Raw genomic sequence first — 222,018 nt, forward strand, 5'->3', positions numbered from 1 at the left:
GACGTGCCGATCGAACCGGCCATGGGCCTCGCCATGGACCGCACACGGACACGTTGGGGTCGCTATCGCTTCTGGGCCGTGCTGGGCGCGCCCTTCATGATGCTCGGCCTGTTCCTGCTGCTGCAGGCGGACAGTTCGGTGGGCGTGACCGGCCTGGTAGCCTTCCTGCTGGTGGCCTACCTGGGCTCTTCGGCCTTGCTGCTGTCGCACTCGGCCTGGGCCTCGACCCTGGCGACCACCTACGACGACCGGGCGCGACTGTTCGGCGTCATGACGGCGGTCGGCGTGATGGGCGCGCTCAGCGTGCTGCTGTTCCCGATCGTGATGGAGCAGATGGGCTACAGCGACGCCGAGGCCGTCCGCGCCATGATCTGGTATCTCGTCATCCTCACGCCGCTGGCCGTGGGTCTGGTGGTCTGGCGGACTCCTGAACGCGTGATGGAGGACGTGCCCGGGGCGCGGTTCCGCCTTCGCGACTACGCCGAACTCGTCTTCGATCGGAACATGTCGCGCGTAATCCTGGCCGACCTCGCGCTGGGCCTGGGGCCGGGCTGGATGGCCGCGCTCTACCTCTTCTACTCCCGCGACTTCATGGGCTTCACGTCGGGCCAGGCGAATATCCTGCTGCTGGTCTACATCGTGGCCGGAATCGTGGGCGCGCCGAGCATGGCTTGGCTGGCGACGCGATTGGGCAAGCACCGGGCGGTCATCGTCGCCGCGACGATCTATTCGATCCTGCTGGTCTCGCTGCCCTTCCTGCCCAAGGGCCAACTGCTGATGTCCATGCCGACCCTGTTCTTCACGGGGTTCTTCGCGGCCAGCTTCAACGTGCTCACGCGCGCCATGACGGCGGATGTGGCCGATGAGATGCGGCTGAAGCAGGGTAAGGAGCGCGGCGGGCTGCTCTATGCGCTGACGACGCTCACCAACAAGCTGGCCGGTGGGTTCGGGATCGCCCTCACCTTCTGGGTCCTGAGCCGAACCGGCTACGATCCCAAGCTCGGATCGGGCAACACGCCCGAGGCGATCCAATCGCTCATGCTGGTGTTCGTGATCGGGCCCGTGGCGTTCGTCTCGATCGGCGCCCTCAGCCTTCTGGGGTACGGCCTCACGGCCGAGCGCGCAACCGAGGTCCGCCGGCAACTCGACGCGCGTGAGGCCGCCCTGCTGGCCGCCGCCGGCGTCGACAGCCTGACAGGCCAGGAACAGGTCCCGCCGCGAAGGACCTGAGCACGGGAGGCCGACTCAACCCATTGCGGGCGTGACCGACATTTCTTACTCTTACCTGTAGGAGTATTACCATGCGCATCACCTCGAAAGGCCAGGTGACCATCCCGGCCGAGATCCGCGAGAAGGCGGGCTTGCTGCCTCACACCGACGTGGATTTCGAGTTCGACGGCCGGCACGTTCGCATCGTCCGGGCGGCGCATCAGAAGGACGAGGGTCGAGGCGCTCGACTGGTGGCCCACCTGAGACGGCACGGCGGCGACGTCCGAATGACGACGGACGAGATCATGGCCCTGACGCGAGGCGGCGAGTGACGACGGTGATGGTCGACAGCAACGTGCTGATCGACATCATCTCGGACGACCCGACCTGGGGCGCCTGGTCGGCGGGCCGGCTCGCAGACGCCGCGGAGACCGGACGCCTGATCATCAACGCCATCATCTATGCCGAGGTCTCGACCCGCTTTTCACGGATCGAGGACGTGGAACGCGCCCTGCCGCGCGACATGCTGGACCGGGAGGCGATCCCGTACGAGGCGGCCTTTCTGGCCGCGAAGGCCTTCGTCGCCTACCGGCGCCGTGGGGGCGCACGCACCGCACCCCTGCCCGACTTCCTGATCGGCGCGCACGCCACCATCGCAGGCCACAGCCTGCTTACGCGGGATGCCGCGCGTTACCGGACGTACTTTCCCAAGCTGGACGTGATTGCGCCGAGCTAGGCGCTGTTAAGAGAGCTTCCGCGCCAGGTCCAGGAACGCCTGGGCCGCGGCGCTCTCGGTGTTGGTGGCGACCAGGGGGCGGCCGGCGTCGCAGGCTTCGCGCAGCGGCACCTCGATGGGAATCTCGGCCAGCAGCGGCACGCCCAGGCGCTCGGCCTCGGCCCGCGCTCCGCCCGATCCGAAGATCGGCACCCGCACGCCCGACGAGTCGGCGAAGTAGGCCATGTTCTCGACCACGCCCAGGATCGGCGCGCCGGTCTTCTCGAACATGGTGGCGGCCCGGCGCGCGTCGATCAGGGCGATCTCCTGCGGCGTGGACACGATCACCACCCCGTCCATCTTCAGCTTCTGGACCAGGGTCAGCTGGATGTCGCCGGTGCCCGGCGGCAGGTCGAGGATCAGCACGTCCAGCGGCTCTTCCTCGCTGCCCCAGTTCGAATTGAGCAGCGTCCGCAGGGCCGACGAGGCCATGGGGCCGCGCCAGATGTTGGCCGTGCCCGGCTCGACGATGAAGCCGATGGACATGACCTTCACGCCCCAGGCTTCCATCGGGTTGAGGCGCTTCTCCTCGTCGAAGGTGGGGTCGCCGTCGAGGCCGAACATGGTGGGAGCCGAGGGGCCGTAGATGTCGGCGTCCAGCAGGCCCACGCGCTGGCCCAGCTTGGCGAAGGCGGCGGCCAGGTTGGTGGAGACGGTCGACTTGCCGACCCCACCCTTGCCCGAAGCGATGGCAATCACTTTCTTCACGTGCGGCGGCTTCACCGCATCGACCATCGGGTGGAGTTGGGCCTGCGGATCCTCAGCCACGCGCGCACGGCCGCCCCGGCCGGCCGGCGGTGCCTGGCGACGCGGGGTGACCTGAAGGCTGGGCATCGACGGCGCCTGGACCTCGGACGTCAGGACCACCTGGGCCAACTCGACGCCGTCGGTCTCGGCCAGGATCTCCTCGGCGCGGTCGCGGACCGGGCGGTAGAGTTCGATGTCCGCGGGGGCCACCTCCAGCATGAAGGCCGCCCGTCCGCCGCGCAGCACCAGGCCGCGAACCAGACCGGCGCTGGTCAGGCCCTTGCCCGACTTCGGATCGACGATCGCGTCCAGCGCCTTGAGGATCGCTGTCCGATCTGGGCCTTCGTTCATACAGGTATATCCCGCCTTGGTCTTGCGCTGGGTAGGGTGGGCGTCTCATATCCGGCTGACGGCATCGCTTTACAAGCCCACAGGGGGTTTTGATCGACGCCGCGAAACACCAAGTAAGGTCCCGCTTGAGAACTGCCGGCTGATGCCCTGGAACGACAACGCCAACCCCGGCCCCTGGGGCTCCCCCGGCGGCGGCGACGATCGCCGTGATCCGCCACGCGGCCCCTCCGGCGGCGGCCCGCGCCGCCCCGGCGGGCCCGGCGGCCCCGACTTCAATGCGGGCTTCGAGCAGCTGAGCAATCGCCTGCGCGACCTGATGGGCGGCTCGGGCGGACGGCCTCGCGGCCAGCTGCTGGCCGTCGTCGGCGGCGGACTGGCGCTGGCCTGGCTGGCGTCGGGATTCTACGTCGTGCAGCCCGGCGAGCAGGCCATCGTGACCACTTTCGGCGCCTATTCGCGCACCGGCGCGCCGGGCCCGAACTATCACCTGCCCGCGCCGATCGAGCACGTGGAGAAGGTGGCCGTCACCAAGCTCAACAACACCCTGGTCGGCGGCAGCGGCCCTGACTCCGACTCGCCGGCCGAGAGCCAGATGCTCACCGGCGACGAGCAGATCATCGACATCGACTTCAGCGTCACCTGGCGGGTCGCCGACGCGGCCAAGTTCCTCTTCGCCACGCGCGATCCCGAGGCGGCTCTGAAGGCCGTGGCCGAAAGCGCCATGCGCGAGGTCGTGGGCAAAACCCAGCTGCAACCGATCATCTCGACCGGCCGCGGCGCCGTGCAGCAGCAGACGGCCGAGCTGATGCAAAGGACGCTCGACGGCTGGGGCGCCGGCATCAGCATCGTCGAAGTGCAGATCCGCTCGGCCGGTCCGCCGCCCGAGGTGGTGGGCGCCTTCCGGGAAGTGAACAACGCCCAGCAGGACGCCGACAGCGCCGAGAACGAGGCCAACACCTATCGCAACCGGGTGGTCAACGAGGCCAAGGGCGACGCGTCCCGCATCACCAACGCCGCCCAGGGCTATCGCGAGCAGGCCGTACGCGAGGCCTCGGGCGAGGCGGCGCGGTTCAACCAGATCTACGCCGAGTATCGCAGAGCCCCCGGCGTGACCCGCGACCGGCTCTACATCGAGACGATGCAGCGGGTGCTGCAGAGCTCGAACAAGGTGGTGATCGACGCCAAGGGCGCGACCGCCCCGATCATCCTGCCGCCCGACGCCTTCCGGCCAAAATCGCAGACGCCGCCGCCGGCCCCGGCGCCGGCCGCGCCGCAGCAGCCCGAACGGAAGGGCGCCCAATGACCCCGCGCTACATCGCTTATGTCGTTGCGGCTCTGGCCGTTCTCATCCTGGCGTCGCAGACCTTTTTCGTCGTCGACCAGAGGCAACAGGCGCTCGTGGTGGCGCTGGGTGACCCCGTCCGCGTGATCAATCAGCCGGGCAGAAACGAGGCCGGCCTGCACCTGAAGGTCCCGTTCTTCCAGCAGGTGTTCAAGTTCGACCGCCGCAACATCGCGTTGGAAGCCGACAAGGAAGAAATCATCACCGCGGGCCAGGAGCGGCTCGTGGTGGACGCCTTCATCCGGTACCGGATCTCGGATCCCCTGCAGTTCTACCGCACCCTGCGTGACGAGACGACGGCGGCCGACCGGATCGAGCGGCTGGTGAACTCCTCGCTGCGTCAGGTGCTGGGCGCCGCCAGCGCCACCGATATCATCTCGGGCCGCCGCGCCCAGCTGATGCAGCAGGCCAAGCTGGACGTCGCGCGCCGCGCCAAGGCCTCGCGCCTCGGCATCGAGGTGATCGACCTGCGTATCCGCCGCGCCGACCTGCCCACATCGAACCGCGAGGCCGTCTTCCGCCGGATGTCGACGTCGCGCCAGCAGGTCGCCGCGCAACTGCGGGCCCAGGGCGAACAGCGCAAGCGCGAGATCATCGCCGAGGCCGACAAGGAAGTCGCCATCACCCTGGCCACCGCGCGCGAGCAGCAGGGCCAGATCATGGGTGAAGGCGACGCGCTCCGCACCCGGATCTTCGCCAACAGCTTCGGAAAGGACCCATCGTTCGCGGCGTTCTTCCGCTCGATGCAGGCCTACGAGCAGTCGCTGGGCGACGGCCAGACGACCATGGTGTTGTCGCCCGACAGCGCGTTCTTCCGGTATTTCGAGCGAGGTCCGACCGGCGGGCGCTGACTCAGCTTGACCGTTTAAATTACGGGCGTACCATCCCGGGAGTCATTCCAGGGAGGCTGAGTGACCCGTCTGGCCCTCTTCGTCGTTCTCGCCGCCATGGCCGCGACGCCCGCGCTTGCGCGTGAGCGCCAGACGCTGATGGCCATGCGCCTCGAAGTGAATCGCCTGGACGGTGACGCCGCCATGATGCGTCGGCTCAACATCACCGCCCGCGCCATGTGCGCCCGGATCAATTCCCCGCTCTTCCCCGGCAACGAAGGCCGCGCCTGGAAGTGCCGCCGCGAAGCCGTCGCCGCCGCCCTCGGCCGCCGCGGCGCGGACGTGGACGCCTAGGCGGCGTAACTCACCTCGTACCTCCGGAATGTCATGGCCGGGCTTGTCCCGGCCACCCAGAAGCGCCGCCGGCCGCCGAAGACTCGCGGCAGAGATTCCGCGCACCTTGCCGTACCGCCTCGTATCTGGGTGGCCGGGACAAGCCCGGCCATGACGTTCAGAGAGATTGGGAAAGCCGTTCAACTGTCCGCTTGAAAGCGTCTGATTCCGCTCAGAGCAGCCAGCCGCGGACCTCGTGCAGGTCGCGGGCGATCCGGACGCAGAGGGTTTCCATCTCCTGTGTGGGGTCCAGCATGTCGGGCACCATCACCGTCATCATGCCGGCGGCCGAGGCGGCGCGGACGCCGTTGTGGCTGTCCTCCAGGGCGAGGCAGTCGGCCGGATCGACGCCCAGCGCCTCGGCGGCCTTCAGGAACGGCTCGGGATGCGGCTTGCCGCGGGTCTGCACGTCGCGGGTGATCAGGGCGTGGAAGCGGTCGACCAGGCTGTGGGGGCCCAGGCTGGCGTGGACGCTCTCCAGGCTGGACGAGGTGGCGATGGCGCGGGGCAGGTCCAGGTGGTCCAGGGCGTCCAGGATCTCGACCGCGCCGGCCTTCAGCGCGATGCCGGCCTCCAGCTCCTCGCGGAAGTGGGCGCTGACGGCGGCCGACCAGGAGTTCAGGTCGAATCCCTCGCCGAAGTGCTCGATCAGGATGAGGTCGCTGTGGGCATGCTGCAGGCCCACCATCCGCTGGAAGGTCGTGAACGGCATCTCGGACGAGATCGCGCCCGCCGCCCGCTGCATGGCGCGGAACACCACCGTCTCGGTATCGACCAGCAGGCCGTCCATGTCGAAAACGACGGCCTTGGGCGCGCGGGGAAGAGCCATGGCGCGATCTAGCCGACTCGCCGTGCAGGCGTAAGGCGCGGCCGGCGCCGGTTCGTTGCAGGCCGTGTCCTAGAGCGTGACCGCGCTTAGCTGAATCGGGATTCCGGGTTTGGGCGGATCATGATTCAAGATGTGGGCTGGATGGGAGGCCAGCTCGCATGGGTCGACCCTACTCGCTTGATCTGCGGGATCGAGTGGCGCGCTTCGTGGTGGCGGGCGGGACGTGCCGTGAGGCGGCGGAGCGGTTCGGGGTCGGGGTGGCGACGGCGGTGCGCTGGTCGCAGCGTCTGCGGAGCGAAGGCAGCGCCGCAGCGCGGCGGATGGGCGGTCATCGGCCGCTGGTGCTGGCGGGCGAGCGGGACTGGCTGCTGGCGCGGATCGCGGAGCAGCCGGACCTGACGCTCCGGGCGATCCAGGCCGAGCTCGCCGACCGCGGCGTGGTTGTGAGCTACGACGCGGTGTGGCGTTTCTACCTGCGCCAGGGCGTGACCTTCAAAAAAAAGCCTGCACGCCATCGAGCAGGACCGACCGGACGTGGCCAGGAAGCGGGACCGCTGGCGACGCCATCAGGGCCGGCTTGATCCGCGCCGCCTGGTCTTCATCGACGAGACTTGGGCGAAGACCAACATGACCCGCACCCACGGCCGCTGCGCGCGTGGCCAGCGGCTGGTCGGCAAGGTTCCTCACGGCCACTGGAAGACCCTGACCTTCCTGGCCGCACTGCGATGCGATCGGATCGACGCGCCCTTCGTCCTGGATGGGCCGATCAACGGCGAGTGGTTCCGGGCCTACGTCGAACAGGTCCTCGTCCCGACGCTCGCCCCCGGCGATGTGGTGATCATGGACAACCTCGGCAGCCACAAGGGCAAGGCCGTCCGCCAGGCCATCCGGCGCGCCGGCGCGCACCTGATTTTCCTGCCGCCCTACAGCCCCGACCTGAACCCCATCGAACAGGTCTTCGCCAAGCTGAAGACCCTCCTGCGCAAAGCCGCCGAGCGCACCGTCGAAGCCACCTGGCGACGCATCGGCCTCCTCCTCGACCACTTCTCAGCCGCCGAGTGTGCCAACTACCTCGTCAACTCCGGATACGCTCCATGCTGAAGCGGTCACGCTCTAGAGCCCGTCCCGCTCGGCTTGAATCAAGCCAAGCGGGAGAAACGGGCTCGTCGTCTTCCTGCTGGAGCGCATCCTTGTCGCCTGCGGTGGCTCATCCTCGGCGGGATGCGCTCTAGTCGCGGACGAACTCGCCCTCGCGATAGCCCTGGAAGTAGAGCAGCGCAGTGAGGTCGGCGTGGTCCACCTTGGCGTGAGCCTGGGCGGCGACGATCGGCTTGGCGCGGTAGGCCACGCCCAGGCCCGAGGCCTCGATCATGGCCAGGTCGTTTGCGCCGTCGCCGACGGCCAGAGTGGCGGATAGCGGCGCACCGATCTCGGCCGCGAGCTCCTGCAGCGACGCCAGCTTGGCCTCCTTGCCGAGGATGGGATCGCCCACCTGGCCGGTCAGCGCGCCGCCCTCTTCGATCAGGGTGTTGGCGCGGTTGAGGTGGAAGCCGGCGGCCTCGGCGACCCGGCTGGTGAAGAAGGTGAAGCCGCCCGACACCAGGGCGCAGCGGGCGCCGTTCACGGCCATGGTGCGCACCAGCGTCCGCGCGCCGGGGTTCAGACGCACGCGCTCATCGTAGGCCTGCTGGAGCGCGGTGGTGGCCAGCCCCTTCAGCATGCCCACCCGCTCGCGAAGCGCGCCCTCGAAAGCCAGTTCGCCGCGCATGGCGCGCTCGGTGATGGCGCTGATCTCGGCCTTGAGGCCCGCGAAGTCGGCCAGTTCGTCCAAGCACTCCACGTTGATGATGGTGGAGTCCATGTCGGCGATCAGCAGGCGCTTCTTCCGCCCCGTCGCCGCCTGGACGCACGCATCGACCGGCAGGCCGTCCAGCTCCGTGGCGACGACAGCTTCCACCGCGTCGCGGTCGCCCAGCATCGGGAGGTCGAACGCGCCGTCGCCCAGCGGCTGGGGCGCCTTGACGGCCACGCCGGCGCCTGCGAGCGCTGCCTTCGCGCGATCGGCGGCGAGGGTCGCGGTGGCGGCGTCGGGACTGACGAGGGTGAGGACGAGTTCCATGACGGGCCGCATCTGGCTGATCGCCGGACCCACCGCAAGCGGCAAGTCGGCCCTGGCGCTATCTCTGGCCGAGGCTGTGGGCGGCGAGATCGTCAACGCCGACTCCATGCAGCTCTACGCGGGCCTGCGGGTGCTGACCGCCGGACCGTCGCCCGAAGAGGCCGCCCGCGCGCCGCACCACCTGTTCGGAATGGTGGATCCGGCCGAGGGTTGGTCGGTGGGCCGCTGGCAGCGGGCGGCGAACGCGGCACTGACCGAAATCGCCGCGCGAGGGCGCGACGCAATCGTGGTCGGCGGCACCGGCCTCTACTTCCGAGCCCTGACCCACGGCCTGGCCGAGATCCCCGCCGTATCCGCCGACGTGCGCCGGTCCGTGGGCGCCGAGTTCGAGGCGATGGGCGAAGCGGCGTTTCGCGCGCGCCTCGCAGACGCGGACCCGGCCGCCGCGACCCGCATCGCGCCCGGCGACCGCCAGCGGTTGGCGCGGGCGTGGGAGGTCTATGTCGCCACCGGGACGTCGCTCACGGATCACCAGGCCCGTGCCCAGGGCGCCCTGCCCGCCGGCTCATGGTCCGCCGTGGCGATCGATCCGCCCCGGGATGGGCTCTACGCGCGCTGCGATGCGCGACTGGCCGCAATGATCGCGCACGGCGCGCTGGACGAAGTGCGCGACCTCATGGCCCGCAACCTCGCCCCCGACCTGCCGGCGATGAAGGCCGTGGGCGTGCGCGAACTGGCCGCCCACCTGCGCGGCGAAGCCTCGCTGGAGACCGCACTCGCCGCCGCCCAGCAGGAGACGCGCCGCTACGCCAAACGCCAGACGACGTGGATGCGCGGGCAGATGGCGGACTGGCCCCGCCTCGCCGGCTTGGACTCCCGCGACCATTGGAGGCAGTTTCTTGCGCTGAACCCCGGCTTGACGGCCTGAGCGGGGCATGCGACACGCCTTTCCCATCAATCGCGGGAAATCTCGTGCGCAACACTCTTGTACTCGTATGGCGACCGTAGCGGACTGACTTCAATGTCAGGACCGACCGGTCGCTTGCACCAGGCCCCTCGCGGGCCTTTTTTATTATCTCAGCCCAGGCCCACCCCATGACCGCCCACCAGACGATCGAAGCCGAAGCCACCACCATCTCGGGCGCCGAGATGGTCGTCCGCGCCCTCATCGACCAGGGCGTAGAGGTCCTCTTCGGCTATCCGGGCGGCGCGGTGCTTCCGATCTACGACGCGCTGTTCGCCGAGCCGCGGCTGCAGCACGTGCTGGTCCGTCACGAGCAGGGCGCCACCCACGCCGCCGAGGGCTATGCCCGCTCGACCGGCAAGCCGGGCGTCGTCCTGGTGACCTCCGGCCCGGGCGCCACCAACGCGGTCACCGGGATCGTCGACGCGCTGATGGACTCGATCCCGATGATCGTGATCACCGGCCAGGTCGCCACTCACCTGATCGGCACCGACGCCTTCCAGGAATGCGACACCATCGGGATCACGCGCCCCTGCACCAAGCACAACTACCTGGTGAAGGACGTGGCCGAGCTGCCGCGGATCTTCCACGAGGCGTTCCACATCGCCACCTCGGGCCGGCCCGGCCCCGTGGTCATCGACATTCCGAAGGACGTGCAGTTCGGCAAGGGCGTTTACCAAGGCCCGACCGAGGTGAAGCACAGCCACAACTATGCCCCGCGCACCAAGGGCGACGCCGGCAAGATCGCCGAGGCGGTGGCTCTGATCGCCAAGGCCAAGAAGCCGATCCTCTATACCGGCGGCGGCGTCATCAACGCGGGCCCGCGCGCCTCGGCGCTGCTGCGCGAGTTCGCCGAGCTGACCGGCGCGCCGGCCACCTCGACCCTGATGGGCCTGGGCGCCTTCCCGGCGTCGGACAACAAGTGGCTGGGCATGCTGGGCATGCACGGCAGCTTCGAAGCCAACAACGCCATGCACGACTGCGACGTGATGGTGGCCATCGGCGCCCGCTTCGACGACCGGGTGACCGGCCGCCTGGACGCCTTCGCGCCCACCTCGCGGAAGATCCACATCGACATCGACGCCAGCTCGATCGGCAAGAACGTTCGCGCCGACATCGGCATCGTGGGCGACGCCGCCAGCGTGCTGGAAGACCTGATCGCCGCCTGGAAGAGCCGCAACCTCTCGACCGACAAGGCCGCGCTGAAGACCTGGTGGACCCAGATCGACGCCTGGCGGGCGCGCAACTCGTTCGGTTACAAGCCGGACGCCAAGCTGATCAAGCCGCAGCACGCCATCCAGCGGCTCTATGAGCTGACCAAGGACCGCGACACCTACATCACCACCGAGGTCGGCCAGCACCAGATGTGGGCGGCCCAGTTCTACCGCTTCGAGGAGCCCAACCGCTGGATGACCTCGGGCGGCCTGGGCACCATGGGCTATGGCCTGCCGGCGGCCGTGGGCGTGCAGATGGCGCACCCCGACGCCCTCGTCATCGACATCGGCGGCGACGCCTCGGTGCAGATGACGATGCAGGAGATGTCGACGGCGATCCAATACGACCTGCCGATCAAGATCTTCATCCTCAACAACGAGTGGATGGGGATGGTGCGGCAGTGGCAGCAACTGCTGCACGGCGAGCGCTACAGCCACTCGTATTCGGCCGCCATGCCCGACTTCGTGAAGCTGGCCGAGGCCTACGGCGGCGTGGGCCTGCGGGCCGAGCATCCTGACGAACTGGACGACAAGATCCGCGAGATGATCGAGGTGAGGAAGCCGGTGCTGTTCGACTGCCGGGTCACCAAGGAAGAGAACTGCTTCCCGATGATCCCGTCCGGCAAGGCCCACAACGAGATGATCATGGCCGAGGAATCCCGCGACCTGGGCTCGATCATCGACGACGCCGGCAAGCGACTGGTCTGATGGCGCAGCTGCTGACCGGAGGCTGCCTCTGCGGCGGCGTCCGGTATGAGGTGGCGGGGCCGCTGGCCCCGATCCAGCTGTGTCACTGCGGCCAGTGCCGCAAGGCGCAGGGCGGGCCGTTCGGGGCGAATGCGCCGGTGGCTGCCGCGAGCCTCCGCTGGCTGCAAGGCGAGGACCTGATGCGCGAGTATCGGGCCTCGTCCGGCAAGCGACGGGTGTTCTGCGGCACGTGCGGCGGGCCGCTCTTCAGCCAGCGCGACGAAACGCCCGAGACCCTGCGCCTGCGCGTGGGGACGCTGGACGGCGACGGCGACGGGCTCGCGATCGGCTTTCACATCCAGACCGCGTCGAAAGCGGCCTGGTGGTCGATCGAGGATGAGCGGCCGTCGTATCCTGCGGAAGGCCCGGCGTAATCGCTATTCCGCCGGCAGAGCCGGCGACACCGGAAAGGTCAGGATCGCGCGCAGGCCGGGCGCGTTGTCACCGAAAATGAGCTCGCCACCGAGCTGGCGGACCATGGCGGACATCATGCGGCTGCCGAAGCCTTCGACGGGCGCGTGTTTCCCCTTGCCGTGGTCGGCCACGATGATCCGCAGATCAGCCCGGTGCTCCTCGAGGCTCACCTCGATCGGGCCCGGGCTACCGCCGTAGGCGTACTTGTTGGCGTTGATCACCAGTTCGGTGACCACGAGGCCGATCGTCACCGCGCGGTCGGTCGGGACCAGAACCGGCGCCGCATCGACGCTGATCTGACCGGCCCACTCACGCGCCATCGAGTCGTTCATGTCAGCGATCAGCTCTTCCAGGTAGCGGCCCAGATCCACGGTCTCGATCTGGTCGGCGCGATAGAGCCGGCGGTGCACCAGCGCCACGGCCTGGAGGCGGCGGCGCGCCTCCTCGAAGGCCTCGTGCAGCGTGGGGTCGCCCATCGCCCGCGACTGGAGCCCCAGGAAGCTGGACACCAGCTGCAGACTGTTCTGGATGCGGTGGTTCACTTCCTTGAGCAGCAGCTGCTTCTGCTCAAGCAGTCCGTCCTTCTCGCCCAGCGCTTCGGTCAGGCGGACGTTGAGTTCGGTCAGCCGACGGTGGCTGCGGGCCTCGAGCAGGCTGCTCCGCAGACGCTGGGCCGCTTCGGCCTCGGCCAGGGTCCAGCGCCGGGATCGGCCGCGGACCGTCTCGCGCCAAGCCTCGAAGGAGGCGCGGGGGGTCAGAGTCTCGCCCGGCCCGAGGCCAACCGCCTTGTGCGGGTTGCCGGCCCAGTTGACGACCTCGACCTGCTCGGCGCGGAACCAGAGGATGACGAACGGTTCATCACACGAGACCACCAGGCCCAGCAGGCCGCTGGCCAGCGACTGGAATTGGGATGCCGGGGGATAGGCCTCGGCCAGACGCTCGGTGACGACCGGCTCCGGTCCCTGCTCGACCACCCAGCGGGCCAAGTCGCGGATCTGGCTCTCGAGCGGGCAGGCGCCGTCGATGTGCAGGTCGCCGGCCCGAAGGGTCGCAACGCCGTCGGCGTCGAGCATCCGACGCAGCGCGTGGACGCCCTCTGGCAGGTTCGCATCAAAGCCGCCGGCCCGGACCAGCCCGGCGGTGACTTCGTCTTCAAGACCGCGCAGCCGCAGACGTTCGCGATAGGCCTCCGCCTCCTCCTTGGCGCGCACCTGGCGGGCCAGGCCGCCGGCCAGCGCGCGGGCGGCGGCGCGGATGTCGTAGGGCATCAGCCGCGGCTCGCGGTGATGGCAGGCGATCAGACCCCACAGCACGCCGTCCTTGACGATCGACACCGACGCTGACGCGCCCACGCCCATATTGCGCAGGTACTGCATGTGCACCGGCGAGACCGAGCGCAGGGCGCAGTCGCTCATGTCCAGCGGCTCGACGGCGGCCCACGCTGGGGCCAGCGGCGCGGGCTGGTAGAAGACATCGGGGATCACACGCACCAGATTTCGGACGTAGAGCGCCCGCGCCTGGGCCGGGATGTCGGACCCCGGAAAGTGGTGGTTGAGGAACGAAGCCATCCCCGGGGCCACGTCCTCGGCCAGGACAGCGCCCGCCCCCTCGTCGAGGAAGCGGTAGATCATCACCCGGTCGAAACCGGTCAGACGCCGGAACTCTATGGCGGCTCGCTCGCACAGCGCCTTCAGGTTCGGCGCCCGCTCGAAGGCCGCTCCCGCCGCCTCAAGCTGGCCGAGCACCGCCGTGGCCGGCATCGCCGTATCGAAGCCCGCCTCGATCTCCACGATCAGGTTCGGGCCGTCCACATGGGCCGACACGTCCAGCCCGCCAACGGGGCCGTTGATGTGGCCGGCATAGCCGCTCACGGCGCCTGACTGGGTGACCATGGCCAGACGCCCGGCCATCGGGTCGCCCAGCACCTCGCCCAGGGTGCGGCCGATCCAGGTCGCGGCCCCCAACAGACCGCCGACGTCGCCGGCGGCGTGGCTGATCTCCTGCGTCGTCCGGTCGGCGACCAGCATCGCGCCGTGCGGCTGGATGGCGCCGGGAATGTGAATCGGCTCGCGCGCGCAGGCGTCGAGGTCGAACGGGTTGATTGCCGAGTCAGGCAACGGCGAGCGCACCGCAGAGGCGCCGGGCGGCCTGTCGGAAGCCCGCGACGGCGCCCGCCACCATGGCCTCGGTATCGGCCGCGGTGCGCGCCTCGGCGTCCAGCACCGCCAGGAAGCTGCGCCAACGTTCGCCAACGGCCGCGCCGTAGGGATCGAGGAAGCTTAGCCCCCTCAGGTCGCCGCCGCGCGCCATCACCTGCCTGCGGATCACCCGGCCGCCCAGCGTGGAGCCTTCCAGGACGTACATCATCCCGAGCGCCTCGCCGACGCCGCCGACCCGTATGGCGTCCGACCGCGGCGCGACGCCGCCCACTGTCGCGAGATCTTCGACCAGGCAGGTCGAACGGCGCCGTGCGTCGAAGTCCAGGTCCGGCAGGTCGGAAAGCCAGGGCGCGAGCCCCATCTCGGCGTCCGCATGAAAGCCGGCGAAACCCTCAACCAGTCTGCGGCGGCTTTCCGGCACGCCGATCCGCTGGAGAATGTCGATCCGATCTTCCAGGCGTTGGTGGTCTTCGCGCGTGGCGACGCGCAGGCGTTGGTGCGCAGTGCTGATCATGCCCGCTCTTGAAATAACGTCCCCGGCCGGAGGATAGAGGTCGCGCCTCGCCCCTTCGGTAAGGAAGGCGACATAAGACGATTTGGTTCCGGAGAGCGCGTGAGCCGCACCACCCCCGCCACCCTCGCCCTGGACAAGGCCGGCGTCGCGTACACGTTGGCCACCTACGACTACGACCCCAACGCCGAGCGGGTGGGCCTGCAGGCGGCCGAGGCGTTGGGCGCGCCGCCGTCCGAGGTCCTGAAAACCCTGATGGTGAAGGCCGACGGCAAGCCGGCGTGCGTCGTGCTGGCCTCGGACCGCGAGGTTTCGATGAAGAAGCTGGCGGCCGCGCTGGGCGCCAAGTCGGCCGAGATGATGAAGCCCGCCGACGCCGAGCGGGTCACCGGCTACCGGGTGGGCGGCGTCAGCCCCTTCGGCCAGAAGAAGCCGGCGCCGACGGTGATCGACGCCGAGGCGGCGGCGCTGCCCCAGGCTTTCATGAACGGCGGCCAGCGCGGCCTGCAGGTCCGATTGGCGCCCCGCGAACTGGTGCGGGTGCTGAACGCGAAGGTGGCGGCCGTTGCGAGCTAACGCGACGGCCAGCCTGAGGTCCGCTACCTCTTCAAGCGCGGCGCACCCATGTAGTCGCGCTTGCCCAGCGGCACGCCTTGAGCGCGCAGCACGTCGTAGCCCGTGGTGGCGTGGAACTGGAAGTTGGGCATCGACATCGACAGCAGGAAGTCGGCGCCGGTGAATGGCATCTGGCGCGAGCCCAGCTCGAAGACGAGGTCCCGGTCCTCCAGGGCGTTCACCTCGTCGGGCGACAGCGCCGAGAGTTCCACGATGGCGTCGGCGACCAGCTTCTGCAGCCCGGCATAGTCGTACTTCGCGTCCCAGTTCGGCGGACGGAAGACGCCGGCCTTCACGCCCGCGACGGCGCCGCAGGAATGATGCACGGTGGCGATCACCTGGCTGCGCAAGGGCCACATGTCGTCGATCAACCGGGCCTCGACAAGCGACTCTGGATCGCCGCCGGCGCCAGCGACGTGGGCCCGGCCCTTCTCAAGGTAGCCCGAGACGCCGCCCAGGATCTGCAGGAACGAGCGTACGGTGGCGTCGTGAAGCGTGATGGCCATGGTTGTTTCCCCTTCGTCGCCCCCTCCTAGCAGGAGGCCGCTACGGCGCCCCAATCTTCAGCGCGCGCCCAGACGGACCAGCACCTCGCGGGGGATGCCATACTGGGCGATGACGGCGTTGCGATCGCGCAGGCCCATGACCTCGCGCTGGACGAAGAAGCCCCAGACCGCGTCGGCCGCGGCTTTAAGCACCGGCCCGCGCGACTCGCCGCCCGGATGCTCGGCCAGGGCCTTGAGCGCGGCCTCCACCTTGCGCCCGGCGCGGCCCAGCGAGTTGGCCTGTTCCTCCATCAGCTCATAGCGGAGGACGGCGTCGCCCGGCTCGCCGAGGCGACGGACCAGGCTCTGAGGCATGCGCAGGGATGACATGGCCGCCCATGTTGGCGGCCCGCCCGCGCTTGGCAAGTGGCCGGGCGGCGGGCGGTAGGCGTTCGAGGGCTAGTCGTCCCCGAACGCCTCCGCGACGTCCTCCTCGACCGGCCAGTAGCGATAGCCCCGGCCCACGTCGTCTCGCAGCAGCCGGTCGAGCGACCAGCCGCTACGCCCGACATGAACGCCCATCAGCGACAGGTCCGAGAGGATGTCGTCGCGCACGTCGGGCGGCACCGCGGCGTTGCGGAACGTACGCGCCTCGTCCATCCGCCAGCCGAACACGTGATCGCGGGTGATGGCCACGACCGCGCCCGGCCGTCCCTGCCACTCGTAGAACGCCGCCCAGCCCGTGGCGGCGTCCGAGCCCCGGTCCTTCAGGCAGTTGCCGTAGCGCCGGGCCGCGTCCTTCATCGCCGCCTTCGTGGCCAGCGGCGTCAGGCGGGCGGTGCCGGGATGGGGCGGCGCCATCGGCTCGGGGGTCAGGTCGTCGCGCACGCGCTCGAACATCGCCTTGGCGCTGGGCGCCCGCGCCCAGCCGGCCGCGGCCGCCTCCGCTGCGGCGGGACCGTCGCGGAGGCTCAGGGCGTCGTAGGCCTCGCGCAGGACGATCACGCCCTCGGGCGTCAGCGCCGCAGCGACGGCCGCCGCGGGCTCCATCGGCTCGGGCAGGCCCGCCAATCTGCGGACCAGATCGGCGTCCAGGCTCTGCGCGTGACGCAGCACCTTCGCCGGCGGACCGCGATCCAGCAGGCGGATCAGGGCCCGGTAAGCGTCCGCGTCCCATGCCGTCTCGCCGGCGCGCGCGAGGGCCCGTTCCAGCCCGGAGGGGGCGTCATCCATCACCAGGCGAATCGCGACGCGCAGCCGTGCGCCCAGCAGTGCCTCGCCCAGCGCCGACAGGTCGCGGCCCAGCGCGATGGCCAGGCACACCAGGTGACGCCGAACCGCGGGCGCGGCGAGGAACGGCGTGTGCGGCTCAGGCCACAGCGCCGCCACGCGCGGCGCGAAGTCGCCGGCCAGCAGTTTCAGAAGGGTCGTCTGTCCAGGGCTCCCGGCCTTCGCCGAGCCGCCCGGAAAACGGGTGAACATCGTAAGCTCCCAGGGTTGCGCCGCAGCCCTTGGGAGCGCGGCGCGTCAGCGGTGGCGCGCGCCCAGGTCGGAGACGGCGCGCAAGCGTGCGAGGGCCGGAGGCCGCTCCCATTCGCTCGTGTGGTTGTGCGTCGTCATTCGATAGCTCTCGTTCGAGAAGGCCGGCGGTGTCTCACGGGGTCGGTCACGCTGCAAGGCACAGGTTAACAGGCGGCCCGCGATCCGGAGGCGCTGTGGCCGCCGGGCCACGGACCGGCCCCCTATCCCTTCACGCACACCACCTGACGGAGCGTGTGTACGATCTCGACCAGGTCGGACTGCGCGGCCATGACGGCGTCGATGTCCTTGTAGGCCATCGGCGTCTCGTCGATGACGTCGGCGTCCTTCCGGCATTCCACGTCCGCGGTGGCCGCGATGTGGTCGTCCAGGGTGAACCGACGCTTGGCTTCCGCCCGGGACATGGCCCGCCCGGCGCCGTGGCTGCAGGTGCAGAACGAGTCCGGGTTGCCCTTGCCGCGCACGATGAACGACCGGGCGCCCATCGACCCCGGGATGATCCCCAGGTCGCCGAGCCCAGCCTTCACCGCGCCCTTGCGGGTCAGCCAGACGTCCTTGCCGAAGTGCCGCTCCTGGGTGACGTAGTTGTGGTGGCAGTTCACCGCCACGTCCTCAGTCGCCAGGTCCGGGAACACGGACCGGAGCACGCCCAGGACCTGATCCATCATCACCTCGCGGTTCGCCAGCGCGTACTTCTGCGCCCAGCTCACCGCCCGGATGTAGGACACGAAGCCTTCCGACCCTTCCGGGAAGTAGGCCAGGTCCTTGTCCGGCAGATGGATGAACCACCGCTCCATGTCCCGCTTCGCCTTTTCGATGAAGTAGGACCCGAAGCGGTTGCCCACGCCCCGCGAGCCGGAGTGCAGCATCACCCACACGTCGCCTGCCTCATCGAGGCAGAGCTCGATGAAGTGGTTGCCGGTCCCCAGCGTGCCCAGGTGGCCCAGGCCGCGCGGGTGCGCCGCCTTGGCGTCGCGCTCGACGATGGCCTTGTAGCCGTCCTCGAGCTCGGCCCACTTGGCCGCCGCCAGCGCCGGCGGGTCGCCCTGGTGGGCGCCGACGTCGTTGCGGCCGCCGTTGTCGGTCCGGCCGTGCGGGACGGCCGCCTCGATCGCCGAGCGGATTCCAGCCAGCGAGTCCGGCAGGTGCTCGGCGCGGATGGAGGTCTTCACCGCCATCATGCCGCAACCGATGTCCACGCCGACGGCGGCCGGGATGATCGCACCCACGGTCGGGATCACCGAGCCCACGGTAGCGCCCATCCCCCAGTGTACGTCGGGCATCACCGCGATGTGCTTGTGGATGAACGGCAGGCCCGCGACGTTCTGCAGCTGCTTGCGCGCGCTGTCTTCGACCTGGACGCCGCGCGTCCACGCCTTGATCAGACCGGCGTCGCTTTCGATGACTTCAAATCCGCTCATCTGGAACTCTCCTTCACTCACCACGTCCCTCCCGGACCGCCGCGGCGGAGAAGCGTCCTTCCGAAACGAAGAACCCCTCCGCGGCCGGGCCGGGAGGGGTTCTTTCGGACGATCTCAAAGATGCTGAGACCTAACGCGAACCAACCTCCCAAGCGCGCACGCCCTTGCCCTCGACCTGGCGGTCGTTGGCGGTGGCGGGCAGGCTGTAAGGCCGGTTCAACACGGTCGTTCTCCTTCGAGGCGGCGGCCGATAGCACGTTCGCCGAGCCCGTCAAAAGTGTGTTTCAGATGAAACCAACCTTGAGCGTGGAGTGTGGCCGCGGAACCACGATCACCCCGGCGAAGCGCTGATCCCACCATCCACCGTGAACACGACGCCCGTCGTATAGGCGCTGCGGTCGGAGGCCAGGAACGCCATCAGGTCGGCGATCTCGCGGGGCTTGGCGGGGCGGCCCAGAGGATAGTTGGCCATGAGCTCGCGGTAGCGGTCCTCGTCGCCCCAGCGGCGCTGGGCCGCGGTCTTCATCAGGGTGACGATGCGGTCGGTCTCGACCGGCCCTGGGCTCACGCCCACAACGCGGATCCCGTCGCGCAGCGACTTGCCACCCAGCGCGCGGGTGAAGGCGTAGAGGGCCGCGTTGCCGGTCGACCCCGCGATGTAGCCGGCGTCCATGCGCTCACCGGCGGCGCCGATGTCGTTGATGATCACGCCCGAGCCACGGGCCTTCATGTGGGCGTAGATGGCGCGCGTGAGGTTGATGTAGCCGAACACTTTCAGCTCCCAGGCGTGGCGCCATTTGTCCTCATCCACCGCCTCCAGCGTGCCGCCGGGGATGTCGCCGGCGTTGTTCACCAGGATGTCGGCGTCGCGGCCGGCGTCCGCCAGAGCTTTGAGCTGGTCGGGATCGCGGATATCGGTGACCGCCACGCGGGCCTGGATCTGATGCTGGCTGCGAAGCCGGCCCGCGAGCGCGTCCAGCGCCTCGCCGCTGCGCGCCGCGAGGATCAGGTTGCACCCCTCCTCCGCGAACACCTCGGCCGCCGCCGCCCCGATGCCCTTGGAGGCGCCGGTGATCAGGACGGTGCGTCCCGTGAGGTTGAGGTCCATACGGCGTCTCCGGTTGCGATGGCGCCTATCCTGTGACACCTGAGCGGCGACCGCCAAGGACCTGTTGCTCATGACCGACGCCACCCAGCCCGCCTCCGTCTACGACCTGGCCCACAAGGACCAGGAGGAGAGCCGCGCCACGTTCGCGGTGCTGGTGGACAACGAGCCGGGGGTGCTGCACCGGGTGGTCGGGCTGTTCGCGGCGCGCGGCTACAACATCGACAGCCTGACCGTGGCCGAGACCGACTCCACGGCCCACACCAGCCGGATCACCATCGTCACGCGCGGCACGCTGCAGGTGCTGGCCCAGATCGAGGCCCAGCTGCAGAAGATGGTCTCGACGCGCCACGTCCAGGACGTGACCCGCGACCCCAACGGCATCGAGCGCGAGCTGGCGCTGGTGAAGGTGAGAGGCACGGGCGTCGAGCGCGTGGAGGCCCTGCGCGTCGCCGACATCTTCCGCGCCAAGGTGGTGGACACCACCCACGAGAGCTTCGTGTTCGAACTGACCGGCGCGTCGGCCAAGATCGACAAGTTCGTCGACCTGATGCGGCCCCTGGGCCTGGTCGAGGTGTCGCGCACCGGCGTGCTGTCGCTGCAGCGGGGCGTCGAGGTCTTCTAGGATCGAGGCGGAACCCGCAGGGCCGGCCGCCTCTTTCATGGCGTGTCCGTACGCGCCGCCCTGACTGTGATCCTTGCGCTGAGCCTGGCGGCCCCGGCGACGGCGCAGATTCCGTTGATCGTGCCGATCCCGCGCAAGGCCAAGCCGCCTCCCGAGGGGCCGCGCCCGCCGCCGCCCGACCTGCCGGCCGCCGAGGCGGCGGTATGGCCCTTCCCGGCGCCCGACCCCAGGACCTGGTGGGACGACAAGCGGCCCAAGGCGAGCGAGGCCGCCGATCCGCTGGGCCGTCGGCGCGTGCGCCGGGGCGAGCGGCTCCCCAACCCGGACAATGGCATCGACGCATCGACATACCGGCTGTGGGGCCTGATGCCGCTGCAGTGGCAGCTGGTGCGTGGCGACGAGGTGATCCTCGAGCTGTGGACCCGGCCCTCGAACAGCGTGCGCCAGACGGTGACGCGGATCGTCGTGCGCGGCGGGGACGCCTTCGTGCAGGCGCGCGCGGGCCTGGCCTGCTGCGAGGCGGGGATCGCGCGGCGCGTAGGCTTCGACGAACAGCTGCCCGCCGGCTCGGCGGCGCGGTTCCGCGCACTGGCGCAGTTGCCGCTGTGGCGATCGCCGCGCGACGTGCGGGTGGAGCAGCCCGGCCTGGCCGACGCATTGTGTGTCGACGGCACCGGCTACGACCTGACCCTGGTGGCCCCCGGCCGGACGGCCGTCCTGCACCGCGCCTGCGACCCGGCCGAGGTGGGCGAGGTCGGTGAGGTTCTGGAGGCGATGCTGGGCGCGGCGCTGGGCCACGACGGGCGCTTCGACGTGGTCTTTCCCAAGGGCGCCAGCTTCGCGGGGGCCCGCGGCGCCTACCGCACCCTGCTGGCCGAGGGCGGCCGGCTCAAGCCCAATCCGGACGCACGAGCCCCTGCGCCCGGCGGGGAGCCCGCGCCGACGGCGGAGCCAGACGCGGACGCCCCGGCGACCGCGCCGCCCCGGCCCTGACCTCAGGCCACGCTTGCCAGCGTCGCCTGCTCGGCCCGAATCTCGCGGATCGAGGCGGCGCGCATGTGGACGTACTGCACGCCGAACAGCGCCAGCTTGGACGCGATCGGGAAGATCGCCTTGTAGAGCGGCCAATGCTCGGGCATCGCGACGGCGAAGACCAGATTGAGGCCGGCGGTCAGCGCCATCAGCCCGGCCCAGACGTAGCCGTAGGCGATCACGACCCCCTGCGCCCGGCCCCGCGCGATCGGCGGCATGTAGCGGACCATCCAGCCCCGGCGCAGCATGAAGGCGGCCAGCACGAGGTAGATCACCGTGGGCTTGGCCATCAGGAAGCGGGGGTCGTGCACCACGAGGCTGGCGGCGCCGAACACCAGCACCAGACCCAGGCTGGCCCACTGCAGCGGCGCGATCGGGCGGCGCAACCCCAGCATCAGGGCGACGTGGCCCACGCCGGTCGCCATGGCGATGATCGTGGCGGTCAGCGGATCGACGCCGGCGATCAGCAGGCCCGCGAACAGCAGGCTAGAGAAGAGGTCGTTGACCAGGGGCTTGGCGGCTTGGCCGAAGGTGTTCACAGCGTGTGTCTCCAGGGGTCTTAAGAAGGTCCCCGAAGGCTAGCGGGCGGCCCTCGGACCCGTGAGTCCGCCCACGAAAGGCCGGTGGCGATCCACGAATGCGGCCCCGCCGTTGGCGCTTCGCGAGCGACTCTCCCGCCCCTTCATGGGGAGGGATAGGCGGCGTGAGCCGCCATGGCGAGGAAGTTGGGTCCAGGACTCCGAGGTCGATGAGGATCGCCACTCCCTCACCCTGGCCGCTGACGCGGCCTGTCCCTCCCCATCAAGGGAGGGATGATTTTTCAAACGCGACCCCCTATATGTGGGCCGTCGGGTTCGCCCGACTATGGAGATAAACGCGCGCATAATAAGCGGACTGGACCCGGGTGCGATTCCCGGCGGCTCCACCAATCTTCTCTCGGGTTATCGCCGAGGCAGTGCGGGGCCGATCAGCATCGACAGACGTGTAAAGGCGTTGCTTTCTCTCGGCATGACCCACCGTCCCGGGTCTTTAAACTAAATGCGAACGATAACTTCGCTGAGGAAGTCCGCCTCGCCGCGTAATGCGGTTCGGTGACATCCGACCTAAGTCCTAGGGGTTCAGATCCTTAGGCGGGGCCCGGGAGGCGCCTGCCAACAGAAGCCTCCCACCTTCCTCCCGACGGTTCCTGACGCCTCCCTTCTGCAAGGCAAGGGTTTGGAGGCGCCTGCCAACAGAAGCCTCCCACCTTCCTGCCGATCCCGGCGTCAGCAGAACCCCTCCTCCGCTTGCCAGGAAAGCTGTCTCGACTCGGGCGGCGTCTCCGGGAACGATTGCGCATGCTCGCTTACCGTTTCGACCAGCCCGACAGCATGATCAGCCTGCGCGCCCGCGAAGAGCCGGTGGGCGAGCCGCAGCGCGGCGAGGTGCTGGTCCGCGTCCGCGCCGTGTCGCTGAACTACCGCGACATCGCCACCGTGCTGGGGCGCTACGTCTGGGACTCGGTCCCGAACCTCATCCCCTGCAGCGACGCGGCGGGCGAGATGGTGGCCGTCGGCGAGGGGGTCACGGCCTTCGCGCCCGGCGACCGGGTGATCAGCATCTTCCACCCGCGATGGTTCGGCGGCCGTCCGCCCAAGGGCGTGGGGATGCAGACCTATGGCAACGGCGCCGACGGCTGGCTCGCCGAGTACAAGGTGGTGTCGCAGGAAGCCGTCGTCCCCCTGCCCGACTCCATCTCGTTCGAGGACGGCGCCACCCTGCCCTGCGCGGCGACCACCGCCTGGACCGCGCTGTCGGGCCAGACGCCCGTGCGCGCCGGGTCCAGCGTGCTGACGCTGGGCACCGGCGGCGTGTCGATCTTCGCACTCCAGCTGGCCAAGGCCATGGGTGCGCGGGTCATCTCCACGACGTCCAGCGCCGCCAAGGCCGAGCGACTGCGCGCCCTGGGCGCCGACGAGGTGGTCAACTACAACGAGATCCAGGAATGGGGCCGCCACGTCCGCAAGGCCCTGACCGGCGGCCAAGGCGTCGATTGCGTGGTCGAGGTAGGCGGACCAGCCACGGTGACCCAGTCGCTGCGCGCCGTGCGCCCGGGCGGCGAGGTGGTGCTGATCGGGTTCCTCAGCGAGGAGAACCCCGGCATCGACTACTTCGCGCTCAAGGGCAGCAGCGCCATCGTCCGCTCGATCGGGGTCGGCGACCGGGCCGCATTGGAGGATCTGGTGCGGGCCTGGCACGGCGCGGGGCTCTCGCCGGTAATCGACCGGGTGTTCGGCTTCGACGAGGCGCTGGGCGCGTTCCAACACCTGGAAGCCGCGCGCCACATCGGCAAGATCGTCATCCGCGTCGGCGACTGACCCGACGCGCGTCATGAGGACGCCTCGGGACGGGCCGGGGTCATCCGGCCTTGCACCGCCCTCATCAAACGTTACCTTCGACGTGTTCCGTGGTTTGGAGTGTTGCGCGTGGCCCAGGATCCGCCGGTCCAGGATCTGATGAACTACGAAGCGATGGCGCAGGATGCGCTGCGCGGCGTGGCGAAGGCTGCCCTGAAGCGCGCCGCCGCGCCTGAGGGTCTGCCGGGCTCGCATCATTTCTACATCACCTTCAAGACCGACGCGGCCGGGGTCTCGGGCCCGCAGGACCTGTTGGGCAAGTACCCGGACGAGATGACCATCGTCCTGCAGCACCAGTACTGGGACTTGGCGCCCGGCGAGACGTTCTTCTCGGTGACGCTGCAGTTCGGCGGCCAGCCCAAGCGCCTGTCGATCCCGTACGGCGCGATCACCCGCTTCTACGATCCCTCGGTGCAGTTCCTGCTGCAGTTCGAGCCGCCGCCCCCGGCCCCGCCCGAGGCGCGCGCCGAAGCGCCCGCGCCGAAGGAAGCGCCGGTCGCGCCGAAGCCGACCGAGGCCACCGTCGTCTCCCTCGACCAATTCCGGAAGAAGTAGCCCGTATGACCGATGTGGCGGCCACGACGGCCAACGCGGAACCCGAAGCGCTGACCGACGAGGCGATCCTCGCGCGGTTCCAGCGCACGAAGAACCAGCCCACCGGCTCGCAGACCCTGGGCTTCCGCATGGTCTCGGTGAGCCAGGCGACCAAGTCGGTCGAGGTCGAGTTCGACGCCAAGGCCGAGCTGTTGCTCAACCCGATGAAGCAGATCCAGGGCGGCTATCTCTGCGCCATGCTGGACGAGGCGATGAGCGTGGCCTGCATGGTGGCCTCGGGCATGACCGCGGTCGCGCCGACGCTGGAGATGAAGACCAGCTTCTTCCGGCCGGGCGCGCCGGGGAAGATCAAGGGCGTCGGCCGGGTGGTGAAGTGGGGCCGTCAGGTGGCCTTCACCGAGGGCGAACTCTACGACCCCGAGGGGCGGCTGCTGGCCAAGGCGACAGGGACCGCGATCCCGACGCCGTTCCAGAACTACAAGAAGTAGTCGGCGTGCGCCGGCTCGTTCTGCTCTTCGCGGCCCTCTGGCTCGCGGCGGCGGGCGGGGCGCAGGCGGCGGCGTTCGCCGATTGGTCGGCCGTGGTGGTGGCCGGCGACTGGCACGCCAGCGACGGCGGCGCGACCGAAGGCTTCGACAACGCCCGGCGCGACGTGACCCTGGCCCTGGGCCGGGCGGGCTTCCAGCCGGCCAACATCCGCCAGTTCTCGGTCCGGCCCGAGCGATACAAGGACACCAACCCCGAGAAGGCCGATCTGCGCGCCATCTACGAGGCCATGGTGGACGTGTCGGGCAAGGCGCCGGGCGGGTGTCTGTTCTATCTCACCTCGCACGGGCTGCCGCAGGGCGCCCAGGTGGACCAGCGGATCCTCGCCCCCGGCGTGCTCGACACCATGCTGGAGCGGACCTGCGGCAAGCGGCCCACGGTGGTGGTGATCTCGGCCTGTTTCTCGGGCGTGTTCGTTCCGGCCCTGGCCAAGTCGAACCGCATGGTGGTGACCGCGGCCAGGCCCGACCGGACCTCGTTCGGCTGCGGCCAGGCGAACAAGTATCCTTACTTCGACGACTGCTTCCTGGCCTCGATGCCCCAGGCGCGGGACTTCGGCATGCTGGCCAACGCCACGCGCGAGTGTGTGCGCACCCGCGAGATCGCCGAGAAGATGAGCCCGCCGTCCGAGCCGCAGATCTGGGTGGGGGCCGAGCTGCGGCCCATGCTGCCGCTCTATGCGTTCGAGGCGCCGGCGGCGGCCCGAAAACCTTAGCGTCTGCGGTCGCGGTCCACGCGGATCGGAACCGGCGAGAGCTTGCGACGGCGCAGCGCCGCGCCAGCCAGCCCGAAGCCTGCGATCATCAGGGCCCAGGTCGTGGGTTCCGGCACCGCGTTCATGCGGAAATCGTCGACCAGCAGGAAGCTGGGGTTTTCGCCGTCGACGCCGTTCGCGACGCCCGCTTCGAGCGTATAGGTTCCGGCCGCCAGCACGGTGGAGAACGACGTCCAGTCGGTGTAGCCGAACGCGCCGACGCCGACGCCGGGCCCGCCGGCGATGTCACGGTAGAACAGCTCGATCACGTCGACGCCGCTGATGAGGCGCACGTAGCCGTAGTCGTTGTAGTCGATGAAGTCCTCGGCGAGGAACGCGGCCGAGCCCGAGAACGTGCCGCCCTTGGTGGTGAACGTCTGGCGGATGAACATGGGCGAGGTGTCGAAGCCGGCCTGGATCACGCCCAGCATCGAGCCGTGGATCGGCGTGTAGACCTTGCCGTCCGGGACGCCGTTCTCGTCCTTGTGCTCGAACACGCCGGGGGTCTGGAAGAGGCTGGCGTCAGCCGCCCAGTCGTTGAGGATGTCCTCGAAACTGCCGTTGAACAGCTCGGCGGCGCCGGCAGGCGCAGCGAAGCCCGCGGCGGCGAGCGCCAGCGCGGCGATGATTGACGTCCTTGCACCCATACTCAGCCTCCGAGCGCCACGCGGCGCTTGCGACCTGTTAAGCATAGCGGGTTTGCGGCGCTGCGCCACGCTTCACCTCGTCGCGGCGAGATCACGGTCCACGACTCAACCCAGGTGATATGGTCGCCAGCTATCTGGGGAGATCGAAGATCAATGCGTAGCCTCGGCAAGGCGATGCTGGCGACGCTGGCGCTTCTGGTCGCGCCCGCCGCCGCGCAGGAAGCGCCGTTTCCCAAGGCGCCGATCGTGGCCAAGAGCCCGGTCGTGTCGGCCGCCGAATCGTCGGCGCCGCCGGCCCGCATGATTCCCGGCGCGCGACTGCCCGTCGGCCAGGCGATCGCACCGGCGGAACTGGAGGCCTTCGTCGACGGCTGGATGAGCGACGCCATGCGGCGCGAGCACGTAGCCGGCGCGACCGTGTCCATCGTCCAGAACGGCCAGGTGGTCCTGAAGAAGGGCTACGGCTTCTCGAACCTGGAGCCCCGCAAGCCGGTGGATCCCGACCGGACGCTGTTCCGCATCGGCTCGATCTCGAAGACCTTCACCTGGATCCTATTGATGAAGGAGGTGGAGGCGGGCCGGATCCGCCTGGACGCCCCGATCAACCTCTATCTCAACGAGAAGGTCCGCCTGACCGGCAAGTCGCGCGATGTCACCGTGCGCAGTCTCATGGAACACACGCCTGGTTTCGAAGACCGGGCGCTGGGCCAGCTGTTCGAACGCGATCCCCGACGCATCCGCCCCCTGGACCTCTACCTTCGGCAGGAGCGGCCGGGCCGCGACCGCAAGCCAGGGCTGGTTTCCAGCTATTCCAACTATGGCGTGGGCCTGGCCGGCGCGGCCGTGACCTTCGGCAAGGGCAAGACATTCGAGCGGATGGTCGAGGACGAGATCACCATTCCGCTGGGGATGAACCGCACCACGTTCCGCGAACCCCGGCCCGAGCGCCGCGGCCTGCCCGCGGCGATGCCGCAGCGGCTGAGGGACGACATCTCGACCGGGTACAGCTGGCGCAACGCCGGCTTCGCGGCGAACGACTATGAGTACATCGGCCAGGTCGCTCCGGCCGGCTCGGCGTCGTCCACTTCAGGCGACATGGCGCGCTACATGCTGATGCTGCTGGGCGACGGGCAGTGGAACGGCAAGACCGTGTTCGGCCCACGTGCGGCCAGGGCCTTCCGCTCGCCGCTGCGTCAGACTCCCGACGGCGTGAACGGGTGGGCCCACGGCTTCATGGTCTTCAGCCTGCCGGGCGACTTCAAGGGCTATGGCCACGGCGGCGATACGCTGGCTTTCCACTCCAACATGATGGTGATCCCCGAACTGGGTCTGGGCATCTTCGTCAGCACCAACAGCGAGAACGGCGCGAAGCTGGCGGGGCCTCTCCCCGAGTCGGTCGTGCGCTACTTCTACGCCAGGCCTGAGACGTTCCCGCGGCCCGGCTCGGCGGCGCTGGCCCGGGCGGGCGCCCTGTTCGAAGGGGCCTATCTCTCGACCCGCCGCGCGAACGGCGGCCTGGAAGGCTTCGTGGGGCTGATCGCAGGGTCATCCGAGGTCGAAGTCACCTCGGGCGGCCGGCTGATCACCCGCAGTGCGCTGGGTGACGAGCGCGCCTGGGTCCCGGACGGCCCGGTGGCCGAGGGCCGCTTCATCTCGACCCTCGGCGACAGCCGGCTGATGTTCCACATGGAGGATGGTCGGGCCGTGAGCTACCGGGGCGCGATCAACGCCCAGACCGAGAAGCGCGCGCCCTTCACCGAACGACTGAGCACGCTGACGCTGATGGCGGGCCTGACCCTTTTCGCGGCGCTGGCCAACTTCGCAGGCCTGGCGCTGCGCAACCGTCGCGAGGTGCGGCAGAACCAGATCCAGGCCCGGGCCGCCATCGTCCAGACCATGCAGGCGGGCCTGTGGCTGGCGTCCTTCATCCTGTTCGGGCTCTGGGCCGGCGGCGCATCGGACATCCAGGCGCTCATGTACGATTTCCCCGGCCCGCTCCTGGTGACCGCTTCGGCCTCGGCCCTGGTCGCCTCGGCGCTGGGCCTCCTGACGATCGCGGCGCTGCTGTCGGTGTGGCAGGGCGGCAGGCGGGTTGATTCGTGGACGGTGTCCCGAAAGACGTTCTTCACGATTTCGGTGCTGATCTACACGACCTTCTCGGTGCTCCTGGCGATGAATGGGGCCCTCGAGCCCTGGAGCAGCTAGAGCGCAACCCGCCGAAGCGGATGCCGATTCGGCGTCGAGATTGCGCTCCAGCCCAAGGCGGCGAGCCTCTTCGCCCCGATCCGGCCGGGCCTGATCCGGCGGAGCTCGGGGGGCCGCCTGCGACCGCTGGTCGCGACCTGAAAAGCCTCCGCTACAGCCAAGTCTAAACCCCCCCTTAACCAAGGACTGGGAAATTGTTGCCTACCTGGAGGGGGGACGCGTCGGCGCGCCCCTTCGCGTGTCGGGGGGGGGCGAGGGGCCTTGAACCAGTTTACGGCCATGCTGCAGAGGTTTGGGATCGGCCGTCTGGCCGCCATCCTGGGCCTTGCCGCCGGCGTCGCCGCCGTCGCCGCCGCCGTCTTCATGAACCTGGGCCAGCCCAAGTCCCTGCTCTATTCAAACCTGGACCTCAAGGAAGCGGGCTCCATCACCGCCGCGTTGGACCAGGCGGGCGTGAAGTACGAGGTCAAGGGCGACGGCTCGACCATCCTGGTGCCCCGCGACGAGGTCGCCTCCACCCGCCTGATGCTGTCCAGCAAGGGCCTGCCGACGGCGGGCTCGGTGGGCTACGAGATCTTCGACGAAGCCAACGCCCTGGGGCAGACCGACTTCGTCCAGCAACTGAACCGCCAGCGCGCCCTGGAAGGCGAACTGGCCCGCACGATCCAGGGCCTGGACGGCATCAGCTCGGTGCGCGTGCACCTGGTGCTGCCCAAGCGCCAGCTGTTCGAGGAAGAAGCCGAGCAGCCCTCGGCCTCGGTGACGATCGGCGTCGGCGGCCGCGAGCCCGGCCCCGACCAGGTCCGCGCCATCCAGAATCTGGTGGCCGGCGCGGTGCCCAACATGAAGCCCGATCGCGTGACGGTCGTGGACCAGCACGCCAAGACGCTCTCGGGCGGCGACGTCGGCATGGCCGCCGAGGCCGATGGCCGCAAATCGGAGGTCGAGCAGCGGATCGCCAAGCAGGTGAAGCAGCTGGTCGAGGGCGTGGTGGGCCCGGGCAAGGCCCGCGTGAACGTCACCGCCGACCTGGAGCTGGCGCGGGTGACCGTGCAGCAGGAGACCTTCGATCCCGACGGCCAGGTGATCCGCTCGGAGAGCACCGCCGAAGAGAGCAGCCGAGACAACGACCAGGCCGGCGCCGGCCAGGCCTCGGTGGCCGCCAATGTTCCCGGCGCCGGGGGCGACGCGGCCAACAACAGCTCGTCCAGCGGCCGCACCGATTCGACCACCAACTACGAGATCTCCAAGACTGTCCGCACCGAGGTGCAGGAGCCCGGCACGGTGAAGCGCCTGTCGGTGGCCGTGGCCGTCGATGGCGCCACGGGAACGCCTGGCAAGGACGGCAAGCCCGGCGCCTACACGCCGCGCTCGGCCCAGGAGATGCAGCAGATCGAGCAGCTTGTCCGCTCGGCCGTCGGCTTCAACCAGGATCGCGGCGACCAGATCAGCGTGATCAACGTCCGCTTCCCCACCGCCGAAACCAGCGGCGGCGTCGAGGCGGCCAGCCCCCTGATGGGCTTCGACAAGAACGACATCATGCGCGCGGTCGAACTGGCGGTGCTGGCGATCGTGGCCATCCTGATGATCTTCTTCGTCGCCCGTCCCCTCCTGGGCGGCGGCGACGGCAAGAAGGGCAAGAACGGCGCGCCCGCGATGATCGCGCCCGCCCAGATCCAGCGCGTCATGGTCGCCCCGGACGGCCAGCCGATGCAGATCATGGGCGACAATCAACTGGCCCTGGCCGGTCCGACCAGCGCCGAAGATCCGAACCACCGCATCGACATGGCGCGCGTCGACGGTCAGGTCCGGGCGAGCGCGGTGAAGAAGGTTTCCGAGTTCGTTGAACGTCACCCCGACGAGTCCGTGGCGATCCTCCGCTCCTGGCTGCATGAGACGACCTGATGGCGCGCTCTCCCGGTAAGAACATCATCGACCCGTCCCGCCTGAACGGCGCGGAGAAGTGCGCCGTGGTCCTGCTGGCCCTGGGCGAAGAGCACGCCCACGTCTGGCAGTCTCTGGACGAGGAGGAGATCAAGGAGATCTCCCAGGCCATGGCGTCGCTGGGCAACGTCACCGCCGCGGTCGTCGAGGATCTCCTGGTGGAGTTCGTGTCCGGCGCGGCCGGGACGGGCTCGATCATGGGGTCGTTCGAACAGACCCAGAAGCTGCTGGCCTCCATCATGCCGCCTGAGAAGGTGGACCAGTTGATGGAGGAAATCCGTGGCCCCGCCGGCCGGACCATGTGGGACAAGCTCGGCAACGTGAACGAGGCCGTGCTCGCGAACTACCTGAAGAACGAATACCCGCAGACCGTCGCGGTGGTGCTGTCGAAGATCAAGTCCGAGCACGCCGCCCGCGTGCTGGCCTCGCTGCCCGAGGACTTCGCGCTGGAGTGCGTGATGCGCATGCTGCGCATGGAGCCGGTGCAGCGCGAGATCCTGGACAAGATCGAGCAGACCCTGCGCAACGAGTTCATGTCGAACCTGGCGCGCACCAGCAAGCGCGACAGCCACGAGATGATGGCCGACATCTTCAACGCCTTCGACCGCCAGACCGAGACCCGCTTCATCACCGCCCTGGAAGAGCGCAACCGCGAGGCGGCCGAGCGTATCCGCGCCCTGATGTTCGTGTTCGAAGACCTGTCCAAGCTGGACCCTGGCGGCGTTCAGACCCTGCTGCGCGGCGTCGAGAAGGACCAGCTGGCGTTGGGCATGAAGGGCGCGTCGGACAGCCTGCGCGAGATGTTCTTCTCCAACATGTCGGAACGCGCCGCCAAGATCATGCGCGAAGACATGGAGACCATGGGCCCCGTCCGTCTCAAGGACGTCGACCAGGCCCAGATGGCCATCGTTCAGGTCGCCAAGGACCTCGCCAACAAGGGCGAGATCATGCTGGCCGGTTCGGGCAGCGACGATGAGCTGATCTACTGATGTCCGAAGCGCACCAGAAATTCAGCTTCGACACCGAGTTCGACGGCAGGGGCGGCGTGGCCTATCAGGCGCCTCGCCCGAAGCGGCTGTACCCGCTGGAAGAGGTCGAGCAGCTGCGCGAGGCCGCCCGCGCCGAAGGCGAGCGCGCCGCCATGACCAGCATCGCAGCCCAGCAGGCGAACGCCCTCAGCCAGATCGCGGCAGCCTGCAACCAGGCGCTGCCCCGGCTGGCCGAGGTGGCCCATGAGCATCGGCTGGGCTCGGCCGCGCTGGCCCTGGCCTGCGCGCGGGCGATCGCCGACGCGGCGCTGGAGAAGTTCCCCGAGGCGCCGGCTCAGGCGGCCCTGGCCTCGCTGGCCCGCGAGATCGACGCCCAGCCCCGACTGGTCGTGTCGGCCGACCCGGCGCTGGCGGAGAAGCTGCAGATCGTCCTCGATGAGACCGCCCGCGGCCTCGGCTTCGAAGGCGCGCTGGTGGTGAAGCCCGACGGCAGCTTCGGGTCCCACGCCTTCACCCTCGACTTCGGAGACGGCCAGGCGGCCTACGACCCCGCCCTCGCCGCCCAGCGCGTGACCGCGGCGCTTGAAGCCGCCCTCGCCTCCGAAGGCCTCCACGCCGAGCCCCTTATTCCCGGTTCAGAAAGCTAAGACCCATGGCCGACGACGAACTGAAACTCGACGAGTTCGCGCCTTCAGAAGACGCCGACAACGTCCTGGCGAGCCTGCTGAGCGAAGAGCGCACGGCCGGCGACCTGGCCCCCGTCTTCGACGTGCCCGTGGCCATCTCGGCCGTGCTGGGCCGCTCGTCGATGTCGGTGGCGCAGCTGCTTCAGCTCAGCCAGGGCTCGATCCTGGAGCTGGACCGCAAGGTCGGCGAGGCGATCGACATCTACGTGAACAACCGCCTGGTGGCGCGCGGCGAGGTCGTCATCGTCGACGAACGCCTGGGCGTGACCATGACGGAAATCATCAAGGACGGCGACGCGCAGGCCTGAGGCCTGGCGGACAGGGGAGTTAGAGAATGCGGCTTCTGGTCGTCGGAAAACTAAGCGGACAGCTGGCCACCGCCGTGAAGATGGCGATGAGCGCGGGCGCGAAGGTCAGCCACGTCGAGACCATCGAGGCGGCGACGCACGCGCTGCGCTCGGGCCAGGGGGCGGACCTCCTGATGGTCGACTACGACCTCGACATCGCCGGCCTGATCGCGGCGAACGAGGACGAGCGGATCCGCGTGCCGGTGGTGGCCTGCGGCATCGCCGCTGACCCGCAGCGGGCCGCCGCCGCCATCCGGGCCGGGGCCAAGGAATTCATCCCGCTGCCGCCGGAAGCCGAGCTGATCGCGGCGGTTCTGTCGGCGGTGAGCGACGACAACCGCCCGATGGTGGTTCGCGACCCGTCGATGCAGGCGGTGATCTCGCTGGCGGATCAGGTGGCGCCGTCGGACGCCTCGATCCTGATCACGGGGGAGAGCGGCGTCGGTAAGGAAGTCATCGCCCGCTACGTCCACCAGAAGTCGCGCCGTGCGAACCGAACCTTCATCTCGGTCAACTGCGCGGCCATTCCCGAGAACCTGCTCGAGAGCGAGCTGTTCGGCCATGAGAAGGGCGCCTTCACCGGCGCGCTCGCCCGCCGCATCGGCAAGTTCGAGGAGGCCAACGGCGGCACCCTGCTGCTGGATGAAATCAGCGAGATGGACACGCGCCTGCAGGCCAAGCTGCTGCGGGCGATCCAGGAGCGCGAAATCGACCGCGTGGGCGGCTCCAAGCCCGTGAAGGTCGACATCCGCATCCTCGCGACGTCGAACCGCGACCTGACGCAGGCGGTGAAGGACGGCACGTTCCGCGAGGACCTGCTCTACCGCCTCAACGTCGTGAACCTGCGGCTGCCGCCGCTGCGCGAGCGTCCGGGCGACGTGCTGGCGATGGCCGAGTTCTTCGTGAAGAAGTACGCCGCCGCGAACGGCATGGCCGAGAAGCCGCTGGGGCAGGAAGCCAAGCGCCGCCTGGCCGGCCACCGCTGGCCCGGCAACGTCCGCGAGCTGGAGAACGCCATCCACCGCGCGGTGCTGCTCTCGGTCGGACCCGAGATCGACGAGAACGCCATCCGCCTGCCTGACGGCCAGCCGCTCGCCGCGGTGGACGCACACGCGCGCACGGCCCAGTCCGCGGCTTCGGCGGCGGAGGTCGCCACCCGCTCGTTCGTCGGCCAGACCGTTTCCGAGGTGGAGCAGACGCTGATCATCGAGACGCTGGAGCATTGCTTCGGCAACCGCACGCACGCGGCCAACATCCTGGGCATCTCGATCCGCACCCTGCGCAACAAGCTGAAGGAGTACACCGAGGCCGGCGTGTCCGTACCCGCCCCGCAGATGGGCGCGAACGCGGCCTAACCCTCGATGGCGGACACCGGCTCCACCTACCGATACGACACCGCACCGTCCGCCAGGGACGTGTGGGGCATGCTGGCGCGTGGCGAGGTCGCCATGGCGCTCGGCATCGTCGGCATTGTCGTTCTGCTGATCCTGCCGATCCCCGCCTTCGTCCTCGACGTCCTGCTGACGATCTCGATCGGCTCGTCGATCCTGATCCTGATGACGTCGATCCTGCTCAAGCGGCCGCTCGACTTCACCTCGTTCCCGACCGTGCTGCTGGTCGCGACCCTGTTCCGGCTGGCGCTCAACATCGCCACCACCCGGCTGATCCTCAGCCACGGCCATGAGGGCGCCCACGGCGCCGGCGCCGTGATCGAGACCTTCGGCAAGCTGATGATGGGCGGCAACTTCGCCATCGGCGTCATCGTCTTCATCATCCTGGTGATCGTGAACTTCGTCGTGATCACCAAGGGTTCGGGGCGGATCGCCGAAGTCGCGGCCCGCTTCACCCTGGACGCCATGCCCGGCAAGCAGATGGCGATCGACGCTGACCTGTCGTCGGGCTTGATCGACCAGGACCAGGCCAAGCTGCGCCGCAAGGAGCTGGAGCAGGAATCGACCTTCTTCGGCGCCATGGACGGCGCCTCGAAGTTCGTGCGCGGCGACGCGATCGCCGGACTGATCATCCTGGCCGTCAACGTGATCGGCGGAATTCTGATCGGCGTGCTGCAGCACAAGGTGCCGCTCGCCGAGGCCTTCGCCAGCTACACGATCATGTCGATCGGCGACGGCCTGGTCAGCCAGATCCCGGCGCTGATCATCTCGATCGCCGCGGGCTTCCTGGTCTCGAAGGCCGGCGTCGAAGGTTCGGCCGACAAGGCGCTGGTCTCGCAGCTGGCGATGAACCCGGTGGCGCTGGGCATGGTCGCGGCCACCGCCGGCGTGCTGGCCCTGATCCCCGGCATGCCGATCATCCCGTTCGCGGCCCTGTCGATCGGCGCGGGCGTCCTGGCCTGGCGGCGCGCACAGAAGGCCAACGAGCCTGAGGCCGTCACCATCGAGCCCGCCGCGGCCGAGCCCGAAGACGAGCCGATCGGCCAGACCCTGGCCATCGACGAGATCAAGATCGAGCTGGGCTATGGCCTGCTGCCGCTGATCAACGACCTGGAAGGCCGCCGGCTCACCGACCAGATCAAGGCGCTGCGCCGCACCCTGGCCGCCGACTTCGGCTTCGTGATGCCGTCGGTGCGCATCCTCGACAACATGCGCCTGCCCTCCATGGGCTACTGCCTGCGCATCAAGGAGATGGAGGCGGGCTCAGGCGAGGTGCGGATCGGCCAGTTGATGGCGATGGACCCGCGAGGCGCCCAGGTCGATCTGCCCGGCGAGCATGTGAAGGAGCCGGCGTTCGGTCTGCCGGCCACCTGGATCGACGACTCGCTGCGGGAGGAAGCCAGCTTCCGCGGCTACACCATCGTGGATCCCGCCACCGTGCTCACCACGCACCTGACCGAGATCCTCAAGGAGAACATGCCCGACCTGGTGACCTACGCCGAGGTCCAGAAGCTGCTCAAGGAACTGCCGGCCGAACAAAAGAAGCTCTCGGAGGACCTGATTCCGACGGTCGTGTCGGCCACCACCGTCCAGCGCGTGCTGCAGTCGCTGCTGCGCGAGCGGGTCTCGATACGCGACCTGGGCGCTATCCTGGAAGGCATCGGCGAGGCCGCCCCGCACACCAGCTCGATCACCATGCTGGTCGAGCAGGTCCGCGGCCGTCTGGCCCGCCAGCTCTGTTACGCCTATCGCGGCGACGACGGCGCCCTGCCGATCGTGTCGCTGTCGCCCGAGTGGGAGAACGCCTTCGCCGACGCCCTCGTGGGGGGGGGCGAGGAGAAGCAGCTGGCGCTGGCCCCGTCGCGCCTGCAGGACTTCATCCGCAACGTCCGCGAGACCTTCGAACGCGCCGCGCTCGCCGGCGACACCCCGGTGTTGCTCACCAGCCCGACGGTGCGCCCCTACGTCCGCTCGATCATCGAGCGCTTCCGCGGCCAGACCCCGGTCATGAGCCAGAATGAGATCCACCCCCGCGCGCGCCTCAAGACGGTGGGTTCGATCTAAGGCGGCCCAGCGCCCCCTCCACCACTTCGTGGTCCCCCTCCCCCATTGGCATGGGGGAGGAACTTGAACGCCAACCTAGTCTCCTCCCCCCGCGCGCGGGGGGAGGGGAACCACGAAGTGGTAGCGGAGGCGTCGCGGCTTGAACGCTCATTCAAGTCATGCTTAGGTCTGAGTTGAACGCTCAACCAAGGCCCCGATGGAAGATCTCCCCACCCGCGACCGGCTGGTCTTCGCCGCGCTCAAGCTCTTCGGGGAGAAGGGCTACTTGAGCACATCCATCCAGGACATCCTGCGCGAGGCCGGCGCGAATGCGGGGAGCCTGTACCACGCGTTCCCCACCAAGCAGGACGTGCTGATCGCGGTGCTGGACCTCTATCGCCAGGGCATCGAGCCGATGCTGCTGGCCCCCGCCTGGGACGGCGTGGACGATCCCATCGAGAAGGTGTTCGCGCTGCTGGCGCGCTACCGCGGGATGCTCGAGGCCACCGACTGCCTCTACGGCTGCCCGATCGGTTCGATCGCACTGGAGCTGCACGAGCCCGACCCGCCGGTCCGCGAGCTGCTGTCGCTCAACTTCACCCAATGGGTCGGCCACATCGAGCGCTGCCTGGACGAGGCGGCCGATCGCCTGCCCGCCGACCTCGACCGCCGGATGGTGGCGATCCTGGTGCTCAACGTGATGGAGGGCGGCGTGATGCAGTCGCGCACACACCGCTCGCTGGAAGCCTTCGACGCCTCGGTGGCGGGGCTGCGCGACTACCTCACCCGGCTGCAGCAGGCCACGACAACGACGGAGGGACGACCCACATGAAAACGCTTGCGCGGCTCGCCGCCGCGACGGCGGCGCTGGCCCTTTCGGCCGGCGCGGCCGCCGCCCAATCGATCAAGGACTACCCGGACGTGACCGACACCTCGTTCGTGCAGGCCAACGGCCACAAGGTGCTGCGGATCGCCATCGACGTGCCCGCGCCGCGCAAGGCCGTGTGGGAGCGGTTCACCACCACCGAGGGCTACCGGGCCTGGGCGGTCCCCGTGGCGCTGGTCGACGGGAAGCTCGGCGGGACGATCGAGGGCAGTTACGATTTCAAGGCCAAGATCGGCGACGCCGACAACATCCGGAACCAGATCGTCGTCTTCCAGCCCGAGCAGACGCTGGCGATCCGCAACGTGAACGCACCCAAGACCCTGCCCGGCCGCGAGCAGTTCGACGAGATCGTCACGGTGATGGAGTTCGCGGACGCCTCAGCGGGCGGCACACGGGTGACCCTGACCGCCGTCGGCTACAAGCCCGGCGAGCCCTACGACACGCTCTACAAGCACTTCGGCTGGGGCAACGCCTACTCCCTGGTCAAGCTGAAGGAGAGCTTCACCAAGGGGCCGATCGACTGGAATCAGGTCCAGGCCCAGCAGGAAGCCAAGGCCGCCGCCGCGAAAGTGGCGCCCCCCAAGGGAGCAAACTGAAATGGACACGAGAACACTCGCCCGGGTCACCCTGGTCGCGACGGCCGCCCAGGTGGGCATGGTGGTCGCGGGGCACTTCTCGCCGGCCGTCGCCGCGGCGTTCGCGCTCGGCGGCATGGGCATTTCCCTGGTGGCCGGGGTGTTCTACGCCCGGCTCGCGCGGGCCGGCTGGGCCATGAGCCTCGTGGGCGGCGTGCTCGCGGGCGGCGCCTGTGCGTTCCTGGGGATCGGGGCCTCGGTGCTGCTGGGCGACGTACCGCCCTCGCTGCTGGCGTTCGGCACGGCCGGATCGGCGGTGGCGGGCCTGATCGGCGGAGCGGCCGGGAAGGCCACGGCGCCGCGTTCAACCGTCACCGGCTAGTCGCAGGCCGTTGCAGGTCGCCGTCCCGGCTGATAGCGGTTCGGGCCTTGGGCGACGCGTTCGCCCCACTTGAGTCTCGGAATCCGGATGCGGCGACCCCTTGAGCGACCCCAGGGCCTTCCACGGCAATTCCTGTGGGACCTGCTGACCTTCGAGAAGCTGATCACCGGCACGGTCGTCCATCTGGTCTACTGGGCCGGCCTGGGCATCATCGGCGTGATCGCGTTCGGCGTCGTCGGCGCCTCGGTGGGCGTGGCCATCCGGGAGGGCGGCTGGGGCATCTTCCTGGCCGCAGCGGTGCTGGGCGTGGGCCTGATGGGCGTCTTCATCGCAGTGCTGCTCTGGCGCGCCTTCTGCGAATTCTATGTCGCCGTCTTCCAGATCAGCGAGGATCTCCACGTCCTGCGTCAGGACATGGAGCGCGAGCGGAACGGCCGCTAGGCGTCAGCGCCTCGCGATGAACGCGGCCCGCGCCTTCCGCACGCTCTAGGGCCTGTTGAGATTCAAGATTCTCGAAGGCGGCGTGGTGTGATTCAAGCTGCGGATGGAACGATTCGTTTTGACCGACGCCCAGTGGGCGAAGATGGAGCCGCACTGCCTGGGGAAGCCGAGCGATCCCGGGCGTAGCGGCGCGGACAACCGGCTCTTCATCGAAGCCGTCCTGTGGATCGCCCGGACCGGAAGCCCATGGAGGGATCTTCCGCCCTCGTTCGGCAAGTGGAACACGGTCTACACGCGTTTCCGCGACTGGCGTGACGCCGATGTTTTCACACGGCTTTTCGACGCCTGCTCGGACGAGCCGGACATGGAGTACGCCATGGTCGACGCCACCATCGTGAAGGTCCATCGCCACGGGCAGGGCGCAAAAGGGGGACTTCGAGCCAGGCCATCGGGCGCTCCAAGGGCGGCATGACCACCAAAATACTGGCGCTCACCGACGCGCTCGGAAACCTGGTCCGTTTCGTCCTGCTGCCCGGTCACCGCTTCGACACCGTGGGCGTCGCGCCGTTGATCCAGGGCCTCGAGTTCGACGCTTTGCTCGGCGACAAGGCATTCGACAGCAACGCCATCATCGCCGAGTTGGATGAGCGCGGCGCCAAGGCCGTGATCTCTCAGCATCCTCGCCGCGCCATCCCCCTCGACATCGACACCGAGGTCTACAAATGGCGTCACCTGATCGAAAACTTCTTCTGCAAGCTCAAGGAGTTCAAACGCATCGCCATGCGCAGCGACAAGACCGACCGCAGCTTCTCAGCCATGATCCACCTCACCGCCGCCGTCATTCACTCGCGCTGAATCTCAACAGGCCCTAGCTCGCGCGTTTGCGCAGGCCCATTTCGTCCATGGCGGCGGCTTCGAGGCGACCCTGGAGCTTGCGGGCCTCGACACGCAGGTTGTCGGCGATGTGCTCGTACTTCTTCTGGGCCTCGAAGGCCTCGGAGAGCGCATCACGGGCGCCGGCCTCCTCAATGAGGATGACGTCGATCTCGGACTGGATCTTGGCCTTGCGCAGCTTCAGACCTTCGAAGAAGCCGGCGCGATAGATGCCGGCCTCGGCCTCCTGGGCCGAGTAGGTCTTCTCAGCCTCGCCTTCGGCGTCCAGCATCGCCAGCCGCAGTTCGCAGGCGACGCGGCGGTCGACGATCTCGGCCAGCCGCTTCTGCAGGACCTCGGCCTCGTAGGTCGACAGCTTGATCAGGGAATCGGCCCAACTCACGCGGCGGCTCCTTGCAGGATGTCAGACAGGCCCTGGAAGCTGTCGTCCAGGCTGGTGGCGTCGTTGGGGTTCTGGGACAGGAACGCCTCGACGGCCGGATTGAGCGCGATGGCCCGGTCGATCAGCGGATCGGCGCCGGCGCGATAGGCGCCGATGCGGATCAGCTCTTCCATGTTCGAATACGCCGAGAGCGCCTCCCGGGCCTGGCGCACGACAATGCGCTCCTCGGGCGTCTGGCAGCCCGGCATGGTGCGGCTGATCGACTTGAGCACATTGATCGCAGGGAAGCGGCCGCGCTCGGCGATGGCCCGCTCCATCACGATGTGACCGTCCAGGATGCCTCGGACGGCGTCGGCGATCGGCTCGTTGTGGTCGTCGCCGTCCACCAGCACCGTGAACAGGCCCGTGATGGGGCCGGCCTGGGTGCCGTCGGGCCGGATCGGGCCGGGACCCGCGCGCTCCAGCAGCTTGGGCAGCTCGGTAAAGCAGGTGGGCGTGTAGCCCTTGGTGGTCGGCGGCTCGCCGGCGGCCAGTCCGATCTCGCGCTGGGCCATGGCGAAGCGGGTGACCGAGTCCATCAGGCACAGGACTTCCAGGTCCTGGTCGCGGAGGAACTCGGCGATGGCCATGGTCATATAGGCGGCCTGGCGGCGCTTGAGGGCCGGCTCGTCCGAGGTGGCGACCACGACGATGGCGCGGCGCAAGCCTTCCTGGCCCAGGGTTTCCTCGATGAACTCGCGAACCTCCCGGCCCCGCTCGCCGATCAGGCCCACGACGACGGCGTCGCAGTCGGCGTTCTTGGCCAGCATGGAGAGCAGCACCGACTTGCCGACGCCCGAGCCCGCGAAAACGCCCAGGCGCTGGCCGCGGCAGCAGGTGGTGAAGACGTTCATGGCCCGCACGCCCAGATCCAGGCGCTCACCCACCCGGGCGCGGGCATGGGCCGACGGCGGCGGTGCGCGTAACGGATAGCCCACGATGCCCTGCGGCAGCGGGCCCTTGCCATCGATTGGCTCTCCGAATGCGTCGACGATCCGCCCAAGCCAGGCCTTGGTCGGACGCACGGCGGAGCCAAGCGGCTGGATGCGGATTTCCGCGCCGGGCGCCACGCCTTCAACAGGCCCGAACGGCATCAGCAGGGCGCGGTTTTCGCGAAAGCCCACCACTTCGGCGGCCACCGGCTTTTCGGCGAGGCGGGTGATCTCGGCGCGGGCGCCGACCGCCAGGCGCGACAGACCGCCGCGCGCCTCGATCAGGAGACCGTTCACGGCGGCGACCCGCCCGGAAACCGTCAAAGGATCAAGCCGCTCGATCGCGGCCACAAGGCTCTGCACGCACGCCCCTTAAGCTACGTCGCAGACCATGGCCTCGCAGCCTTAAGGGGTTGTGAAGAACTGCCTGCGCCGTAGCCCCTGGACGACGGTTTTTCCCGCGTCCAGGCGCCGCAGGCTGGAACGGTTAGTGGACCTCGGTCACCGTCGGCGTCGCCGCGGGACCGGCCTTGCGCCTGCGGGTCTTGGCGACGACGGCTTCGGTCGTGGCCTTGGCCTGGTCGATCAGGTCCTCGCCTTTGGTCCGCGCCTCCTCGATCAAGGCGTGGCCGCGGGCCTTGGCGTCGTCGATCATCGGGCCGGTCGTGGCGGCGATCTTCTCGCGATTGCGCCAGGCCATCACGCCGGCCACGCCGATCACGGCGGCGCCGATCAGGAACAGCGGGTTCTTCGGCACGGCGCGCAGCATTGGCGCCAGAGCGAGCGCCTGCTTCACGCGGTCGCGGCGCCACGGCATTTGATACGGCGCGAGGGTCTCGGGATGGTCGGTCATGGTCTTACTCCGGCCTCTGTTGGCCGGTGAAACCCCTGTCGGAGCAACGCGTTCCCGCCATCTGTTTCGAAGGGCCTGTCCAATCACGAAAGATTCAACAGGGGTGCGACTCGACGGCCGACCGGCCGCGCTTGAGTCCGATTCGGAAATCAGATTAACGATTCTCACTTGGGGACCAGCACCATTAACCGGTCTTAAAGGACGCTCGGGCAGGTTAACGGGGAGCCGAAGAGCGGAGGCATCCGTTCGCCGGGTATGCGGGGACGCGGGCAGGAGAGGCTAATGCGCGTATTGTTGATCGAGGACGATAGCGCGACTGCGCAGAGCATCGAGTTGATGCTCAAGTCCGAAGGTTTCAACGTCTATACTACTGATCTGGGCGAAGAAGGCGTCGATCTGGGCAAGATCTACGACTACGATCTGATTCTTCTGGACCTGAACCTGCCCGACATGAGCGGCATGGACGTCCTGCGGACCCTTCGCGTCGGCAAGATCAATACCCCGATCATGATCCTGTCGGGGACGGCCGAAATCGAGACGAAGGTGAAGACCTTCTCGGGCGGCGCGGACGACTACATGACCAAGCCGTTCCACAAGGACGAACTGGTCGCCCGCATCCACGCGGTGGTCCGTCGCTCCAAGGGCCACGCCCAGTCGGTCATCAAGACCGGCGACATCGTGGTGAACCTCGACGCCAAGACCGTGGAAGTGAACGGCATCCGCGTGCATCTGACCGGCAAGGAATATCAGATGCTCGAGCTGCTCTCGCTCCGGAAGGGCACGACGCTCACCAAGGAAATGTTCCTGAACCACCTGTACGGCGGCATGGACGAGCCCGAGCTGAAGATCATCGACGTCTTCATTTGTAAGCTCCGGAAGAAGCTCGCGGCCGCGGCCGACGGCAAGCATCACATCGAGACCGTCTGGGGCCGCGGCTACGTGCTGCGCGATCCGATGGAAATGGGCGCGACGATCGCCGCCTGACCGGCCACCATAGCTTCACTATCGGAACGCCCGCCCCCACCGGCGGGCGTTTTCGTTTTCGGCGACCCAGTCTAGCCTCCACGGACAAACGGGAGGGACTGCGGCGTGCTTCGTTACCTTGCGCTCCTGGTGGCGCTGATGCTGGGCTCGTGGATCGCGTTCAACGACCAGCTGTTGCCGGAGTCCCAGCCGGCCAGCGCGCCCGCCAGCGTCTTCTCGGCCGACCGGGCGTTCGCGGACGTCACCCTCCTCGCCTCCGAACCGCACCCGATCGGCTCGCCCGCGAACATCCGCGTACGCGACGCCTTGGTGGCGCGCATGACCGAGTGTGGGCCTCTGCCCCAGATCAGGACAAGCCGCGGCGAGATCCGCGCCGAACGCACGGGCATGGTCGTCGCCGGCCCGGTCGAGAACGTGGTGGGCGTGCTGCCCGGTCGCGACCGCACCAAGCCGGCGCTGGCGATCATGTCGCACTACGACAGCGTGCCCGGGTCCCCCGGGGCCGCCGACGACATTATGGGCGTGGCCGCCTCGCTGGAAGCCGTCCGCGCGATCAAGGCTCGGGGCCTGCCCGCGCGCGACGTGATGCTGATCGTCACCGACGGCGAGGAAGCCGGGCTGCTGGGCGCCAATCACTTCTTCCGTCGCGACCCGCTGGCCAAGCGGATCGGGCTGGTCCTGAACCTGGAGGCCCGCGGTTCGTCCGGCCGGGTCAACATGTTCCAGACCAGCAAGGAGAACGGCGAACTCATCCGCCTCTTCCAGCAGACCGCCCAGCGACCGGCCAGCTCATCGCTGGCGGTGATGATCTACGAGAAGATGCCGAACGACACCGACATGACCGAGAGCCTGGCCGCAGGCATCCCGGGCATGAACTACGCGATCATCGGCCGCCAGTTCGACTATCACAGCGCCACCTCCACGCCGGCCAATCTCGAGCGCGGCTCGCTGCAGGACATGGGGACGCAACTGCTGGCCGCCGCGAGCGAGGCGGCGTTCTCGGCCGACCTGCCCGGAAAGTCGGCCTCGCCGATCTACTCGAACCTGTTCGGCGACATCGTGGTGGCCTACCCGGTCTGGTTCGGCTGGGTGCTGCTGGTGGTGGTCGCGGTGCTGCTGGCCTTCTCGGTGCGCTGGGCCCGCCACTCCGGCGAGTTCGAGGCCATGGACATCCCGCGGGGCATGGGCGCGCTGGCGTTCGGGGCGCTGGGCTCGGTGGCCGCGCTGCAGTTCGCCCGCCATCTCACCGGCGCCGAATTCGGCTTCATCGAACAGCGCTTCCTGCTGGCCCAGGCCGCCCCATGGGAATGGGCGATCATGCTGCTGTCGCTGGGCTTCCTGATGCTGTCGGCGGGCGACCTGGCCCGGGGACGGCGCTGGATGGCGGCCGTGCCGGTGTTGCTGGGCCTGGGCTGCTCGGCCTTCGGTGAGTTCGACATCATCGGAGCCGTGACCGGCGTCCTGGCGGGCGTGCTGGGCCTGTTCGTCTACAAGACCCGCACCACCCGCAAAGGCGCCTGGGCCGGCGTGCTGGTGCTGGGCCTCCTGCTGGCGGTCATCGTCCAGATAACGTTCCCGGCGGCCTCCTATGTGCTGGTCTGGCCCTTGCTGGTGGGCGCGATCGGGGCCGCGGCGACGGCGCTCAGCGCCCGGCGCGGCGTCTTGCCCACGGTGCTCCTGGTCGTGCTGGCTGCCGCCGCGCTGGGGTGGCAGGGCGGCATCTCGCACTTCGCCTTCGAGGCGATGGACCTGATGCCGCTGTTCGGGATCCAGATGGTCACGGCGGGCCTCGTGCTCTGGCCGCTGGCCCAGCCGGACAACGGCGCGCAGAAGGGCCTCGTCGTCGGCATGATCCTTCTGGCCGGCGGCCTGACGCTGACCCTGTTCATTCGCTCGGACGAGCCGTGGTCGCCGCGGTTCCCGCAGGTGAGTTACGTGGGCTACCTGGTCGACCAGGATACCGGGAAAGCGTGGCGCTACGCTCCGCAGGTGGACAAGACCTCCTGGACCCGAAACGTGCTGGGCGCCGAGGGCGGCTCGCCGACGCTGCTGAAGCACTGGGCCTGGCGCAGCCCGCAGCTGGCGGTCGCCGCCCCGCCGGTCGCCGAGACGCCACCGCAGGTCACGTTGGTGAAACAGGCCGACGGTTCGGTGCGGCTGAACGCCCTGCCCCCGGCCGGCGCACGCACCCTGGCCCTGCAGATCCGGGCCAGCACGGCGGCCCAGGCCAACAGCCTGTCGGGCGTGCCCATCACGTTGGCGCTGCCGGCGCGCGAGTGGGTGAAGGTCAACTGGCAGGCGCCCGGCAATGGCGTGGAACTGGTCATCCGGCCCAGCGGCCCCGGCCGCCTGGACGTGCGCTATGTGGCCGGACTGGAGCGCTGGCCGTCCGGCGTCGCGCCCCTGCCCGCCCGGCCGGCCGACGTGATGGCGTGGGACACGTCCGACTCGACCTGGGTGGCGGGGACGCGGGCGTTCAGCTGGTGATGGCGCGGGGGGCGCTTCTGGCGCTATAGCCCCGGCATGACCGCCAACACCCGCATCGTCCTTTCCAGCGACCACAGCGCCATTGCGCTGCGTCAGGCCATCGCCGCCCACGTCGAAGCGCAAGGCTGGACCGTCGTCGATATCGGGCCGACGACGCCCGAGAGCACGCCCTATCCCCAGCATGGCGAAGCCGCCGCACGGCTCGTGGCCTCTGGCGATTGCCGGTTCGGCATCATCCTCTGCGGCACCGGCCAGGGGATCATGATGGCGGCCAACAAGGTCCGGGGCATCCGCTGCGGCGTCTGCGGCGACACCTTCTCGGCCCGCATGATCCGCCAGCACAACGACGCCAACATGATCTCGCTGGGCGCGCGGGTCATCGGCGAAGGCCTGGCGCTCGACATCGTCGATGCGTTCCTGAAGGCCGAGTTCGAAGGCGGGCGGCACGCGCCTCGGGTGGCGATGATCGACGCGCTGGAGGGGTAGCCCGCCGGCGCGCGAAGGGCTATCCCGCCGCGATGAGCGACGTCACCATCTATCACAACCCCAGCTGCGGGACCTCGCGGAACACCCTGCAGCTGCTGCGCGACAAGGGCGTCGAGCCCACCGTCGTCGAGTACCTGAAGGCCGGCTGGACGCGCGAACAGCTCGAGGATCTGCTGAAGCGGATGGAGCTGGGCGCGCACGACATCCTGCGGGTGCGGGGCACCAACGCCGAGGCGTTGGGCCTGACCGATCCGAACGTCTCGGACGAGGCGATCATCGCGGCGATGATCATCGAGCCGATCCTGGTGAACCGCCCGATCGTGGTGACGCCCAAGGGCGCGGCGCTCTGCCGGCCGGCGGACCTGGCCCTGGGCCTGCTCTAGGGACCAGAAACGAAAAACGCCCGGCGCGAGGCCGGGCGTTCCCGTGGCGATCGCGAGGCGTCAGGCGTCGAAGGTGATGACCGAGCGGGCGACGGCGCCCGTCTTCATTTCCTCGAAGGCCTCGTTGACCTGGTCAAGCCGGATGCGGCGGCTGATCATGTCGTCGAGGTGCAGCTTGCCGGCCATGTAGGCGTCGACCAGGCGGGGCATGTCGACGGGGAAGCGGTTCGAGCCCATCAGCGAGCCCTGGATGCGCTTCTCGCCGAGGAAGGCCGCGCCCATCAGGCTGATGGTCTGGCCGACCGGGATCATGCCGATGACGTTGGCGGTGCCGCCGCGGCACAGCATGTTGAACGCCTGCTCGGCGGTCGCCGCGAGACCGATGGCCTCGAAGCTGTGCTGCACGCCGCCGCGAGTCATCTCCAGCACGGTCTTCACCGCGTCGGGGCCGCCCAGGACGAAGTCGGTGGCGCCCATGGACTTGGCCAGGTTTTCCTTACCCGGCGCCATGTCGATGGCGATGATCCGGCCGGCGCCGGCGAGCGCCGCGCCGTTGACCGCCGCCAGGCCCACGCCGCCGCAGCCGATGACGGCCACGGTGTCGCCGGGACGGACGTTCGAGGTGTGGATCACGGCGCCGACGCCGGTCATCACGCCGCAGCCGATCAGGGCGGCGCGGTCGAGCGGCATGTCCTTGCGGATCGAGACGCAGGCGTTCTCGTGGATCAGCATCTGCTCGGCGAACGACGAGAGGTTAAGGTACTGCAGCATCGGGCCGTTGGCCGACGACAAGCGGGGCTCTTCCTCTTCCCGGCGCTTGGTCTCGGGGCTGACGCAGCGGGCCATGTGGCCGGTGACGCAGTGGTCGCAATGGCCGCAGAAGGCCGACAGGCAGGTGATGACGTGGTCGCCCGGCTTCACGCTGCGGACTTCCGAGCCTACGGCCTCGACGACGCCGGCGCTCTCGTGGCCCAGCACAGCCGGCATCGGGTGCGGATACTTGCCCTCGATGAAGTGGAGGTCCGAGTGGCAGACGCCGGCGGCGGCGGTGCGGATCAGCACTTCGCGCGGGCCCGGCTTCCCGATCTTCACGTCCTCGATCTGAAGCGGCTTGCCCACTTCACGCAGCACGGCGGCCTTCATGGCGTTTTCCTCTTCTTCGAAACAAGTGTTTGGAGAAGCCTTATCGTCGTTCAGATGGGGCTGGGAAGGGCCTATCTGCGGTTCGGCTCGACAACGCCACAGTTGGATTTCATCTAGGCCCCTATGGACGACGCCCAGCCGGTCCGAACCGTCACCGCCTTCGACGTCTTCTCGGCGTTCCTTCGGCAGGGGCTGACGGCGTTTGGCGGGCCGGTCGCGCATATCGGCTACTTCCGGCGTGAGTTCGTCGAGCGGCGCGGCTGGATCAGCGAGAGCGCCTTCGCCGACCTGCTGGCGCTCTGCCACTTCCTGCCGGGCCCCGCGTCCAGCCAGATGGGCATGGCCATCGGCCTGCGGCAGGCGGGCCTCGCAGGAGCCATGGCGGCGTTCGCAGGCTTCACCCTGCCGGCGGCGGTGGCGATGATCGCCTTTGCCGAGTTCGCACCCGAGCTGATGTTCCGCTTCGGCGACGGTTGGATCCACGGCCTGAAGATCGCTGCGGCGGCCGTGGTGCTGCAGGCGGTCGTGCAGATGGCCCGCACGCTGGCGGTGGGGCCGATCCGCGCCGGCATGGCGATCGGGGCGGCCCTGGGCCTGGTGGTGGCGCAGAGCCCGGTGGCCCAGGTGATGGCGATCGTCGCGGGCGGCCTGTTCGGGTTCGCGATGCTGCGCGGTGAGACGGCCGACGCCCCGCCCGACGACGCGGTCGAGATGGTCGACACCAAGAGCGCGCTCGTGGCGCTGGCGATCTTCGCGGGCCTGCTGGTGGGTCTGCCGGTGCTGGCGAGTCTGCTGCAGAACCCCGGGCTGGGGCTGGCCAGCGTGTTCTACCGCACCGGCTCGCTGGTGTTCGGCGGCGGCCACGTGGTGCTGCCGCTGCTGGAGCGCGAGGTCGTCGATCGCGGCTGGATGGATTCGGAGGCCTTCCTGATGGGTTATGGCGCCGTCCAGGCGCTGCCCGGGCCGCTGTTCAGCTTCGCGGGCTACGTCGGCGCCGCCCAGACCTACGGGCCACGCGGGATCATAGGCGGCCTGATCGCGCTGTTCGCCATCTTCCTCCCGAGTCTGCTGCTGATCACCGGCGTGTTGCCCTTCTGGGACCGGCTGAAGCGCGAAGGCTGGGCGCGTGGCGTGCTGGCCGGCGTGGGCGCGACCGTGGTGGGCGTGCTGGCGGCATCGCTCTGGGACCCGGTGCTGCTGACCACGATCAAGCGGCCCGCCGACTGGGCCCTGTTGGCCGCGGCCTTCGTCTTCCTGCAGGTGGCGAAGCTCCCGCCCTGGCTGGTGGTGATCGGCTTCGCCGTCGCGACGGGAGTGTTCCTGCGCTAAGCCGCCTGCGCCGGCTTCACGCCCATCTTCACCGGCCAGAAGCCCGAGAGCCTGGGCCAGCGGAAGGTCCAGGCGGTGGTCTTCTGGGGGATGCAGGCTTCCAGGGCGGCCAGCAGGATCTCGGCGGGGCCGTCGTTCAGGAAGTGGTTGGCGCCTTCGGTGCGGACCACGCGGATCGGGCGGCGGGTGATCGTCTCCTCGGCCAGCCTTTCGGCGGTCTCCAGCGGGGCGAAGTCGTCCATGTCGCCGTGGATCATGTGGATCGGCACGTTGACACGGCTGAGCGCGCGGCGGGCGTGACGCAGCTGCGGCTTCTGGCCGGTGACCTCGATGACCGCGTGGCGCAGGTCTTTCGGGATCATCTTCAGGGCCTTGCCGCCCAGGTCGAGCAGCCAGCGGGCGGTGGGGCCCGCCTCGCCGAAGAAGCCGGACAGCAGGACCAGGCCCGCGACCTTGCCCGGGTTCTGGTCGGCCATGATCGAGGCGATGGCGGCGCCGTAGCTCTGGCCCACCAGCAGCACCTTCTGGCCCGGCGCGGCCCGGAGCGCAGGCTCCAGCGCCTCGGCCTGGACGCGGATGTCGGTGACGGGATGCAGCGGTTCCGAGCCGGCGTAGCCCGGCCGGTCGACGACGATCATCTCGCGGTCCTGCGGAAGCTCGGCCAGGGTCTCAGCCCAGTATTCGGCCCACGACGGCGCGCCGGTGATGACGACGATCTTCCAGGGCGCCGGCCTGGCGCGCGGCGTCTCGAGCGCCGAGATGCGCCAGCCGTGACCGCCGCCGGCGATGAAGCTGGTGCGGCGTACGACGTGATCGGGATAGTCGGCGGACGTGGGGGCGTGCTCAGTGCGGCCCTTGGCGGCGGCCTCGATCGCCGCCCACCCCATCTGGATCACGCCCTTCGGCCGTTTGCGAGCCACGCCCCGCCTCCATCACATCCACCATCACCTGAGAGGGGTGAACGCACGGTTCAAGAGGCGGTTCTGTGAGCTTTTCGTCATGGTCACGATGTCGTGGCCGGCGTGGCCAATCGATCACGCAGCTCGCGCTTCAGCACCTTGCCGGTGGGGCCGATCGGCAGCTCGGGGACGACGCGGACCTCGTCCGGCGTCCACCATTTGGCGACGCGGGCGCCGACGTGGGCTTTCACCGCCTCGGGATCGACGCTCTGGCCGGGGCGGAGCACGACCAGCAGCAGCGGCCGCTCGTCCCACTTCGGGTGCGGCATGCCGACGGCGGCGGCCATGGCGACGGCCGGGTGCGAGCAGGCCGCCTCCTCCAGGTCCAGGGTGGAGATCCACTCGCCGCCCGACTTGATGACGTCCTTGGCGCGGTCGGTGAGGCGCAGGTAGCCCTGGGCGTCGAGGGTGGCGATGTCGCCGGTGTCGAACCAGCCGTCGGCGGTGAAGGCGGCCGCCCCGTCCTGCTTGAAGTAGGCCGAGGCCACCCAGGGGCCTCGCACCTGCAACTGGCCCGGCGTCTTGCCGTCGCGGGGCAGGATCGCGCCGTCCTCGCCCACGATCCGCAGGTCGACGCCCCAGAGGCCGCGGCCCTGCTTCAGCTTGCGCTGGAGGGTCTGTTCCTCGGTCTCGCCCGCGTGCTCGGGCAACGCCGTGTTGATGACGCCCAGCGGCGAGGTCTCGGTCATGCCCCAGATCTGGCGAACCTTGCCGCCGAGGCGGTTCTCGATGCGGGCGATCAGCGAGGCGGTGGGCGCCGAGCCGCCGATGGCGATGGTGCGCACGGACGTCAGCTGACCGCCGGTCTGGTCCAGGTGGTCAGCCACGCCCACCCAGATGGTCGGCACGCCCAGCAGGAAGGTGACGTTCTCGGCCGCGATCAGCTCGCAGACGCTGGGGCCGTCCAGCGCACGGCCCGGCAGCACCAGGGTGGCGCCCACCAGAGGGGCGGCGTACGGCGTGCACCAGGCGTTGGCGTGGTACATCTGGGCGCAGGGCATGACCACGTCGCGGGCCGACAGATCGAAGGCGTCGGGGAGCGCCAGCGCCAGGGCGTGCAGCACCGTCGAGCGGTGGCCGTAGAGCACGCCCTTGGGATTGCCCGTGGTGCCCGAGGTGTAGCAGAGGCCCGACGCGCTCTTCTCGTCGATGTCGGGCCAGTCGAAGTCGGGGGTCTGGGCGGCCAGCAGGTCTTCATAGACGAGCGTATCGGGCGGCGCGTGCGCGGCGTCGGTCATCGCCACGAAGGTCGTCACGGTCGCCATCCTCGGGCCGATCTCGGCGACGAGGTCGTTGAAGGTGATGTCGAAGAGGAGGACCTGGTCCTCGGCGTGGTCGGCGACCCAGACGACCTGGTCGGGGTGGAGGCGCGGGTTGATCGTATGCAGCACCGCCCCGATGCCGGTGACCGCGAAATAGAGCTCGAAGTGTCGGTGGGTGGACCAGGCCAGGGTGGCCACCCGGTCGCCCGGCTTCACGCCCAGCGCCAGCAGCGCCTTGGCCATCTGCTTCGAGCGCATAAGGGCGTCACGATAGCCGTACCGGTGGATGGGCCCCTCGACCGTGCGCGTCACCACCTGCCGGTCGCCATGGTAGAGCGCCGCATGCTCCAGGATCGACGGGAGCGTCAGCGGCCGGTCCATCATCAGCGCAAGCATGGGTCCTCCGGGGGTTTTTCGCACAGGCTAGGGCATGGCGGGCGACGGGCGAAGCCCTGCGCGCGCGGCTCGGCGCTGTTGGGTTGAACCCCGGAGAACACGGAAGGCGCTGGGCCGGTGAAGCTGTGCGCGCCGCAGGCGCTGTCATGGTCTGAACCACGAAATACACGAAATACACGAAAGGGCATGAGGCGGCCCGCGGGCGGCGGGAGCCGGCTCGCTTTCGTGTATTTCGTGTCTTTCGTGGTTTGGATTTAGGGCGCTTCGCGCGGGCGGCGGGTCAGCCGGAGGGGCGCCAGGGCGGCTTCGCGGGACGCGCCGGGGTGTGATCCGGGGCCATGGGCCGCAGGCCGGCGGTGAAGGCGCGGGCGGCGGCGTTGGCGGCGGCGATGTCTTCGGGTGTGGCGGGTTCGGGGTCGGGGAAGAAGGTGGGGGCCGGCAGGTCTCGCCAGCGTTGGGCATAGTCGTCAGGCAGGCCCAGGGTCTTGCAGACGCGGCGGATGACGGCGTCGACGTCGTCCACGATCCAGTCGGGCTTCTCGTTCCAGTCGTCGACTTCGCGGTCGAAGCGGTGGCACCAGTCGGTGTGCAGCGCCTCGTCGCCGTCGGCGACGGCGGAGATCACGCGCTCGACGGCGTCCTGCACCTGCGCGGTGCGCTCATCGATGGCCTGGTCGTGGAGGTCCTGTGCGGAACGGCGGGGCGTTTCGCGTTCGGCTTTGGCGCGCTCGGCCCTCAGCTTGCTGAGCAGGGCGAGCGTCTGGCGGAGCGAACGGGTGAGCCGGGTGTAGGCGCGGGCCAGGTCGGAGAGTTCGGCCACCTCTTCGGTGGCGAGCGCCTTGTTGTGGAGGCGCTCGGCGAAGGCGAAGTCCATGCGGGCCGCGCGGGCCAGCAGCTGGTCTTCCTCGAAGATGTCGGGCGTCTCGCCGGGCATGGTCGGGAGTGGAACACGCCCCTACGACAAAAACGGTCGTAGAACCGCGCCTCGCTTCCAACTTTTCTTTGAACGTCATGGCCGGGCCTGTCCCGGCCACCCAGAAGCGCCGCCGTTTCCGGAGAGAGCGCGGGCGGAAAGGTCCGGGCGCCTTGCGGCCAGCGCCTCGTATCTGGGTGGCCGGGACAGGCCCGGCCATGACGTTCCTGGAGAGAGGGTGGGTGGAGGGGCTACCCCCACCCCGGGGGTGGGTCGAGGAGGAAGCGGGCGCGCTGGTCGGGGGTCGGGACCATGCAGGCGTCCTTCTTGCCCATCAGGCGGTAGCGGTTGCGGGCCAGGAACAGGTAGGCGGCGTCGCGCCAGCGTTTGGGGACGACACCGAAGACGGCGAAGAGCGACCAGGGCGGGCCCAGCCGCCGGGCCAGGGCCAGCACCGCGTCGGAGGCCTCGAGCGGGCGGCCGTGGTCGAAGAACAGGAAGCTGTCGGGATTCTCCAGGTCCAGCCCGTAGCGCTCGGCGATGGCGCGGCCGAACGGCGACTGCAGCGGCGTGAAACGGAGCTGGCCGCTGCGGTCGAGCCTGAGCGCGAGCCGGACGGAGCCCGTGCAGAAATTGCAAACGCCGTCGAACAGCCAGAGGCCGTCGAGCGGGTCGCTCACGCCGCCATCCGCGCCTTGAAGACGCCGTCGGGGAGTTTGGCGGCGCGGCTGGGGTGGATGAAGAAGTAGTCCTTCCAGGGGAGGCCCGGCACCAGGGTGGTGCGCTCTTCCAGGCGGTCGCCGTTGAGGGCGAACATGCGGTAGCCGCGGTCGCGGAAGATATCGAGCACCGCCTCGCCCGAGGCGCCGAAGCGGGCCTGGAGCATGTCGGGGTGGATCTCGAGCAGGACGTGCGGGCGGTCGCGGTCGAGGATGGCCACGGCGCCCATCAGGGCCCGCAATTCGGCGCCCTCGATATCCATGCGGATGAAATCGACCCGGTCGACGCCGTGCGTCTCGCAATAGCCGTCCAGGGTGATGACCGGGGTCGGCTGGACGTCCATGCCGGTGTCGTCCAGGTCGGGGCGCGCGGGGCCGTTGGGGCGGGTCTCGGCGACATAGGCATAGGCGCGGCCCATGCGGCCCGAGGTCTTCTTGGGCGTGACCAGCAGCATCTCGCCCGGCCTGTCGCCGACCGCGGCGTGGATCGTGGTCACCTGCTTGCCCAGGCGGTGCCAGGCGACGGTGGTCTGCAGGACCTCGAACGCGAAGGCCGACGGCTCGAAGGCGTAGATGCGGGCCTGGGGCGCCACCTGGGTCATGACGTACGAGTGGCGCCCGTCGCTGGCGCCCACGTGCAGACAGACGGGCGCGCCCGACAGGAGGTCGGCCAGGTAGGGCGTCTCGGGCTCATGCTTCGCCCAGGTGCGATTGCGGCGCCAGGCGCGGAAGGCGTGGCCCAGCACGCGTAACGAAGCCATCCATACTCCCCTGCGGGACGCCTCAGGCGGCGTCGCGCACCACGGTCATCATGTAGTTCACGTCGGTGTCGGCGGATTCCGTCCATCGACCGGTGAGCGGGTTGAATACGACTCCGTAGGGTCCGTCCACAACGACCGGCGATTGCGCCAGGAAGTCGCGGAGTTCGTCGGGCTTGAGGAACTTGCTCCAGTCGTGGGCGCCGATGGGCAGCCAGCGCAGGATGTACTCGGCGCCGATCTTGGCCAGGGCGAGCGCCTTGAGCGTGCGGTTGAGGGTGGCCACGACCATCAGGCCGCCGGGCTTCAGCAGGCGGGCGCAGTCCTGCAGGTAGGCGGCCGGGTCGGCCACGTGCTCGATCACCTCCATGTTGAGGATCACGTCAAAGGGCGGCTCGCCGGCCTCGAGCAGCGCCTCGGCGGTCGAGGCGCGGTAGTCGATTTCCAGGCCCTGTTCGGCGGCGTGGGTCGCAGCGGTGGCGATGTTCTTTTCCGAGGCGTCGACGCCGGTCACCTGGAAGCCCAAGCGGGTCATGGGCTCGGAGAGCAGCCCGCCGCCGCAGCCGATGTCGAGCAGGCGCAGACCTTCGAACGGGCGGCGCGCCTGGGCGTCGCGGCCGAAGTGGTAGAGCGCCTGATCGCGGATGAAGCCGAGGCGGACGGGGTTGAACTTGTGCAGGGGCGCGAACTTGCCGCGCGGATTCCACCACTCCGCGGCGATCCGGGAGAACGTCTCGACTTCGGCGGGGTCGATGCTGGAACGGGGCGCAGCGCTCATGGGCGGGTTTTAGGTCGGATCGGCCCTGACCCCAAGCCCCGCGGCGGCGCAGGCGCAGTTTCAGATTGTCCGCGAACCACACGAACCCCACGAACGGCCCGAGGGGCTCGCCGGTGACAATGCGGTCCCGTTCGTGTGGTTCGTGTGGTTCGTGGACAGCTTTTGCGGCGGTGGCGCACCGTGGATTGGAAGGGTTTGCCTCGATTTCGGGAAAGCTGCGTCGAAAACGCAAGATTCTGGGCGTTGCAGCCCTGCCCCGGCGCCGCTATGAGGCACGGCCTTTCGCGGCGCAGCAATAGGATCCGATCAGACAGCCATGTCTCGCCTGGTGATGAAGTTCGGCGGCACGTCAGTAGCCGACCTGGAGCGCATCCGGCGCGTGGCGCGGCTGGTGGCGGCCGAGCAGGCGGCGGGCCACAAGGTGGCCGTCGTGGTCTCGGCCATGTCGGGCAAGACCAACGAGCTGGTGGCCTGGACCGACGGCGCGGGCCCGGCCGCTCCGGGTCTGCCCCCGTCTGACGACGAGTACGACGTGGTCGTGGCCTCGGGCGAGCAGGTGACCGCCGGTCTGCTGGCGATGACGCTGCGCAACATGGGCCTGCGGGCGCGGTCGTGGATGGGCTGGCAGGTGCCGATCATCGCCGACGACGCGCACGGCAAGGCCCGTATCGACGACATCCCGCCCGAGAAGCTGGCCGCCGCCATGGACGACGGCGAGATCGCGGTGATCGCGGGCTTCCAGGGCGTGACCCGCGACGGGCGCATCGCCACGCTGGGCCGCGGCGGCTCGGACACCTCGGCGGTGGCCATCGCCGCGGCGGTCGGCGGCGCGTGCGACATCTACACCGACGTGGACGGGGTCTACACCACCGACCCGCGGATCGAATCCAAGGCGAGGAAGCTGGCCAAGATCTCCTACGAGGAGATGCTGGAGATGGCCTCGCTGGGCGCCAAGGTGCTGCAGACCCGTTCGGTCGAGCTGGCCATGGCCTACAACGTGCCCGTCCGGGTGCTGTCGAGTTTTGTGGAGCCGGGCGAAGCGCCGGGCCAGGGCACCATCGTGTGCGACGAGGAGGAGATCGTGGAGAAGCGGATCGTGAGCGGCGTGGCCTACAGCCGCGACGAGGCGAAGATCAGCCTCTTCGGCCTGCCCGACCATCCGGGCGTGAGCTCGACCATCTTCGGAGCCCTGGCCGACGCCAACGTGAACGTGGACATGATCGTCCAGTCCAAGGCGCGCACGGCCGACACCGCCAACATGGAGTTCACGGTCGGCAAGCGCGACGCCCAGCGCGCGGTCGAGATCGTCCGCAAAGTCCAGCCCAGCGTCGGCTTCGACGACGTGCAGGTGAACGAGGACGTGGCCAAGGTCTCGGTCATCGGCGTCGGCATGCGCAGCCACACGGGCGTCGCGAAATCCATGTTCGAAGCCCTGGCGTCCAAGGGCGTCAACATCCAGGTGATCTCGACGTCCGAGATCAAGATCAGCGTGCTGATCGACGCGGCCTACACGGAACTGGCCGTGCGCGCGCTGCATGCGGCCTACGGCCTGGATCAGCTCTAAGGCCCGCGCAGCGGGACCATTACCTCCGAGGTCATTGCCGGGCGGCCCAGCAGCTTCTCTCCTGTGCAAAGACACGGAGGGGCTGAAATGGCGTCACAGGCGGCGCACAAGCGGTGGCTGAAGGTGACGGCGCTCGTCGTCGGGATCGGCGGACCCATCTTCTCGTTCGGGTCCGTGGGCGCGACCGCCGAGCCGGCGCGGCTCACGCTGGACATCCTGAGCTGGCCGCTGGACGGCGTGACGACGTATGCATCGCCCGACACGCGGTTCCTCTCGGCCCTTACCGGCGGATTCCTGCTGGGTTGGGGCGTCTTGATCTGGCGGCTGGCCGACCTCGCCTACGACGCAGCGCCAGAGGCCGTGCGGCGCGCCGTCGTAAGCGGCATACTGGCCTGGTTCGTGGCGGACAGCGCCGGGTCGCTGGCCTCGGGCAACGGCTCCAACGTGGCCTTCAACGTGGCGGTGCTGTTGCTCGCCGTGGGCCCCATGTGGCGGCCGGCGCGGGGCTGACTATCTTGGCGGGGACATGAGCCTCCGCATCGTCGATTTCGCCGACCTGACCCCGACCCAGCGGGCCGAAGCCGCCCAGGTGCTGGCTGCGGCCTTCGCCGACCGGCCTCAGGCTTTCGAGGACCCGGAGGCCGAGGTCGCCACGTTCTTCGAGGACGAGGACCGGGCCGCAATCGCGGCGCTGGAGGGCGACCGGGTCGTCGGCTGGATCGGGCGGATCGACACCTACAGCCATGCCTGGGAGCTGCATCCGCTGGCGGTCGACCCGGCGTTTCAGCGGCGCGGGATCGGCGCCCGACTCTGCCGCGAGCTGGAGGCGCGGGTGAAGGCGGCGGGCGTGCTGACCCTGTACCTGGGAACCGACGACGAGTTCGGGGGCACGAGCCTGTTCGGCGCCGACCTGTTTCCCGATGTGGCCGGGCGGATCGCGGGCGTGCGCGAGACGTCGGGCCACCCCTTCGCCTTCTACCGGAAGCAGGGCTACGAGATCGTGGGCCTGATTCCTGACGCCAACGGGCCGGGCAAGCCCGACATCTTCATGGCGAAACGGCTCTAGCCGACCCGGTCATCCGGAACAGCGCCCAGACCCCGACCAGCGCCAGCGGGATCACGGCAACGAAGATCCAGACGGCGGCGGCGCGCGCGCTGGCGTCGGTGAGGCCACCCGAGAAGCCCACGAGGTTGGCGGCCACGCCCGAGATCGCCGCGCCGACGGCGGCTCCGGTCTGGCGCACGGCGGTGACGGCCGACGAGCCGATGGCGCGATCCTCGTCCGAGAGCGCCGCCAGCACCTGACGCGCCATGAACGCCCAGGAGAACCCGAACGCGGCGCCCATGAGCGAGCCGCCCAGGAGCACCCAGGCGAAGTGGCCGTCGGCCATGGTCAGCGCAAGGATCACGAGACTGGCGAGAAGGCAGAGGGCGCCGATGCGCATCCAGCGGTTCTCCCAGGCCCCCGCGGCGCCCGCCACGGCCATGGCGGCGATGGTCCAGGCCGCGGATTCCGCGCCGATGGCATAGCCCGCCGCCAGCGGCGAGAAGCCCCGCAGCTGCTGCAGGATCGGCGGGCCGTAGATCGAGAAGCCCATGGACGCAGCGGTGAGCGCGAACATCGCAAGGTAGCCTGAGCCGCAGACGGTGGTGAGGTCGCCCGAGCGCAGGGGCAGCAGGCGCACCCTGGCCCGCGCATCGATCCAGACCACCAGCAGCAGGATCACCAGGCCGGCGACGACCATGCTGATCGACAGCGCCGGGATCTTCAGGAGGTCGGCCACCGCGATGGCGGCGACGCCCAGGCCCAGGACGCCCAGTTGGGTCCAGGGAATGCCGGGGCCCCCGGTGGCCTTGGCCTCACCGCTCAGCAGGAACGGGGCGGCGGCGCTGAACACGGCGGTCTGCAGGGCGAACAGCCAGAAGACGTCGCGCCAGCCGCCCAGCTGCACCACCAGGCCGCCGAACAGCGGCCCCAGGATCGTGGCGATGCCCCAGACGAAGGTGACGGCGGCGAAGACGCGGGCCAGGTGGCGCTCGGGGAAGAGGAAGGCGATCGCCACCATCGCGAAGCCCGAGATCCAGCCCGACCCCAGGCCCTGGACCAGCCGCCCGGCGAGGAACGTGCCCACATCGGGCGCGGCGGCGCTCATCACGCAGCCCACGGCCATGACCACGCCGGCGACCGCGGTGGCGCGCTTCAGGCCGAACATCTCGGAAAGGCGGCCCGAGCTGGCGCCGGCGAGGATGGCGCCCACGAAGAAGCCCGCGGTCGCCCACGAGAAATAGGCGTAGCCGCCCAGGTCGGCCCCCACGCTGGGCAGGATGGTGGCGGTGACCAGGCTGTCGGCCGCGTTCAGCCAGACGCCCAGCATGATCAGCGCGAACCGCGGCAGCCGGCCTTCGGCCAGCAGGTCGGTCCAGCTGTTGGGATTGGCGTTGCTCATTTTGACAACCTCAGACATGTCAAAATGCAGGTAGACCCCGCCGGCAGTTTTTGCAATAATTCGATTGTCAAATGCATACGCCCGCCGACCGCATCCTCTTCCAGCTCAAGACCCGGGGCCCCGCCGAGACCCTGGCGGTCGCGGCTGCGCTGGGGATCAGCCGGCAGGCCACCCTGCAGCATCTCGAGCGTCTGGTCGCCGATGGACTGATCGCCCATTCCGACGCGCGGCGCGGCGTGGGCCGGCCGCGGCGGGTCTGGGCGCTGACCGAAAAGGCGCAGGCGAGGTTCCCCGACACCCACGCCCAGCTGACCCTGGAGATGCTGGACGCCGTGCGCGCCGAGTTCGGCGAGGACGGGGTGGAGCGGATGATCCTGCGGCGTGAGGCGGCGACCGCGACCGGCTATGCGGCCGCGATGGCCGACGCCGAGACCCTTGGGGCGCGGGTCCAGCGCCTGGCCGAAATCCGGACGGCGGAGGGCTATATGGCCGCTGCGTCGCCCGACCCTGCAGGCGGCTTCCTCCTCGTGGAGAACCACTGCCCGATCTGCGCGGCGGCGGCCGCCTGCCAGGGATTCTGCCGCGCCGAACTGATGGTGTTCCGCGCCGTGCTGGGGCCGGGCGTCGAGATCGAGCGGACAGACCACATCCTGGCCGGCGCGCGGCGGTGCGCCTACCGGATCACGGCGGCCTGAGGCTCAGGACGCCGGCGGCTTGTCGCGGCCCGGCGTGGCGAGGATCTCGAGGTCGCCCGCGTAGCCCAGCTCGCGAACCTTGGCGGTCAGCGCCTCGACGGCGGAGAGCGGCGGCGCCACCTCGCGGGTGAAGATGTAGACCTTGTCGAACCCGGGCTCGGACGAGATGAACCAGGACCGGTCGGGGTCGGTGGCGATGATCCGGTAGGTGCGCGAGAGCCGCAGCGGGCCCAGGCGGTAGCGGACAGCCAGCGTGGCGTTCACGCCCGGGTCGCGGATCGTGCCGATGCCTTCGATGCTGCGTTCGGGCGCATCCTGACGCTTGTCGTGGCAGGCGTCCTTCACCGCGATGCGACCCTTGTCGTCGCGGCTGTAGCGGGTGGTCGCCCACTCGCAGCCCTTGGTCAGGCCCGTGGGCGTGCGCGCCTGCTCGTACCAGACGCCGGCGTAGAAGGCGTCGGGCGTCAGCGGTCCCGCGCTGGGCGGTTCGGGCGTCGCCGTCGCGGCGGCGAGAAGCAGTCCGGCGGTAGCCAACAGCGACACGGGCGTCTTTCCCTGGAGCAGCGGCGCGAAAGCTGCGCCGCTGCGAACATAGGAACGAACCCGCGGGGGTCCAGGGGCGCCTATTTCTTCGCCGGGGCGGCGGCGCCTGGCAGCTGCGGCTCGAAGCCGGGCTGGCGGTGATTGGCGGTGCCTGAGGTGACGTACCAGCTGATGAACAGGGCGCAGATCAGGGCGCCGGGGACATAGGAGTTGGTGCGCCGATAGGTCCAGGCGCCGATGACGCCGATCACGCCCAGCAGCGGCACGAACTGGATGGCGATCACCGTGTTCAGCGGCTCTTTCGGGGTGAGCAGCAGGCCCGTCGAGAACAGGGTCGCGTACTGCCAGACCACCATGATCAGGAAGCCGCCGGCCATGGCGATCTTGGCCCAGCCCAGGGACGCGATCAGCCCCTCGCCCTTGACGGCGATGTGGCCGGCCAGACCCCGCATGGCGACCAGGAAGAACAGCGTCCAGAGGATCAGGTAGCCGGGCAGCTGCATGGCGCGGGTGGCGTCCAGCGGCTTCAGGCCCAGGACCCAGAAGCGGTAGTCCACCTTGAACAGGCCATCGACGACCAGGATCGAGGCATAGGCCACCGCCATGGTGGCCAGCGAGGCCAGGATTGCGGGAACCCAGCGGTTGGTGAAGACGGCTCGGTTCTTCAGGAAGACGCCGAGGATCAGGCTGATCAGCGCCGTGCCCAGCGCCCAGAAGACCAGCTGGTTCTGAACCCACTGCGGGAAGGGCGCCATCGGGAAGAACACCTGACCCACCTTCATCAGCGGGAAGTAGGTGAGCGCCGGCAGGATCGCGGTGATCGCCAGCATCAGCCACCAGCGACCGTCGCGACGCTCGACCACGGGCTGGGCCGGCTGGGCCAGGGCGGCGAAGACCGGCAGGCCGATCAGCAGGTCGAAGGTGGCCAGGATCAGGCCGACGAGGCCGATGAAGGCGACCAGCGTGCCCAGCTCCTTCGAGAGCCAGACCTGATCGGACACAGGCTTGGCGTTCGGCGCTGGGATGGTGCGCTGGAACCAGTCGACTGCGCCGCCGACACCGCTGGCGGAGAAGTGCTCCCAGGGATGGGTGATCGGCGGGTTGAGCAGCAGCCGCGCCGTGCCCTGGGCGATGTCGCCGTAGACCCTCCCCTCCTCCACCGGGCCGGTGACGCCGAACACCTTCTGGAGCTTGGCGGAGGTCTCGATGTCGCCCCCCTTGGGGACGCCCCACATCAGGCCGGCGAACTCGTCGAACTGGCCGAAGACCACGGCGAGGTTCCTGGGGTTCTCGGGCGCCGGCGCGCCCAGCAGGCCGGGCGTCGAGCCTTCCAGAACGATCGCGCGGTAGCCGTCCGGGTCGGCCTTGGCCGCCGCCAGGATCGGGCCGCCGCCCATGGAATGGCCCTCGAGCCCGATGGCGGCCTTGTCCACGAAGGGCAGACTCTTGAGGTGGCGCAGCGCCGCGGGGCCGCCGAACCCGGCCGTGCCCACGATGCCGCCCGAATAGCCGTGCCCGGTCATGTCCATGGCCAGGACGACATAGCCGCGCCGCGACAGCTCGATCGCGAACGGACTCTGCATCTCGCGGGTGTTGATGTAGCCGTGACTGACGAGGACGCCGGGCGCCGGCTTGGCCGCCGTGGCGCCGGCCGGCTTGTAGAGCAGCGCCGAGACGGTCACGCCCTCTTCGGCCGGAATCCGCACCTCGGTGATCGTCACCGCGCCGCCGTCGGTCTGCACCCGCGAGGCGAAGAACGCGCCGCCCAGGATCAGCCCCCAGGCAAGCGCAAAGGCCAGCCAATTCCGCATCGTTCCCCCGCCCCGTTCCTTATCGTTGGCCGGGACGATGCGCCCTGAGCGCGCGCCGCTCAAGCCCGCACGAAGGCGTCGTCTGGACGACAACCCCCGGTCGTGTCAGCTTCCCGCCACAGTCGAGATTGGGGGCTGTCGTGGACGAGCCGTTCCGCAAACAAGTCGTGGACGCCGTGGACGCCGCCGGGTTGGCCCCGGCCATCGATGACCGGGCCGCCGTCGCACTGGCCGCCTCGTTCTACCGCAACGAAACCACGGGCCAGACCGACGGCAAGTACGGCCCGCCCTGGCAGGTGCTGAAGGTGGAGGACGCCCCGGGCGGCTATGACGGCATCGCGCTCCGCCATCCGGCCAGCCGTACGCTGGTGATCGTCAACCGCGGGACCGAGGGGATCAAATCGGTCGACGACTGGACCCAGAACATCCGCGCCGTCCTGTTCAAGTCGCCGGGGCCGCAGCTGGACTCGGCCATGGGCCTGCTGGCCGAAGGCTTCCAGCTGGCGAACGGCCAGGGCGTGGACGAGATCCTGATCTGTGGCCATTCGCTGGGCGGGGCGCTGGCCGATGCGCAAGGGGCGCTGGCGAAGTCGTTCTTCGCCAGCAAGGGCCTGATCTGCCCGCCCGTCCGCGTGGTGGGCGTGGCGTCGGCAGGATTCGCCTCGGCGGCGCGGGGCTATGCGTCGGCGCGCGGGATGGCGCCCGATCCAGCCGCCCAGGGGTACATCACCCACTTCGTGCGCAGCGAAGACCTGGTGCCGAACCATCCCGCCCGGGCGATCTTCGGCACGGACCAGAAGCTGGCGTCGATCTACGAGGCGCGCTTCCAGAAGCCGCCCGGCCGGTCATCCGCAAGCCATTCGGAATGGCGGCGCATCGTCGACCGCCTGAAGCAGCACATGCGCACGCTGTACTACCAGTTCTTCGACGAGCCGAAGGCGCGGCACATCTGGTTCAGCGCCAAAGCCAAGACCTTCGAGGCCCGCAACGGCGCCTTCCCCACCTGGGAGCGCGGCTTCCAGCGCCCCGATGACTGGTGAGGCGGCCGGCGGCAGGGCATAGTCACGCCGCCACGCACGGACGCACCCAAGGATCCGCGCGGGCCTGAGGAGGATGAGATGCCCTACGCGCCCGCGGGCCGTGCGTTCTATGACGCCGACAGCCACATCATGGAGTTGCCCGATTTCCTCAAGGCCTACGCCGACCCGGCGTTGCGCGACGAGATCCCGGAGGTCAGCTACTCGGCCTCGATCGTGACCGACGAGGAGGTCGCGGTCATCGTCGCCCAGGGCAATCGCCACAGCCCCGAGCACGTGGCCGCCCAGATCGCGATGGGCGACGAGCTGATCGCGAAGTCAAAGGAGATCCAGGCGCTGGGGGCGTTCAACAGCACCGACCGGACGACCGCGCTGGACCTGCTGGGGTTCCGCAAGCAACTGGTGTTCGCGACCCACAGCCTGCGGATGCCGTTCTCGCCGAGCTCGAAGCTGGAGCACCGGCTGCGGTATGGGGCGGCGCGGGCGCACAACCGGCATATGGCCGACTTCTGCAAGACCGACCGACGGCTGATGGGCGTGGCGGCGATCCCGCTGGACGATCCCGACCTGGCGCTGGCCGAGCTGGAGTTTTCGCTGAAGGCCGGGCTGAAGGCGGCGTGGGTGCCGCACCGGCCCTGTGGCGAGCGCTCGCCCGGGCACGTCGACCTGGACCCGTTCTGGGCGCGGCTGGCCGAGACCGGCACGCCGTTCGTGCTGCACGTGGGCGGCGCGCCGCTGCAGCTGGCCAAGGCCTGGATGAACAACGGCCGCCCGCCGACCAAGGACTGGCTGGGCGGCGGCGAGAACCTGCGGACCAAGGACGTGGCCCTCCTGCACGAGGGGCCCGAACAGTTCCTCACCATGCTGGTGCTGGACGGAGTTCTGGAACGGCACCCGAGCCTGCGCGGGGCCGTGGTTGAGCTGGGCGCCGGCTGGGTTCCGGAACTGCTGCGCCGCCTGGACTGGGTGGTGAAGCACTGGAGCCGCAACGACGAGAACCTGCAGCGCCTGCGCCGCACGCCGTCGGAGCAGATCACCCAGCAGTTGGCGTTCACGCCCTTCGTCTTCGAGGAGGTGGGCAGCTTCATCGACCAGTCGAACGCCGACCTCTACCTGTTCTCCAGCGACTATCCGCACATCGAGGGGGGCCGAAATCCGATCGGCCGGTTCGAGGCGGCGCTGGGCGATCGGCCCCCGGCGGTGCGCGACAAGTTCTACGCCGACAACTTCCTGCGGATCTTCGCCGACGCCTGAGGTCCGGCCCCGCGCAGCGGGAAAGGCAGGATTGAGATGATATAAGGATATCTTTATGTCTCTTGTCGCGCTTAGCGACAGGAGCCGACCGGATGTCCGTTCAACACGCCAAGGAAGCCGTCGGCGCGACGTTCTCGCTGCCCGCGATGCTGCGCGCACGCGACCTGACGTTCGAGGCGGTGCGGAAGATCGCCGAGGCGATCCACCCGGGCATGACCGAGGGCCGCGGCGGCGAGGTGGCGCAGGAGATCCTGGAGGCCATGGGCATGGAGCGCCTGTGGCATCGCAATGTCATCCGCTTCGGTCCGGGCACGCTGGAGACCTTCTACGGCGAGTTCACCCCCGACTATGTGCTGAAGGCGGACGACATCTTCTATGTCGACCTGGGCGTGGTCTGGGACGGTCATGAGGGCGACGCCGGCGACACCTTCGTGGCGGGGAATGATCCCGAGATGGCCGCCTGCGCCCAGGCGGCGCGCGACCTGTGGCACGAGGTGGCGGGCCGCTGGCGCGACGAGGGCCTGACCGGGGCGGCGCTGTACGCCTTCGCCAAGGCCCGGGCCGAGGCGATGGGCTGGCGGTTGAACTGGGAGGTGAAGGGGCACCGCGTCTCGGACTTCCCGCACGCGATCTACAAGGCCGGCGCCCTCGGCGAGTTCGACGCCCTGCCGACCACGGGGCTGTGGATCCTGGAGATCCAGATCGCCCACCCGACGCGCCCGATCGGCGCGTTCTATGAAGACCTGCTGATCGGCGAAGGGGCGGCCGCCTAGCGACCCGTCAGCCAGACGGCGACGGCCTGCTTGAGGTCGGCGGTCAGGCCCTCGGCGGCGGCGGCCATGGGGCCGGTGGTCAGGGCGGCGACGATCTCGGCGGGTGTCTTGGCGGCCAGCTGCTCGCGGGTGAGGGCCCGCTCGTCGCCGGCCTCGTGGCAATCCTTGCAGCGCTCGGCGTAGATCGCAGCCCCGCGCGGCGGCGCGGCCGGCGCCTGGCCAAACGCGGGCGCGGCCAGCACGCCCAGCGCCATCAGTCCTGCCGCCCCCGCCCACTTCGCGCTCATGCGAGACTCCCGGACATCCTGGTTGACCTTCCCAAGGGGTTCGCCGGGCGCTAGGCAACGCTCGGTTCAATTCGGGAAGGAGACGCCGATGCGGCGCGTGTTCAAGGCGGTGTCGACTGCGGCGGCTATCACGTCGGGCGTGCTCACCGCAACGAGCGCATCGGCCCAGGTCGAGACCCGCCCGCCGATCACGTCGTACAAGCCGGCCTTCGCGGGCCAGACCCGCGCGCCGGAACAGAAGCTGGGCGTGGCGTTCGAGGCCACGACGGTGACCTCGGGCCTGCAGTTCCCCTGGTCGCTGGCCTTCCTGCCCGACGGCCGGATGCTGGTGACCGAGCGCCGGGCGGGCAAGCTGCGCGTGGTGGCCAAGGACGGGACGCTGGTCGCGGCTCCGGTCGAGGGGACGCCGGCGGTGTTCTCGGGCGGCCAGGGCGGCCTGCTGGACGTGGTGCTGGACCCCGCCTTCAAGACGAACGGCCTGGTCTACCTGAGCTATGCCGAGCCGAACGCCGACGGGACCAACAACACCGCCGTGGCGCGCGGCAAATGGGTGGACGGGCCGACGCTGAAGCTGGAGGGTCTGACGGTCATCTACCGCCAGCGCCCGGCCATGGCCTCGCCGCTGCACTTCGGCTCGCGGCTGGTGTTCGCCCGCGACGGCAAGCTGTTCGTGACGCAAGGCGAGCGCTCGATCCCCGCCGGCCAGAAGCAGGCGCAGGACCTGGCCAGCGGCCTGGGCAAGATCGTGCGGATCAATCCCGATGGCTCGATCCCCAAGGACAACCCGTTCGTCGGGCGGGAGGGGGCGCAGCCCGAGATCTTCAGCTACGGGAACCGCAACGTGCAGGCCGCGGCGCTGCACCCGCAGACCGGCGAGCTGTGGGAGGTCGAGTTCGGGCCGCAGGCCGGCGACGAGCTCAACATCATCCGCAAGGGCCGCGACTATGGCTGGCCCACGATCACCTATGGCGTGAACTACGGTCCGGCCAAGACGCCGATCACCGGCGGAGAGACCCAGCGGCCGGGCATGGAGCAGCCGCTCTATTATTGGGACCCGACGATCGCGCCCTCGGGCATGATCTTCTACACCGGCAGCCTGTTCCCGAAGTGGAAGGGCAGCCTGCTGATCGCCGGCAAGCAGCCGCAGGGCCTGCCCGGCGGTTTCGTCACGCGGCTCACCGTCAAGGGCGAGAAGGTGGTCGGCGAGGAACGTCTGGAGACGCCGGCCCCCGCCAACTGGCGCGACATCCGCCAGGGCCCGGACGGGGCGGTCTACCTGCTGAAGGACGGCACGGCCGGGGCGATCGTGAAGCTGACGCCGAAGAAGGGCTAGAGGCGATCTTCGGCGAGGGACGTTCTCCCTCATTCTCGAACGTTATGGCCCGCCTTGCGCCGGCCATGACGGTCCTATTTCCGTGGGATGAAACGCGAGCCGGCCCACCGCCTCGCCCCGCCTGCTTTTGACGGCCCTGCTTAAAACAGCGGCAGTTGTTGAGCGAGAGGCACGGACGGGCTTTGAGTCTCGGTTTTGAAAGACAAAACTGCTAGCTAGCCCCCAAGGGATAGGGAGGACGTTTCGCCTAGCATGGCCGCGCCTGTCGCCATTCGAGGTCAGCGGAGCCTGCTGCGGCAGATCCGCGAGGCGCTTGCCGGGGGTGGCCCCGCGCAGCAGCGCCTGGACATGGTGGTGCGCATCATCGCGCTCTCCATGGTGGCCGAGGTGTGCTCGATCTACCTGCGGCGCGCCAGCGGCGAGATGGAGCTGTTCGCCACCGAAGGCCTGGATCCCAGCGCCGTCCACGTGACGCGGATGAAGCCCGGCGAGGGCCTGGTCGGCGAGATCATCCGTCTGGGCCGCCCGCTGAACCTGGCCGACGCGCCCGAGCACCCCGCCTTCTCGTACCGGCCCGAGACGGGCGAAGACCCGTACCACGCGTTCCTGGGCGTGCCGCTGCTGCGCGGCGGACGCGTGATCGGCGTGCTGGTCGTCCAGAACCGCACCGAGCGGACCTATTCCGAGGACGAGGTCGAGGACATCCAGATCGTCGCCATGGTGCTGGCCGAGATGGTCGCCTCGGGCGAACTGATCAGCGTGGGCGAGCTGGAGGGCGTGGAACTCGCGCCCCGCCGGCCCGACCAGCTCAAGGGCTCCAAGTTCGCCGACGGCCTGGCCTATGGCGTGGCGGTGCTGCACGAGCCGCCGGTGGCGTCCTCGCAGCTGCTCAGCGACGACGTGGTGGCCGAGGAGAAGCGCCTGGCCGAGGCGCTGCAGAGCCTGAAGGACCAGATCGACCGCATGCTCGAGGGCCAGCACGGGCTGGTCGACGCGTCGTACGACGTGCTCGAGAGCTACCGGATGTTCGCCCACTCCTCGAGCTGGAACCGCAGCCTCGAGGACGCGGTGAAGAACGGCCTGACGGCGGAGGCCGCGGTCGAGCGTGTGCGCTCCGAGCATCGGGCCCGCCTGGGCCAGGCGCGCGACCCCTACATGCGTGAGCGGCTGCACGACCTGGAAGACCTGAACGACCGGCTGCTGCGCCACCTGTCGGGCGCCGGCAGCGTGGCGCGCGACCTGCCCGAGGGCGCGATCCTGATCGCCCGGAACCTGGGGCCGGCCGACCTGCTGGAATACGATCGCACCAAGCTGGCCGGGCTGCTGCTGGAGGAAGGCTCGTCGGCCAGCCACGCCGCCATCGTCGCCCGCGCCCTGGACATCCCCTGCGTGGGCCGCCTGGCCGGCCTGCGCGACAAGGTGTCGGAAGGCGACCCCGTGATCGTCGACGCCGAGACGGGCGAGGCGTTCCTGCGGCCGCGGCCCGACGTGGTGAAGGCCATCCAGGCCCGCGTGCTGGTGCGCCGCCAGCGGCGCGCCGAGTTCGCCAAGCTGAAGGACACGCCGGCCTTCACCCGTGACGGGGTGAAGGTGACGCTGCTGATGAACGCCGGCCTGGACGTCGACCTCGAGAGCCTGGCCGACACCGGCGCCGAGGGCATCGGCCTGTTCCGCACCGAGTTCCAGTTCATGGTCTCGGAGGAGATGCCGCGCTTCAACGCCCAGACGGCGCTGTACTCGCGAGTGATGGACGCGGCGGGCGACCTGCCGGTGACGTTCCGCACCCTCGACCTCGGCGGCGACAAGGTGCTGCCCTACATGGAGGCCGAGCGCGAGGAGAACCCCGCGCTGGGCTGGCGGGCGGTGCGCATGGGCCTGGACCGCCCGGCGCTGCTGCGGCTGCAGCTGCGGGCGCTGATCGCGGCGTCGAAGGGGCGGCCGCTGCGGATCATGTTCCCGCTGATCGCCAGCGTGGACGAGTTCCGAGCCGCACGCGCCTGGGTGGACCAGGAGGTGGCGTGGGCTCAGCGGCGCGGCCGCCCTGCGCCCTCGCGTCTGGACGTGGGCGCGATGATCGAGGCGCCGTCGCTGATCTGGCACCTGGACGCGCTGCTGCCGATGACCGACTTCGTCAGCGTCGGGACCAACGACCTGATGCAGTACATCTTCGCCGCCGACCGCGGGAACCCGCGGGTGGCCGACCGCTACGACTTCCTGTCGCCGCCGATGCTGCGGGCGATGGAGGCGATCCAGCGGGCCTGCGCCGAGACCGGCACGCCGGTCAGCGTGTGCGGCGAGATGGCCGGCCGGCCGCTTGAAGCGTTCACCCTGGTGGCGCTGGGCTTCGAGCGCCTGTCGATGCCGCCCACCGGCGTCGGCCCCGTGAAGCAGATGGTGCTGTCCTGCGACCGTGAAGCCGCCCGGCGCGGCGTTTCGGCGCTCTTGAAATCGTCGGCCGGATCGGTTCGGAACGAGATTGAAACCCTGGCGCGCAAACTCTACCTCGCCGTCTGAGACTCGCCCGAATCCGTAGACACTATGCGGGGCGGCCCGAGGCCTTCCCGGCCATGTTCCATGACCGGAAGAGAAGGCCTCGAACCGAGTCAGAGTACCGAGCCCGCTCTTCCGATTGGCAAGCCAATCGGGCGGGCTCTAGGAGCCCCCGAACCTTGGCCTTGTTGAAGAAGCGTCCGTCGAAGAAGCCGCCGTCCGGCCGCGACCGGATGCGCGCGATGCTGAGCCTCGTCGGGGCCGAACCGCCGGCCGACGCCCCCGGGCCCGGCGCCGCGCCCGAGGAACCGGCGGGGCCCATCGACCCGCTGTTCGCGCACGACACCCTGGGCGAGGCTCTGAAGGCCATCCGCCACGACCGCGGGCTGTCGCTGGAGGATGTGGCCGAGCGCACGCGGGTGCGACGGGCCTATCTGCAGGCGATCGAGGAGATGCAGCTGGACGCCCTGCCCTCGCGTCCCTTCACCATCGGCTACATCCGCGCCTATGCCGGGGCCCTGGACCTGGACCCTGACGCAGCCGTCGAGCGGTTCAAGACCGAGGAGCCGGTGCTGGACGAGCCGCTGCGGGCCCCGGTGGGCGTGCTGGACGAGAAGGATCCCCGCGTCGCGGCCTTCACCGTGGGCGCCATGGTGATCATCGCGGCCATCGTGCTGTGGAACATCGCCCAGCGCTCGATGATGGCCGCCGCCCCGCCCCCGCCGCTGGCGTCCGAGACCCAGTCCGAACAGCTGCTGGCGAAACTCAAGAACGGCACGATGGTCCTGGGCGAGCCGCTGCCGGCGCCGGTCGAATCCACGACGCCGACGCCCTACGAGACCCCCGGTCTGGCCGCATCTCTGGGCCTGAAGGCCGATCCGAACGACCCGAACTCGGGCCATCCGCCGCCGCCCACCCGCCTGGGCGAACCTCCGCCGGTGGACCTGGCCTCGCTGAAGCCGGTCTTCGCGCCGGCGGGGAAGGTCTACGACAGCGGCAACCCGCGCCTGGGCTCGACGGTGACGGTGCAGGCGATCAAGGCCGGCGCCCTGATCGTGCGGGGTCCTGACGGGTCGGTGTATTTCGCCCGGCAGCTGGCGAAGGGCGAGGCCTACCGGGTACCCAACCTCGCCGGCCTGACGCTGGACGTCTCGGCGCCGCAGGACTTCCAGGTGTTCGTGGCCGGCCGCTCCCACGGGGTGCTGCCCTCAACCCAGGTGCTGGCCTCGAAGCTGGCCACCGCGACGCCGAACGTGGCCGCGCCTGCCGCCGTTCCGGCGCCGAAGACCGCTGCGCCGGCGACCACGCCCGTCCTGAAGATCCCGCCGGCGAAGGCCGCCGCCGCGCCGGCCCGCTGAACGACCTCACGACGTTTCGTCGGGGAGCTTAGATAGCCTTTCGCCCCGCCACAGACTATTTTCCCCGCCATGACGACCGAAGCCCATACCGCCGTACGCCCCTGGCGCGCGATCGACCGCCGCGTGAGCCGCAAGATCCGCGTGGGCAGCGTGGAGGTGGGCGGCGACGCGCCGATCACCGTCCAGTCGATGACCAACACGCTGACGGCCGACGCGAAGGCCACGATCGAGCAGGTGCGCCAGCTGGAAGAGGCCGGGTGCGACATCGTCCGCGTCTCGTGTCCCGACGAGGAGTCGACGGCGGCGTTCAAGGAGATCGCCCGGGCGGCCAAGGTCCCGCTCGTGGCCGACATCCATTTTCACTACAAGCGGGGCATCGAGGCGGCCGAGGCGGGCGCGGCCTGCCTGCGGATCAACCCGGGCAATATCGGCAACGCCTCACGCGTCCGCGACGTGATCCAGGCCGCCCGCGACCACGGCTGTTCCATGCGGATCGGCGTCAACGCCGGCTCGCTGGAGCGTGAGCTGCTGGAGAAGTACGGCGAGCCCTGCCCCGCCGCCATGGTCGAGAGCGCGCTGAACCACGCCCGCATCCTGCAGGACCACGACTTCCACGAGTTCAAGATCAGCGTGAAAGCGTCCGACCCCTTCATGACGGTGGCCGCCTACCAGCAGCTGGCCGAGGCCATCGACTGCCCGCTGCACATCGGCGTGACCGAGGCGGGCGCGACGCGGACCGGGACCGTGAAGAGTTCGATCGGCATCGGCTCGCTGCTGTGGGCCGGGATCGGCGACACCATCCGCGTCAGCCTGGCGGCCGATCCGGTGGAAGAGGTGAAGGTCGGCTTCGACATCCTGAAGAGCCTGGGCCTGCGCCACCGCGGGGTGAACATCATCGCCTGCCCGTCGTGCGCGCGGCAGGGCTTCAACGTCATCAAGACGGTGGAAGCGCTGGAGACGCGGCTGGCCCACATCGCCACGCCCATGAGCCTGTCGATCATCGGCTGCGTGGTGAACGGGCCCGGCGAGGCGCTGATGACCGACCTGGGCTTCACCGGCGGCGGCAAGGGATCGGGCATGGTCTACGTGGCCGGCAAGCCCGACCACAAGATGGACAACGACCACATGGTCGACCACATCGTCGAGCTGGTCGAAGCCAGGGCCCGCGAGCTGGACGCCGCGAAAGCCGTCGCTCAGGCGGCGGAGTAATACCCTCCCCGAGGGAGGAAAGGCCGCGGAGCGGCCAGGGTGGGGAGGCATCGATCCTCACCGACCTCAGCACGCCGACCCACACTTCCCCACCCGTCTCCCCCGGACCAAGTCCGGGGTCGCCACCCTCCCCACAGGGGAGGGATTACAAAAGTGACACCTGCGTCACTCTTGCGTGCGGCCCCGTGTCGCGCTTAGGTGCGCGACCAATTCTTTTGGAGGAACTCATGTCGGCGGACGGCAACTGGAAAGTCACCATCAACACCCCGATGGGCGCGCGCACGATGGCGGTGAAGATCGCCACGAGCGGCGACACCTTCACCGGCTCGGTGGACTCGGAAATGGGCGCGCAGGAAGTGACCGGCAAGGTCGATGGCGACACCCTGACCTGGAGCACCGACATCACCAACCCGATGCCGATGAAGCTCGAGTTCACCGCCAAGGTCGACGGCGACAAGATGAGCGGCAACTGCAAGCTCGGCATGTTCGGCAACGCTTCGCTGACCGGCGAGCGCGCCTGATCCGACTCACGGATCGAACGTCTAAGGGCCCCGCCGGCGACGGCGGGGCTTTTTCGTTCCCGGCCCGCGGCGAGCCCACTGTCGTGAAAGTGACTGTGGGTCGACGGCACATCCCCTAGTGGATCATGCGCCTGGAGGTCATGATGGCGTAAACCGGAGGGGGCGGTCACGTGCAGGACTCCATCGCGCAGGCGGAAGGCATGGCCGACCGCTTCCTGCGCCTGCTGAATGAAGCGGCCGAGCACCTTCTCGCGGCCAAGGACCAGAACCGGGTGGTCCGGGACCTGTTCGACCTGATCGCCGACGAACTCCGCCTGGACGTCTATTTCAACTACCTGGCCCAGGACGGGGAGCTGCAGCTGGCGAGTTCCTACGGGCTCGATGAGACGGCCCAGCGCGCCGGGTCGCGGTTGGCCTTCGGCTCGGCGGTCTGCGGCGAGGTCGCCCAGCAGCGCAGGCCCCAGTACGTCGCGAACATCCAGACCTGCGAGCAGCCGAGCGTCGCCTTCATTCGAGAGGTGGGTCTCCAGGCCTACGCCTGCACCCCGATGATGGCCGGCGAGGTCCTGCTCGGCACCCTGGGTTTCGGACGCAGGTGGTGCGGTGAGTTTCGGCCCGAGGAACTGCAGTTCCTCCGCACCGTGACCCAGTACGTCGCCATGGCGGTGGCGCGCCTGCGCACCCAGGCGGCGTTGCGCGAGAGCGAGCGCCAGCTCAACGCGGTGCTCGACAACGCCTCGGTGTCGATCTTCCTGATGGATGAGCGGCAGCACTGCATCTACATGAACGCAGCGGCCGAGCGGCTGACCGGCTTCCGCCTGGAAGAGACGCTGGGCCGCCCGCTGCACGACGTGATCCACCACACGCGACCGGACGGCTCGCCCTTCCCTCTGCACGAGTGCGCCATCGACCGGGCCTTTCCCGAACGCGCGCACCAGCAGGGCGAAGAGGTTTTCGTCCACAAGGACGGCAGTTTCTACCCCGTCGCCTTTACGGCCAGTCCGATCCGCGACGAGGAGTCCCAGACGATCGGCACCATCATCGAGGTCCGGGACATCACCCAGGAGCGGCGCAACGAGCAGGCGCGCGACCTCCTGATGCGTGAGGTCGACCATCGCGCCCGAAACGCCCTGACCGTCGCGCAGTCCATCGTGCAACTGACGCAAGCGCCCGATCTGGAAGCCTATCGTGAGATCGTGCTGGGCCGGATCAGCGCCGTCGGCCGCGCCCAGGGCGCACTTGCCGCGCAGCGCTGGGAAGGCGCCGAGATCCGCACGATCGTCGAGGAAGAGTTGGGCGCCGTCATGCCGGGCGCCACGCACAGCCTGGACGGGCCCGATATCGTCCTCGCCCCGGAGAAGGCCCAACCGCTTGGCATGATCCTGCACGAACTCGGCACCAATGCCGTGAAGCATGGAGCGCTGAGCCGTCAGGGCGGCAGCGTTTCAGTGAGCTGGAGCCGGGCCGAAGACGGTCTGGAACTGGTCTGGGCCGAGGACACGGGGGGTTCCGCGTCCCAGCCTCCGACCCGCGCCGGGTTCGGCTCCCGGCTGATCGACAGCCTGGCCCGCCAACTCGGCGCCGTCGCGACGTACGAGTGGCGGGCTTGCGGCCTGCGGTTCGTGCTCGCGATGCGAGATTAGTTGGGGGTCACCGCGTCGGCGGCCTTGGTCGCGGCGGTGCTGACGCCCTCCGCCGCCGTGGCGGCGCTGTCGGCGACGCTGGACGCGGCGCTGGTCACGGCCTGGGTCTGCAGGGCGTCATTGCGGTTCGCCTGCAGCAGGAAGAACGCCACGATTGCGACCATCGCCAGAACGGCGACGCCCACCATGATCCCGCCAAAGCCCGAGCCGCCCTTTTCCACATAGGTCGTGCCGCCGCCGACATCGCGCTCGATCACGCGTTCTGTCGTCTGGCCGTCGCTGCGTTCCGTCACCCGTTCGATCGCCATGGTCTCGCCTCCGTATGTCCCGGGTGCGAGAACACCCAAGGCGGGCGGACGTTCCAGTCAGGCTCTGCGCGGCGGAACCACGTCGGCGAAGTCCGGGAAGGCTTTCCACTTAGGCTCGACCGGCGCGGTGTCCGCGGCGGGGACGTAAGGCGAGGCCTCCTGGATCGACATCTGCGGGATGTAGCGCGGGCAGTTCGGGAAGATGTCGATCGGCGTCACCTTCACCAGAAGCTGGGCGCCGGGGATGTCCGCCATCGCCGGATCGTCGCGCACCACCTGGGCGCGGCCGTTGACCCGCAGGCGTCCGGGTTTGTCGCCCATGGCGATGAACAGGAGGCCCACGTGCGGGTTGGCGGCGATGTTGCCCAGGCTCTTGAACATGCCGTTGCCGTCGTAGTCGGGGAACACCAGCAGGTCGGGCGCGGCGATGCGGACGAAGCCGGGCGCGCCGCCCTTGAACGAGCAGTCCGGGCGACCCTCGGCGTCGGCGGTGGCGAGGAAGAAGAATGGCAAGGTCGCGACGAAGGCGGCGTCGCCCTCGGTAAAGCGGTCGCGGCGCAGCTTCTCCTCCAGCCGGTCGGCCAGCGCGCGGCTGCCGAAGGCGTCCTGAAGCTGGCGATTGCCCTCGTGGAACATGGCGATCTCCTCCCCGCGCACAGCATAGCGCTCTCCTCCTCCGTAGGGGGAGGGGGACCATGCGAAGCATGGTGGAGGGGGCCTATCGGCGGCGCCGAGCCTGGAGTGTTCCCCCTCCACCACCCTTCGGGCGGTCCCCCTCCCCCAACGGGTGAGGAGGTCTGGGGCGCGGCCGTGCGCATTGGCGCCGCCGCCTGTCTCCGGTAGAGACGCCCTCCCATGCGACTTCCCCAGGCCCGTCTCGACCAGGTGCTCGACCGCTTCCGCGAGATCGAGGCGCGGATGGGGGCTGCCACCGACGGCGCCGAAATCGTGCGCCTGTCGAAGGAGCACGCCGAGCTGAAGCCCGTGGCCGACGCGGTGAGCGCGCTGGAGCGCGTGAAGGCCGAGGGGCCGGAACTCGAGGAAATGCTGGCCGCCGGCGACCCCGAGATGGCGCAGATGGCCCGCGACGAGCTGGAGGCGCTGAAGGCCAAGCTGCCGGCGCTCGAACACGAGGTGGCCCTGCTGCTGGCCCCGAAGGACAAGGACGAGAACGCCTCGGCCGTGCTGGAAGTGCGGGCCGGCACGGGCGGCGACGAGGCGGCGCTGTTCGCGGGCGACCTGTTCCGGATGTACTCGCGCTACGCCCAGCTGCAGGGCTGGCGGGTCGAGATCGACAGCGTCACCGAAGGCGAAATGGGCGGCTACAAGGAGATCGTGGCCGCGATCACCGGCGACGGCGTGTTCGGCCGGCTGAAGTTCGAGAGCGGCGTCCACCGCGTGCAGCGCGTGCCCGCCACCGAGGCCCAGGGGCGCATCCACACCTCGGCCGCCACCGTGGCGATCCTGCCCGAGCCCGAGGACGTCGAGATCGAGATCCGCGACCAGGACCTGCGCATCGACACCTATCGCTCGTCGGGCGCCGGCGGCCAGCACGTGAACAAGACCGACTCGGCGGTGCGCATCACCCACCTGCCCACCGGCATCGTGGTGACCAGCTCGGAGAAGTCGCAGCACCAGAACCGGGCGCGCGCCATGAAGGCGCTGAAGGTGAAGCTGTACGACATGCAGCGCGAGGCGTTGGACAGCGCCCGCTCGGAGAGCCGCAAGAGCCAGGTGGGCTCGGGCGACCGCTCGGAACGCATCCGCACCTACAACTTCCCGCAGGGCCGCGTGACCGACCACCGGATCAACCTGACCCTCTACAATCTGGCCAAGGTGATCGAGGGCGAAGCGCTGGACGACGTGATCAACCCGCTGATCGCCGAGGACCAGGCCGCCCGGCTGGCGGCGCTGGAAGACGAGTTCAACTAAGCCCGTCCGCTCGGCGGCCCGCGTTTGCGCAGGGCGCCGACCCGCTGCTGCGCCGCCTGCCAGAGCTCGCCTACACCGTTGAACCGCAGGCCCACAGTGTCGGCCATGGCCGCGCCGCGCTCGCCCATCGGGGCGGGCGGGCCGGTGGTGGAGTCCATGGCGGTTTGGTGTTCGATCTCGGCGTTCAGCTCGGCGCCGATGAGGACGACCATCACCGAGAACCAGATCCACAGCATGAAGCCGATCACCGCCCCCAGCGAGCCGTAGGTGGCGTCCAGGCGGGCGACGTTGTTCAGATACCAGGAGAAGCCGGCCGAGCCCGCCATCCAGAGGAAGGCCGCCACGAGGCTGCCGATGAACACCCAGCGCCAGCGGGCGCGCTGGCGGCTGGGCCCGTAGCGATAGACCACGGCGAAGGCGCCCGCGGCGGCGGCGTACACCAGCGGCCACAGGGCCAGGGCGCTCCCCGCCCCTCGCAGGTATAGCGGCGCGGCCACCAGGATCGCGCTGACCACCGTCAGAAGCAGCAGGAAGGCGACGGTGAAGCCGTAGGTCATGGCCGACCGCGCGATGAAGCCGCGCTTCTCGGTTTCATCGTAGGCCGTGTTCAGGCCGTCGAAGAGCGACCTCATCCCGGCGCTGGCGCTCCAGATCGACAGGAGCAGGCTGACGACGAAGGCTGCCGACAGGCCGGCCGTCTCGCCGTTGGCCAGGCGCAGCATTTGTTCGCCCAGCAGGCGCACGGCCTCGGGCGGGAAGATCGCGGAGAGCTGGACCAACTGCTCCTGGACGGTGCGCACGTCGGCGATCAGGCCGTAGAGCGAAACGAACACGCCCAGCGCGGGGAAGATCGCCAGCAGGGCGTAGTAGGTGACGCTGCCCGCCACCACGGTGAGGCGATCCTCGCCGACTTCGCGCCAGGTGCGCCACAGGATGTCGCGCCAGCCGCGCCAGGGGATGTGGTGCGGGCGGAGGGCGATGCGGCCCCGATCCGGCTCCTGGGCCTCGAAGACCGCAGGCTCGGCGACGGTCTGGCGCGACAGTCCAGGCCGGGGCTCGGGGGGCGGCTCCGGCGGCGGCGCGCTTCGGTTGGACCACCAGGCCGACGTCGCCACGGCGGCCAGCGCCCAGGGCGCGAGCGCCAGCACCGTTCTTGTCATCCCACGCGCCAACCCGAACCTCCGACAGCCGCCGGGGCTCTAACCGTCCAGCCGCGCGCACGTTCCGGCGCCTCCCGCCTTGAGATCGGTCGGGGTTTCCGTCAGAAGCCGCCCATGAGCGGCCACGTCGCGGCGATCTTCCGCCATCCTGTGAAGGGCTTCACGCCCGAGAGCCTGAGCCACGCAGAGCTGGCGCCCGGCGAAGGCTTCCCGCACGACCGCATCTGGGCGGTGGAGAACGGACCGTCGGGGTTCGACCCGGCCCAGCCCGTCTGGACCTCGAAGCAGAAGTTCACGGTGCTGGCGGCCATCCCCCAGGTGGCCGCCGTGAAGACGCGCTACGACGAGGCGACCGGCGTGTTCAGCGCCCAGGCCGACGGGCGGCCCACGTTCTCCGGACGGCTGAGCGAGACCGAGGGGCGCGAGGGGTTCGCCGCCTGGCTGACCGCGTTCCTGGATCCCGATGACCTGCGCGGCCCCCTGAAGGTGATGGACGCCCGTGGCGGGTTCCGCTTCACCGACCACCCGGCGGGGCAGGTCTCGATCATCAACCTGGCCAGCGTGCGCGACCTGTCGGCGAAGATGGGCGTGGAGCTCGACCCGCTGCGGTTTCGCGGCAACCTCTACGTCGAAGGCTGGCCAGCCTGGGCCGAGAACGACTGGGCCGATCGCGACATGATGGTGGGCTGGGCGCAGGCCAGGGTGTTCAAGCCGATCGTGCGCTGCGCCGCGACCGAGGTGGACCCGGCCACGGGCGTCAAGGACCTCGAGGTGGTGAAGGCGCTGTTCGACAACTACGGCCACACGCTGTGCGGCGTGTACGTGCATGTGACGGCGGCCGGCCGCGTGGGGCTGGGCGATGCCGTGACCATTCCGCAGGCCCTGGAGGGCGCGCCATGAGCCTCAATCTGGTCCAGGCCTGGAAGGGCGCGCGGGCGCGGCTGGAAGCGGCCGGGCTGGTCGGCCCGGTGATCGACGCGCGGCTGCTGGTGGAGGCCGCCGCCGAGGCGACCCGCGTGGACATCGTGACCGACCCGTACCGCGAGCTGACGCCTCAGCAGGAGGCCACGCTCGAGGACTATCTCACGCGGCGCGAGCGGCGCGAGCCGGTGAGCCATATCCTGGGCCGCAAGGGCTTCTGGAAGATCATGCTGAACGTCACGCCCGACGTTCTGACGCCGCGGCCCGACACCGAGACGGTCGTGGAGTACAGCCTGCGCGAGTTTCCCGAGCATGCGCCGTGGCGGATCCTGGACCTGGGCGTGGGCTCGGGCGCGATCCTGCTGGCGCTGCTGGCCGAGCGCCCGGCGGCCCGGGGTCTGGGGATCGATGTGTCGGAAGAGGCGCTGGCGGTGGCGCGCGACAACGCCGCGGCGCTGGGGCTGGCCAGCCGCGCCGCGTTCCTGCGCAGCGACTGGACGGCGGGCCTGGCGCCCGACGAATTCGACCTGGTGGTCTCGAACCCGCCCTACATCGCCGACCACGTGATCCCGACGCTGGAGCCCGAGGTGAAGGACCATGAGCCCCACCTGGCGTTGAGCGGGGGCCCCGACGGGCTGGACCACTATCGGATCCTGGCGCCCGAGATCCTGCGGGTGCTGAAGCCCGGCGGACGGTTTTCGGTGGAGATCGGCTTCGACCAGAAGGACGCCGTCGAGGCCCTGTTCCGCGAGGCGGGCGCGGTGTTCGTCACGACGATCAAGGACCTGGCCGACCGCGACCGGGTGGTCGCCGGTGAGAAAAAGGCCTTGGAAACGACGGCCTGACTCGCTACATCAGATCACGTCTCCACCCAAATTCGTCGGTGCTGAAGGTAGATGCGTCCCCAAGCAGGACGCCCGCCGAACCCGACAGGCGCGACGCTTTCTTGATCAAGCAGGCCTCTCGCTGACGAGCTTCCGGGCGGAAGACGGGGAACACTTACGCCTTCACATGACATGCCCAGGCCGGGCCACATCCCTGAAGGCCAGTCGCCGATCAGGCGCTAGGGAAGAACCAAACGGTTTCTTAAAATATGAGAGATTTCAAGGGTATGAAGCGCCAACGCGGGCGCAATCGGGGTGGTGGCGGCGGTAGTGGCGGCGGCGGCAAGCCGCAGGCCCACAACGCCAACCGGGCCTTCGATTCGAACGGCCCCGAAGGCGTGAAGGTGCGGGGCAACCCCCAGCACGTCTTCGAAAAGTACCAGCAGCTGGCCCGCGACGCGAACGCGGCGGGCGACCGGGTGCTGGGTGAGAACTACCTGCAGCACGCCGAGCACTATTTCCGCCTGCTGCGCGCCATCCAGCCGAACCGTCCGGCCAGCGAGATCCTGGGCCGCGACCAGTTTTCCAGCGGCTACGACATCGACTTCGAGGACGAGAGCGGCCAGCAGGCCGCCATCGCCGCCGACGAAGCGGCCCCCATCGAGGGCGCCGAAGTGCGCGAGGAGGCCGAGGCCCAGCGCGAACGCGACCGCGACCGCGAGCAGAACCGCAACCGCGACCGTGATCAGAACCGCGACCGTGGCGAGTGGCAGAGCCGTGACCGCGATGGCGGCCGTGACCGGGATCGGGACCGCTTCCGCGACGGCGAAGGCCGCAACCGCGACCGTGATCGCAACCGCAATCGCGATGATCGTCCGCGCACGGAAGGCGACGAGCGCCCCCGTGACGAGCGCCCCCGTGATGATCGTCCGCGCGACGACCGGGCCGGCGATGATCGTCCCAGGGATGAGCGGCCTCGCGACGACCGGCCCCGTGACGAACGTCCGCGGGATCGTGACGACCGGCCGCGTGGGGATCGCCCCCGCTTCGAGCGTGACCGCCGCGACCGCGGCGACCGCGGCGACCGGGACGACCGTCCCGAGCGCGACCCGTTGGCCGTGGTGCAGCCGATCGAAACCGGCCCGATGCTGCGCGACTCCGACGGCGGCGCCAGCCATGCGCCGGCGTTCCTGCAGGCGGCCCGCCCCGCCCCGGCCCCCGCGGCCGACGACGGCGAAGCCAAGCCCAAGCCCCGCCGTCGCCGCGCCCCGCGCAGCTTCGAGGGCGAAGGCGCTCCGGCGGCCGCCGAGAGCGAAGACTAGCTGAGGTCCCCTTCTCCCCCTGCGGGAGAAGGGCGTTATTCTGAGCGCTTCAGCAGCGCTTCGAGTTCGTCCTTCCAGAGGGCGGCGTGCGTGTGCGTGCCGTGGCCGCGCGACTGCAGGGTGGCGGGGATCAGTATGTAGCGTGTGGTCTTCAGGCGCGTCATGGCGGCCTCGGCGAGGCCCAGCTCAGGCGGATTGATGAAGTCGTCGGCCGAGTTCACCCAGGTCATGGGCGCGGTGATCTTCTCGAGGTCCTTCGAGGGGTCGTAGGTGCGCGACGAATCCACCTGATAGATGAAGTCGTTGGCGTCCATGCCGGCGATCCGACGGGGCAGTTCGCGGGCCACGTACTCGTCCACGGCCGCCCGTGTCGGCAGCTGCGCCTGCAGCGGCAGCGGCGCGGCGCCTGCGAGGATCAGGAGGTTGGCGGCGGTCTTCAGCCCCTGGACGGGCTGGGTCTTGTAGTCGCCGCCCATCCACGCCGGGTCGGAGGTGATCGCCTCGATGGCCATCCGCCGCCACAGCCGATTGCGGCCTGCGATCTCCACCGGCTGGCAGGCCAGCGGCATCAGCGCCTTGGCCCCCTGCGGATACGTCTCGGCCCAGATGAAGCTGTGCATGCAGCCCATCGACGTGCCCATGATCAGGCGCAGCCTGTCGATCTTGAGGCTCGTCACCAGCGCGTGCTGGGCCTCGACCATGTCGGCGTAGTCGTACTTGGGGAACTTCGCCCGCAGGCCGTCCGACGGCTTGGAGCTGGCGCCATGGCCGATGTTGTCGGGCATGATGATGAAGTACTTCGCCGGGTCCAGCAGGCCGCCCGGCGTGAACAGCACGTCGGCGAACAGCGGGTTGGTGAAGCTGCGGCCCGAACCGCCGGTGCCGTGCAGGATCAGCACCGCGTTGGTGACCTTGCCGGCGGCGTCGAGCTTCGGCGCGCCCAGGGTGTGGTAGCGGATCTTCAGCTCGGGCAGCGTCTCGCCCGTGCGGAACCGGAAGTCCTTGATGACGTAGTCGTGCGCCGCGGGCTCGGGCGCGGCCTGGACCGGGCCGGTCGCGATCAGGGCGCCCGCCAGGGCGGCGGCGGCAAGCTTCAGGACACGCGACATCAGCAGACTCTCCAGGTCGACGCGCGAGCTTACGGCGCGCCGGCCCTTCGAGCCTAGAAGGTGTAGCCCACGCCCACGCGGAAGCTGCGGCCCGGCAGCGGCGCGATGTCCTTGAGGAACGAGGCGTGCTCGCGGGCCTCGGTGTTGGTCAGGTTGTGGCCGTCCAGGAACACCTTCAGGCCGTCCTTGCCCTTGAGCGGACGCACCACCAGCGAGGCGTTCAGCATCGTGTAGCCGCTGGTGGGCAGCTCGAACGTGGCCACCCGGTCCTGCTTGCCGACGTGATGGACCTCGACCGTGCCGGTCCACCAGCCCGCCTCGTACACGCCCCGGCCGGTCACCGACCACGGCGGGATCCGCACGGCCGGGCCGAAGTCGGTCTTGCCGTGGACGTAGTCGGCCGCCGCCTCGAGGTGGAAGCTGCGTTCGCCGTCGCGCCAAGTCTCGACCGAAGCCTCCGTCTCAAAGCCGTAGAACTTCGCCCCGCTCTGCACGAAGGTGAAGACCGGGAACTCGGAGTCGGCGTCGACCGCGCCTGTCGGGATCAGGTCGATGAAGTTGTCGTAGTCCGAGTAGAAGAGGTGGGCGTCCACCGTCCACGCGCCGCCGCGATAGTGCAGGCTGGCGTCGGCGGCGTATGAGACCTCCTTGTCGAGGGTGGCGTCCCCGATCTCGAATTGGCCCGTAGCGGGGTGGGCGCCCAGCGACGACAGCTCTTCCTCGGTCAGACCGCGGCTGGTGCGCGACAGCGCCAGGCCCAGGAACAGACCCTCCGCCGGCCGCACGAAGCCCGCGACCGAGGCCGAGATGTTCGTGAAGTCGCGATCGGCGCGGACGTTCTTCACCGACCGGCCGTCCAGGCGCAGGCCGCCTTCCAGGCCCCAGGCGTCCTGGTCATAGCGCTGCAGGGTGAAGACGCCCCACTCGTTGATCTTGGTCTTGGGGATCAGCGCTTCTTCGCCGATGGCGTCGAACGAGCGGTGCAAGGCCTGGACGCCGATCGCCCCTTGCCAGCCGTCGCGCTCGCGCTGGACCAGTTCGATACGGCCCTCTTCGCCCTTGGACAGGAAGGTGGTGCCCGCCTCGGCGCCTTCGAACTCGGTGTGCTCGTAGTCGGCGTAGCCGCCGGTGAACCGAACGCTGGCGAACGGGCCGTCATCGAAGTCGAGCGCGCCGCGCGCATCCACGCGGGTCTGCTTCAGCTCGATGCGCACCTCTTCCTCGGCCGCGCTTCCGTATTCGCTGTCGGTTTGCCGGATCGCCACGCCGCCCCAGCCGGGTTCGCCGACGTAGGAGAAGCCACCCCCAAACCCATCCAGCTTCGTATAGGTGTTCGGGACCTTCTCGCCGTCACGCGAGGGCTTGGGCAGGCCTTGATCCGCGGCCAGCCGGCGCGACATCGCCGCGACGGGGATCTCGTAGTCGTCGGTGCGGCGATGGACGCCATCCAGCGTGACGCTGAAGCCCTCGGCCAAACCGGCCTTGAGCGCGCCCGAGACCTGACGGCCGTCGTCCACCGACGAGTACGTCCCCAGCGCCCGGCCGTGCACGCCGGCTTCGAACTTGGACGGGATGCGCTCGTCGATGACGTTGACGATGCCGCCGATGGCCGAGCCGCCGTACGCGAGCGCCGAGGGCCCGCGCAGCACCTCGATCCGCTCGGCCTCCTGCGGGTCGCTGGCCACCTGGTGGTCGGGCGACAGGCCCGAGGCGTCGATCTGGCCGACCCCGTTGGTCAGCACCTGCACCCGCGGGCCGGCGAGGCCGCGGATCACCGGCCGGCTCGAGCCTGGGCCAAAGAACGAGGAGCGCACGCCCGGCAGGTGCGCCAGCACGTCGCCCAGGCCGGCCGAGGGCGCCAGGTCGAGGGCGTCGCGCTTGATGACGTTGACGCTGGTCGTGGTGGAGTCGAGCGAGACCACATAGGGCGCGGCCGTCACGACAACCTCGGACAGGTCCTTGTGACCGGGCTCCGCCGCCTGGTCGGCGGCGCGGGCTGCGGACGCCGAGAGAACGAGGGCGCCGACGGTGGCGAACAGGGCGACGCGGGACATCAGCTGGACCTAGGCGAGAGATGGACTTGAAACGCGGCGTCACTGTTATGAAATAACATAACGACCCGTCAAGTGCGTTGCGAAGACGGAAGATCGGCGATAGCGGAAGGACATGGCGAGCGACTGCCACCACCACGAGCACCATGTGCACCATGGCCTGAAAGGCGCAGCGCTGGGGCATGCGCTGGGCGCGGCCGAGGATCGCTGTACGACAAGCCAGGAGCGCCTGACCGCCCCACGGCGCCGCGTCCTCGAGTTGCTGCTGGCCGCCGACGCCCCGCTAAAGGCCTATGATTTGATCGCCGCGTACGGCGAGCACGGCGAACCGGCGAAGCCGCCCACGGTGTATCGCGCCCTCGAATTCCTGGAGCGCCTGGGGTTTGCGCACCGGATCGAGAGCCTGAACGCCTACGTGCCCTGCCGGATCGAGGGCGGGCACATGGCCGCCTTCCTGATCTGCGACTGCTGCGGCGAGGCCGCCGAGTTCCAGCCCGACCTATCGGCGGCGCGCGAGGCGGCGACCCGGACCGGCTATGCGGTCCGCGCCATCACCCTGGAAGCCCGCGGCCTCTGCGCCGCCTGCCAGGCGGGATAGACGTCCCTCCCCGCCAAGGGCGGGAAGGCGCTCAGTACCAGAAGATATTGCGGACCACCTGGACGATGCGGCCGGTGTACTGGTCGATCAGCAGGGCGTCGGGGCCCGAGCGCACCCAGTCGAACCCCGGCGGCGGCAACGGCAGGTCGTATTGCCAGGGATCGAGGAGCCAGTAGCTGGGGCCGAACCAGCTGCGCGGATAGAACTCCCCATAGCCCCAGCTGCGGACATAGAAGCCCGACGGCGGCCGCCACGCATGGCGATAGCGGTAACTGCTGAAATAGACCGAAGGATAGCGGCCGCGTTCCCACCGGCGATAATCGCGCCGATCGTCATGGCGGTCCCAGTCGCGCCCGCCGGACCAGCGGCGATCCCCATCCCGGCGCCCCCCATCCCAGCGGTCATGATCGCGGCGACCGTCCCCGCGTCGATCGCGGTCGCGCCAGCCGTCATCGCGCCGGCCGTCCACGCGGTGGTCCTGATCGCCACGGCGCCAGTCGCCGCCGTCGCCGCGTCGGCCGTCTACGAGGCCATCGCCCCGCCCGCCGTCGCCGCGACGCCCCGCACCGCGTTGGTCATCGCCGCGTTGTCCATCGTCTCGCGGGCGGTCGCCGCCGCCGTCCCAGCGCCGGTCGCCACGGCCCTGCCCGCCGTCACCTCGGTAGCGCGGCTGAGACGCCTCGGGGGCCCGGGGCGCCTGCGGGGCTTCGCGGGCGCGGGGCGGTTCACCCCCGTCGCGCCGGCCGCCGGTCTCGCTGACCTCGCGCTGGGCGCGCACGCCGCCGCCCTCGGGACGGCTCCGGCCTTCCCCACGCCCTTCGCTGCGCTCGGCCCGATCGCGGCCGCCCGGTTGCGCCAGCGCCGCGGGCGCCTGGGCCGCCAGCACGAGGGCCAGCGCCGTCATCACCACTCTCTTCATCGCATCCGTCCGAATTGGGCCACGGAGGCGGCCCTGCAGTCCCATCTGCAAGTAGGGTGCGCACCGACTGGGTGAACCGGGCTTGAACAGACCCGCTTGAACAGACCGGCTTGATTGGGGGGGCGGTTCAGGCGAGGTCAGGCGATCCAAGGAACGAGACCGTGCCCGCGACCCCGAACGATATCCTGACCTTCTGGACCAACGCCGGACCCCAGAAGTGGTATGCGGCGAAGCCCGCCTTCGACGAGATCATCCGGCTGAAATTCGAGCCGACCCACCACGTCGCCGCGCGCGGGGGATACGACGACTGGGCGGTGACGCCGCAGGGCGCGCTGGCGCTGCTCATCGTCCTCGACCAGTTTCCGCGCAACCTCTACCGCAACTCAGGCCACGCCTTCGCCACCGATCCCAAAGCGCGCGCCTTTGCCCGCATGGCCGCCGACAAGGGCTGGCATGCAGAAGTCGAGCCGCCGATGCGACAGTTCATGCTGTTGCCGTTCGAGCACTCTGAGGACCTGGCCGACCAGGACTATGGCCTGGCGCTGGCCGAAGCGCTGGGCGACGCCGAAATGATCAAGTGGCACCGCGTCCACCGCGACGTCATCGTCCGTTTCGGCCGCTTTCCGCACCGCAATCCGGCGCTGGGGCGCACGACCACGGCCGAGGAGCAGGCGTTCCTCGACGAAGGCGGTTTCGCAGGCTAGCGGGGTTCGGCCTACTCGGCCTTGGGCGACTTGTCGGAAACCTTGTCGCTTCCGCCCGACTGGGTGACGCAGACCTTGCGCGGCATGCGCGAGCCGCTGGGCGTGGCCGTGTAGCACATCTTCTTCGGGGCCGACTTGGCCTCGGTCGACTTGGCTTCGAGCGCCGGCGCCGGCGCGGGAACGGCCGCCTGGGTGGTCTCGGGCGCAGCGAGCAGAGCCATCGCCGCGAACGCGGAAACAAACATGGGAACCCCACCTTACATAAAAACTGTAGGCGGCCCTTAGCGACCCGTTCACCCCGCGCCAACCCGGGATTCGACGAACGGTCATGTGGACCAAGTACGACGCCTGTGGACGAGGCGGCCCTGCGACCGAATCAGCGGTTCCCGAATCACCCTGCCCGCGCGACGCTCGCCATCGAATGAACGCCCATGTCGCCATCGCCACGCCGTACGCGGCCGACCCGGACCATCCGGAGCGCCAGTATCTCGACCTGCTCGCCGACATCCTGGCGAACGGGGCGCGGCGCGGCGACCGGACGGGCACGGGCACCCTGGGCGTGTTCGGCCGGCAGATGCGGTTCGACCTCTCCAAGGGCTTCCCGCTGCTGACCACCAAGAAGCTGCACCGGAAGTCGATCATCCTGGAGCTGCTGTGGTTCCTGCGCGGCGACACCAATGTGCGCTGGCTGCAGGAACGCGGCGTCAGCATCTGGAACGAGTGGGCCGACGCCGACGGCGAGCTGGGCCCCGTCTACGGCAAGCAGTGGCGCTCGTGGGCCGCGCCCGACGGCCGGGTGATCGACCAGATCGCCGCCGTCGTGAACAGCCTGAAGACCAACCCGGACAGCCGCCGCCACATCGTCTCGGCCTGGAACCCGGCCGAGGTGGAGGACATGGCGCTGCCGCCCTGCCACTGCCTGTTCCAGTTCTTCGTCGCGGACGGAAAGCTGAGCTGCCAGCTCTACCAGCGCTCGGCCGACGTGTTCCTGGGCGTGCCGTTCAACATCGCCAGCTATGCGCTGCTGACCCTGATGATGGCCAAGGTCTGCGGCCTGCAGCCGGGCGAGTTCGTGCACACCCTGGGCGACGCCCACCTCTACATGAACCACCTGGACCAGGCCCGCGAGCAGCTCAGCCGCGATCCCCTGCCCCTGCCCGTGATGCACGTGGCCGACCGCGACGATCTGTTCGCCTTCGAGTTCGAGGACTTCAAGCTGACGGGCTACCAGGCCCATCCCTCGATCTCCGCGCCGATCGCCGTCTAGATGCCCAAGCCGCCGCTGACCCTCCGGGAAGTCACCGAGTCCGCGGCGCAGATCTCCGACATTTACGCCGGCAAGTTCGGGATCGCCCGCGACGACGACTGGTACCTGCTGAAGCTGCAGGAGGAGCTGGGCGAACTGGCCCAGGCGCACCTGCGGCTATCCAGCCGGGGCCGGGGCGAGGCCTGCGAGCACGACCGCGCCGACGAGGCGGCGGACCTGCTGTGCCAGTTGCTGCTGTACTGCCGGCGCTTCGGTATCGACCCGGACCAGGCGGTGCGCCGGAAATGGCTCCAGTGGCTGGAGCCGGCGGAGTGATCTCCCTCCCTTAATGGGGAGGGACAGATCGCGAAGCGATCAGGGTGGGGGAGTGTCGATCCTCCTCGACCTCTCAGCTCTGGCCCCAACTTCCCCACCCTGCTCGCCTCTGGCGAGCTGTCCCTCCCCATTAAGGGAGGGAGGACGTAGAAGGCTTCCATGTCGAACGTGATCCTCGCCGCCGGCCCCATCGCGCGCGCCCGAAACGGCGTCATCGGCCGGGACGGGACCCTGCCCTGGCGGCTGAAGACCGATCTGGCGATCTTCCGCGCCATCACCATGGGCAAGCCGGTGATTATGGGACGCAAGACCTGGGAGAGCCTGCCCAAGAAGCCGCTGGTGGGGCGGACCAACATCGTGCTCAGCCGCGACGGCTCGTTCGAGCCGAAGGGCGCCGTGGTGTGCGAGGACTTCTCCGAGGCGCTCTCGATCGCCCGCGAGCAGGCCGAGGAGGATGGCGCGAGCGAGGTCTGCGTGATCGGCGGCGCATCGCTGTTCGAGCTCGCCCTGCCCAAGGCCCGGCGGCTGTACCTGACCGACGTCGACGCCGAGGTGGATGGCGACGTCACCCTTTCGCCCCTCGACGAGAGCCGCTGGAAAGAAGTCCGAGCCGAACGGCACGAGGCGTCGGACGTGGACCAGTACGCCTTCACGATGCGCGTGCTGGACCGCCGCTGATACCCTGCAAAAGAAAGGCCCGGGGCGCCTACGCCCTGGGCCAGTGTCAGCCGCCCCTCGCCAAATCAGAAAGCGAAGGTCAGGGAAGCGCCGAAGGTGCGGGGCTGGCCAGGGAAGCGAACGACGACGTTCGCGTTCGAGCTGACCGCGGTCCAGTAGTAGGTGTTGGTGAGGTTGCGAACCCAAAGCTGGGCGCGCCACTTGTCGTCCAGGCTGTGGACGCCCAGGCTGGCGTTGACCAGACCGTAGTCCTTAATCGTGAACTTCGGATCGCCCTCCAGGTCGGCGTGGCTGTCGTCCTGCCAACGGGCGTTCAGCGCCGCCTGCAGGCCCAGGTCTTCGGTCAGCTCACGCCCGTAGAGCAGGGTCAGCGCGCCTGAGCGCTTGGGGCTGTACAGGAACGGCTTGCCGTCGAAGTCCTGCGGGCGGCCGGCCGAGTTGATGCCGACATAACCCTGCACCTCCGTGTGCAGCAGTGTGCCCGACGCCACAGCGGTCAGCTGGGGCGTGATCCGCCACGTGATCTCGCCATCTACGCCATAGGCCTCGCTGTCCGGCACGTTCTGCAGGCGGCTGAGCGCCGTGTAGATTGGATCGGCGAAGTACACCGAAAGCTGCTTGTCCTTGTAGTCGTAGTAGAAGGCGCTGATGTTGGCCTGCAGTCGCCGCTCCAGCAGGCCGGCCTTGACTCCCAGTTCGTAGGCCGTCAGCAGCTCCTGCCTGGCCGGCGCGTTCTGGGTCGAGATGTTGGCGGCGTTGATCGGCGTGGCGCCCGCCTTGGCGCCCCTCGAGATCGAGCCGAACACCAGGACGTCCTGAGCCGGCTTCCAGTCCAGCGCCAGACGCCAGGCCACGTTGTTCTCGTCGAGACGCGAGCTGACAAGGCCGAACGAGCGGGTGGCCGGATTGAACGTCACGCAGCCGCCCCGCTGGATCGGCGAGACGAGGCCGTAGGCGGCGAAGAAGAGCGTCCGGTTCACGGTGTTGACGTTGGGCAGCATGCTGCCCTCATGGTCGTTCGAGCAGCCGGCGTAGGTTTGACGGTCCTCGGTGTAGCGGATGCCGGCAGTGACCTTCAGGGCCTCGGTGATCCGGTAGTCGGCGTTGGCGAACACGCTCCAGATGCGGGTGTCGATGTCGCCGAAGTCCTCGTAGGTGCGGAAGGCCTGGGCCATCTGCGCCGCCGTGAAGCCGCCGGTGTTGAAGGGCGAAGCCAGCAGCGTGGAGCCGACGAAGCGGATCAGGCCCACATTGGCGTTCTGGCCCAGCAGCGTGCGGTTCGCGTCGTAGATCTCGTCGCGAGCCATATAGGCGCCGATCAGCCAATTGGACTTCTCGGTCTCGCCCTCAATGCGCAGCTCCTCGGCGGCCGACTCGATGTCGCCCCGCGCGCGCTGCAGCAGGATCTCGTTGGGCGCGCCGCTCCAGTCGAACAGGGCGCGCCGCTTCAGATCGTTGAAGCTGGTGAGCGAGACGATCCGCATGTCGTCGGTGAGCTCGTAGGTCACCCGCAGCTTCACGGCGCGGAAGTCGTTATCCTCGCGCAGCGGGCCATCGAGGCCCTGGCCGATGCCTACGTCGGCGCTGCGGCCGGCCCGCGGCGCCCAGTCGGCCTGGCTGGCCTTGGTGGGCTGGTTGTTGGCGATGTAGGTCACCAGGCCGGGGGCGTTGAAGTTGCCGGTGTTCGTACCGGGCGACGTCGCCGGCGTGAAGCCGATGCCCTGCGCGGCCACGGTGTCGGACTGGTTGTTCCAGGCGCTCAGCGAGAGATCGACGGCGAGCTTGTCGGTCGGCTCCAGCTTCAGCGACCCGCGTACGCCCCAGCGATCCACCTGGCCCTGCCGCTCGCCGCGGGTGTTCGAGATCTGCCAGCCCTTGTCGGAGTTCTCCATCTTGAACGCCAGGCGACCCGAGACGCCCTCGGCGAGCTTGCCGTTGATGAAGCCGTCGAGGTTCACGGTCTTGTAGTTGCCGACCTCGGCGGTGACCTGGGCGGCAAACTCGTCAGTGGGCTTGTTGGTGACGAAATCGATCAGGCCGGCGGTGGTGTTGCGGCCGTAGAGCGTGCCCTGCGGCCCCTTCAGCACCTCGACCCGCTCAAGGTCGAAGATCGGGCCGGTGTTCATGAACGGATAAGCGTAAGCGACTTCGTCGGTGTAGGTGCCAACGGTCGACGTAGCCGACAGGTTGATCGTGTTGAAGCCGATGCCCCGCAGCGTGTAGGTCGGCACGCCCTGGTAGCTTTGCGAGACGGTGAAGCTGGGCGCGAAGGCCGACAGGTCCTTGGCGTCGGTGACGTGCAGGCGCTCCAGCGTTTCGCCGCGCACGGCCTGGATGCCCATGGCGACGGTGTTGGCGCTCTCCTCGCGCCGCTGGGCGGTGACGATCAGGACGTCGACGGTGTTGTCTTCGGCGCCGGCCGCTGTCTGGGCGAAGGCTGGTGTCGCCGACAGGACTACCGCGGAGGCGCCGGCGATAAGGCACGCGCGCCGGCTCAGGACTTGGAACATCGAACCCTCCCTGGGCCGGCGCCATCATTGGCGTACGACCTCGCGCCCGCAGGAGAGATCCCCCACGAGCTGTTGTATGCTGGACGCGAAGCTGCGCCGCGGCTGAGGCGCGATAACTGAGGCGGTCGCTCAGTCGCCGCAAGCTATCGGAACTGATAGGGCCAGTATCCGGAAGGGCGGCTTGTCACGGAAATCACACGAAATCTTACGCAACGTCACGCAGACAGCCCTGAGACCATGGCCGGCTCTCCGGCCATTTGACGTAGCGGAAGCAGCGCGTTTTGGCGCTTCACGCCGGCGCCCGACGCGGGAATAGTCGCCCCCAACCACAGAGGGAGGACGGCGCCATGGAATTCGAACTGGTCTGCGAGGGGCTGGAGTTCCCCGAGGGCCCCATCGCCATGGCGGACGGCTCGGTGATCCTGACCGAGATCAAGGCCCAGCGGCTGTCGCGGATCACCCCGGACGGCAGGCGCGAGACCCTGGTCGACACCGGGGGCGGCCCGAACGGGGCGGCCATCGGCCCCGACGGGGCGATCTGGATTACCAACAACGGCGGCTCGTTCGTCTGGCTGGACAACGGCGGCCTGACCATCCCGGGCCCCACGCCGCCCACCCACACCGGCGGGATGATCCAGCGCTACGACCTCAAGTCGGGCAAGCTGGAGACCGTCTACGACAGCTGCGACGGCAAGCGGCTGGTGGGACCGAACGACCTGGTCTTCGACAAGTCGGGCGGCTTCTGGTTCACCGACCATGGCTGCTCGACGCCGGACGGGCGCAAGAACGGCGCGGTCCACTATGCGAAGACCGACGGCAGCCACATCAGCCAGCAGCGCGGCCACCTGATCTCGCCGAACGGCATCGGTCTGTCGCCGGACGAGAAGACCGTCTATGTGGCCGATACCCAGCTGGGCCGCCTCTGGGGCTTCGACGTGGCCGAGACGGGGGTACTGGCGCCGAACGCCGGGTTCGCGCCGGGCCGGGTGATCTGCAACCTGCCGGGCTACCAGTTGCTCGACAGCCTGGCGGTGGAGGCGTCGGGCAAGGTCTGCGTGGCCACGATCATCAACGGCGGCATCACGGCGTTCGACCCCAACGGGACCACCGAGCACTACGCCTTCCCCGACCTGATCTGCACCAACATCTGCTTCGGCGGCGACGACATGCAGACCGCATGGATCACGGCCTCGTCCACCGGCAAGCTGTTCAAGGCCCGGTGGTCGCGCCCGGGGCTGAAGCTCAACTTCAACGCCTGAGCGACGTCATCGATCTGTCGTGAAACTGTGATGACGTGAGATCCCAGAGAGGAGCTCGTCCATGGACAGCCCTGGCTACGGACTGGCGATCGGCGTCATCGCCCTTTTGGTCCTCGCGGTCGTCATCATACCCATCGCCTGGCGCCACGATCGCCGCCGCGCGCGCCGTCGTGGCGGCAACTGCGACGGCGCGGGCGTCGCCTCAAGCGCCGTGTTCTTCGGCGGTGTCGACGGCGGTGGATGCAGCGACGGCGGCGGCGGGAGCTGCTGAGCCTTGGATAGCTTCGAACTGATCGCCCTCGCCGTGGGCGCGGCAGTCATCCTCGTCGTGATCGTGATCGTTCTGGTGTTCCCCGCGCTTGGCGGGGATCCTGGGAAGTCGACCAATATCACCGGCTCAGGCGACTAACTCTCCCCCTGTTGATCGGAGGGAAGGCTAGTACAGCGTCGCGAGCGCGCCGCGATCGTAGGCTTGCAGCTCGTCCTGGCGGCCTTCGCGGACCTTCACCACCCACTCGGGGTCCTGCAGCAGGGCGCGGCCGACGGCGACGAGGTCGAAGTCGCCGCGGTCCAGCATCTGCTCCAGGCGCTCCAGCGACGCGGGTTGCGAGACCTCGCCGCCCCAGCTGGTCACGAACTCGCCGGTCAGGCCGACCGAGCCCACGGTGATCGTGGGCACGCCGGTGATCTTTTTGGCCCAGCCCGCGAAGTTGAGGTCGCTGCCTTCGAACTCGGGCTCCCAGAAGCGGCGCTGCGAGCAGTGCAGCACGTCAGCGCCGGCTTCCACCAGGGCGCCCAGCCAGCTTTCCAGCGCCTGCGGCGTCTCGGCCAGACGGGCGGCGAAGTCCTGCTGCTTCCACTGGCTGATGCGGATGATGATGGGATAGTCGGGACCGACGGCCTTGCGGACCGCGCGGATGATGTCGGCGGCGAAACGGGCGCGGCCGGCGATGTCCTTGCCGCCGTAGGCGTCCTCGCGGACGTTGACGCCGTCCCAGAAGAACTGGTCGATCAGGTAGCCGTGGGCGCCGTGCAGTTCGACGCAGTCGAAGCCCAGATCCTTGGCCGCCTTGGCCGCGTCGGCGAAGGCGCGGATGGCGTCGGCGACCTCGGCGTCGGTCATCGCCTCACCGAACTTCTTGCCGGGGCTGGAGAGGCCCGAGGGGCTGTCGTAGGGGCCCGGCGGCTGCCAGGTCTCGCTGCGGGTGCGCACCGCGCCGACGTGCCAGAGCTGGGGCGCGATCAGGCCGCCGGCCTTGTGGACCTCGGACGCGACGTTGCCCCACGCGGCGAGTTCCTTCTCGCCGTGGAAGCGCGGAATGTTGGGATCGTTCAACGACGCCGGGCGGTCGACGCCGGTGCCCTCGGTGACGATCAGGCCCACCTGGTTCTCGGCGCGGCGACGGTAGTAGGCCGCCACCTCCTCGGTCGCCACGCCACCCGGCGAGAACGAGCGCGTCATGGGCGCCATGACGATGCGGTTCGGGAGCTTCAGCCCCTTGAACTCGAAGGGCGTGAAGAGGACGTCGGAAGCCATGCTGTTCCCCATGACGAAGAGACCGGGCGGAAGTTCAAACGCCTGTTTAGCGCACGATCGGTCGCTTGCCAGACAGAAAAGCTGAAGCTTCCTTCAGCGCCCGGGCCCCAGCAGCGCCTCGCGACGGGCCAGGCTCTCGGGCGGCCATTCGGCCTGCATGTCGTAGTAGATGTCGAACACCCGCGCGCCTTCGGGAAAACGCACCCAGGGCAGCTTGGACCGGGTAAAGATGTGCACGTCCGGCGGCAGGGCCGCGCGGTCGTCGAGGGTGGTGGCGCGCAGGAACATCAGCACCTCGCGCCGTCCATAGTCGGACCAGATCGTCGTCCCGCAGGCGGCGCAGCGGTGGGTGTCGTGCGGCCGGCCGCTGTCGGTGGGCATCGTAATGCGGACGGTCTGGCCCTGCAGGATCTCGACCCGGTCCGTCTCGATCAGGGCGTTGACCACGAACGCCGAGCCCACTTGCCGCTGGCAGTCCGAGCAGTGGCAGCAGTGGACGAACATCGGCCGCGACTTGAGGCGATATCGCACAGCCCCGCAGGCACAGCCGCCCTCAAGCCCGGTCATGGCATCCCCTCGTGAATCGCCGGCATTTTTTCAGGACGGAAAAGTTGACGCCACCGTCATCTTTCGTTGACTAGGCGCCGCTACAAGATCATCGTTCAGTAGACGGACTGCGGGCGCGCAACGACCCGCTATCGGAGGACCCCCATGGCTGACGACGCTTCGATCGACCTGCAACGCGCCGCCCGCGACGCCGCCTATTCGATGCCGCTCGAAGAGATCAATCCGGCCAACCCGGAACTCTTCCGCACCGATACGATGTGGCCCTACTTCGAGCGCCTGCGGAAGGAAGACCCGGTCCACTACACAGCGGACTCGGGCTTCGACGACGTCGGGGGCTACTGGTCGATCACCAAGTACAACGACATCATGGCCGTGGACACGAACCACGAGGTGTTCTCGTCCGAGCCCACGATCGTGCTGCCCGATCCGGCGGAAGACTTCACGCTGCCGATGTTCATCGCCATGGACCAGCCGAAGCACGACGTGCAGCGCAAGACGGTCCAGCCGATCGTGGCGCCGCACCACCTGGCCTACCTCGAGCCGATCATCCGCGAGCGCGCGGGCAAGATCCTGGACGACCTGCCGATCGGCGAGGAGATCAACTGGGTCGACAAGGTGTCGATCGAGCTGACCACCATGACTCTGGCGACGCTGTTCGACTTCCCCTGGGAAGACCGCCGCAAGCTGACCCGCTGGTCTGACGTGGCCACCGCGGCGCCGGACTCGGGGCTGTTCAATTCCACCGATCCGGAACTGGCCGAGCAGCAGCGCCGCCAGGAACTGTTCGAGTGCGTCGACTACTTCATGAACCTGTGGAACGAGCGCGTGAACGCGCCGCCGCAGCCCGACCTGATCTCGATGCTGGCCCACGGCGAGTCCACGCGGAACATGGACCGCATGGAATACCTGGGGAACCTGATCCTGCTGATCGTGGGCGGCAACGACACGACGCGGAACTCGATCACGGGCTCGGTGCTGGCGCTTCACCAGAACCCTGACCAGAACAAGCTGCTGCGCGAGAACCACGCGCTGATCCCCAACATGGTCTCCGAGACCATCCGCTGGCAGACCCCGCTGGCCTACATGCGCCGGACCGCGCTGCAGGACGTCGAACTGGGCGGCAAGACCATCAAGAAGGGCGACAAGGTCGCCATGTGGTACGTCTCGGGCAACCGCGACGAGACGGTCATCGACCGCCCGAACGACTACTGGATCGAGCGGCCGCGGGTGCGCCAGCACCTGTCGTTCGGCTTCGGCATCCACCGCTGCGTGGGCAACCGCCTGGCCGAGCTGCAGCTGAAGATCATCTGGGAAGAGATCCTGGCGCGCTTCCCGCGCCTCGAGGTGACGGGCCCGCCGCGCCGCGTCTACTCGTCCTTCGTGAAGGGCTACGAACACCTGCCGGTGGTGATCCCCACCCGCAACTGATCCCGACCTGCGAGCATCGGGTCGCTTTCCCTGAGCCTCCGCCCATGGCGGAGGCTCTTTTGTTTTCCGGGGTGGGCCTCCGCCCATGGCGGAGGCTCCTTTGTTTGCATCGCCGCGTTTGATTGACGGGCCCGCACGCGTGGGGTTCCATCCGCCCGCTCAAGCGGGGGCTGGGCCCAAGGGAGACCATTCATGATCAAGGCTGCCGCCTGTCTCGTCGCACTCGCCATCGGGGGGCTCGCCGCGCCCGCTTCGGCGGCTGAAGTCAAGCTCTCGGCCCACCTGGGCGGCGCCGGCTCGGCCGACACGGACGGCGCGGGCCACGCGAACTTCCGCATCGACGCGGCGACCAACCAGGTCTGCTACGACCTGATGGTCGAGAAGATCGCCGACGCCACCATGGCCCACATCCACAAGGCCCCGGCCGGGGCGAACGGCCCAGTCGCGGCGCCGCTCAACAAGCCCGGCGCCGACGGCAAGGCCTCGGGCTGCGCGACGGTGGGCGCGCCGGTGGTGGCCGACATCCTGGCCAATCCCGGCGGCTACTACGTCAATGTGCACAACGGCGAGCACCCGGGCGGCGCGATCCGCGGGCAGCTCTCGAAGTAGCGACCGTCAGGTCCGGGGCGTCGCCTTTGCCGGCGGCGCCTTGGCGGCGGGAACCTTCACGGCCGAAGGCTTCGTCGGCGCGGCCTTTGCCGCCGGGGCCTTCGTCGCTGAGGCCTTCGCGGGAGGGGTCTTGGCCGCCGGGGTCTTGGCCGGCGGCTGGGCGCTGGGCGGCGCGTAGGGCGTGGGCGGCGGATCCCACGAACCCATCAGGCTGATCACCACCTTGGCCACGGATTCGGCCGACACCACAGAACCGCCGCCGCCGCCTTCGCAGATCACCCGGTGGGCGGCGTAGGTGTCGGAAGCCTCGTCCGCCGGGCCCCATTCGGGGTTCGGGTTGACCTTGCTGACCAGCAGCGCGCCCGACCGGGAGAAGGCCGAGAACTCGCGCCAGCGGGTGCGGTTGGCCTCGCAGTCATACTCGGTCAGCGTGCGCACATAACCCGGCGTGGGCGGGTTTCCGGTCAGGATGTTACGCTGGACGCGGACCACCCAGGCGCGGCGCTGGGCGCCGGTCCCGATCCGCTCGATGCCTTCCGGATCCATCACCGTCCAGGCGTCGGCGCCGGACTGGATGATGTAGAAGCTGCGCGCCTGCGCGGCGCCGGCGGCCAGGGCGAGGGCCAGGCCGGCGGCGAGGGTCGAGGCAAGGGTGCGATAGGCTGTCACGACCGCCACCTTAGACTGCGGTCCTTAACGGCGCCTACCATCGTCTGGTCACATGCGGTTCAGGGTCGTCCGCACACGCGGAGCGGCCTCACGTCACCGCCTCGCGCACCTGGTATTCGGGCCGCCGCCACGTCGCAGAGGTCATGATGTCGGCCAGCGCGGCCACGGCGTCCCAGACGTCGATGTAGCGCACGTAGAGCGGCGCGAAGCCGAAGCGGATGATGTCAGGGGCGCGGAAGTCGCCGATGACGCCGCGGGCGATCAAGGCCCGCATGATGGCGTAGCCCTCCGGGTGGGTCAGCGAGACCTGGCTGCCGCGCTCGGCCCCGTCGCGGGGGCTGGCCACCCCGAAGGCGCCCGGGCAGCGCTGCTCCACCAGCCGAATGAAGAGGTCGGTGAGCGCCATCGATTTCTTTCGCACCTCGTCGATGTCGGCGGCGCGGGCGATGTCGAGGCCCAGTTCGGCCAGCGACAGGCTGACGATCGGCTGGGTGCCCGTGAGGAACTGGCGAATGTCGCCGGCCGGCGCGTAGGTGGGCTGGAAGGCGAAGGGCTCAGCGTGGCCCCACCAGCCGGTCAGCGGCTGGATCGCCTGGCCATGGTGGCGGCGGGCGGCGAACAGAAAGGCCGGCGAGCCCGGGCCGCCGTTCAGGTACTTGTAGGTGCAGCCCACGGCGAAGTCGGCGCCCGCGCCGTTCAGGTCCACCGGCATGGCGCCGGCGCTGTGGCACAGGTCCCAGATCGCCAGCGCGCCGGCCTCGTGGGCGCGGGCGGTCAGCCCCGGCATGTCGTGGATATGGCCGGTTTTGTAGTGGACGTGCGTGACGGCGATCACGGCGGTGCGCGCATCGATGGCGCCAGCGATCTCGTCCTTCTCCAGCAGCTTCACCTGCAGCCGGCCGCCGTTCAGCGCCGCCAGGCCCTGAGCCATGTAGTTGTTGGTGGGAAAGTTGCTGCCTTCCAGGATGATCGTGTCGCGGTCGGGGCGCATGGCCACCGCCGCGGCCATCGCCTTGAAGAGATTGATGCCGGTGGAGTCGGTCACCACCACCTCGCCCGCGCCCGCTCCGATCAGCGGCGCCAGTTTGTCGCCCAGGCGCGTCGGCAGCTCGAACCAGCCGGCGGTGTTCCAGCTCTTGATCAGGTCCTCGCCCCACTCGACGCCCACGACCTGGGCTGCGCGATCCAGGGCCGCTGCCGGACGCGGGCCCAGCGAGTTGCCGTCCAGGTAGATGCAGCCCTGCGGGATCGCGAACCGGTCGCGAAAGCCGGCCAGGGGATCTGCGGCGTCCATCGCGAGTGCGTCGGCGCGGTCGAGTGTCATCGGGGCGTCCTGCGGATGTGCCGACGGTAGAACGACACGGCGGCGCGACCCGCAAGGGCTGTCGCACGACGGAGGCCGCGAAAGAGGAAAGTCCGCCCGAGCCCCTCGGAGGCGCTCGGGCGGCAAGGCACGGCGGGGAGGATGGCGCGCGCCGGAATCTCGGTCCGCTCAGGCCGTCGCCAGCGGGAGGTTCAGCGCCGCCGCCACGGCCGGATGCACGACCTTGCCGCCCACCACGTTCAGGCCCGCCTTGAAGCCGGGATCGTCGGCGAACGCCCGCTCGACGCCCTTGTCGGCCAGCGCCAGGACGTAAGGCGTGGTCGCCGCGCCCAGGGCGTAGGTCGAGGTGAGCGGCGCGGCGCCCGGCATGTTGGCGACGCAATAGTGGACCACGCCGTCGACCTCATAGGTCGGCTCGGCGTGCGTGGTCGGCTTGGACGTCTCGAAGCAGCCGCCCTGGTCGATGGAGACGTCCACCAGCACCGAGCCCTTGCGCATGATCTTCAGGTCTTCGCGGCGGATCAGCTTGGGCGCCGCGGCGCCGGTGACCAGCACGCAGCCGATCACGAGGTCGACGGTCGGCAGCATCTCCAGCAGCGCGCCGCGCGACGACAGCATGGTGCGAGCGCGGCCTTCGAAGTGGGCGTCCAGCTGGGCCAGGCGGCTGGGCGAGATGTCCATTATGGTGACGTCGGCGCGCATGCCGACAGCGATCTCGGCCGCGTTGAAGCCCGAGACGCCGCCGCCCAGCACCAGCACCTTGGCCGGCGCGACGCCGGGCACGCCGCCCATCAGGAGGCCACGACCGCCAGCCGGCGCCAGCAGGTAGGCCGCGCCGACCTGGGCGGCCATGCGGCCTGCGACCTGGCTCATCGGCGTCAGCAACGGCAGCCCGCCCTTGCCGTCCAGGATGGTCTCGTAGGCGATGCAGGTGGCGCCCGACGCCATCAGGCCCTGGGTCTGCGCCAGGTCGGGGGCGAGGTGGAGGTAGGTGAACAGCACATGGTGCGGCTTCAGGAGCGCGATCTCGGAGGCCTGCGGCTCCTTCACCTTCACGATCATCTCGGCGGCGGCGAACACCGCCGTCGCGTCGGGGAGGATGGTCGCGCCCGCCGTGGCGTAGTCCGCGTCCGACAGACCGACGCCGGCCCCGGCGCCCGACTGGACGAACAGGTCATGGCCGTGGGCGACGAGGGTGGCGACGACGGGCGGCGTCAGCCCGACCCGGCGCTCGAGCTTCTTGATCTCGGTGACCGTTCCGATCCGCATAGGACGTCTCCACTGGTGGCGCGCGCGGAGTGTAGTCGCAACGGCGGGAACGATCCTTGATTTGTCAGGGCGTCGACCGCATGCGAATGCAAGATTTCTCCGACTGAAGCACCCGAACTGGAGAAATCTTCAGTGATCATCGATAACCAAGACAAGGTCCTGTTGCGCCACCTTCAGGAGCATGGCCGGGCCACGAACGCCGAGCTGGCCCAGGCGGCGAACCTCTCGGAGAGCGCCTGCTTCCGCCGTGTGCGCGCCCTGGAAGCCGGCGGCGTGATCACCGGCTATGCCGCCACGGTGGACCCCGCGGCCGTCGGCCTGGGCCTTACGGTCTATGTCTCGATCACCCTGGCCAGCCAGGCGCAGGACGTGCTGAGCGCCTTCGAGGCGGCGGTGAACGAGGCGCCCGAGATCATGGAATGCCACCTGATGACCGGACAGGCGGACTACATCGTCCGCGTGGTAGCCTCGGACGTCGCCGACCTCGAGCGAGTGCACGCCCACGTGCTCACCCGCCTGCCCGGCGTGGCCCGGCTGAACTCCTCGATCGCGCTGCGCAGCATCGTGCGCCGCGGCGCGCTGCCCATCCGATAGCGTTGGCCAAGTAAAGGCCTGACCTAGGCTCTGCGGACCACCGGCAGGACCACATGGCTGGGATGGGCCGCATCCAGATGCACGACGTTGCGAGCGGGCCGCATCCTGCGCCAGCGTCCCTCGGGCTCGCCGGTGTTCGGATTGAGGTCGAAGTGCGGAAAGTTGGCCGAGGCGATGTCCAGCCGGATGCGATGCCCGGCCTTGAACAGGTTCGAGGTCGGGAAGGCGTCGACGCGGATCCTGTAGATGCGTCCCGGCGTCATCAGGGACGGCGTCTCCCAGGAGTCGCGGTAACGACAGCGCAGGATGCCGTCGGTCAGGTTCATCGCAAACCCCTGCGGGTAGTCCGGGTTGGGCGGGTAGACGTCGATCAGCTTGATCGTGAAGTCGGTGTCGGGCGCGTCGGATGAAATCCAGAGCTCGGCCGTGATCGGGCCGGTCACTTCGGTGTCCTCGGCGAGCGGCGGCGTCTGGAAGACCAGCACGTCGGGCCGATCGGCGAGCGCGCGACCGGGCGTTTCCGAGGCGAAGAACCGCTCGTCCTCTCGCTGATCGAAGGCGCCGCCGACCATGATCGGCTGGCCCGAGGTGATGGTTCCGCCAATGGACGGCGTCGGACGGGCGGGGTCGTAGGTGTAGCGGCGGTCGGCCTTTGCGACCCGGGGCGGCTCGGGGCGCAGGCCGCCGTCGGCGTGGAGGTAGTACGCCGTCTCGCGGGCGCCCGGCGGCGGCCAGTCGGGCTCGGCCCGCCAGCGGCCGCCGTGATCCAGCCGTCCCTCGGCGTTGCGCCGGCCGGAGCCTCCGCCCATCACGAAGATCCGCACCCGCGGCTCGTCGTCGACCCCGTTCGCCTCGCCTTTCAGATGGCGGTCGAACCAGCGCTTGCGCAGCGTGGTGAGGTCAGGCGCCAGGTTGCCGGCCAGGACCGCCTGCGGGCCGAAATCGACGTCGCCGGAAAAGCTCTGGTGGTTATTGCCATGGGTCCATGGCCCGAGGATCAGCCGCACCGGAGCCGTCGTTCGGCGGCTCAGCGCCATGTAGTTCTGCGTCGCCGTCCGCGGATAGGGGTCGTACCACGACGACATCCACGTCATCGGCGCCTTCGGAAACGCGTCGTAGTAGCCCTCGGCATAGATGCCGAGCTGCTTCCAGAAGCCGTCGAAGTCGCCAGCCTCCCACTGGTCGAAGACATAGTCCTCGTACTCGGGGACGAGGCTCAGCGGCGAGTTCCCGCGGGTCCAGGGCCAGCGCTTGAACCAGGCCTTGATGTCCACCGCCTGCAGCTCAGCGGTCTTCGCCGGATCGTCGCGGACTTCGGGCGACTCGAATGCGGCTCGGTAGGCCCAGGTCACCTGCTTCAGTTCGAAGGCCCCGCCCTGGCGGATGCCGCCCTGGTAGGCGTTGGCGAAGCCGCCACTGTCGAGGAAGAGCGCCGACAGAGGCGCGCCGGCGCCGGCCATCGCGCCCACCGTATGCGCGCCATACGACAGGCCCTGGGCGCCGATGCGCCCGTTGCACCACGGCTGCGCCAGGATCCAGGCGCAGCAGTCGGACCCGTCCTGACCGTCGCTCAGATATTTGACGTAGTCGCCCTGCGACCCGCCGCGGCCCCGGCAGTCCTGGAACACCACGACGTAGCCGTGGCTGGCCAGCATGCGGGCGATCGCAGCGCTGGCGTGGCGGGTGGTGTCCTGCGATTTGCCATAGGGCGTCCGCTCCAGGATCACGGGAAACGGACCGGGCAAGGGCGTGTCGCCGTCAGCCGGGCGGTAGATGTCGGTGGCCAGCTTCACGCCGTCGCGCATGGCGACCATGACGTCGCGCTGCACAGTCACCCGGTTTGGGCCATGTGCCGGGAACGCCAGCGCCGGCGCCGGCACGGCCAGCGCCGCCGCCAGCCGCAGGAACTGGACGCCCAGCTCACGCCGGTCGATCGGGCGCGCCAGGCTGCGCGGCGTCATGCGAGGGCTCCTGTCTGATCGCCAGCCGAACGTAGCCGTAACGGCGGTGGACATCGTAGGGGTAGTTCTCGAAACCCGATGGATTCTTCATCGTCGAGGCGAGCGGCATGAGGTCGGACGCGTCGCCGATCCCGACCGCCGCGCCGGAGCCGCTCCATGACCCTTGATCGCCGCACGCTGCTCGCCCTGTCCGTCGCCGCGGCCGCCAGCCCTGCCGCCGCCGCCAGCGATCCGCTCCACAACGTCGTCGTCGTGAACGCACTGGGCGGCCTCAACGACCCGAACCTGCCGGAACCGCCGCGGCCGGTGCTCACCCCTCGCATCCTGGCCGACGCGCGGGCCTCGGGCACGACCGCCGTCAACGTCACCATCGGCTATGTCGCCGGGCCTGCAGAACCCTTCCAGGCCTCGGTGGCCGAAGTGGCGCAATGGCAGCGCCTGATCCGCGAGCGCGCCGCCGACCTCAAGCTGATCCTGACCGCCGGAGACATCGCCGCCGCCAGGCGGGAGAACAAGGTCGGCGTCATCCTGGGCTTCCAGAACGCGGCCCAGATGGGGGACGACCCCGGCCGCGTCGACATCTTCGCCGACCTGGGCGTGCGCATCATCCAGCTCACCTACAACCTCAGGAACCCGCTGGGCGACGGCTCGATCGTCCCTGAGGGTCGCGGCCTCACCGACTTCGGCCGCCAGGTGGTGGACCGGTTGAACGCGAGCCGGATCATGGTCGATCTCAGCCATTCCGGCCGCCAGATCTGCCTGGACGCGGCGCGCTATTCCAAGCGGCCGATCTCGATCAACCACACCGGCTGCCGCGCGCTCGCCGACCTGCCGCGCAACAAGACCGACGAGGAGCTTCGGCTGGTCGCGGAGAAGGGCGGCTTCGTGGGTATCTACTTCATGCCGTTCCTGAACCTGTCGGGCCATGCCCGGGCGGTCGACGTGGTCGCCCACCTGGAACACGCCATCAACGTCTGCGGCGAGGATCACGTGGGCATCGGCACCGACGGCGGCACGACGCCTATCGACGACCTTGAGCTCTACAAGGCGGCGCTGCGCAGGGAGCACGAGGACCGCAAGGCCAAGGGCATCGCCGCGCCGGGCGAGCGGGCCGACACTCATCCGTTCGTGGACGACCTGCGCGGGCCCGACCAATTCCGCAAGCTGTGGCGTCTGCTGGCCGAGCGCGGCCACAAGCCGGCCCGCATCGAGAAGATCCTGGGCCAGAACTTCGTCCGCTACGCCACGGAGATCTGGGGCGCGTGACGGGGCGCGCCGGCTGGCGGAGCTACTTGGCGACGAGGTCGCGGTTCAGCCACCTGGCGGTCAGCAGGAAGAAGCCGCCGCCCACCGCATAGAGGCTCGAGGTGATCAGCAGGGACCGCTGAAGGCTCTGTGGGTGGGCGCTGGCGCAGACCGCCTCGAGCGCGGCGGACAGGTTAGCCCGGGCCGCGCCCTCGCAGGCGCTGCGGGCCAAGCCCGGCGCATCCATCGCCGCCACCTGCATCGAGAACAGCACGTCGCTCAGCCAGCCGATCGCCAATGGCCCGAAGCCGTAGCCCAGCATGTTGATCACGAACATCAGGACCGCGGTCGAAAGCGCGCGGGTCTGGGCCGACACCACGCCCTGCCCGATCGTGTACTGCGCGGCGAGGTAGCCGTACTTGGCGCCGCCCCCGACAACGAGCCCGAACAGGCACAGCCAGAGGTTCTGGGTGGTGAACGCCAGGACATAGAACGGCACCGACAGAGTCATGCCGATAGCGGGGAGCCAGGCGATGGCGGTCGGGCTGCGCGATCCCAGCTTCTCGGCCAGCCATCCCGTGCCCAGGGTGCCCAGCGACGAGGCGATCGCCACGGGCACGTTGATCATCAGCGCGGCCTCGCCGGCCGTGAGGCCGAAGGTGCGGTTGATGAACAGCGACTGGAACGAGGAGATGCCATAGCCGCAGAAGGCCGCGATGGTGGCCGCCGTGGTCATGGACCAGAACGAGCGCTTGGAAGCGATTTCCCGCAGGCCGTCCGCGAACCGCACCGTCTCGCGGCGCGGGGTTCCCGGCGGGTCGGTATAGCCGCGCGGCGGCTCCCGGACGGTCAGCTTAAAGACGACCGCCACCAGCAGCCCGGGCACGCCCAGGATGAAGAATGCCCACCGCCAGCCCAGGGCGTCGGTGATCGGGCCGCCGATCACGTTGGCCAGCATGGTGCCCAGCGTCACGCCCATGGCGTAGTAGCCCAGCGCGGTCGAGCGGGCGCGCGGCGGATAGTAGTCGGCGATCAGCGAGTTGGCTTGGGGCGTACACCCCGCCTCGCCGATCCCCACGCCCACCCGGCAGGCGAGCAGCACCCAGAAGGCGCCGATCGTCAGCGAGCCGATGGTGATCTCCGCGGCCAGCCCGCAAAGGGCGGTCATCATCGACCAGAGCGCCACGCAAACGGTCATGATCCAGACGCGGTGGCGGGTTTCTGCGAACTGCGCGAGGGGCACGCCCACGATCGTGTAGAGCAGCGCGAAGCCGAAGCCGGTGAGGAGGCCGAACGCGGTATCGGAGATGCCGAGTTCGGGCTTCATCTGCGGCGCCACGACCGAGAGCAGCGCGCGGTCCATGAAGTTCAGGATGAAGATGAACAGAAGCGCGGTGAGCACATAGGTCCGGTACGGCCGCGAGCCGAAGCCGTGGATGTGTCCTTGCCCGGCGTCCGAGGCGGCGGCGGTCATCGCCTCAGTCCTGCGCCGGGGCGATCTTGTCGCGCAGCCGCGCCATGCCGCTGATCCAGCGGTCGTAGTCCCCGGTCTTGCGCTGCATGTAGGTCAGCACCTGGGGGTGCGGCAGGATCAGAAAGGTCTCCTGCTCCAGCCCCGCGACCACGCATCCGGCCACATCCGCCGGCGACATCACGCCGTCCACGGCCTGCGATCCGCGCGCGCCGCGGATCATCGGCGTGTCCACGGCCTGCGGGCACAGGATCGACACGCCGATTCCCTGGTTGCGATGGGTGATGGCCAGCGCCTCGGCGAAGCCCACGGCCGCGTGCTTGGTGGTGGCGTAGACCGGGCTGCCGGGCTGGCTCAAGAGGCCCGCCGCGGAAACCGTGTGCAGGAAGTGGCCGCCGCCCCGCGCGATCATCCCCGGCAGGGCGGCGCGCGCCGCGTAGACGTGGGCCATCACGTTGACGTTCCAGCCGAGCGCCCAGGTGTCGTTGGACGCGGAGGTCGCGTTGTTGAAATCAGGGTCGCGCACCGACACGCCGGCGTTGGAGCACATCAGGTCGATGCGGCCGAAACGCTCCTCGGCCAGGGCCACCATCCGCTGAACGTCGGCCTCCACGGCGACGTCGGCCTGGACCGCCAGTCCGCCCACCGCCGCCGCGACCGCCTCCGCCGCTGCGCCGTCGAGGTCGGCGACGAGGATGTGCGCGGCGCCCTCCATCCGGAACCGCTCGGCCATCGCCTTGCCGATTCCACTGCCGCCGCCCGTGATCACGACGGCCTTGCCTTCCAGGCGCATTCGTCTCCCCCTTCGAACCTGCGCCGTTGGCTCGGCGTCTGCTGGATCCGCCCCGAACCTGAGGTCTGGCGGCGGCCCCGTCAACGGCATTTGATACCACATCGGAACATTTGAGTTGAACGCCGCCGCGGCGAGGCCTAGCGTCCGGGGAAGGCCGCGTGAGAGACGGCGAGACGGGGGAGGCATGTCGGAGCCCAACGGCGACGTACGCAAGGACGCGACGTCTGCGACCCGCGCCGCGCAGGCGGCGGTGGCGGCGAGCCTGCCTGCCGAGGACGGCCATGACTTCGCGCTCGCACGCCGCGGCTTTCTGGGCTCGATCCAGGATGCGGACGTGCCGGGCGCCTGGAGCCAGCGCCCCTTCGCGTTCCTGGAGGGCGAACGGCCCGACACGATCAACCCCAGCCTCTGGCGCCAGGCGCGGCTGAACGCCCTGCATGGCCTCTTCGAAGTGACCCCCGGCGTCTACCAGGTGCGCGGCTTCGACATCTCGAACATCACCTTCATCCAGGGGCGCGAGGGGTGGATCGTCATCGACCCGCTCACCTCGGCGCAGCCGGCGGCGGCGGCGCTGGAGCTGGTGCGGCGACTCAAGGGCAATCGGCCCGTGACGGCGGTGATCTACACCCACAGCCACGTCGACCACTACGGCGGGATCATGGGCGTGCTGTCGCCCGATGACATCGCCCGCGGCGTGCCCATCGTCGCGCCCGAGGGCTTCCTGCAGGCGGCCGTCGCCGAGAACGTCCTGGCCGGCAACGTCATGAGCCGGCGCGCCACCTACATGTACGGCGGCCTGCTGCCGAAGGACCCCCGCGGGCACGTGGACTCAGGTCTCGGCAAGGGCACATCCACCGGCAAGGTCGCGCTCGTGGCGCCCAACGTCTCGGTGACTCACACCGGCCAGACCCTGACGCTGGACGGCGTGGAGGTCGTCTTCCAGGTCACGCCCGACACCGAGGCGCCGGCGGAGATGAACTTCCACTTCCCGCAGTTCGGCGCGCTGTGCATGGCCGAGAACTGCACCTGCCACCTGCACAACCTGTACACGCCCCGCGGCGCCCAGGTGCGGGACGCGAAGGCCTGGGCTTTCTACATCGACGAAGCACTGGAGATGTTCGCCAACAAGGCGGGTGTGATGTTCGCCAGCCACCACTGGCCGCGCTGGGGCGAGGGCCCCATCCGCGCGTTCCTGGCCAAGCAGCGCGACCTCTACAAGTACATCCACGACCAGACGCTGCGGATGGCGAACCACGGGATGAACGGGCCCGAGATCGCCGAGGTCCTGAAGCTGCCGCCGACGCTCGAGGCCGAGTGGCACACGCGCAGCTACTACGGAACGCTCAGCCACAACGCCAAGGCCGTCTACCAGAAGTACCTCGGCTGGTTCGACGGCAACCCGGCCAACCTGAACAAGCATCCGCCCGAGGCGGCCGGACGTCGCTATGTGGAGGCCATGGGCGGCCCGGAACGTATCCTCGCCGAGGGGCGCCGGGCGTTCGACGCCGGCGACTATCGCTGGACCGCCGAGATCGTGGGGCATCTGGTCTTCGCCGATCCGGCGAACACGGACGCCAGAGCCCTGCAGGCCGACGCCCTGGAGCAGATGGGCTACCAGGCAGAGTCCGGCCCGTGGCGCGACTTCTACCTCACCGGCGCCCAGGAGCTGCGCAAGCCGCGGCCGAAGTCGGACACCCCGCGCCAGGCGTCGGCCGGCCAATTGCGCACGCTGCCCGCCGACAACCTGCTGGACGCGCTTTCGGTGCGTTTGAACGGGCTGGCAGCCGGCGCGCAGACGATCGGGTTCACGGTCGCCTTCACCGACACCGGGGAGCGGTTCGGCGTGCGGGTGGAGAACGCCGTGCTGCATCATCGCGCCGGCGAGGCCGGACCCTTGGTCGAGCTGTCGCGCGGCGACCTCGTCGACCTGGCGACCGGCGCGAAGACCTTGGAAGAGGCGGACGTCCGCGGCGCGGGCGCCACCGAGCTCGGCCGGCTCGTCGCCCTTCTCGATCGCTTCGACCTCTGGTTCGAAATCTCAGCGCCCTGACGGAGACCGCATGTCCAAGCCCGAGTTCGAGACCCTGCTGTACGACGTCGAGGACGGGATCGCGACGATCACCCTGAACCGCCCCGACCGGCTGAACGCCTTCACGCCGAAAATGATGCTGGACATGATCGCGGCGTTCGACGCGACCGACGCCGACGACGCGGTAAAGGCCGTCATCGTGACCGGCGCGGGCCGCGGATTCTGCGCCGGGGCCGACCTGGGCGCCGGCGGCGGCACCTTCGACCAGGGCGCGCGCGAGGCCGAGCGGCGCGCGGCGGGCGACACCGGCGACGTCACGCGCGACGGCGGCGGCCGCGTCTCTCTGCGCATCTTCGAGAGCCTGAAGCCGGTGATCGCGGCCGTGAATGGCGCGGCCGTCGGCGTGGGCGTCACGATGCAGCTGCCGATGGACATCCGGCTCGCCTCCACCGACGCCAAGTTCGGCTTCGTGTTCGCGCGACGCGGGATCGCGCTGGAGGCCTGCTCATCCTGGTTTCTGCCCCGGCTGGTCGGCCCGCCGACGGCGCTGGAGTGGTGCTACTCGGGCCGGGTGTTCTCCGCCCAGGAGGCCCACACCAAGGGCCTTGTCCAGGCGCTTCACGCGCCCGAGGACCTGCTGCCGGCCGCCCGCGTGCTCGCGACCGAGTTCGCCGCCAACGCCGCGCCGATGTCGATGGCCGTCACGCGCCAGCTGATCTGGCGCGGCATGGTGGCGGACCACCCGATGGAGGCCCATCGCGCCGACAGCCGGTCCATGCGCCAACGCGGCGCCTCGGACGACGCGCGGGAAGGGATCGCCGCCTTCCTGGAGAAACGCCCCGCCGAGTTTCCGGATCGGGTCTCGAAGGGACTGCCAGACCTCTGGCCGGAATGGCAGGCGCCCGAGTACCGCTGAGTTGGGCGCGCCGGCGGCCCATGCCCAGGGTCGACAGCGCCATGCCCTAAGGCTTCTGGCCCCTGGCCCCTGAAGCCAAGTATCGCTGATCTGGGCAGGAGAGAGCGCCGATGAAGACTCGCAACAGGCCGGCCGTCGTCCGCTATGTGATCCCCGCCGCGGTGGTCGGCGTGCTGGTCGGGGGCGGCGCGATCGCCCAGGCGCTGCGTGGAGAGCCCGCGCCGGCCGCAGCCGACCATGCCAGGCCCGCCGCAGCCGCTGCCCCGGCGGCGCAGTTGCCCGGCCACAACCCCGACCGCAACGCCTATTTCGGGGACCTGCACGTCCATACGTCGATCTCGAACGACGCCTACATCTTCAATGTCCGCCGCACCCCGGACGACGCCTATCGCTTTGGCCGCGGCGAGACGATCGGGCACGCATCCGGCTACTTGGTGAGGCTGGCCGGGGGGCCGCTGGACTTCGTCGCGGTGACCGACCACGCCGAGTACATGTCGGCTATCCGGGAAGCCGGGAATCCGGAAAGCCCCCTCTCGAAGCTCCCCTTCAGCCAAGGTCTGTTGAGCCCTGATCCGGCGCAGATCCAGAAGGCCTTCGACGCTTTCAACCAGGCCCGGCGCGACGGCACGCTGCCCAAGGAATTCGCAGATCCTTCGATCATCTCGCGCGCCTGGCGCGAGACGCAGGACGCCGCCGCGAGAAACTACCAGCCCGGCCGCTTCACCACCTTCATAGGCTACGAATACACCTCGGCGCCGCAGCGGCGGAACCTGCACCGCAACGTCATCTTCAAGGGAGCGAACGTCCCCGCGATGCCGTTCTCCGCCAGCGACTCCAACGATCCCGAGAACCTCTGGAGGACGATGGATGGTTGGCGCGCGAAGGGCGTCGAAGCCCTGGCGATCCCCCACAATTCGAACGGCTCGGACGGACTCATGTTCGACAACGTGCGGCTGAATGGCCAACCGATCGACAAGGCCTATGCCGAGCTGCGGATGCGCAACGAGCCTCTGGTCGAGATGACCCAGATCAAGGGGACGTCCGACACCCACCCCTCGCTGTCGCCCAACGACGAGTGGGCCAACTTCGAGATCATGGAAAAGTACATCGGGTCCAACATCAACGTGACGAAGTTCGCCGGCGGCTACGTGCGTCGCGCGCTGCAGGACGGGATCATCCTGCGCGAAAAGGTGGGGGCGAACCCGTTCAAGTTCGGTCTCATCGGCTCATCCGACACCCACAACGCCGCGCCCGGCAGCGTCGAGGAGCCCAACTACTTCTCCAAGACCGGACGGCGCGACGGCCTGCCTGAGCTGCGGGGTTCGGCCCCGCCCGGGGGCGCGAAGGACTGGTCGGCGGTGACCGGCGAGCAGGCCGCGAACCCACCCGTGTTCCAGACCTGGGGCGCATCGGGTCTGGCGGGCGTCTGGGCGGAAGAGAACAGCCGCGATGCGATCTACGCGGCGCTGCGGCGCAAGGAAACGTTCGCCACGTCGGGTCCGCGGATCAAGGTGCGGTTCTTCGCCAGCTACGACTTCCCGGCCGACCTGATGACCCGGGCCGACACGGTGCGCCAGGCCTATGCCCGCGGCGTGCCGATGGGCGGAGACCTGCTGGCTGCCAAGGGCAAGACGCCGCAGTTCCTGGTCTGGGCGGTGCGTGATCCGCGCGCCGGCTACCTCCAGCGGGCCCAGGTGGTGAAGGGCTGGATCGAGAACGGCCAGGCCAAGGAAAAGGTGTTCGACGTGGCCTGCTCGGACGGGCTGCAGGTGGGCGCGAACGGCCGCTGCGCCGACAATGGCGCGGGCGTGAACATGAAGACCTGCGAGCCTGACCGCTTCAAGGGCGACGTGGAGCTGCGCACGGTCTGGAAGGACCCGGAGTTCAAGCCCAACCAGCGGGCCTTCTACTACGTCCGCGTGCTGGAGAACCCGTCCTGCCGCTGGTCGACCTGGGACGCGCTTCGCAACGGCACGCCGCCCAATCCCAAGCTCGCCCCCACCATCATGGAACGGGCCTGGTCCTCGCCCATCTGGTACGAGCCGGCGGCTTAGGGAATTCGAAGTTCGGTGAGGGAGGGGTTTCGATGATCACGAAGAGACGAGCCGCGTTGCGCTACGCGGCGCCCGCGGTGGTGGTGGGCGCCCTCGTCGCGGGCGGCGCCATCGGCGCGCAAACGGTGCAGGAGAAGACGGCGGCCAGGCCTGCGGCGCCATCGACGGCAAAGGCCGCGCCGAAGGCGGCGAGCGCAGCGCCCCTGCCCGGCCACAACCCGGATCGGAACGCCTACTTCGGCGACCTGCACGTCCACACGTACCTGTCCTTCGACGCCTACATCTTCAACGTCCGCAAGACGCCCGACGACGCGTACCGCTTCGCCCGTGGCGACGCCATCGGCCACGCCGGCGGGTTCGACATCCGGCTGCAGGGCGGTCCGCTGGACTTCGCGGGCGTCACCGACCATGCCGAGTTCATGGGCGCCATCCGCGAGGCGGCCGACCCGCACAGCCCGCTGTCGAAGCTTCCCATCACCCAGGGGCTCTTCTCCACCGACCCCAAGGAGATCGGACAAGCCTTCAACCGCATCGTCACGGGCTTCCGCGACAACAGCCTGCCGGCAGAGTTCAGCGACCCGGCCGTCGCTTCCCGGGCGTGGCGCGAGGTCCAGGACGCCGCCGCCCGCAACAACGCGCCCGGCCGCTTCACGACCTTCGTCGGCTACGAGTACACCTCGGCCCCCGACGGCCGGAACCTGCACCGCAACGTCATCTTCCGCGGCGCGAACGTGGCCAGCCTGCCCTATACAGCCAACGCCTCGCGCGACCCGGAGAACCTGTGGCGCACCATGGACGGTTGGCGGGCCAAGGGCATTGAGGCGCTGGCGATCCCGCACAACTCGAACGGCTCGGACGGCCTGATGTTCGATACTGTCCGGATGAACGGCCAGCCGGTCGACAAGGCCTACGCCGACCTTCGGATGCGCAACGAGCCGCTCGTCGAGATCAGCCAGATCAAGGGTACGTCCGAGACCCATCCCTCGCTGTCGCCCAACGACGAATGGGCCAATTTCGAGATCATGGAGAGCTATATCGGCTCGGCCAACAAGATCACGAAGTTCGCGGGCGGCTATGTGCGTCGGGCCCTGGAGGACGGCATCATCTTCCGCGAGAAGGTGGGATCCAACCCGTTCAAGTTCGGCTTCATCAGCTCGTCCGATACGCACAACGCCTCGCCCGGCAGCGTCGAGGAGCCCAACTACTTCTCCAAGACCGGTCGCCCGGATTCGCGGCCGGACCTGCGCGGCTCGACGCCGCCGAACGGCGCGACCACCTGGGACGGCGTCGACGCGGCCGCGGCGGGCGGGCGCTACCAGGCCTGGGGCGCGTCGGGCCTTGCCGGCGTGTGGGCCGAAGAGAACAGCCGCGAGGCGATCTACGCGGCGCTGAGGCGGAAGGAGACGTTCGCGACGTCGGGACCGCGGATCAAGGTGCGGTTCTTCGCCAGCTATAACTTCCCGGCCGACCTGATGACCCGGTCCGACACGGTGCGCCAGGCCTATGCCCGCGGCGTGCCGATGGGCGGAGACCTGCTGGCTGCCAAGGGCAAGACGCCGCAGTTCCTGGTCTGGGCGGTGCGTGATCCGCGCGCCGGCTACCTCCAGCGGGCCCAGGTGGTGAAGGGCTGGATCGAGAACGGCCAGGCGAAAGAGAAGGTGTTCGATGTGGCCTGCTCGGACGGGCTGCAGGTGGGCCCGAACGGCCGCTGCGCCGACAATGGCGCGGGCGTGAACATGAAGACCTGCGAGCCTGACCGCTTCAAGGGCGACGTGGAGCTGCGCACGGTCTGGAAGGACCCGGAGTTCAATCCGAAGCAGCGAGCCTTCTACTACGTCCGCGTGCTGGAGAACCCGTCCTGCCGCTGGTCGACCTGGGACGCGCTTCGCAACGGCACGCCGCCCAATCCCAAGCTCGCCCCCACCATCATGGAACGGGCCTGGTCCTCGCCCATCTGGTACGAGCCGACCGCATGAATGAGGCCGTGCGTTCGGGGCTCTCGCGCGTACTGCGGGAGCCTCTGGTCCACTTCCTGGTGCTGGGCGGACTGCTCTTCGGCGCAATCGCCTTCGCCAACCATCTGAAGCGTCCGGTGGTGCGGATCGACTCTCAGGAGATCGAGCAGCTGGCCTCCTATTGGGAGCTGCAGAGCCAGCGGCCGCCGACCCGCGAGGAACTCGCGGCGCTGATCCACGAACGCGTCGACGAGGAACTGCTGGCGCGCGAGGCCATCCGTCTGGGACTGGACAAGGGCGACATGATCGTGCGCCGCCGGCTGGCGCAGAAGATGGCCTTCGCCAGCGAGGACGTGGCCGCCCTTTCCGAGCCTGACGAGAAGGCGCTGCAGGCCTACTACGACGCCAATCGCGAGCGCTATGCGACGCCCGGCCGGGTCGCGATGCGCCACGTCTACTTCAGCAGCGATCGCACGGGCGAGACGCCGCAGGCGGCCGCCGCCGCCGCTCTGTCGCGGCTCCAGGCCGGCGGCGAGGCGGCCAGCGACCCGTCGCTGCTGCCCCTGACCTATGCCGACATCGCCGAAGCCGACATCGCCCGGGATTACGGCGCCGAATTCGCGGCCGCGGTCCACAAGGCTCCCGTCGGCGCCTGGGTGGGTCCCGCGCCATCGGCCTACGGCCTGCATCTGATCCGGGTCGAGCGCCGCCTACCCACGCAGATCCCGCCGTTGGCCGATGTGCGCGACGACGTCCGCGCCGCCTGGCTCGCCGAGCGTCGGCAGGAGGAGAACCGCAAGTTCCGCGCGAGCCTGCGCAAGCGCTACAAGGTCGAGATCGCGGGCCTGCCCCAATGAAGGCGCTCGCCGCGGTCTGGCTTGGGCTGGCCGCCCTGTTCGCGGCCCTGGCGCCGGCCTACGCGCACGAGGTGCGCCCGGCCCTGGTGCAGATCCAGGAGACCGGTCCCAAGGCCTACGACGTGGTCTGGAAGCGGCCCGTGGTCGGCGACATGGCGCTGCGCCTGGTGCCTCACTTATCCGGCGGCGCGCTGGAGAAGCCGCCGACCCTCGAACAGGCGGCGCCGGGCTACGTCACCCGCGTCTGGCGCGTTCGCGACGGCCCGCCGCTGGAGGGTCAGGTCCTGGAGGTGGAGGGTCTGTCCCAGAGCGTGACCGACGTGATCGTCCGCGTCACGACCCGCGACGGCCGCACCCTGGACCACGTGCTGAAGCCGGCCCAGCCGAAGTTCACCCTCAGCCTGGCGCCCGCGGCCGGGGTGGCGGTCCCGGCGTATCTCGTCCTGGGTGTCGAGCACATCCTGATCGGAATCGACCACCTGCTGTTCGTTCTGGGCCTGCTTCTGCTGATAGGACCGAACTGGCGGCTGGTGAAGGCGATCACCGGCTTCACGGTCGCCCACAGCATCACCCTGGCGCTGGCCGCCCTGGGCTACATCACTTTCCCGTCGGCGGCGATCGAGGCGCTGGTGGCGCTGAGCATCCTGTTCGTGGCGGTCGAGCTCATGCCCGCGCGCCGCGCTGCGGGCGGCCTGGCCCAGCGCCGCCCCTGGCTCATCGCGTTCGTGTTCGGCCTGCTGCACGGCATGGCCTTCGCCGGGGTGCTCGCCGACATCGGCCTGCCGCCGGACGCCGCGCCCCAGGCTCTGCTGCTGTTCAACGTGGGGGTCGAGATCGGCCAGTTGGTCTTCATCGGCGCCGTCCTGGGCCTGATGGCGGCGGGACGCTGGCTATGGCAGGCGCGCCACTGGACCACGCCGCGCTGGGCGGCCCTCGCGCCGGCCTACCTCATTGGCTCGCTGTCGGCCTACTGGCTGATCGAACGCACCCTGGCGGCGATCTGACGGCTACTCGGGGCCGCCGCCGTACAGCAGGCTGCGCGGGTCGACGGGCTGGCCCCGGACGAAGGCGTCGATCAGGCCCTTCACCTCGCCCGCCGGCGCCTGGCCCGTGCGGTTGAGCGAGCCCCAGGCGGGGTTGGGCATGGTGTCGGACCAGCGCCGCCAGCCCGCCTTGAGCCGGGCCAGCACCTCGGGCCGCGACGCGGCCAGGTCGTTCCGCTCGCCGATGTCGTTCGACAGGTCGAACAACCACCAGCGATCCTCGGCGCGGACCGCCTTCCACGAGCCCGACCGGATCGCGCCCTGCGGTCCCAGCCGCCAGTACAGCGTGCGCTCGGGTGACGTCCCGCGCGCCATGGCGGGCGAGAGGTCGACGCCGTCCAGGTCGGGCGTGCGCGGCGCGCCGGCCGCCGCCAGGACCGTGGCGGTGATGTCGACGCCCGTTCCCACGGCCGATGACGTCTTCGCCGCCGGCAGTCGCCCCGGCCAGCGGAAGATCGTCGGCACGCGGACGCCGCCCTCCAGCACCGTGCCTTTCACGCCGTTGAGCGGGCCGTTGCGGCTGGTCGTCTGCCAAGTGGGACCGCCGTTGTCGCTGGTGAACACGATCAGGGTGTCGCGGCGCAGCCCGGCGGCATCGACGGCGCCGACGATGCGGCCCACGGCGTCGTCCAGGGCTGCCAGCATCGCGAGGTAGGCGCGGCGCTTGGGATCCGGCTCGCCGGCGAAGCGGCCGAGATAGGGGCTGGTCGACTGCAGCGGCGCATGCACGGCGTTGAACGCGGCGTACAGGAAGAACGGCCGGTCGCGGTTGGCCTGGATGAAAGCGACCGACTCGTCCGCAAAGGCCTCGGTGGTGTGGGCCGGCATCGGTGCGGGCGCCGAGCCGCGCCACATCTCCTTGGCGCCGCTGGCGGCCTCGGACGTGTAGGCCATGGCGCCGCCCAGGAACCCGTAGAAATGGTCGAAGCCGCGCGCCGTGGGCAGGTTTTCGGGCGTGAAGCCGATGTGCCACTTGCCGACAGCGGCGGTCGCATAGCCTTGCGCCTTCAGCCGCTCGGGCAGCGTGCCGCCATGATCCCGCGGCAGCCCGACGGCGGCGGAGTCGTACTGGGCCGGGCCCGGGTTGTTCTCGAAGCCGAAGCGGTGCTGGTAGCGGCCCGACAGCAGCGCCGCGCGGGCCGGCGCGCAGCTGGGGTGGTTCGAGTAGAAGTCGGTCATCCGCACGCCATCGGCCGCCAGCCGGTCGATGTTGGGCGTGGCCACGTCGCGGGCGCCATGTACGCCCAGGTCGCCGTAGCCCAGGTCATCGGCCAGGATGATGATGACGTTCGGCTTGCGGCCGGCCGCCATGGCCGGGGCCGCCATCGCCGACCCCAGCAGCAGGGCGAGGAAGCTGCGACGCTGCATCCTAAGCCGCCGGCTCGTACCAGATGGGCGAGGACCAGGCGCGCTCCATGATGGTGGGGGCGAGCTTGGGATTGGGCGGCGTGCCGTTGCGAAGCGCGTCCCAGGTCGACCAGCGGCAGGACGGGTTCTCCAGCACGCGGACGTAGTAGAAGGCCCGCTGGTCGGGCTTGAACTCCGGGTCCTTCCAGACCGTGCGCAGCTCCACGTCGCCCTTGAAGCGGTCAGGCTCGCAGGTCTTCATGTTCACGCCCGCGCCATTGTCGGCGCAGCGGCCGTTCGGGCCCACCTGCAGCCCGTCCGAGCAGGCCACATCGAACACCTTCTCTTTCGCCTGGCCGTTCTCGATCCAGCCCTTCACCACCTGGGCCCGCTGGAGGTAGCCGGCGCGCGGATCACGCACCGCCCAGACCAGGAACTGCGGTGTCTTGCCCCGGGCGGCCAGCAGGTCTCCGCCCATCGGCACGCCGCGGGCATAGGCCTGGCGCACCGTGTCGGACCGGGTCATCAGGTCGGCCGGGAAGTCGTAGCTGGCGAAGAACCGCACCTTGATCCGCGGACCCGACGTGGCGAACGTTTCCTTGCGCCGCAGCGCCGCGTAGATCGCATCGCGGCTGTTCTCTTCCGCCCAGACGCCGGTAAGGCCGGAGCCCCCGCGCGCCGAATACTGGATCGGTCCCCGCGCCGGCCAGTCGACCGCGCCCTTGGGCAGCACCGAGCCGCGCTGCTCGGGCGCGCCGTCGCGCAGGCCGGACGCGCCGACGTAATCGACCTCCTCGACGAACCCGGGCGTGGCGTTGTGGGTGTCGGTCGCCCCCACGAAGCCGAGCTTGAACGGGTTCACGCCCAGCTTCTCGCGCTGCAGGATGCCGTCTTGCAGGGCCCGGCGGACGTAACTCCCCGCGAACCGGGTGACCATCTTGTTCTGCGCGATGTAGCGCTCCCAGATCTCGAAGTTGGCCCACTCATCGTTGGGCGACAGCGACGGATGGGTCTCGGACGTGCCCTTCGTCTGGGTGATCTCGACCAGCGGCTCGTTACGCATGCGCAGCTCGGCGTAGGCCTTGTCGATCGGCTGGCCGTTGAGGCGCACGCTGTCGAACATGATGCCGTCCGAGCCGTTCGAATTGTGCGGGATCGCCAGCGCCTCGATGCCCTTGGCCCGCCAGCCGTCCATGGCCTGCCACAGCAGTTCGGGATCGTAGACGCTGGTGGCCGAGAACGGCGCGCCGGGCACGCGCGCGGTCTTGAAGATCACGTTGCGATGCAGGTTCTTGCCTTCGAGCGAGGCGGTGAACTCGTAACCCACGAAGGTGGTAAAGCGACCGGGCCGGTTGTGGCGGGCCGCGGCGTCCTGCACCTCGCGCCAGCCTTCCGCGACGATCGTAGGGTCGTCGTACTCCTTGGGCATCGTGCCTTCGCGCTTGGCGCTGGTGAAGGCCTCGAACCCCTTCTGCGCCTGGACCGGATCGGTGGCGATCAGGTTCTGGCTGAACGGCAGCTTGCCTAGCGGATGCCCGGGCCGGGCCGCGGCGCTGACCACGGCGAGGTATTCCGAGTGATCGGTGACCGCGGTGAAGTCCAGCGGCCCACCCTGCAGCCGCACAGAAAAGCCGGAGGGGTGCCCGATCGTCTCGCCCTGCGCGAACCGGTAGGCGTCGTCGGGCGTGCGGCGGGCGTTCGAGATGTAGGCGTCGTTCGAGAGGTAGGTGTGCACGTGCAGGTCGCCGAAGTAGGCGTTGCGGTCGGCGCTGTACCCGGGCAGCCGGCCAGCCTGAGCCGCAGGCGGCACGGCCGCAGTGGCCTTCGCCGGCTTGGCCGGGCGGTCGGTCGAGGCGCCGACGGCCACGCCGGTCGCCACCAGTCCCGCAACAGCCGCCGCGATGACGGACGGTCCCCAGAGCGATCGACCGCTCACGAGGCCGCTCCGGCCCGCGCGGGCCCCTCGCCGCCGGTCGGCACATTGGGAAACCGCATGACGCTCTCCTCGTACTCGCGCTGGATACGGGCCACCGGCCGGCGGACCCAGATGTTGGTGGTGTAGATGTTCCAGAGTTCCTTCGGGTCGTTTTCCAGATCGAACACCCAGGGGCTCGGCAGCTCCTCGAGATAGGACGTGGTCGCCACCTGGCCCGACGCCACGACGGCGCCGCGCGGCGGTTCGCGCACGGCGAAGTGCATCTTGAAGTTCTTCCACTTCACGGCCAGCAGGCGGTTGTTGTGGAAGACCATAAGGTGCTCGCGGTTCGACGTGGCCTTGCCGCCGAACAGGAAGTCGCCCTGGTCGATGGAATCGACCGCCCGGTCGGTGGGCACGCGGGCCGCCGCGCCGGCGACGCCGGCGAAGGTTCGGTAGAAGTCCTGGATCGAGACCATGCCGTTGCTGACCCGGCCGGGCGTCGTGCGCCCGGGCCAGCGGATGACGCAGGGCGTGCGGATCGCCCCTTCCCAGCCGCTGGGGAACTCGCCGCGGAACGGCCCGGAGTCGGCGCGGCCGCCGAAGTCGACGCCGATACCCTGGAAGCTTTGTGGCCCGTTCTCGCTGCAGAAGACGACGATGGTGTTGTCCCTGATCCCGGCCTTTTCGACCGCATCGATCAGGCGGCCGGCGTTGTGGTCGATCTCGACCAGGGCGTTCTGGTAATTCGAGCGGCCCGGCTTGACGAAGTCGGGGTGCGTCAGCGGTGGCTCGTGCGGCAGCGTGAAGGGCACATACAGGAAGAACGGCCTCTCGCCCTTGGCCTGACGGCGGATGTAGGCCTCGGCGCGCTCGGTGATCTGGCGGTCCATCAGCGCTCGGGCGGCGCGGTCATAGACGCCGAGGGGGCGGCTGGGCTCGCCCCTGCGCCCCTCCATCATGGACTGGGGCGTGTACTCCTTGGGATCGAAGCCCGGCTGGATCGGCCAGTTCACCTCGCCGCTGCTGCGCGGGATGCCGAACCACTCGTCGAAGCCCTGGCGGGTGGGCGCCCGCTCGTCCGCCGATCCCAGGTGCCACTTGCCGTAGCAGGCGGTCGCATAGCCGGCGTCTGAGAGCAGCTCGGCCAGGGTGTATTCCCAGGGCGCGATGCCGTCCTTGAGTCCGCGCGATTCCACGATCGAGGTGCCCGAGCGGATCGGCATGCGGCCGGTCAGCAGCGCGGAGCGGCTGGGGGTGCACTCGGGCTCGGCGTTGAAGTTGGTCAGGCGGACGCCTTCCGCGGCAAGGGCGTCGATTCTGGGCGTCGGCGCCCCGCGCAGCTCCCCGCCGCCGTAGCAGCCCAGATCGCCGTAGCCGAAGTTGTCGACCATCATGAAGACGATGTTGGGCGCGCGCGGGGCGGCCACACGCCGTGGGGCCTGAGCTGCGGCGTCCACTGATGCCAGCAGGCTGGCCGACCCGGCGAGCAGCGCCCGGCGCGTCGGCTGGACCGGTGACGAAGACGGACGACGTGCGGACATTCCAAACTCCGGACTGGCCGGCCCGTTGCGGACCGGCGGCGGCTTCAGGCCAGCGCCACGGCGAAACTCTGCTCGAACGCCTCGAGGACCACAGGCACGTCATCCATAGAGAGGCACAGCGGCGGGACCATGCGCAGGATGCTGCGGTGCGGGCCGGACTTGGAGACCACGATCCCCTGGCGCCGCGTCTCCTCGAAGATGGCCGCAGTCTCCTCCGTGGCCGGCGCCTTGGTCTTGCGATCCTTGACCAGCTCCACCGCCATCATCAGGCCCAGACCGCGCACGTCGCCGATCATCGGATGGCGCGCCTGGAGCTCGAGGAGGCCGCTCTTCAGCGCCGCGCCCACGGCTCTGGCGTTGGCCTGCAGCCCCTCCTCCCGGATCACCTGCAGCACCGCGCGGCCGGCGGCGCAGGCCACGGGGTTGGCGCCATAGGTGTGGAACAGGAATTTGTCGGCCATGCACTCGGCGATGCGGCGGTGGGTCACGACCGCGCCCAGCGGGATGCCGTTGCCGATGCCCTTGGCCATCACGACGATGTCGGGAACGACGCCGCTGGCCTCGAAGGCCCAGAAGTTGTCGCCCGTGCGCGCGAAACCGGACTGGACCTCGTCGATGATCATCAGGCCGCCTGCGGCCCGCACCCGCTCGGCGGCGCCCGCGATGTAGGCCGGGGGCATCTCAATGATGCCGCCATAGCCCTGGACCGTCTCGAGGATCATGCCCGCGAGCCGGCCGGACGTGGACGTCTCGATCGCCCGCTCCACCTCATCGAGATAGGGCTGCAGTTCCTGGCCGAACAGGCCGCGGTAGGCGTTCGGCTCGGGCAGGAAGGCGACGCCGCCCAGCTGCGGCACGTTGTGGCGAAAGCCGGCGATGCCGGTCAGCGCCTGCGCCCCGAAGGTGGCGCCATGGTAGCTGGTCCGCAGCGACAGCATGTCGATGGCGCCCGTGTAGGACCGCGCCATGAGCAGCGCCAGATCGATGGCCTCGGCGCCGCTGTTGGTGAAGTGGACCACCCATTCGTGGCCCGTCGGCAGGGTCTGGGTCAACTCCTCCGCCAGGTGGGCCGGCGTGGGGTGGTAGAACATGGTGGTGCAGTGGGTGAGCTGGGCGACCTGCGCCTGCACCGCCGCCACGACCGTGGGGTGGGCGTGGCCCACCGAGATGCAGAGGTTCATGCCCAGCAGATCGGTGTACCTGCGGTCGTTCTCGTCCCACAGGTGCTGCATGTGCCCGCGCCGGAAGATCAGCGGGGTCTTGTACGGGACGAACCGGCGCTGCGAGGCGGCGTAGTAGCGGTCGCGACGCGCGACGATGCCCTCGGTCGACCAGTCGGTCTCCAGCGGGGGCAGGGTCTGGCCGAAATCCACCGCGCGTCTCCCTGTCAGTAGGTGGCGGCCAGGTCGCTCTTGGCCTGGGTCGCGCGAACCTCGTCGACGCTGGCGGCCATGTCGGCGAGCCAGGCCTCGCGGACCGGGGCATGCTGCATCGAGAGCATGGTGTGCATGCCGCGCGGCACGCTGGTCAGGCCCGGAACCCAGCCGCGCGAGCGCATGCGTTCGGCGACCGCGTAGATGTCGAAGGCGTTCGACCCGAAGTTGACGATCGTGACGTCCGGCTGCGCCCAGAGTTCCAGCCCCGGGATGGCGCGGATGCCCGCGACGTAGGCGTCGGTCATCGCTGCCATGTCGCGCGCCGCCTGCTCGTAGCCCGAGGTTCCCAGGTGGTTGAGAACGGCCCACGCGCCCGCGACGGCGCCCGCAGGCCGTGAGCCCGACATGGTGGCCGTGGTGTACATGCCGCTGGGCCACGCCCCCAACCGGAAGGTCGAGCGCTCCAGGTCGGCAGCATCACGGAAGAACACGGTGGACGACGGCTTTGGCGCGAAGCCGAACTTGTGCAGGTCGGCCGAGATGGATCGGACGCCCTCGTGGCGGAAGTCGAAGACCGGCGTGCCGCGGCCCACGCGCTCGAAGAAGGGCGCGACCCATCCGCCGACGCAGGCGTCCACGTGCATCCAGATGCCGCGCTCCTGTGCGAAGGCGGCGATCTCGCCGATCGGATCGATCACCCCGTGCGGGAAGCAGGGCGCCGAGCCGACGATCAGGAAGGTGTTCTCGTCCACCAGGGCCCTCAGCGCCTCGACGTCGACACGGCGGTCGGGCCGCAGCGGCGCGCGCCGGACCTCGACGTCCATGAGGATCGCCGCCTTGTCGAAGGCCGGGTGGCCGCTGACCGGCATCACGAGGTTGAGCGGCTTGCCCGCATGGCCCTGGCCGGCCGCGCGGTGGCGGTCGCGCGCCGACTTCACGCCCAGCAGGATGCTTTCGGTGCCGCCGGTGGTGAACACGCCGCGGCCGTCCTCCGGCGCGTGGAGCAGGTCCAGGCCATAGTCGATGACGTCGCGCTCCATCGACGCGATGCCAGGGTAGGCCCGCGCTGCGCCCAGGGCGTTCTCGGAGAAGTGCGCCATGAACGCGCGTTTGCCGATGTCGTAGGCTTCCTCGTTGGCCATGAAGAAGAAGATGGCGGTGCGACCATGCTTCCAGTCGGCGTCACCGGCCGTGCGCCGGGCCATTTCCGCCTCAAGGCCCGGCCAGGCGACGCCGCCCGGTGGAAACGCCGCGCGGGTGGGCTTGCTCATCGTCTCGTCCTCTGTCCGACCGCCCCTAGAACCGCGCCTTGAGCTCCACGCCCATCTGCCGCGGATCGTTCAGCGTGCAGCGCAGGGCCGTGGCGCCGGTCACCGCATTGTTGAGGCCGAAGGCGGCGTTGTTGGGCTGGTTGAAGATGCCGGTGCAGAAGGTCTCGTCGGTCAGGTTCTGGCCAAAGATCGCGGCCTCCCAGCGCTGCTCGGGACCGCGGATCGCGATCCGAGCGCCCAGCACCTGGTAGCCCTTCTGGTCGGCATCGGGGTTGTTGTCGCCCGACGAGGCCAGGTTGATCTTCGTGCTGAACGACAGGTCCGCCCGGGCGAGCCAACTCCAGCCATTGGCCATATCGCCGATGTACTGCGCCGACACCGCGCCCTGCCATTTCGGCGAGTAAGGCAGACGCTGGCCCGTGAGGTCCTGCGAGCCGCCGAAGCCCGGCAGGCCCGGCGCGCCCCGGAAGTCGAGGTACTCGGAGTCGAGGTAGGTCCCGGCCAGCGTCAGGGTCAGCGGCGGGATCGGCCGCGCCATGGTGTCGAACTCGACGCCCTGCTGGCGGGCCTTGCCGTTGTTGCGGGTACGGAACTGCAGCCCGTCGAAGCTGCGGAACTGCAGGTCGTCGATGTCCGAGCGGAACAGGGTGACGTTGGCCACCAGCCGCCGTTCGAACAGCTCGGACTTCACGCCCAGTTCCCAGTTCTCGACCGTCTCGGCCAGGAAGCTGCGGGCCGCCGCGCCCACCGCCGCGGTTGTACCCGGCGCCGAGTCGAAGCCGCCCGACTTGAAGCCGGTCGCGAAGCTCGCGAAGACCATGATGTCGTCGTTGGGCTTGTACGTGCCGCTCAGGCGATAGGTGACCTTGTCTTCCTTCAGCGCCATGTCGGTGACTTCGGCGGCCTGCGCCGCGGCGGGGTTGCGCGTGATGCCGCGGTACTTGGCGCTCTTGTCGTCTTCCGAGTAGCGGACGCCGCCGGTCACCGAGAGCTGGTCGGTCAGCTTGAAGGCGCCCTGTGCGTAGGCCGCCACCGACTCGGTGTCCTGGGTGAAGACGTAGTACGAGGCGCCGACCTTCGTGTTGGCGCGGCACTGAGTGAGGCGCGCCGCCGTCGAGGTGTTGCGGATGAATATCTCGCAGAACTCGTTGGTCAGGTCGATGTTCTGCCCGATGTCATAGGCCTCTTCGTAGTAGAACAGGCCCGCCACGAAATTCAGCCGGCCGTCCAGCAGCGTGTCGGGCGACAGCAGCTGCAGCTCTTGCGAGTGATTCTGGCTGTCGGCGAAGGTGGTGCGCCGCTGCAGTTCCAGAGGGATGTTCCCGTTCGAGGCCTGGTACTGGATGTTCTTCCAGTCGCGGTAGCCGCTGATCAGCTTCAGCTGGTAGCCGTTGGCCAGGTCCCAGGTCAGGTCGCTGGCGACGCCGGTCTGATAGTCTTTCAGGTCGCCTTCGGTCGACTGCCGGACCCGCCGGGAATAGGTGTCGGACGTGTAGGGCAGCACGCCTGCCAGAGGCCCGGCGCCATCGGGATCCAGCCGCGTCTGCCAGTTCGCCAGGGTCTGCGGCGTGACCGTGCGCGAGACCACCGTGATCGTGTTGTAGCCGTCGCCGCTCAGGTTCTGGTGGTCGCCGCGGAGTGTCCACTTGATCTCGGGCGTGATCTGCCACTGCACCGCCGCGCGGGCCGAGAAGCCGTCGTTGCGGCCCATCCGCTTGCCCGTCAGGTCGTTGCGGCCGAAGCCGTCGGCCTCGTAGCCCAGGAGAGAGACGCGGGCCTTCAGGGCGTCGGTGATCGGCAGATCGCCCGTCGCGGAAACGCGCCGGACGCCGTACTCGCCGATTGTGGCCGTGACCTCGCCGCCGTAGGCGTCGCCCGGCTCGGTGGTGCGGATCAGGACCGCGCCCATCGACGCGTTGCGGCCGAACAGCGTGCCCTGGGGCCCGCGCAGCACTTCGACCGAGCCGATGTCGTTCAGGCCGGCCAGCATCGAGCCGATCCGCGGCACATAGACCCCATCGACGAAGGTGGCGACGCTGGGTTCGACGGCGGTGTTCCCGCTGGTGCCGATGCCGCGCATCATGATGCGCGTGTTGCTCGTGTTGGACGAGGTGGCGAGGTAGAGGCTGGGCGTGATCCGGCGCAGGTCGCGGATGTCCTGAATGCCGGCCGCCTCAAGGGTATCGCCGCTGAACGCGGTCACGGAGATGGGCACGTCCTGGACGTTTTCGGCCCGCTTCTGCGCGGTCACCACCACCTCTTCGACCCCGACACTGTCCTGGGCCAGAGCGGCGACCGGCGCAAACAGAGCGGCCAGCGCCACAGACGCATAAAGGCTGCCACGTCCCATAGCTTCCCCCCTTTGATCGGTGCTTCTCTTGCGTCAGCACTTGTTCCGATCGGGTAACAATGCGCTCGCATTGCCGGGCTGTCAAACTATGCTACGACTTGGTTTCATTTGTGCCCGTCGGCAGGCGCATGCTTGTTCTGACGTCTGGATCACAGCCTGGATTCGAGAGCGGAGACCGAGGTGGCCAAGCCGAACGCCGCGCCCAGCGCGCGGCCGCTGACGGGGCGGGGCTCCAAGCCGCGGGTGAACGTCGCCGAACGGCGCGAGGCCTTCCTCCTGGCCGCCTGCCGGGTCTTTCTGGAGCGCGGCGTCGGCACCGCCACGATGCAGGACGTGGCCGACGCGGCGGGCGTTCCCAAGATCCTGATCTATCGGATCTTCCGCTCGAAGCAGGCGCTGCTCGACGCCATCCGCGACAAGGTCATCGCCAAGATCCACGAGGTCTGGGCCGAGCCGGCCTACACATACGGCGCACGCATGCGTGGCATGGCCCTGGCCGCGCGCGAGCAGCCCGAACCGTTCCTGCTGGTCTTCCGCTACAGTCAGGCGGGCGTCGAAGGGCTCGACTGGCGCAAGGCGGTCGAGGACGCGATGTCGGCCTATACGCGCGAACGCTGGTTCAGGGCGGGCCCCGACGCCCCGCCCGGCGCCGAGGCCCGCGCCGACTACGCCTCAAGGCTGAACGTCGGCCAGTTCATCGACATGATCATCCGCTGGATCGAGGGCAGCGACGGGCTGGATGACGAGGCCCGCTTCCTGTGGTCGGCCCGCATCCAGCGCGAGTTCCACCTCGCCACGCGCGAGGCCTTCCAGCTGGGGACCGTCGACCTGAAGTACCGCCTGCCAGGCGAGGCCAGTTCCGACAGTAATTGATACGACTTGGTTTCAAGTCTAGCCTGCCGGCCTGCCCCCAGGCTGGACGGGACCCTCCATGTCGCAAGCTGCGTCGCCGACGCCTCGGGCCATGGGCCTCGCCACCCTCGCCGCGGTCGGCGTCAACAGCATTATCGGCGCCGGCTTCTATCTCCTGCCTGCGCAGTACTTCGCGACCGCCGGAGCATGGGCCCCCATCGTCCTGCTCGTCATGGGCGTCCTGATGTTCGCGATCGCCCTGTGCTTCGCCGAGGTCGGCAGCCGGTTCCGCGAGAACGGCGGGGCCTATCTCTACGTGCGCAGCGCCTTTGGGCCGCTGGTCGGGTTCGAGATCGGATGGGTGCTCTACCTGTCACGGGTGATCTCGACGGCCTCCATGTTCGCCGCCCTGATCCTGCTGCTGGAAGTCACCACCGGCCGTCAGTTCGACCTCGCGGCGACGGCTGCGGTCGTGATCGCACTGACGATCCTGGTCGCGGCGTTCTCGATCATGGGGGGCCGCACCAACGCGGGCCTGCTGACCACGCTGGCGATCGTGAAGATCACGCCCGTCGTCGTCCTGATCGGCCTGGCCATCCCCCATCTCGACGTCGCGGCCCTCAAGCCGTCGGCGGCGCTCAGCTGGCAGGCGGCGGTGGCGGCCGCGGCGATGGGCATGTTCTCGTACGCGGGCTTCGAGAACCTCGCGATCCCCGCGGGCGAGGCGCGCGATCCGCAGCGCGATGTTCCCCGCGCCCTCGTCACGTCGCTGGCGGCCGGCGTCGTGCTCCTGGTCGGCGCCAACACCATGGCGATCGGCCTCGTCCCGGATCTTGCGAACAGCACGCTGGCGCTCGCCGACGCCGCCCGCACGGTGCTTGGGCCAACCGGCTGGTGGGTGATGGCCGCCACCGCCATGCTGGCCGTGGTCGGCAGCAACGCCGGCGCGCTTCTGGCCAACTCACGACTGCTGCAGAGCCTGTCCGACCAGGGCGACATCTCGGCGTGGTTCGGCCGCCGATCCGCGCGCTTCGGCACGCCCGTGGTGGCGATCGCGCTCAGTTCCATCCTGGTGCTGGCGCTGGCCCTGACCGGGACGTTTCAGAGCCTGGTCGTCCTCGCCGTCGGCACCCGCGTGCTGGTCTACATGGGCGTCGCGCTGGCCGCGATGCGGCTGCGCCAGGCCGATCGGGATGGAACCGCGCCACGCGCCAGCTACCGCATGCCGGCTGCCCCCCTGGTGCTGGCCGTCGTCATGCTGGGATGCGGAATCATCCTCCTGCAAATGACGGCGTTACAGGCGGTCGCCATCGTCCTCGGCCTTGCCGCCGGCCTCGTGCTCTTCGTCGTCCGAAGGGCGGCGTCCGCCCGCACTCCATAACCTTTCGGCATGAGCGCCCGCGCGGCGCGCCCGGTACCTCTCTCGTCGACCGATGTCCGGTCCCGTCGCAGCGGCGACGGCGCAGGGAGGACGCCCATTGCAACGACCAAAACGAAACCTGTCGGCCCTCGCCGCTGCGATGTTCCTCGCCCTCGGCGGCGTCGCGGCGACACCGGCGCTGGCCATCGCCGCGCCCGAGATCTACCTGCCGCCGTTCACCAAGGTCGCCCTGTCGGGCTATGACCCGGTCAGCTACTTCGCCGGCGGCGGGCCCATCAAGGGCGACGCCCGCTACGCCACCAACCTGAAGAGCGTGGAGTACCGCTTCGCCAGTGCGGAGAACCTGGCCCGCTTCCGCGCCAACCCTAGCGCCTACCTGCCGCAGTATGGCGGCTACTGCGCCTGGGCCGTGGCCGGCGGATACACCGCCAAGGGTGATCCGCTGGCCTGGAAGATCGTGGGCGGCAAGCTCTACCTGAACTACGACCAGAACGTTCAGAAGCGCTGGGCCAAGGACATCCCCGGGAACATCGCCAAGGGCGACCGCAACTGGCCGCAGGTGCTCAAATGAGCGTCCGCGACCGCATCATCAGCCTGGTCCCGCACGGGCTGGCCCTCTTCATGTCGGCCGTCTTCCTGGACAGCCTGCGCTTCAAGTTCACCAACCATCCGAAGACCCAGGTGATCTTCGGCCGCCTCGACGGGTGGGCCAGCGAGCTGGGCGCGCCGGGGCTCTTCGCCGCGACCGGTCTGTTCTCGCAATACGTGATCGGGTCGATCGAGCTCTTGGCCGCGAGCCTGCTGGTCCTCGGGATCCTGCCCCGCTTCCGCCACCTGCAGGCCGGCGGCGCGCTGGCGGGCTTCCTGGTGATGTCGGGCGCGGTCAGCTTCCACCTGTTCACGCCGCTGGGCGTGGATCCCAACAACGACGGCGGCGGCCTGTTCGTCGCCGCCTGCATCAATCTCGCGGCCGCGTTCCTGCTGCTCACCATCTTCCGGCGTCGGGAGTTCGGGGTGCTGGTGAGCCGGGTGCTGGCGATCTTCGCGCCCCTCAAGCCGGCGTCGGTGCGGGCATGAGCGACACGCTGTGGACCTCCGACTTCTCGGTGCGCGGCCGGACGGTGCGCGTGAAGAAGACCGGCGCCGTCATCCCGCTGGACAAAGCGCTGGCGTCCGAGGCGGCCAACTGGTTCAGCCTCTACCTGGCGATCCGGGCCAAGACGGCGCTGAACCGCCTGCTGCCCCGGGGCCCCGCGGTGTGGTTCGCGCCCGACAGGCCGCGGCCCTGGTACCTGATCTGGGCCGCCGCGGCCTGGAACGGAGTGCGGATCGCCAGGTCGCCCGACGAGGCGCAGGCCAGCTTCTTCTTCGACGACGCCACACACGGCCATCCCGCCGCGCCGCCGCATCAGCACGCCTTCAACTACGCCTGCACCGACATCTCCAAGAGCCGCGTGGCCGAGGTGTTCGAGGCCTGCTTCGGCTACCCGCTGACGCTGGACCCCGAGCAGGGCGTCGGATTGGCGGTCGAAAAGGGCGAAGCCAACGGCGTCCATGACGGCCGCCTGGTGTGGCTGCCGACCCGGAAGCGCCCAGGCCGCACCTACCAGCGCTTGGTCGACAACGTCGAGGACGGCATGGCGGTGGATCTCCGGACGCCGTTCGTGGGCGGCAAGCCGGTAGTGGTGTTCATCAAGCGGCGCCCGGTCGAGGATCGCTTCGCCAATCACAACGCCGCCGTGGCCATGGTCGAACCGCGCGAGGTCTTCTCCGAGGACGAGATCGCGCGGCTGGGCGTGTTCTGCCGGGCCATGGGCCTGGATTGGGGCGGCCTCGACATCCTGCGCGATCGCCCCACCGGCCGTCTGTACGTGGTCGACGTCAACAAGACCGACATGGGACCGCCCATCGCGCTCCCCTTCCCCGCCAAGCTCAAGGCCGTGGACCGCATGGGCCGTGCGCTCAGGGTCCTCATCACGGAGCAGGCGCCATGACCCCGCCGGTCGGCATCCCGTATGTGCGTGAGTTCGCGTTCGACTACGGCCGTTGCGAGCCGGTGAGCCCGCTGATCCGCCGCGTCGTGGCCGAGAACCCCGGCCCCTTCACCTTCACCGGAACCGGCGCCCACATCGTGGGGCAGGGCGAGGTGGCGGTCGTCGATCCCGGCCCGGACGATCCGCGCCAGATCGAGGCGATCCTGAAGGCCACGCGCGGCGAGACGATCACCCACATCTTCGTCACCCACAGCCACCTGGATCACTCGCCGGCCTCGCGGCCGCTCGCCGACGCCACGGGCGCGGTGATCTATGCCGGCGGGACACGTTGCCGGCCGTCGGGCGGCGACGACCGGCTGGAGGCGGGCGACGATCTGACCTTCCGACCGGACATCGCCCTGACCGACGGACAGATGTTCCACGGTCCGGGCTGGACGATCGAGGCGGTGGCGACGCCCGGCCACACGTCGAACCACTACGCCTTTGCCCTCCTGGAAGAGAACGCGCTCTTTCCCGGCGACTGCGTCATGGGCTGGTCCACCAGCGTGGTCAGCCCGCCGGACGGCGACATGGGGCTGTACATGCGCAGCCTCGAGCGCATCCGCGCCCGTGGCTATGACGCGCTGTTCCCCGCCCACGGCCCCCCGATCCGCCGCGTGGACAGCTTCCTGGCCGCCTACATCGTCCACCGCCGCCACCGCGAAAAGCAGATCCTGACAGCGCTGGAGACGGATGGGGCGGCGACGGTCCGACAGCTAGTAAGCCGGCTCTACGCCGATCATGACAAGCGACTGCACCCCGCCGCCTGCCACTCGGTTCTGGCCCATCTGCTCGACCTGTATCGACGCGGCATCGTGGACGTTGCCGGTGACGTCGGCATCGCCGGGGTCTGGCGGCCGACCTTCATGCGTCACGCCGCCTGAGATCATGCGCTGCGGGCATTTCAGTCCGGCATCCTCTTCCACGATCCTGGATCCGAACAAGGACCACCTTCCATGACCATGACCGCGCTCCAGAGCGCCGCCACCGCGCTCCGCCCCCTGCAGAACCGCGTCGCCATCGTGACCGGCTCCACCAGCGGCATCGGCCTTGGCATCGCCGAGGTGCTGGCCGGCCAGGGCGCCAGTATCGTGCTGAACGGCTTCGGCGATCCGAACGAAATCGAACAGACGCGCGAGACCCTGGCGTCCTTGCACGGGGTCGAGGTGATCTACTCGCCGGCCGATCTTTCGGATCCCCGCAAGATCCAGGACATGGTCGCTTTCGCGCGCGACGTTCTGGGCCCGATCGACATCCTGGTGAACAACGCCGGCATCCAGCACGTGGCCCCCGTGTCGGAGTTCCCGACCGCCAAATGGGACGCGATCCTGGCCGTGAACCTGTCGTCAGCGTTCCACGCCATCAAGGCGGCGCTGCCCGAAATGGTCGAGCGCGGCTACGGCCGGATCATCAACATCGCCTCGGCCCACGGCCTGGTCGCCTCACCCTACAAGTCAGCCTATGTGGCGGCGAAGCACGGGGTGGTCGGGCTGACAAAGACGGTGGCGCTGGAGGCGGCGCGCACGGGCGTCACGTGCAACGCCATCTGCCCCGGCTACGTCTGGACGCCGCTGGTCGAGAAGCAGATCGCCGATCAGGCGCGCGCCCACCGGATGACCCAGGAGCAGGTCATCACCGACGTGCTGCTGACCGCCCAGCCAAACCGCAAGTTCGCCACCGTGGAGGAGATCGGCGGCCTGGCGGCGTTCCTCTGCAGCGACAACGGCGCCTCCATCACCGGCACGACGCTCAGCGTCGACGGCGGCTGGACGGCCCACTAGCCATGACCATGACCGCAGGGAACGGCGCAAACCGCGTGGTGATCGTGGGCGCCGGCTTCGGCGGCCTGGCCGCCGCCTCGGCCCTGGCGAAGACCGGGGCCGACGTCACCCTGATTGACCGGCGCAACCACCACCTCTTCCAGCCCCTGCTTTATCAGGTGGCCACCGCCGGCCTCGCGCCGACCCAGATCGCCAGCCCGATCCGGATGATCCTGCGCCGCCAGTCCAACATTCACATCGAACTGGACGAGGTGACCGGCGTCGACCTGGCCCGCCGGCAGGTGGAGCTGGGCGAGCGGACGATCCCGTACGACCAGCTGGTGCTGGCGACCGGCGCCACCCACGCCTACTTCGGCCGCAGCGAATGGGCCCGGTATGCGCCGGGTCTGAAATCGCTGGAGGACGCGCTGGCGCTTCGCCGGCGCGTGCTGTTGACCCTGGAGACCGCCGAGCTCGACATGAGCCGCGACGACCGGGACAAGCTGCTGACCTTCGTGGTGGTGGGCGGCGGGCCGACCGGGGTCGAGCTGGCCGGCGCGATCGCAGAGCTGACCCGGCGCGCGCTCGCCTGCGACTTCCGCCGCATCCGCGGCTTGCGGGCGCGGATCGTCCTGATCGACTCCGGCCAGCGCGTGCTGTCCACATTCTGCCCGGGCCTGTCGGAGTATGCCCGCGGCGCCCTCGAGAAGCTGGGCGTCGAGGTCCGGCTGGGCGCCCCGGTCAGCCATTGCGACGACAATGGCGTCGAGGTCGGTGGCGAGCGGATCGCCGCGGCCAACGTCTTCTGGGCCGCCGGCGTGCAGGCCTCGCCGGCCGGCCAGTGGCTCGCCGCAGAGACGGACCGGGCGGGCCGCGTGTTCGTCGAGGCCGACCTCACGCTGCCCCGCCACCCCGAGGTGTTCGTGATCGGCGACAGCGCGCACATCCGCGACGGCGAAAAGGCGGTGCCGGGCGTGGCGCCCGCCGCCAAGCAGGCCGGCGCCTATGTGGCCGGGGTGATCGCCGCGCGGCTGACAGGACGCCCCACGCCGCCGCCGTTCCGCTATTCCAACCTGGGCAGCCTGGCCACGATCGGTCGGCAGGCGGCCGTCGCCGACCTGGGCGCGATCAAGCTCACGGGCTTTCCGGCCTGGGTGTTCTGGTGCGCCGCCCACGTCTGGTTCCTGATCGGTTTTCGCAATCGCGTGCAGGTCGTGCTGGACTGGATCTGGTCGTATCTGACGTTCGAACGCGGCGCCCGCCTCGTCTTCGATGCGGTGACCCGTGGGCGCGAAACGCCGATGCGTGTAGCTTCAGCGCAGGCCGAGGTGCGTATCGCCTCTTAGCGCCTGCAGCCTGGCAGGAGCGTGACAGCCGACAGTGTGTTCGGTTCCGACGGCCCGTCACGATCCAATTCTAGAAGGACACGGCCTGGCCGACGGGCAGGCCTTTGAGGGACGTCCGCCATGGAAATGCAGCAGGTCCGCTATTTCCTCGCCCTCGCGAGGACGCTCAACTTCACGCGCGCCGCCGAGCAGTCGAACGTCAGCCAGCCGGCCCTGACCCGCGCCATCCAGCAGCTCGAGCACGAGCTGGGCGGGCCCCTCTTCCACCGCGAGCGCGCCAACACCCACCTGTCCGAGCTGGGCCGCATGATGCTGCCCTATCTGGAGCAGATCCACGCTCAGACCGAGGCCGCCAAACAGCAGGCCAAGGCGATCAAGAAGCTGGACAACGTCACCCTGCGGATCGGCGTGATGTGCACGATCGGTCCGGCGCTGATCTCGGACCTGATCGTGAAGTTCCGGGTCGCCCATCCCAATGTCGACCTGGAGGTCGTCGAGGAAGGGTCGGTCGAGCTGATGGACATGCTGTCCAAGGGCGACCTCAACCTCGCCCTCTTCGGCCTGCCCGAGCCGCTGGATGTGCGATTCCACGGGCTGTCGCTGTTCGAGGAGCGGTTTGTCATCGCCCTTCCGCCCAATCATCCGCTGGCCGCCCACAACGTGGTCCGATGCGCGGATACCCATGAGCAGCCCTACGTCAGCCGGGCCAACTGCGAGATCTTCGACCATGCCCGCCGCCAGCTGCGCGCACACGGGGTGCAATGGAAGAAGGTGTTCTCGTCGGAACGCGACGACTGGGTTCAGGGCATGATCAAGGCAGGGCTTGGCTTCGGGTTTTTCCCGGAACTGTCGGTCACCGACCCCGGCCTCGTGACCCGCCGCCTGATCGACCCTGAGTTCGTGCGCACCATCATGCTGGTGAGCGTTCGCGGGCGGCCGCATTCCCCCGCCGTCGGCGCGTTCGTTCAGCAGGCCCGGGCCTTCAAATGGCCGACCGGCACGCTGGACCCGATGCCGCGGGATCCCCAGGACTGCGACCTGGCGCCGACCGGATAGTCCTGCCGCGCCGGGAACGATCGCGTCGGGAGGATGTTAGGCGTTCGAGATCGAACGAGGGCTTCATGGCCGACGAACATGACTATAGGGCCAGGGCCGAGGCGCTGCTGCGTCAGGCCAGCGCCACCGACAATATGAAGCAGCGCGGCGAGCTGATCGACCAGGCCATGCACTGGCACAACCTGGCCATGGACGCGCAGGACGACCCCTATCTCTTCCGGAACGACAATCAGGACGACGAGTCCGCGGCGGCCCGCGCGTAGCCGCTCAGGCCTCGCGCGCCAGGAGCTGCGCGCGACGGCCCGCTGTCGCGGGACGCAGACTGGCCGCCAGCGCCGCCGCCGCAACCAGAGAGCCGCCCACCACCGTGACGGCCGACGGCCAGCCGACCTGGTCGTACACCTGGCCCACGACCGCGGCGCCGGCCAGACCGCCCAGGTAGTAGCTGGCGAGGTAGAGTCCGCTGGCGGCCGCACGATCGGTCTGGGCGGCGCGGCCGACGAAGCCGGTGGCCGTCGCCTGAGCGAAGAACGTGCCGACGCCCACCATGGTCAATCCCGCGATGACCGGCCCCACCGTCGGCGCCAGCAGGAGCGGCAGGCCCGCGATCGCCAGGCCCAGCGAGGCGAAGAACGTCGGGCGCGGCCCGAACCGGTTGGCGACGCCGCCGGCCAGCGGTGTGGTCACCATCGACGGCAGGAAGACGAAGTAGATCAGGCCCAGAGCCATCGGCGACAGCCGGATCGGCGCGTCGGCCAGGACGAAATTCACGTAGGTGAAGACCCCCAGAAAGGCGAACAGCACGCAAAAGCCGATGCCGAAGCTGGCCACCAGGCAGCGGTTGCGCAGATGAGCCGCAAGGCGCGCGAACGCCGAGCGCCTCACCTCACCGGAGGCCACAGCCATGGCGGGAGCCTTGGCCAGGGTCAGGTAGACCAGCGCCGCGCCGGCCAGATTCAGCGCCGCGAAGGCGTAGAAGTTGATGGCCACCCCGGCGGTGGCGGCCACCGCAGAGGACACCAGCCGCCCAACCAGGTTCGAGGCCACGTTGCCGGTGATGTACGCGGCCAGCGCGCTGGCCGTGGCCGCCCCGGTGTTCTGTTCCGACAGGTAGGCCATGGTCAGCGTGAAGGCGGCCGACATGAAGACGCCCTGCGCGATGCGTAGGGCCGTGAAGGTGGCCAAGTCGGGCGCATGGGCCAACAGCAGCGTCGGGATCGACAGCAGCGCGAGGCTCACCCAGATCCCGCCCCGGCGCGGCAGCCGGTGGCTGACCAGGGCTACGACGAGGCCCGCGGCGGCCATGCCGATGGTCGAGGCGTTGACGGCCACGCCCATGGCGGACGGCTTGACGCCATACATGCGGGCCAGCGTGGGCAGGATCGCCTGCGCGGCGAAGAGGTCGACCAGGGTCAGGAAGCCGATAAGGCCGATGAGGGCGCGGCGCAGCAGCGCGTTGGGGGCGGCGGGCATGGGGTTCTCCGGGATGCGACAAAGGCGTGCGACGCCCGGGATCGGACGCCGCACGCCTCCGTTGCCGAGGGCCTGCGGGAGTTGGGGGAGACAGGCCTCGGGGCCGCGGCGCGCCGGGCGGGTTGGCGTGCGCCGCGGCGGGTCTCACATGTGGTCGTCGGCCGGTTTGGCGTCGGCGTCGTTCTTGATGTCGGCGGCGATCAGCACGGCCGGAACCTTGCCGTTGTTCTTCCACCAGTGGCTGACGCCCTTCTTCTCCTGGGCGACATCGCCGGCCTTGTGGTCGATGCCCACGGCGCAGGTCGAGTTGTACTCGGTGATCTGGCCGGAGACGGTCATGATCAGGGCCGGGCGGTCGGTGTGGCTGTGCCAGGGCACGACGCCGCCCGGCTGAACCACCAGCCGGCGCAGGCGCAGGCGGCGGTTGTCCAGGCCATTGATCTCACCGCCCAGGGCGATGAACGACAGCTCGGTGTCGGTGACCTTGGCGGGCATCGTCTCGCCCGAGGTGCGGGCGTCGGCGCGCATCTGGTCGGCCGGGCAGGTTCCGGCCGAGGCCGAGGTAGCAGCGGCCGCGAGGCTGAGCGCGAGGCCGAGGATCAGGGGGGCTTTCATGGGTGTCTCACTCGGTGTTGTTCGATAGAAAGACCCTAGAAGCGCGGACGATAGCGCTGAATTCGCTTTAAGTTATCGCGGCGATGCGTGGAGCGTTGCACCAGGGATTACTTTGAAATCCTCACGCCCGCGCGAGGCGTCACTTCCGATGCAGCCAGCGCATTGCGCCATTAGCTATCGGACATTTCCGGCCGGCGGTTCGGGCTGACACAACGGCGGCATGAAGACCGCCACAAAGACTTCGACCGCCATCGACAAGGCCAAGCTGCGCCAGGTCGTCCTCGTCTTCCAGGGCGGCGGGGCGCTGGGCGCCTACCAGGCCGGGGTCTACCAGGCCCTGCAGGAGGCCGGCATCGAGCCGGACTGGGTGATCGGCACCTCGATCGGCGCCATCAACGCCGCCCTGATCGCCGGCAATGCGCCCGAGCAACGGCTGGAACGCCTCCGCGAGTTCTGGGCGCGCATGACCCATTCGCGGGCCGCACAGTTCGCCGGGATGGCGCCCCGCGTCGGCGCCCTCGCCGCCAACGCCATGACGGTCATGAACGGCCTCGAGGCCTTTTTCCGTCCCAACCCTTGGGCCTTCCTCGGCATGCAGATGCCGCTGGGCTCCGAGCTGGCCGGCTACTACTCGACCGATCCGCTCGAAAAGACGCTGAGCGAGCTTATCGACCCTGAGCTGATGAACGCCGGACACCCCCGGCTCACCGTGGGCGCCGCCAACGTCCAGACCGGCGAGATGCGCTACTTCGACAGCCGGGACGACGAGCTGAGCATACGCCATGTCATGGCCTCAGGCGCCCTGCCCCCCGCGTTCCCTGCGATCCGCATCGGCGGCGAGCTCTTCTGGGACGGCGGCATCCTTTCGAACACGCCGGTCGAGGCCGTGTTCGACGACAAGCCGCGCCGGTCGGGCGTGGTCTTCGCCGTCCACATGTGGGCCCCCAACGGCCCGGAGCCCGACAGCATCTGGAGCGTGCTGTCGCGCCAGAAGGACCTGCAGTACTCGAGCCGGGCGATCACCCACATCGCCAGGCAGAAGCAGATCCACAAGCTGCGCCACATCATCGCGATGCTGGCCGAGAAGCTGCCCCCGGACGTTCGCGCCACCAACGAGGCGCGCGAACTGGCCGCCTACGGCTGTCCCACCCAGATGCATGTGATCCGGCTGCTGTCGCCGCCGCTGGCCGGCGAGGATCACTCCAAGGACATCGACTTCTCGCCCCTAGGCATCCGCTCGCGCTGGGAGGCCGGCTACGCCCACACAGCCCGCGTGCTCGCCCAGGCCCCCTGGACCGCCTCAGTCGACCCGATGGAAGGGATCATCCTCCACGAGGCCGAGGCGGGCCGGATGACCCACGATCCCTCCCCCGCAAACGACCAAGGACCCTCGAAATGACCCGCTTCAACCGCTCGCTGCGTGCGATCGCCATGGGCGTAAGCCTCACCCTGACCGCCGCCGCCGTCGCCGCTGTCGCCGCTGTCGCCGAACCCGCCGCCGCGTCCGAGAAGGCGCAGGGTGTCGTGCGCGTCCAGAGCGCCTACGGCTTCGACGACACGGTAACCCGTATCAAGGCCGACATCGCCGGCAAGGGAATCCGCTTTTTCACCGAGATCGATCAGGCCGGGCTCGCCAAGGGCGCCGATATCGATCTCAAGCCCTCGAAGCTGCTGATCTTCGGCAACCCGCCGCTGGGCGCCCAGTTCCTGACCTCGAATCCGTATGCGGGCCTCGACTGGCCGGTGCGGATTCTGGTGACGCAGGACGCCGACGGCCGCGTGTGGGTCGCGTACACCGACTTCGCCTACATCGCCGACCGCTACGACATCCGCGACCGCCCGGCTCAGATCAAGATGGCCGCCGAGGTCGCCGGCTCCATCGCAGGGAGCGTGACGTCTCGATAGGCGCGCGCCGGCCGGTCGCGCGTAGCCAGCTGTCTCCATACCGGCTGCCGGCGGTAGCGTCCTCCCGCAGGAACAATGATGCGCGGTGGGCCAGATCGAGCATCTCGCCGTCGCCGTCAAAAATCCTTGTTCAGCGAACTCAGTCTTGACGTCGCGTCACAAAACCATCGGCGGCGCGACGGTTTCGTGACCTCTGCGCAACAGCCGCGATCCGAACGCTCACCGAACACCGCAATCCCTTTGCGTATAAGGGATTGCGTGGGTACGCGCGACCCTCCGGGCAGGCGCCTGCCACCTCCCCTAAGAGCGGGGCCGCACCGGGGGAGAACGAACCGAAATGAAAAGTGGAATGCTTTTCCGCACGTCGGCGCTCGCCGTTGTGCTGGCCAGCGCCTTCACGGCCGCCGCCAACGCTCAGACTGCCGATACCGACACCGCCGCGACCGTCGATGAGATCGTGGTCACCGCGCAGATGCGCGAGCAGAGCCTGCAGGACGTGCCGATTGTGGTCACGTCGGTCAACGCGCAGCAGTTGCAGGACGCCGGCGTCCGCGACATCAAGGACCTGACCATCGTCGCGCCCGGCCTGACGGTGACCTCCACGAGCAGCTCGGCCGTCACCACCGCGCGTATCCGCGGCATCGGCACGGTCGGCGACAACCCGGGCCTGGAATCCTCGGTCGGCGTCATCATCGACGGCGTCTATCGGCCCCGCAACGGCGTGGCGTTCAGCGACCTGGGCGAGACGAGCCGCATCGAGGTGCTGAAGGGTCCGCAGGGCACGCTGTTCGGCAAGAACACGACCGCCGGCGTGATCAACATCATCACTGCCCGGCCTTCGTTCCAGCTGGGCGCCACGTCGGAAGCGCAGTTCACCAACTTCGACGGCTTCGGCGGCTCGATCTCGCTCACCGGCCCGATCATCGACGACAAGTTGGCCGCCCGCGTCTACGTCGCCGCCCGTGAGCGCGACGGCTATTACAAGACCCAGGGCCCGGACAATAACGACCAGGACTTCTACACCGGTCGCGCCCAGCTGCTGTACACGCCGACCAGCACCATCGATATCAACGTCTCGATGGACTACACCAAGCGTGACGAGCGCTGCTGCGGCGCGGTGCAGATCCTGAACGGCGCCACCCAGGCCATCATCAACTCGCTGGCCCCCGGCGGCCTCGCCATTCCGCCGGATCCGGACTCGTTCCGCGACTACAGCAACCGCAGCTTCCTCAAGACGGTGAAGGACTCGGGCTTCTCGGTCGAAGCCAACTGGAAGACGCCCTGGCTGGGCGGCGCCAAGCTGACCTCGATCACCGCGGTTCGCGACTGGAGCCAGTCCGGCGGTTCGGATGTCGACTGGACCAGCGCCGACATCCTCTACTCGCCCACGCATCGCGAGAGTTCGAACCCGGGTTCGAGCAAGTTCCACACGTTCACTCAGGAAGTCCGTCTGGCGGGCGCGACCGACAAGCTCGACTGGCTGGTCGGCGCCTTCTACTCGCGCGAGGACCTGAGCCTGCACGTGCGTACTGTGACCTACGGGACCCAGTACGAGCAGTACGTGAACGCCCTCTTCGGCAACACGCTGTCGTCGGTGTTCACGGGCCGCCCGCTGGGCACGACGTTCGTCGCCGGCAACGGCCAGGACGACCTCTACCAGCAGCGTGAGGAGGGCTTCTCGCTCTTCACGAACAACAGCTACAAGATCACCGACGCTCTCGAGCTCACGGTCGGCCTGCGCTACACGTGGGAAGACAAGGATCTCAAGACCTTCTGGAGCAACACCGACGGCGGCGTCGGCTGCGCCACGGCGCTTGCCCGCGCTTCGGCGCTGGGCGGCCCGCTTCCGGCCAGCGGCGCTTTGATCCGCGCCGGCGGCCTGCTGGGCGCCGGGACCTACCAGGTGCTCTGCGCGGCCTCGAACAGCCCCGCGTTCGGCCAGATCCGCAACAACGACCAATCGCTGAGCGAAGAGGAGCTGACCGGCACGGCCAAGCTGGCCTACCGCTTCTCGCCCGAGGTGATGACCTACGCGTCGTTCGCGCGCGGCTACAAGGCCGGGGGCTTCAACCTCGACCGGATCGCCACGACCGTTCAGACGGTTCGCGGCCAGCCGACCGCGCCGGTGCTCGACACCAGCTTCGCGCCTGAGACGGTGGACTCCTACGAACTCGGGATGAAGAACACGCTCTTCAGCCGCAAGGTCCTGCTGAACGTCACCGGCTTCTATCAGCGCTACGAGGACTTCCAGCTCAACGCCTTCAACGGGCTGGTCTTCTCGGTGGCCTCGGTGCCGAAGGTGATCTCCAAGGGCGTCGACCTCGACTTCATCTGGTTCACGCCGGTCGAAGGCTTGACGATGAACGGCGGCGTGACCTACGCCGAGACCTACTATCCGAAGAGCAACCCGATCTTCCTGGGCGGCAACCTGCCCGGCTCGCGCCTCTCCCTGGCCCCGCTGTGGTCCGGTGCGCTGGGCGTCACCTATGAGCACAACCTCAGCGATGACCTGGTCGGCCGGATTGCGGTGAACGCCAAGAGCGTCTCCAGCTTCAACACCGGCTCCGACCTTGACCCGGTGAAGAACCAGCCTGGCTACACCCTGGTGAACGCCCGGGTGGGTCTGACATCGGCCGACAAGCGCTGGGCGGTCGAGGCCTTCGCTCAGAACCTCTTCGACGACGTGTACTATCAGGTCGGCTTCAACGCCGTCCTGCAGTCCGGCTCGTACGACGCCTTCCTGGGCCAGCCGCGCACCTACGGCGTGGCGCTGCGCTTCACCTACTGATCCTGACCCTGGGCCCGCCGAACCATCGGCGGGCCCTTTTCCTTGCCTTGAGCCACGGCCGTCGCCCCGCGACATCGTCCACCCTGATGGGCGAACCGGCTCAGGCGCCATTCGAATGCCGCGAAACCTCGGCCTAAGGTGCAGCTGATCCAGCTCGCCGCCGAAGGACCCAAGTGCCGGTTCCCCCGAACGACACCGACGATCCGCCTGCCCCCCTGCGCCGGGGCGACGGCGCGGACTTATGCTGGTGAACCCGAACGCCCGGCGGGGCGCTCAGGCGCTGGAGGTCATCGCCCGCCTGTCGGCGGGCGGCATCGACGTCGTGGTCGAGCGTTTCGCTTCGCCCGCGGAGGTCGCCGCCGACATCGTCCGCCGCGCCGACGGGGCCGACCTGGTGATCGTCTGCGGCGGCGACGGCACCATCGCGACAGCGGCGCAGGGCATCCTGCAGACCGGCCTTCCCATGGGGCTTCTGCCGCTGGGCACCGCGAACGATCTGGCCAGAACCCTCGGCATTCCGCTCGACCTGCCGTCAGCGGCCGACGTGATCGTGAACGGCAGCACGGAACGCATCGACGTGGGGCTGGTGAACGGCCACCCCTTCTTCAATGTCGCGAGCCTGGGCCTCAGCGCCGATCTGGCGCGCGGTCTCACCCCCCAGAGCAAGCGGCGCTGGGGCCGGCTCGCCTATGCGATCCGCGCCGCACAGGTCCTCTTTGCCGCCCGACCGTTCCACGCCGAGGTGCTCAACCGACAGCAGAGGATCGACGTGCGGACCCTGCAGATCGCCGTCGGGAACGGGCGCCACTATGGCGGCGGCTCAGTGATCCATGAGCACGCCAGCATCGTCGACGGCCACCTCGACCTCTACAGCCTCGACCCGCGGTCGGTCTGGAAGCTGGCGCTGATGTTCGGCGCGTTCCGGCGCGGCCGCCACGGCGTCTGGGCGGAGGTCGAGACCTCGAAATGCGTGGAGTTCCACGTCCGCACCCGCAGGCCGCGACCGATCAACGTGGATGGCGATATCGTCACCGAGACGCCCGCCCACTTCGTCGTGCGGCCCGCCGCCATCGAGGTCTTCGTCCCGGGCGCTCCGCTGCCCTGAGCGTTCAGGCCGCCTTGGCGATGGCGGCGGCCAGAGGCGCGACCTCGGCGTCCGAGACGGTCCGCAGCTCCAGCAGGACGACATCACGCTCGATGCGTCCCAGAACCTGGGCGGCGCCCGTGCGCAGGCGCCGCGCGAGTTCGTCCGGGCTGAACCGATGGCTGCGCAGCGCCAGCGCCCGGCCCGGCAGAGCCAGCATGGGCATGGCGCCGCCGCCCGCGTAGCCCTGGGTATCCTGCAGGCCCACGTCCAGCGCCGGGACCTGGACGACCTGAGCCAGCAGGGCGTCGGCCCGCGCCGCGATGACGGAGAGCGGCTCGGTCAGCATCCGCAGGACCGGGATGCGCTGGGTCGGATCGGCCGGCGGCCGGTAGAGGCGCAGCGTGGCGGCCAGAGCCGCGACCGACAGCTTGTCCAACCGAAGCGCCCGGGCCAGGGGATGGGCCGCCAGCCGGTCGACCAGGTCGCGGCGCCCGGCGGCGATCCCGGCCTGGGGTCCGCCCAGCAGCTTGTCGCCGCTGAAGAGGACGAGATCGACGCCCGCGCGCAGGCTGGCCTGGACCATGGGCTCGTCGGCGATCCCGTGGGGCCCGAGGTCCACAAGCGCGCCCCCGCCCAGGTCCTCGACCAGCAGCAACCCGTGCGCGTGGGCGAAGTGGGCCAGCGCGTCCAGGGCCGGCGCGCTGGTGAAGCCGGTCATGCGGAAGTTGCTGGGGTGGGTGCGCAGGATCACCCGCGCCTCCGGATGATCGCGCAAAGCCCGTTCGTAGTCGCGCAGGTGTGTGCGGTTGGTCGCCCCCACCTCGACCAGTCGCGACCCGCTCTGGGCCACCACGTCCGGTACCCGAAAGCCGCCGCCGATCTCCACCAATTCGCCACGGGAGACGATCACCGGCGCACCGTCGGCCACGGCGGCGAGCGCCAGCAGCACCGCGCCGGCGCAGTTGTTCACCGCCAGCCCGGCCTCGGCCCGGGACACCTCGGCAATGAGGGCGTCGAGGTGGTCCTGGCGCGAAGCCCGCCGCCCGGTCTCCAGGTTCATCTCCAGATTGCTGTAGCCCGCGACCGCCTGCATCGCCGCGAAGGCCTCGGGCGCGAGCGGCGCACGGCCGAGGTTGGTGTGGATCACCACGCCGGTGGCGTTGATCACCGGAAACAGGGTCTCGCGGGCGCCGGCCTCCAGGATCCGTTCGCCCGCCGCCAGCAGCTCGGCGATCGTCGGAGCCGCGGTCGGGTCGTCCCGGAGCCGGGTCCGGGCCTCGCCGAGCACGGTCCGCAGCGCGGCGACCAACGCCACAGGCCCGAACCGCGCATTCAGGGGGCCGGCCGCGGGGTCGGCGCAGATCGCGCCCACGGCCGGCAAGCGGCGGCGCGGGTCGGAGGCCTCGACGTCTGGGGGCGCGGTCATGCGGCGACTGTATCGAGCCGGGGAGACGCCGGGCAAGGCGGATGGGCGCAGATGACGGCCGCCGCCGTTCGACGTAGGGACGTCGGATGAGTTCGGAAGCGGCGGGAGCCCGCCTGAGCATCGCGGTGATCGGCCATGTCAATCATGGCAAGACCGCGCTCGTCCGCGCCCTGACCGGCATCGAGACCGACCGCCTGGCGGAGGAGAAGGCGCGCGGCCTGTCGATCACGCTGGGCTTCGCCTGGCGCGACTATCCCGCGGGCGCCGTCGATTTCCTGGACGCCCCCGGGCACGAGGATTTCATCCGGGCGATGGTCATGGGGACCACCGGGGCGCGCGCGGCGCTGCTGGTCGTCTCGGCCGTAGAAGGCTTTGGGCCTCAGACGCGCGAGCATCTTCGCGTCGCCCAACTGCTGGGCCTGCAGGTCGGGATCGTGGCGGTCACCAAGGCCGACCTCCTGGCCGAGGGCGCCGAGGTCCGGGTCCGCGCGCACATCGCCGCCGAGCTCGAAGGGACCTTCCTGGCGGGCGAGCCGGTGGTCTTCTGTTCGGCGCTGACCGGCGCGGGACTGAACGGCTTGAACGACGCCATCGAAGCCCTCGTCGGGCGGTCTCCGGCCGCCGCCGCGGCGCCTGGCCCCATCCTGCCCCTGGACCGGACGTTCACCATCGCGGGCTCCGGCACGGTGGTCACGGGAACGCTGCAGGGTGGGCCGCTTCATGTCGGCGCCGCTGCGATGCTCATGCCGTCGGGCCGGCCGGTCACGCTGCGCCAGTTGCAGGTGCATGGGGAAACGGTCGAGTTGGCCGCTCCTGGCGGTCGGGTGGCGGCCGGGCTCAGGGGCGTGGCGGTCGATGAGGCGCCGCCCGGCGAGGTGCTGTGCGCGCCCGACACCCTCTTGCCCAGCCTGCTGGTGGACATCGAACTGACCCTGTCGCCCGACAGCGCGCGGCTGCTGAAGTCCGGTGACGAACTGCGGGTGATGTGGGGCGCGCGGCAGGACATGGCCAAGGTCCGCCTCCTGGGTGAGGGCCCGCTCGCGCCGGGCGATCGGGGGCTGGCGCAGCTGCGCTTCGCGACGCCGGTGGCCGTCTTCGCCGGCCAGCGCGCCATCCTGCGCCGCCCCTCCCCGGCCGAGACGATCGGCGGCGCGGTGGTTCTGGATCCGGAAGCGTGGAAGCTGAGGGGGCCGGTCGATGCGCGGCGCGACCTGTTGGCGGCTGCAGCGGCCGGAGATCTGGCGGGTATCGCCGACCGGCTGGCGATCCGCGATGGCGGCGTGGTCTCTGTGCGCGAGGCGGCGCGGCTGTGGCGACGGCCGCCCGACGAAGCCCGCACAGCGCTGAGCGGCTTCGAAGCTCTGGGCCTCGACCTTCTTGCGGCTCCCGGCGCCCTCGCGGCGACGCGCGACGCCTACCTAAGCCGTCTCGACGCCGCACACCGGGCCGCGCCAGAGCGCGCATGGGCCCAGGTCCGCGCCATCCGCGAGGCGTTCACGCGCACCACGTCCGGCGATCTGCTGGATCACGTGGAGCGCCGCCTGGTCGCGGACGGCGAGATCCGGGCGAGCGGCGGCCAGGTCCGGCTGACCTCCCACGATCCGCTCGCCGTCCTGCCGCCTGCTGCCTTGGCCCGGCTACGCGAACTGGAACACCAGATCCGCCAGGGTGGGGCCGCGCCGCCCGACGTCGCCACTCTGGCGTCGCACGGCAGCGAGGACGCCGCGCTGGTCGAACTGCTGCTCGACCTGGGCGCATTGGTCAGCCTCAGGAACCACGCGCTGCGCCAGACTCTCGTCTTCCACATCGCCGCGCTGGACGAGGCGCTGTCGAACCTCCGCGCCGCCTTCCCGCCGCCCACCGAGTTCGCCACCGGCGCGGCGCGGGCCGCTTTGGGCACGTCGCGCAAGTTCATCGTGCCGATCCTGGAGTTCCTCGACGCCCGCGGCGACACGGTGCGCGACGGCGACGTGCGCCGGATCGTGTGAAACCGCTTCGAGACGCCACGGAAGGCGGCCTAGTGTCGTTCCGCTGGAGGTGACTGGAGTCTGGTGGCTTCCCCGGTCTTCAAAACCGGCGACACGTCGACAAGGCGTGTGGTGGGTTCGATTCCCATCCACCTCCGCCAGCCCAAGGCCGCCGCCCGGCGGCGACAGACGAGGACGGTGACATGACGGCGAACGCCCCGCCCTTCGCGCTGCAGGACATGGCCGGCGAGCCACGGCGGTTTCCGAGCGGGCGTCCCAGCCTGATCGCCTTCGTCAAGGAGGACTGCAACACCTGCAACCTCGTCTCGCCGCTGCTGGAGGCCTTCCACCAGGTCTGGGGCGAGACGGCGGATATCTGGATGCTGGGCCAATCCGCGGACGGCAATGCGATCCTGAAGGACCGCCACGGCCTGACCTTGCCGATCCTGGACGAGAGCGCGCTCAAGACCTCGCTGGCCTGGGACTTCGACATTGTGCCCGCGGTCTACTGGATCGGCGCCGACGGTGAGCGCCGCGCGCAGGTCGAAGGTTTCGTCCGCGAGGAATGGGAGCGGCTGGCCGAGCAGGTGGCCCGCGACCTCGACGCGCCGGCCGTCCCCGTGACGTGGTCCGACTATCCCGAGTGGCGCCCGGGCTGCGGCTCCAAGCACCTGGATCCCGATATCCACGACCGGCTACTGGCCGACGCCGAAGACAGTCCGATCCGGGCCCGGCGCATCGAGATCGCCAGCAGCGACGACATCGACGAGTTCATGTTTGACCAGGGTTTCAGCGACGGCCTGCCGCTGGTGCCGCCGACGCCCGAGCGGGTGCTGCGCATGCTGTCCGGGACGACGCGGCATCCCCAGGACATCGTCGCCGTGGTGCCGCCCAACATGGCGCCCGCGACGGTCGAAAAGGTCGCGATCAACGCGGTCATGGCGGGCTGCCGGCCGGAATACCTGCCCGTGGTGATCGCCGCGCTCGAGGCGGTTTGCACCGACGAGTTCAACATGCACGGTGTGACGGCCACGACGATGGGCGCCGCGCCGGTGCTGGTGGTCAACGGCCCGGTCCGAAACCGTATCGGGATGAATATGAAGCTGGCGGCGCTGGGCAACGGCAATCGCGCCAACGCCACCATCGGCCGCGCGCTGCGCCTGGTGGTGCGCAACCTGGGCGGGGCCCGGCCCGGCGGCGTGGACCGCTCGACGCTGTCCAGCCCGATGAAGTTCACGATGTGCTTCGCCGAGTGGGAGGAGGGCTCGCCCTGGGACCCGCTGCACGTCGAGCGCGGCTTCCAGCGCGAGGACTCGGTGGTCACCGCCTTCGCCATGACCAGCGGCCCGGTCCAGATCGTGGACCAGGAATCGCGCAAGCCCGACCAGATCGCGGGCACGCTGGGGCTAGGCCTCGAGGGCGTGTTCCTGCCCAAGATCCACCGGATGCCCGTGGACGCGCTGCTGGTGGTCTGTCCCGAGCATGTGAAGACGCTCACCTGCGAGGGCGAGTATTCCAAGGCCCGGCTTCGCGAGCGGATTCAGACGGTGACCGCGCGGCCCTTGCGCGAGATGGTGGCGAACGAGGTCTCCGGGGCCGGGATCCCGGTCGCGTCCGCCGCCAAGATGAGCGAAACGATGCTGGCGACGCCGACGCCGAAGTTCGCCGACGGCAAGTTCATCCACATCGTGGTCGCCGGATCCGAGGCCGGCAAGTTCTCGGCGGCCTTCCACGGCTGGGTGACGGGCTCGGCCGGGTCGGCCGTCGTATCCAAGAAAATCGAAGACTGATAGCCTCGAAGACAGAGTTTGGAGGACGTCGATGACGACAATCCTGGATCCCACCGACGAGAGGGTCCCGGTCGCCCGGCAGATCACGCCGCGGACGGGAGACATCTCAGGCGTAATCGGCCTGCTGGACATCTCGAAGCCGCGGGGCAACGTCCTGCTGGACGAGCTGGAGCGCCTGCTCGCGGCGCGCTATCCCGACGCCGAGGTGCGGCGCTACGCCAAGCCCACCTTCGCCAAGCCCTGCCCGTCCGACCTGCGCCTGAAGATCAAGGCCGAGTGCGACGTGCTGGTGGAAGCGCTCGCCGATTGAGGATCATGCACGACGTGCAGTCTGCACGACACTGTGTGGTTCGAGATCCAGGGCCTTCCCGCCGTCTCTATCGCGTCCAGCGAGTTCGCCGAAGCCGCCGAAGTCCAGCGTAAGGCGCTGGGCATGGATGGCGCGCGCTACGTCCTGGTGGATCACCCGATCCAGGACGCCACCGACGACGAGATGCGCGGCAAGGCGCACGCCGTGCTGGAACAGGTGATCGAGGCGCTGACCGTCTAGAGCGCGTTGATGGGATGCGGCGCGTGCGCCGCATCCCATGACGCCATACATTCCAAGTCATATCCGGTCGCGGCTCGCCGACGCGCCCGGCTACAGCCCGAGCACCATCTTGGCCATGATGTTGTGCTGGATCTCGTTCGAGCCCGCGTAGATCGAGGTCTTGCGGTAGTTGAAGTAGTGCGGGGCCACCGTCGCGGCGTAGTCCGGACCGGCGCGGAAGGTGTTGCCGCCGGGGCGGAGCATCTCCCAGGTGTCCTGCACGAAGGGCTGGGCGTAGATGCCCGCGGCTTCGAGCGCGAGCTCGGTGACCGCCTGCTGCATCTGGCTGCCTTCCAGCTTCAGCATCGACGAGACGGCGCCCATGGCGTCGCCGTTCGCCCGGCCCGCGAAGATGCGCAGCTCGGTGGCGTTCAGCGCCTCGACCTTGATCTCGACCTCGGAGAGCTTCTTGCGGAAGTCGGGGTCGCTCATCATCGAACCGCCGCCGTCGGCGCGCTCCAGGTTGGCGATCTTGCGCACCTTCTTCATCTGAGCCGAAAGGCCCGGCGCATAGGCGTTGCCGCGCTCGAACTGCAGCAGGTACTTGGCGTAGGTCCAGCCCTCGCCTTCCTTGCCGATGCGGTTGGAGACCGGCACACGGACGTTGTCGAAGAACGTCTCGTTGATCTCTTGTTCGCCCTCGGGCGGGCCGTCCAGCGTGGGGATCGGCCGGATGGTGATGCCCGGCGTCTTCATGTCGATCAGCAGGAACGAGATGCCCTTCTGGCGGATCTCCTCGTTCGAAGTGCGCACCAGGCAGAACATCCAGTCGGCCCATTGGGCCAGCGTCGTCCACGTCTTGCTGCCATTCAGCACATAGTGGTCGCCGTCACGCTCGGCCTTCAGAGCGAGGGAGGCCAGGTCCGAGCCCGATCCGGGTTCGGAATAGCCCTGACACCACCACACGTCGGTGGTGAGGATCTTGGGCAGGTGCTGGGCCTTCTGTTCCGGCGTGCCGAACGCCATCACCACCGGCGCGCACATGCGCAGGCCCATGTTCGAGGTGGAGGGGGCGCCAGCCAGGGCCATCTCCATGTCGAAGACGTACTTCTTGCCCAGGCTCCAGCCCGTGCCGCCGTACTCGACCGGCCAGTCGGGGGCGATCCAGCCCTTTTCCCCCAGCCGCTTGAGCCAGCGGACCTGGGCTTCCTTGTCGAGGTGGTTGTTCTTCGACTGGGCCAGTTTGGCCCGCATGTCGTCGTCGAACGCCTCGGCGATGAAGGCTCGGACCTCGTCGCGGAAGGCGAGGTCTTCGGGGGCGAAGTCCAGGTCCATGGCCGTCTCCTCAGCCGATGCCGTCGAGCAGTTCCACCTCAGGGCGCCCAGCGAGGACGCCGGCGAACTTCGGGCCCGCGGCCTTGAAGTAGTCGGTCTGGCCGTGGACGGTCACCGCGTCCTGGTCCGTGTACAGCTCGAGGACCTTGTACTCCTGGGGATCCTTGCGGCTCTTCGTGAGCTGGTAGGCGATGTTGCCCGGCTCGTTGGCGCGCACCTGTTTGGCGAGCTCGGTAAAGAAGGCCTCGAACTCGGCGTTCTTGCCCTCTTGGATCTTCATGGTGGCCACGATGCCGATCGTCATACCGTTCTCCCAACGACTGTTTGAATGGACGGTAGAGAACGGCGCTTCCCGCCGCAAGCCTGCCCCGCCAATGAGTCATGCGCCGCGCACGGGCGGCGACCTGCACCGGTGACGGCGGCCCGGGCTCTGGTCGACTCGGCGAGCGTGTGGCGGACGCGGCTAGCGCCGCTCGTTCCAGCCGTAGGCCACCCAGTGGTGGCCGCCCAGGTGGCGGGCTTCGATGATGTCGCTGTCGCGCCGGCGGGCGCGGACGGTGCGGCGGGCGCGCATCGCGAGGCCCGCGAAGGCCAGCAGCGCCGAGCCCATGATCGCGATCACAGCCACGGTCGCGGCCGCGAACACGGCGAGGACGGCGCCCACGAGAACGGCGCAGGCGGTGGCGATCGTGGCGGCGACGGCGGCCAGGCTGCGAAGGGCGGAACCCGAATTCGCGGCGAAGTCCTTGACCATTTCAGCTCCTCGACGGCGGGGCCTGACCCGGTCCGTGAAAGGTACATGTCAGCACAGTGGTTGCGATCGTCAACCGCGGATGTGTCGGAAACGCGACCACAGCGAGACTATGCCGCGCCCAGCGACAGCGAGCGGCGCTCCAGCTGCACCTGGTCGTAGGCCGCGTTGATGGCCGCGGCCTTGGCCTCGGCCACCTCAACGAACTCGGCGGGCAGCCCCCGCGCACGGGCGCGATCGGGATGGGATTCGGACAGCTGAGCGCGCCATGCGGCGCGCACCACATCGTCCGGCGCGTCGGGCGCGACGCCCAGGATCACGTAAGGGTCATCGTTGGCCGCGCCCAGATGGGTGGCCTTCAGCCTCCGGAACGTCAGCGGCGACAGGCCGAACAGCTCGCAGACCCGCTCGAGATAACTGAGCTCGTCCGAGGTGACGACGCCATCCGCCGCAGCGATGTAGAACAGGCCGTCCAGCACGTCCTCGAGGATCTGGGGGCAGCTGCCATAGCGCTTCTTCAGCCTGCGGGCGTAGCCCTCGAAGCCGCGGGTGGTCTGGCGCGCCAGTTGGTAAAGGCGGCGGATCGCGCCCTCGCTGCCCGGCTCAGCCTGGAAGATGGCGTGGAAGGTGTCGTACTCGTCGGCGTGGGCCTCGCCGTCGGCCTTGGCCAGCTTGGCGCCCAGGGCCGTCACAGCGGTGGTGAACGCCGGATCCTCACCGGGGAGGCCGGGCGGGCAGACATCGCATTCCGCCTCATCGACCCCTCGAACTGCGAGGCCGGCTATTTTGCGCCAGAAGCTCATTTCGCTATGGCATGCCTTAAGACCCGGGCGATCCGGTGACAATCGTGCGGAGGGGTTAAGTTTTGGACAGGCGTTGCGCCTTTTGGATCGATCGGGGTGGCACGTTCACCGATGTGATCGGGCGCTGGAGCGACGGCGAAGAGGTTTCGCTGAAGCTTTTGTCCGCCTCGCCCAGCTATCCGGACGCCGCCGTGGAGGCCATGCGCCGCATCCTGGGCGCCGCGCCGGGCGCGCCGTTCCCCGCTGAACGGGTCCAGGCGATCAAGATGGGCACGACGGTCGCGACCAACGCGCTGCTGGAGCGGCGGGGCGCCAAGACCCTGTTCGTCACCACCGAGGGCTTCGCCGACGCGCTGGAGATCGGCGACCAGGCGCGACCCGACCTGTTCGCGCTCAACATCGAGAAGCCCGCGCCACTTTATGCCGGCGTCGTGGAGGCGGCCGAGCGGCTGGCGGCCGACGGATCGGTCGTGTCTGCGCTGGACGAGAACGCGCTGCGGGCAGACCTGGCCGCCGCCGTCGCCGACGGCTTCACCTCGGCAGCCATCGCCTTCCTTCACGCCGACCTGAATGCCGCGCACGAGCAGCGGGCGGGCGAGATCGCTCGCGAGGCCGGGTTCGACTTCGTGGCGCTGTCGTCCGAGGTCTCGCCCCTGCCCCGTTTCGTGCCTCGGGCGGAGACGACGGTGGCCGACGCCTATCTGACGCCTGTGCTGCAGGCCTATGTGCGGCGGGTGGCCGAGGCGGTGGCGGGCGCGCCGCTCTACTTCATGACCTCGGCCGGCGGGCTGGTGGCGGCCGAAGCGTTCCGGGGCCGGGACGCGGTGGTCTCGGGCCCGGCGGGCGGCGTCGTGGGCGTGGCGCGGACCGCGGCGGAGGCCGGCGCGGACGCCGTGCTGGGCTTCGACATGGGCGGCACCTCCACCGACGTCTGCCGGTTCGCCGGCGCGCTGGAGCGGCGTGACGCGGCGCACGTGGCCGGCGTGAGGCTGCGCAGCCCCATGCTGGACGTGGAGACGGTGGCGGCGGGTGGCGGCTCGATCCTGACGTTCGACGGGATGCGGGCGCGGGCGGGTCCGGCCAGCGCCGGCGCCGATCCGGGGCCGGCCTGCTACGGGCGCGGCGGGCCGGCAGCGGTGACGGACGCCAACCTGGTCCTGGGCCGCCTGGACCCGCGCTTCTTCCCGCCGGTGTTCGGGCCGCAGGGCCACGCGCCGCTGGACCCGTCGGCGAGCCGGGCGCGGCTGGAGGCCCTGGCGGCGGAGATGGGTGTCACGGTCGAAGCGGCGGCCGAGGGATTCGTGGCGGTCGCCGTCGAGCAGATGGCTCAGGCGGTCCGGCGCATCTCCACCGAGCGCGGGTTCGACCCACGGGAACATGCGCTGGTGGCCTTCGGCGGCGCGGCCGGTCAGGTGGCCTGCCAGACGGCCGAGTCGCTGGGCGTGGATCAGGTGCTGTGCCCCCGCTACGGCTCGGTGCTGTCGGCCTGGGGCATCGGTCAGGCGCAGGTGACGGCACTGCGGCAAGCGGGGCTCGAGGCGCCGCTGGCGCAGGGGCTCGGCGTGGCCGAGGCGGCGCTGGCGGGGCTGGAGGTCGCCGTGCGGGCCGACATGGCGGCCCAGGGCGCCGAGACGGGCGACATTCGCCGGACGTTGCGGCTGCGGTACGACGGCGCCGACGCGGAGCTGCCTGTGGCGCTCGGCGATGCCGCGTCGGCGAGGGCGGCGTTCGAGGCCGCCCACCAGCGCCTGTTCGGCTTCGTGGAGCCCGAGCGCGCGATCCTCATCGCCGCGGTGGAGGCGGAGGCTTTCCCTCCCCTTCACGGGGAGGGTGGCGACCCCGGACTTGTTCCCGGTGAGACGGGCGGGGAAGCCGGGGGCCAGAGCACCGAACTCACAGATCACGCGCCACACTTCCCCACCCCGACGGCTTCGCCGTCTGCCCCTCCCCATGAAGGGGAGGGAAAGGCGAGGATGTACGCCCTCGGCGCCTGGCATGAGGCGCCGGTCGTGGCGGCCGAGTCGCTGAGCCAGATCGACGGCCCGGCGCTGATCGTGCGCGCCGACACCCAGATCGCCCTCCTCCCCGGTTGGCGCGCCTCGGCCGAAGCCGGCGGCCTGATCCGCCTCACCCGCACCGCGGCGGCCGCCCGCCAGACCATCGCGCTCGACAAGGCCGACCCGGTCACGCTGGAGCTCTTCAACCGGCGCTTCATGGGCGTGGCCGAGGCCATGGGCGCGGCGCTGGAGCGGACGGCGCATTCGGTGAACATCAAGGAGCGGCTCGACTTCAGCTGCGCGCTGTTCGACGCCGACGGCGGGCTGGTGGCGAATGCACCGCACATGCCGGTGCACCTGGGCTCGATGGGCGCCAGCGTGCGGGCGGTGCGCGACCGTCACCCCGAGCTGAAGGCCGGTCAGGCCTTCGCGCTGAACAACCCTTACGCCGGCGGCACGCACCTGCCCGACATCACGGTCGTCATGCCGGTGTTCATGGCGGACACCGACGCCCCCTCCACCACTTCGTGGTCCCCCTCCCCCGAAGTCTCCGCTTCGGGGGAGGAACCCAGCTTCTACGTCGCCGCGCGCGGCCACCATGCGGATGTGGGCGGCATCCAGCCCGGCTCGATGCCCCCGTTCTCAACGTCGATCGACGAGGAGGGTGTCATGCTGGACGCCCTGCCGATCATGGCCGGCGGCCGCTTCCTGGAGGCTGAGACGCGCGCGGCGCTGGGGTCCGGCCGGTGGCCCGCCCGTGCGCCCGATCGCAACCTCGCCGACCTCAAGGCCCAGGTCGCGTCCTGCCAGGCCGGCGCGGCGGCGGTGTCGGACATGATCCGCAGCTATGGCGCGGAAGCGGTGGCCCGCTACATGGGGTTCGTGCAGCAGAACGCCGCCGAGGCCGTGCGGCGCGCCATCGGCAGCCTGAGCGACGGCGAGGGCCACGCCCCGATGGACGGCGGCGGCGGGATCGCGGTGACGACCACCGTCGACGCCGTAGCCCGCGAGGCGGTGCTGGACTTCACCGGCTCGGCCGACCAGGTCGCCAGCAACTTCAACGCCCCCTCAGCCATCGTCGACGCCGCGGCGCTCTACGTGTTCCGTACGCTGGTGGACGACGACATCCCGCTGAACGCCGGCTGCCTCGAGCCGCTGAACATCCTCACGCGGCCCGGCTCGATGCTGGCGCCGCGCCCGCCGGCCGCCGTGGTCGCCGGCAACGTCGAGACCAGCCAGCACGTGGTGGACGCGCTCTACGCGGCGCTGGGGGTGATGGCGAACAGCCAGGGGTCGATGAACAACTTCACCTTCGGCGACGAGGCGCGGCAGTACTACGAGACCATCTGCGGCGGGGCGGGCGCCACGGCCACGCGCGACGGGGCCAGCGCCGTCCACAGTCATATGACCAACTCGCGCCTGACCGATCCCGAGATCCTGGAGCGCCGCTTCCCGGTGCGGGTGGAGCACTTCAGCGTGCGCCACGGATCGGGCGGCGACGGCCGGCATCGCGGCGGCGACGGGGTTCGGCGCCGCATCCGGTTCCTGGCCCCGATGGAGGCGGCCCTGCTCTCCTCGCGGCGGGAGCATGCGCCCCAGGGGCTGGCCGGCGGGGGTCCCGGACTGCCCGGCCGGCAGCGTTTGATCGCCGCGTCGGGCGCGGTTAGTGAACTTCCCGGCTGCTTCTCCGTTACGGTGGAGCTAGGCGACGCGATCGAGATCGAAACCCCGGGGGGTGGCGGGTTCGGTGGGTCGCCCGGTTCGGCGCGAAGCTGACAAAATCTCCGTACACAAGGTTCTGAATGACGCCCTTCGCCATCGCCCTCGCCCTGTTCGCCCAGGATCCCGCGCCCGCCGCCGCCGCGCCGCCGCCCCCCGCGGCCGAGGCTCCGGAAGACCGCCTGCCCACGGGCGCGCCCCGCGACGACTACCAGTTCGTTGGCTGGTGCTATGGCGCGCTGCGCGGCTACCTCGACCTGCACGATGAAGTGATGCCCGAGGTCACCCGGATCGAGAGCCAGTTCCGCAAGCCCGGCACCAGTCTGGCCGACGACCTGAAGGTCTATGCCGACATGCAGAAGCAGGGCCGCGCCCAGCTGAAGACCTTTCAGGCCGCGCTGACGGCCGCGGAGAAGGCCTCGGTGCGCCCGATCAACACCATCGGCGCCGGCGCCGTGCGCCAGGGCCGCCAGGTCTGGAACGTGGGTCCCGAGGTCACCCAGGCCCGCAAGGCGCAGGAGTGGATGAGCTGGACGCTGCCCGCCCGCTGCGAGACGGTCGCCGCTTCGCTGGAGCAGAAGGCCAAGCTGATGGGCGCGACGTTCCGCGTGAACGAGGCGGCCCCGGCCCCCGAGGCGGCTGCCGCCGAAGCGCCGGCTCCGGAACCGACGCCGACCGATCCGCCGGCGAAATAGACAGGCCGACCAGCAGCCTTCTCCCCTTGCGGGAGAAGGCCCGCGTAACCCCCTCTTCATCGGAGCGGGCCGACGCTTGGCCGTGGCTGAACTCCTTGCGCTCTACCTCGTGATGATCAACGCCGCGACGGTCACCGCCTTCGCGCTCGACAAGCGCGCGGCGGCGCGCGGGGGCTGGCGCACGCCCGAGCGGCGGCTGCTGGTGCTGGCGGCGCTGGGCGGCTCGCCGGGCGCGCTCGCGGCCCGCGCGCTGTTCCGGCACAAGACCCGCAAGGCCGGGTTCAGCGCCTGGCTGTGGGGGATCGCCGTGGCCCATGCCGTGCTGGCGGCCTGGCTCGCCTACCGGGCCTTGAGGTAGCCGGCGAGACGCTCGAGGCCCGCGGCGTTCTTCTCGGGCCGTGCGGCGAAGCACCAGCGCAACCAGCCCTCGCCTTCCGGGCCGAACGCCGAGCCCGGCGCGAGCCCCAGCCCCGCCTCGGCGATCAGCGCCTTGCAGAGCGCCACGGAGTCCGTGCAGCCCTCGACACGGAAGAAGGCGTAGAGCCCGCCGTCCGGCGACGGCGCCTCGACGCCGGGCAACGTGCGCAACACCCCCAGCACCTGGTCGCGCGCGGCGGTGAGCTCGGCCTTGAGCGCGGTGACCACCGGCTCGCCGTGGTCCAGCGCCGCCTTGGCGCCCGACTGGACGAAGTCGGGCGCGCACGAGGTGTTGTATTCGATCAGCACGCCCAGGCCGTCCATCATCGCCGGCGGGACGACCATCCAGCCCAGCCGCCAGCCGGTCATGCGCCAGGCCTTCGAGAAGCTGTTCGTGCCGATCACCCGATCTTCCGGGGTCACCAGCGGCAGGAACGATGGCGCGGTGGGCGCATCGAACGCCAGGCGCTCGTAGACGTCGTCGCAGATCAGCCAGATGCCCAGCTTGCGGCAGCGTTCCAGCACGGCGGCGCGGTCCTCGGCCGGCAGCATCCAGCCCGTCGGGTTGTTGGGCGAGTTGAAGATCAGCGCCTTGGTGTCGGGGGTCAGGGCGTCGAGCAGCCGGTCCAGGTCCATGCGCCAGCGGCCCTGCGCCGGCTCCAGGGGCATGACCTCGACCTGGCCCGACAGGATCTTGGGGATCTCGGGCACGTTGGGCCAGATCGGCCCGCCCACCACGACGCGGTCGCCCGGCGAGACCACCAACTGGGCCGCCAGCATCAGGGCGCTGACCCCGGCGCTGGTGATCGCCAGCCGGTTTTCCGCGATCGACGCGCCGTGCAGGTCGCTCAGGTAGCGCGAGAGCGAGGCGCGGACGTCGGCGCGGCCCAGGTTGTGGGTGTAGAAGGTGCGCCCTGCCAGCAGGTCGTCGGCCGCGGCCTGGCGGATGAACTCCGGCGTGGGCTGGTCGGACTCGCCGAACCAGAAGGCCAGGATGTCGTCGCGCCCCATCCCGGCGTTCGCCACCTCGCGGATCCGGGACATGCGGAGGTCCTGGACCTCTTGGCGGGGGAGCGTGTCGTGCATGGGCCAGAGATAGAGGACGGAGGCTTCCCGAGCCAGCGCACCGCGTCCGCGCCGTAGGCGCTGTCGGGGTGAACCACGGATTTCACGGATGGGCGCCGTACCGGCCGATGCGCCGGGCTTGGACTGACAATCCGTGAAATCGGTGAAATCCGTGGTTTGAAGTCAGGCGCGCTTCGCGCGGAACCACGGACCATCGCGGACCAGCACGGACGGGCTCAGCGAGTGATCCGTGATGGTCCGTGATGGTCCGTGGTTCGAAGACGGCTTCGCCGGAACCACGAAATACACGAACGGGCATGAGGCGGCCCGCGGGCGGCGGGAGCCGGCTCGCTTTCGTGTATTTCGTGTCTTTCGTGGTTTGAATTCAGGGCGCTACGCGCGGGCTCGGCGGTCAGGCGGAGTTGGGCCAGCGGGGCGGGGCGCCGGGGCCAGGTCGGGGTGGCGCGGCGGAGCCCAGGAGTTTGTGGCGGATCGGCGCTTGCGGCGGGCGGGCCAGGACGGCGACGCCGGTGGGTCTTGATGGGCCCGGTTCGGGCGATGGCGGATCGGCTTTCGCCTGCGCCAGGAGGTCCCGGAGGTTCGGCAGGAGCCCGGCGGCCTCTGGGGGAAGGCGGTCTTCGAGACGGGCCGCGTCCCGGGCGACCACGCCCAGGGTGCTCAGGAATCTCGGCAGGCTGACGGGCTCGTAGTCGCGATCGCGTTCCCGCTCCAGTTCCGGGCGCTCGCTGCGTTCGACAGGCTCATGTTCCGCCCGCTCCCGCTCGGGGACCTCGGCGCGGGCGGGCGTCGCCTTGGGTGGCGCGCGCAGGGTCATGCAGAGGCGGATGCCCATGCGCACGGCGAACGTGCACTTGGTGAAGCCCTCGACGAGTTGGAGGCAGCGCCCGGTATCGGCTTCGGCCTTCGCCGCCGCGGCGAGCGTCGTCGCCAAACCGTAGGCGCAGTCGACCAGCCCCTCCAGCATCTGGAGCTCACGCGCGTCGCGGGCGGCCTCGGTCGACATGAGAACAAAGATAGAACAAGAACCGGCGTTCGTCAAGACGCCGCCTAGCCGAGGAATGGCTTCGACCCATGTCAGACATTCGGCGAGCCAGCTATACCGTAACGATGAAGCCACCGTCCCGACTGGTCCTCTCACGCCGAAAGGACCGAATGCACCTAGCGAAGAGCTTCTGCCAGCGGGCTGGCCTCACGGTGCTCCCGCATCCACGGAGAAGGGCGTTCGGGTATGCCGCCTACTATGTCGATGTTCCGGGCGACTACCCCAGAGAGCGGGCTGCCCGCATAGCCCGGCAGATGCATGTGATGCGCCGCAGGTTGAGGTTGGAACACGTCCGCAAACGCCTTCTGGACATTGCTGGCCTTCGCCCGCCGCCTTGGAAGCGCGCTCAGTTCCAGAGGGAACCGCCCCTTTGGGTTCGCATCTTGGGCCGCTAGGTCCGCAACCCACCCCTGGCTGACGTTGCCGACAGCTGCTCCCCGCGCGGTCTGCGAGAGTCCGCTGTGGTCCCCGACGCCAGAGCGTGCAATCGACCCGTTGCTGACGTCAGACCGCTAGCGCAAGCGGTCCCACCTCGTGATCGCGACACCAATGCCGATCACGAGCGCCAGAAAGGCGATCCCGATCATCCACTGCTCCGCGCTCATTCCGGCCCCCTGCTCGCAGCGCAGCATGAGCGACCTTCGGTCCGCAATCCACCCACGGGCGACATTGAGAACGTCCGCTCGTCGACAGGTCTCGGATGGTGCTCAGAGGACGTGCGGATGTCCCTCCCGGAGGCGAGGGAAACTTCAGAGCTTTCGCTTCTGGGCCAGGGCGGTGCAGCTGGCGGAGCCGATGTGGCCTTCGATGTCGTGCAGCAGGCAGTCGCCGACGGCCACGCCGTCGGTGGCGCCGTGGGTGAGGCTTTCGAAGCCGATCCACTCGCCAACCGGTTCGCGGTGCAGGTACACGGTGACGTCGGTGTTGATGTAGCCCAGGCCCTGGTCGCCCACATGGGCGAAGGGGCTGGCGAAGTCGGCCGCCACGGCGACGCGCTGGAAGGGCGTCAGGTCGAGGCCGTCGACGATCTCGCGCACCTCGGCCATCCAAGTGCGGCGGGGCTCGAAGCCGCGCATCGTTCCGGAGATCGGCCGCATCTTCCACATGCCGCCCATCGGGCCGTCCTGCGGCGGGGTGTCGTCGGGGGCCGGCGCGCCCCAGGGCTCGCGCTTCCAGACATTGCCGGGGGCGTTCTCGGTCTTGCGCAGCAGCTGGCAGGTGGCGCGGCCGGCGCTGACGCCGCCCGAGATGAACTCGGCGTCGATGACCTTGATGCGATAGCCGTCCTTGACGGTGCGGGTGACCACCTCGACCGGCGACAGGTCGGGCAGCTTGTACATGTCGACGGTCAGGCGGGCGGGCATGTACTCGGCGCCGCCATGGCGGCGTTCGATCTCGGCGCCCAGCAGGCCGATGATCACCCGGCCATGCAGCGAGTTCTTGTCCCAGGGGCCGATGCCGGCGTTGGTGGGCACGAAAAGATCGCCGTCTTTTCGAAAGAAGGGTTCGTTTTTCTGCGTCATGTCGGGCGGGAACCTGCCGGAACGGCTCAGGCTTGGCTAGCTTCCGCTGCGTCGGGCTCCAGCTCGTCCTTCGCCAGGATCGCGGTCACCGCCATGTCGCCGGTGACGTTGCCCAGGGTGCGGAAGATGTCGGGGGCGACCTCGACGGCCAGCAGGATGGGCAACAGGTCGATCGGCAGGCCCAGGGCGATGCAGATGGGCGCCACGCTGACGATGAACGACACCTGCCCCGGCAGCCCCACCGACCCCACGCTGACCGCCAGGGCCACGAAGACGGCGCCCGTGTATTGCAGCGCCGAGGGTTGCAGGCCGTAGACGTGGGCCACGAAGATGCAGGCGGCCAGGTTCACGGCCGGGCTGGTGAAGCGGAACACCGCGACGGCCAGCGGCAGCACCACATTGGCGATCCGTTCGGGCACGCCGAGTTCGTCGCGCGACCGCTCGATCATGGCGGGCAGGCAGGCCAGCGACGACTGGGTGGCGAAGGCCGCCGCCAGCACCGGCGAGGTCGCCTGGGCCCAGCGCCCGACCGGCACCCGGCCGACGGTGATGGCCAGGACGTAGCCGACGATGGCGATCACCAGCCCGGCCATCGAGGCCACGATGATGTACTGCCCCAGCACCCCGGCCGCGCCGACGCCGGCGCGCAGGCCGACGCCCAGGCCCAGCGCGAAGACGCCCAGCGGCGCCACGACCAGGACCCAGCGGACGATGACGATCATCGCCTCGCCCAGCGCGTCGAACACGTCCAGCAGCGCCCGGCCCTTGCCGCCCGGCAGGCGGGTGATCGCAAAGCCCACGAAGATGGCGAAGACCACCACCGGCAGGATCGCGTCCTCGGCGGCGGCCTTGATCGGGTTGGAGGGCGCGAGGCTCTTGACCCAGGCGACGAAGTCGGGGGCCGTGGCGATGTCGGCGGCGGGCGCCTGGGCGCCGGCCCGTAGCGCCGCGGACGCCGCCTCGCTCACCGGCCAGGCCGCCAGCACGCCGTTGACCAGCAGCACCGACGTCACCGCCGACAGCAGCAGCAGGGCCACGAACCAGACGACGGCGCGCACCGCCAGCCGGCCGGTGGCCGCGGCGTCCGACACCTGGGCGATGCCGCTGACCAGCACCGCGAAGATCAGCGGCACGACGGTCATCCGCAGCGCGTTGAGCCAGAGGCCGCCCAGCGCCTCGACGCCTTCGACCACGCGGGTGGCCGAGCCGCCGCCATAGGCCGCCGCCGCGGCGCCCACGGCCACGCCCAAGGCGAGTGCGATCAGCACCTGGACGCTCAGGGATTTCAGGAACTTCAACTTGGCCCCGCTGGCTGCTCAGCCCGCGATGTGGCCCGCGCCGGAGCGGGAGGGCAAGTAGAAGCGCTAACTGGCCTTCGGTTGGTAGCGAACCGACAGCGAAGCGGGCGTCGAGCCATCGGCGTCGCGCAGCCGGGTGGCGACATCCTGCAGGGCGGCGTCCTGGTCCGAGAAGCGGGCCAGTTCGGATCCTTCGCTGCGGACGATCCACTCGCCCGTCTCTTCGACAACTTCGTAACGCATCGCGCGGCGTTTAGGGTGAACGCCGCAGGTGCAACAACTGCGCGCATCGTCGCACGGCGGTTCACCTGACGCGCGAAACCACCTCGACGTCGCAGATGGTGAACGCCGCGCCCTTTTCCCGCTTGAGCGCGGCGACCCGGGCCTGGAAGGCCGGCCCGCGCGTGTCCATCACCTCCAGGCTGGGCCGCTCGGCCGGCGGCAGGTCGGCCAGCATGCGCACCTTGAGCATCAGGTCGGGGACCTTGGGCGGCTCGCCGACCGCCACGGTGTTGATCGCGCTCTGGCCGGCCACGACGCGTCCGACCACCGTGTACTCGTGGTCCAGCCGGCGCGCGGGCGCGCGCATGAAGAAGATCTCGCTGTTGGCGGTGCCGGGGTCGGCCTGGCGGCCCATGCCGACCACGCCCGGGCAATAGGCGCCCCAGCCGCGGATGCGCGGATCGGGCCGCAGCGCCTGTTCGGCCGCCGACACCGCCTGGAAGGGCGTCGCGCCCACGAAGCCTTCACGGGCGTCGCTGCGCTCCACGACGACGGCGGCCAGTTCGGGCGCGATTCGGAACGAGAACTCGGGCGGCAGGTCCGGATACTTCGAGGTCCCGCCGTCGCGGTTGTTGGGGTTGCCGGTCTGGGCGACGAAGCCGTCCAGGACGCGGTGGAACTGCAGGCCGTCGTAGACGCCCTCGCGGGCCAGCTGGCGGATCCGCGCCACGCCCTGCGGCGCGAACTCGGGCCGCAGCTCGACCACCACCTGGCCCTTGGTGGTGCCGATGACGAGGGTGTTCTCCGGATCGAGCGGACGCCAGTCGGCGGGGGCGCCAGGGGATGGCGCGGCGCCCATCAGCAGTCCAGCGACAGCGATCACCCCCAAAGCTCGAAACATCGTCGCCCCCGCTTCCAACGCTGCGCGCACCGCAGGCGCCGCTCGTTTGGAACCACGGAATACACGAAAAGACACGAAAGAGGCTGGGCGGGCCGCCGCGCTGGCGGGCCCTCAAGCGCTTTCGTGTATTTCGTGCTTTTCGTGGTTCAAGTCTGACGGCGCTTGCGCGCCACCACCGCGAAAGCGCTCGCTCGCCCCCATCCGACCGCCTTCTCCCCCCAGCGGGAGAAGGCGAATCCGCGGCGGCTCAGTACTTCCGGCAGAGCAGGTCGCGGATCACCGACGAGCGGCCGATCAGTTCGCCGTCGGGGCCGATCGCCTCGCGGGCCCGCTCGCTGGAGTCGAACCACACCGCCCCGCCCAGGCCCTGGGCGCGGCAGAAGGCGTTGGCGCCGCGATCGCCCGCCGCGACGTCCACGCCGCGGACCGTCGGGCGCGCGAAGAAGACCGTGCGCGAGCCGTCGACGCCGCGCGATCCGCCCTGCCACCCGCCGCCGGGATAGCCGCCGCCGGGACCGCCCGGATAGCCGCCGCCGCCGGGCCGGCCGGCCGGCTCGATCGACGAGACCTGAGCCATCAGCCCGAGGGTGTGCAGGTTGGCCACCTCGCCGCGCACCTCTTGGCAGCGGCCGCGGAAGTCGTCGTGCTCGCAGATCAGCCAGCGCCCCTCGAACCGGGCGCTCTGGGCGCGGTCGTTGAAGCGCCACTTGCCCAGATCGGGCGCCGACTGGGTTATGGTGACGGAATTGCCCTGGAAGTTGGGCTGATCGTACAGCGTGGCCGAGCCCCCGCGATAGGGTTGGGCGGTCGCGGCGCCGGCCAGGGTCAGGGCCGCGAAGGCCGCCATGCAGATCGTCTTGGACATCGGGGGCCTCCACAGCCGGTTACCAGGCCAATGAAGCTGGGCCGTCATGAACCGCGCCTGAAACGCGGGCGCAGGTTGGCGTCAGCAAAGCCGGATTGATGCGAAATTGGCTACAATCTTCTTCCAGTGACTCGATTTATCTCCGGACAGGACACATTACCTTCCTTCTCGAAGACGGCGCGCTCCCCCGCGCCTAAGGAGAGACACAGATGATCGACAAGCGTCCCTTTGCGCGCCTCGGCGGCGCCGACCATGGCTGGCTCAAGGCTCGCCACCACTTCTCGTTCGCCAGCTACTACGACCCCGACAACATGGGCTGGGGCCCGATCCGGGTGTGGAACGACGACGAGATCGCCCCCAACTCCGGCTTCCCGCCGCATCCGCACGCCGACATGGAAATCGTCACCTACGTCCGTCAGGGCGCGATCACCCATCAGGACAGCCTGGGCAACCAGGGCCGGACCGAGGCGGGCGACGTGCAGGTGATGAGCGCCGGCAGCGGCATCCGCCATGCCGAGTACAACCTCGAGCCCGAAACCACGACGCTGTTTCAGATCTGGATCGAGCCGTCCTCGACGGGCGGCAAGCCCAGCTGGGGCGCCAAGCCCTTCCCCAAGGGCGACCGGGCCGGCAAGTTCGTGACCCTGGCCAGCGGCGTGCCCGGCGACGACGACGCGCTGCCGATCCGCACGAACGGTCGCGTCTCGGGGGCCACCCTGAAGGCCGGCGAGACCACCGAGTACGTGCTGGGCAAGGACCGCCACGCCTATCTCGTGCCCGCGGTCGGCTCGGTCGAGGTCAACGGCGTGCGCCTGAACGCCCGCGACGGCGCCGCCGTCAAGGACGAGGACGTGCTGAAGGTCACCGCGCTGGAAGACGCCGAGATCGTGCTGGTCGACGCGGCGGCCTAAGCGAAGTCCCGCCTGGACCACCGGTCCGGGCGGGACGTTTCGGTTCAGGCGGCGCGGCGGGTCGTCGCCGGGGCCGACGCGCCGCTGACGCGGAACTGCCGGACCAGGGCGAACAGGTGATCCACCTGCTGGTTGAGCGTCAGCGTCGCGGCGGTCGATTCCTCGACCATCGCGGCGTTCTGCTGGGTCATCTGGTCCATCTGGTTCACCGCCGAGTTGACCTGGGCGAGGCCCGTCGCCTGCTCGGTGGACGACCGGGCGATGTCCGACACCAGACCGTTGATTTCGGTCACCTGGCCCAGGATGCGCTCCAGGGCCTGACCGGTGCGGCCGACCAGGTCGACGCCCTGCCCCACGTGCTGGGTCGAGCTTGAGATCAGCACCTTGATCTCCTTGGCCGCTTCGGCTGAGCGCTGGGCGAGGCCGCGGACTTCCGACGCCACGACCGCGAAGCCCTTGCCCGCGTCGCCGGCGCGCGCCGCTTCGACGCCGGCGTTGAGCGCCAGCAGGTTGGTCTGGAACGCGATCTCGTCGATCACGCCGATGATCTGGCTGATCTGCTGCGACGACTGCTCGATGCCGCTCATGGCCTGAACCGCCTCGCGGACGACCACGCTGGAATCCTCGGCGTCCGCCTTCGAGGCGGCGACCACCGCCTGGGCGCGCGCGGCGCCCTGGGCCGAGGTCGAGACGGTGGCGGTGATCTCGTCGAGCGCGGCCGCGGTCTCTTCCAGGTTGGCCGCCTGCTGCTCGGTGCGCCGCGACAGGTCGTCGGCGGCGGCTCCGATCTCGTTGGAGCCCCCGCGGATCGCTTCCGCGGCGGCCACGATGGTGCTCAGCGTCTCTTCCATTTTCGCGATGGCGTCGTTGAAATCGACCCTCAGGCGCTCGTATTCGCCGTCGAAGGACTGTTCCAGGCGGAAGTCCAACTCCCCGGCCGACAGGCGTTGCAGGCCATCCGCCAGTCGCTCGACCACGTCGCCCAGCGCGCGCTCACGGGCCTGCCGCTCGGCGTTGACCGAGCTCTCGGCCTCGATTTCCGTGCGACGGCGGCGCTCGTCTTCTTCGGCCGCGGCCCGGGTGACGATCATCTCCTGGAAGCGGCGCACGGCGCGGCCGATGTCGCCCACTTCGTCGCGGCGCCCGGCGCTCTTGAGCTCGCGGTCGATGTCGCCGTCGGCCAGATGGCCCATCTCCTCGGCCAGGTCGTTGATCGGCCGCACCACGGTGCGCAGCGCCAGGATCACGAGGCCGAGGCCGAACAGGATCGCCGCAACGACCGATCCCGCCATCAGGCCCTTGCCGAGAAGGGATTGCCGCTCAGCGGCGGCGGCGTCCGCATTGGCCGCCGCCTCGATCTTGTCCGAGGCCGCGCCCATGGCGACTTCCAGCGTGTCGAAGCTCTGCTTGAACGCCGCCATGCGGGCCTTCGCCGCCGCCGGATCCGTCGCCTCAAGGGTCGCGATCTCGGTGGCCTGGCGGATATAGGCGTCCAGCGGCTGAGTCAGGGCGTCGAGAGCCTGACGGATCGACGGGTCGACCGCCAGTTCGCGGCTGGCGCGCAGGGCGTCGCGGAATTCCTTCTCGTGCTCGGCCAGATCCTTGGCGGCGTCAGCCAGGCTGATCCCCATCGCGGGGTCGGCGCTGGCCAGCACCGACAGGACGTCCGAGCGCAGGGCGTCGTGCATCATGTCGGCCTGAAGGTGATTGCGCAGCAGCGTCGACGAGACGGACGACCGCTGCAGCGCATCGGTCAGCGTGGCCGCCACCCACAGCCCGCAACCTGCTGATGCAGCACCCAACGCCAGGACAGCGACCCCGGAAAATACAACCTTTTGACGAATACTGTTGAGCAAGTCGGACCCCCATCCGTTGATCGCCGGCAAAGAGCGCACTCACACTTAATGTCGAGTAAACTCTAAGCTGACCCAAAATGGGGAATGGTCTATATTTACGCATGTTTCACGCACTTCGCTTACTTGAGACGCCTCAAATCGCAGAAGCGAAGTAGATGTTGCACAAAACAGTATTCGCATACATGAACGCAACACTCGTTGCACTGGCAGCAGCCACCATCTCTTCTCCGTCATTGGCAGAAGAGGCGCCGATCTGGACACATGACGTCGTCTATACAGCCGACGTAATCGGGCCGGTCCGGGGCGGCCTCGCCAAGTCGGGCCGATACCTGGACAACCTGGACGTTACCTTGGATGGCGACCTCGAGCGCGCCGTCGGCTGGAAGGGCGCGACGGTCCACGCCTACGTCCTCAACAACATGGGCGGCCGACCGAACGACGTGGTCGCAACGCTGCAGGGCGTGGACAATATCGAGGTTTCGCGCGAGCGGCTTCGCCTCTACGAGCTGTGGATCGAGCAGTCGCTGGCGGGCGGCGCGGCCAGCATCCGGGCCGGCCTCTACGATCTGAACAGCGAGTTCTACACCACCGAGGCCTCGGACCTGCTGATCGCCCCGCCGTTCGGCATCGGTTCCGAGCTGGCGTCGACGGGGCCGAATGGCCCGTCGATCTTTCCGCTGACCGCGATGGCGGTGCGCGTCCGGGCGGGCGGCGAGACAGGCGGCTACGCCCAGGCCGCGGTGCTCAGCGCCAAGGCGGGCGCCTTCGACGCGCCGGGCGACCTGCAGCGCGGGCTGGACCGCGGCGCGATCCTGATCGGCGAAGCCGGCCATTCGGGCCGCGTCCGCCTGGCCGCCGGCGCGTGGACCTATACCGATCGCCAGGAGGACGTGCGCGACGTGACCGTGGCCGGCGATCCCGAACGCAGCTCGGCTTACGGCGGCTATGTGCTGGGCGAGGGCCGCATCTTCGGCGAGGACGACGCCTCGCGCGGCAGCGCCTTCGTGCGCCTGGGCCTGTCGGACGGCGACACCTCGCCGTTCCGCGGCGGCTGGCAGGCGGGCCTGCGCTGGGATCAGGTGGTCGCAAGCCGCCCCGACAGCGCGTTCTCGATCGGCCTGCATCAGGGTTGGCTGTCGAAGAAGCACCGGGCCAACATCCGCGACACGGGCGCGGCGCCCAGCAAGGCCGAGAGCGGCCTGGAAATCACCTATTCGGACACCATCGGCCGGGTGACCCTTCAGCCCGACCTGCAGTTCGTCCGCCATCCCGGTGGCGAGCGGGGCCGCAAGACGGCGATCGTCGCCGGCATGCGCGTCTCGATCGACCTCGACTAGCGTTCTGAGGTCCAGACGCGATTAGGCCCGCAGCTGGGGCGGCTGCGGGCCCTTTCGCACGTCCGCTTCGAAGGGAGAGCTAGCGGGCGGCGAACGTCGTGGAAGCTTGTTCGAGCTTGGCGGCGCGGATCCCGGCCACCTTCTCGTTCAGCTCGGTCTTGATGGCGACGCGGCAGTGGGCGGCGGCGCTGAGGCTCCGCTCGTCGCGGCAGAAGTCGCGGGCCGCGTAGTCGGCGCGCTTCGAGAAGGTCGACATGCCTTCGGCGGTCAGCAGGTTGATGTCGGCGATCTTCACAGAGGCGGGGGCGGCGAGCGCGGAGGCCGGCAGCGCGGCGATGGGCAGAGCGGCCAGGGCCAGCATGGCGAGGCCGGAGACTTGGGCGGTGAAGTTCTTCATGGTCGTTTCCTTCGGGGCGGTTGTGCTCCGGCGGTGTTGTCCGCCGGCAAGGAAACGAATACTTCGGAGTTCTCATTAAATCCCGTGAATAGGGAGTAATGACGTCGATTTAAGAATATTACAGCGACTTAATACTTTAACGAACTGTAATGGTGGCGCGTGCGCGCGGCTTGGCAGCGCCTTAAGCGAGGTCATCCGCGCGCGAGCCGCCCTGGCGCGCAGGGGCTTCAAGACGGACAAGGGCGGCGCGGGGCGCCTGGCAACTCATGGTGGGCCCGCACAACGCCAGCCAGGGCGTCCGGTGCGAGGAGATGGCCGCTAGTGAGGCAGCGAGGGCTCGACGATGGTCTGGCGCCATTCGCCGTCTTCATCGCAGACGAGGATGGGCCAGGGCATCTCGATGAGGCGGACCCAGTCGCTGGCCGCCGCCAGGGCTTCCTGGTGCGTTTCATAGGCCCCCAGGTCGCCGGCTTCGGCGTCCTGCAGAACCCAGTGGCCGCTCCGGGCCCTCACGGTGAAGTCGAACATCCTGCGGTCCTCAACCTGCGAGCATTTTCCCAGGAAGTGGTTTCCGAAACACGAAGACCCCCTGCCGCACCCCTGCGGCGCGTCGGCGCAGAGCCGCAGGCAACCATTGCGAAGCTGTCGGCGTTCCCCCCTTGGGCGTAGTGGTTGCCGCAACAGCGGCCGCGACATTCGATTCATGTTCAACTAGACAGAGGTGGAATGCACGGATGCCGGGTGACCTAGCTGCCCACGTTGGAGTTCGGGGAATGACCAGTCACGCTGACCTTAAGGGCCTGCGCGTCCTCGTCGTGGAAGATGAAATGATGGTCTCGATGCTGATCGAGGACATGTTGACGGATCTTGGCTGCATGGTCGTGGGCCCCGCCTCACGCCTCGACGAGGCGATCGAACTCGCCAACAGCGCCGAACTGGATTGCGCCGTGCTGGACGTGAACCTGGGCGGACAGCCGATCTTCCCGCTGGCCGACCTCTTGCGGGAGAAGGGCGCCCCGTTTGCGTTCGCCACCGGCTATGGCGATGCCGGTCTCCGCGATGTCGATCGGGGGTCGCCGGTCCTTCAGAAGCCCTTCCGCGAGGGTGACCTGGCGCGCGTGCTGAGCGAGCTGCGCGCCCGCGACTAGCTCCCGCCGCGTTCAGATGGAATCACCCGAACCGGATGAACAGGCTCGATCTCTTTGATTTGGAGCGCGTTTCGGGGCGAAACCGGCGTCCACGTTCGCCCACCGCGCTTTAGCGCGACTACAGGTAGGGAAAGGCGTGCCCGGCCCAATCACTGACCAGCAGGCCGATCGAGCCGGCCAGAGTGGTGATCGCCAGAAGCAGTTTCACGTCCGTATCTCCTCGAACCGGCACATCGCCGGTGCGAGGCAGCAAGTAATGGGCCAGCCACCGTCGCGGTAGTTACCTTTTGTGCAGAATAGTTCTGCACATCCGGCATCGATCACGAGACGTAGGTCGTGTTCCGGCCGCGTGGCGACGGCGCGCCGGGCCGCCCGCGACCTACTTCAGGGCATAGGCGACCACATAATCGGTCTTGGGCGTATTCGGCCCCGCGGCCTCGCGAAGGCGATCCCCCCCCGCAACGACCACGACATACTGCTTGCCGGTCTTGGGCGACGTGTAGGTCATCGGCGTGCCGGCGGCCCCCACCGGCAGCCGCCCCTGCCAGAGCAGGGCCCCGGTGGCGTTGTCGTAGGCGCGCAGATAGGGGTCGGTCGAGGCGGCGCGGAAGGTCACGCCCCCGGCGGTGGTGATCGGACCGCCGATGCCGAGCGTGCCGATCGGGATCGGCAGGTGGGACTTCAGCCCCAGAGGCGCCTGGGCCTCGGCCGTGCCGGCGGGCACCTGCCAGACGATCTGGCGGGTCTTTACGTCGATGGCCGTCAGCATGCCGTGCGGCGGCTGCAGGCAGGGCGCGAACAGCGGGCTGAGCAGCCAGTTGTTGTCGGCCTTGTACGGGATCGCCTTGGCGCTCTCGGGCGGCCGGTCCTTCATCAGCGAGACGGCCAGTTCCTTATTGTCGGACTTCTTCAGCGCGACGGTCTGGGGCATCCGCACGTCGGAGACGATCAGCAGGCCACGGCGCGGATCAAAGGCGCCGGAGCCCCAGTTCATCCCGCCCGCGTTGCCCGGGAACTGCAGGCTGGGCTTGCCGGGACTGCCGGGCGGCGTGAAGTCGCCGTCGTAGCGGGTCCGCAGGAAGGCGATGCGGCAGTAGAGGTGGTCCAACGGGGTGGCGCCCCACATCTTCTGCTCGGTCAGACGCTCGACACCGACGGCGGGCATGTCGATCGAGTAGGGCTGGGTGGGCGAAAGCCATTCGCCGGGCTGCGGGCCCTGCGGGACGCTCACCTCGACCACGCGGGTCAGCGGCTTTCCGTCCCGGCGGTCCAGGACGAAGATCTGGCCGCGCTTGGTGAGCTGGACCAGGGCCGGCGCCGAGCCCCCCTTGATCGGGAAGTCGATCAGCATCGGCTGGGACGGGACGTCGTAGTCCCACACGTCGTGGTGCACGGTCTGGAAGCGCCAGCGCTCACGCCCCGTCGAGGCGTCGAGGGCCACGACCGACGATGAATACCTCTCGGACGCCTTGGACCGGTGCGAGCCCCAGTAGTCGGGCGTCGCGTTGCCGATCGGCAGGTAGACGAGGTTCAGGTCGGGGTCGTAGGCGGGCGTTGACCACATGTTGGGCGTGCCGCGGCTGTAGGTCTGGCCCTCGGGCGGCAGCTTGGTGATCGCCGGGTTGCCGGCGTCCCAGGCCCAGGCCAGCTCGCCGGTGCGCACGTCGAAGGCGCGGACCACGCCGGACGGTTCCTGGAGTTCCTGGTTGTCGGCGACCCAGCCGCCGATGATCACCACGTCCCCGGCCACCATCGGCATCGACGTCTGGAAGTAGAAGCCGCGCTTGATTGGACCGATGCCGACCGTGAGGTCGACGACGCCGTCCTTGCCGAAGCCCGGGCAGCGCTGGCCCGTGTCGGCGTCCAGCGCGAACAGCTGGGCGTTGATGGTCGAGGACAGGATGCGCCTGCGGCAGGCGGGCGGGCCGGCCGGCGGCGCGGCGGCCACCTGGACGGCGGGCGCGGCGGCCGGGGTCGGCGCCGGCGTCGTCACCAGCTTGGGCGGCGGCGCCTTTTCAGGGGCCTTGCCCTTCGGAGCGGGTCCCGTCTTGGAGACCGGCGCCGCCTTGGGCGCGGGCGCGGGCGCAGCGCCCTTGGCCGCTGGCGCAGAGGCTGCGACCGCCACGGCGGCGGGGGCCGACGGGACGGCCAGCTTGGTCTTGGTCCCGTCCCAGTAGCCCACGCCACGGCAGCGGTTCCAGAAGAAGGGCTTCACTTTGGGATCGTGCCGCCACTTCTCCTTGCCGGTGTCGGCGTCGACGGCGATGACCACGTTGGTGGGCGTGCAGACATAGACGGTGTCGCCCACCATCTGCGGCGTGTTCTGGTCCTGGTTGCCGCGGTGGACCGCCTCGCCGGTGCGGAAGGTCCACGCGACCTTCAGTTCATCCACGTTCTCGCGGTTGATCTGGTCGACGGGCGCGTAGCGCGAGCCGCCGCTGTCGCGGCCATAGGAACGCCAGTCCGAGGCCTGCTCCGCCGGGGGCGCGTTGGCGCGGACCTGCGCCGGGATCATCGCCTGGCCCCAGGTGAAGGTGGCCGGGACCGACGCCCCGAGCGCGCCAAAGGCCAGGATCGAAAGCGCGCCGACGGCCAGCAGGGACTGGTCGCGCATGCGGCCCTTGGGCGCGGTGGGGATGATCAGCAGCATGAACAAGCCCAGCACCGCCGGCGCGAACAGGCGCGGCAGCAGAGGCCAGAACTGGAATCCGGCGGCCTCCCACAGGGCCCAGCCCAGGGTCGCGGCCAACACGGCGGCGTAGACCAGGCCCGCGCCGGGGTGACGACGGATCAGCATGACGCCGCTGCCGATGATCGCGGCGCCGGCGAAGAGGTAATAGGGCGAGCCCCCCAGGAAGATGAGGTATCCGCCGCCGCCCAGCAGAATGACGCCGATCAGGGTGATCAGACCGCCGCCGATCGCCGCCCAGATCCGAGCCGGCCAGCTCGCTGCCTTATCCGCCGCCATCCGCTTCCCCCGGGAACTTGTGGGGCGGACCTTAGGCAGAATCGCAGGCCGCATGAAGGGCGCTGGACCGCGACCGCGCAGCGGGCGATGATCATACGCAGTCTTCGAAAAACGAGAGCTTGGGGAAACGCTGATGACGGCACGGATGTTTGCGACGCTGGCGCTGGGCGCTGTGCTGGGACTGGGGGCCGGCGCGGCCCACGCCCAGGCGCTGGCCAAGAACGACTACGCCAAGCCCGAGACTTGGCTGTGCTGGCCCGGCAAGGCCGGCGACGCGTGTGCGATCGACCTCACGGCCACGGTGGTGAAGGCTGACGGCTCGACCTCGGTCGAGGCGTTCAAGGCCGACCCGAAGGCCCCCATCGACTGCTTCTACGTCTATCCGACGGTGTCGAACGACCCTGGCGTGGTCTCGGACATGACCGCCAACGCCGAGGAACTGAATGTGGTGAAGCAGCAGCTCGCCCGCTTCGGCTCGAAGTGCCGCATCTACGCGCCGCTCTACCGGCAGTTCACGCTGACGGCGCTGCGGGCCATGGTCGCCGGAACGCCGATCCCCGGCGCGACCGATCCGGCCGTCCGCCAGGTCGGCTACAACGACGTCGTCGATGCCTGGAACCACTACCTGGCGACGGCGAACCAGGGCCGCGGCGTGGTGTTGATCGGCCATAGCCAGGGCTCGGGCCTGTTGCAGCGCCTGATCCCGGCCGAGATCGAGGGCAAGCCGGTCCAGAAGCAGCTGGTCTCGGCGCTGATCCTGGGGTCGAACCTGGGCGTCGAGAAGGGCAAAGACACCGGGGCCTTCAAGACGATCCCGCTCTGCAAATCGGCCAGCCAGACCGGCTGCGCCATCAGCTACGTGACCTTCCGCGACACCATCCCGCCGCCCGGCAACAGCCGCTTCGGGAAGGTGGCCAACCCGGCGATGGAGGCGGCCTGCGTGAACCCCGCGGCCCTTTCCGGCGGCATGGGGGCCGGCGGCGCGGGCCAACTGAAGGCCTATCTGTCCAACGCCGACAACATCGCCAGTTCGGCGGCGGCGACGCCGGAATGGGTGAAGGGCAAGCCGAACCCGAAGACGCCGTTCGTGACCGTGCCCGGCCTGATCAGCGGCCAGTGCGTCTCTAAGGACGGGTTCAACTATCTGGAAGCGAAGGTGAACGCCGATCCGGCCGACCCGCGCACCGACGTCATCAACGGCGACGTGACGGGCCCGGGCGGCGTCATCGCCAAGGACTGGGGCCTGCACCTGATCGACGCCAACATCGCCATGGGCAACCTGGTCGACGTCGTGGGCCAGCAGGCCAAGGCCTACGCGGCGAAGAAGTAAGAGACGGCGGGCGCGCCGAGACGCGCCCGCTGCCCGTCGTTATCGTCCCGTCAGCTTGCGGCCGGCGAAGACGCCCACAGCCAGGAAGATCAGGAAGCCGATGACGGCGATGATGAACAGGAACTTGGCGATGCCTGCTGCGGCGCCGGCGATGCCGCCGAAGCCCAGAAGGCCCGCAACGACAGCGACGACCGCGAAGATCAGGGCCCATTTCAGCATTTGAACTCTCCTCGGAACGAAATCCTGGGCTTCAAACGCCGCTACGGTCGCGCTGTTCCGGGCGGCCACGAAACCGTGTTTCCGCCAGAGCTTCCGCTGCGCGCGCCGACGACTTTTTTCAGGGCTGAGCGCAAAGCCTTGGTTTGCGCGGGGGCAGCCCTGATCTAAGACCGGATCGACATGGCGAAGAACCCGGAAAGCCCTCTCGAGCCCTTCAAGCGCGCGCTGGCGCACGCCGCGCGATCGCTCGCCGAGACGCCGGATCTCGAGATCGTCTATTCGGGCGAGGGCCCGCAGCTGTCGGGCAACCGCGCCGTCCTGCCCCACCCGCCCCGCGACCTCACGCCCGAGGACGCCGCGCGCATCCGCGGGCTGGCCGACCAGATGGCGCTGCGCATCGCCCACCACGACCCGGCCGCCCACGCCAAGACCCGGCCGCAGTCGGGCGCCGGCCAGCCGATCTACGACGCGCTGGAGCAGGCCCGGATCGAAGCCATCGGCGCCAACGCCATGGGCGGCGTGAAGGGCAACCTGCGCGCCGTGATGGACCACAGCTGGGCGCGCCGCGTGTACAATGAGGTCGAGGCCATGGCGAACCCGCCGCTGGCCGAGGTGGTCTCGCTGATGGTGCGCGAGCGCCTGACCGGCGAGCCGCCGCCCGCCATGGCGCGGGCGCTGGTCGACATGTTCCGCGGCGAGATCGAGGCGAAGGCGGGCGCCGACCTGGCGAAGCTGGAAGGCACGGTCCACGACCAGAAGGCCTTCGCCCGCATCGCGCGCGCCATCATCCGCGACCTGGAGATGGGCGACGACCTGTCGGACGCGCCCGAGCAGCCCGACGACGAGGACGGCGGCAGCGAAGAGGGCGAGCCCGAAACCTCGGACAACGACGACGGCGACGGCGAGAGCCAGTCGCCGCAGCAGTCGGCGATGGACGACGACGAGTCCCAGTCGCGCGAATCCGAGGACGCCGACAGCCAGATGATGCCGTCGGAACAGGATCCCGACGCCGACGACACCGACGAGCCGCCCGAGATGGGCGACGGCGACACCCCCGCCCGCCCCGACCCGTCGGGCGACAACCGGGCGGTCACCTACAAGGTCTTCACCAATGCGCACGACGAGGTCGTCGCAGCTGAAGAACTCTGCGATCCCGAGGAACTGACGCGCCTGCGCGCCTACCTCGACCAGCAACTGGCGTCGGTCTCGAACGTGGTGAGCCGCCTGGCCAACCGACTGCAGCGCAAGCTGCTGGCGCAGCAGAACCGCTCGTGGTCGTTCGACCTGGAAGAGGGCCTGCTCGATACCGCGCGCCTGACCCGGGTCATCACCGACCCCACCGCCTCCCTCGCCTTCAAGGAGGAGGAGGACACCGAGTTCCGCGACACGGTGGTGACCATCCTGATCGACAACTCGGGCTCGATGCGCGGCCGGCCGATCATGGTGGCGGCGGTCTGCGCCGACATCCTGGCGCGCACACTCGAGCGCTGCTCGGTGAAGACCGAGATCCTGGGCTTCACCACCCGCGCCTGGAAGGGCGGCACCAGCCGCGAGGACTGGCTGAAGGCCGGAAAGCCCGCCCAGCCGGGCCGGCTGAACGACCTGCGCCACATCATCTACAAGGCCGCCGACGCGCCCTGGCGCCGCGCGCGCCGGAACCTGGGCCTGATGATGCGCGAGGGCCTGCTGAAGGAGAACATCGACGGCGAGGCGCTGATCTGGGCGCATCACCGCCTGATCGGCCGTCCCGAGCAGCGGCGGATCCTGCTGGTGATCTCGGACGGCGCGCCGGTGGACGATTCGACCCTCTCGGTGAACTCGGGCCACTATCTCGAGCGCCATCTGCGCGAGGTGATCACCGAGATCGAGGCCAAGAGCCCGGTGCAGCTGATCGCCATCGGCATAGGCCACGACGTGACCCGCTACTACAAGAACGCCGTGACCATCGTGGATGTGGAACAGCTGGCCGGCGCGATGGTCGAGCAGCTGGCCGACCTGTTCGACGAGGAGGTCCGCAAGGTGACGCGCAAGAACGCCACCCTCCTGTCGGCGCCGCCCAGCACCGAGGGCCCGCAAGGGGGCGGCGGGATGCGCCGCTCGTCCTTCAAGGAAGTCCGGAGGGCGACCGCTTGAAATGGCTGGCGGGGCTGTCGGCGGCGCTGCTGCTGGCGGGCTGCGCCGGACCGATCGCGCCGCTGCCGCAGGCGCCCGTCGCCGTGGGCGCGGCGATCCAGGTCGACGCCCAGGCGGTTCCGCTGGACCCGGCCAACCCGGCCCGCGACCGCATCGGCGGCTTCGTCTATGCCGGCGGCGTGGCGCTGACCTCGCGCCAGACCAGCCGCCTGCACGGCCTTTCCGACATCAAAGTCTGGCCCGACGGCCGGCTGCTGGCGATCGGCGACCAGTCCGATCTACTGGAAGCGCGGGTGGCCCTGGACGCGTCCGGGCGGCTGATCGGCCTGACCGGCGCCACCCTGGTCTCGCTGAAGGCCCCCACGGGGATCGACCTCTTCGCGGGCGGCGCCCGCGAGTACGATTCCGAGGGCGTGGCGCGACTGGCCGGCGGCGACCTGCTGGTGAGCTTCGAGCAGAACGACCGCATCCTGCTGTTCCCCAAGGGCGGCGGCGTTCCCCGCCCCGCCCCGCAGCCCGACACGAAGTACACCGACAACAAGGGCATGGAGGCGCTGACCACCGCGCCCGACGTGGCCCCCGACGCCTATCGGGTGGGGCTGGAAGACAGCGGCCAGACCTTTATCTGCCGGGTCTCGACAGCCTGCGTGCGCGACCGCGACCTGGCCCTGGACGGCTCTGAGCTGGTGGCCTTCGACAACGTGCCGGGGGGCGGCCTCGCCTACCTGCTGCGCTCGTACTCGCCGCTGCGCGGCAACGTCGTCAAACTGAAGGTGCTGGACCGCGAGGGGCGGCTGGCGGGCGAGATGGAGATCGCCCGGCCGCTGACCGTCGACAACCTGGAGGGCGTGGCCGCCGTGGCCCGGCCGGACGGCAAGGTGCGATTCTACCTCGTGGCCGACGACAACTTCGGCTTCTACAACGGCAGCCCCACGGGCCAGCGCACGCTGTTGCTGGCCTTCGACTGGGCGAGACCCTGAATCCTCCCCTGGCGGCGGGCAGGCAGGCGCAAAAGAAAAGGCCGCCCGGTGGGCGGCCCTCTCGGAACGACACTCTGGACGTGGGCCTAGGCGGCCTTTTGCTCGGCCAGCTTCGCTTTCACCTGGCGCTTGATCTTCAGCGCCTTGGCCGAGAGCACCTCGTCCTTGGCCTTCAGGAGCACGGCGTCGAGGCCGCCCTTGAAGTCCAGGGTGCGCAGCGCCGCATTGGTCATGCGCAGGCTGAACGACTGACCCAGCGACTCGGACTGGACCTTGGTGTCGACCAGGTTCGGCATGAACCGGCGCTTGGTCTTGATGTTCGAGTGGCTCACGTTGTGGCCGACCATCGGACCGACACCCGTGATTTCGCAGCGACGCGACATGACGAAAACCTTAGCCAGAAATAGGGACGCGGCGGACGTTCCCATCCGCGCGAAGAGCGGGCGATTTAGAGGAAGGCCCTGCCCGCGTCAAGGTGAGCCGGAGCGGAAGCCGATCGGCCGCACCGGGCGATGAACCTTCGTTGTGGCCCGAAGCGACTCAACTACAATATCTCGTAGGGAACGAAAGCTGAATCGCTGGGAGTCAGTGATTCGGACGCGATTCGTTTCGCGCCTGTTCCCGGACTCCCGACATCGCCATTAAGCTTTGCCGTCCGAGGTCTTCCCATGCCGACTCCTGCTGAAAAGCGCGCCCGATTCCGCCAGCTGCATGCGGCCGGCTGTTTCGTGATCCCCAACCCCTGGGACGTGGGCAGCGCCCGGATGCTGCAGGCAATGGGCTTCCCGGCGATCGCCTCGACCAGCTCGGGCATGGCCTGGTCGTCGGGACGGATCGACAACGAGGTCCCGCTGGAGGACGCCCTGGCGCACCTGGCCGTCCTGGCCGACGCGGTGGACGTGCCCCTGAACGCCGACTTCGAGAACGGCTACGCCGACGCGCCGGAGGGCGTGGCCGCCAACGTGGGCCGCGCGCTGGCCGCAGGCGTCGCCGGCCTCTCCATCGAGGACATGAGCCGCGATCCGGGCAAGCCGCTCTACGACACAGCCCTGGCCGTGGAGCGGGTTGCGGCGGCGCGGGCCGCCGTCGACGCCGAGGGCACAGGCGCGGTCCTGGTGGCCCGCGCCGAGGGCGTGCTCCTAGGCCAGCCGCTGGCGCCGACGCTCGACCGCCTGGCGGCCTTCGCGGAGGCCGGCGCCGACTGCCTCTATGCGCCCGGCCTGAAGACGGCCGAAGACATTGCGGCGGCCGTCCGCGCCGTGTCGCCCCGACCGCTAAACGTGCTGATGGGCGCGCCCGGCCTGACCGTCGCCCAGCTCGAGGACCTGGGCGTGCGCCGGATCAGCGTGGGCGGCGCCCTGGCGCGGGCCGCCTGGGGCGGCTTCCTGAAGGCTGCGCGCGAGATCGCCGAAGAGGGCCGCTTCGACGCCCTGAGCCAGGCCGCCACGGGCGCCGAACTGAAGGCGCTGCTCAAGCCCTAGTCGGCGGATGCGACCTGGGTCGGGCGGTACTCGGCGGTGATCACCCGGGCAGCGTCGATGCGAACGCCGCGGCGGTCGATGATCTCGAGATGCACGTGGTCGGTCATGCCGCCGGGGTACTTGCGCTGCAGCGACTTGGCCGTGCCCAGCGGGCGGCCCATGGCGACCGGCTGCCCGACCTCGACCTTGGGGTTCACGTAGAACACCCGCGCGGCGACCCGCAGCGCGGGATTGGTGATCTCGACGAACTTCAGGTGCTGGTCCTCGGCGTAGGCGAAGCCGATCTTGGTGACATAGCCGGAGATGGGCGAGACCACGGTCTGGCCGGCCCGCGCCTCGTAGTCGACGCCTTCATGTCGGCGAGCCCCGCCGTCGCGACGGGCCCCGAACTCGCCCTGGCCATAGCTGTCGTGCTCGCGCGGCGCGTGGCCCGTGGGATTGGTGAAGTCACCGCGACCGTCGCCGTCGAGGTCGGCGCCCGTCCATACGCGGACCAGCTGCGGGGTTTCGTCCGGCGCGGTCTGGGCGGTGACCGCCTGCTCGACGACCGAGACCATGGCTTGCCGTGTGTCCGGGCGGCTCAGGGGGGCCGCCGCCGCCGCCGTCGCGGCGACACAGCCGAAGACTGCCAGGATGGCCAGGGGTCGCTTCTCGGCCAGTTCGAGGAGACGTGCGCGTACGCCCAACTTCATTCGGTACCCTTACTCAACAAAGCGCCATCGCCGGACTTGAGCGCCGGGCTTCGAGGCGGAGTGGAACTGGGACGCCGCGGGGTGCTGGCGGCGAAGCGAGGGGTCCTGGCCCCTGACCGCGGCGGAAAATGGGCAGGCGCCGTAAACAAATCCTTGGGCGGGACGTCGCGCCCCTGTCGGGAGGCCGGATTGCGCCGGTATGTCGCATGTGTTACTAACTGACTGGTCAGTTATTTATATGGTCAAGCTGTTGATGGACGCAGGCGCCCCGAAATTCCGCCGCCGGAAGGCCGATCGGCCCGAGGAGATCGTGAACGCCGCCCTGGAGGTGTTCGCGGAGAAGGGCTTCGCGGCGGCCAAGCTGGACGACATCGCCCGGCGCGCGGGCGTGTCGAAGGGCGCCGTCTATCTCTACTTCGAGACCAAGGAGGATGTGTTCCGGGCGGTGGTGGAGCGGGCGATCCTGCCCAACCTGAGCGTCGTGAAGGCCATGGCCGCAGCCCACCCGGGCCCCCTCGCCGACCTGTTGCGCGGCTTGGCCGGCCACATCGCCGGCGTCGTGGAGACCACGCCGATCGGCGGGGTGCTGAAGATGGTGGTGGGCGAGGCGCGGAACTTCCCCGAGCTCGCCCGGGTCTGGCACGACGAACTCATCACCCACGCGCTGGGCGCCATGGCCGAGGCGATCCGCAACGCCCAGGCGCGCGGCGAGGTGAAGCCCGGAGACCCCCGCACGTTCGCCCTTCAACTGATCTCGCCGCTGCTGGTCGGCGTCCTGTGGCGCGAGACATTCGTGCCTGTCGGGGCCCAGCCCTTCGACCTCCCGGCGCTGATGCGCCAGCACATCGACACCCTGCTGGGCGGGATGCTGACGGAAGGGGCTCGCGCATGAAACGTCCCCCTGCCCTGGTGTTGGGTCTGGTCGCGGCCGCCGCGACCCTCGTGGGCCTGATCGTCTGGCTGCCGCGGATGGGCGAGCCCAAGACGCTATCGGGCTACATCGAGGGTGAGCCGCTGTATCTGGCCGCGCCGGTGGCCGGGACGGTGCGGGTCGTGAACGTGGCCCGCGGGCAGGAGGTGGCCGCCGGCCAGGCCTTGTTCGTGGTGGACCCCGCGCAAGTCCGCGCCCAGTACGATCAGGCCGCCGCCGAGGCCGACGCCGCGCGGGCGCAGGCTGACGATGCTCGCAAGGGCCAGCGGCCGGCGGAGCTCGCGGTCTTCGAGGCCAATATCGCCGCCGCCGAGGCCCGCGCCCGCGACGCGCAGGCCGACCTGCGCCGGATCGGACCGCTGGTGCAGCAGGGCTGGTACGCGCCCGCCCGGCTGGACGACGCCAGGGCCGCCGCCGACGCCGCCGACGCCCGCTCCGGCCGCCCGCACCGGCAGCGCGACGCCGCGGCCCTGGGCGCCCGCCAGGACCAGCTCCGCGCCGCCGACGCCCGCGTGACCCAGGCCCAGGCCGCCGTGACCGGCGCCGGCGCCCGGCTGGCCGACGTGTCGCCCACAGCGCCGCAGAAGGCCCGCGTGGAGGACGTGTTCTTCCACGCCGGAGAATGGGCCCCGGCCAACCAGCCGATCCTGAGCCTGCTGCCCGACGCTCGGATCAAGGTCAGGTTCTTCGTGCCCGAGCGCGAGCTGTCGTCCTACCGCGTGGGCCGGACGATCCGCTTCGCCTGCGACGGCTGCGCGAAAGGGCTGTCGGCGAAGATCGAGTTCGTGAGCCCCAGGTCCGAGTTCACCCCGCCGGTGATCTACAGCCGCGAGGCCCGCGACCGGCTGGTCTACCTGGTGGAGGCCCGTCCGAACGTCCGCCTCAACCCCGGCCAGCCGGTGGATGTGGAGCCGTTGTCGTGAGGGGACGGGCCAGCATCCAACCTCCTCCCCCATTGGGGGAGGGGGACCGGCCGAGGGCCGGTGGAGGGGGCTCGCACCCGCCGCTGAGCTTGGGGCGCTCCCCCTCCACCATGCTGCGCATGGTCCCCCTCCCCCTACGGGTGAGGAGGGTTGGGTCATGACCCTCGCCATCGACGTCCACGGCCTCAACAAGACCTTCGGCGACAAGCACGTCGTCAACGACGTGACGATCCAGGTCGAGGAAGGCCGGATCTGCGGGTTTCTGGGTCCCAACGGGTCGGGCAAGACCACGACGCTTCGGATGCTCTGCGGGCTGCTGACGCCCGACAGCGGGTCGGGCGAGGCGCTGGGCTACGACATCATCCGCGACGCCGACGAGGTGAAGCGGCGCACCGGCTACATGACCCAGAAGTTCTCGCTCTACGAGGACCTGACCATCGCCGAGAACCTGCAGTTCACGGCCCGCGTCTACGGCCTGGACCGGCGGCGCGAGCGGGTGGACGCGGCGCTGGAGCGACTGGGCCTGACCTCGCGGCGCGGGCAGCTGGCCGGCACGCTGTCGGGCGGCTGGAAGCAGCGGCTGGCGCTGGCCACCGCCACCCTGCACGAACCGAAGCTGCTGCTGCTGGACGAACCCACCGCCGGCGTCGATCCCAAGGCGCGCCGCACCTTCTGGGACGAGATCCACGCCCTGGCCGCCGAGGGGCTGACCGTCCTGGTCTCCACCCACTACATGGATGAAGCCGAGCGCTGCCATGAGATCGCGTACATCTCGTACGGCCGGCTGATCGCCCGCGGCACGGCCGGCGAGGTGATCGCCCGGTCGGGACTCATCACCTTCCGCGGCGAAGGGTCGGACGCCGACAGGCTGGCGCACGCGCTCGCCCAGGCCCCCGGCGTCGAGACCGCAGCCGCCTTCGGCGCCGCGATCCACGTGAGCGGGACCGAGCGGGCGGCGCTGGAGGCCGCGATCCAGCCCTATCGCCAGGACTACCGCTGGAGCGAGGTCGCGCCGACGCTGGAGGACGTCTTCATCCAGCTGATGGGCCGCAGCGAGGACAACATCCAGTGACCCCTCGCCCGCCCCCCAAGAGCGTCATCGCCGGGCCTGTCCCGGCCACCCAGAAGCACCGGCGTTGCCGGGCCGCCACGAGCATCGACGCCGTGGGCCGATCCTGGAGGCCTGCGTTTCTGGGTGGCCGGGACAAGCCCGGCCATGACGTTCATTCGTTTGGTGAGGACCCCCAGTGAAGGGCCTCAGCTGGACCCGCGTGGTCGCGGTCTTCCTCAAGGAGTTCAAGCAGCTCACCCGCGACCGCATCACCTACGCGATGATGCTGGCGATCCCGGTCATCCAGCTCACCCTCTTCGGCTACGCCATCAACACCGAGCCGCGCCACCTGCCGACCGCCGTCCTGATCCAGGAGGACAGCCGATACGCCCGCTCGATCGTCGCGGCGCTGAAGAACTCGCTCTATTTCGACTTCGTGGCCCAGGCGCGCAGTCCGGCCGAGCTGGACCGGCTGCTGCGCACCGGCGAGGCCCAGTTCGCGGTGACGATCCCGGGCGACTTCTCGCGGCGCGTAGCCCGGGGCGACCGGGCGCAGATCCTGGTCGAGGCCGACGCCACCGACCCTTCGGCCACAGGAGGCGCGGTCGCGGCGTTGGCGACGCTGCCGGATCAGGCGCTGCGGCACGAACTGACGGGGGCGCTGGCCGCCCGGGGCCAGACGCCGGCGCCGTTCGATGTGGTGGTGCACCGCCGGTACAATCCCGAGGCCATCACCGCTTACAACATCGTGCCCGGCCTGCTGGGCATCATCCTGTCGCTGACCTTGGTGATGATGACGGCGCTCAGCGTCACCCGCGAGATCGAGCGGGGCACGATGGAATCGCTGCTTTCGACGCCGGTCGAGCCGCTGGAGGTGATGATCGGCAAGCTGGCGCCCTACGTCCTGGTCGGGCTGGTCCAGACCGTGATCATCCTGATCATGGCCGCCACGCTCTTCGACGTGCCGATGGGGGGCGGATGGATCGGGCTGTCGGCCGGGATCGCCCTGTTCATCACCGGCTCGCTCGCGCTGGGCTTCCTGATCTCGACGGTGGCGCGCTCGCAGCTGCAGGCGATGCAGATGAGCTTCTTCTACATCCTGCCGTCGATCCTGCTGTCGGGATTCATGTTCCCCTTCCGGGGCATGCCCGCCTGGGCCCAGTGGATCGGCGAGGTGATCCCCGTGACCCACTTCCTGCGCGTGGTGCGCGGCTCGCTGCTCAAGGGCCAGGACCTGGGCGACCAATGGCGCGAGCTTTCGGCGCTGACGGCTTTCGTCCTGGTGGTCACCGCGGTCGCCATGGCCCGCTACCGCAGGACGCTGGACTAGGTCCTGTGGACACTTATCGTAGCCACAAGACGATGGCGGCGAGGGTGACGATGGCGAGGTAGTTGCGGGCGGTCTTCTCGAAGCGGGTGGCGACGCGGCGGAACTGCTTGAGCCTTGAGAAGCAGCACTCGACCAGGTGGCGCTGAGCATAGAGCTGGGCGTCGAGGGGGTGCTTGATCGCGCGGGATGGGTTGTTCGGTATGACGGCGATCGCGCCCTTCTCAGCGATCTTCTGGCGCAGGCGATCTGAGTCGTAGGCGGTATCGGCCATCACTACGTCGGCGGCCAAGCCTTCGATCAAGGGTTCGGCCTGGGGTGCGTCGCCACGATGGCCGGCGGTGAGGCTGAACCGGACAGGACAGCCCAGGCCTCTGACCGCCATGTGGATCTTGGTGCTCAGGCCGCCGCGGGAGCGGCCAAGGGCCTGATCTTCAGACCCCCCTTTTTCGCGCCCGCCGCATGCTGGTGGGCGCGCACGATGGTCGAGTCGACGATCAGGTACTCGAAGTCCGGATCGTCCGAGAGCGCCTCGAAGATGCGCCACCAGACCCCTTTGGCGCTCCAGCGGCTGAAGCGCCGAAAGACCGTGTTCCAGTCCCCGAACACCTCGTGCAGGTCACGCCAGGGCGAACCCGTCCTGACGATCCAGAGCACGCCCTCGACGAACATCCGGTTGTCCCGACCCGTCGAGCCCTTCTGATCCGGCCGCCCGATGGTCAGCGGCGCGATCCGCTCCCACTGCTCATCGCTCAGCACCAGTCGATCCATCACACCCAAGACCGCCTCCAAAAAGCAGTCTTGAATCACGCTTCGGACCCAGCGTGAATCCTAAGAGTCCACAGCTCCTAGGGCATCTATCGGCCATGAGCTCGACGACCGCCTCCCCCGCCGATCTGCAAGCCGCCTGGACCCAGGGCACGCAGGCCCTGCGCGAAGGCCGCCATGCCGACGCCGTGCGCCACTTCCAGCCCATCACCGCCAGCGGCCAGGCGACGGCGCCGGTGTGGGTGGCCGTGGCGATCGCCGAGAAGGGGCGGGGCGATGCGCGCGCCGCGCTGGCGGCGCTGGACCAGGCCCGAGCGCTGGACCCCCGTGACATCCGCGCCCTCATCATGACCGCCGACCACTACCGCGACGCGGGCGACGCACGGGCGGCCTCGTCCTACTACTCCGCCGTCGTCGGCGTGGCCGTGGAGGCCGGGGCCGTGGAGAAGGGGCTGGAGGCCGAGGTCGGCCGCGCCCAGCATATGCGCGAGCAGTATGCGGCCCAGTACGAGACCCAGCTGCGGGGCGCTCTGGCCGGCAAGGGCCTGGACCGTCCCGAAGCGCGACGCGCGGCCAAGGCCGTGGACCTCCTGACGGGCAAGGCCGAGCTCTACCTGCAGCAGCCCAAGAACTTCTATTTCCCTGAGCTGCCCAACATCGAGTGGGCGCCGCGCGAGGACTTCCCCTGGCTGGACAGGCTGGAGGCCGCCACCGACGAGATCCGCGACGAGCTGAAGCGGGTGCTGGAGGAGGACAACGCCTTCGCGCCCTACATCGAAGCCGAGCCGGACCGGCCGTTCTTCGACGACCACGGCATGCTGGGCAATCCGAACTGGAGCGCCTTCTACCTCTGGAAGGCCGGCGCGCCGGTCGCTGAGAACGCCGCGCGCTTCCCCAGGACCATGGCCGCGCTGGCCGACGCGCCGCTGTGCAAGATCCCGGGCCGCACGCCGTCTATCCTGTTCTCGCTGCTGACGCCGGGCGCGCACATCCCGCCGCACCACGGCTTCATGAACGGGCGGTACATCGTCCACCTGCCCCTGATCGTGCCCGAAGGCTGCGCCATGCGGGTCGGCTCAGAGACGCGGCCGTGGGTCGAAGGCAAGGCCTGCGTATTCGACGACTCCATCGAGCACGAGGCCTGGAACCGGAACCTGGAACGCCTGCGCGTGGTGCTGATCTTCGACATCTGGCGCCCCGAACTCAGCGAGCTGGAGCAGGACCTCATCGCCGCCACGCTCCAGGCCGTCGACGACTTCGGCGCCGGCTGAGGTCCGCGGGCCAGGGGATACGGACTGGGTAGGGGTCGATTCGACAAACCTCAGCGTGGCGCTAGACTTCCCCGTCCCTCTGGCGACTTGGGACGCTTCCTACCTTCATGCCCACCTCCGTGCCCCCGGCGATCGCCGCTGAGCTCTCCCGGCTGCTGGCCCACAGCCACGCGCCCTATTCCGGCGTGCGGGTCGCCGCGGCGGTGGAGTGCTCAGGCGGCGGCGTCCATTACGGCGTCAACGTCGAGAACGCCGCCTATCCGCAGGGCCTCTGCGCCGAGGCCAGCGCGATCGCAGGCGCGGTGACGCGTGGCGAGACGGTGGTGAAGCGGGTCTGGGTGGCCTCGTCGCTGCCCGGCCACATCTGGCCCTGCGGCGGCTGCCGGCAGAAGATCTGGGAGTTCGCCGCGCCGGGCTGCGAAGTCGTCAGCGTGGCCGAGGGCGGCGCCGGAGAATCCCACACGATCGAGGCGCTGCTGCCCCTGGGCTTCCGGCTCGACCCCCGGCGCTGACGCCGGCCTAGGCCTTCGTCGCCGCCACGTAGCGGTCGATCACACTCTCCAGCACCGACAGGGGCGTGCCGCCCGTCGTGACCACGGCGTCATTGTAGTCGCGCAGGTCGAAGCGCGGGCCCAAGGCGGCCTTCGCCTTCTCGCGCAGGCGAACGATCTCGTTGTGGCCGGTCTTGTAGGCGCAGGCCTGGCCCGGACTGGCGCAGTAGCGATCCACCTCGCTGGTGCAGGCGCCGACCGAGCGTCCGGTGGCTCCGGCCAGCACTTCGATCGCCTTCTCACGGCTCCAGCGCAGGTCGTGCAGACCCGTGTCGACCACCAGGCGCGCGGCGCGGAAACGCAGCGCCTGCAGGTAACCCAGCCGCCCCATCGGATCCTCGGCGTAGAGCCCCACCTCGTCGGCCAGTTGTTCGGCGTAGAGCGCCCAGCCCTCGGTGAAAGCGCCGAAGTTCATCAGCGACGCGATGGTGTGCACCTCGCTCGACCGCTCGGCGAGGTAGGCGCCCTGCCACGCGTGGCCCGGCAGCGCCTCGTGCATCGACAGGCTGGCCAGCGTGTATCGGGGCCACGAGGCAGTATCCTTGAGGTTCACATAGTAGATCGCCGGCCGCGAGCCATCGAGGGCGGCGAAGTTCATGTAGCCCAGCCCCGCGCCGTCCTGGATCTCGGGCGGCACGCGGCGCACCTCGACCGGCGCCTTCAGGCCCAGCTTCGAGAACTTGGGGATGAACGGCCGGATCGCGGCGATCGTCCCCTCGATGTAGGCGATCAGCTCGCGTCGGCCCGCGTCCGTGTTGGGATACACCAGCTTGGGATCGCGGGTCAGCGCGCCCATCCGCTCGCCCACCGTACCCTGGGTGTAACCCTGGGCCTTGAGGATGCCGTCCATCAGCGCGTCGATCTGCGCGCCCTGCTCCAGGCCAGTCTTGTGGATCTCGGCCGGGGTGCGGTCGGTGGTCGTGTTGTACTTGAGGCTCCAGCGGTAGTAGTCGGCCCCGTCCCGGAACTTCCAGACGCCGGCGTCGTGGGTGGCGCGAGGCTGCTGCGACTTCAGCACCGCGATCTGCCGCTCCAGCGCCGGGAACACCTTCTGGGCGACGATGGCCGTGGCGCGGGCCTGCCAGTCGCCGTCGATCCCCTTGGCCTTCGTGCGTTGCGCCAGCGAGGTGACCAGTCGCGTGGCCGCCGCGTCCTGGGCCCGGAGCTCGGTCCCGGTGCCCAGCGCCGTGGTCAGCAGGAAGTCGGGCAGGATGACGCCCTTGCCGGCGGCGTCCTTGATGCGGTCGCTCTCCTGATCGAGGGCGGCGCCGTACTGCTCCAGCCGCGCCAGGTAGGCTTCGGCGTCGTCGCGGGTATCGACGGGGTGCTGGCTGTTCAGGAACTCGCCGGTGTTGCCGACCGTGCCGTCCTGCTGGCTGACGACGTAGGGGTTCGCATAGTCGCGGCCGTAGGCGAAGCGGCCGCCCTCGGCCCCGACGTCCTGGGCGTAGAGCACGCTGTCGTAGCGGGTGATGTCACGGCCGGTGAGGCTGGCGCGGGGAATGGCGCGCAGGCGACGCGCGCGGTCGGCGTAGCCCGCGATCTGCTTGGTCCGTCCCCCCGAGGAGACATCGTCCAGGCGGCGGCGCAGCGCGGCCCGCGGCCCGTTGTCCTTGCCGATGCCGGTGGCCGTCTGCGGCGCGTCGGCGAGGATCTCTTCGACGAAGGCGTCCAGGAGCTTGGCGAGGCGGGGATCCGAGACCCCCTCCCCGCCCGCGGCGAGCGCGCCGAGGGGCGAGGCGGCGGCGCCGGCGGCGAGGGAGGCAGCCAGAAGGCGGCGACGGTCGATCATTGCGCGTTTTCCCCGAACTGAAGCCGAGGACCCTAGCGGGGTGCGCAAATCAGGCAATGGCCTTGCGGCAAACGGGCGTCCTGCTGAGGCGGCGGCCCTCGGTAAGGCTCGCTCAGAAGACCATCGGCGCGACGACCAGGGCGACCAGCATCGCCGAGTTCCAGAACACCATCCGCGCAACCTGCCGCTGGCGGTTCGGCGACTTGCGAGGGGCCTGAGCGTCTCGCGTGGCGACGACGCGGAACGTGCCTTCGATGATCTGGGGGGCGGCGGCAGAGGCGGACATGGCGGGCTCCGGGGGCGTTTCGTGGTCATTCGCCTCAAGGACGTCTGACAAGCCCGGTATGCGACATGGTCCGTGCCGTTCCAATCAGCGAGATCGCATAGGGGCTATGCGCTTTTCGTGCAGCTTCGAAGGAACCGCGGGCCGTGAAGCGCGTCAGGTCCCGAGAACGAACCCGTGGAGGTGACGTTGCCCGCTCATGAGGCGCTTGCCGTGACAGGCCCGACTTCCGCCGTCGCGCGCTTGCCCGACTCTCCTGCGCCACCCACCTTAGGGCCATGAGCGATCGCCCTTCGGGCGCAGCTCCGTCACGACTCGTGGCGGTGCTGGGGCCCACCAACACCGGCAAGACGCACCTCGCGGTGGAGCGCATGCTGGGCCATTCGTCGGGCATGATCGGCCTGCCGCTGCGGCTGCTGGCGCGCGAGATCTATGATCGCATCGTCAAGGTTCGGGGCGCGCGCTGCGTGGCGCTGATCACCGGCGAGGAGAAGATCGTCCCGCCGCGGCCGCAGTATTATGTCTGCACCGTCGAGGCGATGCCGCTGTCGGTCGAGGTGGAGTTCCTGGCGGTCGACGAGATCCAGCTGTGCGCCGATCCCGAGCGCGGCCACGTCTTCACCCACCGCCTGCTGCACGCGCGCGGCAAGTACGAGACCATGCTGCTGGGCGCCGGCACGATGGCGCCGCTGGTCCGCCGCCTGCTGCCGCACGCCGAGATCCAGACCCGCGACCGGTTCTCGAAGCTCAGCTACGCCGGCCCGAAGAAGCTCACCCGCCTGCCCCGCCGCTCGGCCGTGGTCGCGTTCAGCGCCGACCAGGTCTATGCGATCGCCGAGCTGATCCGCCGCCAGCGCGGCGGCGCGGCCGTGGTCATGGGCTCGCTCAGCCCCCGCACCCGCAACGCCCAGGTGGCCCTCTACCAGTCGGGCGAGGTCGACTTCCTGGTGGCCACCGACGCCATCGGCATGGGCCTCAACATGGATGTCGACCACGTGGCCTTCGCCGGCCTGCGCAAGTTCGACGGACGCCGCACACGCTACCTGCACCCGCAGGAGGTCGGCCAGATCGCCGGCCGCGCGGGCCGCTACCAGAAGGACGGCACGTTCGGCGTCACCGGCGAGGCCGATGAGATGGATCCCGACCTGGTCGAATCCGTCGAGAATCACAGCTTCGAGCCGGTTCCAGGCGCCGAGTGGCGAAACTCCAAGCTCGACTTCGGCTCTCTGCCGGCGCTGCTGAAGAGCCTGGAAAAGCGCCCCGAGCGGCCGGGACTGACGCTGTCGGCCGAGGCGCTCGATGAAATCACGCTCAAGGCGCTGGCCGAGGATGAGCTGATCCAGACGCGGGCGCGCGACCGCACCAACCTGGCCCGCCTGTGGGACGTCTGCCAGACGCCCGACTTCCGCAAGGTCGCGCCCGACGAGCACCGGGCGCTGGTGCGGGCCTTCTTCCTGCAGCTGACCGAGAAGCGTCGGCGCATCGGCGACGACTGGATCGCGCGGCAGTACGAGCAGCTGAACCGCACCGACGGCGAGATCGACACCCTGGCCAGCCGCCTGGCGAGCGTGCGGACCCTGGCCTATGTCGCGAACCGGCCCGACTGGCTGGTCGATCCGGGGTCCTGGCAAGCGCAGACCCGCGCTTTGGAGGACCGCCTCTCCGACACTCTGCACGAAAAGCTGATGGCCCGGTTCGTCGACCGGCGCACCAGCGCGCTGATGCGCGGCCTGCGCGTGCGCGAGGAGATGCTGGCCGGAGTCGGCGCCGACGGCGCGGTGACGGTCGAGGGGCATTACGTCGGCCGCCTGTCCGGCGTGAGCTTCGAGCCGGCGAAGGGCTCGAACCTGCTGGAGGAGAAGGCGCTGCGCGCCGCCGCCCAGCATGCGGTGGGCCCCGAGATCGCCCGACGGCTGGGCCAGCTCGCCGCCGAGCCCGACGCGGCGTTCGCGCTCAGTCCCAACGGCGCGGTCCTGTGGCGTGGCGAGATCGCGGGCGTCCTGGCCGGCGGCGAGCCGTTCCGGCCCCGCGTGCGGCTGCTGGGCGAGCTGGGCCCCGAGCCCGCCCGCCAGCGCGCGGGCCAGCGGCTGGAAGCCTTCGTGGCCGGCGAGGCGGGCCGGCGCCTGGCGGCCCTGCGCAAGCTGGAGGCGGCCGTGGCGGACGGGCGCATCAAGGGCCTGGCCCGGGGGTTGGCGTTCCAGCTCGCAGAGGCGGGCGGCGTGCTCGACCGCGCCGCGGTGCGCGCCGAGGTCCGCGCGCTCAGCCAGGTCGAGCGGCGCGTGCTGCGGGGCCTGGGCGTGAAGATCGGCGCCTTCTCGCTCTACCTTCCCAGCCTGCTGCGGCCCGAGGCGCGCGCGCTGACCGAGGCCCTGGCGCGCCGGGAGGCCGCCGGCTGGCGTCCCGCCGCCGATCGTCCCGGCCCCCTGCCCCGACCCGCGCCGGCGCCGCGCGCGCTGGCCGCCTTCGGCCTGCCCGTGGGCCCGCTGGCCGTGCCGGTGGAGCAGCTGGAACAGCTGGACGAAATCCTGCGCGGCGCCGCGAAGGCGGGCGGCGGCGTCGTGTTGCCCGGCGCCGCGCGCGAGGCCCTTGGGTGGAGCGTCGAGGACGCGGCGGCCATCCTCAAGGGCCTGGGCTTCGCGGCCATCCGCAGGCCCGGCGAGCCGGTCGCCTGGCGCCGGCGGGGCGAGCGCGAGTTCGCCGTCGAGCGTCGCCCGGTCGCGCCCCACTCGCCGTTCGCCGCCCTGGCCGCGCTGAAGGACGCGCCCGCCCCGCCGCCCGCGCGGAGGCGTCGCCGCAGAGCCGCCTCCAAGTGACCCTCCTTCGCCGAGGCTATGGAGGGTTCGCGCCCGTCCTGCGAAGCTCCGCGAGGCGCGAAGCCGGATGAGCGAGGGTCCGTTCAAGGAGGTTGGGGCCTGTCGCGCCGACGTCTGGCTCTGGCGCGCCCGCTTCTTCAAGACCCGCGCGCTGGCGGCCAAGTTCCTCGAGGGCGGCCGCGTGCGCCTGACCCGGCCGGGCCTCGATGCGCACCGCCTGGACAAGCCCGCCCGCCCCATCAAGGTGGGCGACCAGCTGGTCTTCGCCCTCGGCGGCCGCCTGATCGCCGTTCGCGTGGAGGCCATGGGCGACCGCCGCGGCCCCGCCGCCGAGGCCCGCGCACTCTACTCGACGTTGGAGGAAAGCTGAGCCACAGTTCCTCCGCGAGGATGGGGGCGTCGCATGAGTGACAGGCTGCAGGCCGCTGTGAGCGGCCGACCGGGACCGACCAAAGGGTTCAATGGCTGGATCGGGGGTCGAGCGCGCCGGCGCGAGTACTGGGCCTTCGTGGTTCCGCTCATCGTCTTGATGGTGACCCTCGAGCTCACCGGCGTGCCCCTGCCCGGCCTCATCGTCGGGATTCCAATGCTGATGGTTTGGATCCGTCGCCTGCACGACTTGGGCCGATCGGGCTGGTTCGCGCCTTTGATCAACATCGTGAGCAACGGGCTGAGCTGGCTGTTGATCGCCTTCGCGAGCGCCGAGATCGCGGCCGTCGCGTCTGCGGCCTTCTTCCTCGGCGCCATCGTCACCCTGGGCGCGATTCCGGGCCAGCAGCGCACCAACGCCTACGGCCGGGCGCCCGGCAAGATGGGCGATATGGCCGAGACCTTCACCTGACTGTACCCGGCGCACACCTGACGGGCTGGCGGTGGCTGCGCGGACGCGCGCGTCGGCGCGAATACTGGACCTGGGGCGCCGTCATCGTGACCTGGAGCGCCGTGGCTGCCTGGTTGCAGAAGCCCTGGATCACCTCGGTGCTGAGCGCGGCGCTGACCCTGCAGACGATCCGGCGCCTGCACGATCTGGGGCGCACCGGCTGGTGGGTGGCGGCGATCTTCCTGGGCCAGGTGATCCTGTCGGCCCTGCCGGCGACCTACCGCGACTCAGTCTGGACCTATTGGGTCGCCGCGGGGTTCCTTTGGGCCTGCCTGTTGGTCATAGCGATCCTACCGGGCCAGCGCCGGGAGAACCGCTTTGGGCCCCCGCCAGGATCGAAGTCGCTTGTGCCGCCTGATCAGGCTTCCAGAAATCCTGCGCACCCGTCGCATTGACAAGTTGCGGCCGCGCCGTGAAAAACCCGCGCCCCAAGCTGGGGATCGCCGCCGGAGTCTCAAGTCCCCGCCATGACCTACATCGTGATGGATCCCTGCATCAAATGTAAGTTCATGGACTGCGTGGAGGTGTGCCCGGTCGACTGCTTCTACGAGGGCGAGAACTTCCTGGCGATCAATCCGGACGAGTGCATCGACTGCGGCGTCTGCGAGCCTGAGTGTCCTGTGGACGCCATCAAGCCCGATACGGAAGATGATCCCGACGGCAAGTGGCTGCGGGTGAACAGCGAATACTCGCGCGTGTGGCCGAACATCACGGTCAAGGGTGAGCCCCCCGCAGACGCAGAAGCTTTCGAGCGCGAAACCGGCAAGTTCGAGAAATACTTCTCCGAGAAGCCGGGCCGCGGCTCCTGAGCGCGCCTCCGACCGGCCACGTCCGGGGTCGGTCCAACCCTTTCATTCCGCACGTTTTTGTGTTAATGTCTCCGACGACACGACACGAAGGCTTCGCCCGGGTCGGTCTGTAACTAGAACAGCCGACCGGCGTCCTAAGCCGGCACGGGCGAAGGGTCGTCTTAAGAGGTCAGCTTCCGTTTCACAGTGACGACGCCGCCGCGAACTGTTCCGCGGGAGGGGTGGTTTTGTGCATTCCCGGAAGCCGCGACCAGGAGTTCCGCGCTCAGCGCGGACGCATATGAGAGGTATCTCGGATGAGCAAGAGCGGTCACGAATTCTCGGTTGGCGATCACGTCGTCTACCCGGCCCACGGGGTCGGCCAGGTGCAAGGGATCGAAACCCAGGAAGTCGCCGGTCTGAAGCTTGAAGTCTACGTCATCACCTTCGACCACGAGAAGATGACGCTGCGCGTTCCCACCGCCAAGGCCAAGACCGCCGGCCTGCGCTCGCTGGCCGAAACTGGCGTGGTGTCCAAGGCGCTGACCACCCTGAAGGGCCGCGCCCGCGTGAAGCGCACCATGTGGTCGCGTCGCGCCCAGGAGTACGAAGCCAAGATCAACTCGGGCGACCTGATCTCGATCGCCGAAGTGGTGCGCGACCTGCACCGCGCCGAGAACCAGCCCGAGCAGTCCTACTCCGAACGCCAGCTCTATGAGTCGGCCCTCGACCGCATGGCCCGCGAAGTCGCCGCCATCGAGCGGATCGACCGCGACGCCGCGATCGCCATGCTCAACAAGTCGCTGGTGAAGACCGCCGCCGTCGCGGCCTGATCGCCTCCGCAAACGAACCGCAAGACGCCCGGCCTCACCGCCGGGCGTTTTCGTTTGAGGTGTGACGGGCGGCTGCGCTACCAACCGCCGGCGCGGGCCTCGTAGCTCAGCCGGATAGAGCAGGGCTTTCCTAAAGCCAAGGTCGGGGGTTCGAGTCCCTCCGAGGCCGCCAGCGCAAACTCCGTATCGTCCCTCAGCCCGCCTTGCGGGGCGTCATCACCAGCCAGGGCGTCAGCCGTTCGCGCCACTCCCAGGTCGCCAGCAGGATGTCGAGTTCGCTCAGGTCGTCCAGCCAGGGCGGCGGGTCGAACGCCTTCGGACGCGTGCGGACTTCCACGATCTCGTGGGTCGGCTCGAACCGCTGCAGCAGCGTCTCGCGCGCCGAAGCCCGGAACACGTTGTGCGTCTCGACGACGATCTTCATGCCTGCCAGAGCGGGGCTGAGGGCCGGATCGAGGATGTCCACCTCGGCGCCCTCGGCGTCGACAAGCACCAGCGTGTTGCGCGCTGCGAAGGCCTCAAAGTCGCCCGGCCCGAACTCGCCGCCGATTATGACGCGGTCCGAGACGTCGTTGCGGGCGGCCAGCTCCGCGCAGGCCGTCCGGGCCGCCTCACTGATGTCGTGCGCGTAGACCTGCAGCGCCGGAAAGCGGTGCGCCAGCCCCACCGCGTAGTAGCCTTCCGCGCACCCGACATCGACGACGCACTCGACGCCGTCGGCGATCAGCGCCTCCAGATGCGGGTGCAACTCGGCCTCGTAGACGCCCAACAGGCGCGCCACCAGCGCCCCCTCCGTCGCGGCCTCCACGTATGTCATGCCGGCGAAGATCCCGGCCCGGATCGTCGAGCCGTGATACCGCAGATACGTCCGCTCCAGAAGGTGCGAGCGCCACTTCGCCAGGGTGCGCAGCACCTCGTCCAGGTGCTGGATCTCGGCGCCGTCGGGCCAGCCCTCGCACATGTCGCGGACGCGCGCCGCGGCGATCTGGGTGAGCGGACCTGCCATGCCTCTGTTCCTGACCTGCTTTGCGCGCTTTGGGAACGACCCGGAACAAGAGGGTCGTCATGTCCGGCCGGCGCCCGGAGCAGACGCGGGACCCGCTACTTCCGGGGCTCTGCGCCCGCCTTGGCGCGCCGCGCCTGCTGAGCCTCGAACTTCGCCCGGCTGTCGGGGAAGATGCCGTCCAGCAGGTCGGGATCGCCCGGGCGGCGCATCCACTCGGCGGGGAAGTCGGCGGCGGGGGCCCCATCCGTGCGGCGGAACACCACCCCCGGACCGGCGCGCTCTCCGAAGGGGATCGCGTGGCGCCCGCCCGCGGCGGCGAGGCCCCGGTAGAGGCGCTTGCGCAGGTCGAGCTTGCGGTCGAACTGGGCGGGGTCATCGATGAGATTGGTCATCTCGCCGGGGTCGGCCTGGAGGTCGTACAGCTCCTCCAGGTCCCAGACGCCGTGGTACTGGATGTACTTGTAGCGCCCGTCGCGGATCGCGAACGTCGTCGGCGTCATCGGGAAGTTCCATTCCCAGTAGTACTCGTAGATCAGCTCCTGCGGCCACGCCGCGGTGGTGATCGCCCCCGTCGCCAGCGGCAGGAAGCTGCGGCCCTCGAACTGGGCGGGCGCGCGAACTCCGGCCAGGTCCAGGATCGCCGGGGCCATGTCGAGGTTACGGACCATGCCGGGCTCGACCTTGCCCGCAGGCAGCAGGCCCGGCGCCCAGACCACCATCGCCACCCGGATCGAACCCTCGTAGGCGTTGCGCTTGTCGATCAGGCCGTGGTCGCCGGTCAGGAAGCCGTTGTCGGAATAGAAGATGACCGCTGTCTCCTTCGCGAGCCCGGCCCGGTCCACCCACGCCAGGATCCGGCCCAGGCTGTCGTCCACGGCCGACAGGGTCCGATAGACCTGCCGGGTGTTCTCGGTGATCGCCCGGGTGCTGTGGTACGGGAAATCCACCCCGTGCCAGCTGTTGCGCTGGTTGCGCACCCACATGGGCTTGCCGGCATAGTTCTCGGGCGTGTCGGCGGCGCTGGCCGGCAGGCGGATCTCGAGGTCCTTGTACTGGTCGCGGTGACGGGGCGCCGGCTGGGCGTCGGAGTGCACCGCCTTGTGCGACAGGTAGAGGAAGAACGGCTTCTTCGCGTCGCGGCCATGCTCCAGCCAGTCCATGGCGTAGTCGGTGAGCTCGTCGGTGATGTAGCCCTTCTGGACCACCTCGCGGCCGTCCACGTTCAGGCGGCCCGTGGGCGTCGGCCAATAGGTCCCTTGGCCCGGGAAGCTGACCCAGTGGTCGAAGCCCGGCCGCGGCGCGGCGCTGGCCTGGCCCATGTGCCACTTGCCCAGGAAGGCGGTCTGGTAACCGGCCTTCTGCAGATAGCTGGGGAAGAAGGTCAGGCCCGTCTCCGAGGCGTTGTTGTTGTCGACGATGCCGTGGTTGCGGCTGGACAGGCCGGTGAGCAGGGTCGCGCGGCTGGGCGAGCACAGCGCAGACGTCACCACCGCATTCGGGAAGTAGACCCCCTCGCGGGCCAGCCGGTCGATGTTGGGCGTCTGCAGGCCGGGGGTCAGGAAGCCCATGGCGTCGAAGCGCAGGTCGTCGACCAGCACGAAGATCACGTTGCGCGGCTTGGGCGCCGCGACCGCCGCGCCCACCGACAGCGCCGACACCAGGGCGGCGACGCCCAGGCTCCGGCGAAGCCGCTTCAGCAGGCCGCCCATGGCGCCAGACCGCCCGTCCTGTGGCTTCGACACGTCACCCCTCCCCTGCCCGGCCTCCCGAAGGCGGCGGCGCAGCGAAGCACAGGTTTCGCGCGTCGGCACGGATCGATTGACCGCGCCCAGCCCCTATTCCGACTCGCGGCTGGTCGGTCCCGGGGCCGCGCCGTTGGGCGGGGAGCGCAGCGTTTCGGCCTCGCCCAGGCGTGGGCGCTCCTCGAAGATCGCCACGGCCTTGCGGTTGGCGTCCGAGCGGGCCGGCCAGGAGAAGCCCTCGGCGCACGACAGGAGGCGCACGCCCCGGACGGCTTTCGCGAACGCCACCCAGCAGGAGTGGACCCGCGAGGCGACGGCGCGGTCACGGTCGGTCATTCGGCTTCCGCCGCTGCGGTCTGACGCCAGCGTCTCGAAGACGTACGGGATCTCGCCGGCATGAGGCACGCCGTTGGGCTGTTCGGCGCGTCGCCATTCGGGGACGTAGTCGAAGAAGTACTGCCAGACCGGCGCGCCGCCCATCGCATAGGTGGCGACCCTCTGGGTCCCGTTCAGGCGGCCCTCGTCGCTGTTCGTTCCGATCATCGTGGGCACGTCCAGGGACGAGCCGTCGGCGAAGGCGTCCATGATCGACCGGGTCTTCACGCGCCCGTCCAGGATCGTCCGGTGTCCGAACCCGGTGCGGCGGTCCAGGATGATCCGCTCGGCCGGCAGCGCGCGCAGCTGCGCGACGGTGGCCGCCGGCCCCGGCAGGCCGAGGGCCGTGGCGACCTCGGCGCCCTTCGCCTCGGCCACGGCCAGGGGCGTCGCGGGCGTCGGCAGCGAACCGGTGCTCTGGATGATCGCCTTGGCGAAGAGGCCCTTCGCCATCGGGCTGGTCAGCAGGTTGGCCACCATCGTCGCGCCGGCCGACTCGCCGAAGACGGTGATGTTGTCCGCGTCCCCGCCGAACGCCGCCGCGTTGGCCTTCACCCAGCGAACGGCCGCCAGGGCGTCCAGCAGATGGTAGTTGCCGAAGCCGTCCCCAGACGCGGTGAGCGCCGGGTGCGCGAAGCCGCCCAGGGATCCCAGGCGGTAATTGATCGTCACCAGGACCACCCCGTCGCGCGCGAACGCGTCGCCGCGATAGCTGCTCAGATGGCCGCCCCCCATCGTCCCGCCGCCGCCATAGAGCCACACCATCACCGGGGCGCGCTTGCCGGCCTTCGGCGCCCAGATGTTCAGGTAGAGGCAGTCCTCCGACGAGGCGCCCGACACCCCCCCGCCGTTCGGCCGGCCGTCGGCGGGTGTTGGTTGGAGGCAGGGCGGCGCGAAGGCCGTGGCCGCCCGCTCATCCGACCAGCGCATCGCCTGCGGCGGCGCCCAGCGCAGGTCGCCCACCGGAGGCGCGGCGTAGGGCACGCCGCGAAAGACGACCATGTCGGCCCCCGCCTCGCCCACCAGGACGCCGGAGGTGGTCGCGACCTTTGCGGGCGCGGCGAAGGCCGGCGTCGCGACCGCCAGCGCCGCCGCCAGACTCGCCGCCCACCGCATCAGCCGGCCGCCTGAGGGCCGGAGCGGTCGCGCCAGAAGGTGCGGAAGGCCCCGCGGGCGTCGTCGGTCGCGTGGCTGGACGGTTCGTCGAAGACCATCGTGGCCCGCCGCTGCGTGTCGTAGGGGTCCCAGCGGGGCAGCTTGCGCCCACCGTTCGGATTTCCCGTGGCGGCGAAGGCGACCAGCGCCGACGACAGCTCCTCGGCCAGCCGCCGGCTGCTGGCGTTCGGCCCCTGCAGCGCGCCGCGGATTTCGTAGGAGCTGGGCCCGACGTCCACGCCGTGGGTGGCGCCATAGCGGCCGCCCCAGGCGGGGCTGGGCGCCTTCCACAGGTAGACGTAGGCGGGTGCGCGCCCCAGCGCCGCCTTGCGCTCGGCCATCGCGAAGCTGGCGCCGCGGCCCATGTCGCTGATGATCCGCCCTTGGATCAGATACGGCGAGGCGGCGGCGTCCTCCTGGCGGTACATCTCCAGGACGGCGTCGGGCGAAGTTACGCCGCGCGCGATCAGCATCGCCTTCACCCCGGCCCAGGTCTGGTCGAAGTCGCCCTGGCGATAGGTGCGCTCGTCCAGGGTGGTGCTGACGATCATCGGCACGTCGGCGCTGATCTGCGGCGCGTCGGGGTCGAACGGGTGACGCGGCATGGCCACGCCGTCCAGCACAGGCGTGAAGACCGACGGCGCCTCGCCACGGGTTCGCGCGGCGGCCTCCAGGTCGGCCTGGAGCGACAGGATCTCGTAGAATGACAGCGCCTGCAGCTTGCGGATGTCGCCGCCGCCCAGGCCCGCGGCCTTCAGGAAGGTGTCGGCGCCGGCCTTGGCGCGGTCGCGCGGCGAGACCCGCAGCATGGCGCCGCTCATCTGGACCGCGCGATGGAACAGCCCTGCCGCCGACGGCATCGCCATCAGCCCGCTCACCTTCGCCCCGCCGCCCGACTGGCCGATGATCGTCACCCGGCCCGGGTCACCGCCGAAGGCCTCGATGTTCTCGCGCACCCAGCGCAACGCCGCGACCAGGTCCAGCATCCCCGCCATCCCCGACTGGGCGAAGTCGGCGGGCGCGCCGGAATCGGCCAGGTGCAGGAAGCCGAAGGCGCTCAGGCGGTGGCTGACCGTCACCACCACGCAGTCGCCGAACCGCGACAGCATCTCGCCGTCCATGCCGGGCGAGTTGCTGGACCCGCCATAGAACCCGCCGCCATGGAAGCGGACGAACACCGGCTTCTTCGCCGACCTCGAGAGTTCCGGCGTCCAGATGTTCAGGTTCAGGCAGTCCTCGCCCATGCCGCCCGGCTGGTAGTCGAGATAGATCAGGTTGGCGTAGTCGCGCCGCTTGTCGCCCGGCGCCTGGGGCGAGACGGCGCCGTAGTCCAGCGCATCGCGGATCCCGGCCCACTTGCGCACCGGCTGAGGCGGCCGGAAGCGGTTCGCGCCCGAGGTGTCCGCGCCGTAGGGCACCCCCTTGAACACCTTGATCCCGCCCGAGACCAAGCCGCGCAGCCGGCCGTTGGCGGTCTCGACCACGGGGAAGATGTCGGCGACTGCGGCCCGCGCCGTGGCGGCCAGGGTCAGCGAGGCGGCGGCGCCTCCGAGGAGCGATCTGCGGGCGACGACGAGCTTGGTCATGGGCGTGGGATCCAGGGCTAGACGGCGATGAGGCGGACGAGGGCGTCCGCGCGTTTCAGGGAGGCGAGGTCACGGCAGCGGGCGATCACCTCGCGGGTGCGCTGGGGGCGCAGGGCGGGCTGCATCAGCTCGGCGGCCTTGGCCTCGACCTCGGCGCGGTCCATCGGGTGCGACGGATAGCCGGGCACATAGGGCACGAACACCTCGCGCCGCGCCCCGGCCGTGTCGGTGACGATGACGCGCGCCGACTCCGCTCGCGGCTGGCCCGGCGGGGTCTCCTGCGCCGGATCATGGGCGATCTCGACGCGGGTCATGAGCGCCGCCACCGCCGCGTCGTCGCGCAGGCGCGGGATCGACTGGGCCGACACGAAGTCGAGCCGACGATCGAGCAGGATGATCGCCGAGAGATAGCGCAGGTTCAGCGCGGGCATCGCGGCGTCACGGAACGCCTCCCAGCGGCCAGGCATCTCGATGCGCACGCTCCGCACGGTCTCGGCCCGGATCTCGGGCAGCAGCTTGAGCAAGCCCAGCACCGCTGGCTGGGTCGGCCCGCCGGTGGGAAACCGCTTCAGTGCGACGTGCTCCATCTCCCACTGCCGGCCCAGGCCGTCGATCAGGCGGTGGCGGTTCAGGTCGCTGTCGGGGCCGTTGAAGACGCCCTGGTCCAGGAAGCCGCCCGGCTGGTCCAGGTTGTCGCGCACCCCCGTGAAGCCCGCCTCCGCGAAAAGCGCCGCCTGCAGCCCGGCCCGCGCGCCCATGCCCGCGAATACGAACGCCTTTTCCACATGCTCCACGTCCAGCAGCCACTGCCACGACCCGGCGGCCTGCTGGGAGCAATAGGTGAGCACCGCGCCGATCCGCTCGGGCGGCAGGCGCATCAGCGAGGCGCAGGCGGCCGCCACGCCGAAGACCGGGCCAATGCCGTGGTTGGCCAGGCCGCCGCGGTTGAGGTTGCGCAGGCCCAAGGCCTTGGGCACGCGGCCCGCCAGCTCGTAGCCGGTGATCACCGCCTTCAGCAGCCCGGCCCCGCCCAGCCCCCTCTGCTCGGCCAGCCCCAGCGCCGCCGACACGATCGGCGGGCCCGGCTGCACGAACGCCGAGGGGATGAAGTCGTTGATCTCGGCCGCGTGGCCCGTCATCGCACCGGCGAACACGGCGTCGGCGAGGCTGGCCCGGTCGCGCACGCCCAGTATGGTCGCCGAGCTCCGCCGCGCATCGCCCGACTGCGCCAGCGCATAGCGCCGCGCCAGGACCGCCGGCTCCAGGTCGCGGCAGGCGACGATGGCGGCCAGGGTGTCGAGGATGTGCAGGCGGCCGCGCTCGAGCACCGCCTCGGGGATCGCCGCGTCCTGGCTGCCGGCGATGAAGCGGCTGAGGGCGTCGGTCACCGGCGGCTCCAGCCGGGCAGGCGGCGCGGCGGCCAGCGCCGGCGCGGCTGCGAGCGCAGCGGCCGGCGCGGCCTTCAGGATGGCGCGGCGGGTGGCGGGCGGCACGGCTATTCGCTGCGCGCCGTCGCACGGACCGGCGGGTAGCGCGCCATGAACAGCCGCTCGTCCCGGAACGGATCGGCCACGGTGCGGGGCGGCGTATCGAACAGCATCACCCGCCGCTGGGCCGCATCATAGGTCGGCCAGGCCGGCAGGCCCTTGTGGTTCGGATCGCCCGTCCGGGCGAACGCCAGCCAGGCGCCGGCCATCGCCTCGGTCATAGCGTGCGTCGCCTCGCTCTCGGGCCCGGTCAGGTGCGGCGCCTTGGCGACGTTGTCGAACATGAAGGGCAGGTCCAGCGTGTGCTGGCTGAACCGCCGCCCGCCCTCGGCCGGCGAGACCCAGGTGACCTGGTACATCCAGGTCGGATTGCGCCGACCGTTCAGCGCATCGCGCCCCTCGGCCATCAGCGTGGCGTTCAGGATATAGGTCCGCCACGAGGTGATCAGGAAGAACAGCTCGGTGGGCGAGGCCTTGGGGTTGGCGGCCTTGAAGGCGGCTACCGCCGCGTCGACGTCAGCCGCCGGCAGGAAGCTGCGCAGCCGCGCATTCAGGCCCGCGTCGTCCATCGTGTAGACGGCCGGGTCGCGGCCCAGCTGGTTGGACAGCTCGGTGCGCGTGGTTCCCAGCATCATCGGGACCTGAGCGGTGCGTCTGGGGGCGCCCGGCACGAAGGGGTGGGCCGTGAAGCTGGCGCCGTCCAGGACGGGCTCGAAGCGATACCCGGCCTGCGCGACCACGCCGCGCTGGGCCGCCGTCAGCGCCTCCTGCGGCACGTCCAGCAGCGCGCGGGCGTTGGCGGGCGCGATGTCCAGCGCCTTCAACAGCGCCGAGGTCAGCGCCTGTGACTGCTCGGGCGTCTGGATCAGCAGGTGCGAGCCCGACTGCACCACGCCCTTGGCGAACAGACCCTCGGCGTCCGCGCCGGCGAAGCACAGGCTCACCTTCCGCCCGCCGCCGGACTGGCCGTAGATCATCACGTTCGCCGGGTCGCCGCCGAACGCCGCGATGTTGGCGCGAACCCACCTCATCGCCGCGACCAGGTCGAGGTAGCCCACATTGCCCGACCGCTCGAAGCCCGCGCCCAGCAGCCCCGACACGTCGCAGTGGCCGAAAACGTTCAGGCGGTGGTTGATCGTGGCGACCACCACGTCGCCGCGCCGCGCCATGTTGGTCCCGTCGTAGATGCCCGCCGAGCCCGACCCGGCCTCGAAGCCGCCGCCGTGGAACCACAGCAGCACCGGGCGCTTGGCGCCCGCCGTGGCCGCCGGCGTCCACACGTTGATCCGCAGGCAGTCCTCGGTCATCGGCCCGGGATCGGCCAGGGCCGAGCGCACTTGGGGCGCCTGGTCGCCATAGTCGAAGGCGTCGCGGACGCCGGCGAACGTTTCGGCGGGGCGCGGCGGCCGGAAGCGGCCCGCCCCGGCGGTCGTCGCGCCATAGCGGATACCCTTGAACACCTGCACGCCGCCGGCGCTGCGCCCGCGGTAGCGACCCTCGGTGGTCTCGACCACCGGCTCTTCCGCCGCCCAGACCGCATGCGGGGCCAGGAGCAAGCCGCCCGCCGCCAGCGCTCCTCGGCGCGAAATGCCCTCCATGCCCGCTCCCCATGCGTTGTTCCGTTCTGCGGAACGCTGTACTGACTGTCGGCATTCTCCGCCGAACCACAGCGGCTCGTCAATCGAAGGATCGGTATGGATCAGGCTGTTTCCCGCGCCCTGGCGATCCTGGAAGCCCTGGCCCAATCGGGCGCGCCGCTGCGTCTGGCCCGACTGACCGAACAGGTCGGCCTGCAGAAGAGCACCACGCACCGCATCCTGCAGAGCCTGATCGAGCTGGGCTACGTCGAGCAGGAGGCCGACACGGGCCGCTACGCCCCGTCGCTGAAGCTCTGGGAGCTGGGCTCGGCGGTCGTGGTCGAGCATCCCGTGAAGCGCGCCGCCGCTTCCTACTTGCACGCCCTGCACAAGCAGACCGGCGAGACGGTCAGCCTCCTGGTCCGCGCCGGCGACGACGTCCTCTATCTCGAGCGGCTGGTGTCGCCCCGACCCGTTCGCTTCTCGGCCCGCCCCGGCAGCCGCGCCGCCGCCCTGCTCACCTCCGGCGGCCGGGCCATGCTGGCGGCGGACCCTGACGCGCGCGCCGTGGTCGAGCGCACCGCCGAGGCGCTGCGGGATCGCCGGTCGATCGACATCGAGGCCGCCCTGTCCGAGCTGGCCGAGATCCGGGCGCGCGGGTACGCGATCTCGCGCGACACGCCCGGCGTGGTCAGCCTGGGCTGCGCGCTGCCGGTCCGGGTCGGCCAGGCGGCCATCTCGGTCTCGGCGCCGAGCGAACGCCTGGGTGACGGGGGCGAAGCGCGCATCGCCGATGCGCTGCTGTCCACCTGTGCGGCGTTGGGCGACACCATTGGCGCGATCTGAACCGGTCCAGGGTCCCCGTTCTTCTTGACGTGGCCCGGCGTGGCTCCAATACCGGGCCCATGCCCTTCACCGCCGCAAACGCCCTGGCCGACGCCACCCTGCCCGAGCTGCCGAACCACTATCGGGGCAAGGTGCGGGACAGCTACGACCTGCCCGACGGGCGGCGGATCATGATCGCCTCGGATCGGCTGAGCGCCTTCGACCGCGTCCTGGCGGTGATACCGCACAAGGGCCAGGTGCTGACCCAGATGGCGCGGTACTGGTTCGACCACACCGCCGACATCTGCCCGAACCACGTGCTGGAGTATCCCGACTCCAACGTGGTGGTGGGGCGGCGCCTGAGCATCCTGCCGGTCGAGATCGTGGTGCGGAACTACCTGGCCGGAACGACCGGCACCTCGATCCTGACGCTCTACAAGCAGGGCCAGCGCGAGATGTACGGCCACACCTTCCCGGACGGCCTGCGCGACAACCAGCGCCTGGCGCAGCCCATCATCACGCCGTCCAGCAAGGCCTTCGACGCCGGCCACGACGAGCCGATGACGCCGGACGAGATCCTGGAGCAAGGGCTGCTGACGGCGGCGCAATGGGAGACGGTGTCGGCCTACGCGCTGGCGCTGTTCGACCGCGGCCAGCGCATGGCCGCCGAGCGCGGCCTGATCCTGGTCGACACGAAATACGAGTTCGGGACCGACGCCGACGGCCGGATCGTGCTGGCCGATGAGATCCATACCCCCGACTCCAGCCGCTACTGGATCGCCGAGACCTACGAGGCGAAGTTCGCCGCAGGCGAACGCCCCGACTCCTTCGACAAGGACTTCGTGCGCAGCTGGGTGGCGGCGCGGTGCGATCCCTACGTCGATCCGATCCCCGAGATCCCGGCCGCGATGATCGAGGAGACGTCGAAGGTCTACATCCGGGCGTTCGAGGCGATCACCGGCCTGCCCTTCGAGCCTCCCGCCGACGAGCCGGTGCTGGACCGCGTCCGCCGCAACCTGGCCTCCTACTTCGCCTAGAGCCTGTCCGGCTCAGATGGACTCATCTGAACCGGATGAACAGGCTCGATCTCTTTGATTTGGAGGGCGCTTCGGGGCGAAACCGGATTCCACTTTCGCCTAGCGCCCTCCATGCGCCTTTGCCCCGCCCGGCCGACGGTTTATTCTGTCCCCGAGCAGGAGGATGAAGGTCATGAGCGACGCTGTCGGCCCCGGCGACCTGGTTCTCTGTGTGAACGCCGCCCCGAACCACGCCACGGGACGCCCCACGCCCCTGCAGGCCGGAGAGACCTATCGCGTCTACGGGGTCATGGAGTTCGGCTGCCCCTGCGGCCGTTCCGACGCCCTGATCGACGTGGGCATCGACTTCGCCTGGTGCCAGACGCGCTTCCGCCTGCTGCCCAAGCCCAAGGCCCAGGCGAAGACCCGCAAGGTCTCTGCGCCCCGGGAAAAGGAAACGATCCGCTAGAGGTGCTTAGACGCCCTCGACCGTGCGGCGCCAGCCGTAGGGATCGGGCGCATTGCCGCGCTGGATGGCGGTCAGCTCCTGGCGCAGCGCCAGGGTGGCCGGGCCGTCCTGGCCGTCGGCGATCTTGAACGACCCGCCGGGGAAGCGGATCTCGCCGATGGCGGCGATCACCGCGGCGGTGCCGCAGGCGAAAGTCTCGCGCAGGCGGCCGGACGCCGCATCCGCCTTCCAGGTGTCGAAGTCGTACGGCGCTTCCCTGACCGTGCGGCCCTGGGCCCGGGCCAGCGCGATGATCGACTCGCGGGTCACGCCCGCCAGGATCGTGCCGCTGAGCGGCGGCGTCTGGATCGAGCCGTCGTCGAAGACGAAGAACACGTTCATCCCGCCCAGTTCCTCGACCCAACGGTGCTGGGCCGCATCCAGGAAGACCACCTGGTCACAACCGTTCTTGGTCGCCTCGGCCTGGGCCAGCAGGCTGGCCGCGTAGTTGCCGCCGCACTTGGCCGCGCCGGTGCCGCCGGGGGCCGCGCGGCTGTACTGGTCGGTGGCCCAGACGGTCACCGGCTTGGCCCCGCCCTTGAAATAGGCCCCGACCGGGCAGGCGATGACGCAGAAGATGTATTCGCCCGCCGGACGCACCCCCAGGAAGGGCTCGTTGGCGAACATGAAGGGCCGCAGGTAGAGGCTGCCCTCGCCGTCCGGGATCCAGTCCTTGTCGACGCGGACCAGCGCCTCGACCGCTTCCAGGAACAGCTCTTCCGGGACGACGGGCATCGCCATCCGATCGGCCGAGCGGGCGAAGCGGCGGGCGTTCTCTTCCGGGCGGAACAGGGCCACGCCGGCGTTGCCCGTCCGATAGGCCTTCAGGCCTTCGAAGATCTCCTGAGCGTAGTGCAGGACCGCGGCGGCCGGATCCAGCTGGAACGGCTCACGCGCGCGGACCTGGGCCTCGTGCCAACCGGCCTCCGGCGTCCACTTCACCGTCACCATATGGTCGGTGAACACCCGGCCGAACCCCGGATCCTCCAGCAGCGCGGCGCGTGCTTCGGCAGAGGTCGGCTTCGGGTGGGCGAGGGTCGTGAACATCAGGCGCTCCAATCCAGCAGGCGCGCATAGCACAGCGTCGCAGACCGGCAAGTTTCACGTGGGGTGAGCCCCCGCCTCAGACGTCCTTCGCGCAGCGGAAGCCCGTGTGCGAGGTCGAGGTGTCGGTCACCTGGGGATGCCGCGCGGCCGGCCGGTAGCGGCGGCAGTAGCTCTCGGCGCAGAGGTGCGAGCCGCCCTTCATCACCCGGCGCGGCCCCTGGCGCAGCACATCCTCGCTGTGCGCAGGTCCGCGCGGATTGACTGTCGTGCAGCAGGGGATCTGCGGCGCCGTGCGCGAGGCGTACCAGTCGGCCGTCAGCTCCCAGACGTTGCCGATCATGTCGTAGAGGCCATAGCCGTTCGGCGGGAACGCGCGGACCGGCGAGGTGCGCAGCCAGCCGTCGGTCTCCAGGTTCTCGAACGGGAAGCGGCCCTGCCAGTAGTTGGCCTGCGGCCGGCCGCCCGGCGCCAGCTCGTCGCCCCAGGCGAACTCGGCGCCCTCGCGCCCGCCCCAGGCGGCGAACTCCCACTCGGCCTCGGTGGGGAGCCGCTTGCCGGCCCAGGCGGCGTAGGCGGCCGCGTCGTCCCAGGTCACGTGCGTCACGGGATGGTCGGGCAGGTCTTCGTGGGTCGTGGCGTCGCCCCACGGCCTGCGCCAGCTGGCCCCGAAGCAATAGTCCCACCAGCGGCCCGGCTCGTTCAGCGGCACGGGCCCGCGGGTCATCGTGAACACCGCCGAGCCCGCCTTCAGCATGGCGGGATCGGCGTCGGGATAGTCCTCGGCCCGCGGCGCGATCTCGGCCGTCGTCACATGCCCGGTCTCGGCCACGAAGCGGGCGAAGGCGGCGTTGGTCACCGGCGTCTCGTCGATCCAGAACGGGTCCACCTGCACCAGCCGCGACGGGCCCTCCTCGGCGTAGTGGTGATCCGAGCCCATCCGGAAGACGCCGCCCGGCATCCGCAGCATGCCCGCCTCGTCCGCCATCCCGGTCCTCCCCCGCTGTTCGTCCGCTGACATACACGACTTCGCCGCTGCGCTGGACTTCGCGCGGCCGGCGCGGCAAGCCCATATCCGAACTTCGCGGGAGGCGGCATGCGGGTCGTAGTGGTCGGCGCAGGGATCGGCGGCCTGTCGCTGGCGCTCAGCCTGCACGCGGCCGGCATCGAGGCCGTGGTCTGCGAGGCCACGCCCCAGATCCGCCCCCTCGGCGTCGGCATCAACCTGTTGCCCCACGCCGTGCGCGAACTCACCGAACTGGGCCTGGACGCGGCGCTCGCGGCGAACGCCATCCCCACCGGCGCGCTGATATACGCCAACAAGTTCGGCCAGGAGATCTGGCGCGAGCCGCGCGGCCGCGCCGCCGGCTACGCCTGGCCGCAATACTCGATCCACCGCGGCGTGCTGCAGGGCCTGCTGCTGGACGCGGCCCGTGAGCGGTTGGGCGCCGCCGCCATCCTCGCCGATCACGAGGCTGTCGCTGTCGAGAGCGACGCCACGGGCGCCACGGTCAACTTCCGCAGCCGCACCACCGGCGAGCCCTTGCCCAGCCAGCGCGGCGACGTGGTCGTGGCCTGCGACGGCATCCACTCGGCGATCCGGGCGCAGTTCTATCCCGACGAAGGCCCGCCGATCTGGAACCGTCGCGTGCTCTGGCGGGCCACGACGCGGACGGCGCCCTACCTCGACGGCCGCACCATGGTCATGGCCGGCCACCAGGACGTGAAGTTCGTCTGCTACCCGATCGACCCGGCCGCCGACGCCAACGGCGAGGCCCTGATCAACTGGATCGCCGAGCTCCGCTTCCCCGACGAGGCGACGTGGCGGCGCGAAGACTGGAACCGGCCGGGACGCGTCGAGGATTTCCTCCCCCGCTTCGAGACCTGGCGCTTCCCGTGGCTGGACGTGCCGGCGGTGATCCGCGGCGCCGACGCGATCTACGAGTACCCGCTGGTCGACCGCGACCCGATCGCGCGCTGGACCTTCGGCCGGGTGACCCTGCTGGGCGACGCGGCCCACCCCATGTACCCGATCGGCTCGAACGGCGCGTCACAGGCCATCCTGGATGCGCGCACCCTGGCGTTCGAACTGGCTGTCGCCCCCGACGCCGACGCGGCGCTCGCGCGCTACGAGGCGGCGCGGCGGCCGTCCACCAGCGCGCTGGTCCTGGCCAACCGTGGGAACGGGCCCGAGCAGGTGATGCAGCTGACCGAGACCCGGGCGCCCGACGGCTTCGCCCAAATCCACGACGTGCTGAGCCCCGCCGAGCTGGAAGAGGTCGCGGCCAACTACAAGCGGCTAGCGGGCTTCGATCCCGAGGCCCTGAGCCGCCGCCCGTCCCTCACCCCGCCCCGCCCGGAGCCCCGATGAGCGTCACCGCCGACACCCCGTTCCTGGTGATCGAGGCCGATGTCTCGCGCCCCGTCGACCTGGGCCACACGGGCGCGGGCGCCCGGCGCGTCATCCCGATAACCGGCGGCCGGGTGACGGGCGAGGTCGCGGGCGAGATCATGCCGGGCGGCGCCGACTGGCAGATCGTCCACGATGACGGAAACCTGCAGATCGACGCCCGCTACGCCTTCCGGACGGCGACCGGCGAGGTGGTCGAGGTGCATTCGGCCGGCGTGCGCCAGGCCGCGCCCGAGGTCATGGCCCGGCTCAACGCTGGCGAGGACGTCGACCCGTCGGAATACTACTTCCGCACCGCCATGCGCTTCACGACGGGCGCCCCCGCCCTCGCCCACCTCAACTTCCGCCTCGCCGTGGCCCGTGGGATGCGCAAGCCGGGCGGCGTCAGGCTCGAGGTGTTCGCGGTCGTCTGACGCCGCGAAGCCGCGCCTACCGCGGCAGCTTCGACGTGCCCATCAGGAACTCGTCCACCGCCCGGGCGCACTGGCGGCCTTCGCGGATGGCCCAGACGACCAGCGACTGGCCCCTGCGGGCGTCGCCGCAGGCGAAGATGCTGGGCTGCGAGGTCTGGTAGTTGACCACCGTGGCCTTCACGTTGCCGCGCGGATCCAGCGCCACGCCGCTCTGCTCGACCACACCGGCCTTCATCGGACCCACGAAGCCCATCGCCAGGAACACCAGGTCGGCCTTCAGCTCGAAGGTCGAGCCTTCGACCTCGCGCATCTGCAGGCGGCCGTCGTCGCCGGCGGCCCACTCGACGCGGGCGCACTCCAGCGCGGTCACCTGGCCGTCCTTGCCGATGGCGCGCCTGGTCACCACCGCGAAGTCTCGTTCGACGCCTTCCTGGTGCGAGGACGAGGTGCGCAGCTTCAGCGGCCAGTCGGGCCAGGTGAGCGCCTTGTTCTCGTGCGCCGGCGGCTGGGGCATGATTTCCAGCTGGGTCACCGAGGCGGCGCCCTGGCGGTTCGACGTTCCGATGCAGTCGCTGCCGGTGTCGCCGCCGCCGATGACGACCACGTGCTTGCCCTTGGCGTTGATCGTGCCGGTCGGCGCGGCCGTGGCCTCGTCGTCGCCGGCGTTGCGCTTGTTCTGCTGGGTCAGGAACTCCATGGCGTAGTGCACGCCCTTGAGCTCGCGGCCGGGCACTTCCAGGTCGCGCGGATCCTCGGCGCCATTGGCCATCACCAGCACGTCGTAGTCGTCCAGCAGGCGCTGGACGCTGACCATCGACCCCACCTCGAAGCCGGTGCGGAAGATCACGCCCTCGGCCTCCATCTGCCGGACGCGCCGGTCGATGAGGTGCTTCTCCATCTTGAAGTCGGGGATGCCGTAGCGCAGCAGGCCGCCGACCCGGTCGCTCTTCTCGAACACCGTCGTGGCGTGGCCGGCGCGGGCCAGCTGCTGGGCGCAGGCGAGACCCGCCGGGCCGGACCCCACGATCGCGACGCGCTTGCCGGTGCCGCGCTCGGACGGCTCAGGCTTGATCCAGCCCTCTTCCCAGCCCCGGTCGATGATCTGGCACTCGATCGACTTGATGGTGACCGGAGTGTCCGGGATGTTCAGCGTGCAGCTGGCCTCGCAGGGCGCGGGGCAGATCCGCCCGGTGAATTCCGGGAAGTTGTTGGTGGACAGCAGGTTGTCCAGCGCCTCGCGCCACTGGTCGCGATAGACCAGCTCGTTGAAGTCGGGGATCTGGTTGTTCACCGGGCAGCCCTGGTGACAGAACGGAATCCCACAGCTCATGCACCGCGAGGCCTGAGCCTGCAGCTCGGGCTTCGGCAGCGGCACGACGAACTCGTTCCAGTGCTTCAGTCGCTCGGCCACGGGGGCATAGCCCCGGTCGTGGCGCTCGATCTCCAGAAAGCCGGTCGGCTTACCCATCTTTGGTCCCCAGCAGTCTGAAGCTATTCGGCCGCGACGGCGGCCGCGGCGCGGCGCTCGGCCGCCATATCGGTCAGCGCACGGCGGTAGTCGCGCGGCATCACCTTCACGAACGACGGCAGCACGGCGTCCCAGTTCTCCAGGATCTCGGCGGCGCGGGCGCTGCCGGTGTGCAGGTGGTGCCGCTCGATCAGGATGCGCAGCCGCTCGACGTCGTGGCCCAGCAGGTCGCCCATGCCGGCGTTCTCCACCGACACCGAGCGCTGGCTGGGCCTCAGCGCCTCGTCGCCCAGCGCGTTGATCTCGACGGGGTCGAGGTCGACCATGGCCTTGTTGCACAGGGCCTCGAAGCGCTTGCGCGGATCGTAGACGTAGGCCACGCCGCCGCTCATGCCCGCCGCGAAGTTGCGGCCGGTGTCGCCCAGCACCACCACGACGCCGCCGGTCATGTACTCGCAGCCGTGGTCGCCCACGCCCTCGACCACCGCCACCGCGCCCGAGTTGCGCACGGCAAAGCGTTCGCCCGCCACGCCCTCGAAGTAGGCCTCGCCGGCGATGGCGCCGTACAGCACCGTGTTGCCGACGATGATGTTGCGGGTGGGATCGCGACGGCTCTCGGCCGGCTGGCGCACCACGACACGGCCGCCCGACAACCCCTTGCCCACATAGTCGTTGCCGTCGCCGATCAGGGTCAGGCTGACGCCGCGGGCCAGGAAGGCGCCGAAGCTCTGGCCGGCCGTCCCGCGCAGGGTGAGCGCGATGGTGTCCTCGGGCAGGCCGGCGTGGCCGTAGCGCTTGGCGACTTCGCCCGACAGCATGGCGCCGGCGGTGCGGTTGACGTTGCGGATCGTGTACTCCGCCCGGACGGGTTCCCCCTTTTCAAGCGCCGCCTTGGCGTCGGCGATGAACTGGTGGTCCAGAGCCTTTTCCAGGCCGTGGTCCTGACGGTCCTTGTTCCAGAGACAGGCCTGGCCCTCGGCCGGCTTGGCGTACAGCAGGCGCGACAGGTCGACGCCGTGGGCCTTCCAGTGGTCGACCGCACGGGCCATGTCGAGGCGGTCGACGCGGCCGACCATCTCGTTGAGCGTGCGGAAGCCCATCTGCGCCATGATCGCCCGCAGCTCTTCGGCCACGAAGAAGAAGTAGTTGATCACGTGCTCGGGCTGGCCGGTGAAGCGCGCGCGCAGCACAGGGTCCTGAGTGGCCACGCCCACCGGGCAGGTGTTGAGGTGGCACTTGCGCATCATGATGCAGCCGGCCGCGATCAGCGGCGCGGTGGCGAAGCCGAACTCGTCGGCGCCCAGCAGCGCGCCGATGGCGACGTCGCGGCCGGTGCGCAGGCCGCCGTCCACCTGCACCGCGATGCGCGTGCGCAGGCCGTTCAGCAGCAGCGTCTGCTGGGTCTCGGCCAGGCCGATCTCCCAGGGCGAACCCGCATGCGTCAGCGAGGTGAGCGGCGAGGCGCCCGTGCCGCCCTCGAAGCCCGAGATGGTCACATGGTCGGCGCGCGCCTTGGCGACGCCCGCGGCCACGGTGCCCACGCCCACTTCCGAGACCAGCTTCACCGAGATGCGGGCCTTCGAGTTGACGTTCTTCAGGTCGTGGATCAGCTGGGCCAGATCCTCGATCGAGTAGATGTCGTGGTGCGGCGGCGGGCTGATCAGGCCCACGCCCGGCGTCGAGTGCCGGACCTTGGCGATGTTCTTGTCCACCTTGTGCCCGGGCAGCTGGCCGCCCTCGCCGGGCTTGGCGCCCTGGGCCATCTTGATCTGGATGTCGTCGGCGTTGACCAGGTACTCGGCGGTCACCCCGAACCGGCCCGACGCCACCTGCTTGATGGCCGAGCGCATGGAATCGCCGTTGGGCAGCTTCACGAAGCGGTCGGGCTCTTCGCCCCCCTCACCCGTGTTCGACCGCCCGCCGATGCGGTTCATGGCGATGGCCAGGGTGGTATGGGCCTCGCGGCTGATGGAGCCGAAGCTCATGGCGCCGGTCGAGAAGCGCTTCACGATCTCGGACGCCGGCTCCACCTCGTCCAGCGGGATCGGCGTCTCGGCGGGCTTGAAGCGCATGAGGCCGCGCAGCGCGAGCACGCGCTCGGACTCGTCGTTGATGGCCTTGGCGAACTTCTCGTACTCGGCCGGGATGTTGCCCCGCACGGCGTGCTGCAGGCCCGAGATCGATTCCGGGGTCCAGGCGTGAGCCTCGCCGCGCAGGCGCCAGGCGTACTGGCCGCCGACGTCCAGCATGGTCTTGTAGATGGGATTGTCGCCGAACGCGTCGCGGTGACGGCGCACCGTCTCCTCGGCCACCTCGGCCAGGCCCACGCCCTCGATCGTCGTGGCGGTGCCCGTGAAGTACTTGTCGATCAGCGCCGACGACAGGCCCACGGCGTCGAAGATCTGGGCGCCGCAGTACGACTGGTAGGTCGAGATGCCCATCTTGGACATCACCTTCATGATGCCCTTGCCGACGGCCTTGATGTAGTTCTTGCGCACGTCGTAGGCCGACAGCGTCAGGCCGTTCTTGACCCGCAGCTGCTCCAGCGTCTGGAACGCGAGGTACGGGTTCACCGCCTCGGCGCCATAGCCCGCCAGCACACAGAAGTGGTGCACCTCGCGCGCCTCGCCGGTCTCGATGACCAGGCCGGTCTGCATGCGCAGGCCCTGGCGGATCAGGTGGTGGTGCACCGCCGCCGTGGCCAGCGCCGCCGGGATCGGGATCCGTCCCGCCGACACCTCCCGATCCGACAGGATCAGGATGTTCATGTCGGCCAGCACGTTGTCGGTGGCCTCGCGGCACACGCGGTCCAGCGCGGCCTCGAGCCCCGCCGCGCCCTCTTCCGCCGGCCAGGTGATGTCGATCGTCGCGGTGCGGAACGCACCATCCAGCAGTTCGCTGACCGCCCGGATCTTGGCCAGGTCCTCGTCGGTCAGGATCGGCTGCGCCACTTCCAGCCGCTTATGGGTGCCGGCCTGGCGGCCCAGCAGGTTGGGCCTGGGCCCGATCATCGAGACCAGGCTCATCACCAGCTCTTCCCGGATCGGGTCGATGGGCGGGTTGGTCACCTGGGCGAAGTTCTGCTTGAAGTACTCGTAGAGCAGCTTGGCGCGGCCCGAGAGCACGGCGATCGGCGTGTCGTGGCCCATCGAGCCGATCGGGTCGTCCCCGTCGCGGCCCATCGGCTCCAGGAAGAACTGCAGGTCTTCCTGCGTGTAGCCGAACGCCTGCTGGCGATCGAGCAGGGTGCCGGTGTCGTTGGGCTGGGCCTCGGCGGCGACGCCCTCCAGCTTCAGCTCTTCCAGCTTGAACTGTGTCTCCGCCAGCCACTCCTCATAGGGCTCGGCTGCGGCGAGGGTCTTCTTGATCTCCTCGTCCTCGATGATGCGCCCTTCTTCCATGTCGATGAGCAGCATCTTGCCGGGCTGGAGGCGCCATTTCCTGAGGATGCGCTCCTCGGGAACGTCCAGCACGCCGGCCTCGGACGCCATGATCACATGGTCCTGGTCGGTGATGACGAAGCGGGCCGGACGCAGGCCGTTGCGGTCCAGCGTCGCGCCGATCTGGCGGCCGTCGGTGAAGGCCACGGCGGCCGGGCCATCCCACGGCTCCATCAGGGCGGCGTGATATTCGTAGAAGGCCTTGCGCTTGGCATCCATCAGCGGATTGCCGGCCCAGGCCTCCGGGATCAGCATCATCACCGCCTGAGCCAGCGGAATGCCCCCGGCGACCAGCAGTTCGAGCGCGTTGTCCAGGCACGCGGTGTCCGACTGACCGTGCGGGATCAGCGGCCACATCTTGTTGAGGTCGGGCCCCAGGAGATCGCTCTCCAGGGTGCGCCGGCGCGCATTCATCCAGTTCACGTTGCCGCGCACGGTGTTGATCTCGCCGTTGTGGGCGATGAACCGGTAGGGGTGCGCCAGCTTCCAGGACGGGAAGGTGTTGGTGGAGAACCGCTGGTGAACCAGGGCCAGGGCGCTCTCGCAGCGCTCGTCCCGCAGGTCCTTGTAGAAGCTGCCCACCTGGCCTGCGAGCAGCAGGCCCTTGTAGACCACCGTCCGCGTCGAGAACGACGGCAGATATACGTTGACCAGGTCGGGCAGGCCCCGCTTGGCGGCCACGTCGGCCAGCGGGTTCTGGAACTGCTTGCGCACGGCCAGAATCTTCCGCTCGTGGGCGTCCTGATCCCTCACGTTCGGGCCGCGGCCGACGAACGCCTGGCGGATCACCGGCATCGACGCCAGCACCGCCTCGCCCAGCCCGGTGGTGTCGACCGGCACGTCGCGCCAGCCCAGCAGCGGCTGCTTTTCCACCTTCAGGAAGTGCTCGAACTGCTCCAGCGCCGCGGCGCGGGCCAGGGCGTCCTGCGGCAGGAAGCACATCGCCACCGCGTACTCGCCCAGCGGCGGCAGCTCGACGCCCTCTTCCTTGGCCCACTCGCGATAGAGCCCGTCCGGAATCTGAATCAGAATCCCGGCGCCGTCGCCCACCAGCGGGTCGGCGCCCACGGCGCCGCGATGGTCGATGTTGACCAGAATCTGCAGGCCGGCCTGGATCACCTCATGCGATTTGCGTCCTTTGATATTGGCCACAAAGCCCACGCCGCACGCGTCGCGCTCGTTCCGGGGATCGTAGAGTCCTTGCCGTTCAGGCAGAGCCATCGTCGTCGTCTTCCAATCAACCACGCGCAAGCACGGCCCCACGTCTCGAACGAAGGGTCGCGCGCGCACCTCACCGCGCCTTTAAGCGGCAAGATCGTGCCTTGTCGATAGGTGGGCCTGCTGCCCAGGGGTAAACTTTTCTAATCCCCGGATCAGAAGGCGGTGATCCATGAGGCGCGCCCGAACGAGAGGATCGAGCTGTCGCCGGGAGGCGCGGCGTTCCGTCGCGAGCGGCACGCCAGCCGTCGGTCTTGTCCGCTCTCGGCTTGAAACGACAGCGGCGACGGCGCGTCGGACCTAGGCCACCAGCACCCCGTCGCCGCCACGGCGCGCCATCAACTGGTCGATCGTGCCGTAAAGACTGGTCATCGAGACCGGCTTCCAGATCACCTCGTCGGCCCCGGCCTCCCGGCAGTCGGCGTCGATCGTCGCGCCCGAGTCGGCCGTCACCACGATCACCGGAACGTTGGCCTTGTCGTCGCCACGCGCGCGGATGTGGCGGATGGCGGTCATGCCGTCCATTCCCGGCATACGCAGATCCATGAGCACCAGGTCGTAGTCGTTGGCCTCGATCATCGCGAGGCCCGCCGGGCCGTCCTCGGCCTCGGTCATCTCCATGCCGCCTGCGGTCAGCATCTCTCTCACGACGCGGCGGTTGACCTCGTTATCCTCGACGAACAAAACCCGCATGCGGGGAGCTCCAGATATGTCGGACGCCCGACACCCGACAGCCTACGCCTCCACGGTCGAGGTTAACATCGCCTGGGCGGCGCAAGGTTTCGATCCGGACATGTTGCCGCGCTTAGCCTGATGCGGGTCCGCGGCCTTCAGGCCCGCGTGAGACCGATGCGCGCGCCGCACAGCACGACCTCGCCGTCGGCGCCCAGGCGACCGCGCGCCTTGGCCCGGGCCCGCACGGCGTCAGGATCGCGCACCGCGACGTCGAAGGCGGCCACGCCCTCGCCCCGTCCGTCGGTCGCGCGGGTGAACCGGATCTCGCCGTCCTTCAGCGGGATCGACCAGACGTCGCCGCCGCCGGTCCGCTCGCGGCCCAGCACCTCGGCCCAACGCTTCGACATCGCGTCGGGATCGTCGGCCTGCACCTCGGCGGCGACGATCTTCGTCGACACGTCGGTCTTCACATTGTCCGTCCAGTTCGGACCGCCCCACTCCCAGCGGTCGTAGGGGACCATCTCGTCCAGCGACAGGATCGCCCCGCCCACGTCCTTCGGGTGCAGGTGGGTGAAATGGACGCCATCGCCGTCGAACAGGTCGGCGAAGCGCACGCCCTTGGCCGTCGCCAGCTCGCGCGACGCCTTGATGTCGTCCACCTGCAGGATGACCATGTAGCCGCCGTCGCCGCCGCGCTTCTCCAGCAGCCGCCCCGCCGTCGTCCCGGCCTGTGTGGGCGAGACGACCTCCAGGAAGGTGTCGCCGATCGGCCAGACGGCGTTGTGCAGGCCGTACTTCCGCACGCCGGGGTCGGCGTAGTCGCCGCCCAGGCCCAGCACGTCGACGATGTCGGCCTTGGCCGCGGCGAGATCCTCGCCCACCAGGGCGATCTGACGGATGCGCATGGTCTTCCTCCCACCTTTGTCGTAGCGGCCAGACTACCGAGCCGCCTGCCTTGGCGTCGAGCCTTACCGGGCGGCGCCTTCCGCCCTTGCGGCGAGGGGCCTATCGTCCCGGCCAAGAGGAAGGGAGATGAAGACCATGGCCGACATCGACACCGGGACCACCGACCTGCTCGCCCGCCAGGAGGGCGGCGTGCTGACGCTCACGCTCAATCGGCCCGAGGCGCGCAACGCGCTGTCCGGCGAGATGCTGAGCGCGCTGTCGCAGCAGCTGGCCTGGGCCGAACTCGAGCCGTCGGTGCGCTGCATCGTGGTCACGGGCTCGGGCAAGGGCTTCTGCGCCGGCGGCGACGTGAAAGGCATGGCCACCCGCAACTCTGGCGGCGAGCCTCAGAGCCTGGACGACCGCCTGCAGGGCCAACGGGTCAGCCAGCGGGCCACCTCGGGCAAGCTGTTCAAGATGGCCAAGCCCACCATCGCCGCCCTGCCCGGCGCCGCGGCCGGCGCGGGTCTCGGCATCGCGCTGGCCTGCGACCTGCGGATCATGGCCCGCTCGGCCGTGCTGACGACCGCCTTCGCCAAGGTGGGCTTCCCGGGCGACTACGGGGCGGGCTTCTTCCTGTCCAAGATGGTCGGCGCCGCCAAGGCCCGCGAGCTCTTCTACTTCTCCGACCGCGTGAGCGCCGACGAGGCCCTGGCGCTGGGCCTCGTGAACTGGGTCGTCGAGCCCGAAGAGCTCGAAGCCAAGACCAAGGAGATCGCCCAGAAGCTCGCCTCGGGCCCTTCGGTCGCCTTCCGCTACATGAAGGAAAACCTGAACCGCGCGCTCATGGGCGCCGACGTGGACGAGTACCTCGACATCGAGACCACCCACCAGGTCCACTGCAGCCAGACCCACGACCACCAGGAAGCCGCCAAGGCCTTCGTGGAAAAGCGCGATCCGGTGTTCCTGGGACGGTAGCTTTTCCCCTCCCTTCTGAACGTCATGGCCGGGCTTGTCCCGGCCACCCAGAAACGAGGCGATGAAGCGAGGGCCACGGCATGGCCGCGCGCACCTGGCAGCGGCAGCGTGTCTGGATCCCCGGGACAGGCCCGGGGATGACGTTCAAGAATGGGGGCTAGAAGACCGACCACCCCATGCGCGCCGCCAGCCGCTCCAGCGCCAGCGTGCCCACCTGGGAGTTGCCCACCTCGTTCAGCCCCGGCGACCAGACGGCCACCGCCGCCTTGTCCGGCACCACGGTCAGAATCCCCCCGCCCACGCCGCTTTTGCCCGGTAGGCCCACCTGGAAGGCGAACTCGCCCGAGGCGTCGTAGTGGCCGCAGGTCATCATGATGGCGTTGATGCGCCGCGCGTGCTCGGGCGACAGGATGCGCTCGCCGGTCAGCGGGTCCTGCCCCTCCTTGGCCAGGAACAGGCCAGCCCGGGCCAGCTGGCGGCAGGTGATCCGCAGCGAGCACTGGTGGAAATAGGTCTGCAGCACCTCCTCCACCGGGCTGTGCATGTTGTCGAAGCCGCGCATGAAGTTGGCCAGCGCATAGTTGCGGAAGCCGGTCGCCGCCTCGGAACTGGCCACCTCGCGGTCGACGTCGATGGTCTCGTTGTCGGCCAGCCGGCGCAGCGTGTCGCGGATGTCGGCGATCGCCTCGGTCGAGGTGCGCCCCGCCAGCACCGCATCGGTCACCACGATGGCGCCGGCGTTGATGAACGGGTTCCGCGGCACCCCCTTCTCGGCCTCGAGCTGGACGATCGAGTTGAACCGCGACCCCGACGGCTCACGCCCCACCCGCGCCCACAGGGCCTCGCCGATCCGGCCGAGCGCCATAGTCAGGGTGAAGACCTTCGAGATGCTCTGGATCGAGAACGGCATCCAGGCGTCGCCGTACTCCGCCGTCTCGCCCTCGGTCGTGATCACCGCCATGCCGAAGCGGTTGCCGTCCACTCGGGCCAGGGCGGGGATGTAGTCGGCGACCTTACCCTCGCCCCGATGGGCGTCCATCTCGCGCCCGACGGCGGCGACGGCTTCGGCGAGGGTCAGGGCTTCGGTCATGCCGAAGGCTAGAACGTCACCTTGGCGCTGAGAACCACCCGGCTGTCGTAGGTCTTGCCCAGGCTGTGCTTGTCGGTGTCGTGGTAGCGAAGGTCCAGGCCCAGGTTGTCGGTCAGCGCATAGCCCATGCCGACGTTCCAGGTGGTGTAGTCGCCCGCGCCGTCGAACGTCTGGCGGCCCAGCGCGGCGCTGAACGACAGCTTGTCGGTGGCCGAGAACTCGCCGTTGACCTCGTAGTACATCGACGTGTCGATATGCCCGTAGCTGTCGGGCACGTAGTACAGCCCGGTCCCCAGGGTGGCCGGCCCCAGCGGGATCGAGGCCTTGGCCTGCAGTTCGACGTAGTCCAGGTCGGCGCCCGAGGGGGCGTCCACATAGCCGTAGTACAGCACGCCCAGGTCCAGCGAGACCGCGCCCAGGGTCGGCGCGACGCCGGCGTAGATGTCGAACTCCGCGTCGGTGGAGTCGTTGAAGTCGACGTTCGAGACCCAGACCCCGCCGTAGAAGAGCCCGGAGGTCACATCGACGCCGCCGAACACCTGCGGGTTCTCATCTGTGTTGCTGACGCCGCGGAAGACGTAGTCGGTGGCGGCGCCGACGTTGAAGCTGACCGAGAGGTCGTTGTCCTGGGCCAGGGCGGGGCCGGTGGACAGGGCGGCCGCGACGGCGGCGAAAAGGAGGGTCTTGCGGAGGCTCATGCCGAATCCTTCGGAAGCGAGGGACACACTCAGCACGCAACACACTTAACGGAACCTTGGCGGCGTTCGGCGAAACGCGCCACCCGCAAGGCTCATCCCCCCAGCAAGACCTCGCTGAAGGCCCCGCGCATGCAGTGGTTCGAGCTCATCGAGGCCCCGTAGCCGCCGGCGTTCAACAGCGCGATCCGGTCGCCCTCGGCCAGCGGCGGCATCGGCTTGCCCCTGGCCCAGGTGTCGAGCGCCTCGTTGATGTTGCCGGCGATGGTGACCGGCCGCCACGGCCCGTCCCGCGGCGTGCACGCCACGGGCTCGCACGGCAGGTCGTAGTAGGCCGGCTCGGGCGCCAGGTTGAACCCGCCGTCCACCGCCACGAACGTCACGTCGCGCTTGGGTTCCACGTCCACGACGCCCAGCACCAGGACGCCCGCGTCCTTCACCAGAAAGTCGCCGGGCTCGACCGCCACGGTCACGTCGCGGCCCGCGAACCGGCGCTGCAGGATCGCCGCCCACCGGCTCAGGTCCAGCGGCCGGTCCCCCTCGCGGTGCGGCAGGCCCAGCCCGCCGCCCACGTTCACCGTCCGCACCTCGGGCGCGTCGTCCAGGAACCCCAGGCCTGCCCCCACGGCCGCGTCCCACGCGTCCAGCTCGTTGGTCAGGTACCCGCAGCCCACGTGGAAATGCAGCGAGGTGATGCTCAGCCCATGCGCCCGCGCCATCGCCAGCGCCTCGGGCCACTGCTGGCGATAGACGCCGAACTTGGTCACCTCGGCGCCGGCGTAGGTCAGCCGCTCGCTGCCGCCATAGCCCGTGCCGCGCTCAGGATTCACCCGCACCCCGATGGCCCGGCCCGGCGCCCGCTCGCCGATCCGCCGGATCTGGCCCACGCTGTCGCAGTTGATGGTCAGGTCCGGGTGCTTCAACAGCCGGTCCAGGTCGCGGTTCGACACCGCCGTGCCCGTGAAGCTGATGTCCCGGGCCGCGAACCCTGCCGCCACTGCGCGATCCACCTCGTCGGGCGAGCAGACATCGACGCCGCACTTGCCCCACCCGGCCATCGTCTCCAGCAGGGGAACGAAGCGGTTCGCCTTCATGGCGTAGTAAACCCGCGTCGGCCGGCCCACCGTCGCCAGCGCCGCCTGCAGCCGCCCCAGGTTCGCCGCCACCCGCTCGGCGCTGTACAGGAACAGCGGCCCCTCGGCCGCCTCGGCCATCGCGGCCACGTCGCGCCCGGCGAACATCAGCCGCCCGTACGCGTAGTCCAGATCGTCCCGCGCCCACCAGAACCGGGCCCCGGCCTGCGCGGCCGCCCGCGCGCTCACGCGGGGTCCAGCGTGGCCAGGTAGGCGCGGCCTTCGGCGTTGGCGCCCTCGGACCGGCCGGTGATCCAGCGGCGGCAGATGGAGGCGCCGCAATGGCAGGCGAACTGGCGGTACAGCACGTCCTCGGTGGCCGCATAGTCGATGGTCAGCAGCCCGCCCGCCTCGACATCCTTCAGCGCCTGGAGCTCGAACCGCGACATGTCGAGCCGGCAGTTGGGGTCGCAGGCGTGCGACAGGTAGCCGATGTACTTGGTGTCGGCGATGTGGAGTGTCTCGGTCACCTGCAGGCTGTGCAGCCGCAGCTCGGGCGTGATCAGGCCGGTGAAGTGATGCACCACGTCGCCCGCCCGGCGCGCCACCAGGGTCTTCACCCCCAGCCCATGCTCGGACGAGGTGTCCAGCACCTCGAGCGCCTCGTCCTCCGAGGCCAGGGATTCGCGGTTCGTCGACATCACGCGACCAGGATGCCCTATTCGCCCTAGGGTCGAGAAGGTGACACGAGGTCGTAGGACCTCGAAAAGCGCAGCCTGTTGCGCCCGTCGGCGCGCGCATAGCCGACGTCGTCCATCAGCTTGCGCACCAGATGCACGCCCAGCCCGCCCACGGCGCGGTCATCGACATCCAGGCTGGTGTCGGGCGTCGCCGCCGCGGTGGGGTCGAACGGCGCGCCGTCGTCGGCCACCTCGACCGCCACGCGGCCATCCCGGGCGCTCACCGCCACGTCCACGCGGGTCGCGCCGCTGTAGTCCAGCACGTTGCTCAGCACCTCGTCGGCGGCGATCATCACGGCGCTGGCCGCGGCCATAGGCACGCCGGCCTCGTCGAGCCACGCCTCGATCGCATCCATCAGGTGAGGAAGCCCCGCTCTGCCGCTGGAGAGCGAATGGGAGAAATCAGCGTCCATATCGCCCTTGCGGGGACTCATCTCCCCCACTCTAGTCACGTGGCCAATTATCGCAAACTGCCCGATACTGGCCATTGCAGGATCATGAGACGAGCCGATGCAGATCAGTGAACAGACCCGTGACGGCGCCTTGGTGATCCAGGCCTCCGGACGGCTCGACTCCAGTTCGGCCGGCGGGCTCGAGGCGGTGCTGCCCGCCCGCATCCAGACCCACGACAAGGTGGTGCTGAACCTGACCGACGTCGCCTACGTCTCGTCCGCGGGCCTGCGCGTGCTGCTGATCGGCGCCAAGGCGGCCCGCGCCGGCGGCAAGAAGCTGGCCCTGGCCGGCCTGTCGGACTCGGTCCGCGAAGTCTTCGACATCTCGGGCTTCACCAGCCTGTTCACCATCGCCCCCGACGTGGACGGGGCGATCGCCGCGCTGGGCTGACGGGCGGCGGCGGGAGGATTGCTGCCGCGCTGCAGACATGTTCTTTCGTTCCAACTACTTCCTGGCGATGGTACACTTTGCGGACGGGCCGCCCGGAGGGGTCGGCCGGTCGCCTTGCGTAAGGGGCAAGTATGCAGCGTCGGCTTTGGGCGATGGCCGTTGTGGCGATGGCGCTGATCGCATCGCCAGCGATGGCCAAGGTAGTCATGGTGAATGCGATCTTGGACCTGACCGCAGCCACTGAACGGTACCCCGGCCTTGGCTGGTATGAGCTCACAACCTTTACCGCGCCCGTAACTATTGCCGAGGGCGACACCATAGACATAACCCTGACCTTCCTAGGCGATCAGAGAGTTTCGATCACTCAAGACCCTGAAAAGAACTACGCCTTTGCATTCGCGAGGTTGCGGGGTGCCTATGATGCCTACCCCGCCTATGACGGACCAAGCGTATATTGGTCGACCATGACCGAGCTCTTGGACCTACAGGGACCGGCCCGCGCCATCTCCAGCTACGCATATACCGGATACGGCGGCGGGACGTCTGTTGCAGCCGTATCCGGCGCGGCTTTCTTTTTCATCGACGGCGCAGCAACAGCGTCGTTTTCCGGCTTCCACACAGTCTTGGATGTCCTCTCGCTCGCAGAGTACTCGAGCGGCGGCCCGACTACGTTCGACGCTTCCATGATCGACTTCAACTTTGGGCTCGACACGCTGGGAGTGCCGGAGCCTTCGGCGTGGGCCTTGATGATGCTGGGCGTCGGCGCCGCTGGCGCCACATTGCGACGAACCCGCCGGCACTCAGTGTTGGGCGCGCCAAAGAGCTATCGCTAGCGCTGGCGGAAGCACTGACTGTCCCTCTCGTCGGTCTTTCATACCTGGCCGCGATTTCCCCCTGGCCAGCGAGATTCCAAAACGGTCGGATGGTGACATCGCCGTCGGGTCCGATAGCCGCACACGATTAGCCCAAGACCGCCACGAACCCCGGCCCGTTCAGCAGGGCCCCCAGATCCTCGACGATGTCCGCCGCAGCCACACTCTGAGCGCGGCCGACGTAGACCTCGGCGCGCGCCGCATCCTCAGGGTCCAGCAGGCTGACCGCCGCGGCGGCCATGGGTTCCGCCGTCGACCACGTCCGCCACGCCAGCCGATCCGCCCCGAACGCCGCCTTCGCCTCGGCGATGCGGTCCTGGGCGTTGCCGTCCAGCAGGTGCGCCTCGAAATAGCGTTGCGCCGCCAGGGCCTGGGCCAGCGCCGCGGCGGGCGTCTCGCCGGCGCAGACGCCCATCACCAGCCCGGCGCGATCGCCGTCACGGGCCAGGGCGTAGAACGACCCCGCCGGCGGACGGCCCAGCCTGCGGATGGCCACCGCCGCCCCGCCCGCTTCAACCGTCAGCGCCGGGAAGGCCGTCTCGTGGAAGGCCGCGGAACTCGCCGCCTCGTCGCGCTCGCGGTCGCGGCGCGCCAGTTCGTGGCGGCCCCGCGCCAGTCGGCCCTGCACGCTGGTGCGCATCAGCCGCACCGCCAGCGCCAGGTCACGCGTCTCGCGGATCTTGAAGCCGTCGATGTCGGCGGCCGGCGCGTCGGTGCGGATGGCCTCGATCATCGCGTTGGACCCGGCCAGCTCGCGCACGATGCGGCGGGCGATCACCAGCGCCAGGACCAGGCCTACGAGCCCCGCCCCCGCCACCAGCACGACCAGCAGCCGCAGCAGGTTCTCCATCCGGTCGAACACGACCTCGGCGTCGATCCGCGCCACCACGAACCGACCGCCCGCCGCGGGCGCCAGTCCGGTGATCCGGCGATGCCCGTGGGTGTCGATCTCGATCGGCAGCGCCGTAGGTCGCGTCGGCCGGGCGAACGGGGTCCGTCCGCCGGGCGGCGGATTGCCGGCCAGTTGCCAGAGCCGCCCGTCCGGATCGACGATGTAGAGGCTGGTCAGTCCGGTGACGTGCTTCGCCGCGGCCTTGATCCCGGCGTCGCGGACCGGGTCGGCCAGGGCCGCGCCCAGCTCGTGGGTGTCGGCGAAGGCGGCGACGGTGACGGCCGCGGCGATCGCCTGGGCCTCCAGCCCGCGCTCGGCCTCGGCGCGCTCCCAGAAATAGACCAGGCCGGCATTGACGCCGGCCAGCAGCAGGAACAGCGGCACGACCAGGATCAGGAAGGTGCGGCGGATGCTCATCACGGGCCCCGCTCGGCCAGATCGCGCAGGCCCACCACGAACTCGGGGCACTCGCGGGCGATGGTGAAGACGTGGGGCTTGGCGATGACCAGGGCCTCCAGCCCCTCGGGGCCCGCCGTGTAGTCCGCCTCGGTCGACAGGCCGAACAGCAGGCCGGGCGCGTCGAACACCACCGGCGCGGCGACGCCCTCGACCAGCGCGCCGCCCTCGATCACCACGAACAGCGCTTCGGCCACCAGGCCGGCCGGCAGCACCACCTTGCCCGCCTCGAACCGCCGCGGCCGCGCATGCCGCGCGATCAGCAGCAGCTCGGTGTCTTCCAGCCGCTGGAACGGCCCGATCTCGCGCAGCGCGAACAGGCGCTGGACCACCTCCGGCCCGATCATGCCCGGGCCTCCTCGGCCACCACGCCGTGGCGCGCGACGGCCAGCGCGGCCCAGCGGGCGGCCAGCTTGCGATCCCTGGCGAAGCGGGCCGCCAGCTCGGTCATCGCCCGACGCTCCAGCCGCGCCTCCAGGCCATCGTCGGCCGCGCGCCAGACCACCTGCCGGGCCTTGTCACTCACCAGCACCACCGGCTCTGGCGGGCCCAGCACCTCGTCCAGCAGCCGAGCGTTGCGCTCGCGGTCCTTGGCCAGCGTGTCGCTCCAGGCAGTGCGCATCATCGCGACCAGATCGCTGGCCAGGTCGCCCAGCGAGACCCGCAGGCGGCCCACTTCCCGGGGCGCGGCGGTCTCGGCCGGCGGCGCCCGGTCGCCCGCGGCGATCCGCAGGGCTTCCGACTTCAGCGCCTCGATGGGCCGCGCCACCCAGCGCAGGATCAGCAGGGTCACCAGCGCCGAGGCCAGAAGCGAGGCCACCCCGATCAGGGCGCTGACCAGCAGCGCGTTCTGGGTCGCCACCTCGATCACCGAGATGTTCACGTCGGCCCCGGCCGTGGCGACGATCTTGCCCTGCCTGTCGCGCACCGGCGCGGCGGCGGTCTTGAGCAGGCCCCACTGCTCCTGGAACTCGATCGGCGAGATGTAGAGGCTGCCGTCGGTCTGGGTCTTGCGCAGGCCGGCGCGGGTTTCCGGCGTCAGCTCGTCCTCCGAGCCGATCGTCGAGTGCTCGTCGCCCAAGGTGGAATCCAGCACGTAGATCACGTCCTGCGTGCCGCCCAGCACCTGGGAATAGAGGTAGGTCAGCCCCAGTTCGCTGCGGATGCGGCGCATCGGAAGCACGTTCCGCCGGTACTGGGCCATCTCCTCGACCGCCTCGGCGGGCGCGCGCACCTGGGCCGCCCGGATCAGGAAGTCGTGGTCGTTGGGGTCGATCAGCGCGCCCGTCAGCGCGCTGGTGGTCACCAGCTTGCGCGAGAAGCCGTCCAGGATCGTGTCGTAGAGCCTCGTATAGGTCAGCGCGCCCAGCCCCATCGCCAGCACGACGATGGCCGGGGTGAAGGTGCGCCAGAGCAGCGCCTGGATCGGGATTCCGTCAGGCCGCATAGGCGCGCGTGTCCTGGGATTTCAGCATGGCCAGCGCCAGATCGGGATAGCGGGCGGCCACCTCGTCGATGTCGGCGCGCGACAGCCACCAGGAGCGGCCGGGCAGGACCAGTTCGACGGGCTTGCGCGCCGCAGGCGTCGCCGTCGCCCGTTCGGCCAGGGCCACCTGGGCCTCGATGGAGCCCTGCGCCAGTTCGGGCCGCGCGCGGATCGCCGCCACCAGATCGACCACCGTCGGCCGATCGTCCGGGTCGAGGCCCAGCAGGGTTGTGAAGCTGTCGCGGAAGATGGCGGGCATGTCGGGCTCGATCCCGCCGCGCAGACAAGCCGCCAGTTCGGCCGGCGGGACCAGATCGCGCAGGGCCTGCGCGGCCGCTGCGGCCTCGAAGCCATGCGCCGTGTCCACCGCCATCTTCAGCAGGGACATCAGGTCGCCTTCCGCTCCGCCGGCCGCGACGCCACGGCGGGTGATCAGCGGCTCCAGCTTCTTCCAGGTCGCGTGGTCGACGCCCGCCGCGACGGCCTCGATGGCGTTGCCGCGCACCTTGGGATTGGCCGAGTGCAGCGAGACGATCAACAGGTCGAAGTCGGGCAGCCGGCCGCCCAGGGCCAGCAGCTCCAGGGTGAAGTCCACCGACTCGGCGATGCGCTGACGATAGGCGTGCGCCAGCAGCGAGATGGCGGGCGAGCGGTCGGCCTCGGCCTCGAAGCGTTCAGCGATGGCCAGCCGGGGCCCCGTCTCGCCCAGTTCCTCGCTGACCAGCCGGTCCAGCTGCGACAGGAACTGCGCGTGGCTCAGGGTCGACAGCGCCCGGGCGGCCACGGCGCGGGCGCGGTAGGGGGTCAGGTCGTGGCCCAGGGCCTGCATCAGCCGCGGGATCGCCGCTTCGCCCAGCCCGGC

207 protein-coding genes, 2 tRNA genes, 1 other RNA gene and 2 pseudogenes (2 of these 212 only partly in view) are annotated in these 222,018 nt (G+C 69.6%); 119 read left to right on the top strand and 93 right to left on the bottom strand.

The window, feature by feature from the left end; genetic code table 11:
• From ACQ66R_RS06215 to ACQ66R_RS06225, 3 genes are all read left to right on the top strand, one after another.
• Positions 1–1,230 carry the 3' portion of an MFS transporter gene (locus ACQ66R_RS06215; protein ID WP_430420193.1) on the top strand. 171 nt of this gene lie to the left of the window's left edge, so only the last 1,230 of its 1,401 coding nucleotides appear in the window; its start codon lies off the left edge, out of view; it ends in the stop codon at positions 1,228–1,230.
• A 71-nt stretch (positions 1,231–1,301) separates the two neighbouring features.
• Complete coding sequence (locus tag ACQ66R_RS06220; RefSeq protein ID WP_430420195.1) at positions 1,302–1,541, top strand: AbrB/MazE/SpoVT family DNA-binding domain-containing protein; 240 nt, start codon at positions 1,302–1,304, stop codon at positions 1,539–1,541.
• Complete coding sequence (locus tag ACQ66R_RS06225; RefSeq protein WP_430420197.1) at positions 1,538–1,945, top strand: type II toxin-antitoxin system VapC family toxin; 408 nt, start codon at positions 1,538–1,540, stop codon at positions 1,943–1,945. The genes ACQ66R_RS06220 and ACQ66R_RS06225 overlap by 4 nt, the downstream gene beginning before the upstream one ends.
• A gap of 6 nt (positions 1,946–1,951) precedes the next feature.
• Here ACQ66R_RS06225 and ACQ66R_RS06230 read toward each other — a convergent pair whose 3' ends face one another.
• A complete protein-coding gene (locus ACQ66R_RS06230; protein WP_430420199.1) occupies positions 1,952–3,082 on the bottom strand; it encodes an Mrp/NBP35 family ATP-binding protein in 1,131 nt (376 codons plus the stop codon).
• Positions 3,083–3,224: 142 nt separating this feature from the next.
• Here ACQ66R_RS06230 and hflK point away from each other — a divergent pair, with 142 nt between their 5' ends.
• From hflK to ACQ66R_RS06245, 3 genes are read left to right on the top strand one after another with little or no spacing between them, the layout of a single operon-like run.
• The gene (gene hflK / locus ACQ66R_RS06235; RefSeq protein WP_430420201.1) at positions 3,225–4,385 is read left to right on the top strand and encodes an FtsH protease activity modulator HflK; all 1,161 of its coding nucleotides are present in this window, start codon (positions 3,225–3,227) and stop codon (positions 4,383–4,385) included.
• Positions 4,382–5,275 (top strand): protease modulator HflC, encoded by an 894-nt coding sequence (gene hflC / locus ACQ66R_RS06240; RefSeq protein WP_293362916.1) that lies wholly within the window; start codon positions 4,382–4,384, stop codon positions 5,273–5,275. Before hflK ends, hflC begins: the two co-directional genes overlap by 4 nt.
• 60 nt (positions 5,276–5,335) lie before the next feature.
• On the top strand, positions 5,336–5,608 hold the full coding sequence (locus ACQ66R_RS06245) for a hypothetical protein (protein WP_430420203.1): 273 nt from the start codon (positions 5,336–5,338) through the stop codon (positions 5,606–5,608).
• A 211-nt stretch (positions 5,609–5,819) separates the two neighbouring features.
• On the opposite strand, the gene ACQ66R_RS06250 is transcribed toward ACQ66R_RS06245, so the two are convergent.
• Complete coding sequence (locus ACQ66R_RS06250) at positions 5,820–6,476, bottom strand: HAD family hydrolase (protein ID WP_430420205.1); 657 nt, start codon at positions 6,474–6,476, stop codon at positions 5,820–5,822.
• Between the two features lie 158 nt (positions 6,477–6,634).
• Here ACQ66R_RS06250 and ACQ66R_RS06255 point away from each other — a divergent pair.
• Positions 6,635–7,577, top strand: a protein-coding gene (locus tag ACQ66R_RS06255) for an IS630 family transposase (protein WP_430419033.1) whose coding sequence is annotated in 2 segments (ribosomal slippage) — positions 6,635–6,970 and positions 6,972–7,577 — 942 coding nt in all. Because the reading frame shifts where the segments join, the coding sequence is not laid out codon by codon here.
• A gap of 127 nt (positions 7,578–7,704) precedes the next feature.
• On the opposite strand, the gene serB is transcribed toward ACQ66R_RS06255, so the two are convergent.
• Complete coding sequence (gene serB, locus ACQ66R_RS06260) at positions 7,705–8,595, bottom strand: phosphoserine phosphatase SerB (RefSeq protein WP_430420207.1); 891 nt, start codon at positions 8,593–8,595, stop codon at positions 7,705–7,707.
• On the opposite strand from serB, the gene miaA reads away from it, so the two are divergent.
• The 3 genes from miaA (at position 8,594) to ACQ66R_RS06275 (ending at position 11,894) form a co-directional block, all read left to right on the top strand.
• On the top strand, positions 8,594–9,523 hold the full coding sequence (gene miaA / locus ACQ66R_RS06265; RefSeq protein ID WP_430420209.1) for a tRNA (adenosine(37)-N6)-dimethylallyltransferase MiaA: 930 nt from the start codon (positions 8,594–8,596) through the stop codon (positions 9,521–9,523). The two genes, serB and miaA, sit on opposite strands and share 2 nt — an antisense overlap.
• A 167-nt stretch (positions 9,524–9,690) precedes the next feature.
• Complete coding sequence (locus ACQ66R_RS06270; protein WP_430420211.1) at positions 9,691–11,481, top strand: acetolactate synthase 3 large subunit; 1,791 nt, start codon at positions 9,691–9,693, stop codon at positions 11,479–11,481.
• Positions 11,481–11,894 (top strand): GFA family protein, encoded by a 414-nt coding sequence (locus tag ACQ66R_RS06275; protein WP_430420213.1) that lies wholly within the window; start codon positions 11,481–11,483, stop codon positions 11,892–11,894. The genes ACQ66R_RS06270 and ACQ66R_RS06275 overlap by 1 nt, the downstream gene beginning before the upstream one ends.
• 3 nt (positions 11,895–11,897) lie before the next feature.
• On the opposite strand, the gene ACQ66R_RS06280 is transcribed toward ACQ66R_RS06275, so the two are convergent.
• Positions 11,898–14,051 (bottom strand): histidine kinase dimerization/phosphoacceptor domain -containing protein, encoded by a 2,154-nt coding sequence (locus tag ACQ66R_RS06280; RefSeq protein WP_430420215.1) that lies wholly within the window; start codon positions 14,049–14,051, stop codon positions 11,898–11,900.
• Entirely contained in the window at positions 14,044–14,607 is a 564-nt protein-coding gene (locus ACQ66R_RS06285) for a biliverdin-producing heme oxygenase (RefSeq protein WP_430420217.1), read from the bottom strand. Before ACQ66R_RS06285 ends, ACQ66R_RS06280 begins: the two co-directional genes overlap by 8 nt.
• A 99-nt stretch (positions 14,608–14,706) precedes the next feature.
• Between ACQ66R_RS06285 and ybaK the strand changes: the two genes are divergently transcribed.
• Entirely contained in the window at positions 14,707–15,180 is a 474-nt protein-coding gene (gene ybaK / locus ACQ66R_RS06290) for a Cys-tRNA(Pro) deacylase (protein ID WP_430420219.1), read from the top strand.
• 23 nt (positions 15,181–15,203) lie between these two features.
• Here ybaK and ACQ66R_RS06295 read toward each other — a convergent pair whose 3' ends face one another.
• The 5 genes from ACQ66R_RS06295 to ACQ66R_RS06315 all read right to left on the bottom strand — a co-directional run bounded on the left by ACQ66R_RS06295 (position 15,204) and on the right by ACQ66R_RS06315 (position 19,772).
• A complete protein-coding gene (locus ACQ66R_RS06295; RefSeq protein WP_430420221.1) occupies positions 15,204–15,725 on the bottom strand; it encodes a DUF1993 domain-containing protein in 522 nt (173 codons plus the stop codon).
• A gap of 57 nt (positions 15,726–15,782) precedes the next feature.
• Positions 15,783–16,094 (bottom strand): DUF6665 family protein, encoded by a 312-nt coding sequence (locus ACQ66R_RS06300; protein WP_430420223.1) that lies wholly within the window; start codon positions 16,092–16,094, stop codon positions 15,783–15,785.
• Positions 16,095–16,163: 69 nt separating this feature from the next.
• Entirely contained in the window at positions 16,164–17,186 is a 1,023-nt protein-coding gene (locus ACQ66R_RS06305) for a hypothetical protein (RefSeq protein ID WP_430420225.1), read from the bottom strand.
• A 260-nt stretch (positions 17,187–17,446) separates the two neighbouring features.
• Positions 17,447–18,664 (bottom strand): RtcB family protein, encoded by a 1,218-nt coding sequence (locus ACQ66R_RS06310; RefSeq protein ID WP_430420227.1) that lies wholly within the window; start codon positions 18,662–18,664, stop codon positions 17,447–17,449.
• 331 nt (positions 18,665–18,995) lie between these two features.
• Positions 18,996–19,772: an SDR family oxidoreductase gene (locus ACQ66R_RS06315; protein ID WP_430420229.1), complete on the bottom strand. Its 777-nt coding sequence runs from the start codon at positions 19,770–19,772 to the stop codon at positions 18,996–18,998.
• Positions 19,773–19,842: 70 nt separating this feature from the next.
• Here ACQ66R_RS06315 and ilvN point away from each other — a divergent pair, with 70 nt between their 5' ends.
• Positions 19,843–20,394 carry an acetolactate synthase small subunit gene (ilvN, locus tag ACQ66R_RS06320; protein WP_430420231.1) on the top strand — a complete coding sequence of 184 codons (552 nt, stop codon included), beginning with the start codon at positions 19,843–19,845 and terminating at the stop codon, positions 20,392–20,394.
• A 42-nt stretch (positions 20,395–20,436) separates the two neighbouring features.
• Entirely contained in the window at positions 20,437–21,387 is a 951-nt protein-coding gene (locus tag ACQ66R_RS06325; protein WP_430420233.1) for a hypothetical protein, read from the top strand.
• Between the two features lie 2 nt (positions 21,388–21,389).
• Here the strand turns inward: ACQ66R_RS06325 and ACQ66R_RS06330 are convergent, their stop codons facing one another.
• On the bottom strand, positions 21,390–21,965 hold the full coding sequence (locus ACQ66R_RS06330) for an inner membrane-spanning protein YciB (RefSeq protein WP_430420235.1): 576 nt from the start codon (positions 21,963–21,965) through the stop codon (positions 21,390–21,392).
• 269 nt (positions 21,966–22,234) lie between these two features.
• Here ACQ66R_RS06330 and ssrA point away from each other — a divergent pair.
• From ssrA to ACQ66R_RS06355, 5 genes are all read left to right on the top strand, one after another.
• Positions 22,235–22,596, top strand: a transfer-messenger RNA (tmRNA) gene (ssrA, locus tag ACQ66R_RS06335).
• Between the two features lie 167 nt (positions 22,597–22,763).
• The gene (locus ACQ66R_RS06340; RefSeq protein WP_430420237.1) at positions 22,764–23,783 is read left to right on the top strand and encodes a zinc-dependent alcohol dehydrogenase family protein; all 1,020 of its coding nucleotides are present in this window, start codon (positions 22,764–22,766) and stop codon (positions 23,781–23,783) included.
• 138 nt (positions 23,784–23,921) lie between these two features.
• Complete coding sequence (locus ACQ66R_RS06345; RefSeq protein ID WP_430426231.1) at positions 23,922–24,377, top strand: SspB family protein; 456 nt, start codon at positions 23,922–23,924, stop codon at positions 24,375–24,377.
• A 5-nt stretch (positions 24,378–24,382) separates the two neighbouring features.
• On the top strand, positions 24,383–24,865 hold the full coding sequence (locus tag ACQ66R_RS06350) for a PaaI family thioesterase (protein WP_430420239.1): 483 nt from the start codon (positions 24,383–24,385) through the stop codon (positions 24,863–24,865).
• A gap of 5 nt (positions 24,866–24,870) precedes the next feature.
• On the top strand, positions 24,871–25,638 hold the full coding sequence (locus tag ACQ66R_RS06355) for a C13 family peptidase (RefSeq protein WP_430420241.1): 768 nt from the start codon (positions 24,871–24,873) through the stop codon (positions 25,636–25,638).
• Here the strand turns inward: ACQ66R_RS06355 and ACQ66R_RS06360 are convergent.
• On the bottom strand, positions 25,635–26,324 hold the full coding sequence (locus ACQ66R_RS06360) for a PEPxxWA-CTERM sorting domain-containing protein (protein WP_430420243.1): 690 nt from the start codon (positions 26,322–26,324) through the stop codon (positions 25,635–25,637). The two genes, ACQ66R_RS06355 and ACQ66R_RS06360, sit on opposite strands and share 4 nt — an antisense overlap.
• Before the next feature lie 153 nt (positions 26,325–26,477).
• Here ACQ66R_RS06360 and ACQ66R_RS06365 point away from each other — a divergent pair, with 153 nt between their 5' ends.
• The 12 genes and pseudogenes from ACQ66R_RS06365 to ACQ66R_RS06420 all read left to right on the top strand — a co-directional run bounded on the left by ACQ66R_RS06365 (position 26,478) and on the right by ACQ66R_RS06420 (position 39,068).
• Positions 26,478–28,529: a serine hydrolase domain-containing protein gene (locus ACQ66R_RS06365; RefSeq protein WP_430420245.1), complete on the top strand. Its 2,052-nt coding sequence runs from the start codon at positions 26,478–26,480 to the stop codon at positions 28,527–28,529.
• Between the two features lie 261 nt (positions 28,530–28,790).
• Positions 28,791–30,434 carry a flagellar basal-body MS-ring/collar protein FliF gene (gene fliF / locus ACQ66R_RS06370; RefSeq protein ID WP_430420247.1) on the top strand — a complete coding sequence of 548 codons (1,644 nt, stop codon included), beginning with the start codon at positions 28,791–28,793 and terminating at the stop codon, positions 30,432–30,434.
• Positions 30,434–31,462, top strand: coding sequence for a flagellar motor switch protein FliG (fliG, locus tag ACQ66R_RS06375; protein WP_430420249.1), 1,029 nt, complete (start codon positions 30,434–30,436; stop codon positions 31,460–31,462). Before fliF ends, fliG begins: the two co-directional genes overlap by 1 nt.
• Entirely contained in the window at positions 31,462–32,109 is a 648-nt protein-coding gene (locus ACQ66R_RS06380; protein WP_430420251.1) for a flagellar assembly protein FliH, read from the top strand. Before fliG ends, ACQ66R_RS06380 begins: the two co-directional genes overlap by 1 nt.
• Before the next feature lie 5 nt (positions 32,110–32,114).
• Positions 32,115–32,456, top strand: coding sequence for a flagellar motor switch protein FliN (fliN, locus tag ACQ66R_RS06385; protein ID WP_293362938.1), 342 nt, complete (start codon positions 32,115–32,117; stop codon positions 32,454–32,456).
• 26 nt (positions 32,457–32,482) lie between these two features.
• Positions 32,483–33,850 (top strand): sigma-54 interaction domain-containing protein, encoded by a 1,368-nt coding sequence (locus ACQ66R_RS06390; protein ID WP_430420253.1) that lies wholly within the window; start codon positions 32,483–32,485, stop codon positions 33,848–33,850.
• Positions 33,851–33,919: 69 nt separating this feature from the next.
• Positions 33,920–35,950, top strand: a complete 2,031-nt coding sequence (flhA, locus tag ACQ66R_RS06395; protein WP_430426233.1) for a flagellar biosynthesis protein FlhA — start codon at positions 33,920–33,922, stop codon at positions 35,948–35,950.
• Positions 35,951–36,146: 196 nt separating this feature from the next.
• Positions 36,147–36,761, top strand: coding sequence for a TetR/AcrR family transcriptional regulator (locus ACQ66R_RS06400; RefSeq protein WP_430420255.1), 615 nt, complete (start codon positions 36,147–36,149; stop codon positions 36,759–36,761).
• Positions 36,758–37,411 (top strand): SRPBCC family protein, encoded by a 654-nt coding sequence (locus tag ACQ66R_RS06405; protein WP_430420257.1) that lies wholly within the window; start codon positions 36,758–36,760, stop codon positions 37,409–37,411. Before ACQ66R_RS06400 ends, ACQ66R_RS06405 begins: the two co-directional genes overlap by 4 nt.
• Position 37,412: 1 nt before the next feature.
• A complete protein-coding gene (locus ACQ66R_RS06410; RefSeq protein ID WP_430420259.1) occupies positions 37,413–37,772 on the top strand; it encodes a hypothetical protein in 360 nt (119 codons plus the stop codon).
• A gap of 87 nt (positions 37,773–37,859) precedes the next feature.
• Positions 37,860–38,213: a DUF4282 domain-containing protein gene (locus ACQ66R_RS06415; RefSeq protein ID WP_430420260.1), complete on the top strand. Its 354-nt coding sequence runs from the start codon at positions 37,860–37,862 to the stop codon at positions 38,211–38,213.
• 142 nt (positions 38,214–38,355) lie between these two features.
• Positions 38,356–39,068, top strand: a pseudogene (locus ACQ66R_RS06420) (IS5 family transposase).
• Between the two features lie 13 nt (positions 39,069–39,081).
• Here the strand turns inward: ACQ66R_RS06420 and ACQ66R_RS06425 are convergent.
• The 3 genes from ACQ66R_RS06425 to ACQ66R_RS06435 all read right to left on the bottom strand — a co-directional run bounded on the left by ACQ66R_RS06425 (position 39,082) and on the right by ACQ66R_RS06435 (position 41,313).
• A complete protein-coding gene (locus ACQ66R_RS06425) occupies positions 39,082–39,489 on the bottom strand; it encodes a flagellar export protein FliJ (RefSeq protein WP_430420262.1) in 408 nt (135 codons plus the stop codon).
• Positions 39,486–40,823, bottom strand: a complete 1,338-nt coding sequence (gene fliI / locus ACQ66R_RS06430; RefSeq protein ID WP_430420264.1) for a flagellar protein export ATPase FliI — start codon at positions 40,821–40,823, stop codon at positions 39,486–39,488. The genes ACQ66R_RS06425 and fliI overlap by 4 nt, the downstream gene beginning before the upstream one ends.
• Positions 40,824–40,947: 124 nt before the next feature.
• A complete protein-coding gene (locus tag ACQ66R_RS06435) occupies positions 40,948–41,313 on the bottom strand; it encodes a YtxH domain-containing protein (RefSeq protein ID WP_430420266.1) in 366 nt (121 codons plus the stop codon).
• A gap of 282 nt (positions 41,314–41,595) precedes the next feature.
• Between ACQ66R_RS06435 and ctrA the strand changes: the two genes are divergently transcribed.
• From ctrA to arsC, 4 genes are all read left to right on the top strand, one after another.
• Positions 41,596–42,297 (top strand): response regulator transcription factor CtrA, encoded by a 702-nt coding sequence (gene ctrA / locus ACQ66R_RS06440; protein WP_430420268.1) that lies wholly within the window; start codon positions 41,596–41,598, stop codon positions 42,295–42,297.
• A 105-nt stretch (positions 42,298–42,402) separates the two neighbouring features.
• Positions 42,403–44,784, top strand: coding sequence for a M20/M25/M40 family metallo-hydrolase (locus tag ACQ66R_RS06445; RefSeq protein WP_430420270.1), 2,382 nt, complete (start codon positions 42,403–42,405; stop codon positions 44,782–44,784).
• Between the two features lie 36 nt (positions 44,785–44,820).
• The gene (gene rpiB / locus ACQ66R_RS06450; protein ID WP_430420272.1) at positions 44,821–45,270 is read left to right on the top strand and encodes a ribose 5-phosphate isomerase B; all 450 of its coding nucleotides are present in this window, start codon (positions 44,821–44,823) and stop codon (positions 45,268–45,270) included.
• A 32-nt stretch (positions 45,271–45,302) separates the two neighbouring features.
• Positions 45,303–45,653 carry an arsenate reductase (glutaredoxin) gene (gene arsC, locus ACQ66R_RS06455; protein WP_430420274.1) on the top strand — a complete coding sequence of 117 codons (351 nt, stop codon included), beginning with the start codon at positions 45,303–45,305 and terminating at the stop codon, positions 45,651–45,653.
• 60 nt (positions 45,654–45,713) lie between these two features.
• On the opposite strand, the gene ACQ66R_RS06460 is transcribed toward arsC, so the two are convergent.
• Complete coding sequence (locus ACQ66R_RS06460) at positions 45,714–46,796, bottom strand: Zn-dependent alcohol dehydrogenase (protein ID WP_430420276.1); 1,083 nt, start codon at positions 46,794–46,796, stop codon at positions 45,714–45,716.
• 123 nt (positions 46,797–46,919) lie between these two features.
• On the opposite strand from ACQ66R_RS06460, the gene chrA reads away from it, so the two are divergent.
• Entirely contained in the window at positions 46,920–48,125 is a 1,206-nt protein-coding gene (gene chrA / locus ACQ66R_RS06465) for a chromate efflux transporter (protein WP_430420277.1), read from the top strand.
• Here chrA and ACQ66R_RS06470 read toward each other — a convergent pair.
• The 6 genes from ACQ66R_RS06470 to ubiG form a co-directional block, all read right to left on the bottom strand.
• Positions 48,122–49,045, bottom strand: coding sequence for an alpha/beta fold hydrolase (locus tag ACQ66R_RS06470; RefSeq protein ID WP_430420279.1), 924 nt, complete (start codon positions 49,043–49,045; stop codon positions 48,122–48,124). The two genes, chrA and ACQ66R_RS06470, sit on opposite strands and share 4 nt — an antisense overlap.
• Positions 49,046–49,128: 83 nt before the next feature.
• Positions 49,129–50,742, bottom strand: coding sequence for a long-chain-fatty-acid--CoA ligase (locus ACQ66R_RS06475; RefSeq protein WP_430420281.1), 1,614 nt, complete (start codon positions 50,740–50,742; stop codon positions 49,129–49,131).
• Between the two features lie 280 nt (positions 50,743–51,022).
• Complete coding sequence (locus ACQ66R_RS06480) at positions 51,023–51,676, bottom strand: hypothetical protein (protein WP_430420283.1); 654 nt, start codon at positions 51,674–51,676, stop codon at positions 51,023–51,025.
• A 230-nt stretch (positions 51,677–51,906) separates the two neighbouring features.
• Entirely contained in the window at positions 51,907–52,335 is a 429-nt protein-coding gene (locus ACQ66R_RS06485) for a thiol-disulfide oxidoreductase DCC family protein (RefSeq protein ID WP_430420285.1), read from the bottom strand.
• Entirely contained in the window at positions 52,332–53,135 is an 804-nt protein-coding gene (locus ACQ66R_RS06490; RefSeq protein WP_430420287.1) for an FkbM family methyltransferase, read from the bottom strand. Before ACQ66R_RS06490 ends, ACQ66R_RS06485 begins: the two co-directional genes overlap by 4 nt.
• A gap of 22 nt (positions 53,136–53,157) precedes the next feature.
• Complete coding sequence (ubiG, locus tag ACQ66R_RS06495) at positions 53,158–53,910, bottom strand: bifunctional 2-polyprenyl-6-hydroxyphenol methylase/3-demethylubiquinol 3-O-methyltransferase UbiG (protein ID WP_430420289.1); 753 nt, start codon at positions 53,908–53,910, stop codon at positions 53,158–53,160.
• 316 nt (positions 53,911–54,226) lie between these two features.
• On the opposite strand from ubiG, the gene ACQ66R_RS06500 reads away from it, so the two are divergent.
• From ACQ66R_RS06500 to ACQ66R_RS06510, 3 genes are all read left to right on the top strand, one after another.
• Entirely contained in the window at positions 54,227–55,474 is a 1,248-nt protein-coding gene (locus tag ACQ66R_RS06500) for an aspartate kinase (RefSeq protein WP_430420291.1), read from the top strand.
• A gap of 87 nt (positions 55,475–55,561) precedes the next feature.
• Positions 55,562–55,984, top strand: a complete 423-nt coding sequence (locus tag ACQ66R_RS06505; RefSeq protein WP_430420293.1) for a hypothetical protein — start codon at positions 55,562–55,564, stop codon at positions 55,982–55,984.
• A gap of 16 nt (positions 55,985–56,000) precedes the next feature.
• Positions 56,001–56,540 carry a GNAT family N-acetyltransferase gene (locus ACQ66R_RS06510; protein ID WP_430420295.1) on the top strand — a complete coding sequence of 180 codons (540 nt, stop codon included), beginning with the start codon at positions 56,001–56,003 and terminating at the stop codon, positions 56,538–56,540.
• Here the strand turns inward: ACQ66R_RS06510 and ACQ66R_RS06515 are convergent.
• Entirely contained in the window at positions 56,521–57,921 is a 1,401-nt protein-coding gene (locus ACQ66R_RS06515) for an MFS transporter (RefSeq protein ID WP_430420296.1), read from the bottom strand. The two genes, ACQ66R_RS06510 and ACQ66R_RS06515, sit on opposite strands and share 20 nt — an antisense overlap.
• A 71-nt stretch (positions 57,922–57,992) precedes the next feature.
• Between ACQ66R_RS06515 and ACQ66R_RS06520 the strand changes: the two genes are divergently transcribed.
• Positions 57,993–58,616 (top strand): helix-turn-helix transcriptional regulator, encoded by a 624-nt coding sequence (locus ACQ66R_RS06520; RefSeq protein WP_430420298.1) that lies wholly within the window; start codon positions 57,993–57,995, stop codon positions 58,614–58,616.
• Between the two features lie 3 nt (positions 58,617–58,619).
• Here ACQ66R_RS06520 and ACQ66R_RS06525 read toward each other — a convergent pair whose 3' ends face one another.
• Positions 58,620–59,159 carry a lipocalin family protein gene (locus tag ACQ66R_RS06525; RefSeq protein ID WP_430420300.1) on the bottom strand — a complete coding sequence of 180 codons (540 nt, stop codon included), beginning with the start codon at positions 59,157–59,159 and terminating at the stop codon, positions 58,620–58,622.
• An 80-nt stretch (positions 59,160–59,239) separates the two neighbouring features.
• On the bottom strand, positions 59,240–60,970 hold the full coding sequence (locus ACQ66R_RS06530) for an alpha/beta hydrolase (protein ID WP_430420302.1): 1,731 nt from the start codon (positions 60,968–60,970) through the stop codon (positions 59,240–59,242).
• A gap of 140 nt (positions 60,971–61,110) precedes the next feature.
• On the opposite strand from ACQ66R_RS06530, the gene ACQ66R_RS06535 reads away from it, so the two are divergent.
• The 3 genes from ACQ66R_RS06535 (at position 61,111) to ACQ66R_RS06545 (ending at position 64,034) form a co-directional block, all read left to right on the top strand.
• Entirely contained in the window at positions 61,111–62,010 is a 900-nt protein-coding gene (locus ACQ66R_RS06535; protein ID WP_430420304.1) for a hypothetical protein, read from the top strand.
• 78 nt (positions 62,011–62,088) lie between these two features.
• Positions 62,089–63,261, top strand: coding sequence for an amidohydrolase family protein (locus ACQ66R_RS06540; RefSeq protein WP_430420306.1), 1,173 nt, complete (start codon positions 62,089–62,091; stop codon positions 63,259–63,261).
• 92 nt (positions 63,262–63,353) lie between these two features.
• On the top strand, positions 63,354–64,034 hold the full coding sequence (locus ACQ66R_RS06545) for a M24 family metallopeptidase (protein WP_430420308.1): 681 nt from the start codon (positions 63,354–63,356) through the stop codon (positions 64,032–64,034).
• On the opposite strand, the gene ACQ66R_RS06550 is transcribed toward ACQ66R_RS06545, so the two are convergent.
• Complete coding sequence (locus tag ACQ66R_RS06550) at positions 64,031–64,321, bottom strand: c-type cytochrome (RefSeq protein ID WP_430420310.1); 291 nt, start codon at positions 64,319–64,321, stop codon at positions 64,031–64,033. The genes ACQ66R_RS06545 and ACQ66R_RS06550 overlap by 4 nt on opposite strands.
• A gap of 88 nt (positions 64,322–64,409) precedes the next feature.
• Between ACQ66R_RS06550 and ACQ66R_RS06555 the strand changes: the two genes are divergently transcribed.
• The 6 genes from ACQ66R_RS06555 to ACQ66R_RS06580 all read left to right on the top strand — a co-directional run bounded on the left by ACQ66R_RS06555 (position 64,410) and on the right by ACQ66R_RS06580 (position 72,875).
• Positions 64,410–65,654 (top strand): PQQ-dependent sugar dehydrogenase, encoded by a 1,245-nt coding sequence (locus ACQ66R_RS06555; RefSeq protein ID WP_430420312.1) that lies wholly within the window; start codon positions 64,410–64,412, stop codon positions 65,652–65,654.
• Positions 65,655–65,906: 252 nt separating this feature from the next.
• The gene (ptsP, locus tag ACQ66R_RS06560) at positions 65,907–68,168 is read left to right on the top strand and encodes a phosphoenolpyruvate--protein phosphotransferase (protein WP_430420314.1); all 2,262 of its coding nucleotides are present in this window, start codon (positions 65,907–65,909) and stop codon (positions 68,166–68,168) included.
• A 155-nt stretch (positions 68,169–68,323) separates the two neighbouring features.
• On the top strand, positions 68,324–69,502 hold the full coding sequence (locus tag ACQ66R_RS06565) for a helix-turn-helix domain-containing protein (RefSeq protein WP_430420316.1): 1,179 nt from the start codon (positions 68,324–68,326) through the stop codon (positions 69,500–69,502).
• Positions 69,503–69,571: 69 nt separating this feature from the next.
• Positions 69,572–70,711: a flavodoxin-dependent (E)-4-hydroxy-3-methylbut-2-enyl-diphosphate synthase gene (gene ispG, locus ACQ66R_RS06570; RefSeq protein WP_430420318.1), complete on the top strand. Its 1,140-nt coding sequence runs from the start codon at positions 69,572–69,574 to the stop codon at positions 70,709–70,711.
• A gap of 227 nt (positions 70,712–70,938) precedes the next feature.
• Entirely contained in the window at positions 70,939–71,232 is a 294-nt protein-coding gene (locus ACQ66R_RS06575; RefSeq protein ID WP_293363803.1) for a hypothetical protein, read from the top strand.
• A 170-nt stretch (positions 71,233–71,402) separates the two neighbouring features.
• Positions 71,403–72,875, top strand: a complete 1,473-nt coding sequence (locus ACQ66R_RS06580) for a sensor histidine kinase (RefSeq protein WP_430420320.1) — start codon at positions 71,403–71,405, stop codon at positions 72,873–72,875.
• Here the strand turns inward: ACQ66R_RS06580 and ACQ66R_RS06585 are convergent.
• Positions 72,872–73,183 (bottom strand): hypothetical protein, encoded by a 312-nt coding sequence (locus tag ACQ66R_RS06585; protein WP_430420322.1) that lies wholly within the window; start codon positions 73,181–73,183, stop codon positions 72,872–72,874. The two genes, ACQ66R_RS06580 and ACQ66R_RS06585, sit on opposite strands and share 4 nt — an antisense overlap.
• A 57-nt stretch (positions 73,184–73,240) precedes the next feature.
• Positions 73,241–73,819 carry a pyridoxamine 5'-phosphate oxidase family protein gene (locus tag ACQ66R_RS06590; protein WP_430420324.1) on the bottom strand — a complete coding sequence of 193 codons (579 nt, stop codon included), beginning with the start codon at positions 73,817–73,819 and terminating at the stop codon, positions 73,241–73,243.
• 219 nt (positions 73,820–74,038) lie between these two features.
• Here ACQ66R_RS06590 and prfA point away from each other — a divergent pair, with 219 nt between their 5' ends.
• On the top strand, positions 74,039–75,115 hold the full coding sequence (gene prfA / locus ACQ66R_RS06595) for a peptide chain release factor 1 (RefSeq protein ID WP_430420326.1): 1,077 nt from the start codon (positions 74,039–74,041) through the stop codon (positions 75,113–75,115).
• Here the strand turns inward: prfA and ACQ66R_RS06600 are convergent.
• Positions 75,112–76,275, bottom strand: a complete 1,164-nt coding sequence (locus ACQ66R_RS06600) for a YihY/virulence factor BrkB family protein (protein ID WP_430420328.1) — start codon at positions 76,273–76,275, stop codon at positions 75,112–75,114. The genes prfA and ACQ66R_RS06600 overlap by 4 nt on opposite strands.
• Positions 76,276–76,389: 114 nt before the next feature.
• On the opposite strand from ACQ66R_RS06600, the gene ACQ66R_RS06605 reads away from it, so the two are divergent.
• The 3 genes from ACQ66R_RS06605 (at position 76,390) to ACQ66R_RS06615 (ending at position 79,342) form a co-directional block, all read left to right on the top strand.
• Positions 76,390–77,175 carry an MOSC domain-containing protein gene (locus tag ACQ66R_RS06605; RefSeq protein WP_430420330.1) on the top strand — a complete coding sequence of 262 codons (786 nt, stop codon included), beginning with the start codon at positions 76,390–76,392 and terminating at the stop codon, positions 77,173–77,175.
• Entirely contained in the window at positions 77,172–78,041 is an 870-nt protein-coding gene (gene prmC / locus ACQ66R_RS06610) for a peptide chain release factor N(5)-glutamine methyltransferase (protein ID WP_430420332.1), read from the top strand. The genes ACQ66R_RS06605 and prmC overlap by 4 nt, the downstream gene beginning before the upstream one ends.
• Positions 78,042–78,289: 248 nt before the next feature.
• Positions 78,290–79,342 (top strand): DUF4167 domain-containing protein, encoded by a 1,053-nt coding sequence (locus tag ACQ66R_RS06615; protein WP_430420334.1) that lies wholly within the window; start codon positions 78,290–78,292, stop codon positions 79,340–79,342.
• A gap of 35 nt (positions 79,343–79,377) precedes the next feature.
• On the opposite strand, the gene ACQ66R_RS06620 is transcribed toward ACQ66R_RS06615, so the two are convergent.
• Both ACQ66R_RS06620 and ACQ66R_RS06625 read right to left on the bottom strand, forming a co-directional pair.
• Positions 79,378–80,451, bottom strand: coding sequence for an alpha/beta fold hydrolase (locus ACQ66R_RS06620; protein WP_430420336.1), 1,074 nt, complete (start codon positions 80,449–80,451; stop codon positions 79,378–79,380).
• Between the two features lie 53 nt (positions 80,452–80,504).
• On the bottom strand, positions 80,505–82,505 hold the full coding sequence (locus ACQ66R_RS06625; RefSeq protein WP_430420338.1) for a TonB-dependent receptor: 2,001 nt from the start codon (positions 82,503–82,505) through the stop codon (positions 80,505–80,507).
• Positions 82,506–82,617: 112 nt separating this feature from the next.
• Here ACQ66R_RS06625 and ACQ66R_RS06630 point away from each other — a divergent pair, with 112 nt between their 5' ends.
• Positions 82,618–83,100, top strand: coding sequence for a Fur family transcriptional regulator (locus ACQ66R_RS06630; protein ID WP_430420340.1), 483 nt, complete (start codon positions 82,618–82,620; stop codon positions 83,098–83,100).
• 31 nt (positions 83,101–83,131) lie between these two features.
• Here the strand turns inward: ACQ66R_RS06630 and ACQ66R_RS06635 are convergent, their stop codons facing one another.
• Positions 83,132–84,004, bottom strand: a complete 873-nt coding sequence (locus ACQ66R_RS06635; RefSeq protein ID WP_430420342.1) for an RcnB family protein — start codon at positions 84,002–84,004, stop codon at positions 83,132–83,134.
• Between the two features lie 176 nt (positions 84,005–84,180).
• On the opposite strand from ACQ66R_RS06635, the gene ACQ66R_RS06640 reads away from it, so the two are divergent.
• Positions 84,181–84,723: a DUF924 family protein gene (locus ACQ66R_RS06640; RefSeq protein WP_430420344.1), complete on the top strand. Its 543-nt coding sequence runs from the start codon at positions 84,181–84,183 to the stop codon at positions 84,721–84,723.
• 11 nt (positions 84,724–84,734) lie between these two features.
• On the opposite strand, the gene ACQ66R_RS06645 is transcribed toward ACQ66R_RS06640, so the two are convergent.
• Positions 84,735–84,968, bottom strand: coding sequence for a hypothetical protein (locus ACQ66R_RS06645; RefSeq protein ID WP_430420346.1), 234 nt, complete (start codon positions 84,966–84,968; stop codon positions 84,735–84,737).
• Between the two features lie 176 nt (positions 84,969–85,144).
• Between ACQ66R_RS06645 and ACQ66R_RS06650 the strand changes: the two genes are divergently transcribed.
• The 3 genes from ACQ66R_RS06650 (at position 85,145) to ACQ66R_RS06660 (ending at position 86,983) form a co-directional block, all read left to right on the top strand.
• Positions 85,145–85,990 carry a thymidylate synthase gene (locus ACQ66R_RS06650; RefSeq protein ID WP_430420348.1) on the top strand — a complete coding sequence of 282 codons (846 nt, stop codon included), beginning with the start codon at positions 85,145–85,147 and terminating at the stop codon, positions 85,988–85,990.
• Positions 85,991–86,305, top strand: a complete 315-nt coding sequence (locus tag ACQ66R_RS06655; RefSeq protein ID WP_430420349.1) for a phosphoribosyl-ATP pyrophosphohydrolase — start codon at positions 85,991–85,993, stop codon at positions 86,303–86,305.
• A gap of 159 nt (positions 86,306–86,464) precedes the next feature.
• Entirely contained in the window at positions 86,465–86,983 is a 519-nt protein-coding gene (locus ACQ66R_RS06660) for a dihydrofolate reductase (protein WP_430420351.1), read from the top strand.
• A 65-nt stretch (positions 86,984–87,048) separates the two neighbouring features.
• Here the strand turns inward: ACQ66R_RS06660 and ACQ66R_RS06665 are convergent, their stop codons facing one another.
• Entirely contained in the window at positions 87,049–89,493 is a 2,445-nt protein-coding gene (locus ACQ66R_RS06665) for a TonB-dependent receptor (RefSeq protein WP_430420353.1), read from the bottom strand.
• 347 nt (positions 89,494–89,840) lie between these two features.
• On the opposite strand from ACQ66R_RS06665, the gene ACQ66R_RS06670 reads away from it, so the two are divergent.
• The 3 genes from ACQ66R_RS06670 (at position 89,841) to ACQ66R_RS06680 (ending at position 91,161) form a co-directional block, all read left to right on the top strand.
• Positions 89,841–90,752: an SMP-30/gluconolactonase/LRE family protein gene (locus tag ACQ66R_RS06670; protein WP_430420355.1), complete on the top strand. Its 912-nt coding sequence runs from the start codon at positions 89,841–89,843 to the stop codon at positions 90,750–90,752.
• A gap of 61 nt (positions 90,753–90,813) precedes the next feature.
• Positions 90,814–91,023, top strand: a complete 210-nt coding sequence (locus ACQ66R_RS06675; RefSeq protein ID WP_430420357.1) for a hypothetical protein — start codon at positions 90,814–90,816, stop codon at positions 91,021–91,023.
• 3 nt (positions 91,024–91,026) lie between these two features.
• A complete protein-coding gene (locus tag ACQ66R_RS06680) occupies positions 91,027–91,161 on the top strand; it encodes a hypothetical protein (protein WP_430420359.1) in 135 nt (44 codons plus the stop codon).
• A gap of 27 nt (positions 91,162–91,188) precedes the next feature.
• Here the strand turns inward: ACQ66R_RS06680 and ACQ66R_RS06685 are convergent, their stop codons facing one another.
• On the bottom strand, positions 91,189–92,289 hold the full coding sequence (locus ACQ66R_RS06685; protein ID WP_430420361.1) for an NADH:flavin oxidoreductase: 1,101 nt from the start codon (positions 92,287–92,289) through the stop codon (positions 91,189–91,191).
• A 93-nt stretch (positions 92,290–92,382) separates the two neighbouring features.
• Entirely contained in the window at positions 92,383–92,856 is a 474-nt protein-coding gene (locus tag ACQ66R_RS06690) for a GFA family protein (RefSeq protein ID WP_430420362.1), read from the bottom strand.
• Between the two features lie 144 nt (positions 92,857–93,000).
• Between ACQ66R_RS06690 and ACQ66R_RS06695 the strand changes: the two genes are divergently transcribed.
• The gene (locus ACQ66R_RS06695; protein WP_430420364.1) at positions 93,001–94,284 is read left to right on the top strand and encodes a cytochrome P450; all 1,284 of its coding nucleotides are present in this window, start codon (positions 93,001–93,003) and stop codon (positions 94,282–94,284) included.
• A 192-nt stretch (positions 94,285–94,476) separates the two neighbouring features.
• Positions 94,477–94,893, top strand: coding sequence for a CHRD domain-containing protein (locus tag ACQ66R_RS06700; protein WP_430420365.1), 417 nt, complete (start codon positions 94,477–94,479; stop codon positions 94,891–94,893).
• 6 nt (positions 94,894–94,899) lie between these two features.
• Here ACQ66R_RS06700 and ACQ66R_RS06705 read toward each other — a convergent pair whose 3' ends face one another.
• The 3 genes from ACQ66R_RS06705 to ald form a co-directional block, all read right to left on the bottom strand.
• Positions 94,900–95,571 (bottom strand): surface-adhesin E family protein, encoded by a 672-nt coding sequence (locus tag ACQ66R_RS06705; RefSeq protein ID WP_430420366.1) that lies wholly within the window; start codon positions 95,569–95,571, stop codon positions 94,900–94,902.
• 79 nt (positions 95,572–95,650) lie between these two features.
• Entirely contained in the window at positions 95,651–96,886 is a 1,236-nt protein-coding gene (gene kynU, locus ACQ66R_RS06710) for a kynureninase (RefSeq protein WP_430420368.1), read from the bottom strand.
• 168 nt (positions 96,887–97,054) lie between these two features.
• Positions 97,055–98,155, bottom strand: coding sequence for an alanine dehydrogenase (gene ald, locus ACQ66R_RS06715; protein WP_430420370.1), 1,101 nt, complete (start codon positions 98,153–98,155; stop codon positions 97,055–97,057).
• 132 nt (positions 98,156–98,287) lie between these two features.
• Between ald and ACQ66R_RS06720 the strand changes: the two genes are divergently transcribed.
• Positions 98,288–98,749, top strand: a complete 462-nt coding sequence (locus tag ACQ66R_RS06720; protein ID WP_421937775.1) for an Lrp/AsnC family transcriptional regulator — start codon at positions 98,288–98,290, stop codon at positions 98,747–98,749.
• A gap of 23 nt (positions 98,750–98,772) precedes the next feature.
• Here ACQ66R_RS06720 and ACQ66R_RS06725 read toward each other — a convergent pair whose 3' ends face one another.
• A complete protein-coding gene (locus ACQ66R_RS06725) occupies positions 98,773–100,710 on the bottom strand; it encodes a CocE/NonD family hydrolase (RefSeq protein WP_430420372.1) in 1,938 nt (645 codons plus the stop codon).
• Between the two features lie 156 nt (positions 100,711–100,866).
• On the opposite strand from ACQ66R_RS06725, the gene ACQ66R_RS06730 reads away from it, so the two are divergent.
• Complete coding sequence (locus tag ACQ66R_RS06730) at positions 100,867–101,976, top strand: dipeptidase (RefSeq protein WP_430420374.1); 1,110 nt, start codon at positions 100,867–100,869, stop codon at positions 101,974–101,976.
• 22 nt (positions 101,977–101,998) lie between these two features.
• Here ACQ66R_RS06730 and ACQ66R_RS06735 read toward each other — a convergent pair whose 3' ends face one another.
• Together ACQ66R_RS06735 and ACQ66R_RS06740 are read right to left on the bottom strand one after the other, a co-directional pair.
• Positions 101,999–103,429: a spinster family MFS transporter gene (locus ACQ66R_RS06735; protein ID WP_430420375.1), complete on the bottom strand. Its 1,431-nt coding sequence runs from the start codon at positions 103,427–103,429 to the stop codon at positions 101,999–102,001.
• Positions 103,430–103,433: 4 nt separating this feature from the next.
• Positions 103,434–104,219, bottom strand: a complete 786-nt coding sequence (locus ACQ66R_RS06740) for an SDR family oxidoreductase (RefSeq protein WP_430420377.1) — start codon at positions 104,217–104,219, stop codon at positions 103,434–103,436.
• Positions 104,220–104,403: 184 nt separating this feature from the next.
• Between ACQ66R_RS06740 and ACQ66R_RS06745 the strand changes: the two genes are divergently transcribed.
• From ACQ66R_RS06745 to ACQ66R_RS06770, 6 genes are all read left to right on the top strand, one after another.
• Positions 104,404–106,269, top strand: coding sequence for an alkyl/aryl-sulfatase (locus tag ACQ66R_RS06745; protein WP_430420379.1), 1,866 nt, complete (start codon positions 104,404–104,406; stop codon positions 106,267–106,269).
• Positions 106,270–106,279: 10 nt separating this feature from the next.
• Positions 106,280–107,164 (top strand): crotonase/enoyl-CoA hydratase family protein, encoded by an 885-nt coding sequence (locus ACQ66R_RS06750; protein ID WP_430420381.1) that lies wholly within the window; start codon positions 106,280–106,282, stop codon positions 107,162–107,164.
• A 110-nt stretch (positions 107,165–107,274) separates the two neighbouring features.
• Positions 107,275–109,218: a DUF3604 domain-containing protein gene (locus ACQ66R_RS06755; RefSeq protein ID WP_430420383.1), complete on the top strand. Its 1,944-nt coding sequence runs from the start codon at positions 107,275–107,277 to the stop codon at positions 109,216–109,218.
• Positions 109,219–109,250: 32 nt separating this feature from the next.
• Positions 109,251–111,194, top strand: a complete 1,944-nt coding sequence (locus ACQ66R_RS06760) for a DUF3604 domain-containing protein (protein ID WP_430420385.1) — start codon at positions 109,251–109,253, stop codon at positions 111,192–111,194.
• Positions 111,191–112,030, top strand: a complete 840-nt coding sequence (locus tag ACQ66R_RS06765; protein ID WP_430420387.1) for a peptidyl-prolyl cis-trans isomerase — start codon at positions 111,191–111,193, stop codon at positions 112,028–112,030. Before ACQ66R_RS06760 ends, ACQ66R_RS06765 begins: the two co-directional genes overlap by 4 nt.
• The gene (locus tag ACQ66R_RS06770; protein WP_430420389.1) at positions 112,027–113,034 is read left to right on the top strand and encodes a HupE/UreJ family protein; all 1,008 of its coding nucleotides are present in this window, start codon (positions 112,027–112,029) and stop codon (positions 113,032–113,034) included. The genes ACQ66R_RS06765 and ACQ66R_RS06770 overlap by 4 nt, the downstream gene beginning before the upstream one ends.
• A gap of 3 nt (positions 113,035–113,037) precedes the next feature.
• On the opposite strand, the gene ACQ66R_RS06775 is transcribed toward ACQ66R_RS06770, so the two are convergent.
• From ACQ66R_RS06775 to ACQ66R_RS06800, 6 genes are read right to left on the bottom strand one after another with little or no spacing between them, the layout of a single operon-like run.
• Entirely contained in the window at positions 113,038–114,441 is a 1,404-nt protein-coding gene (locus ACQ66R_RS06775) for a sulfatase family protein (protein ID WP_430420391.1), read from the bottom strand.
• A 1-nt stretch (position 114,442) separates the two neighbouring features.
• Entirely contained in the window at positions 114,443–116,356 is a 1,914-nt protein-coding gene (locus tag ACQ66R_RS06780) for a DUF3604 domain-containing protein (protein WP_430420393.1), read from the bottom strand.
• Positions 116,353–117,879 (bottom strand): arylsulfatase, encoded by a 1,527-nt coding sequence (locus ACQ66R_RS06785; RefSeq protein ID WP_430420395.1) that lies wholly within the window; start codon positions 117,877–117,879, stop codon positions 116,353–116,355. The genes ACQ66R_RS06780 and ACQ66R_RS06785 overlap by 4 nt, the downstream gene beginning before the upstream one ends.
• Positions 117,880–117,923: 44 nt before the next feature.
• On the bottom strand, positions 117,924–119,252 hold the full coding sequence (locus tag ACQ66R_RS06790; RefSeq protein WP_430420396.1) for an aspartate aminotransferase family protein: 1,329 nt from the start codon (positions 119,250–119,252) through the stop codon (positions 117,924–117,926).
• A gap of 14 nt (positions 119,253–119,266) precedes the next feature.
• Positions 119,267–120,526: a pyridoxal phosphate-dependent decarboxylase family protein gene (locus ACQ66R_RS06795; protein ID WP_430420398.1), complete on the bottom strand. Its 1,260-nt coding sequence runs from the start codon at positions 120,524–120,526 to the stop codon at positions 119,267–119,269.
• Positions 120,527–120,551: 25 nt separating this feature from the next.
• Positions 120,552–122,876, bottom strand: a complete 2,325-nt coding sequence (locus tag ACQ66R_RS06800; RefSeq protein ID WP_430420400.1) for a TonB-dependent receptor — start codon at positions 122,874–122,876, stop codon at positions 120,552–120,554.
• 180 nt (positions 122,877–123,056) lie between these two features.
• On the opposite strand from ACQ66R_RS06800, the gene ACQ66R_RS06805 reads away from it, so the two are divergent.
• The 10 genes from ACQ66R_RS06805 (at position 123,057) to ACQ66R_RS06850 (ending at position 131,567) form a co-directional block, all read left to right on the top strand.
• Complete coding sequence (locus tag ACQ66R_RS06805) at positions 123,057–123,749, top strand: TetR/AcrR family transcriptional regulator (RefSeq protein ID WP_430420402.1); 693 nt, start codon at positions 123,057–123,059, stop codon at positions 123,747–123,749.
• A gap of 58 nt (positions 123,750–123,807) precedes the next feature.
• Positions 123,808–125,109: an APC family permease gene (locus tag ACQ66R_RS06810; protein WP_430420404.1), complete on the top strand. Its 1,302-nt coding sequence runs from the start codon at positions 123,808–123,810 to the stop codon at positions 125,107–125,109.
• Positions 125,110–125,206: 97 nt separating this feature from the next.
• Complete coding sequence (locus ACQ66R_RS06815) at positions 125,207–125,680, top strand: YHS domain-containing (seleno)protein (protein WP_430420406.1); 474 nt, start codon at positions 125,207–125,209, stop codon at positions 125,678–125,680.
• Positions 125,677–126,186 carry a hypothetical protein gene (locus ACQ66R_RS06820; protein WP_430420408.1) on the top strand — a complete coding sequence of 170 codons (510 nt, stop codon included), beginning with the start codon at positions 125,677–125,679 and terminating at the stop codon, positions 126,184–126,186. The genes ACQ66R_RS06815 and ACQ66R_RS06820 overlap by 4 nt, the downstream gene beginning before the upstream one ends.
• A complete protein-coding gene (locus tag ACQ66R_RS06825; protein WP_430420410.1) occupies positions 126,183–127,103 on the top strand; it encodes a hypothetical protein in 921 nt (306 codons plus the stop codon). The genes ACQ66R_RS06820 and ACQ66R_RS06825 overlap by 4 nt, the downstream gene beginning before the upstream one ends.
• Complete coding sequence (locus tag ACQ66R_RS06830) at positions 127,100–128,026, top strand: MBL fold metallo-hydrolase (RefSeq protein WP_430420412.1); 927 nt, start codon at positions 127,100–127,102, stop codon at positions 128,024–128,026. The genes ACQ66R_RS06825 and ACQ66R_RS06830 overlap by 4 nt, the downstream gene beginning before the upstream one ends.
• Before the next feature lie 72 nt (positions 128,027–128,098).
• On the top strand, positions 128,099–128,923 hold the full coding sequence (locus tag ACQ66R_RS06835) for a 3-hydroxybutyrate dehydrogenase (RefSeq protein WP_430420414.1): 825 nt from the start codon (positions 128,099–128,101) through the stop codon (positions 128,921–128,923).
• Positions 128,924–128,925: 2 nt separating this feature from the next.
• Positions 128,926–130,248: an NAD(P)/FAD-dependent oxidoreductase gene (locus ACQ66R_RS06840; protein ID WP_430420415.1), complete on the top strand. Its 1,323-nt coding sequence runs from the start codon at positions 128,926–128,928 to the stop codon at positions 130,246–130,248.
• A gap of 120 nt (positions 130,249–130,368) precedes the next feature.
• The gene (locus ACQ66R_RS06845) at positions 130,369–131,304 is read left to right on the top strand and encodes a LysR family transcriptional regulator (protein ID WP_430420417.1); all 936 of its coding nucleotides are present in this window, start codon (positions 130,369–130,371) and stop codon (positions 131,302–131,304) included.
• A 65-nt stretch (positions 131,305–131,369) separates the two neighbouring features.
• On the top strand, positions 131,370–131,567 hold the full coding sequence (locus tag ACQ66R_RS06850) for a hypothetical protein (protein WP_430420419.1): 198 nt from the start codon (positions 131,370–131,372) through the stop codon (positions 131,565–131,567).
• Between the two features lie 4 nt (positions 131,568–131,571).
• On the opposite strand, the gene ACQ66R_RS06855 is transcribed toward ACQ66R_RS06850, so the two are convergent.
• Complete coding sequence (locus ACQ66R_RS06855) at positions 131,572–132,777, bottom strand: MFS transporter (protein ID WP_430420421.1); 1,206 nt, start codon at positions 132,775–132,777, stop codon at positions 131,572–131,574.
• A gap of 144 nt (positions 132,778–132,921) precedes the next feature.
• Complete coding sequence (locus ACQ66R_RS06860; protein ID WP_430420423.1) at positions 132,922–133,392, bottom strand: cupin domain-containing protein; 471 nt, start codon at positions 133,390–133,392, stop codon at positions 132,922–132,924.
• A 220-nt stretch (positions 133,393–133,612) separates the two neighbouring features.
• On the opposite strand from ACQ66R_RS06860, the gene ACQ66R_RS06865 reads away from it, so the two are divergent.
• The 4 genes and pseudogenes from ACQ66R_RS06865 to ACQ66R_RS06880 form a co-directional block, all read left to right on the top strand.
• On the top strand, positions 133,613–134,791 hold the full coding sequence (locus ACQ66R_RS06865; protein WP_430420425.1) for a patatin-like phospholipase family protein: 1,179 nt from the start codon (positions 133,613–133,615) through the stop codon (positions 134,789–134,791).
• Complete coding sequence (locus ACQ66R_RS06870) at positions 134,788–135,297, top strand: DUF302 domain-containing protein (protein WP_430420427.1); 510 nt, start codon at positions 134,788–134,790, stop codon at positions 135,295–135,297. The genes ACQ66R_RS06865 and ACQ66R_RS06870 overlap by 4 nt, the downstream gene beginning before the upstream one ends.
• Before the next feature lie 349 nt (positions 135,298–135,646).
• Entirely contained in the window at positions 135,647–138,085 is a 2,439-nt protein-coding gene (locus tag ACQ66R_RS06875; protein ID WP_430420429.1) for a TonB-dependent receptor, read from the top strand.
• Between the two features lie 238 nt (positions 138,086–138,323).
• Positions 138,324–139,190 (top strand): annotated as a pseudogene (locus ACQ66R_RS06880) (lipid kinase); the annotation flags it as partial.
• A gap of 4 nt (positions 139,191–139,194) precedes the next feature.
• On the opposite strand, the gene selA reads toward ACQ66R_RS06880, so the two are convergent.
• A complete protein-coding gene (selA, locus tag ACQ66R_RS06885; RefSeq protein ID WP_430420431.1) occupies positions 139,195–140,598 on the bottom strand; it encodes an L-seryl-tRNA(Sec) selenium transferase in 1,404 nt (467 codons plus the stop codon).
• Between the two features lie 86 nt (positions 140,599–140,684).
• On the opposite strand from selA, the gene selB reads away from it, so the two are divergent.
• The 4 genes from selB to ACQ66R_RS06905 all read left to right on the top strand — a co-directional run bounded on the left by selB (position 140,685) and on the right by ACQ66R_RS06905 (position 144,905).
• Positions 140,685–142,586 (top strand): selenocysteine-specific translation elongation factor, encoded by a 1,902-nt coding sequence (gene selB, locus ACQ66R_RS06890; protein WP_430420433.1) that lies wholly within the window; start codon positions 140,685–140,687, stop codon positions 142,584–142,586.
• Between the two features lie 45 nt (positions 142,587–142,631).
• Positions 142,632–142,726: transfer RNA gene (locus tag ACQ66R_RS06895), tRNA-Sec, on the top strand.
• Positions 142,727–142,768: 42 nt separating this feature from the next.
• Entirely contained in the window at positions 142,769–144,355 is a 1,587-nt protein-coding gene (locus ACQ66R_RS06900) for a TlpA family protein disulfide reductase (RefSeq protein ID WP_430420435.1), read from the top strand.
• A 31-nt stretch (positions 144,356–144,386) separates the two neighbouring features.
• A complete protein-coding gene (locus ACQ66R_RS06905) occupies positions 144,387–144,905 on the top strand; it encodes a UGSC family (seleno)protein (protein ID WP_430420437.1) in 519 nt (172 codons plus the stop codon).
• A gap of 90 nt (positions 144,906–144,995) precedes the next feature.
• Here the strand turns inward: ACQ66R_RS06905 and ACQ66R_RS06910 are convergent, their stop codons facing one another.
• From ACQ66R_RS06910 to ACQ66R_RS06925, 4 genes are all read right to left on the bottom strand, one after another.
• Positions 144,996–146,219, bottom strand: a complete 1,224-nt coding sequence (locus ACQ66R_RS06910) for an acyl-CoA dehydrogenase family protein (RefSeq protein ID WP_293360928.1) — start codon at positions 146,217–146,219, stop codon at positions 144,996–144,998.
• Between the two features lie 10 nt (positions 146,220–146,229).
• Positions 146,230–146,523: a putative quinol monooxygenase gene (locus ACQ66R_RS06915; RefSeq protein WP_430420440.1), complete on the bottom strand. Its 294-nt coding sequence runs from the start codon at positions 146,521–146,523 to the stop codon at positions 146,230–146,232.
• A 159-nt stretch (positions 146,524–146,682) separates the two neighbouring features.
• Positions 146,683–146,973 (bottom strand): hypothetical protein, encoded by a 291-nt coding sequence (locus ACQ66R_RS06920; protein ID WP_430420442.1) that lies wholly within the window; start codon positions 146,971–146,973, stop codon positions 146,683–146,685.
• A 107-nt stretch (positions 146,974–147,080) separates the two neighbouring features.
• Positions 147,081–147,773: a TerB family tellurite resistance protein gene (locus ACQ66R_RS06925; RefSeq protein WP_430420444.1), complete on the bottom strand. Its 693-nt coding sequence runs from the start codon at positions 147,771–147,773 to the stop codon at positions 147,081–147,083.
• 62 nt (positions 147,774–147,835) lie between these two features.
• Between ACQ66R_RS06925 and ACQ66R_RS06930 the strand changes: the two genes are divergently transcribed.
• The 3 genes from ACQ66R_RS06930 (at position 147,836) to ACQ66R_RS06940 (ending at position 152,542) form a co-directional block, all read left to right on the top strand.
• Positions 147,836–151,546, top strand: a complete 3,711-nt coding sequence (locus ACQ66R_RS06930) for a hydantoinase B/oxoprolinase family protein (RefSeq protein WP_430420446.1) — start codon at positions 147,836–147,838, stop codon at positions 151,544–151,546.
• Positions 151,547–151,572: 26 nt separating this feature from the next.
• Entirely contained in the window at positions 151,573–152,184 is a 612-nt protein-coding gene (locus ACQ66R_RS06935) for a hypothetical protein (RefSeq protein ID WP_430420448.1), read from the top strand.
• Between the two features lie 82 nt (positions 152,185–152,266).
• Positions 152,267–152,542, top strand: a complete 276-nt coding sequence (locus ACQ66R_RS06940) for a DUF1294 domain-containing protein (protein ID WP_430420450.1) — start codon at positions 152,267–152,269, stop codon at positions 152,540–152,542.
• Here ACQ66R_RS06940 and ACQ66R_RS06945 read toward each other — a convergent pair.
• The 7 genes from ACQ66R_RS06945 to ACQ66R_RS06975 all read right to left on the bottom strand — a co-directional run bounded on the left by ACQ66R_RS06945 (position 152,524) and on the right by ACQ66R_RS06975 (position 159,538).
• Positions 152,524–153,645, bottom strand: coding sequence for a pyridoxal phosphate-dependent aminotransferase (locus ACQ66R_RS06945; protein ID WP_430420452.1), 1,122 nt, complete (start codon positions 153,643–153,645; stop codon positions 152,524–152,526). The genes ACQ66R_RS06940 and ACQ66R_RS06945 overlap by 19 nt on opposite strands.
• A gap of 433 nt (positions 153,646–154,078) precedes the next feature.
• Positions 154,079–154,690 carry a hypothetical protein gene (locus ACQ66R_RS06950; RefSeq protein WP_430420454.1) on the bottom strand — a complete coding sequence of 204 codons (612 nt, stop codon included), beginning with the start codon at positions 154,688–154,690 and terminating at the stop codon, positions 154,079–154,081.
• Positions 154,691–155,478: 788 nt separating this feature from the next.
• A complete protein-coding gene (locus tag ACQ66R_RS06955; protein ID WP_430420455.1) occupies positions 155,479–156,204 on the bottom strand; it encodes a hypothetical protein in 726 nt (241 codons plus the stop codon).
• 74 nt (positions 156,205–156,278) lie between these two features.
• Complete coding sequence (locus tag ACQ66R_RS06960; RefSeq protein ID WP_430420457.1) at positions 156,279–157,550, bottom strand: dicarboxylate/amino acid:cation symporter; 1,272 nt, start codon at positions 157,548–157,550, stop codon at positions 156,279–156,281.
• A gap of 66 nt (positions 157,551–157,616) precedes the next feature.
• A complete protein-coding gene (locus ACQ66R_RS06965) occupies positions 157,617–157,793 on the bottom strand; it encodes a hypothetical protein (RefSeq protein WP_430420459.1) in 177 nt (58 codons plus the stop codon).
• 61 nt (positions 157,794–157,854) lie between these two features.
• Entirely contained in the window at positions 157,855–158,655 is an 801-nt protein-coding gene (locus ACQ66R_RS06970) for a peptidylprolyl isomerase (RefSeq protein ID WP_430420461.1), read from the bottom strand.
• A gap of 265 nt (positions 158,656–158,920) precedes the next feature.
• Complete coding sequence (locus tag ACQ66R_RS06975; protein ID WP_430420463.1) at positions 158,921–159,538, bottom strand: beta/gamma crystallin-related protein; 618 nt, start codon at positions 159,536–159,538, stop codon at positions 158,921–158,923.
• Between the two features lie 209 nt (positions 159,539–159,747).
• Here ACQ66R_RS06975 and ACQ66R_RS06980 point away from each other — a divergent pair, with 209 nt between their 5' ends.
• Positions 159,748–160,449: a pirin family protein gene (locus tag ACQ66R_RS06980; RefSeq protein WP_430420465.1), complete on the top strand. Its 702-nt coding sequence runs from the start codon at positions 159,748–159,750 to the stop codon at positions 160,447–160,449.
• 44 nt (positions 160,450–160,493) lie between these two features.
• Here the strand turns inward: ACQ66R_RS06980 and ACQ66R_RS06985 are convergent, their stop codons facing one another.
• Positions 160,494–162,218, bottom strand: coding sequence for a methyl-accepting chemotaxis protein (locus ACQ66R_RS06985; protein WP_430420467.1), 1,725 nt, complete (start codon positions 162,216–162,218; stop codon positions 160,494–160,496).
• Positions 162,219–162,487: 269 nt separating this feature from the next.
• Between ACQ66R_RS06985 and ACQ66R_RS06990 the strand changes: the two genes are divergently transcribed.
• Positions 162,488–163,642, top strand: a complete 1,155-nt coding sequence (locus tag ACQ66R_RS06990) for a carbohydrate porin (RefSeq protein ID WP_430420469.1) — start codon at positions 162,488–162,490, stop codon at positions 163,640–163,642.
• A gap of 79 nt (positions 163,643–163,721) precedes the next feature.
• Here ACQ66R_RS06990 and ACQ66R_RS06995 read toward each other — a convergent pair whose 3' ends face one another.
• Both ACQ66R_RS06995 and ACQ66R_RS07000 read right to left on the bottom strand, forming a co-directional pair.
• A complete protein-coding gene (locus tag ACQ66R_RS06995) occupies positions 163,722–164,039 on the bottom strand; it encodes a UrcA family protein (protein WP_430420471.1) in 318 nt (105 codons plus the stop codon).
• A gap of 318 nt (positions 164,040–164,357) precedes the next feature.
• Positions 164,358–164,567 (bottom strand): hypothetical protein, encoded by a 210-nt coding sequence (locus ACQ66R_RS07000; protein ID WP_430420473.1) that lies wholly within the window; start codon positions 164,565–164,567, stop codon positions 164,358–164,360.
• A gap of 245 nt (positions 164,568–164,812) precedes the next feature.
• On the opposite strand from ACQ66R_RS07000, the gene ACQ66R_RS07005 reads away from it, so the two are divergent.
• On the top strand, positions 164,813–165,187 hold the full coding sequence (locus ACQ66R_RS07005; RefSeq protein ID WP_430420475.1) for a response regulator: 375 nt from the start codon (positions 164,813–164,815) through the stop codon (positions 165,185–165,187).
• Between the two features lie 379 nt (positions 165,188–165,566).
• On the opposite strand, the gene ACQ66R_RS07010 is transcribed toward ACQ66R_RS07005, so the two are convergent.
• The gene (locus tag ACQ66R_RS07010; protein WP_430420477.1) at positions 165,567–168,155 is read right to left on the bottom strand and encodes a PQQ-binding-like beta-propeller repeat protein; all 2,589 of its coding nucleotides are present in this window, start codon (positions 168,153–168,155) and stop codon (positions 165,567–165,569) included.
• 133 nt (positions 168,156–168,288) lie between these two features.
• Here ACQ66R_RS07010 and ACQ66R_RS07015 point away from each other — a divergent pair, with 133 nt between their 5' ends.
• Positions 168,289–169,485 carry a DUF3089 domain-containing protein gene (locus ACQ66R_RS07015; RefSeq protein WP_430420479.1) on the top strand — a complete coding sequence of 399 codons (1,197 nt, stop codon included), beginning with the start codon at positions 168,289–168,291 and terminating at the stop codon, positions 169,483–169,485.
• A 39-nt stretch (positions 169,486–169,524) separates the two neighbouring features.
• Here ACQ66R_RS07015 and ACQ66R_RS07020 read toward each other — a convergent pair whose 3' ends face one another.
• Entirely contained in the window at positions 169,525–169,704 is a 180-nt protein-coding gene (locus ACQ66R_RS07020; protein WP_430420481.1) for a DUF1328 domain-containing protein, read from the bottom strand.
• A 180-nt stretch (positions 169,705–169,884) separates the two neighbouring features.
• Here ACQ66R_RS07020 and cobT point away from each other — a divergent pair, with 180 nt between their 5' ends.
• Together cobT and ACQ66R_RS07030 are read left to right on the top strand one after the other, a co-directional pair.
• A complete protein-coding gene (cobT, locus tag ACQ66R_RS07025) occupies positions 169,885–171,837 on the top strand; it encodes a cobaltochelatase subunit CobT (RefSeq protein ID WP_430420483.1) in 1,953 nt (650 codons plus the stop codon).
• Entirely contained in the window at positions 171,834–172,817 is a 984-nt protein-coding gene (locus ACQ66R_RS07030) for an esterase-like activity of phytase family protein (protein WP_430420485.1), read from the top strand. Before cobT ends, ACQ66R_RS07030 begins: the two co-directional genes overlap by 4 nt.
• An 86-nt stretch (positions 172,818–172,903) precedes the next feature.
• Here ACQ66R_RS07030 and rpmB read toward each other — a convergent pair whose 3' ends face one another.
• Positions 172,904–173,200 (bottom strand): 50S ribosomal protein L28, encoded by a 297-nt coding sequence (rpmB, locus tag ACQ66R_RS07035; protein ID WP_293364693.1) that lies wholly within the window; start codon positions 173,198–173,200, stop codon positions 172,904–172,906.
• 285 nt (positions 173,201–173,485) lie between these two features.
• Between rpmB and ACQ66R_RS07040 the strand changes: the two genes are divergently transcribed.
• A complete protein-coding gene (locus ACQ66R_RS07040) occupies positions 173,486–174,298 on the top strand; it encodes an isocitrate lyase/PEP mutase family protein (protein ID WP_430420487.1) in 813 nt (270 codons plus the stop codon).
• On the opposite strand, the gene ACQ66R_RS07045 is transcribed toward ACQ66R_RS07040, so the two are convergent.
• A complete protein-coding gene (locus ACQ66R_RS07045) occupies positions 174,295–174,990 on the bottom strand; it encodes a M23 family metallopeptidase (RefSeq protein WP_430420489.1) in 696 nt (231 codons plus the stop codon). The genes ACQ66R_RS07040 and ACQ66R_RS07045 overlap by 4 nt on opposite strands.
• A gap of 253 nt (positions 174,991–175,243) precedes the next feature.
• Here ACQ66R_RS07045 and ACQ66R_RS07050 point away from each other — a divergent pair, with 253 nt between their 5' ends.
• The 4 genes from ACQ66R_RS07050 to ACQ66R_RS07065 all read left to right on the top strand — a co-directional run bounded on the left by ACQ66R_RS07050 (position 175,244) and on the right by ACQ66R_RS07065 (position 179,225).
• Complete coding sequence (locus ACQ66R_RS07050) at positions 175,244–175,882, top strand: TetR/AcrR family transcriptional regulator (RefSeq protein WP_430420491.1); 639 nt, start codon at positions 175,244–175,246, stop codon at positions 175,880–175,882.
• Positions 175,879–176,844: an HlyD family secretion protein gene (locus ACQ66R_RS07055; protein WP_430420493.1), complete on the top strand. Its 966-nt coding sequence runs from the start codon at positions 175,879–175,881 to the stop codon at positions 176,842–176,844. The genes ACQ66R_RS07050 and ACQ66R_RS07055 overlap by 4 nt, the downstream gene beginning before the upstream one ends.
• A gap of 157 nt (positions 176,845–177,001) precedes the next feature.
• The gene (locus tag ACQ66R_RS07060) at positions 177,002–177,916 is read left to right on the top strand and encodes an ABC transporter ATP-binding protein (protein ID WP_430420495.1); all 915 of its coding nucleotides are present in this window, start codon (positions 177,002–177,004) and stop codon (positions 177,914–177,916) included.
• A 175-nt stretch (positions 177,917–178,091) separates the two neighbouring features.
• Complete coding sequence (locus tag ACQ66R_RS07065) at positions 178,092–179,225, top strand: ABC transporter permease (RefSeq protein ID WP_430420497.1); 1,134 nt, start codon at positions 178,092–178,094, stop codon at positions 179,223–179,225.
• 13 nt (positions 179,226–179,238) lie between these two features.
• On the opposite strand, the gene ACQ66R_RS07070 is transcribed toward ACQ66R_RS07065, so the two are convergent.
• Positions 179,239–179,993 (bottom strand): IS5 family transposase gene (locus ACQ66R_RS07070; protein WP_430420499.1). Its coding sequence is split into 2 segments (ribosomal slippage): positions 179,239–179,660 and positions 179,660–179,993, totalling 756 coding nucleotides; the frame shifts between segments, so codons are not numbered across the junction.
• A 95-nt stretch (positions 179,994–180,088) separates the two neighbouring features.
• Here ACQ66R_RS07070 and ACQ66R_RS07075 point away from each other — a divergent pair.
• Both ACQ66R_RS07075 and cdd read left to right on the top strand, forming a co-directional pair.
• Positions 180,089–181,261, top strand: a complete 1,173-nt coding sequence (locus tag ACQ66R_RS07075; RefSeq protein ID WP_430420501.1) for an aspartyl/asparaginyl beta-hydroxylase domain-containing protein — start codon at positions 180,089–180,091, stop codon at positions 181,259–181,261.
• Positions 181,262–181,368: 107 nt separating this feature from the next.
• Positions 181,369–181,773, top strand: a complete 405-nt coding sequence (cdd, locus tag ACQ66R_RS07080; RefSeq protein WP_430420503.1) for a cytidine deaminase — start codon at positions 181,369–181,371, stop codon at positions 181,771–181,773.
• Between the two features lie 7 nt (positions 181,774–181,780).
• Here cdd and ACQ66R_RS07085 read toward each other — a convergent pair whose 3' ends face one another.
• Positions 181,781–183,604: a DUF885 domain-containing protein gene (locus ACQ66R_RS07085; protein ID WP_430420505.1), complete on the bottom strand. Its 1,824-nt coding sequence runs from the start codon at positions 183,602–183,604 to the stop codon at positions 181,781–181,783.
• Positions 183,605–183,716: 112 nt separating this feature from the next.
• Positions 183,717–183,890: a hypothetical protein gene (locus ACQ66R_RS07090; RefSeq protein ID WP_430420507.1), complete on the bottom strand. Its 174-nt coding sequence runs from the start codon at positions 183,888–183,890 to the stop codon at positions 183,717–183,719.
• Positions 183,891–184,165: 275 nt separating this feature from the next.
• On the opposite strand from ACQ66R_RS07090, the gene ACQ66R_RS07095 reads away from it, so the two are divergent.
• From ACQ66R_RS07095 to ACQ66R_RS07125, 7 genes are all read left to right on the top strand, one after another.
• Positions 184,166–186,700 carry a helicase-related protein gene (locus tag ACQ66R_RS07095; RefSeq protein ID WP_430420509.1) on the top strand — a complete coding sequence of 845 codons (2,535 nt, stop codon included), beginning with the start codon at positions 184,166–184,168 and terminating at the stop codon, positions 186,698–186,700.
• Positions 186,701–186,767: 67 nt separating this feature from the next.
• Positions 186,768–187,070, top strand: a complete 303-nt coding sequence (locus tag ACQ66R_RS07100) for an RNA-binding S4 domain-containing protein (RefSeq protein WP_430420511.1) — start codon at positions 186,768–186,770, stop codon at positions 187,068–187,070.
• Positions 187,071–187,103: 33 nt separating this feature from the next.
• Positions 187,104–187,541, top strand: a complete 438-nt coding sequence (locus tag ACQ66R_RS07105; RefSeq protein ID WP_430420512.1) for a DUF805 domain-containing protein — start codon at positions 187,104–187,106, stop codon at positions 187,539–187,541.
• A gap of 35 nt (positions 187,542–187,576) precedes the next feature.
• Positions 187,577–187,975, top strand: coding sequence for a DUF805 domain-containing protein (locus ACQ66R_RS07110; protein ID WP_430426235.1), 399 nt, complete (start codon positions 187,577–187,579; stop codon positions 187,973–187,975).
• Between the two features lie 72 nt (positions 187,976–188,047).
• Positions 188,048–188,389, top strand: a complete 342-nt coding sequence (gene fdxA / locus ACQ66R_RS07115) for a ferredoxin FdxA (protein WP_293362017.1) — start codon at positions 188,048–188,050, stop codon at positions 188,387–188,389.
• 296 nt (positions 188,390–188,685) lie between these two features.
• Positions 188,686–189,201: a CarD family transcriptional regulator gene (locus tag ACQ66R_RS07120; RefSeq protein WP_430420514.1), complete on the top strand. Its 516-nt coding sequence runs from the start codon at positions 188,686–188,688 to the stop codon at positions 189,199–189,201.
• A 95-nt stretch (positions 189,202–189,296) separates the two neighbouring features.
• A tRNA-Arg gene (locus ACQ66R_RS07125) sits at positions 189,297–189,373 on the top strand.
• Positions 189,374–189,394: 21 nt separating this feature from the next.
• On the opposite strand, the gene ACQ66R_RS07130 is transcribed toward ACQ66R_RS07125, so the two are convergent.
• The 6 genes from ACQ66R_RS07130 to ACQ66R_RS07155 all read right to left on the bottom strand — a co-directional run bounded on the left by ACQ66R_RS07130 (position 189,395) and on the right by ACQ66R_RS07155 (position 198,150).
• The gene (locus ACQ66R_RS07130; protein ID WP_430420516.1) at positions 189,395–190,207 is read right to left on the bottom strand and encodes a hypothetical protein; all 813 of its coding nucleotides are present in this window, start codon (positions 190,205–190,207) and stop codon (positions 189,395–189,397) included.
• A 95-nt stretch (positions 190,208–190,302) separates the two neighbouring features.
• Positions 190,303–191,949, bottom strand: a complete 1,647-nt coding sequence (locus tag ACQ66R_RS07135; RefSeq protein ID WP_430420518.1) for a sulfatase family protein — start codon at positions 191,947–191,949, stop codon at positions 190,303–190,305.
• A gap of 93 nt (positions 191,950–192,042) precedes the next feature.
• Entirely contained in the window at positions 192,043–193,440 is a 1,398-nt protein-coding gene (locus ACQ66R_RS07140) for a carboxylesterase/lipase family protein (RefSeq protein ID WP_430420520.1), read from the bottom strand.
• Entirely contained in the window at positions 193,440–195,065 is a 1,626-nt protein-coding gene (locus ACQ66R_RS07145) for a carboxylesterase/lipase family protein (protein ID WP_430420522.1), read from the bottom strand. Before ACQ66R_RS07145 ends, ACQ66R_RS07140 begins: the two co-directional genes overlap by 1 nt.
• Positions 195,066–195,082: 17 nt before the next feature.
• Positions 195,083–196,558: an MmgE/PrpD family protein gene (locus ACQ66R_RS07150; protein WP_430420524.1), complete on the bottom strand. Its 1,476-nt coding sequence runs from the start codon at positions 196,556–196,558 to the stop codon at positions 195,083–195,085.
• Positions 196,559–196,560: 2 nt separating this feature from the next.
• Entirely contained in the window at positions 196,561–198,150 is a 1,590-nt protein-coding gene (locus tag ACQ66R_RS07155) for a carboxylesterase/lipase family protein (RefSeq protein WP_430420526.1), read from the bottom strand.
• 96 nt (positions 198,151–198,246) lie between these two features.
• On the opposite strand from ACQ66R_RS07155, the gene ACQ66R_RS07160 reads away from it, so the two are divergent.
• From ACQ66R_RS07160 to ACQ66R_RS07170, 3 genes are all read left to right on the top strand, one after another.
• A complete protein-coding gene (locus ACQ66R_RS07160) occupies positions 198,247–198,975 on the top strand; it encodes an IclR family transcriptional regulator (protein WP_430420527.1) in 729 nt (242 codons plus the stop codon).
• A 59-nt stretch (positions 198,976–199,034) separates the two neighbouring features.
• Entirely contained in the window at positions 199,035–199,991 is a 957-nt protein-coding gene (locus ACQ66R_RS07165) for a phosphoribosylaminoimidazolesuccinocarboxamide synthase (RefSeq protein WP_430420529.1), read from the top strand.
• A gap of 172 nt (positions 199,992–200,163) precedes the next feature.
• Positions 200,164–200,439, top strand: a complete 276-nt coding sequence (locus tag ACQ66R_RS07170; RefSeq protein ID WP_293362022.1) for a hypothetical protein — start codon at positions 200,164–200,166, stop codon at positions 200,437–200,439.
• Between the two features lie 6 nt (positions 200,440–200,445).
• Here the strand turns inward: ACQ66R_RS07170 and ACQ66R_RS07175 are convergent, their stop codons facing one another.
• Together ACQ66R_RS07175 and ACQ66R_RS07180 are read right to left on the bottom strand one after the other, a co-directional pair.
• Positions 200,446–201,525, bottom strand: a complete 1,080-nt coding sequence (locus ACQ66R_RS07175; RefSeq protein WP_430420531.1) for a branched-chain amino acid aminotransferase — start codon at positions 201,523–201,525, stop codon at positions 200,446–200,448.
• 76 nt (positions 201,526–201,601) lie between these two features.
• On the bottom strand, positions 201,602–202,510 hold the full coding sequence (locus ACQ66R_RS07180; protein ID WP_430420533.1) for a formylglycine-generating enzyme family protein: 909 nt from the start codon (positions 202,508–202,510) through the stop codon (positions 201,602–201,604).
• Between the two features lie 108 nt (positions 202,511–202,618).
• On the opposite strand from ACQ66R_RS07180, the gene ACQ66R_RS07185 reads away from it, so the two are divergent.
• Entirely contained in the window at positions 202,619–203,893 is a 1,275-nt protein-coding gene (locus ACQ66R_RS07185) for a flavin-dependent oxidoreductase (RefSeq protein ID WP_430420535.1), read from the top strand.
• Positions 203,890–204,345, top strand: coding sequence for a DUF3237 domain-containing protein (locus tag ACQ66R_RS07190; RefSeq protein ID WP_430420537.1), 456 nt, complete (start codon positions 203,890–203,892; stop codon positions 204,343–204,345). The genes ACQ66R_RS07185 and ACQ66R_RS07190 overlap by 4 nt, the downstream gene beginning before the upstream one ends.
• A 16-nt stretch (positions 204,346–204,361) precedes the next feature.
• Here ACQ66R_RS07190 and ACQ66R_RS07195 read toward each other — a convergent pair whose 3' ends face one another.
• The 4 genes from ACQ66R_RS07195 to ACQ66R_RS07210 form a co-directional block, all read right to left on the bottom strand.
• Positions 204,362–205,813, bottom strand: coding sequence for a glutamate synthase subunit beta (locus tag ACQ66R_RS07195; RefSeq protein WP_430420538.1), 1,452 nt, complete (start codon positions 205,811–205,813; stop codon positions 204,362–204,364).
• Between the two features lie 23 nt (positions 205,814–205,836).
• Entirely contained in the window at positions 205,837–210,474 is a 4,638-nt protein-coding gene (gene gltB, locus ACQ66R_RS07200) for a glutamate synthase large subunit (protein ID WP_430420540.1), read from the bottom strand.
• A 297-nt stretch (positions 210,475–210,771) separates the two neighbouring features.
• Positions 210,772–211,164 (bottom strand): response regulator, encoded by a 393-nt coding sequence (locus ACQ66R_RS07205; protein WP_430420542.1) that lies wholly within the window; start codon positions 211,162–211,164, stop codon positions 210,772–210,774.
• A gap of 137 nt (positions 211,165–211,301) precedes the next feature.
• Entirely contained in the window at positions 211,302–212,051 is a 750-nt protein-coding gene (locus tag ACQ66R_RS07210; RefSeq protein ID WP_430420544.1) for a VOC family protein, read from the bottom strand.
• 127 nt (positions 212,052–212,178) lie between these two features.
• On the opposite strand from ACQ66R_RS07210, the gene ACQ66R_RS07215 reads away from it, so the two are divergent.
• Positions 212,179–213,009, top strand: coding sequence for an enoyl-CoA hydratase-related protein (locus ACQ66R_RS07215; protein WP_430420546.1), 831 nt, complete (start codon positions 212,179–212,181; stop codon positions 213,007–213,009).
• Positions 213,010–213,166: 157 nt separating this feature from the next.
• Here ACQ66R_RS07215 and ACQ66R_RS07220 read toward each other — a convergent pair whose 3' ends face one another.
• The 5 genes from ACQ66R_RS07220 to ACQ66R_RS07240 all read right to left on the bottom strand — a co-directional run bounded on the left by ACQ66R_RS07220 (position 213,167) and on the right by ACQ66R_RS07240 (position 217,041).
• On the bottom strand, positions 213,167–214,099 hold the full coding sequence (locus tag ACQ66R_RS07220) for a glutaminase (RefSeq protein ID WP_430420548.1): 933 nt from the start codon (positions 214,097–214,099) through the stop codon (positions 213,167–213,169).
• Positions 214,100–214,107: 8 nt separating this feature from the next.
• Positions 214,108–214,797, bottom strand: coding sequence for a TorF family putative porin (locus ACQ66R_RS07225; protein WP_430420550.1), 690 nt, complete (start codon positions 214,795–214,797; stop codon positions 214,108–214,110).
• A 92-nt stretch (positions 214,798–214,889) separates the two neighbouring features.
• Positions 214,890–216,116, bottom strand: coding sequence for a diaminopimelate decarboxylase (locus ACQ66R_RS07230; RefSeq protein ID WP_430420552.1), 1,227 nt, complete (start codon positions 216,114–216,116; stop codon positions 214,890–214,892).
• Positions 216,113–216,568 carry an SET domain-containing protein-lysine N-methyltransferase gene (locus tag ACQ66R_RS07235; RefSeq protein WP_430420554.1) on the bottom strand — a complete coding sequence of 152 codons (456 nt, stop codon included), beginning with the start codon at positions 216,566–216,568 and terminating at the stop codon, positions 216,113–216,115. Before ACQ66R_RS07235 ends, ACQ66R_RS07230 begins: the two co-directional genes overlap by 4 nt.
• Positions 216,569–216,594: 26 nt before the next feature.
• Complete coding sequence (locus ACQ66R_RS07240) at positions 216,595–217,041, bottom strand: ATP-binding protein (RefSeq protein WP_430420556.1); 447 nt, start codon at positions 217,039–217,041, stop codon at positions 216,595–216,597.
• A 76-nt stretch (positions 217,042–217,117) separates the two neighbouring features.
• On the opposite strand from ACQ66R_RS07240, the gene ACQ66R_RS07245 reads away from it, so the two are divergent.
• Entirely contained in the window at positions 217,118–217,450 is a 333-nt protein-coding gene (locus ACQ66R_RS07245) for an STAS domain-containing protein (RefSeq protein ID WP_430420558.1), read from the top strand.
• A gap of 131 nt (positions 217,451–217,581) precedes the next feature.
• Positions 217,582–218,283, top strand: a complete 702-nt coding sequence (locus tag ACQ66R_RS07250; RefSeq protein ID WP_430420560.1) for a PEP-CTERM sorting domain-containing protein — start codon at positions 217,582–217,584, stop codon at positions 218,281–218,283.
• Positions 218,284–218,410: 127 nt separating this feature from the next.
• Here ACQ66R_RS07250 and ACQ66R_RS07255 read toward each other — a convergent pair whose 3' ends face one another.
• The 4 genes in view from ACQ66R_RS07255 to ACQ66R_RS07270 are tightly spaced (each overlapping or abutting the next) and all read right to left on the bottom strand, a layout consistent with a single transcriptional unit that may run on beyond the window.
• A complete protein-coding gene (locus ACQ66R_RS07255; protein ID WP_430420561.1) occupies positions 218,411–219,631 on the bottom strand; it encodes a hypothetical protein in 1,221 nt (406 codons plus the stop codon).
• Positions 219,631–220,017, bottom strand: a complete 387-nt coding sequence (locus tag ACQ66R_RS07260; RefSeq protein ID WP_430420563.1) for a hypothetical protein — start codon at positions 220,015–220,017, stop codon at positions 219,631–219,633. The genes ACQ66R_RS07255 and ACQ66R_RS07260 overlap by 1 nt, the downstream gene beginning before the upstream one ends.
• The gene (locus tag ACQ66R_RS07265; RefSeq protein WP_430420565.1) at positions 220,014–221,117 is read right to left on the bottom strand and encodes a HAMP domain-containing protein; all 1,104 of its coding nucleotides are present in this window, start codon (positions 221,115–221,117) and stop codon (positions 220,014–220,016) included. Before ACQ66R_RS07265 ends, ACQ66R_RS07260 begins: the two co-directional genes overlap by 4 nt.
• Positions 221,107–222,018, bottom strand: partial view of a hypothetical protein gene (locus tag ACQ66R_RS07270; RefSeq protein ID WP_430420567.1) — the end only. The gene runs 1,731 nt beyond the window's last position; 912 of the gene's 2,643 nt are visible here — the last part of the coding sequence; its start codon lies off the right edge, out of view; the stop codon is at positions 221,107–221,109. The genes ACQ66R_RS07265 and ACQ66R_RS07270 overlap by 11 nt, the downstream gene beginning before the upstream one ends.

It is taken from the genome of Phenylobacterium sp., assembly GCF_965284355.1.
Taxonomy (GTDB): domain Bacteria; phylum Pseudomonadota; class Alphaproteobacteria; order Caulobacterales; family Caulobacteraceae; genus Phenylobacterium.

What these genes read in the sequence shown, in the direction of transcription:
- ACQ66R_RS06650 (WP_430420348.1), top strand. Translation starts at nt 85,145, where the DNA reads ATGAACGCCCATGTCGCCATCGCCACGCCGTACGCGGCCGACCCGGAC.
- ACQ66R_RS06730 (WP_430420374.1), top strand. Translation starts at nt 100,867, where the DNA reads ATGACCCTTGATCGCCGCACGCTGCTCGCCCTGTCCGTCGCCGCGGCC.
- ACQ66R_RS06835 (WP_430420414.1), top strand. Translation starts at nt 128,099, where the DNA reads ATGACCATGACCGCGCTCCAGAGCGCCGCCACCGCGCTCCGCCCCCTG.
- ACQ66R_RS06270 (WP_430420211.1), top strand. Translation starts at nt 9,691, where the DNA reads ATGACCGCCCACCAGACGATCGAAGCCGAAGCCACCACCATCTCGGGC.
- ilvN (WP_430420231.1), top strand. Translation starts at nt 19,843, where the DNA reads ATGACCGACGCCACCCAGCCCGCCTCCGTCTACGACCTGGCCCACAAG.
- miaA (WP_430420209.1), top strand. Translation starts at nt 8,594, where the DNA reads ATGACGGGCCGCATCTGGCTGATCGCCGGACCCACCGCAAGCGGCAAG.
- ACQ66R_RS06630 (WP_430420340.1), top strand. Translation starts at nt 82,618, where the DNA reads ATGGCGAGCGACTGCCACCACCACGAGCACCATGTGCACCATGGCCTG.
- ACQ66R_RS07165 (WP_430420529.1), top strand. Translation starts at nt 199,035, where the DNA reads ATGCCCTTCACCGCCGCAAACGCCCTGGCCGACGCCACCCTGCCCGAG.
- ACQ66R_RS06620 (WP_430420336.1), bottom strand. Translation starts at nt 80,451, where the DNA reads ATGTCGCGTGTCCTGAAGCTTGCCGCCGCCGCCCTGGCGGGCGCCCTG.
- ACQ66R_RS06840 (WP_430420415.1), top strand. Translation starts at nt 128,926, where the DNA reads ATGACCATGACCGCAGGGAACGGCGCAAACCGCGTGGTGATCGTGGGC.
- ACQ66R_RS07145 (WP_430420522.1), bottom strand. Translation starts at nt 195,065, where the DNA reads ATGACCAAGCTCGTCGTCGCCCGCAGATCGCTCCTCGGAGGCGCCGCC.
- fdxA (WP_293362017.1), top strand. Translation starts at nt 188,048, where the DNA reads ATGACCTACATCGTGATGGATCCCTGCATCAAATGTAAGTTCATGGAC.
- ACQ66R_RS07000 (WP_430420473.1), bottom strand. Translation starts at nt 164,567, where the DNA reads ATGTTCGACTTCACCGTGAGGGCCCGGAGCGGCCACTGGGTTCTGCAG.
- ACQ66R_RS06760 (WP_430420385.1), top strand. Translation starts at nt 109,251, where the DNA reads ATGATCACGAAGAGACGAGCCGCGTTGCGCTACGCGGCGCCCGCGGTG.
- ACQ66R_RS06360 (WP_430420243.1), bottom strand. Translation starts at nt 26,324, where the DNA reads ATGGGTGCAAGGACGTCAATCATCGCCGCGCTGGCGCTCGCCGCCGCG.
- ACQ66R_RS06685 (WP_430420361.1), bottom strand. Translation starts at nt 92,289, where the DNA reads ATGGCTTCCGACGTCCTCTTCACGCCCTTCGAGTTCAAGGGGCTGAAG.
- ACQ66R_RS07010 (WP_430420477.1), bottom strand. Translation starts at nt 168,155, where the DNA reads ATGGCGGCGGATAAGGCAGCGAGCTGGCCGGCTCGGATCTGGGCGGCG.
- ACQ66R_RS06825 (WP_430420410.1), top strand. Translation starts at nt 126,183, where the DNA reads ATGAGCGACACGCTGTGGACCTCCGACTTCTCGGTGCGCGGCCGGACG.
- ACQ66R_RS06725 (WP_430420372.1), bottom strand. Translation starts at nt 100,710, where the DNA reads ATGACGCCGCGCAGCCTGGCGCGCCCGATCGACCGGCGTGAGCTGGGC.
- ACQ66R_RS06995 (WP_430420471.1), bottom strand. Translation starts at nt 164,039, where the DNA reads ATGAAGAACTTCACCGCCCAAGTCTCCGGCCTCGCCATGCTGGCCCTG.
- ACQ66R_RS07095 (WP_430420509.1), top strand. Translation starts at nt 184,166, where the DNA reads ATGAGCGATCGCCCTTCGGGCGCAGCTCCGTCACGACTCGTGGCGGTG.
- ACQ66R_RS06365 (WP_430420245.1), top strand. Translation starts at nt 26,478, where the DNA reads ATGCGTAGCCTCGGCAAGGCGATGCTGGCGACGCTGGCGCTTCTGGTC.
- ACQ66R_RS06530 (WP_430420302.1), bottom strand. Translation starts at nt 60,970, where the DNA reads ATGCGGAATTGGCTGGCCTTTGCGCTTGCCTGGGGGCTGATCCTGGGC.
- ACQ66R_RS06285 (WP_430420217.1), bottom strand. Translation starts at nt 14,607, where the DNA reads ATGATCAGCACTGCGCACCAACGCCTGCGCGTCGCCACGCGCGAAGAC.
- ACQ66R_RS06405 (WP_430420257.1), top strand. Translation starts at nt 36,758, where the DNA reads ATGAAAACGCTTGCGCGGCTCGCCGCCGCGACGGCGGCGCTGGCCCTT.
- ACQ66R_RS07140 (WP_430420520.1), bottom strand. Translation starts at nt 193,440, where the DNA reads ATGCGGTGGGCGGCGAGTCTGGCGGCGGCGCTGGCGGTCGCGACGCCG.
- ACQ66R_RS06660 (WP_430420351.1), top strand. Translation starts at nt 86,465, where the DNA reads ATGTCGAACGTGATCCTCGCCGCCGGCCCCATCGCGCGCGCCCGAAAC.
- ACQ66R_RS06545 (WP_430420308.1), top strand. Translation starts at nt 63,354, where the DNA reads ATGTCCGTTCAACACGCCAAGGAAGCCGTCGGCGCGACGTTCTCGCTG.
- ACQ66R_RS06345 (WP_430426231.1), top strand. Translation starts at nt 23,922, where the DNA reads ATGAACTACGAAGCGATGGCGCAGGATGCGCTGCGCGGCGTGGCGAAG.
- ACQ66R_RS07120 (WP_430420514.1), top strand. Translation starts at nt 188,686, where the DNA reads ATGAGCAAGAGCGGTCACGAATTCTCGGTTGGCGATCACGTCGTCTAC.
- chrA (WP_430420277.1), top strand. Translation starts at nt 46,920, where the DNA reads ATGGACGACGCCCAGCCGGTCCGAACCGTCACCGCCTTCGACGTCTTC.
- ACQ66R_RS06975 (WP_430420463.1), bottom strand. Translation starts at nt 159,538, where the DNA reads ATGTCCAAGACGATCTGCATGGCGGCCTTCGCGGCCCTGACCCTGGCC.
- ACQ66R_RS07255 (WP_430420561.1), bottom strand. Translation starts at nt 219,631, where the DNA reads ATGAGCATCCGCCGCACCTTCCTGATCCTGGTCGTGCCGCTGTTCCTG.
- ACQ66R_RS06350 (WP_430420239.1), top strand. Translation starts at nt 24,383, where the DNA reads ATGACCGATGTGGCGGCCACGACGGCCAACGCGGAACCCGAAGCGCTG.
- ACQ66R_RS06665 (WP_430420353.1), bottom strand. Translation starts at nt 89,493, where the DNA reads ATGTTCCAAGTCCTGAGCCGGCGCGCGTGCCTTATCGCCGGCGCCTCC.
- ptsP (WP_430420314.1), top strand. Translation starts at nt 65,907, where the DNA reads ATGGCCGCGCCTGTCGCCATTCGAGGTCAGCGGAGCCTGCTGCGGCAG.
- ACQ66R_RS07265 (WP_430420565.1), bottom strand. Translation starts at nt 221,117, where the DNA reads ATGCGGCCTGACGGAATCCCGATCCAGGCGCTGCTCTGGCGCACCTTC.
- ACQ66R_RS07040 (WP_430420487.1), top strand. Translation starts at nt 173,486, where the DNA reads ATGCCGACTCCTGCTGAAAAGCGCGCCCGATTCCGCCAGCTGCATGCG.
- ACQ66R_RS06230 (WP_430420199.1), bottom strand. Translation starts at nt 3,082, where the DNA reads ATGAACGAAGGCCCAGATCGGACAGCGATCCTCAAGGCGCTGGACGCG.
- ACQ66R_RS07155 (WP_430420526.1), bottom strand. Translation starts at nt 198,150, where the DNA reads ATGGAGGGCATTTCGCGCCGAGGAGCGCTGGCGGCGGGCGGCTTGCTC.
- ACQ66R_RS06810 (WP_430420404.1), top strand. Translation starts at nt 123,808, where the DNA reads ATGTCGCAAGCTGCGTCGCCGACGCCTCGGGCCATGGGCCTCGCCACC.
- ACQ66R_RS07175 (WP_430420531.1), bottom strand. Translation starts at nt 201,525, where the DNA reads ATGTTCACGACCCTCGCCCACCCGAAGCCGACCTCTGCCGAAGCACGC.
- ACQ66R_RS06820 (WP_430420408.1), top strand. Translation starts at nt 125,677, where the DNA reads ATGAGCGTCCGCGACCGCATCATCAGCCTGGTCCCGCACGGGCTGGCC.
- ACQ66R_RS06635 (WP_430420342.1), bottom strand. Translation starts at nt 84,004, where the DNA reads ATGACGGCGCTGGCCCTCGTGCTGGCGGCCCAGGCGCCCGCGGCGCTG.
- ACQ66R_RS06575 (WP_293363803.1), top strand. Translation starts at nt 70,939, where the DNA reads ATGTCGGCGGACGGCAACTGGAAAGTCACCATCAACACCCCGATGGGC.
- ACQ66R_RS06480 (WP_430420283.1), bottom strand. Translation starts at nt 51,676, where the DNA reads ATGCCCGGCGAGACGCCCGACATCTTCGAGGAAGACCAGCTGCTGGCC.
- ACQ66R_RS06625 (WP_430420338.1), bottom strand. Translation starts at nt 82,505, where the DNA reads ATGTCCCGCGTCGCCCTGTTCGCCACCGTCGGCGCCCTCGTTCTCTCG.
- ACQ66R_RS07215 (WP_430420546.1), top strand. Translation starts at nt 212,179, where the DNA reads ATGAAGACCATGGCCGACATCGACACCGGGACCACCGACCTGCTCGCC.
- ACQ66R_RS06410 (WP_430420259.1), top strand. Translation starts at nt 37,413, where the DNA reads ATGGACACGAGAACACTCGCCCGGGTCACCCTGGTCGCGACGGCCGCC.
- ACQ66R_RS06415 (WP_430420260.1), top strand. Translation starts at nt 37,860, where the DNA reads ATGCGGCGACCCCTTGAGCGACCCCAGGGCCTTCCACGGCAATTCCTG.
- ald (WP_430420370.1), bottom strand. Translation starts at nt 98,155, where the DNA reads ATGCGGATCGGAACGGTCACCGAGATCAAGAAGCTCGAGCGCCGGGTC.
- fliG (WP_430420249.1), top strand. Translation starts at nt 30,434, where the DNA reads ATGGCGCGCTCTCCCGGTAAGAACATCATCGACCCGTCCCGCCTGAAC.
- ACQ66R_RS06675 (WP_430420357.1), top strand. Translation starts at nt 90,814, where the DNA reads ATGGACAGCCCTGGCTACGGACTGGCGATCGGCGTCATCGCCCTTTTG.
- ACQ66R_RS06340 (WP_430420237.1), top strand. Translation starts at nt 22,764, where the DNA reads ATGCTCGCTTACCGTTTCGACCAGCCCGACAGCATGATCAGCCTGCGC.
- kynU (WP_430420368.1), bottom strand. Translation starts at nt 96,886, where the DNA reads ATGACACTCGACCGCGCCGACGCACTCGCGATGGACGCCGCAGATCCC.
- ACQ66R_RS07020 (WP_430420481.1), bottom strand. Translation starts at nt 169,704, where the DNA reads ATGCTGAAATGGGCCCTGATCTTCGCGGTCGTCGCTGTCGTTGCGGGC.
- flhA (WP_430426233.1), top strand. Translation starts at nt 33,920, where the DNA reads ATGCTGGCGCGTGGCGAGGTCGCCATGGCGCTCGGCATCGTCGGCATT.
- ACQ66R_RS07185 (WP_430420535.1), top strand. Translation starts at nt 202,619, where the DNA reads ATGCGGGTCGTAGTGGTCGGCGCAGGGATCGGCGGCCTGTCGCTGGCG.
- ACQ66R_RS06305 (WP_430420225.1), bottom strand. Translation starts at nt 17,186, where the DNA reads ATGTTCACCCGTTTTCCGGGCGGCTCGGCGAAGGCCGGGAGCCCTGGA.
- ACQ66R_RS06690 (WP_430420362.1), bottom strand. Translation starts at nt 92,856, where the DNA reads ATGACCGGGCTTGAGGGCGGCTGTGCCTGCGGGGCTGTGCGATATCGC.
- ACQ66R_RS07015 (WP_430420479.1), top strand. Translation starts at nt 168,289, where the DNA reads ATGACGGCACGGATGTTTGCGACGCTGGCGCTGGGCGCTGTGCTGGGA.
- serB (WP_430420207.1), bottom strand. Translation starts at nt 8,595, where the DNA reads ATGGAACTCGTCCTCACCCTCGTCAGTCCCGACGCCGCCACCGCGACC.
- ACQ66R_RS07090 (WP_430420507.1), bottom strand. Translation starts at nt 183,890, where the DNA reads ATGTCCGCCTCTGCCGCCGCCCCCCAGATCATCGAAGGCACGTTCCGC.
- ACQ66R_RS06605 (WP_430420330.1), top strand. Translation starts at nt 76,390, where the DNA reads ATGAGCGGCCACGTCGCGGCGATCTTCCGCCATCCTGTGAAGGGCTTC.
- ctrA (WP_430420268.1), top strand. Translation starts at nt 41,596, where the DNA reads ATGCGCGTATTGTTGATCGAGGACGATAGCGCGACTGCGCAGAGCATC.
- ACQ66R_RS06655 (WP_430420349.1), top strand. Translation starts at nt 85,991, where the DNA reads ATGCCCAAGCCGCCGCTGACCCTCCGGGAAGTCACCGAGTCCGCGGCG.
- ACQ66R_RS06865 (WP_430420425.1), top strand. Translation starts at nt 133,613, where the DNA reads ATGAAGACCGCCACAAAGACTTCGACCGCCATCGACAAGGCCAAGCTG.
- ACQ66R_RS06855 (WP_430420421.1), bottom strand. Translation starts at nt 132,777, where the DNA reads ATGCCCGCCGCCCCCAACGCGCTGCTGCGCCGCGCCCTCATCGGCCTT.
- ACQ66R_RS06615 (WP_430420334.1), top strand. Translation starts at nt 78,290, where the DNA reads ATGAGAGATTTCAAGGGTATGAAGCGCCAACGCGGGCGCAATCGGGGT.
- ACQ66R_RS06475 (WP_430420281.1), bottom strand. Translation starts at nt 50,742, where the DNA reads ATGCTTGCGCTGATGATGGACCGGCCGCTGACGCTCCCGTCGATCCTG.
- ACQ66R_RS06510 (WP_430420295.1), top strand. Translation starts at nt 56,001, where the DNA reads ATGAGCCTCCGCATCGTCGATTTCGCCGACCTGACCCCGACCCAGCGG.
- cdd (WP_430420503.1), top strand. Translation starts at nt 181,369, where the DNA reads ATGCCCACCTCCGTGCCCCCGGCGATCGCCGCTGAGCTCTCCCGGCTG.
- ACQ66R_RS07100 (WP_430420511.1), top strand. Translation starts at nt 186,768, where the DNA reads ATGAGCGAGGGTCCGTTCAAGGAGGTTGGGGCCTGTCGCGCCGACGTC.
- ACQ66R_RS06735 (WP_430420375.1), bottom strand. Translation starts at nt 103,429, where the DNA reads ATGACCGCCGCCGCCTCGGACGCCGGGCAAGGACACATCCACGGCTTC.
- hflK (WP_430420201.1), top strand. Translation starts at nt 3,225, where the DNA reads ATGCCCTGGAACGACAACGCCAACCCCGGCCCCTGGGGCTCCCCCGGC.
- ACQ66R_RS06315 (WP_430420229.1), bottom strand. Translation starts at nt 19,772, where the DNA reads ATGGACCTCAACCTCACGGGACGCACCGTCCTGATCACCGGCGCCTCC.
- ACQ66R_RS06585 (WP_430420322.1), bottom strand. Translation starts at nt 73,183, where the DNA reads ATGGCGATCGAACGGGTGACGGAACGCAGCGACGGCCAGACGACAGAA.
- ACQ66R_RS06755 (WP_430420383.1), top strand. Translation starts at nt 107,275, where the DNA reads ATGAAGACTCGCAACAGGCCGGCCGTCGTCCGCTATGTGATCCCCGCC.
- ACQ66R_RS07085 (WP_430420505.1), bottom strand. Translation starts at nt 183,604, where the DNA reads ATGATCGACCGTCGCCGCCTTCTGGCTGCCTCCCTCGCCGCCGGCGCC.
- ACQ66R_RS07205 (WP_430420542.1), bottom strand. Translation starts at nt 211,164, where the DNA reads ATGCGGGTTTTGTTCGTCGAGGATAACGAGGTCAACCGCCGCGTCGTG.
- ACQ66R_RS06925 (WP_430420444.1), bottom strand. Translation starts at nt 147,773, where the DNA reads ATGAGCTTCTGGCGCAAAATAGCCGGCCTCGCAGTTCGAGGGGTCGAT.
- ACQ66R_RS06490 (WP_430420287.1), bottom strand. Translation starts at nt 53,135, where the DNA reads ATGGCTTCGTTACGCGTGCTGGGCCACGCCTTCCGCGCCTGGCGCCGC.
- ACQ66R_RS06950 (WP_430420454.1), bottom strand. Translation starts at nt 154,690, where the DNA reads ATGTCGACCGAGGCCGCCCGCGACGCGCGTGAGCTCCAGATGCTGGAG.
- prmC (WP_430420332.1), top strand. Translation starts at nt 77,172, where the DNA reads ATGAGCCTCAATCTGGTCCAGGCCTGGAAGGGCGCGCGGGCGCGGCTG.
- ACQ66R_RS06540 (WP_430420306.1), top strand. Translation starts at nt 62,089, where the DNA reads ATGCCCTACGCGCCCGCGGGCCGTGCGTTCTATGACGCCGACAGCCAC.
- fliN (WP_293362938.1), top strand. Translation starts at nt 32,115, where the DNA reads ATGGCCGACGACGAACTGAAACTCGACGAGTTCGCGCCTTCAGAAGAC.
- ACQ66R_RS07055 (WP_430420493.1), top strand. Translation starts at nt 175,879, where the DNA reads ATGAAACGTCCCCCTGCCCTGGTGTTGGGTCTGGTCGCGGCCGCCGCG.
- ACQ66R_RS06295 (WP_430420221.1), bottom strand. Translation starts at nt 15,725, where the DNA reads ATGGCCATCACGCTTCACGACGCCACCGTACGCTCGTTCCTGCAGATC.
- selA (WP_430420431.1), bottom strand. Translation starts at nt 140,598, where the DNA reads ATGACCGCGCCCCCAGACGTCGAGGCCTCCGACCCGCGCCGCCGCTTG.
- ACQ66R_RS06900 (WP_430420435.1), top strand. Translation starts at nt 142,769, where the DNA reads ATGACGGCGAACGCCCCGCCCTTCGCGCTGCAGGACATGGCCGGCGAG.
- ACQ66R_RS06750 (WP_430420381.1), top strand. Translation starts at nt 106,280, where the DNA reads ATGTCCAAGCCCGAGTTCGAGACCCTGCTGTACGACGTCGAGGACGGG.
- ACQ66R_RS06945 (WP_430420452.1), bottom strand. Translation starts at nt 153,645, where the DNA reads ATGTCCCGGATCCGCGAGGTGGCGAACGCCGGGATGGGGCGCGACGAC.
- ACQ66R_RS06390 (WP_430420253.1), top strand. Translation starts at nt 32,483, where the DNA reads ATGCGGCTTCTGGTCGTCGGAAAACTAAGCGGACAGCTGGCCACCGCC.
- ACQ66R_RS06915 (WP_430420440.1), bottom strand. Translation starts at nt 146,523, where the DNA reads ATGACGATCGGCATCGTGGCCACCATGAAGATCCAAGAGGGCAAGAAC.
- ACQ66R_RS06505 (WP_430420293.1), top strand. Translation starts at nt 55,562, where the DNA reads ATGGCGTCACAGGCGGCGCACAAGCGGTGGCTGAAGGTGACGGCGCTC.
- ACQ66R_RS06745 (WP_430420379.1), top strand. Translation starts at nt 104,404, where the DNA reads ATGTCGGAGCCCAACGGCGACGTACGCAAGGACGCGACGTCTGCGACC.
- ACQ66R_RS06910 (WP_293360928.1), bottom strand. Translation starts at nt 146,219, where the DNA reads ATGGACCTGGACTTCGCCCCCGAAGACCTCGCCTTCCGCGACGAGGTC.
- ACQ66R_RS07220 (WP_430420548.1), bottom strand. Translation starts at nt 214,099, where the DNA reads ATGACCGAAGCCCTGACCCTCGCCGAAGCCGTCGCCGCCGTCGGGCGC.
- ACQ66R_RS07130 (WP_430420516.1), bottom strand. Translation starts at nt 190,207, where the DNA reads ATGGCAGGTCCGCTCACCCAGATCGCCGCGGCGCGCGTCCGCGACATG.
- ACQ66R_RS06555 (WP_430420312.1), top strand. Translation starts at nt 64,410, where the DNA reads ATGCGGCGCGTGTTCAAGGCGGTGTCGACTGCGGCGGCTATCACGTCG.
- prfA (WP_430420326.1), top strand. Translation starts at nt 74,039, where the DNA reads ATGCGACTTCCCCAGGCCCGTCTCGACCAGGTGCTCGACCGCTTCCGC.
- ACQ66R_RS06875 (WP_430420429.1), top strand. Translation starts at nt 135,647, where the DNA reads ATGCTTTTCCGCACGTCGGCGCTCGCCGTTGTGCTGGCCAGCGCCTTC.
- ACQ66R_RS06830 (WP_430420412.1), top strand. Translation starts at nt 127,100, where the DNA reads ATGACCCCGCCGGTCGGCATCCCGTATGTGCGTGAGTTCGCGTTCGAC.
- hflC (WP_293362916.1), top strand. Translation starts at nt 4,382, where the DNA reads ATGACCCCGCGCTACATCGCTTATGTCGTTGCGGCTCTGGCCGTTCTC.
- ACQ66R_RS06860 (WP_430420423.1), bottom strand. Translation starts at nt 133,392, where the DNA reads ATGAAAGCCCCCCTGATCCTCGGCCTCGCGCTCAGCCTCGCGGCCGCT.
- ACQ66R_RS07170 (WP_293362022.1), top strand. Translation starts at nt 200,164, where the DNA reads ATGAGCGACGCTGTCGGCCCCGGCGACCTGGTTCTCTGTGTGAACGCC.
- ACQ66R_RS06550 (WP_430420310.1), bottom strand. Translation starts at nt 64,321, where the DNA reads ATGAGCGCGAAGTGGGCGGGGGCGGCAGGACTGATGGCGCTGGGCGTG.
- ACQ66R_RS06435 (WP_430420266.1), bottom strand. Translation starts at nt 41,313, where the DNA reads ATGACCGACCATCCCGAGACCCTCGCGCCGTATCAAATGCCGTGGCGC.
- ACQ66R_RS06920 (WP_430420442.1), bottom strand. Translation starts at nt 146,973, where the DNA reads ATGGTCAAGGACTTCGCCGCGAATTCGGGTTCCGCCCTTCGCAGCCTG.
- rpmB (WP_293364693.1), bottom strand. Translation starts at nt 173,200, where the DNA reads ATGTCGCGTCGCTGCGAAATCACGGGTGTCGGTCCGATGGTCGGCCAC.
- ACQ66R_RS07160 (WP_430420527.1), top strand. Translation starts at nt 198,247, where the DNA reads ATGGATCAGGCTGTTTCCCGCGCCCTGGCGATCCTGGAAGCCCTGGCC.
- ACQ66R_RS06770 (WP_430420389.1), top strand. Translation starts at nt 112,027, where the DNA reads ATGAAGGCGCTCGCCGCGGTCTGGCTTGGGCTGGCCGCCCTGTTCGCG.
- ACQ66R_RS06695 (WP_430420364.1), top strand. Translation starts at nt 93,001, where the DNA reads ATGGCTGACGACGCTTCGATCGACCTGCAACGCGCCGCCCGCGACGCC.
- ACQ66R_RS06300 (WP_430420223.1), bottom strand. Translation starts at nt 16,094, where the DNA reads ATGTCATCCCTGCGCATGCCTCAGAGCCTGGTCCGTCGCCTCGGCGAG.
- ACQ66R_RS07050 (WP_430420491.1), top strand. Translation starts at nt 175,244, where the DNA reads ATGGACGCAGGCGCCCCGAAATTCCGCCGCCGGAAGGCCGATCGGCCC.
- ACQ66R_RS06935 (WP_430420448.1), top strand. Translation starts at nt 151,573, where the DNA reads ATGACGCCCTTCGCCATCGCCCTCGCCCTGTTCGCCCAGGATCCCGCG.
- selB (WP_430420433.1), top strand. Translation starts at nt 140,685, where the DNA reads ATGAGTTCGGAAGCGGCGGGAGCCCGCCTGAGCATCGCGGTGATCGGC.
- ACQ66R_RS07195 (WP_430420538.1), bottom strand. Translation starts at nt 205,813, where the DNA reads ATGGGTAAGCCGACCGGCTTTCTGGAGATCGAGCGCCACGACCGGGGC.
- ACQ66R_RS06740 (WP_430420377.1), bottom strand. Translation starts at nt 104,219, where the DNA reads ATGCGCCTGGAAGGCAAGGCCGTCGTGATCACGGGCGGCGGCAGTGGA.
- ACQ66R_RS06645 (WP_430420346.1), bottom strand. Translation starts at nt 84,968, where the DNA reads ATGTTTGTTTCCGCGTTCGCGGCGATGGCTCTGCTCGCTGCGCCCGAG.
- rpiB (WP_430420272.1), top strand. Translation starts at nt 44,821, where the DNA reads ATGACCGCCAACACCCGCATCGTCCTTTCCAGCGACCACAGCGCCATT.
- ACQ66R_RS07005 (WP_430420475.1), top strand. Translation starts at nt 164,813, where the DNA reads ATGACCAGTCACGCTGACCTTAAGGGCCTGCGCGTCCTCGTCGTGGAA.
- ACQ66R_RS06220 (WP_430420195.1), top strand. Translation starts at nt 1,302, where the DNA reads ATGCGCATCACCTCGAAAGGCCAGGTGACCATCCCGGCCGAGATCCGC.
- ACQ66R_RS07180 (WP_430420533.1), bottom strand. Translation starts at nt 202,510, where the DNA reads ATGGCGGACGAGGCGGGCATGCTGCGGATGCCGGGCGGCGTCTTCCGG.
- ACQ66R_RS07190 (WP_430420537.1), top strand. Translation starts at nt 203,890, where the DNA reads ATGAGCGTCACCGCCGACACCCCGTTCCTGGTGATCGAGGCCGATGTC.
- ACQ66R_RS06520 (WP_430420298.1), top strand. Translation starts at nt 57,993, where the DNA reads ATGCATACGCCCGCCGACCGCATCCTCTTCCAGCTCAAGACCCGGGGC.
- ispG (WP_430420318.1), top strand. Translation starts at nt 69,572, where the DNA reads ATGACGACCGAAGCCCATACCGCCGTACGCCCCTGGCGCGCGATCGAC.
- ACQ66R_RS07225 (WP_430420550.1), bottom strand. Translation starts at nt 214,797, where the DNA reads ATGAGCCTCCGCAAGACCCTCCTTTTCGCCGCCGTCGCGGCCGCCCTG.
- ACQ66R_RS07075 (WP_430420501.1), top strand. Translation starts at nt 180,089, where the DNA reads ATGAGCTCGACGACCGCCTCCCCCGCCGATCTGCAAGCCGCCTGGACC.
- ACQ66R_RS06670 (WP_430420355.1), top strand. Translation starts at nt 89,841, where the DNA reads ATGGAATTCGAACTGGTCTGCGAGGGGCTGGAGTTCCCCGAGGGCCCC.
- ACQ66R_RS06275 (WP_430420213.1), top strand. Translation starts at nt 11,481, where the DNA reads ATGGCGCAGCTGCTGACCGGAGGCTGCCTCTGCGGCGGCGTCCGGTAT.
- ACQ66R_RS07240 (WP_430420556.1), bottom strand. Translation starts at nt 217,041, where the DNA reads ATGAGTCCCCGCAAGGGCGATATGGACGCTGATTTCTCCCATTCGCTC.
- ubiG (WP_430420289.1), bottom strand. Translation starts at nt 53,910, where the DNA reads ATGAGCGCTGCGCCCCGTTCCAGCATCGACCCCGCCGAAGTCGAGACG.
- ACQ66R_RS06515 (WP_430420296.1), bottom strand. Translation starts at nt 57,921, where the DNA reads ATGAGCAACGCCAATCCCAACAGCTGGACCGACCTGCTGGCCGAAGGC.
- ACQ66R_RS06250 (WP_430420205.1), bottom strand. Translation starts at nt 6,476, where the DNA reads ATGGCTCTTCCCCGCGCGCCCAAGGCCGTCGTTTTCGACATGGACGGC.
- ACQ66R_RS06590 (WP_430420324.1), bottom strand. Translation starts at nt 73,819, where the DNA reads ATGTTCCACGAGGGCAATCGCCAGCTTCAGGACGCCTTCGGCAGCCGC.
- ACQ66R_RS06795 (WP_430420398.1), bottom strand. Translation starts at nt 120,526, where the DNA reads ATGAGCAAGCCCACCCGCGCGGCGTTTCCACCGGGCGGCGTCGCCTGG.
- ACQ66R_RS06380 (WP_430420251.1), top strand. Translation starts at nt 31,462, where the DNA reads ATGTCCGAAGCGCACCAGAAATTCAGCTTCGACACCGAGTTCGACGGC.
- ACQ66R_RS06700 (WP_430420365.1), top strand. Translation starts at nt 94,477, where the DNA reads ATGATCAAGGCTGCCGCCTGTCTCGTCGCACTCGCCATCGGGGGGCTC.
- ACQ66R_RS06845 (WP_430420417.1), top strand. Translation starts at nt 130,369, where the DNA reads ATGGAAATGCAGCAGGTCCGCTATTTCCTCGCCCTCGCGAGGACGCTC.
- ACQ66R_RS06400 (WP_430420255.1), top strand. Translation starts at nt 36,147, where the DNA reads ATGGAAGATCTCCCCACCCGCGACCGGCTGGTCTTCGCCGCGCTCAAG.
- ACQ66R_RS06500 (WP_430420291.1), top strand. Translation starts at nt 54,227, where the DNA reads ATGTCTCGCCTGGTGATGAAGTTCGGCGGCACGTCAGTAGCCGACCTG.
- ACQ66R_RS06600 (WP_430420328.1), bottom strand. Translation starts at nt 76,275, where the DNA reads ATGACAAGAACGGTGCTGGCGCTCGCGCCCTGGGCGCTGGCCGCCGTG.
- ACQ66R_RS06765 (WP_430420387.1), top strand. Translation starts at nt 111,191, where the DNA reads ATGAATGAGGCCGTGCGTTCGGGGCTCTCGCGCGTACTGCGGGAGCCT.
- ACQ66R_RS07245 (WP_430420558.1), top strand. Translation starts at nt 217,118, where the DNA reads ATGCAGATCAGTGAACAGACCCGTGACGGCGCCTTGGTGATCCAGGCC.
- ACQ66R_RS07105 (WP_430420512.1), top strand. Translation starts at nt 187,104, where the DNA reads ATGAGTGACAGGCTGCAGGCCGCTGTGAGCGGCCGACCGGGACCGACC.
- ACQ66R_RS07210 (WP_430420544.1), bottom strand. Translation starts at nt 212,051, where the DNA reads ATGCGCATCCGTCAGATCGCCCTGGTGGGCGAGGATCTCGCCGCGGCC.
- ACQ66R_RS06980 (WP_430420465.1), top strand. Translation starts at nt 159,748, where the DNA reads ATGATCGACAAGCGTCCCTTTGCGCGCCTCGGCGGCGCCGACCATGGC.
- ACQ66R_RS07250 (WP_430420560.1), top strand. Translation starts at nt 217,582, where the DNA reads ATGCAGCGTCGGCTTTGGGCGATGGCCGTTGTGGCGATGGCGCTGATC.
- ACQ66R_RS06785 (WP_430420395.1), bottom strand. Translation starts at nt 117,879, where the DNA reads ATGTCCGCACGTCGTCCGTCTTCGTCACCGGTCCAGCCGACGCGCCGG.
- ACQ66R_RS06460 (WP_430420276.1), bottom strand. Translation starts at nt 46,796, where the DNA reads ATGAAGGCCGCCGTGCTGCGTGAAGTGGGCAAGCCGCTTCAGATCGAG.
- ACQ66R_RS06850 (WP_430420419.1), top strand. Translation starts at nt 131,370, where the DNA reads ATGGCCGACGAACATGACTATAGGGCCAGGGCCGAGGCGCTGCTGCGT.
- arsC (WP_430420274.1), top strand. Translation starts at nt 45,303, where the DNA reads ATGAGCGACGTCACCATCTATCACAACCCCAGCTGCGGGACCTCGCGG.
- ACQ66R_RS06775 (WP_430420391.1), bottom strand. Translation starts at nt 114,441, where the DNA reads ATGCAGCGTCGCAGCTTCCTCGCCCTGCTGCTGGGGTCGGCGATGGCG.
- ACQ66R_RS07060 (WP_430420495.1), top strand. Translation starts at nt 177,002, where the DNA reads ATGACCCTCGCCATCGACGTCCACGGCCTCAACAAGACCTTCGGCGAC.
- ACQ66R_RS06870 (WP_430420427.1), top strand. Translation starts at nt 134,788, where the DNA reads ATGACCCGCTTCAACCGCTCGCTGCGTGCGATCGCCATGGGCGTAAGC.
- cobT (WP_430420483.1), top strand. Translation starts at nt 169,885, where the DNA reads ATGGCGAAGAACCCGGAAAGCCCTCTCGAGCCCTTCAAGCGCGCGCTG.
- gltB (WP_430420540.1), bottom strand. Translation starts at nt 210,474, where the DNA reads ATGGCTCTGCCTGAACGGCAAGGACTCTACGATCCCCGGAACGAGCGC.
- ACQ66R_RS07045 (WP_430420489.1), bottom strand. Translation starts at nt 174,990, where the DNA reads ATGAAGTTGGGCGTACGCGCACGTCTCCTCGAACTGGCCGAGAAGCGA.
- ACQ66R_RS06990 (WP_430420469.1), top strand. Translation starts at nt 162,488, where the DNA reads ATGAACGCAACACTCGTTGCACTGGCAGCAGCCACCATCTCTTCTCCG.
- ACQ66R_RS06800 (WP_430420400.1), bottom strand. Translation starts at nt 122,876, where the DNA reads ATGGGACGTGGCAGCCTTTATGCGTCTGTGGCGCTGGCCGCTCTGTTT.
- ACQ66R_RS06310 (WP_430420227.1), bottom strand. Translation starts at nt 18,664, where the DNA reads ATGAGCGGATTTGAAGTCATCGAAAGCGACGCCGGTCTGATCAAGGCG.
- ACQ66R_RS07260 (WP_430420563.1), bottom strand. Translation starts at nt 220,017, where the DNA reads ATGATCGGGCCGGAGGTGGTCCAGCGCCTGTTCGCGCTGCGCGAGATC.
- ACQ66R_RS07235 (WP_430420554.1), bottom strand. Translation starts at nt 216,568, where the DNA reads ATGTCGACGAACCGCGAATCCCTGGCCTCGGAGGACGAGGCGCTCGAG.
- ACQ66R_RS06965 (WP_430420459.1), bottom strand. Translation starts at nt 157,793, where the DNA reads ATGCGTTACGAAGTTGTCGAAGAGACGGGCGAGTGGATCGTCCGCAGC.